The 230,686-nt window shown below is 64.8% G+C and carries 177 protein-coding genes, 2 tRNA genes and 2 pseudogenes (1 of these 181 cut by a window edge); 78 read left to right on the top strand and 103 right to left on the bottom strand.

Going from position 1 to position 230,686, the window contains the following annotated elements; all coding sequences use genetic code 11:
- The 4 genes from CEY05_RS28400 to CEY05_RS28385 all read left to right on the top strand — a co-directional run.
- Positions 1-418, top strand: partial view of a GTP-binding protein gene (locus tag CEY05_RS28400; protein ID WP_088600628.1) — the 3' portion only. It extends 680 nt beyond the left edge of the window; 418 of the gene's 1,098 nt are visible here — the last part of the coding sequence; its start codon lies beyond the left edge, outside the window; it ends in the stop codon at positions 416-418.
- Positions 419-592: 174 nt separating this feature from the next.
- Complete coding sequence (locus CEY05_RS28395) at positions 593-1,561, top strand: tripartite tricarboxylate transporter substrate binding protein (protein WP_088600627.1); 969 nt, start codon at positions 593-595, stop codon at positions 1,559-1,561.
- A gap of 14 nt (positions 1,562-1,575) precedes the next feature.
- Entirely contained in the window at positions 1,576-1,776 is a 201-nt protein-coding gene (locus tag CEY05_RS28390; protein WP_088600626.1) for a DUF4089 domain-containing protein, read from the top strand.
- Positions 1,773-3,245, top strand: coding sequence for an AtzE family amidohydrolase (locus tag CEY05_RS28385; protein WP_088600625.1), 1,473 nt, complete (start codon positions 1,773-1,775; stop codon positions 3,243-3,245). Before CEY05_RS28390 ends, CEY05_RS28385 begins: the two co-directional genes overlap by 4 nt.
- Here CEY05_RS28385 and CEY05_RS28380 read toward each other — a convergent pair.
- On the bottom strand, positions 3,234-4,142 hold the full coding sequence (locus CEY05_RS28380) for a LysR family transcriptional regulator (protein WP_088600624.1): 909 nt from the start codon (positions 4,140-4,142) through the stop codon (positions 3,234-3,236). The genes CEY05_RS28385 and CEY05_RS28380 overlap by 12 nt on opposite strands.
- A gap of 94 nt (positions 4,143-4,236) precedes the next feature.
- Between CEY05_RS28380 and CEY05_RS28375 the strand changes: the two genes are divergently transcribed.
- The 4 genes from CEY05_RS28375 (at position 4,237) to CEY05_RS28360 (ending at position 8,627) form a co-directional block, all read left to right on the top strand.
- Entirely contained in the window at positions 4,237-5,547 is a 1,311-nt protein-coding gene (locus CEY05_RS28375; RefSeq protein ID WP_158219447.1) for an aconitase family protein, read from the top strand.
- Positions 5,540-6,100, top strand: coding sequence for a hypothetical protein (locus tag CEY05_RS28370; RefSeq protein WP_088600622.1), 561 nt, complete (start codon positions 5,540-5,542; stop codon positions 6,098-6,100). Before CEY05_RS28375 ends, CEY05_RS28370 begins: the two co-directional genes overlap by 8 nt.
- A 156-nt stretch (positions 6,101-6,256) precedes the next feature.
- Positions 6,257-7,267 carry a tripartite tricarboxylate transporter substrate binding protein gene (locus CEY05_RS28365; protein ID WP_158219446.1) on the top strand — a complete coding sequence of 337 codons (1,011 nt, stop codon included), beginning with the start codon at positions 6,257-6,259 and terminating at the stop codon, positions 7,265-7,267.
- Between the two features lie 142 nt (positions 7,268-7,409).
- The gene (locus CEY05_RS28360; RefSeq protein ID WP_088600620.1) at positions 7,410-8,627 is read left to right on the top strand and encodes a pyridoxal phosphate-dependent aminotransferase; all 1,218 of its coding nucleotides are present in this window, start codon (positions 7,410-7,412) and stop codon (positions 8,625-8,627) included.
- 90 nt (positions 8,628-8,717) lie between these two features.
- Here CEY05_RS28360 and CEY05_RS28355 read toward each other — a convergent pair.
- Positions 8,718-9,446, bottom strand: a pseudogene (locus CEY05_RS28355) (HAD family hydrolase).
- A 283-nt stretch (positions 9,447-9,729) separates the two neighbouring features.
- On the opposite strand from CEY05_RS28355, the gene CEY05_RS28350 reads away from it, so the two are divergent.
- Entirely contained in the window at positions 9,730-11,307 is a 1,578-nt protein-coding gene (locus CEY05_RS28350; RefSeq protein WP_369826007.1) for an MDR family MFS transporter, read from the top strand.
- Positions 11,308-11,486: 179 nt separating this feature from the next.
- On the opposite strand, the gene CEY05_RS28345 is transcribed toward CEY05_RS28350, so the two are convergent.
- Complete coding sequence (locus CEY05_RS28345) at positions 11,487-12,776, bottom strand: phospholipase A (protein WP_088600618.1); 1,290 nt, start codon at positions 12,774-12,776, stop codon at positions 11,487-11,489.
- A 348-nt stretch (positions 12,777-13,124) separates the two neighbouring features.
- Between CEY05_RS28345 and CEY05_RS28340 the strand changes: the two genes are divergently transcribed.
- Positions 13,125-13,201: transfer RNA gene (locus tag CEY05_RS28340), tRNA-Arg, on the top strand.
- 103 nt (positions 13,202-13,304) lie between these two features.
- Here CEY05_RS28340 and CEY05_RS28335 read toward each other — a convergent pair.
- Positions 13,305-13,733, bottom strand: a complete 429-nt coding sequence (locus tag CEY05_RS28335) for a hypothetical protein (RefSeq protein WP_088600617.1) — start codon at positions 13,731-13,733, stop codon at positions 13,305-13,307.
- Between the two features lie 822 nt (positions 13,734-14,555).
- Between CEY05_RS28335 and CEY05_RS28330 the strand changes: the two genes are divergently transcribed.
- Positions 14,556-14,981, top strand: a complete 426-nt coding sequence (locus CEY05_RS28330; RefSeq protein WP_088600616.1) for a hypothetical protein — start codon at positions 14,556-14,558, stop codon at positions 14,979-14,981.
- A 72-nt stretch (positions 14,982-15,053) separates the two neighbouring features.
- On the opposite strand, the gene CEY05_RS28325 is transcribed toward CEY05_RS28330, so the two are convergent.
- Genes CEY05_RS28325 through CEY05_RS28300 form a run of 6 tightly spaced genes read right to left on the bottom strand, consistent with a single transcriptional unit; the run spans position 15,054 to position 20,840 of the window.
- Positions 15,054-16,295 carry an FAD-binding oxidoreductase gene (locus tag CEY05_RS28325; protein ID WP_088600615.1) on the bottom strand — a complete coding sequence of 414 codons (1,242 nt, stop codon included), beginning with the start codon at positions 16,293-16,295 and terminating at the stop codon, positions 15,054-15,056.
- Positions 16,296-16,318: 23 nt separating this feature from the next.
- On the bottom strand, positions 16,319-17,029 hold the full coding sequence (locus CEY05_RS28320) for an ABC transporter ATP-binding protein (protein ID WP_088600614.1): 711 nt from the start codon (positions 17,027-17,029) through the stop codon (positions 16,319-16,321).
- Positions 17,030-17,070: 41 nt separating this feature from the next.
- Positions 17,071-17,850, bottom strand: a complete 780-nt coding sequence (locus CEY05_RS28315) for an ABC transporter ATP-binding protein (RefSeq protein WP_088600613.1) — start codon at positions 17,848-17,850, stop codon at positions 17,071-17,073.
- Positions 17,847-18,737, bottom strand: coding sequence for a branched-chain amino acid ABC transporter permease (locus tag CEY05_RS28310; RefSeq protein ID WP_088600612.1), 891 nt, complete (start codon positions 18,735-18,737; stop codon positions 17,847-17,849). The genes CEY05_RS28315 and CEY05_RS28310 overlap by 4 nt, the downstream gene beginning before the upstream one ends.
- Positions 18,737-19,609, bottom strand: coding sequence for a branched-chain amino acid ABC transporter permease (locus CEY05_RS28305; RefSeq protein ID WP_088600611.1), 873 nt, complete (start codon positions 19,607-19,609; stop codon positions 18,737-18,739). The genes CEY05_RS28310 and CEY05_RS28305 overlap by 1 nt, the downstream gene beginning before the upstream one ends.
- Before the next feature lie 16 nt (positions 19,610-19,625).
- Complete coding sequence (locus tag CEY05_RS28300; RefSeq protein WP_088600610.1) at positions 19,626-20,840, bottom strand: ABC transporter substrate-binding protein; 1,215 nt, start codon at positions 20,838-20,840, stop codon at positions 19,626-19,628.
- A gap of 180 nt (positions 20,841-21,020) precedes the next feature.
- Between CEY05_RS28300 and CEY05_RS28295 the strand changes: the two genes are divergently transcribed.
- Both CEY05_RS28295 and CEY05_RS28290 read left to right on the top strand, forming a co-directional pair.
- Positions 21,021-21,725: a GntR family transcriptional regulator gene (locus CEY05_RS28295; protein ID WP_088600609.1), complete on the top strand. Its 705-nt coding sequence runs from the start codon at positions 21,021-21,023 to the stop codon at positions 21,723-21,725.
- A 31-nt stretch (positions 21,726-21,756) separates the two neighbouring features.
- A complete protein-coding gene (locus CEY05_RS28290; RefSeq protein WP_088600608.1) occupies positions 21,757-21,981 on the top strand; it encodes a DUF2945 domain-containing protein in 225 nt (74 codons plus the stop codon).
- On the opposite strand, the gene CEY05_RS28285 is transcribed toward CEY05_RS28290, so the two are convergent.
- Positions 21,952-22,845 carry a DMT family transporter gene (locus tag CEY05_RS28285; protein ID WP_088600607.1) on the bottom strand — a complete coding sequence of 298 codons (894 nt, stop codon included), beginning with the start codon at positions 22,843-22,845 and terminating at the stop codon, positions 21,952-21,954. The genes CEY05_RS28290 and CEY05_RS28285 overlap by 30 nt on opposite strands.
- Before the next feature lie 147 nt (positions 22,846-22,992).
- On the opposite strand from CEY05_RS28285, the gene CEY05_RS28280 reads away from it, so the two are divergent.
- The 5 genes from CEY05_RS28280 (at position 22,993) to CEY05_RS28260 (ending at position 27,305) form a co-directional block, all read left to right on the top strand.
- A complete protein-coding gene (locus CEY05_RS28280) occupies positions 22,993-24,780 on the top strand; it encodes a PLP-dependent aminotransferase family protein (RefSeq protein ID WP_158219445.1) in 1,788 nt (595 codons plus the stop codon).
- Between the two features lie 181 nt (positions 24,781-24,961).
- Entirely contained in the window at positions 24,962-25,333 is a 372-nt protein-coding gene (locus CEY05_RS28275) for a hypothetical protein (protein ID WP_088600605.1), read from the top strand.
- Complete coding sequence (locus CEY05_RS28270) at positions 25,330-25,860, top strand: sigma-70 family RNA polymerase sigma factor (protein ID WP_233161753.1); 531 nt, start codon at positions 25,330-25,332, stop codon at positions 25,858-25,860. Before CEY05_RS28275 ends, CEY05_RS28270 begins: the two co-directional genes overlap by 4 nt.
- Positions 25,857-26,663, top strand: coding sequence for an anti-sigma factor (locus tag CEY05_RS28265; protein ID WP_143220677.1), 807 nt, complete (start codon positions 25,857-25,859; stop codon positions 26,661-26,663). The genes CEY05_RS28270 and CEY05_RS28265 overlap by 4 nt, the downstream gene beginning before the upstream one ends.
- Before the next feature lie 183 nt (positions 26,664-26,846).
- Positions 26,847-27,305 carry a GNAT family N-acetyltransferase gene (locus tag CEY05_RS28260; RefSeq protein WP_088600603.1) on the top strand — a complete coding sequence of 153 codons (459 nt, stop codon included), beginning with the start codon at positions 26,847-26,849 and terminating at the stop codon, positions 27,303-27,305.
- An 82-nt stretch (positions 27,306-27,387) separates the two neighbouring features.
- Here CEY05_RS28260 and CEY05_RS31325 read toward each other — a convergent pair whose 3' ends face one another.
- The 14 genes from CEY05_RS31325 to CEY05_RS28180 form a co-directional block, all read right to left on the bottom strand.
- Positions 27,388-27,915, bottom strand: a complete 528-nt coding sequence (locus tag CEY05_RS31325) for a DUF6708 domain-containing protein (protein WP_158219444.1) — start codon at positions 27,913-27,915, stop codon at positions 27,388-27,390.
- Positions 27,916-28,204: 289 nt separating this feature from the next.
- Entirely contained in the window at positions 28,205-30,844 is a 2,640-nt protein-coding gene (locus tag CEY05_RS28245) for a T6SS effector BTH_I2691 family protein (protein ID WP_304528862.1), read from the bottom strand.
- Between the two features lie 46 nt (positions 30,845-30,890).
- Positions 30,891-31,820, bottom strand: a complete 930-nt coding sequence (locus tag CEY05_RS28240) for a DUF6708 domain-containing protein (protein ID WP_088600600.1) — start codon at positions 31,818-31,820, stop codon at positions 30,891-30,893.
- A gap of 17 nt (positions 31,821-31,837) precedes the next feature.
- The gene (locus tag CEY05_RS28235; protein WP_088600599.1) at positions 31,838-34,483 is read right to left on the bottom strand and encodes a T6SS effector BTH_I2691 family protein; all 2,646 of its coding nucleotides are present in this window, start codon (positions 34,481-34,483) and stop codon (positions 31,838-31,840) included.
- Complete coding sequence (locus tag CEY05_RS28230; protein WP_088600598.1) at positions 34,480-35,331, bottom strand: hypothetical protein; 852 nt, start codon at positions 35,329-35,331, stop codon at positions 34,480-34,482. The genes CEY05_RS28235 and CEY05_RS28230 overlap by 4 nt, the downstream gene beginning before the upstream one ends.
- Before the next feature lie 11 nt (positions 35,332-35,342).
- On the bottom strand, positions 35,343-38,354 hold the full coding sequence (locus CEY05_RS31890) for a type VI secretion system Vgr family protein (RefSeq protein ID WP_233161752.1): 3,012 nt from the start codon (positions 38,352-38,354) through the stop codon (positions 35,343-35,345).
- Between the two features lie 37 nt (positions 38,355-38,391).
- Entirely contained in the window at positions 38,392-41,124 is a 2,733-nt protein-coding gene (gene tssH / locus CEY05_RS28215; RefSeq protein ID WP_088600597.1) for a type VI secretion system ATPase TssH, read from the bottom strand.
- A 14-nt stretch (positions 41,125-41,138) separates the two neighbouring features.
- The gene (gene tssG, locus CEY05_RS28210) at positions 41,139-42,296 is read right to left on the bottom strand and encodes a type VI secretion system baseplate subunit TssG (RefSeq protein ID WP_198952930.1); all 1,158 of its coding nucleotides are present in this window, start codon (positions 42,294-42,296) and stop codon (positions 41,139-41,141) included.
- Complete coding sequence (gene tssF, locus CEY05_RS28205; protein ID WP_088600595.1) at positions 42,260-44,095, bottom strand: type VI secretion system baseplate subunit TssF; 1,836 nt, start codon at positions 44,093-44,095, stop codon at positions 42,260-42,262. The genes tssG and tssF overlap by 37 nt, the downstream gene beginning before the upstream one ends.
- Positions 44,096-44,134: 39 nt before the next feature.
- Positions 44,135-44,620: a type VI secretion system baseplate subunit TssE gene (gene tssE / locus CEY05_RS28200; protein ID WP_088600594.1), complete on the bottom strand. Its 486-nt coding sequence runs from the start codon at positions 44,618-44,620 to the stop codon at positions 44,135-44,137.
- Positions 44,621-44,692: 72 nt separating this feature from the next.
- Entirely contained in the window at positions 44,693-45,196 is a 504-nt protein-coding gene (locus tag CEY05_RS28195; protein ID WP_057653118.1) for a type VI secretion system tube protein Hcp, read from the bottom strand.
- A gap of 45 nt (positions 45,197-45,241) precedes the next feature.
- Positions 45,242-46,738 carry a type VI secretion system contractile sheath large subunit gene (gene tssC / locus CEY05_RS28190; protein WP_088600593.1) on the bottom strand — a complete coding sequence of 499 codons (1,497 nt, stop codon included), beginning with the start codon at positions 46,736-46,738 and terminating at the stop codon, positions 45,242-45,244.
- Entirely contained in the window at positions 46,731-47,261 is a 531-nt protein-coding gene (gene tssB, locus CEY05_RS28185) for a type VI secretion system contractile sheath small subunit (RefSeq protein WP_088600592.1), read from the bottom strand. The genes tssC and tssB overlap by 8 nt, the downstream gene beginning before the upstream one ends.
- A gap of 21 nt (positions 47,262-47,282) precedes the next feature.
- Complete coding sequence (locus CEY05_RS28180; RefSeq protein WP_088600591.1) at positions 47,283-47,966, bottom strand: M48 family metallopeptidase; 684 nt, start codon at positions 47,964-47,966, stop codon at positions 47,283-47,285.
- A gap of 250 nt (positions 47,967-48,216) precedes the next feature.
- Between CEY05_RS28180 and tssJ the strand changes: the two genes are divergently transcribed.
- The 4 genes from tssJ to CEY05_RS28160 all read left to right on the top strand — a co-directional run bounded on the left by tssJ (position 48,217) and on the right by CEY05_RS28160 (position 53,987).
- Entirely contained in the window at positions 48,217-48,834 is a 618-nt protein-coding gene (gene tssJ / locus CEY05_RS28175; protein WP_088600590.1) for a type VI secretion system lipoprotein TssJ, read from the top strand.
- Positions 48,835-48,886: 52 nt separating this feature from the next.
- Positions 48,887-50,233, top strand: coding sequence for a type VI secretion system baseplate subunit TssK (tssK, locus tag CEY05_RS28170; protein WP_088600589.1), 1,347 nt, complete (start codon positions 48,887-48,889; stop codon positions 50,231-50,233).
- Between the two features lie 60 nt (positions 50,234-50,293).
- Positions 50,294-51,085: a type IVB secretion system protein IcmH/DotU gene (gene icmH / locus CEY05_RS28165; RefSeq protein ID WP_088600588.1), complete on the top strand. Its 792-nt coding sequence runs from the start codon at positions 50,294-50,296 to the stop codon at positions 51,083-51,085.
- 61 nt (positions 51,086-51,146) lie between these two features.
- The gene (locus CEY05_RS28160; protein ID WP_088600587.1) at positions 51,147-53,987 is read left to right on the top strand and encodes a type VI secretion system Vgr family protein; all 2,841 of its coding nucleotides are present in this window, start codon (positions 51,147-51,149) and stop codon (positions 53,985-53,987) included.
- A 67-nt stretch (positions 53,988-54,054) separates the two neighbouring features.
- Here the strand turns inward: CEY05_RS28160 and CEY05_RS28155 are convergent, their stop codons facing one another.
- The 4 genes from CEY05_RS28155 to CEY05_RS28140 are packed head-to-tail and all read right to left on the bottom strand — an operon-like array spanning position 54,055 to position 61,152.
- Positions 54,055-54,411: a hypothetical protein gene (locus CEY05_RS28155; protein WP_088600586.1), complete on the bottom strand. Its 357-nt coding sequence runs from the start codon at positions 54,409-54,411 to the stop codon at positions 54,055-54,057.
- A 25-nt stretch (positions 54,412-54,436) separates the two neighbouring features.
- Positions 54,437-56,824, bottom strand: coding sequence for a phospholipase D-like domain-containing protein (locus CEY05_RS28150; protein ID WP_088600585.1), 2,388 nt, complete (start codon positions 56,822-56,824; stop codon positions 54,437-54,439).
- Between the two features lie 14 nt (positions 56,825-56,838).
- The gene (locus CEY05_RS28145; RefSeq protein WP_088600584.1) at positions 56,839-60,150 is read right to left on the bottom strand and encodes a type VI secretion system Vgr family protein; all 3,312 of its coding nucleotides are present in this window, start codon (positions 60,148-60,150) and stop codon (positions 56,839-56,841) included.
- A 30-nt stretch (positions 60,151-60,180) separates the two neighbouring features.
- Positions 60,181-61,152, bottom strand: a complete 972-nt coding sequence (locus CEY05_RS28140) for a hypothetical protein (RefSeq protein WP_088600583.1) — start codon at positions 61,150-61,152, stop codon at positions 60,181-60,183.
- Between the two features lie 188 nt (positions 61,153-61,340).
- Between CEY05_RS28140 and CEY05_RS28135 the strand changes: the two genes are divergently transcribed.
- The 5 genes from CEY05_RS28135 to CEY05_RS28115 all read left to right on the top strand — a co-directional run bounded on the left by CEY05_RS28135 (position 61,341) and on the right by CEY05_RS28115 (position 69,567).
- The gene (locus CEY05_RS28135) at positions 61,341-62,207 is read left to right on the top strand and encodes a M15 family metallopeptidase (protein ID WP_088600582.1); all 867 of its coding nucleotides are present in this window, start codon (positions 61,341-61,343) and stop codon (positions 62,205-62,207) included.
- Positions 62,208-62,337: 130 nt separating this feature from the next.
- Positions 62,338-63,972, top strand: coding sequence for a hypothetical protein (locus CEY05_RS28130; RefSeq protein WP_088607545.1), 1,635 nt, complete (start codon positions 62,338-62,340; stop codon positions 63,970-63,972).
- Entirely contained in the window at positions 63,969-67,784 is a 3,816-nt protein-coding gene (tssM, locus tag CEY05_RS28125) for a type VI secretion system membrane subunit TssM (protein WP_088600580.1), read from the top strand. The genes CEY05_RS28130 and tssM overlap by 4 nt, the downstream gene beginning before the upstream one ends.
- Positions 67,784-68,770 (top strand): type VI secretion system-associated protein TagF, encoded by a 987-nt coding sequence (gene tagF, locus CEY05_RS28120; protein ID WP_088600579.1) that lies wholly within the window; start codon positions 67,784-67,786, stop codon positions 68,768-68,770. The genes tssM and tagF overlap by 1 nt, the downstream gene beginning before the upstream one ends.
- Positions 68,771-68,772: 2 nt before the next feature.
- Positions 68,773-69,567, top strand: a complete 795-nt coding sequence (locus tag CEY05_RS28115) for an OmpA family protein (RefSeq protein ID WP_088600578.1) — start codon at positions 68,773-68,775, stop codon at positions 69,565-69,567.
- Between the two features lie 99 nt (positions 69,568-69,666).
- Here the strand turns inward: CEY05_RS28115 and tssA are convergent, their stop codons facing one another.
- Complete coding sequence (gene tssA / locus CEY05_RS28110) at positions 69,667-70,830, bottom strand: type VI secretion system protein TssA (RefSeq protein WP_088600577.1); 1,164 nt, start codon at positions 70,828-70,830, stop codon at positions 69,667-69,669.
- 217 nt (positions 70,831-71,047) lie between these two features.
- Between tssA and CEY05_RS28105 the strand changes: the two genes are divergently transcribed.
- On the top strand, positions 71,048-71,299 hold the full coding sequence (locus CEY05_RS28105; RefSeq protein WP_088600728.1) for a hypothetical protein: 252 nt from the start codon (positions 71,048-71,050) through the stop codon (positions 71,297-71,299).
- A 51-nt stretch (positions 71,300-71,350) separates the two neighbouring features.
- Positions 71,351-71,611 carry a PAAR domain-containing protein gene (locus CEY05_RS28100; protein WP_088600576.1) on the top strand — a complete coding sequence of 87 codons (261 nt, stop codon included), beginning with the start codon at positions 71,351-71,353 and terminating at the stop codon, positions 71,609-71,611.
- On the opposite strand, the gene CEY05_RS28095 is transcribed toward CEY05_RS28100, so the two are convergent.
- A complete protein-coding gene (locus tag CEY05_RS28095) occupies positions 71,596-72,768 on the bottom strand; it encodes a CaiB/BaiF CoA-transferase family protein (RefSeq protein ID WP_088600575.1) in 1,173 nt (390 codons plus the stop codon). The genes CEY05_RS28100 and CEY05_RS28095 overlap by 16 nt on opposite strands.
- Before the next feature lie 11 nt (positions 72,769-72,779).
- Positions 72,780-73,484 (bottom strand): GntR family transcriptional regulator, encoded by a 705-nt coding sequence (locus CEY05_RS28090; RefSeq protein WP_088600574.1) that lies wholly within the window; start codon positions 73,482-73,484, stop codon positions 72,780-72,782.
- Between the two features lie 121 nt (positions 73,485-73,605).
- Here CEY05_RS28090 and CEY05_RS28085 point away from each other — a divergent pair, with 121 nt between their 5' ends.
- From CEY05_RS28085 to CEY05_RS28075, 3 genes are all read left to right on the top strand, one after another.
- Complete coding sequence (locus CEY05_RS28085; RefSeq protein WP_233161751.1) at positions 73,606-74,343, top strand: enoyl-CoA hydratase/isomerase family protein; 738 nt, start codon at positions 73,606-73,608, stop codon at positions 74,341-74,343.
- Positions 74,344-74,430: 87 nt separating this feature from the next.
- Entirely contained in the window at positions 74,431-75,420 is a 990-nt protein-coding gene (locus CEY05_RS28080; protein ID WP_088600572.1) for a tripartite tricarboxylate transporter substrate binding protein, read from the top strand.
- Positions 75,421-75,488: 68 nt separating this feature from the next.
- Positions 75,489-76,259 (top strand): MBL fold metallo-hydrolase, encoded by a 771-nt coding sequence (locus CEY05_RS28075; RefSeq protein WP_088600571.1) that lies wholly within the window; start codon positions 75,489-75,491, stop codon positions 76,257-76,259.
- A 113-nt stretch (positions 76,260-76,372) separates the two neighbouring features.
- Here CEY05_RS28075 and CEY05_RS28070 read toward each other — a convergent pair whose 3' ends face one another.
- Positions 76,373-77,968, bottom strand: a complete 1,596-nt coding sequence (locus tag CEY05_RS28070) for a CoA transferase (protein WP_233161750.1) — start codon at positions 77,966-77,968, stop codon at positions 76,373-76,375.
- A 247-nt stretch (positions 77,969-78,215) separates the two neighbouring features.
- Between CEY05_RS28070 and CEY05_RS28065 the strand changes: the two genes are divergently transcribed.
- The gene (locus tag CEY05_RS28065; RefSeq protein ID WP_088600570.1) at positions 78,216-79,673 is read left to right on the top strand and encodes a citrate synthase; all 1,458 of its coding nucleotides are present in this window, start codon (positions 78,216-78,218) and stop codon (positions 79,671-79,673) included.
- Here the strand turns inward: CEY05_RS28065 and CEY05_RS28060 are convergent.
- A complete protein-coding gene (locus tag CEY05_RS28060; RefSeq protein WP_088600569.1) occupies positions 79,670-80,086 on the bottom strand; it encodes an organic hydroperoxide resistance protein in 417 nt (138 codons plus the stop codon). The two genes, CEY05_RS28065 and CEY05_RS28060, sit on opposite strands and share 4 nt — an antisense overlap.
- 183 nt (positions 80,087-80,269) lie before the next feature.
- Here CEY05_RS28060 and CEY05_RS28055 point away from each other — a divergent pair, with 183 nt between their 5' ends.
- Together CEY05_RS28055 and CEY05_RS28050 are read left to right on the top strand one after the other, a co-directional pair.
- The gene (locus CEY05_RS28055) at positions 80,270-80,749 is read left to right on the top strand and encodes a MarR family winged helix-turn-helix transcriptional regulator (RefSeq protein ID WP_088600568.1); all 480 of its coding nucleotides are present in this window, start codon (positions 80,270-80,272) and stop codon (positions 80,747-80,749) included.
- A 57-nt stretch (positions 80,750-80,806) separates the two neighbouring features.
- Positions 80,807-81,190, top strand: coding sequence for an RNA-binding S4 domain-containing protein (locus CEY05_RS28050; RefSeq protein WP_088600567.1), 384 nt, complete (start codon positions 80,807-80,809; stop codon positions 81,188-81,190).
- A gap of 91 nt (positions 81,191-81,281) precedes the next feature.
- Here the strand turns inward: CEY05_RS28050 and CEY05_RS28045 are convergent, their stop codons facing one another.
- The 6 genes from CEY05_RS28045 to CEY05_RS28020 form a co-directional block, all read right to left on the bottom strand.
- Positions 81,282-82,073, bottom strand: coding sequence for a fumarylacetoacetate hydrolase family protein (locus CEY05_RS28045; RefSeq protein WP_088600566.1), 792 nt, complete (start codon positions 82,071-82,073; stop codon positions 81,282-81,284).
- Between the two features lie 81 nt (positions 82,074-82,154).
- Entirely contained in the window at positions 82,155-82,628 is a 474-nt protein-coding gene (locus CEY05_RS28040) for a nuclear transport factor 2 family protein (protein ID WP_233161749.1), read from the bottom strand.
- A gap of 2 nt (positions 82,629-82,630) precedes the next feature.
- On the bottom strand, positions 82,631-83,896 hold the full coding sequence (locus CEY05_RS28035; RefSeq protein ID WP_088600565.1) for an alpha-hydroxy acid oxidase: 1,266 nt from the start codon (positions 83,894-83,896) through the stop codon (positions 82,631-82,633).
- Between the two features lie 108 nt (positions 83,897-84,004).
- Positions 84,005-84,994 (bottom strand): tripartite tricarboxylate transporter substrate binding protein, encoded by a 990-nt coding sequence (locus tag CEY05_RS28030; RefSeq protein ID WP_233161748.1) that lies wholly within the window; start codon positions 84,992-84,994, stop codon positions 84,005-84,007.
- Between the two features lie 25 nt (positions 84,995-85,019).
- Positions 85,020-85,895 carry a TauD/TfdA family dioxygenase gene (locus tag CEY05_RS28025; protein ID WP_088600564.1) on the bottom strand — a complete coding sequence of 292 codons (876 nt, stop codon included), beginning with the start codon at positions 85,893-85,895 and terminating at the stop codon, positions 85,020-85,022.
- A 22-nt stretch (positions 85,896-85,917) separates the two neighbouring features.
- Entirely contained in the window at positions 85,918-87,222 is a 1,305-nt protein-coding gene (locus tag CEY05_RS28020; RefSeq protein ID WP_088600563.1) for an iron-containing alcohol dehydrogenase family protein, read from the bottom strand.
- An 88-nt stretch (positions 87,223-87,310) separates the two neighbouring features.
- Between CEY05_RS28020 and CEY05_RS28015 the strand changes: the two genes are divergently transcribed.
- Positions 87,311-88,216: a LysR family transcriptional regulator gene (locus CEY05_RS28015; RefSeq protein ID WP_088600562.1), complete on the top strand. Its 906-nt coding sequence runs from the start codon at positions 87,311-87,313 to the stop codon at positions 88,214-88,216.
- 64 nt (positions 88,217-88,280) lie between these two features.
- Here the strand turns inward: CEY05_RS28015 and CEY05_RS28010 are convergent, their stop codons facing one another.
- A complete protein-coding gene (locus CEY05_RS28010; RefSeq protein ID WP_088600561.1) occupies positions 88,281-89,180 on the bottom strand; it encodes a LysR substrate-binding domain-containing protein in 900 nt (299 codons plus the stop codon).
- 100 nt (positions 89,181-89,280) lie between these two features.
- Here CEY05_RS28010 and CEY05_RS28005 point away from each other — a divergent pair, with 100 nt between their 5' ends.
- From CEY05_RS28005 to CEY05_RS27985, 5 genes are all read left to right on the top strand, one after another.
- On the top strand, positions 89,281-90,468 hold the full coding sequence (locus CEY05_RS28005; RefSeq protein ID WP_198952928.1) for a PLP-dependent aspartate aminotransferase family protein: 1,188 nt from the start codon (positions 89,281-89,283) through the stop codon (positions 90,466-90,468).
- A gap of 121 nt (positions 90,469-90,589) precedes the next feature.
- Positions 90,590-91,498, top strand: coding sequence for an ectoine/hydroxyectoine ABC transporter substrate-binding protein EhuB (gene ehuB / locus CEY05_RS28000; protein ID WP_088600559.1), 909 nt, complete (start codon positions 90,590-90,592; stop codon positions 91,496-91,498).
- A 40-nt stretch (positions 91,499-91,538) separates the two neighbouring features.
- A complete protein-coding gene (locus CEY05_RS27995) occupies positions 91,539-92,198 on the top strand; it encodes an amino acid ABC transporter permease (RefSeq protein WP_088600558.1) in 660 nt (219 codons plus the stop codon).
- Positions 92,188-92,847 carry an ectoine/hydroxyectoine ABC transporter permease subunit EhuD gene (gene ehuD / locus CEY05_RS27990; RefSeq protein WP_088600557.1) on the top strand — a complete coding sequence of 220 codons (660 nt, stop codon included), beginning with the start codon at positions 92,188-92,190 and terminating at the stop codon, positions 92,845-92,847. The genes CEY05_RS27995 and ehuD overlap by 11 nt, the downstream gene beginning before the upstream one ends.
- A gap of 81 nt (positions 92,848-92,928) precedes the next feature.
- Positions 92,929-93,927: a succinylglutamate desuccinylase/aspartoacylase family protein gene (locus CEY05_RS27985; RefSeq protein ID WP_088600556.1), complete on the top strand. Its 999-nt coding sequence runs from the start codon at positions 92,929-92,931 to the stop codon at positions 93,925-93,927.
- Positions 93,928-93,929: 2 nt separating this feature from the next.
- Here CEY05_RS27985 and CEY05_RS27980 read toward each other — a convergent pair whose 3' ends face one another.
- From CEY05_RS27980 to CEY05_RS27970, 3 genes are all read right to left on the bottom strand, one after another.
- Entirely contained in the window at positions 93,930-95,600 is a 1,671-nt protein-coding gene (locus tag CEY05_RS27980) for an autotransporter outer membrane beta-barrel domain-containing protein (RefSeq protein WP_158219443.1), read from the bottom strand.
- A 432-nt stretch (positions 95,601-96,032) separates the two neighbouring features.
- A complete protein-coding gene (locus tag CEY05_RS27975; protein ID WP_158219442.1) occupies positions 96,033-98,213 on the bottom strand; it encodes an autotransporter domain-containing protein in 2,181 nt (726 codons plus the stop codon).
- A 523-nt stretch (positions 98,214-98,736) separates the two neighbouring features.
- Positions 98,737-101,652 (bottom strand): autotransporter domain-containing protein, encoded by a 2,916-nt coding sequence (locus tag CEY05_RS27970; RefSeq protein ID WP_088600553.1) that lies wholly within the window; start codon positions 101,650-101,652, stop codon positions 98,737-98,739.
- 163 nt (positions 101,653-101,815) lie between these two features.
- On the opposite strand from CEY05_RS27970, the gene CEY05_RS27965 reads away from it, so the two are divergent.
- The 4 genes from CEY05_RS27965 to CEY05_RS27950 all read left to right on the top strand — a co-directional run bounded on the left by CEY05_RS27965 (position 101,816) and on the right by CEY05_RS27950 (position 106,512).
- Positions 101,816-102,139, top strand: a complete 324-nt coding sequence (locus tag CEY05_RS27965) for a DUF2007 domain-containing protein (RefSeq protein WP_088600552.1) — start codon at positions 101,816-101,818, stop codon at positions 102,137-102,139.
- A gap of 64 nt (positions 102,140-102,203) precedes the next feature.
- Positions 102,204-102,770, top strand: a complete 567-nt coding sequence (locus CEY05_RS27960; protein ID WP_233161747.1) for an RNA polymerase sigma factor — start codon at positions 102,204-102,206, stop codon at positions 102,768-102,770.
- A gap of 58 nt (positions 102,771-102,828) precedes the next feature.
- Positions 102,829-103,920 (top strand): FecR family protein, encoded by a 1,092-nt coding sequence (locus CEY05_RS27955; RefSeq protein ID WP_088600551.1) that lies wholly within the window; start codon positions 102,829-102,831, stop codon positions 103,918-103,920.
- Between the two features lie 204 nt (positions 103,921-104,124).
- Positions 104,125-106,512 carry a TonB-dependent receptor gene (locus CEY05_RS27950; protein WP_088600550.1) on the top strand — a complete coding sequence of 796 codons (2,388 nt, stop codon included), beginning with the start codon at positions 104,125-104,127 and terminating at the stop codon, positions 106,510-106,512.
- Between the two features lie 25 nt (positions 106,513-106,537).
- Here the strand turns inward: CEY05_RS27950 and CEY05_RS27945 are convergent, their stop codons facing one another.
- The gene (locus CEY05_RS27945; RefSeq protein WP_088600723.1) at positions 106,538-107,476 is read right to left on the bottom strand and encodes a LysR family transcriptional regulator; all 939 of its coding nucleotides are present in this window, start codon (positions 107,474-107,476) and stop codon (positions 106,538-106,540) included.
- Between the two features lie 332 nt (positions 107,477-107,808).
- Between CEY05_RS27945 and CEY05_RS27940 the strand changes: the two genes are divergently transcribed.
- From CEY05_RS27940 to CEY05_RS27880, 13 genes are all read left to right on the top strand, one after another.
- The gene (locus tag CEY05_RS27940; protein ID WP_088600549.1) at positions 107,809-108,804 is read left to right on the top strand and encodes an N-carbamoyl-D-amino-acid hydrolase; all 996 of its coding nucleotides are present in this window, start codon (positions 107,809-107,811) and stop codon (positions 108,802-108,804) included.
- A gap of 3 nt (positions 108,805-108,807) precedes the next feature.
- A complete protein-coding gene (locus CEY05_RS27935; protein ID WP_088600548.1) occupies positions 108,808-109,842 on the top strand; it encodes a threonine/serine dehydratase in 1,035 nt (344 codons plus the stop codon).
- A 154-nt stretch (positions 109,843-109,996) separates the two neighbouring features.
- Positions 109,997-110,986: a tripartite tricarboxylate transporter substrate binding protein gene (locus tag CEY05_RS27930; RefSeq protein WP_233161746.1), complete on the top strand. Its 990-nt coding sequence runs from the start codon at positions 109,997-109,999 to the stop codon at positions 110,984-110,986.
- Positions 110,987-111,099: 113 nt separating this feature from the next.
- Entirely contained in the window at positions 111,100-112,566 is a 1,467-nt protein-coding gene (locus tag CEY05_RS27925; RefSeq protein WP_088600547.1) for an amidohydrolase family protein, read from the top strand.
- Between the two features lie 137 nt (positions 112,567-112,703).
- The gene (locus CEY05_RS27920; RefSeq protein ID WP_088600546.1) at positions 112,704-113,948 is read left to right on the top strand and encodes a putative Na+/H+ antiporter; all 1,245 of its coding nucleotides are present in this window, start codon (positions 112,704-112,706) and stop codon (positions 113,946-113,948) included.
- Between the two features lie 162 nt (positions 113,949-114,110).
- Positions 114,111-115,697 (top strand): aldehyde dehydrogenase (NADP(+)), encoded by a 1,587-nt coding sequence (locus CEY05_RS27915; RefSeq protein WP_088600545.1) that lies wholly within the window; start codon positions 114,111-114,113, stop codon positions 115,695-115,697.
- Between the two features lie 161 nt (positions 115,698-115,858).
- Complete coding sequence (gene kdgD / locus CEY05_RS27910; protein ID WP_088600544.1) at positions 115,859-116,773, top strand: 5-dehydro-4-deoxyglucarate dehydratase; 915 nt, start codon at positions 115,859-115,861, stop codon at positions 116,771-116,773.
- 341 nt (positions 116,774-117,114) lie between these two features.
- On the top strand, positions 117,115-117,846 hold the full coding sequence (locus tag CEY05_RS27905) for a FadR/GntR family transcriptional regulator (protein WP_088600543.1): 732 nt from the start codon (positions 117,115-117,117) through the stop codon (positions 117,844-117,846).
- 264 nt (positions 117,847-118,110) lie between these two features.
- Positions 118,111-119,127: an amino acid ABC transporter substrate-binding protein gene (locus CEY05_RS27900; protein ID WP_088600542.1), complete on the top strand. Its 1,017-nt coding sequence runs from the start codon at positions 118,111-118,113 to the stop codon at positions 119,125-119,127.
- A 140-nt stretch (positions 119,128-119,267) separates the two neighbouring features.
- Positions 119,268-120,476, top strand: coding sequence for an aminotransferase class I/II-fold pyridoxal phosphate-dependent enzyme (locus CEY05_RS27895; protein WP_088600541.1), 1,209 nt, complete (start codon positions 119,268-119,270; stop codon positions 120,474-120,476).
- Between the two features lie 3 nt (positions 120,477-120,479).
- A complete protein-coding gene (locus tag CEY05_RS27890; protein ID WP_088600540.1) occupies positions 120,480-121,670 on the top strand; it encodes an amino acid ABC transporter permease in 1,191 nt (396 codons plus the stop codon).
- 1 nt (position 121,671) lies between these two features.
- Positions 121,672-122,772 carry an amino acid ABC transporter permease gene (locus CEY05_RS27885; RefSeq protein WP_088600539.1) on the top strand — a complete coding sequence of 367 codons (1,101 nt, stop codon included), beginning with the start codon at positions 121,672-121,674 and terminating at the stop codon, positions 122,770-122,772.
- Positions 122,773-122,827: 55 nt separating this feature from the next.
- On the top strand, positions 122,828-123,568 hold the full coding sequence (locus CEY05_RS27880; RefSeq protein WP_088600538.1) for an amino acid ABC transporter ATP-binding protein: 741 nt from the start codon (positions 122,828-122,830) through the stop codon (positions 123,566-123,568).
- A gap of 148 nt (positions 123,569-123,716) precedes the next feature.
- On the opposite strand, the gene CEY05_RS27875 is transcribed toward CEY05_RS27880, so the two are convergent.
- From CEY05_RS27875 to CEY05_RS27860, 4 genes are all read right to left on the bottom strand, one after another.
- Positions 123,717-124,976 (bottom strand): VWA domain-containing protein, encoded by a 1,260-nt coding sequence (locus CEY05_RS27875; RefSeq protein ID WP_233161745.1) that lies wholly within the window; start codon positions 124,974-124,976, stop codon positions 123,717-123,719.
- Between the two features lie 114 nt (positions 124,977-125,090).
- Positions 125,091-126,179: a DUF58 domain-containing protein gene (locus CEY05_RS27870; RefSeq protein WP_369826006.1), complete on the bottom strand. Its 1,089-nt coding sequence runs from the start codon at positions 126,177-126,179 to the stop codon at positions 125,091-125,093.
- Entirely contained in the window at positions 126,157-127,170 is a 1,014-nt protein-coding gene (locus CEY05_RS27865) for a MoxR family ATPase (RefSeq protein WP_088600537.1), read from the bottom strand. Before CEY05_RS27865 ends, CEY05_RS27870 begins: the two co-directional genes overlap by 23 nt.
- 12 nt (positions 127,171-127,182) lie before the next feature.
- Entirely contained in the window at positions 127,183-128,289 is a 1,107-nt protein-coding gene (locus CEY05_RS27860) for a S1C family serine protease (RefSeq protein ID WP_233161744.1), read from the bottom strand.
- A 73-nt stretch (positions 128,290-128,362) separates the two neighbouring features.
- Here CEY05_RS27860 and CEY05_RS27855 point away from each other — a divergent pair, with 73 nt between their 5' ends.
- Complete coding sequence (locus CEY05_RS27855; protein WP_088600536.1) at positions 128,363-129,433, top strand: VWA domain-containing protein; 1,071 nt, start codon at positions 128,363-128,365, stop codon at positions 129,431-129,433.
- A gap of 33 nt (positions 129,434-129,466) precedes the next feature.
- Here the strand turns inward: CEY05_RS27855 and CEY05_RS27850 are convergent, their stop codons facing one another.
- Entirely contained in the window at positions 129,467-130,420 is a 954-nt protein-coding gene (locus CEY05_RS27850; RefSeq protein WP_088600535.1) for a GlxA family transcriptional regulator, read from the bottom strand.
- 138 nt (positions 130,421-130,558) lie between these two features.
- Between CEY05_RS27850 and CEY05_RS27845 the strand changes: the two genes are divergently transcribed.
- Both CEY05_RS27845 and CEY05_RS27840 read left to right on the top strand, forming a co-directional pair.
- On the top strand, positions 130,559-131,359 hold the full coding sequence (locus CEY05_RS27845) for an SDR family oxidoreductase (protein WP_088600534.1): 801 nt from the start codon (positions 130,559-130,561) through the stop codon (positions 131,357-131,359).
- 59 nt (positions 131,360-131,418) lie between these two features.
- The gene (locus CEY05_RS27840) at positions 131,419-132,177 is read left to right on the top strand and encodes an SDR family oxidoreductase (protein WP_088600533.1); all 759 of its coding nucleotides are present in this window, start codon (positions 131,419-131,421) and stop codon (positions 132,175-132,177) included.
- Positions 132,178-132,226: 49 nt separating this feature from the next.
- Here CEY05_RS27840 and CEY05_RS27835 read toward each other — a convergent pair whose 3' ends face one another.
- Positions 132,227-133,048: an alpha/beta fold hydrolase gene (locus CEY05_RS27835; protein ID WP_088600532.1), complete on the bottom strand. Its 822-nt coding sequence runs from the start codon at positions 133,046-133,048 to the stop codon at positions 132,227-132,229.
- Between the two features lie 248 nt (positions 133,049-133,296).
- Between CEY05_RS27835 and CEY05_RS27830 the strand changes: the two genes are divergently transcribed.
- Positions 133,297-134,031, top strand: coding sequence for a response regulator (locus CEY05_RS27830; protein ID WP_088600531.1), 735 nt, complete (start codon positions 133,297-133,299; stop codon positions 134,029-134,031).
- A gap of 6 nt (positions 134,032-134,037) precedes the next feature.
- Positions 134,038-135,369, top strand: coding sequence for an ATP-binding protein (locus tag CEY05_RS27825; protein ID WP_088600530.1), 1,332 nt, complete (start codon positions 134,038-134,040; stop codon positions 135,367-135,369).
- Here the strand turns inward: CEY05_RS27825 and CEY05_RS27820 are convergent.
- The 4 genes from CEY05_RS27820 to CEY05_RS27805 all read right to left on the bottom strand — a co-directional run bounded on the left by CEY05_RS27820 (position 135,357) and on the right by CEY05_RS27805 (position 143,132).
- Positions 135,357-138,536: an autotransporter domain-containing protein gene (locus tag CEY05_RS27820; RefSeq protein WP_088600529.1), complete on the bottom strand. Its 3,180-nt coding sequence runs from the start codon at positions 138,534-138,536 to the stop codon at positions 135,357-135,359. The two genes, CEY05_RS27825 and CEY05_RS27820, sit on opposite strands and share 13 nt — an antisense overlap.
- A gap of 200 nt (positions 138,537-138,736) precedes the next feature.
- The gene (locus CEY05_RS27815) at positions 138,737-141,217 is read right to left on the bottom strand and encodes a TonB-dependent siderophore receptor (RefSeq protein WP_088600528.1); all 2,481 of its coding nucleotides are present in this window, start codon (positions 141,215-141,217) and stop codon (positions 138,737-138,739) included.
- A 269-nt stretch (positions 141,218-141,486) separates the two neighbouring features.
- Positions 141,487-142,593: a FecR domain-containing protein gene (locus CEY05_RS27810; RefSeq protein ID WP_233161743.1), complete on the bottom strand. Its 1,107-nt coding sequence runs from the start codon at positions 142,591-142,593 to the stop codon at positions 141,487-141,489.
- Between the two features lie 29 nt (positions 142,594-142,622).
- Positions 142,623-143,132, bottom strand: a complete 510-nt coding sequence (locus CEY05_RS27805) for a sigma-70 family RNA polymerase sigma factor (RefSeq protein ID WP_088600526.1) — start codon at positions 143,130-143,132, stop codon at positions 142,623-142,625.
- A 176-nt stretch (positions 143,133-143,308) separates the two neighbouring features.
- Here CEY05_RS27805 and adhP point away from each other — a divergent pair, with 176 nt between their 5' ends.
- Positions 143,309-144,352, top strand: coding sequence for an alcohol dehydrogenase AdhP (gene adhP, locus CEY05_RS27800; RefSeq protein WP_088600525.1), 1,044 nt, complete (start codon positions 143,309-143,311; stop codon positions 144,350-144,352).
- Here the strand turns inward: adhP and CEY05_RS31940 are convergent.
- Both CEY05_RS31940 and CEY05_RS31135 read right to left on the bottom strand, forming a co-directional pair.
- A complete protein-coding gene (locus CEY05_RS31940; RefSeq protein ID WP_255407790.1) occupies positions 144,349-144,480 on the bottom strand; it encodes a hypothetical protein in 132 nt (43 codons plus the stop codon). The genes adhP and CEY05_RS31940 overlap by 4 nt on opposite strands.
- Positions 144,477-144,734, bottom strand: coding sequence for a hypothetical protein (locus CEY05_RS31135; RefSeq protein WP_143220675.1), 258 nt, complete (start codon positions 144,732-144,734; stop codon positions 144,477-144,479). Before CEY05_RS31135 ends, CEY05_RS31940 begins: the two co-directional genes overlap by 4 nt.
- A 254-nt stretch (positions 144,735-144,988) precedes the next feature.
- Between CEY05_RS31135 and CEY05_RS27795 the strand changes: the two genes are divergently transcribed.
- Complete coding sequence (locus CEY05_RS27795; protein ID WP_088600524.1) at positions 144,989-145,498, top strand: thioredoxin family protein; 510 nt, start codon at positions 144,989-144,991, stop codon at positions 145,496-145,498.
- A 109-nt stretch (positions 145,499-145,607) separates the two neighbouring features.
- On the opposite strand, the gene CEY05_RS27790 is transcribed toward CEY05_RS27795, so the two are convergent.
- The 6 genes from CEY05_RS27790 to CEY05_RS27765 form a co-directional block, all read right to left on the bottom strand.
- Positions 145,608-146,363: a SapC family protein gene (locus CEY05_RS27790; RefSeq protein ID WP_088600523.1), complete on the bottom strand. Its 756-nt coding sequence runs from the start codon at positions 146,361-146,363 to the stop codon at positions 145,608-145,610.
- Positions 146,364-146,406: 43 nt separating this feature from the next.
- A complete protein-coding gene (locus CEY05_RS27785; protein ID WP_088600522.1) occupies positions 146,407-161,247 on the bottom strand; it encodes a filamentous hemagglutinin N-terminal domain-containing protein in 14,841 nt (4,946 codons plus the stop codon).
- A 21-nt stretch (positions 161,248-161,268) separates the two neighbouring features.
- Positions 161,269-162,924: a ShlB/FhaC/HecB family hemolysin secretion/activation protein gene (locus CEY05_RS27780; RefSeq protein WP_088600521.1), complete on the bottom strand. Its 1,656-nt coding sequence runs from the start codon at positions 162,922-162,924 to the stop codon at positions 161,269-161,271.
- Positions 162,925-163,420: 496 nt separating this feature from the next.
- Complete coding sequence (locus CEY05_RS27775) at positions 163,421-164,494, bottom strand: alpha/beta fold hydrolase (RefSeq protein WP_088600520.1); 1,074 nt, start codon at positions 164,492-164,494, stop codon at positions 163,421-163,423.
- Positions 164,495-164,719: 225 nt separating this feature from the next.
- Positions 164,720-165,283: a hypothetical protein gene (locus tag CEY05_RS27770; protein ID WP_233161742.1), complete on the bottom strand. Its 564-nt coding sequence runs from the start codon at positions 165,281-165,283 to the stop codon at positions 164,720-164,722.
- A 39-nt stretch (positions 165,284-165,322) separates the two neighbouring features.
- Entirely contained in the window at positions 165,323-165,748 is a 426-nt protein-coding gene (locus CEY05_RS27765) for a DUF3597 domain-containing protein (RefSeq protein ID WP_088600519.1), read from the bottom strand.
- 254 nt (positions 165,749-166,002) lie between these two features.
- Between CEY05_RS27765 and CEY05_RS27760 the strand changes: the two genes are divergently transcribed.
- Positions 166,003-167,067 (top strand): suppressor of fused domain protein, encoded by a 1,065-nt coding sequence (locus tag CEY05_RS27760; RefSeq protein ID WP_088600518.1) that lies wholly within the window; start codon positions 166,003-166,005, stop codon positions 167,065-167,067.
- Between the two features lie 91 nt (positions 167,068-167,158).
- Positions 167,159-168,241: a permease gene (locus CEY05_RS27755; protein WP_088600517.1), complete on the top strand. Its 1,083-nt coding sequence runs from the start codon at positions 167,159-167,161 to the stop codon at positions 168,239-168,241.
- A gap of 183 nt (positions 168,242-168,424) precedes the next feature.
- On the opposite strand, the gene CEY05_RS27750 is transcribed toward CEY05_RS27755, so the two are convergent.
- Entirely contained in the window at positions 168,425-168,922 is a 498-nt protein-coding gene (locus CEY05_RS27750; RefSeq protein WP_088600516.1) for a ferritin-like domain-containing protein, read from the bottom strand.
- A 283-nt stretch (positions 168,923-169,205) separates the two neighbouring features.
- Here CEY05_RS27750 and CEY05_RS27745 point away from each other — a divergent pair, with 283 nt between their 5' ends.
- Positions 169,206-170,375: a zinc-dependent alcohol dehydrogenase gene (locus CEY05_RS27745; RefSeq protein WP_088600515.1), complete on the top strand. Its 1,170-nt coding sequence runs from the start codon at positions 169,206-169,208 to the stop codon at positions 170,373-170,375.
- A 75-nt stretch (positions 170,376-170,450) separates the two neighbouring features.
- On the opposite strand, the gene CEY05_RS27740 is transcribed toward CEY05_RS27745, so the two are convergent.
- Positions 170,451-170,711, bottom strand: coding sequence for a hypothetical protein (locus CEY05_RS27740; RefSeq protein ID WP_088600514.1), 261 nt, complete (start codon positions 170,709-170,711; stop codon positions 170,451-170,453).
- 113 nt (positions 170,712-170,824) lie between these two features.
- On the opposite strand from CEY05_RS27740, the gene CEY05_RS27735 reads away from it, so the two are divergent.
- Positions 170,825-171,709 carry a YihY/virulence factor BrkB family protein gene (locus tag CEY05_RS27735; protein ID WP_088600513.1) on the top strand — a complete coding sequence of 295 codons (885 nt, stop codon included), beginning with the start codon at positions 170,825-170,827 and terminating at the stop codon, positions 171,707-171,709.
- A gap of 78 nt (positions 171,710-171,787) precedes the next feature.
- On the opposite strand, the gene CEY05_RS27730 is transcribed toward CEY05_RS27735, so the two are convergent.
- Positions 171,788-172,351, bottom strand: coding sequence for a DUF4142 domain-containing protein (locus tag CEY05_RS27730; RefSeq protein ID WP_233161741.1), 564 nt, complete (start codon positions 172,349-172,351; stop codon positions 171,788-171,790).
- Positions 172,352-172,439: 88 nt separating this feature from the next.
- Positions 172,440-173,066, bottom strand: coding sequence for a YqhA family protein (locus CEY05_RS27725; RefSeq protein WP_233161740.1), 627 nt, complete (start codon positions 173,064-173,066; stop codon positions 172,440-172,442).
- Positions 173,067-173,324: 258 nt separating this feature from the next.
- On the opposite strand from CEY05_RS27725, the gene CEY05_RS27720 reads away from it, so the two are divergent.
- Positions 173,325-173,684, top strand: coding sequence for a response regulator (locus CEY05_RS27720; RefSeq protein ID WP_088600512.1), 360 nt, complete (start codon positions 173,325-173,327; stop codon positions 173,682-173,684).
- Between the two features lie 21 nt (positions 173,685-173,705).
- Here CEY05_RS27720 and CEY05_RS27715 read toward each other — a convergent pair whose 3' ends face one another.
- Together CEY05_RS27715 and CEY05_RS31885 are read right to left on the bottom strand one after the other, a co-directional pair.
- The gene (locus CEY05_RS27715; RefSeq protein ID WP_233161739.1) at positions 173,706-182,177 is read right to left on the bottom strand and encodes a GH36-type glycosyl hydrolase domain-containing protein; all 8,472 of its coding nucleotides are present in this window, start codon (positions 182,175-182,177) and stop codon (positions 173,706-173,708) included.
- 220 nt (positions 182,178-182,397) lie between these two features.
- A complete protein-coding gene (locus tag CEY05_RS31885) occupies positions 182,398-182,823 on the bottom strand; it encodes a hypothetical protein (RefSeq protein WP_143220673.1) in 426 nt (141 codons plus the stop codon).
- 373 nt (positions 182,824-183,196) lie between these two features.
- Between CEY05_RS31885 and CEY05_RS27705 the strand changes: the two genes are divergently transcribed.
- The 3 genes from CEY05_RS27705 to CEY05_RS27695 all read left to right on the top strand — a co-directional run bounded on the left by CEY05_RS27705 (position 183,197) and on the right by CEY05_RS27695 (position 185,885).
- Complete coding sequence (locus CEY05_RS27705) at positions 183,197-184,009, top strand: alpha/beta fold hydrolase (RefSeq protein ID WP_088600509.1); 813 nt, start codon at positions 183,197-183,199, stop codon at positions 184,007-184,009.
- Positions 184,006-185,508 (top strand): PAS domain-containing sensor histidine kinase, encoded by a 1,503-nt coding sequence (locus CEY05_RS27700; RefSeq protein ID WP_088600508.1) that lies wholly within the window; start codon positions 184,006-184,008, stop codon positions 185,506-185,508. The genes CEY05_RS27705 and CEY05_RS27700 overlap by 4 nt, the downstream gene beginning before the upstream one ends.
- A gap of 89 nt (positions 185,509-185,597) precedes the next feature.
- Positions 185,598-185,885 (top strand): hypothetical protein, encoded by a 288-nt coding sequence (locus CEY05_RS27695; protein ID WP_088600507.1) that lies wholly within the window; start codon positions 185,598-185,600, stop codon positions 185,883-185,885.
- Positions 185,886-186,067: 182 nt separating this feature from the next.
- Here CEY05_RS27695 and CEY05_RS27690 read toward each other — a convergent pair.
- The 16 genes from CEY05_RS27690 to ppk1 form a co-directional block, all read right to left on the bottom strand.
- Positions 186,068-186,144, bottom strand: a tRNA-Pro gene (locus CEY05_RS27690).
- 35 nt (positions 186,145-186,179) lie between these two features.
- Complete coding sequence (locus CEY05_RS27685) at positions 186,180-186,869, bottom strand: hypothetical protein (RefSeq protein ID WP_143220671.1); 690 nt, start codon at positions 186,867-186,869, stop codon at positions 186,180-186,182.
- Between the two features lie 120 nt (positions 186,870-186,989).
- Entirely contained in the window at positions 186,990-187,871 is an 882-nt protein-coding gene (locus tag CEY05_RS27680; RefSeq protein WP_088600715.1) for a phosphodiesterase, read from the bottom strand.
- Positions 187,872-187,885: 14 nt separating this feature from the next.
- Complete coding sequence (locus CEY05_RS27675) at positions 187,886-189,202, bottom strand: MFS transporter (protein WP_088600505.1); 1,317 nt, start codon at positions 189,200-189,202, stop codon at positions 187,886-187,888.
- A 154-nt stretch (positions 189,203-189,356) separates the two neighbouring features.
- On the bottom strand, positions 189,357-190,325 hold the full coding sequence (locus CEY05_RS27670) for an OmpA family protein (RefSeq protein WP_088600504.1): 969 nt from the start codon (positions 190,323-190,325) through the stop codon (positions 189,357-189,359).
- Positions 190,326-190,442: 117 nt separating this feature from the next.
- On the bottom strand, positions 190,443-191,324 hold the full coding sequence (locus CEY05_RS27665; protein WP_088600714.1) for a LysR substrate-binding domain-containing protein: 882 nt from the start codon (positions 191,322-191,324) through the stop codon (positions 190,443-190,445).
- Positions 191,325-191,385: 61 nt separating this feature from the next.
- Positions 191,386-193,575, bottom strand: coding sequence for a phosphocholine-specific phospholipase C (locus CEY05_RS27660; protein ID WP_088600503.1), 2,190 nt, complete (start codon positions 193,573-193,575; stop codon positions 191,386-191,388).
- 19 nt (positions 193,576-193,594) lie between these two features.
- Positions 193,595-193,834: a hypothetical protein gene (locus CEY05_RS27655; protein ID WP_088600502.1), complete on the bottom strand. Its 240-nt coding sequence runs from the start codon at positions 193,832-193,834 to the stop codon at positions 193,595-193,597.
- Between the two features lie 11 nt (positions 193,835-193,845).
- Positions 193,846-196,101, bottom strand: coding sequence for a hypothetical protein (locus tag CEY05_RS27650; protein WP_088600501.1), 2,256 nt, complete (start codon positions 196,099-196,101; stop codon positions 193,846-193,848).
- Between the two features lie 237 nt (positions 196,102-196,338).
- Positions 196,339-197,220 carry an OmpA family protein gene (locus CEY05_RS27645; RefSeq protein WP_088600500.1) on the bottom strand — a complete coding sequence of 294 codons (882 nt, stop codon included), beginning with the start codon at positions 197,218-197,220 and terminating at the stop codon, positions 196,339-196,341.
- A 23-nt stretch (positions 197,221-197,243) separates the two neighbouring features.
- Complete coding sequence (locus CEY05_RS27640) at positions 197,244-198,245, bottom strand: motility protein A (protein WP_088600499.1); 1,002 nt, start codon at positions 198,243-198,245, stop codon at positions 197,244-197,246.
- A 356-nt stretch (positions 198,246-198,601) separates the two neighbouring features.
- Positions 198,602-199,375 (bottom strand): phosphate ABC transporter ATP-binding protein PstB, encoded by a 774-nt coding sequence (gene pstB, locus CEY05_RS27635; RefSeq protein WP_088600498.1) that lies wholly within the window; start codon positions 199,373-199,375, stop codon positions 198,602-198,604.
- Positions 199,376-199,431: 56 nt separating this feature from the next.
- Entirely contained in the window at positions 199,432-200,289 is an 858-nt protein-coding gene (gene pstA / locus CEY05_RS27630; RefSeq protein WP_088600497.1) for a phosphate ABC transporter permease PstA, read from the bottom strand.
- A 14-nt stretch (positions 200,290-200,303) separates the two neighbouring features.
- Entirely contained in the window at positions 200,304-201,320 is a 1,017-nt protein-coding gene (pstC, locus tag CEY05_RS27625; RefSeq protein WP_088600496.1) for a phosphate ABC transporter permease subunit PstC, read from the bottom strand.
- 142 nt (positions 201,321-201,462) lie between these two features.
- Complete coding sequence (pstS, locus tag CEY05_RS27620; RefSeq protein ID WP_088600495.1) at positions 201,463-202,497, bottom strand: phosphate ABC transporter substrate-binding protein PstS; 1,035 nt, start codon at positions 202,495-202,497, stop codon at positions 201,463-201,465.
- Between the two features lie 222 nt (positions 202,498-202,719).
- On the bottom strand, positions 202,720-204,789 hold the full coding sequence (gene ppk1, locus CEY05_RS27615) for a polyphosphate kinase 1 (RefSeq protein ID WP_088607544.1): 2,070 nt from the start codon (positions 204,787-204,789) through the stop codon (positions 202,720-202,722).
- 172 nt (positions 204,790-204,961) lie between these two features.
- Here ppk1 and ppx point away from each other — a divergent pair, with 172 nt between their 5' ends.
- A complete protein-coding gene (gene ppx / locus CEY05_RS27610) occupies positions 204,962-206,449 on the top strand; it encodes an exopolyphosphatase (RefSeq protein ID WP_088600713.1) in 1,488 nt (495 codons plus the stop codon).
- Between the two features lie 118 nt (positions 206,450-206,567).
- Here the strand turns inward: ppx and CEY05_RS27605 are convergent, their stop codons facing one another.
- The 5 genes from CEY05_RS27605 to CEY05_RS27585 all read right to left on the bottom strand — a co-directional run bounded on the left by CEY05_RS27605 (position 206,568) and on the right by CEY05_RS27585 (position 212,565).
- Complete coding sequence (locus tag CEY05_RS27605) at positions 206,568-207,398, bottom strand: GNAT family N-acetyltransferase (protein ID WP_088600493.1); 831 nt, start codon at positions 207,396-207,398, stop codon at positions 206,568-206,570.
- Between the two features lie 251 nt (positions 207,399-207,649).
- The gene (gene glmM / locus CEY05_RS27600; protein WP_088600492.1) at positions 207,650-208,990 is read right to left on the bottom strand and encodes a phosphoglucosamine mutase; all 1,341 of its coding nucleotides are present in this window, start codon (positions 208,988-208,990) and stop codon (positions 207,650-207,652) included.
- On the bottom strand, positions 208,987-209,826 hold the full coding sequence (gene folP / locus CEY05_RS27595; protein ID WP_088600491.1) for a dihydropteroate synthase: 840 nt from the start codon (positions 209,824-209,826) through the stop codon (positions 208,987-208,989). The genes glmM and folP overlap by 4 nt, the downstream gene beginning before the upstream one ends.
- 17 nt (positions 209,827-209,843) lie before the next feature.
- Positions 209,844-211,730 (bottom strand): ATP-dependent zinc metalloprotease FtsH, encoded by a 1,887-nt coding sequence (gene ftsH, locus CEY05_RS27590; protein ID WP_088600490.1) that lies wholly within the window; start codon positions 211,728-211,730, stop codon positions 209,844-209,846.
- A gap of 199 nt (positions 211,731-211,929) precedes the next feature.
- Entirely contained in the window at positions 211,930-212,565 is a 636-nt protein-coding gene (locus tag CEY05_RS27585) for an RlmE family RNA methyltransferase (RefSeq protein ID WP_088600489.1), read from the bottom strand.
- A 17-nt stretch (positions 212,566-212,582) separates the two neighbouring features.
- Between CEY05_RS27585 and CEY05_RS27580 the strand changes: the two genes are divergently transcribed.
- Complete coding sequence (locus CEY05_RS27580) at positions 212,583-213,200, top strand: YhbY family RNA-binding protein (protein ID WP_088600488.1); 618 nt, start codon at positions 212,583-212,585, stop codon at positions 213,198-213,200.
- A 129-nt stretch (positions 213,201-213,329) separates the two neighbouring features.
- Here the strand turns inward: CEY05_RS27580 and greA are convergent, their stop codons facing one another.
- Both greA and CEY05_RS27570 read right to left on the bottom strand, forming a co-directional pair.
- Positions 213,330-213,806: a transcription elongation factor GreA gene (greA, locus tag CEY05_RS27575; protein ID WP_088600487.1), complete on the bottom strand. Its 477-nt coding sequence runs from the start codon at positions 213,804-213,806 to the stop codon at positions 213,330-213,332.
- 466 nt (positions 213,807-214,272) lie between these two features.
- The gene (locus CEY05_RS27570; protein WP_088600486.1) at positions 214,273-215,589 is read right to left on the bottom strand and encodes a solute carrier family 23 protein; all 1,317 of its coding nucleotides are present in this window, start codon (positions 215,587-215,589) and stop codon (positions 214,273-214,275) included.
- Between the two features lie 403 nt (positions 215,590-215,992).
- Between CEY05_RS27570 and CEY05_RS27565 the strand changes: the two genes are divergently transcribed.
- Both CEY05_RS27565 and CEY05_RS27560 read left to right on the top strand, forming a co-directional pair.
- Positions 215,993-216,454, top strand: a complete 462-nt coding sequence (locus CEY05_RS27565) for a FlxA-like family protein (protein WP_088600485.1) — start codon at positions 215,993-215,995, stop codon at positions 216,452-216,454.
- Between the two features lie 351 nt (positions 216,455-216,805).
- Positions 216,806-217,447, top strand: a complete 642-nt coding sequence (locus CEY05_RS27560) for a histidine phosphatase family protein (RefSeq protein ID WP_088600484.1) — start codon at positions 216,806-216,808, stop codon at positions 217,445-217,447.
- 32 nt (positions 217,448-217,479) lie between these two features.
- Here CEY05_RS27560 and CEY05_RS27555 read toward each other — a convergent pair whose 3' ends face one another.
- From CEY05_RS27555 to carA, 3 genes are all read right to left on the bottom strand, one after another.
- Positions 217,480-218,253: an SDR family oxidoreductase gene (locus CEY05_RS27555; RefSeq protein WP_088600483.1), complete on the bottom strand. Its 774-nt coding sequence runs from the start codon at positions 218,251-218,253 to the stop codon at positions 217,480-217,482.
- 150 nt (positions 218,254-218,403) lie between these two features.
- The gene (gene carB, locus CEY05_RS27550; protein ID WP_088600482.1) at positions 218,404-221,649 is read right to left on the bottom strand and encodes a carbamoyl-phosphate synthase large subunit; all 3,246 of its coding nucleotides are present in this window, start codon (positions 221,647-221,649) and stop codon (positions 218,404-218,406) included.
- Positions 221,650-221,659: 10 nt separating this feature from the next.
- The gene (carA, locus tag CEY05_RS27545) at positions 221,660-222,823 is read right to left on the bottom strand and encodes a glutamine-hydrolyzing carbamoyl-phosphate synthase small subunit (protein ID WP_198952927.1); all 1,164 of its coding nucleotides are present in this window, start codon (positions 222,821-222,823) and stop codon (positions 221,660-221,662) included.
- A gap of 269 nt (positions 222,824-223,092) precedes the next feature.
- Between carA and tal the strand changes: the two genes are divergently transcribed.
- Positions 223,093-224,043, top strand: a complete 951-nt coding sequence (gene tal / locus CEY05_RS27540) for a transaldolase (RefSeq protein WP_088600481.1) — start codon at positions 223,093-223,095, stop codon at positions 224,041-224,043.
- 33 nt (positions 224,044-224,076) lie between these two features.
- Here the strand turns inward: tal and CEY05_RS27535 are convergent, their stop codons facing one another.
- The 8 genes and pseudogenes from CEY05_RS27535 to CEY05_RS27500 all read right to left on the bottom strand — a co-directional run.
- A complete protein-coding gene (locus CEY05_RS27535; RefSeq protein WP_088600480.1) occupies positions 224,077-224,601 on the bottom strand; it encodes a carboxymuconolactone decarboxylase family protein in 525 nt (174 codons plus the stop codon).
- Positions 224,602-224,697: 96 nt separating this feature from the next.
- The gene (locus CEY05_RS27530; protein ID WP_088600479.1) at positions 224,698-225,492 is read right to left on the bottom strand and encodes an ABC transporter permease; all 795 of its coding nucleotides are present in this window, start codon (positions 225,490-225,492) and stop codon (positions 224,698-224,700) included.
- A 9-nt stretch (positions 225,493-225,501) separates the two neighbouring features.
- Positions 225,502-226,311: an ABC transporter ATP-binding protein gene (locus CEY05_RS27525; RefSeq protein WP_088600478.1), complete on the bottom strand. Its 810-nt coding sequence runs from the start codon at positions 226,309-226,311 to the stop codon at positions 225,502-225,504.
- Entirely contained in the window at positions 226,304-227,344 is a 1,041-nt protein-coding gene (locus CEY05_RS27520; RefSeq protein ID WP_088600477.1) for an ABC transporter substrate-binding protein, read from the bottom strand. Before CEY05_RS27520 ends, CEY05_RS27525 begins: the two co-directional genes overlap by 8 nt.
- Positions 227,341-228,618 (bottom strand): CaiB/BaiF CoA-transferase family protein, encoded by a 1,278-nt coding sequence (locus CEY05_RS27515; RefSeq protein ID WP_088600476.1) that lies wholly within the window; start codon positions 228,616-228,618, stop codon positions 227,341-227,343. Before CEY05_RS27515 ends, CEY05_RS27520 begins: the two co-directional genes overlap by 4 nt.
- Before the next feature lie 88 nt (positions 228,619-228,706).
- The gene (gene recR / locus CEY05_RS27510) at positions 228,707-229,315 is read right to left on the bottom strand and encodes a recombination mediator RecR (protein ID WP_088600475.1); all 609 of its coding nucleotides are present in this window, start codon (positions 229,313-229,315) and stop codon (positions 228,707-228,709) included.
- A gap of 13 nt (positions 229,316-229,328) precedes the next feature.
- Positions 229,329-229,655: a YbaB/EbfC family nucleoid-associated protein gene (locus CEY05_RS27505; RefSeq protein WP_088600474.1), complete on the bottom strand. Its 327-nt coding sequence runs from the start codon at positions 229,653-229,655 to the stop codon at positions 229,329-229,331.
- Positions 229,656-229,729: 74 nt separating this feature from the next.
- Positions 229,730-230,686, bottom strand: a pseudogene (locus tag CEY05_RS27500) (DNA polymerase III subunit gamma/tau); the annotation flags it as partial.

The following is a 230,686-nucleotide window of genomic DNA, read 5'->3' as shown; positions in this document are numbered from 1 at the left end:
TTTCGGCGCGGGTACCGCTGCATATGGCGACGAACCGGGCCGGGCCCAGCCCAACGAAGCGGACAACAAACCCGGCGGCAGCTACCTGGGCAAGGTCGCATCGCTGCATCCGCCCGCCGTGGCCAGCTTCACGATGATCTTCGAAGGCGCACTGGCGCGGCCGGTATTCCAGCTATTCCTCGACACGCTCACCAGCCTGCGCGGCCCCGACATGCTGCGCACCAAAGGCATCTTGCGCTTTGAAGGCGAGGCGCAACCCGTGCTGATACAGGGGGTGTGCCACGTGTTCGACAAGCCGGTGCCGCTGGCACCCACCGCCACGGCGCCCGCGCAATCTTCGCTGGTCTTCATCGCCCGCGACCTGCCGCGCGCGGACGTCGAAGCGCTGTGGAACTCCATCAATCGCCTCGTTCGCTAAGGGCCTCGCATCCACCGATTTTTCGCCACGCCTGCGTTTCCACGTTTCATGCATTTCATGCATTTCCTGCTTTTCGCGCGGCGCCTACGTCAGTTCCAGCGCCGGCCCGATTGAATTCAACAGCTTCACCCGCTTTACCAGTCTCACCATAAAACGACATCAAGGGGTTTACTCATGCTACGCCGCAGCTTTCTACTGTCCTGCCTGCTCGCCGCCGCCGTACCCGCGGCTCACGCCCAATCCGACTATCCAGCCCGCCCGATCCGCATGATCGTCGGCTTCCCGCCCGGCGGCATCTCCGACGTGCTGGCCCGCGCCGTCGCCGCCGAAGCCAGCGGCGTACTGGGCCAGAACATCGTGGTCGAGAACCGCCCGGGCGCCGGCACCACCATCGCCGCGGACCTGGTGGCGCGCGCCGCGCCGGACGGCTACACGGTGCTGTTCCAGGACACCACCACGCATGCCATCAACGCCAGCCTGTACAAGAAGCTGCCTTTCGACAGCGTGCGCGACTTCACGCCGATTTCCCTGGTGTCGTATTCGCCGCTGATGCTGGTGGTCAACGCCAATTCCCCGGCGCACACCCTGGGGGAGCTGATCGCACGGCTGAAGGCGTCCCCCGGCAAGTACTCGTACGGCTCGTCGGGTAACGGCACCATCATCCACCTGGCCAGCGAAATGATGGACCGGGCCGCGGGCGTCAACGTCATCCACGTTCCGTACAAGGGCAGCGCGCCGCTGGTGCAGGCCACGCTGTCCGGTGAAATCGAGTTCGCCTTCAGCAGCATGCCACCGGCCATCACCCAAGTGCAGGCCGGCAAGCTGCGCGCGCTGGCCGTCAGCACGCCCAAGCGCATCGCGGTGGCGTCCGATGTGCCCACCATCGCCGAGGCCGGCGTCCCGGCCGCGGAGGTCACGCTGTACAACGGCGTGCTCGGACCCAAGGGCATGCCGCCGGCCGTGGTGCAGAAACTTAACGATGCCTTCTCCAAGGCGGTGCAGGGCGACAAGATCAAGGCGATCTACCAGAGCCTGGGCGCGGTACCCATGGCCGTCACCCCCGAACAGGTCGCCGCGCAGATCAACGAAGACCTGGTCCGCTACGCCAAGGTCGTCAAGGAAGTCGGCGCGCAGGTCGATTGAAAAAGGAGTTACCGATGTCCGTCACCCAGCCGCCGTCAGGCGAACCCTTGCGCGCAACCGTACGCGCGTTGATGGCGCTCGAAGGCCACGAACGCGATGACGCGTGCGTCGCGCGCGTGGCCGCCGAATTCGAGCGCTTTGCCGCTATCGCGGCCACCCTCGCGCCCGTTGCCGAGGACCGCGAGCGCGCGCCTCTGCCGGTGTTCCAGCCATGACCGCGCCGCGCTACAGCGCCACCGTAATGGCCAGGCAGATACGGGAGGGCGAGACCAGCGCGGTGGACCTGGTTGCCGCCACGCTGGCGGACATCGCCGCGCGCAACCCCGACCTCAATGCCTACACCGCCATCACGGCCGACCGTGCGCTGGCCGAGGCTGAACAGATCGACGCCCGGCGCGCGCGCGGCGAGCACCTGCCGCCACTGGCCGGCGTGCCCTATGCGGCCAAGAACCTGTTCGACGTACAAGGCCTGACCACGCTATGCGGCGGCCGCGTCCATGCGGACGAACCGGCGGCCACGCACGATGCCACGGCGGTGGCCCGCCTGCGCGCCGCCGGTGCCATCCTGACCGGTACGCTCAATATGGACGAGCATGCCTACGGCTTCACCACGGAAAACTCGCACTACGGCACGACGCGCAACCCGCACGATGCCGCGCGTGTCGCGGGCGGATCGTCCGGCGGCTCGGGCGCGGCAGTAGGCGCGCGACTGGTGCCGCTGGCGCTGGGCACGGATACGAACGGCTCGGTCAGGGTGCCGGCGGCCTTGTGCGGCGTGTTCGGCATCAAGCCGACTTATGGCCGGCTGGGACGGGGCGGCGTGTTTCCCTTCGTCTTCAGCCTGGATCATGTGGGCGTGCTGGCCGCGTCCACCGAAGACCTGGCATTGGCGTGTGACGCCATGCAGGGCCTGGACGCGCGCGATCCCGCCACGCGCTTCGCGGCTGCGGGGTCCTCCTCGTCCTCGTCGTTATCGGGGTCGTCGTCGGGATCGTCGTCGCGTTCATCCGGAGGTCTCGGCCCCCTGGCGCCGCTGACCGCCCTGCCCGGCGGCTTGCGCGTGGCCGTGCTGGATGGCTGGTTCGAACGCTGGGCCGGCCCTGACGCCAGCCGCGCGGTGGACATCGTCGCCGCCGCGCTGGATGCCCGCGCGCGCGCCAGCCTGCATGGCGCGGAACGGGCCCGCTCGGCGGCCTTCGTCATCACCGGCGCCGAAGGCGGCACGCTGCACCGGCATGGCCTGCGCACGCGCTATGACGCCTACGAACCGCATTCCCGCGACCGGCTGCTGGCCGGCAGCCTGCTGCCCGCGTCCTGGGTGGCGGACGCGCAACGGGCGCGCCGTGACGTATATGACGAAGCCATGCGCCTGTTCGAACGATACGATCTGCTGCTGGCCGCCGCCACGCCGGTGGCCGCGCCGCCCGCCGGCGCGGCCACGTTCGACCTGCACGGCCAGGCTTTGCCGGCACGGGCCAGCCTGGGGCTGCTGACCCAGCCGCTGTCCTGCCTGGGCCTGCCGGTCTGCACGGTGCCGGTGTGGCCGGGCGGTCCAGGCAGCCTGCCCCTGGGCGTACAGATCATCGCCGCGCCCGGCCGCGACGATCTATGCCTGGCCGCTAGTGCCTACCTGGAGCAGACCGGCGCGGCGCGCCTGGCGCCCGCAGCATCGTCACCGCGGTGACTTATCCACCTGCACGATCGCGGTGGTGAACAGGTCGATGAACCGCTGCTCCGGTGCCGACAGCACGGATCCGCGCCGCGTGACGAGATTCAGCGAACGCTTGACCACGGGATCCCGCAGCGGCTTGAGCACCATTTCCTGCGCCACCGCCGCGGGCCGTATGCTGGTGGGCACGATGGCCACGCCCAGCGCCTCGCGCGCCAATGCCAGCGCGGTCAGCGTATTGGTGGCCTCGTAGGCCGGCCGCAGGGCCTGGCCGGCGGCCAGGAAGACATTTTCCGTGAGCGTGCGCACCGTGCTGCCCACGGTCAACGTGATGATCGGTTCATCCAGGATATCCTTCCAGCGCACGCTGCGCTTGCGCGCCAGTGCGTGCGTGGGCGGCAACGCCACCGCCAGCGTGTCCTCGGTCAGTCCCTGGCTGTCCAGCTCACTGTTTTTCTGGATCCCGAAGCCCAGGCCGAAATCGATTTCGCGCGCATAGATGCGACCGATGATTTCCTCATTCACGCACTCGCGGAACACCACGGAGATACGGGGAAAATCATCGCGAAAGGCCTTCAGCACCGCGGGCAGCACGGTACCGGCCAGTTGCGGCGCCAAGCCCAGTGAAATGCGTCCGGCCTGGTCCGCCGCCACGCCACGCCCACACGCCAGCACCGACTGCGCATCCGCCAGCATGCGTTCCGCGATAGGCAGCACTTGCAGTCCGGCCGGCGTCAGCGCCATGCTGCGCGTGGTGCGCTCCACCAGGCGCGCATCCAGCCTTTCTTCCAGGCGCCGGATCAGGATGCTGAGGCCGGCTTGCGTCAGATGCAGTTGATCGGCCGCGCGGGAAAACCCGCCGAGCCGCGCAAGCAGCACGAACGCCTCCAATTGGCGCAAATTCAGATTCATAAAGTTATGCAATGAATGGATTGTCGATTGTTATTTTACTTATCAACATGCCAGGATGACACTGTGCCATCGATGCTTTCCACAGGATCCGCATATGGGCTACACCGCCATCGAGAAAGTCCTCGCACGCGTTTCGGGTAAACCCGGCGTGCGCGCCGGCGACCTGGTTTATCCAGAGCCGGATATGGTGATGATCCATGATGCCCTGGTCAAGGAAGCCAAAGGCGAACTGGATCGCATCGGCATCAGCCACGTGACACGGCCGCAAAAGATCATGATGGTCAGCGACCATGACGTGGTCTACGGCAGCGCCCGCGCCGCCGAACGCGGCGCCTTCAACCGCAAGGCGGCGGCGCAGTGGGGCGTGACCCAGTTCTACGACGCCGGGCGTGGCGGCCACGGCCACATCTTCCCGATGGAAGACGGCAAGGTACTGCCCGGCATGTTCTATTTCGACAACGACACCCATGCCACCAACGCCGGCGCGGTCGGTGCGTTCGGCATGCGCGTCGGCAACGAGATTTCCCGCGTGCTGGCTACCGGCACGACCTGGCTGGAAGTCCCGCGCACCATCCTGCTGGAGCTGCGCGGACAGCTGCGGGCCGGCGTGATGGCGCGCGATATCGGCTTCTACCTGGCGCGCCAGGTCAAGCGCAAGGTGCTGGACATCGACCTGGACTACCGCGTGCTGGAATACGGCGGCGACCTGGACGCACTGAGCTTCGGCGCGCGGGTGGCGCTGTGCAGCACGCCAACCGAAATGCGCGCCGCCGGGGTCTTCGTGCCGCCGTCCGCGGCGATCCTGGCCTATTGCCGCCGCCACGCCCAGCGCGACTTCGAGCCGGTGTATAGCGATCCCGACGCCGTTTACGAATCGCGCCACGAACTCGCCCTGGGGGACATCGCGCCGCAGGTTTCCCTGCCCGGCAACGTCGGTAACGCCGTGGACGTCGAAGAGGCCACCGGCACGCGGGTGGATCATGCGTTCATCGGCTCCTGTGGCTCGGGCACTTACGAAGACATGCTGTGCGCCGCCAGCATCCTCAAAGGCCGCCGGATCGCGCAGCATGTGCGCCTGTTCATCGTGCCCGGCACCGAACGTTCCACGCGCCGGCTGGCCGAGGAAGGCATCATGCGGATATTGCTCGATGCCGGCGCCATGCTGCTGCCGGCGGGCTGCGGTCCCTGTAACGACGCAGTGGTCGGGCCGCTGGCCGCGGGCGAGGCGTCGATCTCGACTTCTACCAATAACAATGCCGGACGCTTCGGGCCCACCGATGCGCGGCTATACCTGGGCAGCCCGGCCACCGTGGCGGCATCGGCCGTGGCCGGCTGTATCGCTGACCCGCGCATGCTGGACGCCGATCCCGAACTGCAAGGACTGAGCGAGGCCGCCTATGCCTGACTATCAATGGGTTCTGCGGGGCCGCTGCTACAAGCTGGGCGATGACGTTCCGCATCCCAACGGCGTCATCCCGGCGCGCTTCATCACCGCCCGCGAAATGAATCCGGCGGTGCTCACGCCGCATCTGTTCGCCGAGACCGATCCTGGCTTCGTCGAGCGCTGCAAGCCGGGCGACATCATCGTCACCGGGCGCAACTTCGGCATGGGACCGAAAGGCAACGGCTACGTCGCCATGCAGGCACTGGGCCTGGGCCTGGTGTGCGCATCGATGTCGGTACAGGCCTATCGCGCCGCCATCAGCACCGGCTTACGCGTTTTAAACCATTGCGGCAACATCACGGATGATTGCCAGACGGGCGACGACCTGGAGGTCGATTTCCTGGCGGGCACCTTCGTCAATCACAGCCAGGGCATCACGCGCGCATTGCCGCCGGTACCGCAAGCCTTGCACGAACTATTGGCCTGCGGTGGCAACGAAGGCTGGCTTGCCCACTGGTGGCGCGGCCAACAGCAAAAGCAGCACACCACCGCGGGTGGAATGGAAACCTCATAAGCGGGTGGAGACGGCAAAAGCATAGGTTCCGGCGGACAGTAAAGCATGGGACCGATGCGGGGATGCCTTGACGCTTCCAGCCTGGAGGCGCCGCGGCACTGTGTTCAATCGTCACAGGAGTGGCGCTGCCCGCCGCGCGGACGCGCCTTTGCCATCATGTCCATTTTTCGACTGTCATTGCCCCGTCCGGTGCTGGCTGGTGCCGCGTTTTGCGCGTCCGCCCTTACCCTCTTCTGTGCCTCGCTTGCCCCGGCGCACGCCGCGGACGGCGCCTATCCCGACGGCCCGATCCGCCTGGTCGTGCCGGCCACGGCGGGCGGCACGACCGATGTCCTGGCACGTGTCGTCGCGCAGCATATGTCCCAGGCCTGGGGCGTTGCCGTGATCGTCGACAACCGGGCGGGCGCCGGCGGCGTCATCGGCGCCTCCTATGTCGTGTCCAGCAAGCCGGACGGCCGCACGGTGCTGATCGCGCCCAGCGCATTCGGCGTGCGGTCCGCGCTGGATCGCAAGCTGCCCTATGACCCCTTGAAAGACCTGGCCGGTGTGGGTTTGATGGCGCGTTCGCCCAGCTTCCTGGCGGTGTCGCCCGCGTTGAAGGTGAAGTCGCTGGCTGAACTGGCGGCCTATGCCAAGGCACAACCCGAAGGCGTCAGCTACGGTTCCGCGGGCATGGGCAGCACCGGCCACCTGCATGCCGCGCAGTTCGCGGCGGTGTATGGATTCGCCGGGGTGCACGTGCCGTATCGCGGCACCCCGGAGGCGCTGACCGATGTCATGCAGAACCGCGTGCAATACGCCTTTGCACCGGGGCCGAATGCCTTGCCGCTGGCGCGCGACGGCCGCCTGGTGCTGCTGGGCGCGACCTCGGCCGCGGCAAGCAAGTTCATGCCGGGTGTGCCCGTGGTGAACCAGCCCGGCATGACCGATTTCGAGACGGATGACTGGTTCGGCGCCCTGGTGCCTGGCGCCACGCCCATCGCGGTCAGGCAGAAGCTGAGCGCGGAAATCGCCCGCATCCTGGCCCTGCCTGAAGTGCGCAAGCGGTTGGAGGATGTGGGCGCCGAGCCGCAATCCAGCACACCGGAGCAGTTCGACGCCCTGCTGCAACGCTACGTCGCGACGATACGCACGCTGGGCGAGGAAATGCAGATCAAGCTGGAATAACCCCCGGCCAGGCGGCGGCCAAGAGTTTGTCCCCATTTTTCAACGTATATGATGCCACCCACGTCGCTCCCACTTCGCATCCCTGGCGACGGAACATTGCTCGTCCCGTCGGGTACCGGACGATGCTTAGGAACCTTGTGGCATGAAAGTCATAGAAAAATCGTCCAAACTCAACGCCGTCGCCTACGATATCCGGGGCCCGGTCCTGGATCGCGCCCGTGAGATGGAAGAGGCGGGCCAGCGCATCATCAAGCTGAATATCGGCAACGTCGCGGCCTTCGGCATCCAGCCTCCCGACGAGATCATCCAGGACATCATCCGCAACGTGGCCGATGTCGCCGGCTATACCGACAGCAAAGGGCTCTTCGCGCCGCGCAAGGCGGTGGTGCACTACATGCAGAGCAAGGGCGTGCAAGGCGTCGACGTCAATGACGTCTATCTGGGCAATGGCGCGTCCGAACTGATTTCGATGAGCATCAACGCGCTGTTGAACGACGGCGACGAGCTGCTGATTCCATCGCCGGACTTTCCCCTGTACACCGCGGTCACGGGCCTGTCGGGGGGACGTCCGGTCCACTATATGTGCGACGAGGGCTCGGAGTGGATGCCGGACATCGCCGACATCCGCGCGAAGATCACGCCCCGCACGCGCGGCATCGTGGTGATCAATCCCAATAATCCGACGGGTGCCCTGTACTCGCGCGAAGTGCTGCTGGAGATCCTGCAGGTTGCCCGTGAACACGGCCTGGTGGTGCTGGCCGACGAGATCTACGACAAGACGCTGTTCGAGGAACATACCCACGTCAGCATGGCCTCGCTGTGCGATGACGTGCTGGTCCTGACGTTCAACGGCCTGTCCAAGAACTACCGCTCCTGCGGCTATCGCGCTGGCTGGATGGTGGTCTCGGGCGACAAGCGCTGCGCGCAGGGCTATATCGAAGGCCTGAACATGCTGGCCTCCTTGCGCCTGTGCTCGAACACGCCGGGGCAACTGGCGATACAGACCGCCTTGGGCGGCTACCAGAGCATCAATGAGCTGGTCGGTCCGACGGGCAGGCTGCGCAAGCAACGCGACGTGGCCTACGACCTGCTCACGCAGATCCCTGGCGTCCAGGTGATGAAGCCCAAGGGGGCGCTGTACCTGTTCCCCCGGCTGGACCCGAAGATCTATCCCATCGAGGACGACCAGCAGTTCGCCTACGACCTGCTGGACCAGGAACGGGTGCTGATCGTGCAGGGCACGGGCTTCAACTACCCGACCAACGATCACTTCCGCATGGTGTTCCTGCCGCACGTCGACGACCTGACGGAAGCCATCGGCCGCATCGACCGGTTCCTGGCGGGCATGCGCAAGGGCTGATCATGGCGGGTGGGGCGCGCGCGCGCCTCGCCTGCGAATCCGCGAATGGGGCAGCGCCTTCCGGGCGTTGCCCTCTTGCATGCTGTTCAGCTAAGCCGGCGAACGTCCGAGCATGCCGCACAAGGTCAGCAGGCAGCTGACGGTCAGGTGCGTGCCGGGGCGGGTGGGCACGCGGATGCCATCGGCGCCGTGAGGTGCGCCGTGGCTCTGGCGCACCAGCCAGGCGGCCTGCAGGCCGGCGTTGGTGGCGCCGATGACGTCCAGATCGAAGTCGTCGCCGACATGAAGCATCTCGGCATGCTTGGCCGAGGCCATCTGCGCGGCAGCGTGGAAGATGGCCGCTTCCGGTTTCGCCACGCCAAACTGTTTTGCCGACAAGGCGCCCACGAAGAACTCCTGGCCGCCGGTCAGCGCCAGGTTGGCGTTGCCGTTGGAGACGGCGACCAAGGGGAATCTGGCGCTGAGCCATTCCAGCGCGGGCAACACGTCTTCAAAAAACTCGACATTGTTGCGCGCGGCTTAGAACACCTCGTAGGCCGGCATGGTCAGCGACGTGTCTTCATTCACCGCCTCCAGGGCCGCCGTGAGGGAGCCCAGGCGCAGGGCCCGATAGTCGCCGGCCATTTCCGGATGATCCACTTCGTATTTGTCACGCAAACGGGCCAGCGCGTCGGGGGTGGTCAGCAACGTGGCGGTGCGGGGCGCGTGCTCAATGAGCCAGGCCTGGAGCATCGTTTCGGCCCGCGCCACGGATGGGGCGAACGGCCAGAGGGTGTCGTCCAGATCGAGCGAAATGGCCGAGACTGCATTCAGAGGCATACGTTGGGAAATCAGGCTTGGAGACGTGCCCGGCGGGATTGCCGACCTGCAAGCGGCCGGGTCCCGGGCATTCAGGCCGAAATATTAACAGCCGCGGCCATCGCCCTGCTCGCGCACGTTTGTCGCCCTGCCCCAGGAAACCTAGGGAAAACCAGTGCTTTTTAAAGCGAAGGTCAGGTCTTTGGTCTAATATATATATAACTTATAGATGTTTGACATCTATAAGTCTGACCCTCGCCCTCCCCCTGCTTCCTGCTAATTCGCCGTACGCTGCGCCCGTATCATGTCCACGCCCTCAGGCACGCTCGCATCATCCCCCTCCAGTTCCTCCAAGGTTTCCTCCGCCCCTGCCGCCTTGAGTCACCGCGAAATCATGCGGGTGATCGGCGGCATCATTCTTTGCATCCTGCTGGCTTCGCTGGATCAGACGGTGGTAATTCCGGCGGTACCGGCCATCGCTTCCGACCTGAACGGCTTCGGCCATCTGTCGTGGATCGTGGCGGCCTACCTGATTGCCGCAACCGTGACGACGCCGATCTACGGCAAGTTGTCCGACATTTACGGCCGGCGCGGGATGTTGACGGTGTCGATCGGACTGTTCATCGTCACCTCGGTGATGTGCGCCATGGCGCAGACGCTGGACCAGTTGATCTGGTTCCGCGCGCTGCAGGGCCTGGGCGGCGGCGGCTTGATGTCCCTGGCGCAGGCGGCCATCGCCGATGTGGTGGCGCCGCGGCAGCGCGGCCGCTACCAAGGCTATCTGGCGGCGGTGTGGGGCGTGGCGTCCATCGCGGGTCCCCTGGTCGGCGGTTATGTTTCGGAGCATCTGTCCTGGCGCTGGCTGTTCTGGATGAACGTGCCGCTGGGCCTGATCGCGATGTACTCCTGCAACCGCGGCCTGCGTACGCTCAAGGCCAAGGGCGGCAAGGCGCGGCTGGATCTGCTGGGGTCGCTGCTGCTGGCCCTGACCATCGTCAGTTGCCTGCTGGCCTTGAGCTGGGGCGGCGCTGCCTATTCCTGGCTGTCGCCGGAAATCATGGGCCTGGTGCTGTTGACCGTGTTGGGGCTGATCGCCCTGGTGTGGCAGGAAAAGCGCGCGAGCGATCCCCTGCTGCCGCCGCGCATGTTCGCCAACAAGACTTTCAACTGCGGCGTGGCGGTGTCGTCGACTGGCGCCCTGGTGATCTTTCTTTGCATCTTCTCGCTGCCGCTGTACTTCCAGCTGGTGCGCGGCACCAGCGCGGCGGAGTCGGGGCTGTTCGTGGTGCCCTTCCTGTTGTCCAACGTGGCGGGCAATATGGTGGCCAGCAATCTGGCCCGGCGTTTTGGCAGGCTGCGCGGCATTTTGTCCGTGGGACTGACGCTGGCGGCCATCGGCATGTGCGCCCTGGCTTTCATGGGGCCGTCGACGCCGCTGGCGCTGGTGCTCACGGTAACGTTCGTGGCCGGCGTCGGCCTGGGACAGTGCATGGTTGGCATGCTCATGGCCGTGCAGAACGCGCTGGATCCGCGTGATATCGGCGCGGGCACCGGCTCGGTACTGGTATTGCGTTCGGTGGGCAGCGCCTTCGGCAGCGCGCTGGCGGGCAGCCTGCTGGCGCTGGGTTTCGCTGCGTCGTTGTCGAAGGCCGGCATCGTCCAGGCAATCGACCTGGGCGCCATGCGTCATGGCAGCGATGTGCTGTCGAGCCTGGCGCCGGCGGCCCGACTGGCCCTGATGGACGGCGTCGCGTCCACGTTCCGCATGATCTTCGCGTTCGGCGCCGTGGTGACCCTGATCTCGCTGATCATCGTCCGCCGCATGCCCGACCTGGAACTGCGTGGTTCGACGGCACATCAGCACGTGCCCCTGGGCGAATAAAGCGCCCTCCTTCGGATTCAATAAAAACGGCGCCCAGGCGCCGTTTTTATTGGCCTCGATGAATTTTTTCACTGAAAAAGCCTATTTCAACAAATGCTGAAACAGGCCTTCGTAGTGAAAACGTCGAGTTGCGGAGGACCAAGGCCGGTGGCCATCAGGCCACGCAGCCCGGCTCCGGCTTATTGCACCAGCGAGAACCCGATGCCGATCTGGGAGCGGTGGCGCTGGTCGTAGCCCAGCAGCGTTTCGCCGTAGCCGTTGAAGTACTGCAGGTGCACGTAGCCGTTCATGTTCAGCCAGGTGCGCTTCAGGGGCCAGGCCAGGTCCAGCTGGGTGGTGCGGCGCGAACTGGCGCCTTGGCGATACATCGCCGACGCAATCAGGCCATTGTCTTGCGCCCAGCGCAGGTTCCAATCCACATGGCCGGCATAGTCCGAGTAATCGGCGTTTTCGTCGGCGACGCCGAAATAGCCCTTGATACGCGGGGAGAAGGTCAGCGTGCTGCCGCCATCAAAGCGGTAGTTGATCGCCGGCTGCAGGAACGCATCGTTGACTGAGCGCGAATCGGCGCCGGCCTTGCCATTGGACATGTGCTCGACACCGGCCTGCAGGCCCGCGCGCCAGTTCTGGCTTTGCGAGGTCCACATATTGTCGTTCAGCCAGAACAGGCTGGGATTGAACGTCGTGTCGATGAAGGGACGGGATTCACCCTGCAAATCCCACAGCGAAGTCTGCGTGTAGCCCAGATAAAGCTTGTCCCAGAACTTGGGGTCGGAGGCATCGGGCGTGAACAGGCGGTACTTGAAGCTGACCTGGAAACGCGCGGTGGTGCGGTCCCGCGTGCGGATGTCGAAGTACATGGGTTGGTACTCGGACAGCCCCGCCAGCACGCCGCTCAGGCGGTTGGGATCGGCCGGCGTGACGTCGGATGCGGCCTGGGTGGGGGCGGGACCTGCCGCGGGAGAGGCGCCGGCGGCAGCCACTTCCGGCGCCGGCAGCGGCTGGCCGGTGGTCGGATCGACGACAGGCACCGTGGCGGGACGGGACGCGACCACCGACGTACCACCGCCGGTCCCGGTGTCCAGCGCCATCAAGGCGGGCTCGCCTTCGATGGAGACGGCTTGCAGGCCATGCACTTCCGCCGGCACCACGGCGCTCCATGACATGCGGGCGAAATTGTTGACCGGAATGTTCAGGTCGCGCGCGTCGGACTCCGCTTGCGCGGGCGTACGGATGATCTGGCCATTGGGCGCCCGCCATTGCAGTATCAATTGGCGCGGCGGCTGCCAGCGGGCACCGGCGGAACCGTCGTTGAAATAGACGGCCTGCACGCGTACCGTCGTGCCCGGCGCCGCGGCGGCCCGGTCCAGGGTATAGCTGATGCCGGCGTGGGCGGGCGCGGCAATCGCCGCCAAGGCGGCCATGCCACCGAACCCAAGAACTGCACGCGTGCGAGACAGACGTTTCATGACATCATGGGTGTAGTAAAGGACGGGGCACTGTATCACCGGGGGTTACTGTGACTGATACCGTCTGTAATACCGGTTCGTCGCCCTTTTCCGCGCGAAGGCGTGGGCCTGCATAGTCTCGGGTGGCGCTCAGCGGCGGCGGGCGAAGGCGTGCGCGGTCGAACGGCAAGGGGCGACGGTACTGGCCGTCTCCCATTACCAAAACCTCGATAGAACAAGTGGTTACGCAGGCTGGAGGGTGTCTTACAACAAAGGACGAAGTCACGTTGCAAAAACGGCGTTTCACGCCGAGTCGGCGACCGTCCCGTAAGCCATGTAAAATGCCGCTCGGCATCCAGCCTCCGCGCGCCGCCCTTAGCTCAGTTGGATAGAGCACTCGCCTTCTAAGCGAGCGGTCACACGTTCGAATCGTGTAGGGCGGGCCAAAAATCTTATATTCATTAGGCACTTAGGCCGTAAGATTCTCGATTCCTTACTACTGATTTTGTGGGAATCGGTCGCTCAAACGAGTAGTGCGTCACTCACGCTTCACTCTGATTCCGCCCGGCGCTTCAGCTCCTCCAGCGCGGAGATGTACTGCACGGCCTTATCCTTGTCGTCCGACCAGGCCTCCCCAATCAGGGTCCCCTGAGCGTTGACCGACCGCACCATGAACCACCGCCCCTTGGCGAACAGCCGGTTCTCGGCAATGGACTTGTAGTACATCCGCTTCACGTCCTTGCGCGACACGCTGTGCCCGATTCCCGTAGGCGGATCTTTGCTGTAGGTCGCCCCACCGTACTCCACGAAGAGGTCCGTGACGTTCACGTAGTCCGGGTGAAACTTCCGCGGCTGCTCCATTAGGACTTGCTCCACCAGGAGCTTGGGATCGCCCTGTACGGCCGCCGTCTTGTATTCGAGGATGCTGGCACATCCAACCAGCCATAGGGCCGCCAGGGCCGCTATTACAGCTCTCATTGTCTCTCCTTGGTTGAAACTTGAAACGAGATGATAAAGGAGCTCGGACCTAGTTCCGCTGAGATTTCCCCGGGGTAGCGCCGTCGCGCCCGCCCGACATCTCCGTCGCAGAGTCCCTATCTTTCTATGCTATCTGGATGAGCGGAGGCTCCCCTCCCTGTGCTGGAAACCTTTGGGTTTTGAGCGCCCCTTCCACGAGATGCGGTACACGCTCGCGTCGCAGCCGTCCGTTTATTCAACCCGCGTTGCGTAAACGCTCCCGCCACAAAGGAACCGAACCCGTGGCATCGGTCCTGACGATCAACTGGCCAGCACAAGGCGGCACGAGGCCCTCTGTGCAATAGGAAGGCGAGCAATAACCTAACAATATGGGTTTTCTATGCTTTGGAAGAGCGGTAATATCGAACTACGCATCTGGCCTTTGGATCATTGCCCACCGCATGTGACGGCGATTTGCCGGGCTGATCATTGGACTGCGCGCTTCGAGTTCTCCCTGGTAAGGGATGACGTATCTCTGTGGGATGTCAAGCCGCTACGCAACGCACCGACATTGACCGTGCTCAACAGGCTGGCGAAGCAGATCCATGTCAAACGCCTTATGTGCAGGGCGTCGTGGTGGCAAACACAGCAGACCGTCTGCCTGGACAACGCCCCGATGCGGAGACAGCCAGGAAAGCACACAGTAATGCTACTAGCAGCCGGAAGCGTAGGAACAGGGATCGTGGTCAAAGGCAGCGGCTTCTATCTCTCAGGGCAAGGCGTGCAAGTGCGTGTGAATTGGGGCAAATCCATTACAGCGGAACTGTTGAAGGAGATCTGATCATGGCATCCCGGATTTCTCAGGACGACTATAAGCAGGCGCTGGCGCGTGGGCGTCAAGCGCTGGCGGAGCCTCATGTCGTATCGGCGCGATATATCTTGCACGCTCGCGTGCTGGAATTGGCGTACAGCAATGGGCTGGCATTGCGCATCGATCCGAAAGAGGTGCCCGCGTTGAAGGACTTGCCACGCCAAGTGCTGGCGCAAGCGTATGTAACACCCGGTGGGGATGGACTGCTGTTCGGAGAGGAAGAGACGGCGACAATCAGTATTCCCGGCCTGGTGGCTCGCCTGATTCCGGTCGATATCGCCAGGCGTACCGTTGCGGCAGCGCGCGGCAGCGTTCGTTCCGAGAACAAGGCGGAGGCCGCGCGTCGTAACGGGGCGAAAGGCGGGCGTCCTGCAAAGGCCGATCTGGCCTTGGCTTGATGGCCTGACGTGGCAGCGTGATCAGAGCCTAGGAGGCCGATAAAATTTCTGCGGCTTCAAGCCTAGCCATCCCTACGCAAACCGCGCGATGGAGTACGGCCGCATATCCACGCCCGGCGCTTCACCCGCCAGCAGGCTACCTATGATGGCGCCGGTGGTGGCGGCCTGGGTCAGGCCCAGGTGGCCGTGGCCGAAGGCGTATAGGACATGCGGTGCGCGTGGTGACGGGCCCAGTACCGGTAAGGAATCCGGCGTCGACGGGCGGTTGCCCATCCACTGCCTGGCGCCAGTCTCATCCACGCCAGGCACGAATTTGCGCGCCAATTGCAGCAGCGCCGCGCTGCGCCGATAGTTCGCCGGTGCGTCCAGGCCGGCGAACTCCGCCGCCCCGCCTATGCGCAAGCCCACCGACAACGGCGACGCCACGAACTTGCGCTCCGCGAAAATCACTTCGTGCGACAGCACCCCCACCCCGCCAGGCAGCGTGGTGTTGTAGCCGCGCTCGCTCTCGATCAGCACACGATCGCCCACGCCGCGCGCCAGCGCTCCCGACCACGCGCCGGCAGCCACCACCACCCGATCCGCCTCCAGCCGCTGGCCATCCCGCAACAGCACGGCGGGACGCCCCGCATTGCCCGCATCCAGTCCCGCCACATCACCACGCACCAATCGCCCACCCCGCTCGGCCACCTTGCCGCGCAAGGCATCGACCACCGCCTTGGGATCGTCCATCTGCCCCCAGTCATGCAGCATGACGGCGTGGCGGAACACCGGCGCCAGCGCAGGCTCGCGCGCCCGCAGCTCGTCCATGTCCAGCACGCTCCAGTTCACACCCAGCTCGCGCTTGTACGCCCATTCGTCGGCATCCGCCGCAAAGGCCGCATCGGTCTCATACACGGTGATACCGGCGCCACGATGCAGTTGGCCAGTCAGCCCGATGTCGCCGAGCATGGGCAGCAGATCGTCATAGACACGATTGTTCAAGGCCGCCAGCGCGTTGGAAATGTGCCGGTAGTGAGCCGGCTCGGTCACCTTGTTGAAAGCGCGCAGCCACGGCAACAGGCGCGGCGCGTGGCGCCACCGTATGGCCAGGGGCCCCAGCGGATCGCACAGCCAGCGCATGGCCTGCAGGCTGAAGCCCGACACGGCAATGGGCGTGGACTCCGTCACCGCGATGCCGCCGGCATTGCCATGCGACGCCCGATCGCCCTCGAAATCGCGATCCAGCAAGGTGACTTGCCAACCTTGCCGCTGCGCCTCGCGCGCGCAGGCCAAACCGATCACCCCTGCCCCGACGATCAATACTTCAGCCATGTTGCTTCAGCCACTCCATTGCTTCATTCGTGCTTGCCAAGAAACAGATCGCCGGCCCGGGGATCGCGCAGCAGCTCCGCCGCGTCGCCCGCCATCGCCACCACGCCCTGGTCGATGATGTACCCGCGCTGGCTGACCGCCAGCGACTGGCGCGCACGCTGTTCCACCATCAGGACAGTAGTACCGCCGGCGGGCAACCCGCGCACGTAATCGAAAATCTCGTCCACCCGCGCCGGCGACAACGCCGCTGTCGGCTCGTCCAGCAGCAGGATGTCCGGCTCGCGCATCAAGGCGCGTGCGAAGGCCAGTTGCTGGCGTTCGCCACCGGACAAGGTCCCCGCCGCCCGGCGCCGGTGCCGCGCCAGCGCCGGAAACATCAGGTACATGGCGTCGGCCCGCTGGCGCTGCCGCTTCACACCTTGCACCACCAGCAGATTCTCATGCACCGACAGCGACGCAAAGACGTTGGCCACCTGCGGCACGTAGCCGATGCCGCGATCCAGCCGCGATTCGACACTGGCGCGGGCGACGTCCTCGCCCCGCAGCAGCAGCCGGCCCGACGTCCGCGGCAACAGCCCCATCACCGCCTTGATGATGGTCGACTTGCCCGCGCCATTGGTGCCGGCGATGGTGACGATCTCGCCCGCACGCACCTCCAGCGAGATGCCCTTGAGAATGTCGGCATCGCCATAACCGCCGCGCAGATCGTCCAGCTGCAGGACCGTCGTGTTCATCCCCGCGCCCTCCCCCGCACGCCCTGCCATCGGCGCCGCGCTCATGCCGGCACCTCTTGCGCCATCGCCCCCATGTACGCCGCCCGCACCCGCGGATCGCCCAGCACATCGTCGGGCCGGCCATGCGCCAGCAGGCGGCCGCTGTCCAGCACGTACAGATCCTCGACCAGGCGATTCAGGGCCATCAGGTTGTGCTCGATGATGAGAAAGCCGATACCGCGCTCGGCATTGATCTCGCGGATGCGCTGCGAGATCTCCTCGATCAGCACCGGGTTCACGCCCGCGTAGGGTTCGTCCAGCAGGATGAACCGGGGATCGGACATCAACGCGCGGCCAAGCTCCAGCAGTTTCTTCTGCCCGCCCGACAGTCCTCCCGCGGGCTTGTCGGCCACGGCGCCCAGCCGCAGGAAATCCAGCAGTTGCGCCGCCTTTTCGGCAATCTCCGCCTCGGCCCGCCGCACTCGCGCGGGCGCCAGGAACAGGCCCAGCAGGGACTCGCCCGGCTGTTCGCGCGGCCCCACCATCAGGTTCTCGCGCACCGTCAGGTGGCGGAACTCGCGCGGGATCTGGAACGTACGCCCCAGGCCCTGGCGCGCACGCGCCGCGGGACCCGCCGCGCGCAGCACATTGCCGTCGAAACTGACGCTGCCCCGCGATGGCGGCAGCAGGCCGCTCAATACCGCGAAGAACGTGCTCTTGCCCGCGCCATTGGGACCTATCATCCCATGCAGGCCCTGCAGGCTCATGGACAGCGTGACCTTGTCCAGCACCTGGAATTCGCCATAGGACAGCGAAATGTCCGTCGTGGCCAGCTCGCTCATCGCGCCCCCCGCCCGCCGAACAGGCCTTGCGGCCGCCAGCGCATGAACAGAATCAGGATCAGCCCCACCACGCCCAACTGCACGCTGCCCATGTCGGCGTCGGAGATGCCGGGGATGACGCCACGCAGGAAACGCACGCCCTCCAAAAACACCACCAGCAGCACCGCGCCGACGACGCTGCCCGACAGACGCGCCACGCCGCCCATGATCACCGCCATCCAGATATAGAAAGTGAGCAGCGGCACGAACTGGTCCGGCACGATATAGGTCATGTAGTGCGCATAGAAGGCGCCCGCCAGGCCGGCAATGCCGGCGCCCAGCATCAACACCTGGGTCTTGAAGCGCGCGGGCTCCTTGCCCAGCACACGCACCGCGACCTCGTCGTCGCGGATGGCCTGGATGGTGCGGCCATAAGGACTATGCGTGACCCGGCGCAACACCGCCACCGTCACGATCAAGGCCAGCACCAGCAGCCCCAGCAACAGCATGGTGCTGAAGTTGGTATCGCCCCAGCTGGCGCCCAGGCGCGGCACGCCGGGAATGCCCTGTACGCCATTGGTCAGCCATTGCTCCTGCACCAGCACCAGGCGCACGACTTCGGAGAAGCCCAGGGTGACGATGGCCAGATAGTCGTCACGCAGCCGCAGCGCCACGCGCCCCAGCGGCCACGCCAGCAAGGCCGCCAGCGCCACCGCCGCCGGAAAGGACGCCAACGGCGACCAGCCCGCCTTCAGCGTCAGCAACGCCGATGCATAGGCGCCCACGCCGAAGAAGCCCGCCAGGCCGAAGTTGATCAGGCCGGTGAAGCCGTATTGCAGGTCCAGCGCCAGCGCCAGCAGCATATAGATGCCCATGATCACCAGAATGGTCAGCAGATAAGCCGTCATCAACGCACCCCTTGCGGACGGTTGAACAGGCCCTGCGGACGCCACAGCAGCACCAGCATCATGAAGACGTAGCCCAAGGCAATCTTGTAGACGAAGCCCACGTAGGGTGTTGAAAGCTCTTGCAGGACGCCCAGCAGCAGCGCCCCCGCCACGGCACCCAGGGGATTGCCCAGCCCGCCCACCACCGCCGCCGCGAACGCCGGCAGCAGCATGTTCCAACCTGCGTCCGGATACACGACGGTACGCATGCCCACCACCGTCCCGGCAATGCCGCAGACCAGGCCGGCGATGGTCCACATGGCCAGCATCGCGCGTTCACGCCGGATGCCGCTGACACGGGCCAGGTCGGGATCGTCGGCGATGGCGCGCAGCGATCGGCCCAGGGGCGTGGCGTAAAGCATGCCGAAGACCAGCGCCAGCGTCAGCAGCGTCAGGCCGGCCAGGTTCAGGTCGGCCGGTGCCAGGGATATGTCGCCAAAGCGCCAGGCCCGTTCAAGAGGCAGTTCGAAAGGCCGCGGGTCATGGCCGAACACCACGCCCAGCATGGCGCGGATGACGAAACCCACGCCTATCGAGGTCAGCAGCAAGGTGATCACGGAACGGCGGATGACCGGACGGAAAGCCAGCAGATACGCCAGCACCGAGGCTGCCGCGCCACCCACGGCGCCCGCCAGGCCGGCGGCCAGCACCGACCCGGTGAGATGATGCGCGGCCAGCCCCGCATAGCCGCCCACCGCGACGACGTCGCCGGTGGCGGCATTGGGGAAGCGCGCCAGGCCGAACACCAATGTCAGCGCCAGCGCCGGCAGCGCGATGATCAGCCCTTCGACCAGTCCGTTGATGACCAGGTTGATGTAGTCGGCGTAGTTCACGCGCGCATCCGGCCGTTCAAAGCTTGACCACGTACTTGCGGACCAGCTTGCCGTTCTCCGCGAAGGAGGCGGAGAAATCCGGCGTGACGTCGTTGAACTCGTCGAAGTTCAGCGCACTGGACGCGCCGACATAGGTCACGCGCTTGCCCGCTTCCAGCAGCTTCTTGCCGTCGGCGTAGGTGTAGGCCACCTCGCCGCCCTTGTTGCCCAGTTCATGCATCTTGGCGGCCAGCTCCGGACCGGTGGCCTTGGGGCCCAGGGCCTGCACCGCCAGCGCCAGGATGATGGCCTGGTCATAAGCCATGGGCGCGTACACATTGCCCGCCACGTCCACGCCCTGCTTGCCCAGCGCGTCGACGACGTGCTTGTAGTTGGGCGCCTCTTCGTTGCTGACCGATTCGACCGAGATGATGCCGTCGGTGACCTTGGGCCCCAGGGCCTTGAGCAGATCGCTGTTGGCGGCCCAGCCGGGGATGATCCAGTGCGTATCCACGCCGGTCTGGTACCACTCGCGCAGGATGATGGTGGTGTCGGCCAGATAGGAACCGGTGACGATGACGTCCGGTTTCACGCGCAGCACCGATTGCAGTTCGGAACGGTAGGACGGCCGGTTCGGTTCATACACCACGCTGGCCGCGACGCTATGGCCCATGGCCTTCCAGGCCTGCGCGAAACCTTCGGTGTTGCCGACCCCGGAAGCGTTGTTGAAGGCCATGGTGGCCGCGTTCTTGTAGCCTTCCCGCTTGGCGATCTGCGCGAAGGCCTGGCCGAAGCGGCCGTTGGTGGCCTGGAAGCGGAAGCCCAGCTTCTTGGCGTTGACCGGCGCGCCGCTGAGGGCCGGTGCGCCGGAGGCATGCATCAGCGGAATGTTGGCGTCGTTGGTCAGCGGAATGACCGCCAGCGATTCGCCGGAGCTCCAGCAGCCAAGGATGGCGTGCACCTTGTCGACTTCGATCATCTTCTTGGCGCCCAGCACGGCGGCTTGCGGCGAGGTCTGGCTGTCCTCGACGGCGCCGCGGAATTTGGCGCCCTGCGCGCCGCCGGCGGCGTTGATTTCCTCGATGGCCAGCTGCACGCCCTTGACCATGCCCGGCCCATACGGCGCACCCGCGCCGGTCACGGGACTAAGAATACCCACGACATACTCGGAGGACTGTGCCAGGGCCGGCGCCTGCAGGCAGGCGGCGACGGCGGCGACCAAAGTCGCGGCAATACAATGACGGCGGTTCATAAGACGTTCTCCCTGAAGACTCGATGGGACCGCGCGACAGGACGGCGCGCCGGTTGACGACGGGGTTGACGACGGGGTGGTTCTACGGGTTGGATCCAATATCCGTTATACGCAAAGATGCTAAGCTTGGCCCCTGATACTGGTCAAGGTCCAGATACCTAGGGTTTTCGAGAAACACGCATGAATCTTCCTGCCCGCTCTGCGCCTGGCGGCGACCGCAAGCTGGTACGCCGCACGACTGTCGACCTGGTGCTCGACGAACTGCGCCAGCAGGTGCTGTCCGGCCGTCTGCGCCCGGGCGAACCGCTGCGCCAGGAGGCCCTCGCCGACGAGCTGGGCGTCAGCCGGATCCCCGTGCGCGAAGCCATCCGCCGCCTGGAAGCGGAAGGCCTGGTTTCCATCCACGCGCATCGCGGCGCCTACGTCATTCCCTTGTCCACCAGCGAGGTCGTGCAGACCTTCGAGTTGCGCATGCAGGTGGAGCCCTGGCTGTTTGGCGCGGCCATCGAGGCGCGCGGCACGGGTCGCTTCAAGGAAGCGCGTACCGCCTTGGCCGGCATGCTGCACGCGGACGCCGCCAGTTGGGGTGAGTTGAACTGGCAATTCCACGAGATCCTGTACCGGCCGGCGGAGCGCGAACTGGCCATGAACATGCTCAAGCAATTGCATGACCGCGGCGACCGCTATCTGCGTTTCCAGGTCGTCAATGTGCCCTTGCGCCAGCAGGCGCATGCCGAGCATCAGGCCTTGATCGAATATGCGGAACAGGGGCAGGTTGAAGCGGCGGTGCGCGCGCTACGCGAGCACATCCGTGTGGCCCTGGAACAAGTCTTGCACGTCGTCGCCGACCTGACGCAGAACGACCCGGCAATCACGGTGGGTTGATGCCAGGCGTCATCGACGCACGGAGGCAGGCATGACCAAGCGATTCAAGGTGGGCGACCACGTCCATTGGAACTCCGACGCAGGCTGGACCGTCGGCACCATCACGGCCGTGCATCGGCGCGATTTCGACTTCATGGGCCGCACGCGGCGCGCCAGCACGGACGATCCCCAATATGAAGTGAAGAGCGCCAAGACCGGACACCTGGCGGCGCACAAGGGCTCGGCGCTAAGACGCAGCCCGCCCCGTTCCTCCTAGGGCGATGCCTGCCAACACCATGGCCATGGCACCCAGCATGGCGGCGTCGGGGCGCTCACCCAGGAACAGCGCCGATCCCGCGATGCCCGCCACCGGCGTCGCCAGCATGCCCAGGGCGGTGGTGGTGGCCGGCAGGCTGCGGTTGATCATGGCCATGGCCCAGTAGCCCAGCGCGGTACCGCATACCCCGGCATAGGCGAAGGCGGCTATCAGGCTGCCGCTCCAGGCGAAAGCCGGCGGCCCCTCGGTGATCGACGCCACGGCGCCCAGCACGACCGCCGCGAGCAAGGCTTCCCAGAACACCAACTGGAACGGCGTAGCCAGCCATTTGTGCTTGCGCACATACAGGATGCTGCCTGCCCAGCACCAGGACGCCAGCAGGATCATGCCGTTGCCCCAGCGCTGATCGGCATCGTGCCAGTCGATCACCAAAGGATTGAACAGCACCAGCAAACCCGCCATCCCCAGGCCGATTCCCGCCAGGCGCCGGCGGGTCAGCGATTCGCCCAGCATCAGCCAGGCACAGGGCGCCACCCACAGCGGTGTCGCATAGCCCAGGACGATGGAGCGTCCCACCGGCACATGCTTCAGCCCGATGGCGACCAGCGTGGAGAAGGCCACCATGTGCAGCACACCGATGGCCAGGATCACCGGCAGGTCGCCGCGCCTGGGGACGATGAAATCCCGTCGCGCCAGTTGCAGCGCCAGCAACACCACGCAGGCAATCGCCGATCGGATGGCGGTGGTCCACAACGGCGGTACGTTCTGGACGATGGACTTGGTCACTACCCAGTTCATCCCCCAGGTCAGGATGACGACGGCAAACAGGAACAGGGCATGGCGGCGAGACAGCATGGCGGACATAAATCTACCCAGGCAGGGACGCCAACCGGGGGGCGGCGATGGCGATCAATGTAAACTTCGCTGGCACAATAAATAAGGTGAAGTTTTCTAAAAATGATTGGGCCAGTTCCGTTTCACTTCTCGCTCAACAAAGCCGGCGGCATTTCCTTGCAAAGGCAGATTTGCGGCCAGGTGCGGGAGGCGGCTCTCGCAGGGCGCCTGCCATCGGGCCAGCAGTTGCCGTCCAGTCGGGAGCTGGCCGCCACCCTGGGCGTGGCCCGCAACACCGTGGCCGATGCCTACTCGCAACTCGCCACGGAAGGTTTCCTGGAAATCCGCCAGGGCCGGCGGCCGGTGGTCGCCAAGCTGGGATCGCTTTCTCCCGCGCCCTGGTTGGAACCTGGATCGGCGCCTGCCTCCCCGGGGTCGGGCGGGCCTACCCTGGGAGTGGCCGGGTCAGGCACGGGAACCGCCCAATCGGGCACGGCCGCGTCGCGGGCGCCCTCGCCGCGCCCCTCTCGGTGGGCCGCCGCGCTGGACGGCAGCGATTGGCCGTTTCGACAGGAACCGTCGGGCGTGCCCCTGGCGCCAGGGATGGCGGATCCGCGCGAGTTTCCGCACGACCTGTGGGCGCGTTGCCTGCGCGCCGGCGCCCGCAGGGCCGAGGCACACGACAGTGCCGACCTGAATCGGCAACCGTTGCGCGAGGCGCTGCTGGCGCACCTGGTACAAGCGCGCGGTGTGCGGGCGCAGGCGCATCAGCTGTTTTTTACGCCGTCGGCGCAGGCGGCACTGGATATCTGCGCCCGCCTGGTACTGAACCCGGGTGACGCGGCCTGGATGGAGAGTCCCGGCTACGGCGGCGCCCGGGCGGCGCTGCTCAATGCGGGCGCGGCACTGCACGGCGTGGAAGTGGACGCGGAGGGGATGTCTCTTCCCGACGATAGTGAAACAGTCGATTCCGATGACATCGGCGGGCAGCCCCAGGGGCTGGGTCCAAGCGCGGTCGGCAGCGACGGACTCGATGAACTCGACGGTTCCGGCGGACCCGGTGGAGTCGGGGGAGTCGGGGGAGTCGGGGGAGTCGACGGGCTGAATGGACTCGATGAACTCGACGCCTTCACGGCGCGGCTCGATGAGTTCATTGCACGGCTGGACACTTTCGCGGGTAAATCGGACATACCCCCGACCGCAAACCCGGTAGCCAACCCCGCCGGCCGCTCCAGCCCGGTTCCCGGCCCGAACCCTTTCGCTACAGAACGTGAAGCGCCCAAGGCCATCTTCGTAACCCCGTCCCACCAGTACCCCACCGGCGTGCTGATGTCGGCGCCCCGGCGGCAGGCCCTGCTGCATCTTGCGCAGCGCAACGGCGCCGCCATCCTGGAAGACGACTACGACAGCGAGTTCCACTACGACGGCCGCCCGGTGGCGGCGCTGCAAGGCCTGGACGTGGATGGCCGTGTCTTCTACGTAGGCACGTTCGCCAAGGCCATGATCAACGACGTCCGCGTCGGCTACGCCATCGTGCCCGACGCTTTCGCGGCCACGTTCGCCCTGGCCCAACGCCAGACGGGACAGATCGTCGCGCCCAGCCTGCAGGGCGGCCTGGCCATGTTCATCGAACGCGGCCACTTCGCCGCGCATATCCGCCGCATGAACCGGATCTACCGCGAACGGCGCGATTGCCTGGTGGGCCTGCTGCGCGAGCACCTGGGCGACCGCCTGCAGATCCAGCCGCCCGCCGGGGGCATGCAGGTATTGGCGATGTTCACGGGGGGCCAGGATGACGTTACCGTGGTGCGGCGCCTGGCCGCGGCCGGGGTATGCGCCCGGCCCTTATCGCGGCATTATGTGGGAACGCCCGTTCGCCACGGCCTGTTCCTGGGTTTCGCGGCATGGCGGCCGGACGAAATGGCAACGGCAGTGAAACATCTGGCGGCGGCACTGGACGCGTGATCGGCAGAGTGTGCAGGCATGGCCCGCGAACATGGCTTACAAGCATGGCTTACAGGCATGGCTTACAAGCATGCCCTGCATACACGGCGCGCCCGGCATGGCGAAATTATTTTGCAGTCCCATGGAATAAAACCGCCTGCCCCGGTGTTCACTCCAATGCAACCCACCCTCAGGAGGTCACATGGTTCGCACTTTCTCGTTCTCCGCACTCGGCCTGGCCGCGCTTCTCGCCGCTGGCACCGCCTTCGCTGCCCCGCCCGCCAAAACCGCCAACGGCGTGCTGGTCGGTGACAAAGGCATGACGCTTTACACCTTCGACAAGGACAGCGGCGGCAAGAGCGCCTGCAATGGCGGCTGCGCCACGAACTGGCCACCCTTCATGGCCCCCGCCAGCGCCAAGGCTGAAGGCGACTGGACCATCATCACGCGTGACGACGGTTCCAAGCAATGGGCAGTCAAGGGCAAGCCGCTGTATTACTGGGCCAAGGACAAGGCTGCCGGCGACAAGACCGGTGACGGCTTCAACAACGTCTGGCACGCCGCCAAGCCGTGATCGATGGCGCAGCCAAGGATGTGGCCCAGATCCTGGGCCACATTCCGGCTCTGCGCCGTTATGCCCGCCTGCTTGCGGGCGACGCGGCCGCCGCCGACGACCTGGTGCAGGACACGCTGGAGCGTGCCTGCGCCAAATGGTCCATGTGGCGGCCGGGTACCGATCTGCGCGCCTGGTTGATGACCTTGATGCACAACATCTTCCTCAATCGCGTGCGCGACTGGCGTCATGACGATGGCCATGCGGCGCTGGAGGATGGTCCCGAGCCGGCCCATGAACCCATGGCGCACGCGCCGGAAATGCTGGATCTGCACCGGGCCCTCGAACGCCTGACGCCTGCCCTGCGGTCCGCCCTGTTACTGGTCACGGTAGAGGAATACACCTACGCCGAGGCCGCCGAAATACTGCAAGTACCGATAGGCACCGTCATGTCGCGCCTGCATCGCGCCCGCGAGACAGTACGCGTTTTGATGGAAGGGCCGACGGATGCACAAAGAACCCACCCTCTGCACCTGGTGAAGCGATGATGGAAAAGGACGCCGAGGTCACTGATGACGACCTGCACGCCTTTGTCGATGGACAGCTGGACGCCGAGCGCGTGCCGGCGGTATTGCGTCACCTGCAGACCCATCCCGAGGCCGCGTCACGGGCGGCGTCATGGCAGGCGCAAAGGCTGCAGATGCGGCGACTGTATCGCGAGACCGAGCCCGGCCCCGTCCCGGCGGCCCTGGCGGCGGTGGTGCAACGCCGTGCGCGCCGCGAACGTTGGCGCCCGTGGGGCCAGGCCGTGGCCGCCGTGCTGCTGTTCGCCGCCGGCGCGGCGGGGGCACGCCTGTGGCCCGTTGGCGGCACGGCACCGGCTATCGTCACCGCGGGCGCGCCGCAATTCGTCCGCGACGCCGCCACCGCCTACGCTGTCTTCGCGCCCGAAGTGCGCCACGCGGTGGAGGTGCCCGCGCAAGAGGAAGCCCACCTGGTGCAGTGGCTCAGCCGCCGCCTGGGCCGCCCGCTGACTGCTCCAGTCCTGCAGGCGCAAGGCTATCGCCTGCTGGGCGGACGCCTGCTGACGGGTGACGGCAACGACGCCACCGCGCCGCGCGCGCAGTTCATGTATGAAGACGGCCAGGGCCGGCGGGTGACGTTGTACGTCGCGGTCTTCGCGCCGCAATCGCAACCCCGTGAAACCGCCTTCCAGTCGGTGCGCAATGGCGATGCGGAGTCGTTCTACTGGGTCGAGAACGGCTATGGCTATGCGCTCAGCGCCGCCCTGCCCGCGGCCGATGTACAAGCGCTGGCCAGCGTGATCTACGATCAGTTGTATCCGCGCTAAGCGCGTCGACGCGCCCGCTGCCTCGGCCAGGTGCGAATAGCTGCGCGAAGACGCCGCCGGAGCCACTTCGCGCACCTTCCTGGAGCCAATCTAATTTGCAGTGCAACACGATATGTTGCCGCTCCATGGTTTGGGTAAGATGCCTGCTCACCTGTGCATTCCATCCACGAGCCGAGGTTTCGCATGACTGTCACCGTCCGCCCCATTGCCGCCGCCGATCGTGCGCGCTGGCAGGAATTGTTCGACGCGTACATGGTTTTCTACAAGCGCGAACCCAGCGATGAAGTCAACGAACGTGCCTGGGCACGCATCATGGACCCCGCCTCGTCGGTAAACGCGATCGTCGCCGAGTCCAGCGAAGACGGCATCAAGCAGGTCATCGGCATCGCCAACTACATCCTGCACGACAACACCTGGACCCCCACGCCAGTGTGCTATTTGCAGGATCTTTTCGTCGATCCCACGATTCGTGCGCAAGGGGTCGGGGAGAAACTGATCGACTGGCTGGTAGCGAAGATGAAATCCGACAATTGGTCTCGGTTGTACTGGAACACCGCTGAGAACAACTACCGTGCACGCGGTCTCTACGACAAGTACACGCCCCATAGCGGCTTCCTGCGCTACGTGATCAACAACGCTTGAACGCGGACGGCTTCGGCAGCACACGCAGCACTGCGACGGCATGCTGAAACGCGATTCGTAAGTGCGCCTGCCCGCCAGATCTTCAGCGCAAATCCGGCGGATTCATGCTGGCGTCGCGCACATAGGGATCGCCGGCATCCACCGTCAGCGTGGCAGGGATGTCTGCCGGCCACTGCGGGATGCGGCTGCTCCGCATCACCAGGTAGCGTACCCACGCCTGCAATGTATTGAATGGCCAAGCGATCAACCACATCACCCCTGACGAGCCGAGATCGTTGACGAATATCCGTTCGCGCCCGGCGGCCGCCGGTTCGCGCTGCCCGTCCACCGGCATGCAGAACTTGATCACATCGATGACAGCAGCAGGCCCTTCTTCCATATATCGACGCAGGAACTCCCAGTGCGCGACGACCGCCGCCTCCTGGTCGATGACGGCACTAAAGGCCAAGGTTTCCCGAACCGTGTTGCGGTCCTTGTCGAGCACGAGACCGCGCAAATCCCAGTTCATCATGCCGAATATGCCCTTGCCTCGCCCAAGCGTGAAGAACACATCGTCCCAAGGTACGCTGAGCACGGTTCCGTTCTTGGGATAGATTCCGGTGTTGTCCATTGCTACAGCCGATTCCGTAATGCGCTTGCGGCTGATGACTATGCGGCAACGCCGTTTATTGATTTATCAAACGCGCGGCGAGCACGCCCGGACCCGCATCATGGCCCCCGCCTCGCCCGTGCACGCCACCGTGGCGGCCTCTGCTGGAACACCAAGGAAAACAATTACCGCGCACGCGGCCTGTACGACAAGTACACGCCCCGCAGCGGCTTCCCGCGCTACGTGATCACCAACGCCTGAGCGGACTGCTCTGCGCAAATCGAACGGACCGATATTGGCGACGCGCTGGTCATTGCCCCAAAGCAATGTTGAGGTTCTTCATTTCCTGGTCCAGGCCATAGTAATAGTCGGTGCCCGACTGGCCCTGGAACTTGCCCCAGTAGCAGCGCTTCAGCCACTCCTGGATTTTGTTATCCTGGAAAACGGCGATCAGGATGGTGACGACCACCAGGACGACGGTGAGAACGATGCCGACGACGGTCGCCGCCGCCGCGAAAGCCCACAGCACGGCAATGCTCAGTGCCGCGGACGCTATGTAGAGGCCACCCATCAGCCCGTTACGCTCCGTGGTGAGCTGGTCCTTGGCACTTTTCAGGTCGAAGAAGGCCATGATCACCCCGGTTACGATGCCGATGCGCCCCCCGAACTCCGCGAGCAGCTTCCCTGAAGTTTCCACTGCCAGCCCGGAGCCCAGGCGCATGCCCAACGTTGCGCGGCCGGCCATGGCGTTGCCCAGCACCTCGGCCATGGAACCGCCCGTACTGGCGATGCCGACCACGAACTTCCACGACGCATCGCCCTTCTCATGGTCCATGCCGGACTGCATGTCACTCCACAGTTTCCACATGGCGACCCCCTGGAACACGCAGCTTATCGTCCCGACACGCACATCGGTATTGATCACCGCCCGCCAGCGCGACAACTCGCGCGCCTCGTACTGTTCGATGCTCATCGACGCCTGCGCCAGCGCCGCGGCACGGTCTACGTCGCTGCCTGTTTTCGGCACCGCCGCCGCGGCTTCGCTGTCAACCACGCGGAACCAGCGTTTCTTGTCGGATCCCTCGATATTCTCGCCGGATATCTCCAGGCGCCGCAGTTCGTCTGCCACCGCCTTTTCCATCTTGCGTGGGTCTACTTTTCCATCGTGCTGACGCAACGTTGCGCGGATCAGCGCAGCACGGAACTTTTTCTTGCTGCCGACCACTTCCACGATCTGCACGGGCGACTTGGACAGCACCCCCATGCGGACCGCCATGCGTTGCGCGACCTGGCTATCGACGCCTTCCTTGAGAATACGGGTGATCGGCCCAAGCACTTGAGCGACCAGACGCGCGGCCCTGTCATCGGCGCCCGCGCCCAGGCGCTTCATGGCATTCGAATAGATGGAGGTCAGGTTGCCCCACGGGATACCCTTCCAATCGACCGTATTCTGAGACGCATCCTGGACCTTTTGCGTGATCAGGTTCTGGTTATGGAACATCGCGCGCAGCAGCAGATTGGACGTGTCGGTTTCCCAGCCGACCAACCAGTTCAACAACAGTTCGAAGCAGATTTTTTTATCCTGCACGCCGTCTATGCATAGCGTGAAAACAGCCATGTAGACATCGCCGCTGTCGATGTCCTCCACATCGTAATTGCACTGGAAATTGCAGACCATCTCCGGGCTTTTCATCCACGCAACGTGCGCGGTAGCCAGAGGCACGATGGTGGAAACATCGAAATCCCTGAGCCGCTTGTCAAAGCCCTGTTGCCAGGCTACACGATTCGGCTCGCTGTAGTCTTCCAGGTACTTCTTCCAACTGTCGTTGCGCACCGTCTGCCGCGCCTGCGCGCCGGGATGCCGGGCAGCTTCGGCGCGCTCCATGCGCGCCTTCTTCTGGTCAGGAAACAGCTTATCGGCCAGGATCAGCCCAAGGGACGTATTGCCCATACCGCCCGGCCCCGCGAAGACCGGCGCGTCGTCGCCGTAAATGGCGATATTGCTGGCTTTGCGATCGGCTTCATTGAGGAAGTCCGTCTCCGCCTTGTCTTGCACGATCTCGCGCAGAGACTCGATCGACTTGGACACCGTCAACTGACGGATATCCGCCGAATTATTGGTGAAGGCATCGAAGCGTTGGCGCATCAAGCGGGCGATGTCCTGCGCAATGCCGGTCGGATCCGGCAGGGCCAGCATCACGCCCTTACCGGGGGAGTACCAGTTGGACGCTTTCTCCACCATCTCGTACATCCAGGACTGGCGGCTCATCCAGCTCACCGTGGTCCAGTCGAATTGATCCGCCAGGCCAGGGAAATCCAGATTGTTGCGCGACTGGCAGAAATACTCGGCCACCACGTTCTTGGTATTGACCATCTCATGCGCCTGCGGGTGCTTTTTCGACCCCAGCCAGGCCTGCACATCGAATTCGACCATGTGCTTCTTGCGCTCCGCCTCGCCGGCGCCGCCGCGGTGCTTGTCGCAGACTTCCTTGGTCCATTGCACATCGGACAGCGTCAGCCATACCTTGGTGGCTTTCCTGGCATCCGGAATGGTGATCATCGAAGCCATGGCCTGGTGTTCCATCGACTTGCATGGGAAGTTATTTTCCCCATCCTTCAATGGCTTGTCCGGGTTGAAGCGGTACAGCGTGTTGTCGCCGTTGACGAAATAGCCGTCCAGCTTCTTGCTGGCTTCGTCGTAAACGTACAGATAACCTGGCCGCAGCAGGCGCACACCATAGCGGGCGGCGTTGCCCAACTGGCGCTCTTTTTCCGCCAGGCCAGGATGCGCCAGGTCACCGACCAAGGGTGCCGGCGAATTCGCGTTATTGCGCAGTACCGCATAACGCACCGGAAAAATAGGCAGTCCGACTCGATGATACGGGCAGTCTTCCCCGCATTTGACGTACGGGCCATTGTGTTGGGCAGGAGCGGAGGACGGAGCGTTCATATTCTTGTCTTACCAGAGTCGTTCAAATCGCAGGAAAGCAGGAGGCTCACTGCAGATCAGGTGGATTGATGCTGGCGTCGCGGTTGTTGGGGTCCTGAGGATCCGTCGTCATGATCGCGGCAACTTCCGGGGGCCACCGTGGAATCTTGCTGGTGGCCATGGCCAGCATGCGCCCCAGGCTTTGTAGAAAGCTGAAAGGCGCCAACAGCAGCCACGCGCCGCCCTTCTCCTGCGACTGGTTCGCGAACGTGCGCTCCCGCGCGAACGCGCTGGTTTCCTTCTTGTCCCAAATGGGCATGCAGAACCGCACGGCTTCGATCATGGACTGGGGCCCCTCTTCCATATACCTGCGGATGAATTCCCAATGTCCCAGGGCGTTCTCTTCGGAGCCGGTCACGATGGCGAGCGCGAATGTTTCGCGCACCGTGCTTCTGTCTGCGTCAAGCACCATGCCACGCACGTCCCAATTCATCATATTTGCCGGCGACGTTCCCCGTCCCAAGGTGAAGTAGACGTCGTCCCATGCCACGCTCAACACGCTGCCGTCGAAGCGAAAAACATGCACCTTGCGGTGCGCGCGGTCGAACAGAAGAGGGTAATGGGTATACCGGAAAACCTCTTTATGGGTAATCCACAGGAAGCCCAGTGCCATCAGGAAGAACACGGCCGAGCTTGTGAATATCACCGGCCACAGGCTGTTTTCGTTGGGCACCGAGCCGCCAACGACCAACCAGAGCAGACTGAACGTTGCATAGAGACAAAACGCTACCAGCACCAGGCTGAACATGGTGATGAAACCACGTGTACCGTAGTTGCGGTCCACGGACTCCAGCCAGCGCGAGTTCATGCGAATGACGGACAGCTGAGCAATCAACTTGACGTCCAGGCGCTTCTTCTGCTTGAGGTGTTTGTCGCGCTCCCACTCCGTCAGCGGGCGGTTGACGCGAAACTTGGGGAGAATTCCAGTGCTGTCCATCTATTGCTGAGTGCCCGTTAATTGGTATTGCCAAGCGCGACATTCAGGTTATTCACCTCTTCCGGCAACGAGCCATAAGGGCGGCCGCCAGGGACGCCTTGGAGGCTCCCCCAGAAGCAGCGCTTGAGCCACTCCTGGATCTTGTTATCGCTCTTCCAGGCGATGACAAGCACAATCACCAGCAGCGCCGCGGCCAGGAAGATGCCCACGATTGCGGTGCCCCACAGCGTCGCGGCGATAAGACCCACGCTCAACACCGCGGACGCCATGTAAAGCCCGCCCATCATTCCATTGCGTTCTACATTGAACTGCTGAAGTCCGGTCTTGAAGTCGAAGTACGCGAACACCAACCCCATGACGATACCCGTCCCCTTGCCCGCAATCCTGATTGCGTTGCCGGCCAAATCAACCCCCAGATTCGCCCCCAAGCGCTGGGCGCTGAGCTTTTCGACGCCCATCAGGCCATTGCCCAGCGTTTCAGCAGCGGCGCCAGCAGTGGAGATCATTCCCGCGATGAATTTGTACGAAACGTCCGGCTTTTCATGATCCATGGGATTCTGCATATCCTTCCACATCTTGTACACGGCCACGACCTGGAACACGGTATTGGCGGCGCCGACACGTACATCGGTGTTCACCACCTTGCGCCAGTTCGCCATATCGATCGCCTCGTATTGTTCGATGCTCATGGTGGCCTGCGCCAAGGCAGCCGCGCGCGCGTTCTGATCGCCACTGGCCGGCACTCGGGCCGCCGCCTCTGAATCGACCAGGCGAAACCAGCGTTTCTTGTCCGTGCCGTCGATCTGCTCGCCGGCCACCTCATAGCGGCGCAATTCGGCGGCAACGGCACGCTCCAATTTGCGCTGATCCACCTTGCCGGCGCTCTGGTTCAGGATCTCACGTATCAGCGCCGCGCGGAATTTCTTCTTGCTCCCGACGACTTCCACGATCTGCACCGGTGTTCGCGTAATCACGCCGATACGCACGGCCATGGCTCGTGCCGAGGGGTGATCGACTCCTGAATTCAACACTCGCGTTATCGGGCCCAGCGACTCCTTGAGCCACACTGCCGCCCTGTCGACCTGATTCTTGGACAAGCGCTCGACCGCGCGCCCATAGACAGCCGCGATGTCATACCAGCGAATCCCCTTCCAATCTATCGTCAGGGTGGCCGCCTCTTCAACTTTCTCCGCCACTGGGGTCTGGTTAAGCACCATGGCCCGCAACAACAGATTGGCGGTATCCGTTTCCCGTCCGACCAGCCAGTCGAGCAGCATGTCGAAGCAGACCCGCTTATCCTGGATGCCCGCGATGCACAGCAGGAATACCACCTGATAGACCGACCCGCTGTCCACATCCAAGGGATCGTAATTGCACTGGAATCCGCACACCATGTCCGGTCCCTTCATCCAGGCAACGTGGGCGGTCGCCAGTGGCACGATCGTGCCTACGTCGAACTCCTTGAGCCGTTTGTCGAAATCAGCCTGCCATTTCAGGCGCGCGTTTTCATCGTATTTGTCCAGGTAGTCTTTCCAGCTGTTTCTCCTGGCAGTCTCGCGTTCGGCCGCGCCCGGGTGCCGGATTTTCTCCGCCTGCTCCATGCGCCTCTTGCGATTTCCAGGAATAAGCTGGTCGGCTATCCATACGGCCAGCGGCGCCATGTCCGGACCATCGCCGCCCGGCGCCGACGAGATCGTGCCGGATATCTCCATGTTGTCCGCCGCCTCGTCGGCGCTAGCCAGCAAGTCGGTCTCCGCCTGGTTTGCGATAGCCTCCCGCAGGCCCTCGATCGACTTGGACACGGTCAGCTGCCGAATGTCAGCCTGATTCTGGGTGAATGCCTGGTAGCCATGGGTCATCAGGCGCGCAATGTCCTGTGCGATCCCCGTCGGGTCGCTCAAGGCCAGCATGACGCCCTTGCCCGGCGCATACCAGTCCGCCGCCTGCTCCACCAACCCGCTCATCCATGACAGCCGGCTCATCCAGTTCACTGTGGACCAGTCGTACTGCTCCTGCTGGGCAATATGATCCATGCCCCTGTCGGACTGCGAAAAGTACTCCGCGACCCACTTCCGGATACCGGTGATCGCGCTCGCCTGCGGATGCTTCTTTGCACCAAGCCACGCCTGCACGTCGAACTCGAACATATGCTTCTTGCGCTCGGCTTCCCCTTTGGTCCCCCGATGCCTGTCGCACGTCGCCTTGGTCCATTGCACGTCCGACAATGTCAGCCACACCCTGGTGGCGCGGTTCGCATCAGGAATGGTGATCATCGACGCCATCGCCTGATGCTCCGCCGTCTTGCAGGGAAAATTGTTCTCGCCATCTTTCAACGGCTTGTCCACGTTGAACTTGTACAGCGTGTTGTCGCCATTGACGAAATAGCCCTCCAGAACCTTGCGGGCCTCGTCGTAAACATACAAGTAGCCAGGACGCAGCAGACGCAACCCATAGCGGGCCGAAGCACCCAGGTTCTTGTCCGCGGACACCAGCGAACTCGCCAGCAAGTCGCCCGACAACGGCGCGGGCGAGTGCTCGTTGTTACGCAACACCGAATAACGCACGGGAAAGATCGGCAGTCCGACGCGATGATACGGACAGTCTTCCTTGCATGGGACGTACGGACCGTTGTGCTTGGGGGGATCGGTCGAGGGTGCGTTCATACGGATGTCCGGCTGGGGTCGTTCAAGTCGTCGCGTATGCGGTCGAAGTCTTGCGGCCGCAGATCGGCCGTCGCCACGCGATACGGGAAATCGGCGTCCGCGGGCAGGTTGGCCAGCTTTTCCTGCATCAGCGGATGACGGTCGAAGTCGGGATGCACGGTCAGGCCGTGCCAGGCGTATTCCTCCTGGTCCTGCAGACGGTGCAGGCCATGGTCGCGGGCTTTCTCCAGGTGACGCAGGATGACCTGGCCCGTGCTCCGATAAGCCGCCACCGACGCCGGCTGCAAACGTTCCAGCAGGGTATTGATCACGTTCATGCGCTGCAGGGCGAAGGCCTGGTGCGCGGTGATACCGGGCGACTCGGCGGCGAATACCGCGGGCCTGGACATCTCTTCCCAGGCGCCGGCGATGCTGTATTTCCAGCGGCGCACCGGCCCCATCAACCAGGCCATCTGCGCCGGCGTGAACAGCCATTGCAACTGCACCAGCACCCGTGGATCGAAATAGCGGAAGAAGCACGGCCCCACGCCAGGCAATGGCAGGACCAGGCGCGTCGTCAGCGCCTGCGCCAGCACAGCCTTGGTCACGTTCTCGTCGACATCGAGCAGCGCGCACAACCACAGGTCGTCGCCGTCGGCCTCTTGCGCCAGGGCCAGGACCAGCGCGGCTTCGCGCACCAGCGGGGTAGCGCCGGCAATGTCGTAGAGCACGGGCATGACGCCGGCGCTGCGCGTCAGCTGCGCCGGCACCAGGGTCTGGCTGGCCATGCGCGCCGGGCCGGTGCGCGCCAACACGCCATCGGCGATGGCGTAGGCATATTCGCGCAGATCGGCGTAGACCAGCGACATCGCCCGTCCGCCTAGATCGGCACGACGGCGCCGCCCTGCTGGGCCGCACCGCGCACGCGCGCATCGCACAAGGGGCCGCCACCGAAACCGGCGCTGGCCTGCGCCGACTGCGGTCCCTGCCAGGAATGGGAGCCCGCGTGGAAGGTGACCTTGCCGGGCGCGTGCAGTTGCACCTGGCCGTTTTCCAGGCGCATATAGGCGCCGCCGGCGGTCGCCAGGATGTGGGTGCTGGCGTCGATCTGCACGGTGGCGTGCGTGGAGCTGAGCGTCACGGTGTCGCGGGCATTGAGGGTGGCGGCGTCCTGCTGGGCGTGCAGGCTGAACTTGCCGGCGGCTGCGTGCAGCAGCAGGCCTTTCTGGTTCGCCGGACGGCTGCCGCCATCGTCGCCCTTGCCGTCCGTATACAGCACGATGCCGCCGGCCACGTCGGTCACCACGTCGCCGATGGCGCTCCAGTTGACGTCGGGGGCGACATGGACCAGCGTGGAGCCGGCCACCAGGAAGGCACTGGCCGGCGTGTACTGGCCGATGCCGGCCGGGGCGCTGAATTGGAAATGCGCTTCGCCGTAGGCGGTGGCGGTATCGCCACCTGCCGCGCCGGCGTCCGCGGCGTCGCCGCCAGCGCTGCCTGCCGTCGCGCCGCCGGACGATCCCCCAGCGGACGATGCGCTGCTTGCCGACGCACCGCCGGCTGGCGATGCCGCGCTGGCTGAAGCGTTGCTGCCGGCGGACGCGCCGCTGCTGCCACTGCTGACGCGCGGGCGCGTCTGTGTCTGGCGCAGCACTTCTCCGACGTGCGTCAGGCCTTTCAGCGCCGGCAGCTCGGCGGGCTCGCCTTCCTGGTCCAGCTTGGCCTGCTGCGCCACGGCCGACGTGGCCAGGCTCCGGGCCGATTCAGCGGCCATGTCCAGACTGGTCGCCGCTTCGCTGCTGTCCAGCGCCGCGCCACTGGCATTGGGGCGCGCATCGGCGCTGACCAGCAGGCCCTGGCCGCCGCGCACCGCCAGCGATGCCTTGCTCGCCAATTCGGCGCCATGGCCCAGATCGTCCAGGCGCTCGTTGTCGTTCTGCTGCTTGAGGCGGCCCAGGTTCAAGCGGCTGTCCTGCTGCGTGGTCGATGCGGTCAGGCGCGACTGGCCCGGCGTATCGTCCATCACCAGCTGGTTGTAACCGCCCGAGCCGCCGGCGCTGCTGGCCAGCTCCTGCGACTTGAACCCGGACAGCACCACGTTGTGAGCATGCGCGCCATCCGTGCCGGCGAACCAGGCAGGCGCGTTGCCGGTGCTGCGCGCGGCGCCGGACTGCACCTGGTTGTAGGCGGCGTTTTCCCCGCCCGCGCCGTTGTACACGGCCCCTACCACCACCGGGCGGTCGACGTCGCCATGCAGGAATTGCACCAGCACTTCCTGGCCGACGCGCGGCACGAAATGACCGCCCCAATCGCCGCCCGCCACCGGTTCGGCCACGCGCACCCAGGCACCCAGGTCGCTCTTGGCGGGCGCGTTGTCGGTTCCGGCCGGATGCGGCAGACGGCTGCTGGACGTGGCCCCACGTTGCCAATGGAATTGCACGCGGATGCGATGGTCGCGATCGGTATGGACCGGGTCGTCGGCGCCGACGACCAAGGCGGTCTGCGTGCCCAGAATGGTCGGGCGCGGATGGATGCGCTCGCCATGGCCGTCGAGCGTGGCGTTGCGGTACTCCACGGTCGCGGGGATGGCGGTGACGCGGTTCTGGTAGAAATCCGTTGCGCTATCGGCACCCGCCTTGGCGACGCCATTGGCCGCGCCTTTCGCAACTGCAGTGGGGGCCACACGCGCGGCGACCGCCGAAGGCGACGCGCCCGCTCCGGCGCCCATGCCCAGGGCAGCCGACGCGGCCCCCGCCATCCCGCCGCCCAGGTCCTCGAACGCCTGGCCCAGGCTGGCTTGAAGATTGTTGCGCGCGGTATGCTCCACCCGCAGCACGAGGAAGCCGTTGCCTTCGGCCCCATCGGCGCTGGCGTAATGGTCCGTCAACGTGAAGCGCTGTCCGGCCGCCAGCGTCCGCACGGTACCGGCGCCTTCGTAGGTGGATGCCGGCACGCGTAGCGCGGCCAGCGTGTTGTGTGCCAGCCGGTCGCCCTGGGCGTCGTCCTCGAAGGCATACTGGCCGGGATAGTCCGCATCCAGCAAAGCCATCTTGTTGTGCAAGTCGTCGCCGGCCGCCTGCACCGACACCACCCGGCTGCTGGCCCCCCGGTAATCCCAGCTGGCGAGGCGCACGCCATTGGTCAGCCAGCGGCGCGTGCGCCCCCAGCGTTGCATAGTGTCTTCGGTCTCGGTCACGTCCGCACGGTGGAAGCGCACGCTTTCCTGCGGGCCGGCCTTGAACGCATCGTTGTAGTCGGCGATCACCACCGTGTGGCTGCCTGCGCTGTCACCCTGGCCGGCCTGATGCTCGATCCAGTAATAGAGCCCCTCTTCCGCCAGCAGGCGTTCGACGAAGTCGAAATCCGATTCGCGGTACTGGATGGTCAGGCTGCGCTTGGCGTACACCGACCGGTCTTTCAACGTCCAGCGCCAGGCGGGCGTCAGCGTGCCCTGGTTGCGATAATCGTTGAAGATGCTCTCGACGATATCGCAGACGTTCATGTCCTGGAAGACATAGCTGTCCCGGCGCTCACGCAGGAACGCCAACCATGGCTCCAGGCGCAGGCGGTAGCGGGCCAGCCCGCCGTTGGCGCCATCGAACCAGGCTTGCGTGACGTGTCCATGCCAGACGCGCGGGGCATCTCGTCCCAAGGCGCTTTGCAAGGACAGCTGCGCCGGCTGGCCCAGCAGATCCTTCAGGGGAATATGGGCATCGTCGGACAGCGCCGTGATCTCCAGCCGATAACCGCCGTCGCTGATATGGTCGCTACCGTGCATGGCCTGCGCCAGCAGCCGGTTGGCGCCCAGCGGCGTGGACAGGTCGAGCAGACGGTTGCCTTGCTCGAAGGCCGCGGTCAACAAGCGCGAAAGGTCTGCGGTTACGCTGGGCATGATGATCGATCTCCTGGACGCACGCTGGCTGCGCCCCTCACTGCACCTGGAAACTGAAGTCGCCGTTCTCGCCGGCGCTGGCGCGGATGCGGCTGATGGCCTCACCTTCGGCCATGCGCGCCAGCACCTGTTCGGCGATTTCCGGCAACAGGGTGCCATTGAGAATATGGTCGACGTTACGCGCGCCCGTATCGACTTCGGTGCAGCGTGCCAGTACCGCCTCCACCAGCGCATCGTCCCACTCGAACACGGCGCGATGGTTGCCCAGCACCCGGGTGGCGATGCGTTGCAGCTTCAGTTCGATGATGCGCGCCAGCGCGTCGTCGTCCACCGGATAATAGGGCACCGTCTTCATGCGTCCCAGGAAGGCCGGCTTGAAGGCCTTGTACAACGCGGGCAGCAAGGCCTCGTGCAGCGCGTCGGGATCGGGCTTTTCTTCTTCCCCGTCCTTGTTCAGGCAAGCCTGCATGATCGTGGAGGAACCCACGTTGGACGTCAGGATGATCAGGGTGTTGCGGAAGTCGATCTCACGCCCTTCGGCATCGTCCATGAAGCCTTTGTCGAACACCTGGAAGAACAGCTCCAGTACGTCGGGATGGGCTTTTTCGATCTCATCCAGCAGCACCACGCTGTAGGGCTGGCGCCGCACGGCTTCGGTCAACACACCACCTTCGCCATAGCCCACGTAGCCCGGCGGCGAGCCCTTCAGGCCCGACACGCTGTGCGCTTCCTGGTACTCGCTCATATTGATGGTGATGAGCTTGCGTTCGCCGCCGTAGAGAATGTCGGCCACCGCCAGCGCGGTCTCCGTCTTGCCCACGCCGGACGGGCCGACGAACAGGAAGACACCCTTGGGCTTGTCCGGATCTTCCAGGCCCGCGCGCGATGTACGCACGCGCTGGGCGATGGCATCCAGGGCATGGTCCTGGCCGATCACGCGCTCGGCCAGCGTGTCCTTCAGGTCCAGCACGGTGCGCACTTCGTCGCTGACCATGCGGCCCAGGGGGATGCCGGTCCACGCGGCGACGATCTCGGCCACGACCTGGGCGTCGACACACACGGGCACCAGGGGGGATTCGCCCTGCAGGTCGCGCAACTTCGCGGTCAACGCCACCAGCTCCTGCTGGCGCGGGCTCAGGGCCCCCTTGCCCGAATGGGCGGCGTTGTCCGCGCCGCGCTTGCTGGTGGGAATGGCCCCGGGCTGCGCCGGCGTATCGGCGGCCACAGCGCCGCTCTCCTGTTCCAGCCCCTGGCGCAGCAGCTGGATTTCCCGCGTCAGTTCGCGTTCCTGCTCCAACCTTTGCTCGGCCTGTTCCAGCACCGTACGGGCCGCGCCGATTTCCGCATCCAGTTCATCCAGGCGAGCCTCATGCCCACCCGCCGCGGCGGCGTCGCGCTTCAGCGCCCCCTGTTCCGTCTCCAGGCGTATCAGGCGCTGGCGCGTATCGTCGATCAGCGCCGGCGTGGTGCTATGGCCCAAGGCCACGCGCGCGCAGGCCGTGTCCAGCACGCTGACCGCCTTGTCCGGCAGCTGGCGTCCGCTGATATAGCGATGCGACAGCCGCACCGCCGCGGTAATCGCCTCGTCCAGCACCCGCACGGAAAAGTGCTTTTCCATCAGCGCGGCGATGCCGCGCAGCATGCTGGCCGCCAGCGCCTCGTCCGGCTCTTCCACCTTGACCACCTGGAAGCGGCGGGCCAGGGCGGCATCCTTCTCGAAATACTTCTTGTACTCGCTCCACGTCGTGGCGGCGATGGTGCGCAGCTCGCCGCGCGCCAGGGCGGGCTTGAGCAGATTGGCGGCGTCGTTCTGGCCGGCCTGCCCGCCCGCGCCTATCATGGTGTGCGCTTCGTCGATGAACAGGATGATGGGCGACGGGCTGCGCTTGACCTCGTCGATGACGTTCTTCAAGCGGTTCTCGAATTCGCCCTTGACGCTGGCGCCGGCCTGCAACAGGCCCATGTCCAGCACGCGCAGCGTCACGTTCGCCAGGGACGGCGGCACGTCGCCCGCGACGATACGCAGGGCCAGGCCTTCGACCACGGCGGTCTTGCCCACCCCGGCCTCGCCGGTCAGGATGGGATTGTTCTGCCGCCGCCGCGTCAGGATGTCTATCATCTGGCGGATCTCGCCGTCGCGGCCGATCACCGGATCGACATGACCTTCGCGCGCCCGCTCGGTCAGATTGGTCGTGTACTGGTCCAACGCGGGCGATTGCGACAGCGCTGCCGCGCCCTTGGCCGCACCCTCCGTTGCCGTTGCCGCGTCATCGCCGAAACCGACCGACTGGGCTCCCTCGCTGGAACCGGCGGTGATGCCGTCGAAATCGTGCTTCAGGGCATCCAGCTTGACCTGCTCGAAACGGGTCGAACCGCGCCGCGCCAGCTGAGCCAGGTCAGGCTCGGTCAACAGCGCCAGCAGCAGATGGCCGGAGCGGATGCGGGTGGTCTGGGTATCCAGGGACGCGATCAGCCAGGCGTGCTCGAACAGGCTGCTCAGGTGCGGCGAAAACACCGGCGTACGGCTGTTGCCATCCTTGAAACCGCGCAGCTCCGCATTCAGGTCCGCTTCCAGCGCCATCGGATCGATATCGCTGTGGCGCAGGACCACGCCCACGTCGCAATTGCCCTGCTCCAGCAGCGCCAGGAACAGGTGCTCCAGGTCCACCTCGTAATGGCCGCGCGACATGCACAGGTTGGCGGCACGTTCCGCCGCCTGGCGGCAGGTGTTGTTCAGTTTGGCGATCAGCGTCTTCAGCGGTATGGCCATATGTGGTTTCGGCTTTAGTGAATGGTGTGCAATTCGTAGGTGGCATCGTCGCGGTCTTCGGTGGCCGCTTCGCTGCACAAGAAGGTGTTCCAGCCCAGCCGTGCGCCGCCGCCTTCCTGGGCAGCCTCGTCCTGCGTACCGTCCGCGTCCGTGGCGCCGCCGAGCGAACTGCCGGTCACGGCTTCCTTGGCCAGGATCAGGCGCACTTCGTATTCGAAACTGACGCCGGCCAGCATGGTCAGCATCTTTTCCAGCGCGCGGGCCCGCTCGCCACCTGGCAGGAAGTCGGTAAACACCGCGCCCGACAAGGGTCCTATCCAGATGCGCATGCGCAGGTCGCGCTGCCAGATGCGGTCGCCGGCAAACGCCGACACGCCCAGGACGGCGCCCGGGCTGCCCAGCGAAGTACGCCGTTCGGGCGGCACCGTGTACCACTTGCCGACGAACTGCTCGACCCGCAGCGGCTGGCGGAAATAATCGCAAAGTACCTGCTGCAGGTAGGTGCCGGACACCGGGCGTTGGCGCATCGCCGTGGCGTAGTGCGCCATGGACTCGTCGTAGACCGCGCCGCCGCCCGTGCGCAGGCGGTCGCGCAGGGCAGGATGGCCCAGGCCGCCCAAGGCCAGCAGCAGGGGCAGGTAGTGATGGTCGCGCTCGGACTCATGGCGCAGCGGCAGGCGGTATTTCTTCCAGGCACCGTAGAACAGGGCAGTGGCGCGGTTGGCGAAGATGTCGAAGAAGGCACGGGCGCCGCGGTCGCGGCTCAGGCTTTCACGCAACGCCAGGGTTTCCGAATAGTGCAGCGGCAGGGCGCCCTGGCCGCCCAGCAGGCCGAAGAAGGCCGGCGTCAGCGCCACCCGCGCCACATCGCCACTGGCCACGGCAGTCTTGATGGCCTGGGCATCCGCCAGCGCATTGCCTTCCCGGTCGTAGGCCTGGGCGTCGGCGATCTCGCTGGCCGGAAAGCCCAGTGACGGCGAATTGAGGAACTGCATATTCGCCACGACGGCGTCGCGCGAACGGCCCGACCCCTGGCCCAGGCCCTGGCTTTCCTGGCGGCGCAGGAAAAAGCGCTCCAGCAGGCGCACCGCCTGGAAGAACTTGTAGCGCTGCGGCTCGGCCAGCAGCGATTCGATTACGCCAGTATCGCGTCGCCGTTGCATGGAGGGCACCGTAGGAGTTCATCGGAGTTACGGCGCGACAGCACCACCAACTGCACGAAGCTGTTGGCGTGCACATACAGGCCGAAGAAGCGGTTCATCACCGCCACGAAAGCGTGCAGGCTGGTGCCGACGAAGTTGTCTTCGTTCAGCGTCAGGCGGATCTCGATGCCGCGCACGAACGTGGCGAAGGGTTCGCCTGCCATCCAGTGGGTGGCCGGACGATAGTCCAGGCCCACCAGGCCTTCGATCTGGCGCGCCGACACCGCGGAATGCGCCAGATCGTACAGCCGCAGCGTTTCCTTCAAGGCCGGCAGGCCGCTCTGCACCAGGGAAAGGTGATTCAAGGCCAGATGCGAAATCAGCCGCCAATGCGCCGCGTGCCCCTGGGCAAAGCGATGGCTGTGGGTAGGCCGGCGCAACATGCGGATGGCGCGCGCCACCGTGCCGCCTTCCAGGAACAGGTCGCCGCCCGGCTGGCCGGCCGCCAATTGCGCCGGCAGGTCGCGGTTGGTGCAGGTCAGGTCGATGCTCAAGGTCTCGACTTGCGGCACCGACGGATCGAAATCGATGTCGACCAGGGAAATCTCGGTTTCGTAGCCAGGACTGCGTTGCGCCACCAGCTCGTCACGGCGCGCCGTCCAGTAGTGGCCGGCACCTTCGGGCGTATCGCCATGCTGCAGGGAATAGAAGGGGCGGAATTCGACCACCGACTCGCCCTGTGCGCTCTGGCGCACCTGGCGCACGCGCTCGATGGCGTAGATGTCGTAGCCGTAAGCGCGCCGCGCATCGGCAACCACCGGATAGGACGCCGCCATGTGCGTGACGCGGATCGGATCGGCACGCTGGTTGAACAGGTTGACCACCGGCGTGCAGCCCAGCCGCAGATTGTCCGTGCCCACGCTTTCCAGCAGGCGCGCGGTATTGGAGTCGGCACGCACGCCGCGCACCGGCAGATGCAGGGTGAAGGCGCGTGCGCTACCCACGGCCCCGCGCAAGGCCTGCAGATCGATATCGAAGAAGTTGAACTTTTCCGCGAAGACGAAGTGTTCGGCCAGCAGCCGGTAAGCCGGATGCGAGCGCGCGGGATAGTCGATCAGGGCTTCGTCGTCGGCCAGGCCCACTTCGCGGATGGGGATTCCCGTGACGGCGTCCCAGCGGCCCGGCCGCGATTCCACGTAGGCGGCGGCCGTGCGCAGGAACAGGCAGTCGCGCAAGGCGGCCACGAAAGAAGGTTCGCCATGCAGGTAGACGCGCAGCTTGCCCGCGGGCAAGGTGGCGAAGTTCATCGCCTCGCCCAGGCATTCCAGGCGTATCGACAGGCGCCCCGTCACACCGGCGGGCAGATTGCCGACCGGGGCATTGGCGCTGCTGACGTAGCTGACATCGCCGATGGCCACCGGCAGCAAGGTGACGTCGTAGACCGTGCGAAAACGGCAGGCCACGCCGCGTACCGGGTGCGACTTCAGTTCAGTGCCGCGGGCGATGCGCGCCGGTGCGCTGAGTTGCGCCGCCACCTGGCCGACGTCGAAATACGCCACCGAGCACGAGGGAAACGGCCGCAGGTAATGCGGGTACAGCACCTCGAACAAGGCTTCGGTGAATTCGGGGTAATCGTCGTCCAGCTTCTTGTTGATGCGCGCGCCCAGCAGCGCGAAGGACTCGATCATGCGTTCGACATGCGGGTCTTCGCTGTTCTCGGCCGACAGGCCCAGGCGCGACGCGATCTTGGGATAGCGCTGGGCGAAATCGCGCGACGAGCTGCGCAAGAAATTCAGCTCGCGTTCGTAATACGGCAACAGGTCTTCCATACTCCCTTCCCCCCGGGCCGTGGCGGTCGCTGGCGCCCGTCAGGCGGCGACCGCGGTCTTGGCCCAGCCCTTGCTGACCGAATACTGCAGCGTGGATGGCTGCAACGTGGCGTCGAACGTCACCGGCTCGTGCGCCGGCCCCACTTCCAGCATGGCGTTGATGGCGAAATACAGCACCGACGTGGCGCGGCTGTCGACCAGCAACATGACGCGCACCTGCGACAAGCGCGGTTCGTGCCGCGCAATGGCCTGCTCCAGCGAGCGGCAGATCAGCTCGCGGTCGTAGTGGCTGGCCAGGCTCAAGCCGGAAAAATCCGCCAGCCCGTACGTCAGCACCGAACGCTGGCATTCCGGCAGACGCTTCAGGGTCTCCTCCGTGAACACCATGCGGGTGTTCAGCAGGGCCTCCATGTCGCGCGCCACCGTGTCCTTCATCTCCTCCACCGACAACCGGCGCAGGGCATGCGGTGTTTCACCTTCGACGCCGAAGAGCTTGTCGAACAGACTGGGCTCGAATCCCTTCATACCGCTCCCGTGAAATCAAAAGAGACTGCAGCCCCGCGGGGCCACAGTCTCCCTCGGTATCAGCGCTGCCGATCAGGCCGAGTAAGTCTTGTCGTTCTTGGTCAGGCTCCAGGCGCCCTGCGAGTTGCCGCCCTGGTTGCCGCCGATCTTCTGCTGGGTGTACTTCCACTGCACGGCGGCGTACTTCAGCGACAGCGTTTCGGTGGGCACGCCTTCGCCGACGATCTGCGGTGCGACGCGGGCGATGATGACGTACTTCATCTTCACTTCCAGGTACTTGACCCGGTTGCCTTCGCCATCGGCGCGCATGAAGTCGACCGTGACTTCATCGAAGGTGGTGCCGCCCGAAGCGTGCTGATACAGCAGCGGGCTGACCACGTCCAGGTCCTTGCCGAACACCATTTCGCCGTGATCGCAGCGCTCGGCGGTATGGCCGCCCGAGGTCGACGCGGTGGCCGAACGGGGCTGGATGATTTCGTGGTGCCAGGAGCTGGCTTCGATCCAGTCCGCGTGGTCCTTGTCCTGCGACTCGCCTTTCAGGGCGGGATTGCCGAACTTGATGTAGATGTCCTTCATCGCTTTCCTCTAAGTGTGAACGGGCATGGTCGACGGTGTCCAAGCTCAGGATTTCTGGGCTTGCGACGGCAGCTCGGCCACCAGCCGCAGAGAAATGGACAGTTCGTCCAATTGGAAGTGCGGGCGCAGGAACGCCACTGCACGGAACACACCCGGGCGGCCTGGAACTTCGGCGACCTGGATGGATGCTTCGCGCAGCGGGAACTGCGCTTTCTGCTCCTGGGTGGCGTTGTCGTCGAGCAAGACGTATTGCGACACCCAGCGATTCAGAAAACTTTCGACCGATTGCGGCGACGCGAAACTGCCGATCTTGTCGCGCATCATGGCCTTCAGGTAATGCGCCACGCGCGATACCGAGAAGATGTATTGCAGCTGCGCCGACAGTACCGCGTTGGCGTTGGCGCTGTCGGTGTTGTATTTCTTCGGCTTCTGCACCGACTGCGCGCCGAAGAAAGCGGCGTAGTCGGAATTCTTGCAGTGCACCAGCGGGATCAGGCCCAGGTCGCTCAATTCCTTTTCGCGACGGTCGGTGATGGCGATCTCGGTCGGGCACTTCAGCGCAACTTCGCCGTCGTCGGTCTTGAAGGTGTGGGTCGGCAGGTTCTCCACCAGGCCGCCGCCTTCCACGCCGCGGATGGCGGCGCACCAGCCGAAGTCCGAGAAAGCCGACGTCAGGCGCGCGCCGAAGGCCCACACGGCGTTGCACCACAAGTATTTGGAATGGTCGGTGCCGTCGACTTCCTCGACGAAGTTGAAGCCTTCGACGGACGTGCCTTCCTTGGGATCGTAAGGCAGGCGGCCAAGGAAACGCGGCATGGTCAGGCCGACGTAACGCGAATCCTCGGAATCGCGGAAGCTGCGCCACTTGGTGTATTCGACGGTGTCGAACACCTTGGCCAGGTCACGCGGCTTGCCCAGGTCGGCGAAGCTGTCCAGGCCCAGCAGTTCGGGCGACGCCGAGGCGATGAACGGGGCATGGGCGGCAGCAGCCACGTGCGACATCTGTTCGATGAAGTACATGTCCTCCGGCTGGCGCGTCATCTCGAAGTTGCCCAGCAGCGCGCCGAAAGGCGAACCGCCGAAGGTGCCGAATTCTTCTTCGTACACCTTCTTGAACATCAGGCTCTGGTCGAAATCGATGGCGGTCTGGAAGTCGCGCACCAGATCGCGCTTGGTGACGTTGAGCACCTTGATCTTCAGCATGGTGCCGGTCTGGCTTTCCGTGCACAGGTAGTGCAGGCCGCGCCAGGTGCTTTCCAGCTTCTGGAATTCGGGGGCGTGCATCACTTCGCTGAGCTGGGCCGAGATCAGGCGATCCAGTTCGGCCACGCGGGCGTCCAGCATGGCCGAGAGATTGTCGGACACCACCACGGTGCCTTTCATCACTTCGCGGGCCAGTTCACCGATCAGGTCCTTGGCACGGTCGTGCTCGGCGGTGGATTTGGCGACCCGGCTTTGTTCGACGATCTGGTCGAGCAGGCCCACGTCTTCGCTGGCTTGTTGTCCGGCGGCGCTGGCTTGGGCGGCGGCAGCATTACTCATGCTTGTCTCCCTTGTCGCCACCCTTCGCAGCGGCTTCGTTCGTCAGCTGAGTGAGCTTTTCCGTATTGGTCAGCACTTCACCCAGCAGGTCTTCCAGCTTGTCATTGCCGGCCAGCTTGTTGCGCAGGTCGGCCAGCTTGGTGCGGATCTCCAGCAATTTCTGCAGAGGCTCGACCTGCTGCACCACCGCTTCCGGACGGAAGTCCTCGATGGAACGGAACTTGAGATCGACGCCGAAGGTACCGCCTTCGTCCGTCAGCTCGTTCTTGACGCGGTAAGCCGCGCGCGGCTCCAGGCCACGCATGACGTCGTCGAAGTTGTCGACGTCGACATTGACGAACTTGCGGTCCTTCAGGCGCGGCAGTTCGGCTTCGGACTGGGCGCTGAAGTCACCGACGACGCCCACGACGAAGGGCAGTTCCTTCTTCTCGATGGCATCGCCCTTCTCGACGTCATAAGTCAGTTGGACGCGGGGCGGACGCACTTTCTGCAACCGCTTCTGCATGCTTTCTTTCTTGGCCATGGTCGCGGCTCCGGGGAAGAGTTACTTCAGCAGATTGCCGAAGGGGTTGGGCGCGGGCGAGGCGCCATTGCTCGACGGCGTGGACGGTACGTTGGGCGTGGCGGGCCGGGCCGGCACGGCGCCCCTGGCCGCATTCGCTGCGTTCGAGGCATTCGTTGCGGCATTCGCGGCGTTCGTTGCCGCGTCCGTGGCCTGCCCGGCGCTGGGGGTAGCCGCGGCCGGAGCCGTAGTGGCCGGCGCCGCACCGGTCGTCGCATCCGCGGGCTTGGGCGGCGGACGGCGCACGGGGGTACGCTTGGGCTTCTGGCCGTCGGGGAACAGGACATCCTGGCCCAGCGTGTCGCGCAGCGATTGCGCCAGCGCCACAGCGTCAGTGCGGGCATTGCCCGCCAGCAGCGCATCGGCACGCAGGTCGGACAGCGACTGCATGGCCACGCGCAGGCCACCCACGGCACGCACGGACTTCGCCACGAAATCGCCGGGATCGCGGTTCAGGGCTTCGTCAGCGGCGACGATGGCCTCTCCATACTTGTTCTCATCGAAACGGATCTTGGCGATGTATGACCAGGGCTGGCCACGCGTCGGATTGCGCTGCGCGATGGCTTCGAACTGCGCCACCGCGGCATCCGATCCCGACGTCTCGAAAGTCTTCTCGGCCTCAGTAATCGACTGCCTGAAGTCCGCATCGGACTGCGGTTCCTGCATCTTCTGCGTTGTCGTGCAACCTGCGAGAACTACGATGAGTCCCGCGATTAAAGCCAGGCGGCGGATTTGCATAGGGAAGGTGAAGAAGAGAAAAAATACTGTTTAGGGGACGGCCGCTTGTTGAAGGGGCGTATTTCATCAACCCTGTGTAAAAACGACACTACATAAGTTTTCTCGATGTTACTTAGACGCAGAATCTTCGAAATAGAAGGCTTCTGTATTGTTTTTTATGCTTCCGGTATAAAGAACCATGCTTAAACGTATCCATTTATCGCGAGCTGTCGCATGGCTGTGCGTCGCGCTGGGAACCCCTGTTCTCGGGGGCTGCGCGGCCGCTGGCGTCATCAGCGCGATGGCTGGGGCGACCGGGTCGGTGCTTGAGGCGACAGGCTTGAAAAAGCCGGATGACGCGCCCACGGATGTGAAATTTTCCATCCAGGCCGGACAAAATTTAAATATAAGTAACGGACAGGCGATGGCTGTAGTTACGAAGATTTACTACCTGAAGAATTCCGACTCTTTCAAGCAAGCGCCCATGTCATCTCTTGTCGATGAGAAACAGGAAAAAGCGCGTCTGGGTGACAGCGTGATCGCCGAGCGCGAGGTCACTTTGATGCCGGGACAGGTGTATCAAAACACCGAAAAAGTACCCAAGGACGCCGTGGCTATCGGCGTGGCCGCCTTGTTCTTCGCGCCCGCGCCGTATCGCTGGAAATATGTTTTCGACATCAAGGACGCCAAGGACACGGGCATCGTGCTGGGCGCCCATGCCTGCGCCATGACCGTCGCCACCGGCAAGGTATCCGCGCCGCTGGGCGCGCCGCCATTCGATGCCTCACGGCTGGGCTCGCTGCAATGCCCCTCGTGATACAGGCCACATCCTCCCTTCAGCCATACCTATATATAAGAAGAGTCCTCTCGTGAGCCAGTCAGCCAAGATACTTTGGGGCGAAGGCCTGTTCCTTCGACCGCAGCACTTCCAGCGCCAGGACGCCTACCATGAGGCGCGCCTCGCGCAGACCGCGCGCGCCCTGCATCCTTATTCCTGGGGATTGCGCAACGTCCAGTTCGACGCCGCGGCCCTGGCCAATGGCATGTTGCACGCCACCGAACTGTCGGCCATCTTTCCCGATGGTGAAATCTATTCGGCGCCCGACGACGATGCGCTGCCGCCCCCGGTGTCGATGAACAGCCTGGACGGCGCGGCCGAGGCCATCTTCTACCTGGCCATGCATCCATTGAAGGCCGTCGGCGGTAATTGCGCCGCGCCGCAGGACAGCAACGACTTCGATGCGCGCTACCAACGCGGCGACCGCGCTTCGCCCGATCTCTATACCAATGCCAGCACGGCCGACCTGACCTATCTGCGCAAGAACGTGCGCCTGGTGTCGGAGTTCGATCCGCGCGACCAGTTGCTGGCGATACCCGTGGCACGCGTGCGCCGCAACGCCAGCTCCGGCTATGAACTGGACCACGAATTCGTCGCGCCCTGCGTGGCGATCGACGCGTGCGCCCCGCTGCATGACCGCCTGCGCCGCCTGCTGGACGCGCTCGAAGCCAAGGTCAGCACCTTGTACGGCCTGCACCGCGAACCGTCCAAGAACGTCATCGAGTTCCGCTCCGGCGACGTCGCGTCCTTCTGGCTGCTGCACACCGCCAATGAAGCGCATGCGGCGCTGGCGCACCTGTACCATCATCCCGGCCTGCACCCGGAACGCCTGTTCCAGGAGCTGCTGCGCCTGGCCGGCGCGCTGATGACCTTCTCCAAGGAATTCGCGCTGGCCGACCTGCCGCAGTATCGCCATGACATGCCGGGTCCGGCATTCGCCCGCCTGGACGACATCCTGCGCGACCTGCTGGATACCGTCATCTCGACGCGCTACTTCTCCATCGTGCTGGAGGAAGTGCGCCCGTCCTTCCACACCGGCCGCCTGGACTCCGGCAAGGTCGACGACAAGACCAGCTTCTACCTGGCGGTGTCGGCCGCCACGCCGGCCGCGGAACTGGCCGACATGGTGCCGCTGCGCTTCAAGGTGGGCGCCCCCGACGATGCCGAAAAGCTGGTGCTGTCGGCCATGCCGGGCGTGCAGCTGGTGTACACGCCGCAAGTGCCGGCCGCCATCCCCGTCAAGCCGGGCGCGTGCTACTTCGCCCTGCAGACGCGCGGCGCGCTGTACGAACGCATGTTGCAGGCGCAGAGCATCGCCATCTATGCGCCCGCCGGCATTCCTGAGTTGAAGCTGGACCTGATCGCCGTCGCCCACTGAACCGCGTGCCCCTCAAGTTCGCTTTTGACCCGCGCCTTTGATCCACGCCCTTGATCCATCATGACCGAATCCACGCCCTCCCTGATGTCCGGTACGCAGCAGCCACAGCAACTGCCGCCGCGCGCCGCCGAATTCATGGCCACGTCGACCAACAAGTCCTTGATGGATATGTTGTACGACGGCTTCCTGATGCTGTTCCTGCTCAAGAGCGGGCAGGAACCCAAGGATGCCGCCTCGTTTTCCGCGCGCGTTCAGCAGTTCCTGGCGGAATTCGAACGCAGCGCCAAAAAGCAGGACCTGCCCGCCGAGGACATCTACGCCACCAAGTACGCCTTCTGCGCGGCGGTGGATGAAACCGTGCTGAACTCCAGGTTCACCATCCGTGACAGCTGGATGCTGCAGCCGCTGCAGCTGACCCTGTTCGGCGAGCAGCTGGCCGGCGAGAACTTCTTCAGTCGCCTGGAAGACCTGCGCGCGCAGGGCGGCCGCCGCCTGCAGTCGCTGGAGGTCTACTACATGTGCCTGCTGCTGGGCTTCCAGGGCAAGTACCTGATCGAAGGGCAGGAGAAGCTGGGTTACCTGACTGCCCGCCTGGGCGATGAGATCGCCTTGCTGCGTGGCAAGCGGTCCGGCTTCGCCCCCCATTGGGCCATTCCCGACAAGATTTCGCATGCCATCAAGCGCGACGTGCCGCTGTGGACCGTGGGCGCGACCTTTGCCTTGCTGGGGCTGCTGGCGTATTTCGGCTTGAACCACCAACTGGGCAACGACATGCAGACCGCCATGGCGCCGTACCACGACGTGGTCAAGCTGGGACCGCGCGTGGCTCACCTGACGATTTCACTGCCCTGAATCCTGACGCACTGATCCTTTCTTCACCTTCGGCTTCGGCCCCGCCTACGCTCGCGCCACCATGGACACTGCCCTCGCCTACGCCACCTTGAACACGGCCCTGTTGACGCAGGACACCCGTCTGCTGCGCGCCAGCACGCCGCTGGGCGATGCACTCGTCGCCGAACGCTGCGTCCTGGACGAAGGGGTGTCGCGCCTGTTCAGCGTCACGCTCGATTGCCTGTCGACGTCCACGCAGCTGGACGTGACGCCCATGCTGGGGCGCGAGATCAGCATCGACCTGTTGCTGGCCGACCGTTCGACGCGGCGCTGGCACATGATGGTCACCGGCATCGACAACCTGGGCGCGGATGGCGGCCTGGCACGTTATCGCATTCACGCGGGGCCGTGGCTGCAAGCGCTGGCGCTGCGACGCGACAGCTTCATCTTCCAGGACAAGACGTCGATCGACATCCTGACGGATATCTTTGCGGACTATCCGCTGTCGTCGTATGCCTTCGAGGTGAATACGACACCGCCCAAGCGGGCGGTGCGCACCCAGTATCGCGAATCCGACCTGGAGTTCGTCCAGCGCATCCTGGCCGAGGACGGACTGGCCTTTCGCTTCGTGCATCAGCAAGGCGACAGCGAAAGCGACGGCGGGGACGCCGCCGCCGCGCGCCATCAACTGGTCGTGTTCGATGCCGGCGCGTCACTGCCCGCCAGCGCGGCTTCGCCCATCAGGTTCCATCGCAGCGACGCCACCGAAACCAGCGACACCATCACCCGCTTCCACTCCGCCCTGACGGTGCAGTCCAATACCGTGACGCGCAGCGCGTGGGACGACAAGACCCTGCAGGCGCACGCGGCGCAGCTGGCATCCAGCGAGGATGCCGGCAAGCTGCCCAACCTGGAAGACTACGACTACGACGGTCACGGCCGCTATGCCGACGGCGACGACGCCAACCGCGTGGCCGCGCTGCGCCTGCGCGCGCTGGAGGCACGCCAGGTGCGTTACGAAGGCGGCGGCACGGTACGGCAGTTGAGCCCCGGCGATACCTTCGAGATGACTGGCCACGACCGTTACGACGGGCAAGGCGGCGGCGCTAGCGGCACGGCGGCGAGCAATGCCGGGAACGGCGGCAATGGCGCTACGGGGGGCCAGGCCATCGACGAACTGGGCCACGACTACACAACGTTGCGAGTGATCCATGAGGTGGCCAACAACCTGGGCAGCCAGGCCGCCAGCCTGGCGGGGTCGACCGACCTGGAAAAGGGCCGCTATGTGAATCGCTTCGAAGCGCAGCCGCGCGCGGCCGCCGTATTGCCCGCGTGGCGCGCGCGCCCGACCGCGCCGGAAGCCGTCATCGCGCAGGTGGTGGCGAGCGACGAGACACCGATTTCCTCCGGCCGCGACCTGCGCGTGAAAGTGCAGTTCCCCTGGCAGCGTGGCGAAAAGCCGCTGGCCGGCGGCTTGGCGCATCGCAGCCATGGCGACACGCGCGGCAACGCGCCGGGCAGCGATGCCAGCGGCACCTGGCTGCGCGTGGCCACGGGCCAGGCCGGCCCAAACTGGGGCGGCCACCATATTCCCCGCTCGGGCACCGAAGTGATCGTCGAGTTTCTCGATGGCGACATCGACCAGCCGGTCATCGCGGCGCAACTCTATAACGACAGCGACCTGCCGCCCTACTCGGCCGGCGTCGATGGCGGCGCCAACCATGGCGGCGTGCTCAGCGGCTGGCACAGCCAGGCCCTGGATGGATCGGGCCACAACCAATGGCTGTTCGACGACACCAGCGGCCAGTTGCGCATGCAGATGGCCACGTCCACCGCGGCCAGCCAGTTGAACCTGGGCCATCTGGTGGCGCAGTCGGCCGCCGATGCCAATCGCGGCGCGTGGCGTGGCAGCGGCTTCGAACTGCGCAGCGATGCCTGGACCGTGCTGCGCTCCGGCCAGGGCATGCTGCTGTCTTCCGCGGCGGATGCACAGGCCACGGCAACGCTGGCCACGCCCAATACCGTGCAGCGGCTGCGCCAGGCGCAGAACGTTGCACAGCGGCTGGATGCCACGGCCGTGCAGCGCAAGGCGCAGGCCTTGCGGGCCAACGATGGCTTCGACGACGTCATCAAGGCGGTGGACCCGGAACAGGAAGGCAAGCTGCCCGCGACAGTGAACGGGCAGGCTGCCAACAAGGCCAGCATGGAAAGCCGCGACGGCACGGACCCGGTAGACGGCATCGCCGACGCGCGCGTCGTGCTGGATGCACCGGTGTCCATGAACCTGTCCACGCCTGCGTCCGCGGTGCTGCATGCGACCGGCGACGTGCACGCTTCGGCGCAGGACGACGTCCATGTGTCGGCGCGCCAGACCTTCGCCATGGTGGCGGGCCAGGCGGCGGGCTTCTATGCCGACCAGGAAGGCGTGCGCGCCATCGCGGCACAGTCCCCGGTGTCCCTGCGGGCCCATACGGACGCGCTGGAGCTGCTGGCCGACAAGGACGTGACGGTGACCTCCACCGAAGCGGGCATCGACGTCCTGGCGAAGGAGAGCGTCACCCTGATTGCCGGCGGCGCCAGCGTCACGCTGCAGGGCGGCGATATCGTGTTCAAGATGCCGGGCTTGTTCTCGGTGAAGGGCGCCAGCCACAGCTTCGAAGGTCCGGCGTCGGACAGCGCCCAACTGCCGCAACTACCCGCGGCCCGCACGGGCACTTATACCCAGCAGGTGGTCTACAACGACGCCTTGGGCGAGAAGTTCGAGGACATGCCCTTCACGGTCCAGCACAAACCGGAAGCCGATCACTGGATGGGCGATACGCCGCTGACCGGCTCGACCGAACGGGTCCACACCGAGGAATCGCAACCGCTGGAATATTCGCTGCGCTATGCCAAGTTCAAGTTCGATGACGAGGCGGCTTAGGGCCGGAGCCTGAGGCGCGAGCCCTTGGAAGCGCGGCCTGCGGGCCGCGCAGATCCAGCACCGCGACTTATCCTGGCGCGCCCTGCCTGCCGGCGCGCCAGTAGTGCAGCACGATCTGCAGGATCGCGAAAACCACCGTCGGCAGCATGTACAGGCCTATCTCGATGACGCCGTAGAAGTATTGGCGGTCATACGCCTGGGATTCGTAGAAGCACAGCACTTCCCACACCAGGGCGAACAGGATCAGGACGATCGATAGCGCGGTGAAGAAGCTGCGGAAGCCGGTCGAACCCAGGGCGTTCTTTCCCCGCGAGAATTCCGCGGCGATGCCGATGACGAGCAGGATGGGATAGACGAACCAGGTCGCCCTTATGCCCAACGCGCTGGCGTCCAGGAAGCCTTCGAGCAAAGCCCGCGTGTCCAAATCGTTCTCCTTGATGTGCGAGGCGTCAGGTTACCGCTTCTTCGCGAGCATCAGCGTTGAGCGGATCCAGTCTCTGGTCGGGCTTTTGCTGCTCGGCGATCATGGAATCACTGTGTATCGGCGGCGGCGGAGTCTTGGTCTCGCCATTGCCCCAATCCAGCGGCATTTCCACGAAGAAGCCTTTGACATGCGCGCGCAGGTAACCCACGGCCTTGCCGATGTCGTGCGCATGGCCCTTCATATAACCTGACTGCAAAGGGGGCGCCTTGGTGAAGTCGTGATTGCTCGTGGGCCTGTCTGTCTCGACCATCGTCATGCTGGAAACCGGGATGCCCCCCGTGCCGGTCATGACCGGCAGATTCGGATCGGGACGGGCGACCTTGTGCATGATGAACGGATACTGCTTGCGCCCCTGCAGCAGGTCCTTGAAGCTGTTGCGCGGCGTATGGGTGAATACGGTGCTATAGGCTTCCCGGTTGGCATGCGCGCGTTCCTGTATGGCCTTGATGGTGGCGGTGGCCAGCGGCTTGCCGATATCGACGCCGGCGGGCGGCGCGTCTTCCTTCTGCACGCCCTTTGAATTCGGTTCCACCAGCAGGGCGAAATGCTTGCGCCAGATGTGCATGCGCAATTCGCGCGCGAACTTGCGGGTGACGGTGCGTATGCCATCGCCGACGTCGGTCATCTGCGCGCCGTCATCATCGACCACCACGGCAGCCAGCTCCGTATCGCCATTGCCGTTCAGACTACGATCGTTGATGTTGGCGCTGCCGATGATGGCTACCGCATCATCGACGATGGTCAACTTGCTGTGGACGTAGATCATTTCGGTCAGCACATTGCTGCGGGTACTACCGTAGTTGCGCAGATTCAAAGGAGTCAGGTACTTCTTCCACTCGTCAGCCATGCCCCAGCTCGCCAATGCGGCACGAACGGCGCTGTTGGTGGGCGCTTTGTCCGTTATCTTGCGCTTGCGGATTTCCTTGGTGTAAAGCGTCGAGTTGATCCGGTTGATCAGGCTGTTGCGGGCGCGCTTGACGCCCTGCAAGGCCCACCAGGCCTGCGCGGCCACCGCCTTGTCTTCCAGCATGCCCTCGGCATGCTCCGGCAATACGAGGTAGATATGGAACGGGCGGCCCGCATAGATGGCCCGCCCCACCGCATTGGCCAATTCAGCCACGATGGGATTGGTCGACGGCGGCGCCGTGCCCAGCTGATCGACGCCACAATCCGACATGAAGAACTGGTTCTCGATGTAGATGAAGGCCTGCGCCGACCGGATGCAGTTGACCATGGCGTCGCGGATGCTGGTCTGGTGATACATGGACCACGCCGAGCGGGCATTCTGGACGATCTTCCGCCGTTTCGGGTTGGGCGACTTCCAGTCGTCGTTGACGTAGCGATGGTTGTCGTCCCATAAGGCCAGTTCGTCGCGCAACTGCGTGGCCGAGGCCGAGCGGCAGATCTGCACCGTGGCCTTGCCGACTCCCTTCTGCAGGGGATCGACCAGGTACTGCGCCCCTCGCGCACGGTCGAACCAACTGGTATCCATCGCGCCGTCAAAGGTATTGGTGCCGCTGCCCGCGAAGCTATTCCAGCGCAAGACGAAGTTCACGAATACGTCGAACGCGGCCGGTCCCTTCACGCACAGGGCCACGTCTTCCCAAGGTTCGCGCGGCTGGGTCTCCGGATCCAACACGGTCTTGTCCTTGGCCAGCGGTTCGCGGAAGCCGGGACGGTTGCCGTGCGCCTGCGTCAATGCGGTCTCGGTGTCCTTGAGTTGGCGCGACGTCGACAACTGCATGTTGTAGGCATCGTTGATGACGTGTACGTCAGGATCGATGATGACGTCGAAGGACGGCGTCTCCCAACGGCCATAGGCCAGGTCGATACCGCCCAGGAAAGCCATTTGGCCATCCACCACGACAAATTTCTGGTGATGGGAGAAATTCTGGTTGCTGGTGACGCGGCCCGTGTTGGGGTTCTGCAGCATGACCTTGATCGAGCCAGGTCCCTTGGGCAGGTTGAGCAGCATGGACTGCGTCGTGTCGTCGTGCGTATCCAGTGCGTACCGGATCGAATCGTAAAGCAAGATGCGCACGTGGACACCGCGGCCGATGGCGTTGGCCAGCAGTTCCGACAGGCGGTCGGGATGCCCCTTTTTCGGACCGCGATTGTCCAGTTCGACGTCATAGTCCATCTGCCAGTCAGCCAGCATGATGAAGCTCTTGGCACCGCGGATGGCATCGGCCACGGCCTTCATGTAGTCGCGGCCGGTGACGTAGTGCGTGCACTCGTTGCCGTAGCGCGGCATGGCGAAGGGCTGCGCCAGATCGAAATATTGCCCTGACACCGTGGTCATGGTGTCAGGCACGATCTGCGCGGTGTATTTGTCGATGTCGATATCGGCCATGGTTTCAGGAAGGTTCAGGCGTCCGTCTTCGGCTTCAGTTGTCCCACGCCTTGGACGTCGCCGTCGGCGACCGCGTGTTCACTCAGCCAGTCGGCATAGTTGCCGTCCAGCCGCGTGCCGTTGCGCGCGAAGTTCAGGGCGTCCAGCACCTTGTTGGAAGAAGCCTGCGAGCCGTCGGTGCTGTAGCGGGCCGGCGTCATGGCTTGCGCGTGCAGCCCCCGCACCAGCCACACGCGGCCGGGGTACTGCGTCACCTTGGCGTTGAGCGCGCGCTGCTGGGCCTCGTCCAGGGCCAGCGTGCCGTCGGCGGGGGTGGTGCCTTCGTGCAGCACCTCGTCCCATTGGCTTGAATCGAAAATCGCGGGATCCAGGCGGCCGCCCTCGTCCACCGATGCCAGGTCGGACGGCACCTTGACGATGCGCCAGGTTTCGCCCTCCGGTGCCACGCCATGCGCGCCCGGCATGTCCTGCAGGCGCAAGCCCAGTTTGAAGGGTTCATCTTCGCCCTGGGCGAAGGCCGGCAGGGAATACGACATGGAATCCGGGCCGGTGAATTTCTTGTCCGCGCTGTGCACGTCGATGCGGCCCGGGGCGTTGACGGTGATGTTGCCGCCTTCCAGCACGATGCTGGCACCCTGCGCCGTGGCGATGCGGATGCGCTTGGGCGCGGCCAGTTCGACCTGCGCTGACGCGCTGGAAACGTGGACGGCTTCGCGTGCGGTGACGGTCATCACGTCTTTCTGCGCCTGCACCAGCAAGGGGCCCTGGCCGGCGATGACGCTCAGCCCCGGCTCGCCGCCGCGCTGCACGCCTGCCACCACGCCCAGCGCCTGGCCGGTGTGCACGCGCAGATTGCCCATGGACGCCAGGTTCTGGTGGCGTCCGGCAGACCAATGTACGGTTTCGCCGGCGGTCACCTGCATGTGTTCGCCTGCGGTCTGCACCAGGCCCGCGCGCGCGGCCACGAAGATGGCCGCGTCGCCCAGGTGGGGAACCTTGCCGTCGCCCGTCTGGGTATTGCGATCGGCCGCGTCGCGCTTTGCGGTAGGCAGGTCTTCGCCGGAGACACCCGAGGCGACGGCTGCCTGCATGGCGGCCAGGGGGGCTTTCTTGTCGTCGAGGATGCTGGTGTCGGGCTTTTCGGTTCCTGCCGCGGCGGCCAGGCGCACGCCCTCGTGATCGGCCGCGCCTTTGTCCAGGGTCCTTGAGAGCTTGTCGGCCTGCTTGGCCAGTGCTTGCACGCCGGCTGCTTCCCCGGCGGGCTCGGTGTCGTCGCCGTGGTAGGACGTGATCAGGACGCCTGCGCCGCCACGCACCGCGCCGTAGGCATCGGAACGCAGTTCGGCGCCGGTGCCGCGGACACCGCCACGATAGTTGCCGGCCTGGTGGATGATGTGGCCGAGGTTCAGTTCGGTGGCGGACTGGGTGCTTTTCAATTGCAGACGCTGTTGACCGTCGCTGTCGTCGAACACCACGTGGTTGTAGCCCGCGCCGCCGAATTCCTTGCTCTTGAAACCGCTTAGGGCAGCGGCGTTGCGGTGGGCGTCGTCGGCGGCGGCCGCGCCGTGCCATGCCGGGGCGTTGCCGCCGGCCAGGTTGGCCTGTCCGCTGGGGATCATGTCGCGTGCGGCGGCGAAGGCCGAGGTGTCGGCTTCCTGTACCGTGCGGCCGCCTGGCGTGGCAGGTGCTCCGCCCTCGCCACGGCCGTTGTAGACGGCGCCCACGACGACCGGCTGGTCGATGTCATCGTCCAGGAAACGTACCAGCACTTCCTGGCCGATGCGCGGGACGAAGGTCATGCCCATGCCGGCGCCGGATTGGCGTTGTGCCACGCGGGCCCAGCGGCTATGTGCTTCGCCGTCGCTTTGTGCTTCCTGCCAGTGGAAACGAACCCGCACGTCGCCGCGCCGGTTGCGGTGGATTTCTTCGGTGTCGCCGGACTGCGCTGCGCCGCCCGTGCCGTCCGCGCCGACCACCAACGCGGTATGCACGCCATGGGCCGTCGATGCGGCGTGGAAACGGGCGCCACGGCCGCCCGCCAGCGCAGCGCGCCACGGGCGATCGCAACGCACTGCGTCAAAGGCGTTGGCGTAGCCCACGGCACGGGCCTTTGCCAGGACGGCAGCATCGGGCGTCTGCGCGTGGTGGTCATCGGTCGGGACAACCATGCGCTCGTCGGCGTACGGCGGCGTGTCGTAATCCAACCATTGCGCCATACCGCCCAGTTGCGTTTCCAACGTTGCCTGCGCGGCAACTGGCAGGTTGTTCACACCGACGTGTTCGATGCGATCCAGCGCAAACAGAGGTTCGAAACCCTCTTCGCTGGATGGCCCCAACGGCGACATATCGTCCAGGCGGAAACGCGTTCCTGATCGGAAGGTGCGCACACCGCCACGGCCTGCAAAGGTTTCAATGCGCGCCTGTATGCTTTCCAGCGCGACGGTGGCCTGGCGTTGCGCCTGGGCTTCGTTCTCGAACGCACCGTGGCCCGCGGCTTCGTACCACTCTGGCACCAAAGCATCGTCGCCGCCCGCACTGCTGGCGCTGGCTTCACCAGACACCGCGTATTTCCCTGACGCATGCCAGCCCAGCACGGTCACCCGGCCGGCGCCCTGCCGATAGCGGCGCGCGAACGCCTGCACGGTGTCGCGCGACTCAGTGGCATCGGCCCGGTGGAAGCGCACGCCCTGCTGCGCCGATTCAGGATCCTCCGGCAAACCGCGGCTGTCGGCGAAGATGCGCACCGCATGTTTCAGCGGAGCGTCTTCATCTTCCACCGACGTCCAGCCCAGCCCTGCTTCGGCCAGCAGACGCGACAGGAAGTCGTAATCGGATTCGCGGTATTGGGTGGTGTAGGGGCGAACCGGCAGATCGGCCAGGTAATCCTGCACATCGTCGGCGATCTGGCTGGTGCACCCTTCATAGCCATCCAGCACGTGTTGCACGATGTCGAGCAATGCACGCTGTTCAAACATCCGGCTGCGGCGTTGCTGCGTCGCCAGCCACAACCATGGCACGACGGTCAGGCGGTAACGCGCCATGCCTGCATCGCCAGCCAGAAGTTCAGCCTGCCGCAGCACCCCGCTGCGGCCATAGCGGCTGCCGTCAGCGCGCGTGGTCCACAGCGTCACGGGGCGCGACACCATGTCGTCCAGGTCCAGCCCGGCATCGTCGGCCAGGGCCAGGATGCGCAACTCGCCCAGGCCCGATAATGCCTCGCGGGCTATCCAGGCTTCGACGTGCAGGCGCGCCAGGGCGCCTTCGCCATCCAGGCTGTAGAGCCGGGCGTTGGAACTGAGCAAGTCGGCCAGGGCATTCGTCGTCATGGGTAGTAGATCGGCGATGGATAGGACACGTCAGGGACGCTTCGGTGTCTGCGTCTGCGCCTGCGGATTGGGACATTCGGGCGCCAGGCCCCATTGGCCGGCGCACACCTGCAAGCGGCATTGCTCGCTTTCCAGGAAAGGCTTGCGGCGGCACTGTTGCAGGCGTTCGGCCAGCGGCGCGCCGGGCAAGGCGGCGGTTGCCGTCGCCGAGGTGGGCGGCGGCAGGCCGTAGGACATCAGCGCGGACAGCAGCGCGGCGTCGCCGTCGGGTTTCTTCTTGGCCTTGGCGGTGTGGCTGTTGCGAGCAGCCGCCTTGCCTTCGCTCTTGGCGGCAGCGCCTTTGCCGTCCGCCGGCTTGTGCTCCGCCAACGCGGCCTGCTGCGGCGGTACGGCGGGCGCAGCGGCCAATGCCGACAAGGGATTGGATGGCGGCTTGTCATCCTCGGCGCGACGCGCATCGGCAGCCGCGATCGAATTCGCATCGCGATTCGAACCGGGTGCATCGACGATGGATGCCGTCGCGGGCGGGGCGGCCTCGGCGGCGGACTTGTCCACATTGCCTGAAGCAGACGCGGCAGGCGCGGCAGACGCACCAGGCGCCGAAGCCGGCAGCGCAGCGCCAGAGGACGAACTGCCTGCGGACCCAGCACCATTGCCAGCCGCGGCATTGGCCGCGCCGGCCTGGCCAGCGCCACCGGCATTGCCGTTCGCAATGACCGTCCCCGACGGCATCTCCGTGGCCCTCGCCTTCTGCTGGATGCGCCACCACGCGGCGCCGCCCCCGGCCCCTATCAATAACAGGATCAGGAGCAACAACCACCACGCGCGCGAAGAACGCTTCTTCGCGGCCGGCATGTGCTGCCGTTCCGCCTGCGGCGCGCGGCCTTCCAGCGCTGCCAGGATTCGTGACGATTGGGAATCGCGCGCGCCCGCATCCGAACGTCCCGCCAACAGGCTGGGCGTCCGGCCGGGTGCGGCCGATGTCGCGTCGTCTAATGCCATGCGTCTACCCGTGTTGCGAGGGCCCATGCCCTCCGTTTATCCAGGTCGTCGATCGCGTTCCGGTCATGCCCATCAGGCATTGCACCTTGTTACGATTTCAGGAACTCAGACGCGAGTTTGATGCGTTGACGCTATTGCTTCAACCGCAGTTAAGACAAAAGATTACGCCTTCGCCCTGGTGACCTCTTTTGCTCATCCTTCTGCCCGTCTACTTTCTCGCCGCGGTCTTGATCTCGGCATGGCTGTTTTTCCCCGCGCTGCGCACTACGACGCTGCGGGGAATACGCGCCTGCCTGCATGGCCTGCGCCGTGGTGTCGCCCGCTCGACAGAACGGGCTGGCGGCCGGGTGGGCGGCCTGCTCGGCGGGGTGGCCGGAGGCGTCGCGGCGGCGGGAAAAGGGGTGGGCAGCTTCATGAATCGCCACCGCTGGCAAACGGGCCTGGTGGTATTGGTGGTGTCTCTTCCGACCTTTTTTGCTTTCCTCATGAGACACAATCACACATTTGTTTACGAGACGGATTTACGAAATCCTAACGTACAAATTGAAGCGCTTTTGGCTGGGGAAAGGCTGGTTCCGCCCCCCCCGTTGCCCCCGGAAGCCTTCACCACCGCCGAGGTGGTCATGGTGCGTCCGAACATCGTCACGGCCAGCCGCAAGTGGGAATTGCTGGACGCCGATTTCACCCAGCGCCTGCTGCTGGTCTACCAGATCATGCGCGATCAGTACGGCTACGAGATGGTGTTGATCGAGGGCTACCGCAGCCCCGAGCGGCAACAGGAACTGCTGGACAAGGATGGCCCGGTCGTGACCAACGCCGGCGCCTGGCAGAGCTATCACCAATACGGCCTGGCCGCGGACAACGCATTCCTGCGCGATGGCAAGATCGTCATCTCGGAGAAGGATCCTTGGGCGCTACGCGGCTACCAGCTCTATGGCGAGGTGGCGGAGCGCGTCGGCCTGACATGGGGCGGCCACTGGAAGTTCGCAGACTACGGCCACGTGGAGTTCCACAAGCCCGGCGTGAAGCTGGGGCAGCCGCCGCCACAAAAATGACCGCTTGAATCCCGACGAACAAACCTAAACGTATAGACCCGAACGCACAGACCGGAACGACCAAACCTGAAACGCGCCGAACCGCCCCGATCCCGAATCAAAAACATAACGCTGCCCTCGTAATCCAGATATGTCCCGTCTCCTCAAGTCCGGTTTGATCATTGCGCTGGTGTTCGGCGTGGTGTGGCTGGCCGTCATCATCTGGTGGCAGGAAACGCGCGCGCTGCCCACGGCGGTGGACATCGCCCTGCTGCTGTTCGTACTGCCGCTGACCTTGCTGTGCCTGGGCTGGCTGGGCCTGCGCACGGCCCGCGCCGCGCGCGCGCCCAAGGCCCAGGGCGCGGCGGCCACGACCACGGCGACGGCGACGGCCGCGGCGCCAGCGCAACGCACCCTGACGGCGCGCCTCGCTCTGCTGGGCGCATCGGTGCGCACCGCGGTCGGCGCGGATGCCGCCAGCACGCGCCAGGCTCTGGCCGAACAGGGCCGCCCCCAACTCGATCCGCAACTGAAGGACGTGCGCGGTTTTCCTGTGTTCGGCGCGCGTGTCGGCACGCTGGATACCAACGAACTGCGCATGCAGGCCGTCGCCGCCGACGTGCCGTACGAGGCCCAGGACGACGAGGCCCTGCGCGCGACCGCGCTGCTGCGCGCCGTGATGGAGGACGCCCGCGACCGCGCCGTGGACCATGTCCTGTCCGTTCGGATGCCGGCAGGGCCCAGCGAGAAGGACGAGGACTGGCCCATGCTGCACGTGGACGTGATGCTGCCGGGCGCGTGGACCGCCGCCGCGCGGGATCGCGCCGTCCCGGTCGCGGCCGGTGCCCTGCGTGGCATAGCCGCCGCCGGCGCGGCGTGGCCGGCAGCCCGCCTGGCCCTGGTGACACACGAGGTCAGCGACGACACCACCGTGCCGGCACATCTCCACACCATCGGCATGCGCACGGCCGAAGCACAAGCCGAGATACAGGCCCGGGCCCAGGCACAGGCCGCGACGCCGGCCACGTCCTACCGCAATAACGCGGGCGGCACCAGCCAGGTTCCGCGCTTCGATACGAATGCAGCCAGGGACACCGGCAATAACACCGGCAACAACGCTGGCAACAACGCCGGCCGCAACGACCTCGCCCGCAACAACGGCCCGCTCGGACCCGAACCCTCGCCCCTGCGCATCGTCGCCGCCGCGGATTCCTACATCAGCCAAGGCCGCGCCAGCGCGTGGCAAGGCCAGCGCCGCCTGATGACGGCCGAACAGCCGCAAGGCATGGTGCCGGGCGAAGCCGCGGCCGCGCTGCTGCTGGCGGCAGTGCCGGCGCCAGGGCAAGGCCAGTACGTCGCAACGCTGGCGCCTTACGCCAGTCGCGCGGCCTCGGCCGATGCGCGCGGCGCCGCCGCCGATCCGGCCCTGCCCGGCCTGGCGCAGACGCTGCTGCAGGAACAGGGCCTGGCCGCCGGCAGTCTGGCGGCGCTGGTCAGCGACGCCGACCATCGCGGCAGCCGGCCCATCGAGATCCTGCAACTGGCATCTGCACTCGCGCCCCATCTGGACCCCAATCAAGACTGCCTGGCCGCGGGCAATGGCTGCGGCCATGTCGGCGCTGGCGCGGCCCTGCTGGCCCTGGCATTGGCCGCCGACGCCAGCGAGGCGCTGAATGCGCCGGTGCTGGCCGTGCTGACCCAGGATCCCCTGCTGCGCGGCATCGCCGTCGTGGCCAGCTTCGAATCGTATCCTCCGACGAATCCTTCCCTTCCGTCCTCGACATGACCAGCCCTTCCGGACTGTTTTCCAGCTTCACCAGTTTCCTGAGCGATATTCGCTCCTGGTTATCCCGCATCGCCTCCAGCCCGAAGACGTTCATCTTCTTCGGCTTGATCGCCCTGCTGGTTTTCCTGTTCCTGCTGGCCGATACGCCAGAGACGGGGCTGATGTGGGCCGGCACGGCGCTAGGCGTCTTCCTGGTGCTGTGGCTGCTGTTCTTCATCATCCGCCGCGCCCGGTCACGCAAGGCCAATGACCAGTTGGGCGACGTGCTGGAAAAGCAGGCGCAGACCGGCAAGAGCACCTCGCGCGGCGACGTGCAGGCCCTGCGCGAACGCATGTCGCAAGCGGTGCGCACCATCAAGACGTCGAAGATCGGCCAGTTGTCCGGCAACCAGGCCCTGTACGAACTGCCCTGGTACATCGTCATCGGCAACCCCGCCGCCGGCAAGAGCAGCGCGGTGATCAATTCAGGCCTGCAATTCCCCTTCGCCGACAAGAACGGCGCCGCCGTGCGCGGCGTGGGCGGCACGCGTAACTGCGACTGGTTCTTCACCACGGAAGGGATATTGCTCGACACCGCCGGCCGCTACTCCGTGCACGAGGAAGACCGCGACGAATGGCTGGGCTTCCTGGACCTGCTCAAGAAGCACCGTACACGCGCGCCCATCAACGGAATCATCGTGGCCGCCAGCATCGACGAGCTGTCGGCGTCCGGACCGGAATTCGCCATCGAGCTGGCCAAGAACCTGCGCCAGCGTGTCCAGGAACTGATAGACCGGCTGGAAGTCTTCGCGCCGGTCTACATCATCTTCACCAAGGCCGACCTGATCTCCGGCTTCGACGAGTTCTTCGCCGACAGCGACGAACGGGAACGCAACCGCGTGTGGGGCGCCACCCTGCCCTATGGCGCCGAGGAAAGCCGCGACGTGCTGTCGCTGTTCGACACGCGCTTCGACGAACTCTACGAAGGCCTGAAGGAAATGGGCACCGCGCAGATCTCCCTGCGCCGCTCCGGCGACCTGCCCCCCGGCCTGCTGACCTTCCCGCTGGAATTCGCCTCGATCAAGCCGGCACTGCGGACGTTCCTGTCCACGCTGTTCGAGACCAATCCCTTCCAGTACAAGCCCATCTTCCGCGGCTTCTACTTCACCAGCGCCCTGCAGGAAGGCGTGGCCCGCAGCACCTCCACCGACAAGCTGGCCGAACGCTTCGCCCTGACGGCGTCGCGGCGCGAGACCACGCAGCACGTGTCCTCGCACAACGGCTACTTCCTGCGTGACCTGTTCTCCAACGTCATCTTTTCCGACAAGAAACTGGTGCGCCAGCACGCCAGCCCGGGCAAGGTGCGCATGCGCTACCTGGGCTTCTTCGGCCTGGTGCTGGTGCTGGGCCTGGTGCTGGGCGGCTGGACCTGGTCCTATATGGGCAACCGCCAGCTGGCCTCGAACGTGCAGGCCGACATGGACAAGGTCGTGCGCATGCAGCAGGAAGGCTCCGACCTGCAAAGCCGCCTGGAAGCCATGCAGATCCTGCAGGACCGCATCGAGCAGCTCGACCGCTACGCCACCAGCCGGCCCGTGTCGCTGGGCCTGGGGCTGTACCAGGGCGACGAGCTGCGCCATCGGCTGCTGCAGGAGTACTACGCCGGCCTGAACCAGATCATGCTGATGCCGGTCAAGGGCAGCCTGGAAGACTACCTGGCGCGGGTCGGCAGCTTCGGCACCCCCGCCAATGCGAACGGCCAGCCGGCGGCGCGCCCCGTGCCGGTGGCGGCCGCGGCGCCCGACACGCTGTTCCAGGACTCCTCGCCGACCAATCCGCAGGACGCCTATAACGCGCTGAAGACTTACCTGATGATGTCGAACCGGGAGCACGTCGACCCGACCCATCTGTCAGACCAGATCACGCGCTTCTGGCGCGGCTGGCTGGAGACCAACCGCGGCACCATGCCGCGCGACGCCCTGATCCGCAATGCGGAGCGCATGATCTCCTTCTACGCTTCGCGCTCTTCCGACACCGAATGGCCGCGCATCAACCTGAACCTGGCGCTGGTCGAGCGCACTCGCGGCAATCTGCGCACCGTGATGCAAGGCATGCCGGCGCGCGAACGCGCCTACGCCACCATCAAGGCACGCGCCGCCACCCGCTTCCAGACGATGACCGTGGCCCGCATCGTCGGCAACCAGGACAACGTGGTGATGGCCGGCAGCTACGCCATTCCCGGCACGTTCACCCGCGAGGCCTGGGAGCAGTACGTGCAGCCCGCCATCCGCGAAGCTTCCAGCAAGGAACTGCAGACCACCGACTGGGTGCTGGGCGTGAATGCGCGCGACGACCTGACGCTGGAAGGCAGCCCGGAGCAGATCCAGAAGAGCCTGGACACGATGTACAAGACCGAATACGCGGAGGAATGGAAGAAGTTTCTCGGCGGCGTCAGCATCCAGCCCTTCACCAGCTTCAGCCAGGCCGTGGACGCGATGAACCGCCTGGGCGATCCGCAAACCTCGCCCATCGCCAAGCTGATCAACACCGCCTACGACCAGACGTCCTGGGACAATCCGTCGCTGATCAGCACCGGCCTGCAGCAGACGCAGACCGGCGTGGTGGCCTGGTTCAAGCGTGAAGTGCTGCGCCAGAGCACGGCCCCGCAGGTCAAGGAGAATCCCAACAACACCTTGCCCATGGGACCGGTGGGCCGCGAGTTCTCCGACGTGGCGCGCCTCGTGGTGGCCCATGAGAACCAGTCGCTGCTGGGCAACTACATGGCGGCCTTGTCGAAGATTCGCACGCGCTTCAACACGCTCAACAACCAGGGCGATCCCGGCCCCGGCGCGCTGGTGTTGATGCGCCAGACGCTGGAAGGCAAGGAATCGGAACTGGCCGACGCCTTGAAGATTGTCGACGAGCAGATGCTGGCCGGGCTGACCGATACCCAGCGCGAAACGCTGCGCCCGCTGCTGGTGCGCCCGCTGGTGCAGGCCTATGCGGTGACGCTGCAACCCGCCGAACGTGAACTGAACAAGGTGTGGACGGCACAAATCTACCAGCCCTTCAACCAGGACCTGGCCGAGAAGTATCCCTTCTCGCCCAACGCCACCGTGGAAGCCAGCTCGCAGGAGATCGGCCAGATCTTCGGCCCGCAAGGCGCCATCGCCAAGTTCGTGTCCGACACGCTGAGCCCGCTGACCGTGCGCCGCGGCGACGTGTTGACGGCGCGTACCTGGGGCGACCTGGGCGTGAACCTGCTGCCGACCTTCACCGCCAATTTCTCCCAGTGGGTGGCGCCGTTGTCGGGCGCGGCGGCCGGCGGGGGCGCGGCAGCGCAGCCGCAGACGCTGTTCCAGATCCAGCCCAAGCCCGCCCAGGGCGTGACCGAGTACACCATCGAGATCGACGGCCAGCAATTGCGCTATCGCAATACGCCGCCGCAGTGGGTCAATTTCGTGTGGCCCAATGCCCAGGGCGCCCCGGGTGCCCGCATCACGGCCACGGCCTTCGATGGCAGCGTGGTCGAGGTGGTGAACGAGCCCGGCCGCTACGGCCTGGAGAAGCTCATAGGTTCGGCGCAACGCACTTCCAATCCAGACGGTAGTTTCAATATGACCTGGTCCAAAGCCGGCGTTTCGGTCCCCGTCACGCTACGCATCATCAGCAACGCCCAGGCGGCCGGGTCTGGCGCCAGCGAACCTTCCAGCGGCCAGGGCCTGCGCAATCTGCGCCTGCCCCAGGCGGTGGTGGCACCCACGCCGGCCAACGTGGCGGACAACCGTGTGGCAGCGCCGGCGCCCGCCCCCGCTCGTACAGGGGGCAAATAATGAACGCACCTTTGCAATCGCCCGCCTACCGCGCGGCTTACTTCGGCAAGATCCCTTCGCGCGGCGACTTCGTGCGCAGCACCACGCATCCCCAGTTGATGGCCAGCCTGGACGCCTGGGCCGCCAACACCATGGAGCTGCTGGCACAGGACCCGCATTGGAAGACGCTGTACGACGACGCGGCGGGTTTCAATTTCGCGTTCCTGGGTCCGCGCAGCAAGATCGCGGTGGCGGGCCACCTGCGTCCCAGCCAGGACCAGTCCGGGCGACGCTTCCCCTTCCTTAGCGCGACGTCGCTGGAGGTCTCGCGGCCGCAGGAATTCATGGCGCGCAGTCCGGTGTCGTTCAGCCGCCTGTGGAACCGGCTCGACTCGGTAACGACGACGCTGATCAAGGATGCGGATTCCAGTTCCGGGCTGCAGTCCTTGAACAGCCTGGAAGGCGCCATCCATATCGCGCCGGACGATGGCTTCGATACGTTCGTCGACGTGCAGACGCTGGAACGCGTGGAACAGATGCTGCGCGGCGATGGCCACGAAGTGCGCCTGCACGACGTGATCCTGGCCTTGGGCATCCTGCTGGAACCCGTGATGAACAGCGGCGCGTCCCACCTGGACCAGGGCCTGGCCTTGCCGCTGCCCAGCGATCCGATGTATGCGAACCTGGTAGCGGCCTATTGGATGACGCTGGTGACGCCGTTCCTGGCGCTGGCGGATTTCGAGGTGGCCACGTTCGTGGGCCAGATCGCCGGCAAGCAAAGGCTGGTGATCGGCTTCCGCGGGGCGTCACCGCATACGCTGGCCAGCCTGCTGTCGACGCCGCAGGTGCTGGCGGCGCAGAACATCGTGCTGGACCAGGCGCCGTGGGTAAGCGAACACGTGAGCGCCAGCCATGGCCTGGCCAAGCTGGCCAGCTATCTCGATCAACCGAAATTGTCGCTGCGCACGGCGCTCGACACTTTCCGCGAAGTTTTTATCGGAGCATGACTATGCGCCTGGCTTTCTTTGCCGCGGCCTTCGCGCTGTCCGGCGCCTGCGCCGCCCAGGACGCCGCCACGGTGGTGCCCGCCAACGTCGTTCCCCAACCGGGCCAGGTGGTGGCCAGCGGCGCCGTTCCCGACCAGGCCACCAAGGCCGATGTGCTGGCCAAGCTGCAGCAGCTGTACGGCGTGGGCAATGTGATCGACCGCATCGACGTGGGTGGAGTGGTGGCCCCGCCCAACTGGAGCACGCACGTCGGCAAGATGATTTCGCCACCCTTGAAGCAGATCAATCGGGGGCAGCTGGATATCGACGGGACGCAGATCAGCCTGCGCGGCGAGGTGCAGAACGAGGCCTCGCGCCAGCAGATCGCCAGCAGCCTGGCGACTGCTTTGAATCCGACCTACAAGATCGTCAATGGCTTGAGGGTGGCGGCGGCGAAGGACGAACAGGGGATGCTCGACAACCTGCTCTCGAACCGCACGGTGGAGTTCGAAACCGGCAGCGCGACGTTGACGACGCGTGGGCGCGAATTGCTGGACGAGATCGCCAATGTGCTGCCGCGCATCCGCGCCGACAAGGTGCAGATCATCGGGCACACGGACAGTTCCGGCAGCCGCCCTACCAATCTGGCGTTGAGCCAGGCACGGGCGGATGCGGTGAAGGCCTACATGGTGGAGAAGGGGCTGCCCGCCGCGCGCTTCGACGCCGTGGGTGTGGGGCCGGATCAGCCCTTGATGACCAATTCCACGCCTGAAGGCCGGGCCAAGAACCGCCGCATCGAATTCCGCGCCGGCAGTTGATGGCGGGGTCCCTGGGGGCGGCTACCGTGAGGGCAACCTTCTTTATCGCCCTGTGCCGGCGGCGCTTCCACCGTCACGGCCAGGGTGCGGATAGTCTTTCTATCCTTCATTCCCCGTCTTGGGAACGCCAAGCAGTTCTTCCAGGTCCGCCAATCCCTGGTCGTTCTTGAGGACGGTGCGCAGCCACAGGTGCAGGGACATTTCGCCCCAGCTGGCGGCCTTGTCGGCAAGGTAGGCGACCGGGCTGTGCGGTTCGGTGCGGCGGAAGAAGTCGGCCACTTCACGCAGCTGGTGCAGGGCCTGGTCACGCGTCTGGATCGGCCCCCGCGCGACCGCGGGCTGGCCGGCGGGCTGTCCGCCGACAGACGAGGATTGCTCCGGAATGGTCATGGTGGGTTCCAGGCGTTCGGCTTGCCCGCGCAGGGCTGCGTTGGCGGTATCGGTGTGACTGGCTCCGGCGCCCCCGGCGGCGGAAGCATTCGGCGCACCGCTGTCGCTGCGCACCAGCAGTCCCGCTTCGCGAGCGAACCGGGTAGCCAGGGCAGAAGCATTGCGCAAGGCTTCACGCAAGGCGGAGAACGACGGCCCCTCGTCGCCCAGGCGTTCTTGCAGCAGTTGGTCCAGGCTGTCCAGGGCCTGTGCACAACCGTCCAGGTCGACCAGCAGTTCGGAATAGAACGCAGGCGGCGTGTCGCGGCGCGCGGCATCGAACTGGTCCTGCGTGACCTTGCCGCGGCTCAGTTCAGACGCATCTTGCGGCGCGCGCTTGATGGCATTGGCCAGCTGGACGGCACTGTCCCATACGGCCAGGCCATAACGGCCGGCTTCACTGCGGGTCAGCGGGATCTCGACGACCAGCTGGCGTGACTGGCTGATCAGCCAGCCCAGGTTGCCTATGCGTTGCGCCGCATCGCCGTCCTCGGCGCGCGGATGCAGGCCTTCCCAATAATCCCGGCACAAGGCCTCGACCAGGCGATAGCCATCGCGCAAGCCGCCAAACCCTTCGCGGCGCGCCCATGCTTCGGCCAGCCAGGCGGCGACACGGATGTCCTTGCTGCGCTCACGCAGGACGACGCCGCACAGATGCACCACCTGCGGCCAATCCGCTTCCTTCAGATCGATGACCCAATCGCCCTGCTCCAGCCCCGGTTGATCGAAGCGGCGCGCTTCACGGATCTGGTCGAATTCGGCCGAGAACACCATGTCTTCGCCGCACGGGTCATCACCCGGTATCGGCTGCAATAACGTATCGAGGTCTGTCATTGTGATTAGCGGAGGGCTCGCCGGCGCGCGCCCGGGCGACAGCCATCTTGCAAGCAGGAAATAGGAGACGGGATGATCCCATAGCGTTGCGGCAAGTAGAAGGCTGACGAAACGCTCTCTTACAAAATGAGTAACCAATAATGATGCCGGCGCAAGGGTTCGCCAATATCATTTGCGGCTGCATCCCCTTAGCCCTGAACCATAAGGTATGCCCGTCATGAGCAACGATTTCCGCCTGGCCTTCGACGGCCACTATTACCGCGGTGCGCCTCGTCGTGCCCCCGATGGCACTTATGTCAGCGGCGAAGGCGCCATCACGCGCGCGCCGGACGGCACCTACGTCGCCGGTACGCCGCAACGCACGCCCGATGGCCACTATATCGGCGGCGAATCCGCGGCACGCCTGGCACCGGACGGCTCATTTGTCTCGGGTGACGTGCGTCTGGCGCCCGACGGCACGCTGGGCTGATCCGCACGCTCATCCACCGCGCACGCATTCTCCCCTTACGCACTCATCATCATGGCGCGTCCTGTCATACGTAAAGGCGACCGCACGTCACACGGCGGCGTCGTGGTCGAGGGCGACGAAACCGTCGTCGTCTTCGGCCAACCCATGGCCCGCATCGGCGATCGCGTGACCTGCCCCAAGTGCAGCGGCACGCACACCATCGTCGAAGGCACGCCGGATGTGGGCTCCGACCGCAAGACCGCGGTCGAGGGCATGAAGACTTCCTGCGGCGCCACCCTCATCGCCAGCCAGCAGTTCTATACGCTGGGCTGAGCCAGTTCACCGCGGATGCGGTCACCGTCTTCATTCAATTGCGGCGCGCGCTCGCTGTAGCCTTCCGCGAAGCCGGGCTGCGTGCGCACCGGCGTACGCACCGCCTTGAACGAGAAGTCGTCGGCGGCGCACTCCACGAACATTCCGCGGGCCTTCAACTGTTCGTTGTCGGACATTTCCGGGATCGAATTGATGGGGCTGCAGGGTATGCCCGCGGCGCCGATCAACTTCAGCCAGTACTCGCGGCCCTCGGTCGCCAGCTTCGCCTCCAGTTCCCGCTTCAGCGCCTCCGTATTGTCCAGGCGGTCGCGCGGCGTCAGGTAGGACGGGTGCTCGGCCAGCTCCGGCAGCCCGATGGCGTTCACCAGTGACCGGTACATCGAATCGCCCACCGTGCAGATGACGATGTAGCCATCCTTGCAGGCGAAGGTATCGAACGGCGTGATCAGCGGATGGCGCGAACCGACGCGGCCCGGCTCCTCGCCCGTCACATGGTGGCGCATATAGTGGCTTTCCAGCAGCGCCACCTGGCAATCCAGCATGGCGACGTCGACACGGCTGCCACGTCCCGTGCGGCGGCGTTCGTTCACCGCCGCCACGATGGCCAAGGCCGCGTACACGCCCGCGCACAGATCGCCGATGGAGGTGCCGACACGGGTAGGCTCGCCATCCGGGTGGCCGTTGATGCTCATCATGCCGCTGAGTGCCTGCACCACCAGGTCATAGGCGGGCAGGTCGCGCCACGGCCCGGTCTGGCCGAAGCCGGAGATCGAACCATAGATCAACGAGGGATGGCGCTGCGCGATGGTGTCGGCCGAATAGCCCAACTTGTCCATCACACCCGGACGGAAGTTTTCCACCAGGATGTCCGCTTCGCTCATCAGCGTATCCAGCACCGCGCGGTCTTCCGGCTTTTTCAGGTCCAGCGCGATGGATTCCTTGCCGCGGTTGATCGACATGAAGTAGGCAGTCTGCCCGCTCTTTCCCGGCGGCACGTAGCGCGAATCGTCGCCATTGCCCGGGCTTTCGATCTTGATGACGCGCGCGCCGAGATCGGCCAGCAGCAGCGTGCAATAAGGACCGGACAAGTAGCGGGTGAGGTCGACGACAATCAGGTCGCTGAGGGGGCCGTTATTGCTGGAGCGGGATAGTGCCATGGTTTGCCTCTCTATGTTTCTTCGGATGGGTAAGGGTTAGGCCGGTTCGAGTCCGCCACGAACCCGTCCGGCAGCGTCATCAGGAATTCGGCGAACGAGCGCCCCGCCACGGCGATGTGATCCACCGCGGCACGGAAGGCCGCCCATTCATCCTGCTTTTCTATGGCCTCCAGGATGCGGCGGTGGTCCGCCGCCGACTCGGTCATGCGGCCGGCCTGGTGGAAGTTGTTGCGTCGATACAGTTGGGAGCGCTTGCGCAGCGTGGTGACATCACGGGTCAGGTATTCGTTGCGGCAGCTGGCATACAGCACCTCGTGGAACGCCACGTTCTCGCGGGCATACAGCTCGACATCGTTCTTGCGCGCGGCCGCGTCGCAACGGTCGACCAGTTCCTTGAGCGAGGCCAGCGCCTCCGGCTCGATGCGGCGCGCCGCCAGCATGGCGCACAGGCCCTCTTGATAGGCGAGCAGTTCCAGCAGCGCCAGCAGGTCCTTGCTGGACAGCTTGGCCACGAACGCACCTTCGCGCGGCACCCGATAGGCCAGCCCCTGGACTTCCAGCAGCTGAATGGCCTCGCGGATCGGCGTGCGCGACACGCCATACCGCTCCGCCAGGACCAGTTCGTCGAGCATCTCCCCCGGCGCATAGCGGCCGTTGATCATGTCTTCCTCGATCCGGTCCCGAATCGTCAGGGCGAAGTTGCCTTTAACTTTCATATTGCGAATCCCATGCTAAAAATTATAGAATCGATCTTATAAATTACACAACCGACTATTTAAATTAAATATGACGACAGAGAAAAAATCAGAGGCCCCATCGTTAAACATAGAAGGATACTTGGCCCGTATCACCCTGCGTCGCCCTGCTCACGCGAACCGCCTGGAGCCGGCGGACCTGGACGTACTCATGGGCTTCTGCGCACAGTTGCGGCAGGACAGCCAGGTTCGCGCCGTCGTGCTGGAAGGGGAAGGCCGCCACTTCAGCGCGGGCTACGACATCCGCCGCATCATGGAAATCGCGGGGGATTCCGCCACCGGTCCTCTCTACAACCCATTCGAAGCGCTGGTCGATGCCTTCGAACGGCTGCCGCAGCCAACCATCGCCCGCCTGCATGGCGGCGTATACGGCGGTTCCACCGACCTGGCGCTGGCCTGCGATTTCCGTATCGGCACCCCTGCCACGGAAATGTTCATGCCGGCCGCGCAGATGGGCCTGCTTTATTACCCGTCCGGACTGCGCCGCTACACCGAGCGCCTGGGCGTGCGGCACGCCAAGGAAATGTTCCTGCTCGGAGAAAAGATCGATGCCGCCGGCATGCTGCGCATCGGCTTCCTGAATGAACTGGTGCCGGCCGAGGAACTGGACCAGCGCATCGCCGCGTTGACGCAGCGCCTGTGCGACCAGGCGCCGCTGGCCATCCGCGGCGCCAAACAGGCGATCGACGCCTTGGCGCGCGGCCAGTTCGACCTCACCGCCTTCAAGCAACTGGAGGCGCAGACCCTGCGTTCCGCCGACTTGAAGGAAGGCGTCGCCGCCTGGGCGGAGAAGCGCGCGCCGCGCTTCTCCGGGCACTGAAGGACCGCCGCCCCTTATTTTTTGCCATCGCCTCCGCGACCGGCATGCGCCGGCGCGGCACCACCAATGGACACTGAGGAGACAATCATGTCCGCCCACTCCCGCAGACTTCTGCTGACCGTAACGGCCGCGGCCCTTACCTTTTGTACGCTGTACACCGCCGGCGCCCAGGCGGCCGACGCGTATCCCGACAAGCCCATCCGCTTCATCGTCACCTATCCGCCCGGCGGCGGCGCGGACATCGTGGCGCGCCTGGTCGCCGCCAAGATGACGCTATCGCTGGGACAACAGCTGATCGTGGAAAACCGCCCCGGCGCCAATGGCCAGATCGGTGCCAACACGCTGGCGCGCAGCGCGCCGGACGGCTACACCATCATGCTCGACGCCACCGGCTTCTCCATCAACCCGGCCCTGTATCCCAAGCTGCCGTACGACGGCAAGAAGGATTTCGCGCCAGTGTCCGTGCTGGTGCGCTTCCCCAACGTGCTGGTGAAGAATCCGAAGTTCGCGCCGGACAGCGTCAAGAGCCTGGTCGACTACGTTCACCAGCAGCCCGGCCAGGTGTCCTATGCATCGTCGGGCACGGGTTCGGTCCAGCACCTGGCCGGCGCGCTGTTCGCCAGCATCGTCAAGGGCGACCTGGTGCACATTCCCTACAAGGGCGGCGGCCCGGCCCTGACGGACGTGGCCGGCGGCCAGGTACCCATCATGTTCGCCAATGGCGCCTCTGCCCTGCCCTTCATCCAGAGCGAGAAGGTGGTCCCGCTGGCCACCACCGGCACCGAGCGCAGCGCGGCGCTGCCCAATGTGCCGACCGTCGAAGAAGCAGGCGTCAAGGGCATGTCGGTGTACGAATGGAATGCGCTGTTCGTGCCGGCCAACACGCCGCAGGCCGTCATCGACAAGCTGGCAGCCGCGGCGCACGCCGCCGTCAACGATCCCACGGTGCGCAAGCAGCTGATCGAGATGGGCGGCGAGCCCATGGGTGCCAGCCCCGCGGACTCGGCGAAGTTCATCGACGAACAGATGGTCACGTGGAAAGGCGTGGTCTCGCAGAACCAAATCAAGCCGAACTGATCGCGGGGCAGCACGGCGCGCCGGGCCTCGTGCACCGGCGCCGCGCTGGTCACCGCAGGAGTCCAGACATGTACAGCATCGATGTGCTGATTCAAGGGTACCCGGGACGCAGCCTGTTCCATGGCTCGCTGGGTTGGAGTACGACCACGTTGTTGCGCGGCGAAGGCCGGCGGATACTGGTCGATGTCGGCGCTTTCGGCGCCCGCCATTTGCTGGCGAAGCAGCTGGCGGAACTGAAGGTGGCGGCGGGCGACATCACGGACGTCGTGTTGACGCACGCGCACTACGACCATTCCGTCAACTTCACGCTTTTCCCGAACGCGACCGTATGGATCGGTGAGAAGGAACTGGCCTGGGCTGCCGCGCAGCCACCCGGCTTCGATCCTTTGCCCGAGCTCTATGTGCGGGAACTGGAAGTATCGCCGCGCGTGAAGCGCATCCAGGCGGGCGACCGTTTCCTGCCGGGATTCCGCGCGGTCATGGCGCCCGGCCACACGCCGGGTCACCTGCTCTTTTATGTGACCGGCAACGAGGGCGCCATCCTGTTCACCGGCGACGCCGCGAAGAACCGCGCGGAGCTGCTGGCCATGACGGTGGCCGACACCTACGACCAGGCGATAAGCCAGGAGAGCCTGGCGCTGATCTGGGACTACTGGAAGCGCGAGCCCGGCACGCTGCTGGTGCCGGGACATGATCTTTGCATGCGCCTGGACGAGGCCGGCCAGCCGCGGTACGTCGGCGAACGGCGCGCCGTGCTGACCGCCTGGCTGGGCGACACGATGGAACCGACCAGCATCGATCTGTGCTGTGGCGGGGCCATGACGCGATATAGCGCTTGAATGCGACGAGCGGCGGCGGGTCGGCGTGAGACCAGCCACGCCGGTGCACGCTCGGTGCGCGTCGAAGGCCTGTTGCCGGCGACCGGGCGGCGCCGGTCGCCGCGGCGCTTACTTCATCCGGCCTGGCCACGCCACTCGGCTGTCGCCGTACCCAGCGGGCCGGCAGGGTAGTCCCAGCGCATGGGGGCGCCCAGTATCGCCAGCGGCGGCCGGGCGCGCTGCGCGGGGCCCCAGTGAGTAATCTCGTGATCGGCCGCGTAATCTTCATCGCGCGTGGCCAGGCCCTTTTGCTCGCGCGAACCCTCACCGGTCGACTCGGCCAGTCCGAACAAGGCCTCGGCGGTGCGCGCCAATGACAGGCGCGCACTCACGGCCACGCCTTCCTGCAGTCTGAGCGCCAGGCCGCGCAGCACGGCAGCGGCGATCAGATAGCCGGTGCCCTGGTCCAAGGCCTGCACCGGCATGGGGAAGGGTTTGTCGGCGCCACGCCAGGCCATGCCGGCGTGGGCGATACCGCTGCTCATTTGCACCAGACTGTCGTAGCCGCGCCGGCCTTGCCACGGGCCGCTCCATGCATACGCGTCCAGCGTGACGTCGATCAAGGCGGGGTTGATGGCGCGCCGGGCCGCGGCGCCGTAGCCCAGGCCGTCGAGGGCGCCGGGGCGGTAGCCATGCACCAGCACGTCCGCTTGCGCCAGCAGGGCTTCGAAACGGGCACGATCGCCCGGGTCGCGCAGGTCCAGCCGCGCGCAGCGTTTGCCCAGCGTGACGTCGGGTGCCAGCGATGGTTCGTCCCAGCCCGGTGGGTCGATCCGCAGGACATCCGCGCCATAGCCTGCCAGGAAGCGCGTGGATACCGGGCCGGCCAGGATACGGGTCAGGTCAAGGACCTTCAGGCCCGCCAGCGGACGGTCCTGTCTTGGGCGCCATGACCCGGGGCTTGTGGAGGGATGTCCGTTCGCAGGATGCCCGGATGCAAGGGCTGCGCGCGGATCGCCGTCCTTGGGACGCGGCGAAGGTGCGGCAGCAAGCGGATGCCTGGTCCACGCGATCAGCGGTTCCGCCGCGATTGCCTTGCCTTGCGGATGTGCGCGCCATTGCTCGAGGGTATGCATGACAGCGGCGCAACCGCCGGCGGCGACGACGGCCTGCTCCAGATCCTGGCCTTGCCACCGGGCCACCGTCGCGGCTACGGTGGCGCGGTCTTCGGCACAGCGCAGGACCGACAAGGCGGCGGCACGATGATGAGGGGCATTCGTGTGCAAGCGTATCCACCCATCCGCGCTGCGATAGTCACCGGCGATGCTGTCCCATGTGGGCGGCAACTCCCACCCCACAGGACGCAGGGATGTCCCGAACCAGAGACCGGTCAACCGGCGATCCACGGTCAGTGCGGGAAGGAAGCGGGGGTTCTCAGGCGCAACCGCGGCGGAATTGCTGTCGCCGTTGCTGTTGTTCGCTGGCGCGGCATCCTCGTGCGGTCCACTGGAACGCATCAATGCGCGCAATGCGGCACCGGCCGCGGCCACCGTGCCGGCGGCGAAGTCGTCGACCGGCAGGACGTAGGGCAGCACGCCGTCGCCCTGGAAGTGAATGTTGTCGAGGTCCTCTCGCGCCAATCCCAAGGCGCCTGCCGCGACACGCAGGAATGCACGGCTTACCGTTGCGTCCTGGATTTCCAAATCGTCCGTTCTTGCTCTGTCCATCATGGTTGGCTCCAGCACCGGCCACTCGTCGCGGCCTGTTCGATGATCGACGCCAGCGGCCATGTCCGGCAGCCGCTGCATCACACCGCCAGCATAAGCGCTACGATATTGACGTCAATCTTGATGCTATTCATCAATATCAACGTGACGCGACAGGGTTCCGCGACAACGCGCTGGATGCGAGTCAACTCGCTCAGGCCGCCATGCAGGACATCGCGAACACGGAATCGACGCACTGGAGAGCAATCACATGGCATGGATAAGCGCCCAAGACGCCCTGCGCATCCTGGGCGTACGCCCGCAGACCCTGTACGCCAATGTCAGCCGCGGACGCATTCGCGCGCGGCCGGCTCCGCAGGACAGCCGCCGCAGCGAGTATCGCGAAGAAGACGTCCTGCGCGCGGCGCGGCAGGCACGCGGCCGGCGCAAGGTGGCGACCATCGCCGCAGAGGCCATCGAATGGGGCGACCCCGTGCTGCCGTCATCCATATCCACGGTGGTGGACGGCCGCCACTGGTATCGCGGCCAGGACGCCATCGCGCTGGCCGCAAGCGCGGCACTGGAGGACATCGCCGCCCTGCTGTGGCAGACGGAGCCGCTGACCTTCATGCTCGCAAACCTGGCAAGAACGCCTCGCGCGCAGGCCGAAGCCATGCGAAGCGCCTCGTTCCGGGCAAGCAAGCCCGCACGCGGCGATGCGAAAAGCGGCAGGTACGCAAACGATCGTCAGGCAAGCGCTCAGGAAATAAGCGATCAGAATCCGGACACCAGAAGCACGGCAGGAGTAAAGAATAGGGGTGCAACGCCAGACAGCGAGACATCGAGCCGCCCCATCTCGCCCGGCCCGGCCCTGACGGCCGGTCTGGCGGCCATGGCGCAGCGGGCCGGGCGGGATCTTCCCACGATCGGCCGCACGCCGGCCACGCTGCGGGCGGAGGCCCGCGATGTCATGGCCGACCTTTGCGCCGCCATGCTGGGCGCGCCGGTACCGGCGGAAGTCGCCCTGCACCATCACATCTGCGAACTATGGCGGCAGCCTGCCGCCGCGAACTTCGTGCGGCGTGCCCTGGTCCTGATGGCGGATCACGAACTGAACGCCTCGGCGTTCTCCGTCCGCGTCACGATCTCCACGGGTGCCTCGCTCGCGGCGGGCGTGCTGGCCGGGCTGGCCACTTTGTCGGGCCCTTTACACGCCGGCGCCACACAGGCCGTTGCGGCGCTCGCCGAGGAGGCGCGTCAACATGGCCCGGAAGGCGCGGTGCGCGCCTGCCTGGCGCAGGGGCGTGCCCTGCCCGGTTTCGGCCATCCACTCTATCCCGATGGCGACCCGCGCGCCGCCATCCTGCTGGCGACCAGCAAACCGCCCCCGCATTACCGCCGTCTGGCTGAATACGTGGAAGCGAGCGTAGGCGAAATCGCCAGCGTCGATTTCGCCCTCACCGCCGGCTGCGCCCGCCACGGGCTGCCACCGGACTCACCCTTCGTGCTGTTCGCGCTGGGCCGCTGCGTTGGCTGGCTGGCGCACGCGCTGGAGCAGGCTCAAGCCCAACGCCTCATCCGGCCCCGCGCCCGCTATGTCGGTGTCGCACCCGGCGCATCGCTCCAGGCGGCGGATGGCGGTCAAGCGCGGCCAGCCGGAAGATCAACAGGCGCCTTACGTGCTGATCCACGTAAGGCGCCCAAAACAAAGCTGGCCGCCGGGACTTAAACCAGGCTGACCGTCGCGTTGATGTTGCCGCGTGACAGCTTCGAGTACGGGCAAATCCGGTTCGCCGCTTCGATGACTGCTTCGGCCTTGTCGCGCGGCAGGCCCGGCAGGCTTACATTCAGGCGCGCCTGCAGGAAGAAACCACCCTCGCCCGAACACAGGTCGACTTCGGCATCCACGGCGACATCCGCCGGCACGGTGACGTTCAACTCCTTGGCCGCCCGCCCCATCGCCCCGATGAAGCAAGCCGACCAGCCGGCCGCGAACAGCTGTTCCGGATTGGTGCCCGCGGCCTGGCTGCCCGGGGGCGAAAGCTTGGTGTCCAGACGGCCATCGTCGCTCTTCGCGTAGCCTTCGCGGCCCCCGGTGGTGTGGGTCTTGCCCGTGTAGATGACTTTTTCGACCTGGTTCATGGCATTTTCCTTTTCAGATTGAAGGGGTAGGTTTGCTGTGTAAGGACTACCGGATGATTCCCCTGACTGGCGTCTGTCCCGAATCAATTATCTCAATAATCATTATGAAGCGAACTATATAGAAGTCCTTGGCCAATCGCAACTACAATAATGATTATCTCGATAACTATCTTCCACGCCACCATGACCAGGAAATCCGCGACGGCCCGCGACACGGCCAAGCTGGGCGATTTCATGTGCTTCGCCATCTACTCCACCAACCTGGCGTACTCGCGCGTCTACAAGCCCGTGCTGGAAAAGCTGGGCCTGACCTATCCGCAGTACGTCACCATCATCTGCCTGTGGGAAGAAGATCACCAGACCGTCAAAGGCCTGAGCGAGAAGCTGTTCCTTGAACCCAGCACCATGACTCCCATGCTCAAGCGCCTCGAAGCCATGGGCCTGGTCCGGCGCGAACGCGACGCCAACGATGAACGCAGCGTGCGCGTTTCCCTCACCGACGCCGGCCGCGAGCTGCGTGAAAAAGGCCTGCCCTACCGGGTGGTGACCGCCCAGGCGGCTGGCCTGTCAGCGGAAGAATTCCGCGTCCTGCAGAAAGCCATCGTCAATTTGCGCGGCAACCTCATCAACGCGTCGGAGCAGGCGGCCCCGTTGGATGCATGACGTCGCCAACCCCGCGCTATCATGGCGGCTTGACCGCGATAAAGGATGACTCCGCGCATGAGCGACAAACTGCGCCTGGACAAATGGCTGTGGGCCGCGCGTTTCTACAAGACGCGCAGCCTGGCTGTGGATGAAATCGGCAAGGGTCGGGTGCTGGTCAACGACCAGCCCGCCAAGCCGGCGCGCGAGGTCGGGCCGGGCGATACCATCACGCTGCGCAAGGAAACCCCCGCCATGCTCGTCCGCGTGATGGCAGTCAGCGCCGTGCGCGGGCCGGCGCCCGTGGCGCGCACGCTGTACGAGGAAACCCCGGAAAGCGCCGCGGCCCGCGCCCACGCCGCCGAAATGCGCCGCCTGGCGCCCGAGCCGGCGCAAAGCATCAGCGAAGGCCGGCCCACCAAACGCGACCGCCGGTTGATAGACATGGTGCGCGGCAAGTAAGCCGCCCGCGGCGGGCCCCCGCCGTGCCGAACACGCCCAGCGCAATAAACGCGATGAAGCCGCCGCCAGGCAGCGGCTTTTACTCTGCCTTTTACTTCTCCCGCACGAAGCGATTACGCAGCGTCCCCAGCCCCGTCAAGGACACCTCCACCACATCGCCATCGACCAGGTCGGGCGAATGGCCGTCGGTACCCATCCACAGGATGTCGCCAGGATATAGCGTCAGGTTCCGGCTCATCGTGCTGATGAAAGTATCGATGCCGAACAGCATGTCGTTGGTATTGAACCGCGTGCTCTCCTTGCCGTTGAGCTTGACCACGGTTTCCATGTTCTCCACATCCGCATCCGTGTCGATCCAGGGCCCCATGGGCTTGAACGTATCGGAATTCTTCGCCCGCCAGAACGTGCGATCCGACTTCTGCCAGTTGCGCTCGCTGACATCGTTGCCCATGGTGTAGCCGAGCACGCAGGACCGCGCATCCGCAACGCTGATATTGCGCGCCCGCTTGCCGATGACCACCACCAACTCGCCTTCGTAATGCACCTTCGTGGCGTCCGCCGGGATGACGACATCCTGCCCATGGGCGACCAGCGCATTGTTGGCCCGATAGCCCACGTCGGGCTTGTCCGGAATCTTCAAGCCTTCCGTGGCGATGTGCTTCGTGTAGTTCAGCCCCACACAGTAGAAGGTGGGCGGCACCACAGGCACGTCCAAACGCACGTCGTCCAGGCGCAGGATGTCGCCCGTTTTCTCATGGCCGTCAAAAGGGTCGCCGCGCACCGGCAGCACCCGATCGTCTTCCAGCAACGCGTAGAACGCCCCCGGGCGCTGGCCGTGCTGCCTGTCATCCTCGCCCCCAAGATGGGCACGTATCCACTTCATTGTCGTCTCCTGAAATCGTAGCGAAGCTGGGGGACTGTCCGTGCCTCGGCAACCGACAACCCGGAAAATAGGTGCTTCAGATCAAGCCCGCGGCGCCGGCATGGCGAAGGTGGGTTCGTCCCCGCGCATTTCCCTGATCAGCCATGCGCCATCGGTACAAACCAGTTCGATATGGATGCTGCGTATGTTCTCGATGCCCGTCAACGGCGCCGTCCCTTGCGGCGGGCTGCCGCTGTCATGGCGCACCACCAGCATATACGCGCGCATGCGGCAGCGTTCCTCATCCTGGCTGTCGGTCACCAGGTTGACGATCAAATGGTGAATCCGCTGCGTCTTCGAGCGCGGCGCCAGGGCGTCCAGCACCGCCTGGCGGCTGGACAGCACCTTGCCCTGCCGGTGCCAGGCACCACCGGGCGCCAGCCGGTCCGCCAGGTCCTCATAGCGATTCTCATCCAGGTCGCGATAGAAGGCCATCACCTGGTTCTGGCACAAGGCCATGGCGGCCGCCTGCGCCACAGTGCCAGTCAGGCTGGCGGCTCTCGATGTATCGGTCATAGTCAATTCTCCTGCAGCAGTTCAGCCTGCACGGACTCGGCCCAGGCATGGGCACCGGCAGGCACGTTGGCGCCATAAGATCCATATGAACCATAAGGCCCACAAGGGGGAAAGGGTTGCGGCAGCCGCAGCACATCCGGGCCGATGGCCGCCAATGCCGGGGTGCCGCACAGTTGCATGGTGCGCGCCAGTTCATCGCGCAGGATGGCCAGGGCCTTGGCCACGCCGGCTTCGCCGCCGGCCAGTACGCCATACAGCGTGGCCCGCCCCGTCAGCACACCGGCAGCGCCCAGCGCCAAGGCCTTGTAGACATCGCCGCCGCGCCGCACGCCGCCATCCAGCAGCACCGGCACGCGTCCGGCTGCCGCCGCCACGACTTCGGGCAGCGCCCACAGCGTAGGGATGCCGCCGTCCAGCTGGCGCCCGCCGTGGTTGGACACCACCAGCGCATCGGCGCCCAACCGCACGATGGCGTCGACATCCGCGCCGTTCACCACGCCCTTGACGATCAACTTGCCAGGCCAGCGGTCGCGCAGGCGGGCCAGGGCGGCCACGTCGAAGGCCGGATCGTAGTTGCGGCCCGCCACTGACCGCATGGCCTTGCGGTCCGCGGCCACCTGGTTCAGACCCACCAGGCTGGGCATCAGCGGCGGGCGCCGCAACAGCATGTCCAGCGACCACGCAGGCTTGCGGGCGAAGTGAAAGAAGTTGCGCGGCCCGATCTTCATCGGAAACGCCAGGCCATGGGCCAGGTCGCGTTCGCGCTTGCCGCCCACCGGCAGGTCCACCGTGATGACCAGCGCCTCGTAAGCAGCCGCGCCGGCGCGGGCGATGAGGTCATGCAGGCGCTCCTTGTCCTGCAGGATGTAGGCCTGGAACCAGAGCCGGCCGGGTGCCTTGTCGGCGATTTCCTCGATGGACGCCGTCGCCGACGTCGACAGGGCGTAGGGTATGCCGGCGGCCGCGGCCGCGCGCGCCAGCATGACGTCGCCGCCGCGCCAGCCGAAACCCACCGCTCCGGTGGGACCGATGGCCAGCGGCATGCCCACCGGCCGGCCCAGCAGGGTTCCGCTAAGGTCGACCTGGGAGACATCGCGCAGCACGCGCGGCGACAAGCGCACATCGGCGAACGCCGCGGCATTGGCCCGCAACGTCAGCTCGTCTTCCGCCCCACCATCGAAAAAATCGAAGATGGGCCGCGGCAGCCGCGCCCGCGCCCGCTGCCGCAACCGCTCGATGGAATAACAGTCGTCCACGCTACGCGTCATGACGCCCCGCCCCAGGCGGCCTTGAAGAAAGATACTCGAACGGGGGCGCGCCGGTCCGCCCCTGCCGCCCCATTGAGGGGGAGGCGCGCAGCACCTCCGGGGTGGGCCTCATTCCTCACCTTTGACGTTGCCGCGCTTGATCACTTCGGCCCAGCGCGCCTTGTCCTGCACCAGGAAGTCGCGGAACTGTTCCGGCGAGCCGCCTACCGCTTGCGCGCCCAACGCCGCGAATTGCTGCTGCACTTGCGGCCGTGCCAGCGCTTCGTTCACCGCCTTGTTCAGCTTATCCACAATCGGACGTGGCGTGGCGGGCGGCACCAGCAGGCCGACCCAGGGCGATCCCTCATCGAAGTCGTGATAACCCAGCGATTCCATGGTGGGTACACCGGGGAAGTCCGCCAGCGGCTCCTTGGTGCCCACGCCCAGCACCCGCAGCTGCTTCTGCTGCACGTAATTGGCAATGCCGATGCTGGGATAGAACATGAAGGAAATACGCCCCGCCAGCATCTCCTGCAAAGCCGGCCCGTTGCCCTTGAAGGGCACGTGCGTCATGCTCAGGTTGTCCGTGGTCGCCATCATCTCGGCGGCCAGGTGCGCCGAACCACCCACGCCCGACGAGCCAAAGGTCAGCTTGCCCGGATGCGACCTGGCATCGGCCACCAGGCTCTTGGCATCCTTGTAGGGCGAGTTGTAGCTGGTCACCAGCACCATGGGCAGCTTGCAGATATTGCTGACCGGCATCAGGTCCTTGACCGGATCGTAGTTGTAGCGGCCCGGATACAGCAGCGGATTGACGCTCCATGTCAGCGAGGTCACCAGTACCTTGTAGCCGTCCGGTTCCGATCGCATCACGTCGGCGGCGGCGATGGACGCGCTGGCGCCCGGCTTGTTCTCCACGACGATGGACGTCTTCAGGATCTCGCCCATCTCCTTGGCCAGGATGCGGGCCAGCACATCGGTCGGGCCGCCGGCGGCGTAGCCGATCTCCATGCGAATGGGGCGCGAGGGATAGTCGTCGGCGGCGCGGGCGCTACCGGCCAGCATACAAGCCGCCAACGCGGCCATGGCCAAGGCGGCCTTGTGTTTTTTTATAGTCATGAGTTGTCTCCTCGTTGTAGCCGCATCAATAAAGTTCGGGGAAGTATTTATCCGCCATGACCTGGCAGCGTTTGATCAGGCGGGGCTCATCCGGCCGGTAGTCAGCCACTGCGTTGTGGATCGTGCCCATGTTGTCCCACATCAGCACATCGCCCTCGGTCCAGCTGTGGCGATGGCGGTATTGCTCCTGCAGTTGATGGCGGAACAGGAACTCCAGCACTTCGGCGCTGCGCGCTTCAGGCAGTTCGTTGATGCGCATCGAATAGCCGGGGTTGGCGTAGAGCACCTTGCGGCCGGTGATCGGATGCGTCAGGAACACCGGGTGGGAGACGGGCGGCTTGCGGCGCCGCTGCTCCTCGGTCAAGGGCGGCCGGGTACTGCCCTTTTCGCGCCGCATCATTTCCCAGAACTTGTTGAAGTCATGAGTGATGGTCATGCCGTCGAGCTCGCGCTTGAGGTCTTCCGGCAGCCCTTCGTAAGCTGCGTGCATATTGCAGAACTCGGTATTGCCCAGCGATTTGCCGTCGCGCACGGGAATGCGGATGCCGAACAGCACGTTGGCGAAGGCGATGGTGCGGCTGTAGGACATGTCCGTGTGCCAGTCCTGGCCCGCATCGCTCAGGCCGACCGGCTTGCCGTTTTCGACGAGATTGGACAGGATCATCACTTCCGGCAGATCGGCCTCGTGATACATGTTGGCGACGTTGACCTCCAGCTTGCCGAAGTTCTCCGAAAAGCCCTTGAGCTGCGCGGCAGTCAATTTCTGCCGCGGAAAGCTGACGACGCCGTAGCGGCCCAGCGCCGCTTCGATACCGCTGTAGTCCGCGTGGGCCAGGGGCTGGCCCAGGTCTATGCCCTCGATGCGCGCGCCCAATGGCGTGCCCAGGGGGATGATGTCCATGATGTCTCCTTCCAGGATGGATTCAGAATGCGGCGTGCAGGATGGCCAGTACATCGGCCGGATGGGCGACGGAACGGGGGTTCAAGGCCAGCCCGCGTTCCGTCATGACGCGCTCGGCCAAGGCCGGCAGGTCATCGGCCGGCACGCCCAGGTCGCGCAGATGCATGGGCAGCGCGTGGCGGCGTTGCAGTGCCAGCAGCCATGCGGACAGGGATGCATAGGGGGTGGCGCCCGCGGCGCGCGGCGGCGTCAAGGCGCGATTGACGGCATCCAACGCGGGCGCAAGGCGCGCAGCCACGGCGGGATCCGCCTCGTTGTAGGCAATGGCGTGCGGCAGCACTACGCTATTGACCGCGCCGTGTCCCAGGCGATAGCGCGTCGCCACCACGTGGCAGATCGCATGGTGCAGGCAGCTACGCGCCATGGCCAGCACCATGCCGCCCAGATGCGCGGCAGCGAGGATGCTGCGACGCTGGCCGGCGCCCGCTTCCGCCGCAAGCGCGAACACGGGCGACGCCGCCGATATTTCCGCCGATATTTCCGCCGATATCCCCACCGATGTTTCCGCCGATATCCCCGCCGATATTTCCACGGCGGCACCGTGTTCCATTGCCTGCTGGAACAAACCCAGCGCCTGCAAGGCCAGCGCATCCGACACCGGCGAGCGGCCCGTCGAATACAGTCCTTCCAGGCAATGCGCGATGCCATTCATGGCGCTCTGGTGCAACAGGGCCAGCGGCACATCCTCCGCCAGTTCGGGGTCGACGAGCAGCGTCGACGCCGACACCCGCCGGTTCCAGAACATCAGTTTTTGCCCATGGCCATCGGCCACGCCGAAGGAACAGGTGGCCTCCGCCCCGGACGCCGTGGTCGGCAAGGCAACGATGGGCAGTTGCGGATTGACCCGGCGCGGGATGTACATGCCGCGCGGCGGCTGGTAGCGGGTGACGTGGTCGGCCAGTTCGCCGCCTTCGGCCAGCAGCAGCACCAGGGCCTTGGCGCTGTCGGCCACGCTGCCGCCGCCTATGCCTATCACGCAGTCCGGACCGAAGTCGCGCGCCCGGGTCGCCAGGTCGGCCACCAGGCCGGCATGGGAATGGGGCGGCACGCCGGCCAGTTCCAGATGCGCCAGGTCACGCCACTGCGCCGCCAGGGCGTGATAACGCGGTGTCGCCGCGATGCGATCCTGCGTCAGGATCAACGGGCGCCGGCAATCCAGGGCGTCCAGTTCGGCGCGCAAGCCGGCGGCGACACCGTCGCCAAAGCGAACGTGGGTGCCGTACAGGTGATAGTCGAAGGTATCGTCGTTGCGTCGCTGGCCGCTCATAAGAGAAACAGTGTATGGAGCGCGCGGAATCGGCGACACTAGCGCAAAACAAAATGATTTTTTCCAATTTGGAAAAGGTGGAGACCGCGTGAACCTGATCGATTGCCTGGACGTCTTCGTCGAGGTGGGCAAGAGCCTGAACTTTTCCAAGGCGGCCGAAAGCCTGGGCGTGAGCAATTCATCCGTCACCAAGAAAATCGCCTGGCTGGAGGCGCATTTCGAAGTGCAGCTGCTCAACCGCAACACCAAGCACGTCAGCCTGACCGAAAGCGGCCGCCTGTTGCTGGAGAACGCCGACATGCTGGCGCAGAGCGTGCGCGGCCTGAAGGAACTGGTGCAAGGGCCCGTGCGCACCGCCAGCGGCCGCATCCGCCTGGGCACCCCGCCCTTCTTCGGCGCGGTGCACCTGGTGCCGGCGATCGAGGATTTCTTGCGGCGCTACCCGTCCATCAAGGTGTCGCTGCTGCTGGACGACGGCCGCAGCGACCTGATCGCCGAGAACCTGGATCTATCGGTGCGCATCGCGCCTCGCCTGAAGGACACCAACCAGATCGCCTACCGCATCACCGTGGTGCCGCAAGTGGTGGTGGCCACGCCGGCCTATCTGCGCACCCACGGCATCCCGCGCACGCCGCGCGACCTGGAACGGCACAACTGCCTGGTCCACAACCTGAAGGCGCCCACCAGCCATTGGACCTTCACCGACAGCCAGCGGGCCGCCCACGTGGTGCGCGTCAACGGCAGCTTCAGTTCGAACCTGGGCGAATCGATCCAGAATCTGGTCAAGCTGGACCATGGCATCTCCATGCATCCGCGCTATATGGTGGAAAACGACATCGCCGACGGCACCCTGCAGGTGCTGCTGCCCGGCTATGAGGCTGAAGGGCTGGACATCTACGCCATCGTGCAGACCCGGCGCAATCTGCCCAGCAAGGTGCGGCTGTTCGTCGACCACCTGCGCGCGTGGTTCCGCGATGCCGACTGGAAGCGCTAGGGCTCGCGAACATCCGAAGCAGCCAGAAAATATCCGGAACACCGCAAGCAATTCCCTGACCCGGTCAGGCCATGACCATGTCCAGCTCGCGGCCCGCGCGCTGCAGATGCGCCACGCAATCGCGCACGATGCGCGAAGGCCGCCGGCTGGTGGGAAACAGCATCAGCGTGCGAAAGTGCACGGCGGGCAGGAAAGGCCGCAATACCAGTCCCTGCGGCACGAAGCCGCGCGCGGTCAGAGGATTGACCAGGCCGCAGCCCAGCCCCGCCAGCGCCATGGCACACACCGTGATGGAGAATGGCGTTTCCAGCACCAGTCGCGGCTGCACGCCCTGCGCTCGCAAAATATCGTCGGTCTCGCGCCGCGTGGTGTCTTCCGGCGCCAACGCGATGAAGGAAACGCCATGCAGATCCTTGGGCCGCACTTCGCGCTTTTCCGCCAGTGGATGGCCAGGCGGCACCGCGAGCAGGGCGCGCACCTTGCCGAAGGGTTTGGCATCCACGGCCGTCGTGTCGATCTCGTCGGCCGCCAGCCCCACATCGAACTGTCCCGTCGCCATCAACTCACGCACTTCCGACGACATGCGCGCCTGATAGGTGATGGCCACATCCGGATGCTGCAACTGAAAGCCGCGCAAGGCCATGGGCAACAAGGTGGTACTCATGGCGGACAGCGAGGCGATACGCAACTCGCCCGTGCCGAAGTCGCGGATACGCGCGGCGGCATTGCGCAACTGCGCCATGCCGATGAAGGACTGGGACACCTCGCGGAACAGGAGCTGTCCTTCCGGCGTCGGCACCATGCGCCCCTTGATGCGATCGAATAAAGCGAAACCCACCGACCGTTCCAGCTCCTGGATGCCCTTGCTGACCGCCGGCTGCGAGATGCGCAGCACCTCCGCGGCACGCGAGGCGGTCTGGTTGAGCATGACGGAATGGAAGACTTCTATCTGGCGCTGGTTCATTTCTTGCCCTATAACCTACGTGAATAGACTGGCCTTTTTTTAATATTAGACGGAATAAAACACCGATGCTGTAATGCCTCCATCCCTACTCGAAAAGCCCTTGTTTATCCCTATGAACGAATGGACGCGGTACGTAGTGACTCCCGAAGTCAGCCACGAAGGATTCGCCAGTCTGGCGGTGCCGGTGTACCGGGCATCGACCATTCCCTTTGCCGACGCCCAGGCCTACGCCACGCGGCGTGAACGGGGCGAGGAAGGCTATAGCTACGGCCTGTACGGCACGCCCACCACGCGCACGCTGGAACAGAAGATCAACCAGTTGCACGGCGGCGTGCGCACACTGCTGGCGCCTTCGGGCCAAGCCGCGATCGCCCTGGTCATGCTGCAGTTGCTGAGCCAGGGCGACCTCGTGCTGATTCCGGACACGGTCTACCCGCCAGTGCGCGATTTCGCCGACAAGGACCTGGCCCGCCTGGGCATCGTTGCGCGGTTCTACGATCCCACCGACGTCGCCGCGCTCGCCCCCCTGATCGACGACCGCACGCGCCTGGTGTGGCTGGAGTCGCCCGGTTCGACCACCATGGAAGTGCAGGACATGTCGGCCATCGCCGACCTGGCGCATCAACGCGGAGCGCTGGTCGGCTGTGACAATACCTGGGCATCGCCGCTGTACTTCAAGCCCCTGCGCCATGGCGCGGACATCGTCGTCGAAGCGCTGACCAAATTCTTCAGCGGCCACTCGGACGTATTGATGGGGTCCGTCACCGTCAAGGATCCCGCCATCGCCACACAGATCCGCGCCGGCCTGGGCCGTATGGGCGTAGGGATATCCCCTGACGACTGCGCGCTGGTGCTGCGTGGCATGGAAACCATGGCCCTGCGCATGGATCACGGCGCGCGAGTCGCCCTGCGCTTGATCGAACGCCTGCAAGGCCACCGCCTGGTGCGCGGCATTCTGTATCCCGCCCTGCCTGGCTCGCCCGGCCATGATCTGTGGAAGCGCGACTTCAACGGCGCGAGCGGCGTCTTCAGCGTGGTGTTCACGGAAGCGGCCGCGCCCCACGTCGGCTCCGCCCTGGACGCCCTGAAGACCATCGCCATCGGCGCTTCCTGGGGCGGCACGCGCAGCCTGGCCGCGCCCATGCCGGTGCGCGCCGTGCGCAGCGTGCGTGACTGGACCGAGCCCGACACCGTCCTGCGCCTGAGCGTGGGCCTGGAGGACGAAGACGACCTGGCCGCCGATATCGACCGGTTCCTGGATTACCTGGAACAGTGCTGCCCGGCCTGAAGCAGCCATTACACCTTGCGGCGGGCGTCACGACACGCCCGCCCCCGCCACGAAAGGACCTGCCACACCACGTAACGCCAGCCACACCGCACGATCAGTGCGGATATCAAGGGGAATACACATGCAAAAGCCTGAGCAAGCAACTTCCGTTCGTCGTCTGTACCGCGTCGCCGCCGCGCTGGCCCTGGCCTGCGCCGGTCTATCCAGCCTTCCGGCCCAGGCCGCAGCCGACAGCGCCAAGGCCCAGGAAGCGCTGGCGCAGAAAGGCAGCGTGACCATAGGCATCCACAACCGCGCGCCCTGGGGCTATCGTGACGACCAGGGCGAGGCCGTGGGCTTCCATCCCGACCTGGTGCGAGCCGCCCTGGCGCCGCTGGGCGTGAAGAAGATCGAATTCGTCGTCAGCGAATTCGGCGCGCTGATCCCTGGCATGATGGCCAAACGCAGCGACATGATCGCCTCCGGCATCGCCATCACCCCGCAACGCTGCAAGGCGGTGATCTTCAGCGAGCCGGATCTTGCCGTGGGCGACAGCCTGATCGTGGCCACCGGCAACCCCTACAAGATACACAGCTACGCCGACATCAAGGCCAATCCCAAGATACGCCTGGGCGGCGGCCGTGGCACCCTGAACACCAAGAACGCCATCGACGCCGGCGTGCCGCAGGACCAGATCACCCAGTTCCAGGATACCGAAGCGCTGGTCTCCGCCGTCATCGCCGGCCGCATCGACGCGGCGACGCTGTCCGCGCCCAGCGTGGTGTCGGTGCTGCAGGATCCCAAGGTCAAGGGCGCGGAGCGCGCGCTGCCCTTCACGGGCCTGATCCGCAACGGCGTGCCGGCAGCCATGTACACGGCCATTGCCTTCCGTCCCGAAGACACCGCCCTGCGCGACCTGTACAACCAGCGCCTGGCCCAACTCAAGGCCGACGGCACGGTACGCAAGATCATGGCGAAGTACGGCTTCACGGACGACGACGTGGCGCCGCAGGCGGTGACCACGGAAGCGGTCTGCGACGGCAAGTATTGAGCGACAAACACCTAGCGACAAAGCAGCGGGAGAAGCCGCCATGGAGTTCCTGGCAACGTTGGGCGCGATTTTCGAGGGCTTGCGCATCACCGCCCTCGTCACGGCCTACGGCATGCTGTACGCAGTCCCCTTTGCCCTGGTGTTCGGCGTGCTGCAGTATTTCACTCGTGACGCCACGCACACCGTCGTGACGGCGATCATCGAGTTCTGGCGCAGCTCGCCGGTCATCATCCTGCTGTTCATGCTGTATTACACGCTGCCCAATTTCGGCATCGTGCTGTCCAGCGTAGCGGTAGGCGCGATGGCCCTGGGCTTGAACATCGGCGGTTACGGCAGCCAGGCCGTGCGCGCCGCGCTGCAGTCGCTGAACCGCGGCCAGGTCGAGGCCGGCCGCGCCCTGGGGATGAGGCGCGTGCAGATCCTGGTGGCCATCGAGCTGCCTCAGGCCTTCGCGGCCATGATGCCGACCTTCGTCAACCAGTTCATCCAGCTGGTCAAGGGCACTGCCCTGGTCTCGCTGATCGCGCTGACCGACATGACGTTCCGCGCCAAGCAGATCTCGCAACTGGAATACGCCCCGGCACGCGTCTACACGGCGCTGCTGGTCGCGTATTTCATCGTTTGCTATCCGGCCACCATCTTCGGCCGGTGGCTGGAGCGCCGCGTCAGCACCGGGCAGAGGGGCAACCGTGAATTTTGACGTGTCCTTCGCGCTGTCGGTGATGCCCACCATCCTGCGCGGACTGTGGACGACGATCTGGGTGGCCGCCGCCGCCAGCCTGGGTTCGGCCCTGCTGGGCTTTACGCTGGAAATGCTGCGCCGGTCCAATCGCTGGCTCGGTTATGGGATGCGCTTCGTCATCGACTTCATCCGATCCACGCCGGTGCTGGTGCAACTGTATTTCCTCTACTTCGTCCTGCCGCAGTACGGCATCACGCTGCCCGCCCTCGTCGTAGGCGTACTGGGCCTGAGCATCTACTACAGCGGCTATCTGGCGGAAGTGTTCAAGGGCGGCATCGAGTCCATCCCGGTCGGCCAGTTCGCTGCCGCGAAGGCGCTGGGCCTGAGCCGGCTGAATGCCATGCTGTACGTGATCGCGCCGCAGATGCTGCGCAACATCGCGGCGCCCATGGCCAATTACTTCGTATCGGCCTTGAAGGCCACGCCTTATCTCGCGGTGATTTCGGTGCCGGAGATGTTGGGCCTGGCCCTGGAAGTCGGTTCGGATACGTTCCGCTATCCGGAACCCATGGTTTCGGTGGGCGTGATTTTTCTGGTTCTGGCGGTGGCTATCGCCCAGGCGGTGCGGGTATTGGAAACCCGCCTGCTGGCGCCGAGCCGCCGCTGAACATCCACGGGAGTACCCGGAGACTCGGGACGCGCCTGGTGCAGGCACGCCCCGGAGGGCGATCCGGGAAGGAGAAGGTTTATGTCTCAAGCCAGCAGGGTCTGGACCGCCATCGATTTCACCGCCGACGGCAAGCAATCCGATTATCTACGCGTACCCTATTCGTCGGACAAGTCCGCTTATGGCTGGATACCCGTGCCGCTGGTATGCGTGCGCAACGGCGAAGGGCCGACGGTCCTGCTGACCGCCGGCAATCATGGCGACGAGTACGAGGGCCAGGTCGCCTTGCTGCGCCTGGCGCGCGAACTGGATCCGGCTGCCGTGCGCGGCCGGATCATCATCGCACCGGCCTTGAATTTTCCCGCGGTGGCGGCGGGACGGCGCACATCGCCCATCGACGAGGGCAATCTGAACCGGCTGTTTCCAGGCGATGCCAACGGCTCGCCCACGGCGATGATCGCCCACTATGTGCAGACGGTGCTGTTCCCCTTGAGCGATCTGGTGATCGATCTGCACTCCGGTGGCAAGTCATTGGAATACACGCCTTGCGCCTTGGCGCGCCATGGCCGCGACGCTGCCGCGCAAGCGGAGATACTGCGGTTATTGGAGGTCTTCGGTGCGCCGCTCAGCATCCAGACCACCGGCGAAGGCGGCGGCGCGTCCACCACGCTCTACGCCGCGGCCACCCAGTTGGGGATTCCGGCGCTGACCACCGAACTGGGGGGCGGCGGGACGTTGATCCCGTTGGGCTTGCAGGTCGCCGAGCAAGGCGTGCGGCGCGTGCTCAAGCACTATGGCTATGTACCCGATATGGCCGTCGAGCCGGCCCCGCCCCTGCAGGTGAAGCAGTCGCAGGGCCGCAGCCATTTCCTGTATGCAGCGGAGGACGGCCTGTTCGAGCCCTTCGTGGCGGTGGGTAGCGAGGTCAGCGCCGGTCAACTGGCTGGATACCTGCATCCTTACCACAGCCCGCTACGCGAGCCGGTCGCCCTGCGCTTCCCCGCCGGCGGCATCGTCTCCTGCCGCCGCTTTCCCACGCTGACCGAGCGTGGCGATTGCCTGTACAACCTGGTCGCCTGAACTCAGAACCTGTGCCCCAGCATCAAGCCCACCGTGTTGTCGCGCTGGCTTGCGCCGAACTGGCCGGCGTAGTGAATGCCCAGGTCGGTATTTTTGTCCAGATCGAACTTGACACCCGCCTCCACCAGGGCGACATCACGCGCGATGGGGGCGCCGGTGACCGTGAAGCTGTCACCCATGTTGAAGGACATATGCCTGTGGTTGTGCACGGCGCCGGTGTTGTGCCGCCAGCCCAGTCCGCCGATCACCTGCCCCGTGACGGAGCCCAGCTCGATGTCCTGCTTGCCGCGCAGTCCCAGGGTCAACGTCGTGGTGTCGCTACGCTGGCGATGTCCGGTCAATGCCGCGCTGCCGCCGTACTCCTTGAAGCCGCGACCGTGGTTGTCGGCGTAGGCAAGACCTGCATAGGGCTGCAGGGTCAGTCCTTGCGCCACGGGCAGCGAATAGCCCAGCTCCGCGAACCATTGAACGGTGCTGACACCGTACTTGGCCCGTAAGGTCTGGTCCAGGCCCCCGGCACTGGCCTGGCGCCTGGTCTTCACGTCATTCCAGGTGTAGCCGGTCCCCACGATGGCGTGCAAAGCGCCAGGCCCCAGGGGCAGGACCTTGCCACCGTACAGCACCGCGCTGTAGCTGGTGGTATTGGCCTTGGAATCCAGGCTGCGCAGCTTCAAGTGGCTATCGGTGAAACCGAGGGCGCCGCCCAGGCGCCAGCCATTGCCCAGGTCATGGTCGGTGCCCAGGAACAGGCCCGCGCTGTTCTGGTCGCCACGCGCGGCATGGTCGCGGCCGCCGAACTTTTGCCAGCTGCCGCCCACGTGCGCCCACAGCGGCTTGGCGGACGAATGGGGTGCCGCGCCGGCAGGGGAATCGCCCCAGGTCGCCGTCGGTGCACCGGGGAGCATCCTTGCGGCCAGGTTGTCGCGCAGTTGCGCCAGGGGGACTTCGCGCGCCAGGGTGGAGACGGCCATGACGGATGTCGCCACCGTGGCGTGGACTTCGCCGGAGAGGCTGTCGACGTATTTTCCAAGATTGCCGTGATCGAGCGCGTCCAGTGCGCTGCCGTAGAGCGGGTGCGTCCGCGGCAATGCTTGCACCGCATTGGCGACGGATTTCTGGTTGGGGGCGTGGACGAAATCCGCAAAGCGGGGGCGCGACGGTGCCGCCGCGACGGGCGCGGGTACTTGCGCGTGCAGGGTCGCGGCCAAGGCGATGCCCGCGGCGGCGCGGGCGGCCGCCTCCTCCTCTTCGGCCTTGGCTTTCGCTTCGGCCTCGCTCCTGGTCCTGGCATCTTCTTCGGCCTGCGCCCTGGTTTTGGCGTCCGGTTCAATAGCGCGCTTGGACTTGCCGTCCCCTTGGGCCTTGCCGTCCCCTTCGGCCTTGGGCTTGCCTGCGGCATCGGCTTGCGCAGGTTTTCCCGTGGCGTCATCGGACGGTTCGCCGGATTCATTGCCGGACGCAATCGGCGCGGGTGGCGTGACGGGCGGCGCTTCGGCAGCGGGCAATCCCTCGCCGGAACCATACACCACCCCATAGGCGAGACCAGCAATGCCTTCCTGCGCACGCCTGGTGTGTTCGGCAGCGGCCTGGGCATTGGCCAGGGCGTCGACGCCGTGCTTGATCATCCGATCGCCTGCCGAGACCTTGTTGCCGCGTGGCTCGTCCGTATCCATGGGAGCCCCGCACGCGTCGCCCAGCAACGCCATCACGCACAATCCGCTCGACAACCCCCACGTGAGCGCCAACCGCATGCTCAATGGCGATCGCCGCGGCTCGCTTATCGCGGGCGTGCGCAAAAAAGCCGCTTCAGCGCGCGGTGACAGGCAGGAACCTTTGACTCGATTCGATGGCATGGTTGTATCCACTCCTTGAAAAACCATCCGTGGCGCAGGACGCACCACGCAATCGAGCCGGTCAGTAACCGCCCTGGCGGGATAGTTTCGAACAGGAGCCAGCCGGGGACCGGATTCAACATCCGGTCCCCGGGCACGCCATCAGCACTTAAGCCACTCAAGTAAAAATCAGCTTGGAACGGCTTATTTCGATTGATTAAGCATCGCGACGCACGACGGCAGAAAACAACACCAGACGTGGGTCGCGACGCGTCAAAAACGCCAGCTGACGTTAAGACTTGCCGAATGATCACGCGTGCCGCCGCCGAATTGGCCCGCGTAATTGACACCCACCGCGGCGGACTTGCCGACGTGGACTTTGAAGCCGGTCTCCACCAGCAAACTGTCCCGCGTGACAGGCGCACCCGTGACGGTAAAGCTGTCGCCAACATCGAAAGACATGCTGGCCCTGGTCCGCAAATCGCCCGAATTGCGCCGCCAACCAAGCGCGCCACTGACCTGGCCCTCATGCCTGCCCAGCTTGATACCCTGGGTCCCCCGCACACCCAGCGTCACGGTCGTCGTATCGCTGTGCTGGCGCTTGCTGGACAGCGCGGCGCTGCCGCCGCGTTCCTTGAAAGCGCGGCGCCGGTTATTCGCCTGGGACACGCCGACATAGGGTTGCACCGTCAGGGCAGGCGTCACGGGGATGGCATACCCCAGCTCCGCGAACAACTGGGTCGTGTTGGCGCCGTAGTCCCCGCGCAGATCCTGGTCCAGTCCGCCACCCGACACGCGGCGTTTGGTACGCACGTCGTGCCAGGTATAAGCGCCGCCCAGCATCATGTGGACGGCGCCTGGCCCGGCGGGCAGGACCTTGCCACCATAGAGAATGGCGCTGTAGCTGGAAATATTGGCCGAGGAACCCAGGCTGGAGACGTTCAGACGACTGTCCGTGTAGCCCAGCGCGCCCCCCATGCGCCAGCCGTCACCGATGGCTTCATCCATGCCGATGAAAACGCCGCCACTGTGTTGGCGCCCTTTCGCACTATGATCGCGGCCGCCCAGTTGCTGCCAGTTCCCCGTAACCTGTGCCCAGGCCGGATAAATCGTGGAAGACGGCAGCACGCCCGCCAACGCCGGCGCATCGCTGACACCGGCGTCCGCCGTAAGCGCGCCAGGCTGCCGGCCGCCGAACAGGCCGGCGCGCAGCTGGGCCATGGACACGTCGCGCACGGGCTCGACAGCGGTTCGCAAGGAGGCGCCCACCGTGGGATGCACCTCGCCGGAAATCGCGGTGCTGAAGGACGCCAATTCCCGCGGGGCCTGGGCCAATGCCGCACGGGCGGCCTCGCTGACCGGATGCGATGCAGGCAGGGAGTCGACGGCCTGGGCCACGGACTTCTGGTTGGGCGTCGTGACGAAATTCGCCAGGGGTACGATCGCAGGCTCGCCCTCGGCCGAGGCGTGGTCCGCGTCGACCGCGGACGCCTCCTGCGCGACGACGACCACCTCGATGACGTCGTCAGCTTCGGGATCTTCCGCAATGCTTTCCTGCCGGCCTGAAGTGACGCTGTCCGCCGTCTCACCTTCAGCCTCGATATCCTCGATATCCTCGACTTCCAATATTTCGATCGGCGGCAAAACCTGTCCCGAATCCTGATCGGCGTCCTTGGCTTTTTTCTCGAGGACTGCTCCGGCCACATAGATGGCGGAGACATCGCCCTTCCCATCATTGCCATCAAGACCCTTGCCTGGATCCGGCTCGGGCAAAGTCTGAAGCGTCACCGGCGGGTCTTTCTCGTCCTTGTCGGATCCCACCTTCGGCAGATCCTTGCCATACACCGTGACGATATATTCACCTGGTGGCGGGTGCCGTTTTACTTCGCTGCGCCTCACATCGTAGGCCGGCACGTCCTTCTTCTTGCGAAACTTGAGGACATACGCCGTCTTCCCATCGGCTCTGACGACTTTCTCATCGACAAGTTCATAGTCCTTGTTCGTCTCGCGACGGGCCAAGTCGTTGGGAGCGACGAATTCGCTGGGTCCGAACCATTTACTGTCGTCGGCCTTGCCATGGACAAGAATGCTCAGGATCTCCTGCCCATCGCGTATCTGTTTCTGCGCCGACGAGAAAAGGGCGAGGTTGAATCCGACGTTCCTCATCGTCAGATCGCCTTCGATCTCGATCCGATGCGGCAGATCATGCAGATAGAGCCGCATCTGTGTGCCGTCCAGCCGGACAGGCCCGCCGATCAGGAAAGGATTGGCGGAATCCTGGCTGATGACGGTATTGCGGCTTCCCTCGGATATCAGTTTCCCTACCTTGCGCTCGTTCCCCCAGTGTCCCGAGTAGTTGTTATTCTTGGCGGCCCATATGAGAAGCCTGCCACGATTCGTGATGTCCATGGGCTCATCGCGCTCGTCCTTGCCCCCAGCGCCAGGCTCGCTCATACATTTCTTTCCAATCCGGCAGTTCCATCGGGTTTCACCTGCCGGGACCTCGTGGATACTTCTGCGAAATCTCCCTGTTTCATCGCCAGATGCCACACTCATGGCAGGCAACCCGATGGCAACGCTCCACGCTACAGCGAGTTGCGTGCGACGCTGCTGGCGCCGTGATCGAGACGTTGCGTGCTTCGATTTTTTTGCTTCATGCGACGCGCCTGGAAATAGATATCGCGAGAGATTTAACATTGTGACCGCCTACTCCACCTTTGATTGAAATAAATCGAATAGCAAACGAAACTGCATATTCGAGGCGATCAGTAACTCACTTTCCAAGATAGTTTCATGAGCTTCAAAAGCGCCATCTACTTCTTTCAATAGATATCGTCGACGTACAGAGAGATCACCTGAATCGCTAAGCAGCCTTAAGTAGAAGTCGTCATGAAATTCATTACCGCGCGAGTAGTGTTGCTACAGAACGAGGCACGGCAACGTGCTCGGGGCATCCACGCCGGACCGCAGCCTCCGCTCAGAAGCGGGAGTTCAGGTGCACCTGTGCACCCTGATCGCTACCGCCGGCGCCGTACTGCCCGGTGTATGCGAAACCCAGCGTGGTCCAGCGCCCCACGGTCACCTTGACGCCGGTTTCCACGAGCAGGCTGTCGCGCGCCACCGGCACGCCACTCACGGAGAAACCCTCTCCCGCATCGAAGAACAGTTGCGCCCGCGTATGCAGATCACCGTCGTTGTGGCGCCAGCCCAGACCCATGGTCAGCATGACAGGCGCATGGGCCACGGTCGCCTCGTGGCTGGCGCGCAGGCCCAGCGTCATCGTGGTGGTGGCGTTACGCGCACGCTGGCCCGACAGCGCCGCGCTGCCACCGCGCTCGTCGAAGGCACGACGGCGCTGGTCTGCATAGGCAAGACCGGCATAAGGCTGCAGCGTCGTGCCGGCCGCCACCGGGATCGCGTAGCCCAGTTCCGAGAACCACTGCGCAGTGCTGGCGCTGTAATCCGCGCGCAGCGTCTGGTCCAGGGACGCGGCGCTGACCTGGCGCTTGCTGCGCACGTCGTGCCACGTATAAGCCCCGCCCACGGTCCAACGTAGGGTACCGGGCCCCAGCGCAAGCGACTTCACCCCATAGGCCACCGCGCTGTAGCTGGAAACGCCCGCCGATGCGCGCAAGCGCGACTGGTGCAAGCGGCTGTCGAGGTAGCCCAGCGCGCCTCCCGCGCGCCAACCATTGCCGACGTCATGGTCCGCGCCGATGAAGACCGCCGCGCTATGCTGGCGAGCCGGTGCACTGCCATCGCGGCCGCGATAATGCTGCCAGTTGCCGAGAACCTGGGCCCATGCGGGCGCCGCGCCGGCGCGCGACCGCGACAAGGGCAGCTCACGCGCTGCCGTGCCCACGGCATGCAGGCCGGTCGCCACGGTGGCATGCACTTCCCCCGAGAGCGAATCGAAAAACGCCACGGGCTGGCCCTCGGTGAGGGACAAGGCCGCCGCGCTGATCGGGTGCGTGCGCGGCAAGCTGGCAATCGAACTGGCAAGCGCACGGTGGGTGCTTGTCTCGGCCAACTCAAGCAGCCGCCGTTCCAACGCAGCATGAGCCTTGGGCGCCGCGAGTTTCGAGGGAGCCCGCGCTGTCGACTCGAATGCCGTCGATTCCTGGGTTGCCGGCGCATGCGACGCCGCTTCCGTGGCTGCCGATTCATGCATTACCGATTCATGCATTACCGATTCATGGATTACCGATTCATGTGTGCCCGCTTCCGCCGCGGCATGCAAGGCATGGCCCGGAGGATCGTCCGGGTGCGACAGCATCAGCAACACGCGCTCCCCCGCGGGATCCTCACCGTAGACCAGTTCCGCGCGCAGGACGACATAGGCACGCCCGGCCCCATCCACCGCCGTGACGCCGCGGAAGCGGCCCGCATCGTCGGCCTGCGCGGACGCCGCGGCGCGGCGCATGCGCAGGATTTCATGGCTCTTGGCGACGACGTGGCCAGGCAGGATCACCGCCCGGACAGCACTGTCCCGCAAGAAAGCGCGGCCATCGAGGACCAGGCGGCTCGCGCTATCGCCCTTGACGTAGACGACCATCAGGCCATCCTGGCCCAACCGCAACGCCCCCTTCACGGTCACTTGATCGAGCGGGCTGTAGCGCGTTCCCACATGCAGCACATTGCGGCGTCCCTGGAAGTCGATGTCGCCGAATGTCCTGGACGTTTGCCTCAACACGACGGTATTGAGATCGCCAAGCGCGACGATGGCTGCACCCTGGCCCCGGTGTAGCGGCTTGGCCGGGCTGCGCGGTTGTTGTGCCCCACGCACTTCCCCCCGGTTCTCGAACAAGGTCTGCGAGTGCAAGACCACGGCGGCGCCGTTGCGCCCCGCCAGGCCTTTGGGAGCAGCGCCACCCGGGCCGCCCTCGATGATCCCGCGATTGAGCATGGTGCGATGATCATGCAGGATGGCGCCGGGCCCGCCAGGTCCACCGCGCCCGCGCCTGCCGGCGCCGTCGCCGCCGTCACCGCCGCGAATCCAGCCGGAATCCGCGACCACCACGTCGGTGTAACGATGGCGGCCTGGCGCGCTGGCCGATGCGTTGGGCGAAGGGCCGTCGAGCAACAGGCCGGCACCACCGCCGCCGCCTTGTGCAGCCATTGAATTTCCACCCGGGCCACCGTGAACCTTGGCTTCGAAGGTCACGCCACCGAAATCCTGATACAAGGCAAAGCCGCTTCCGCCGCCGCCCCCGCCCCCGCCGCCGAAGCTGAATGCCTCGCTGATGTTTTCCAATTTGCCATGGCCACCACGTCCGCCCAGTGCGTCTTCTCTGACGACAAAGTGGAGCAATGCCGGATCGCCGTCGTACCCGTGCACGACGTCGCGGTAACCATCCAGCCGTGAACCCGCCGAGCCGCCACCGCCGCCGAGGGGAGCGTTGGCGCCAGCGACACCCTTGAAATCCCGGACCATGTGCAGCCCTTCGACATGCCGCCATTCCGGGGTCAAAAGCCAGGCCCGCGGTTTGGGCTTGCCCGCGGCCTGGCCGGTGTCGGGCCACACGCCCTTGAGCCCGACGCCCTGCTCCGGATAAATACCGGCGCGTCCTCCCGCCACCCCCAGTGCGGTACTGCCCCCGTCGGACGCCGGTTCATGGAGCCGTCCGCCATTGCCGCCAGCCGTATCTTTCGTACGGCCCCTGCCGCCGATACCGCCAAGATAGGACGCCTGCTGCGTGGACAAGCGGCGCCCGTCGGCCTCCGCCAGTTCGGCGGCCCAGGCTGTAGACGTCGGCCCCACCGACATGCCGCAAGCCAACGCCAGCCGCGCGCCCAGTTGCGCCTGCCTGCGGGTCGGGGCGCCACGGTCCTGCACTTCGAAGGACAGCCGCGCTCCCCTGGAAGCCGAGCGACCATGTTTATCCTTTGACATTTCTCCACCTCTATCTGACCGCGGCCGCCCAACGACCTGCGCTCGATTAACAATCGTGAGCAGGTCAGTAACGGGGGGCGTGATAAAGGTTTCGATTGCCGTCCACCTATTTCATCTTGCTATCCTTCTATCTCGATACGCGGCCTTGCCAATTGGAGACTTCATGATCAGACTGCGGCGCGCCCCCAATCTGCTGATCGCCCAGCACTGGGTCAACCTGCTGGAGCAGGCCCGCATTTCGTGCGAGTTGCACAATCAGTACATGCAAGGCGCCATGGGCGACATCCCGGTCGACCAATGCGGGCCCGAGGTATGGCTGGAACGCGAAGCCGACCTGCCTGCCGCGCAACGCCTCATCGATGGCGGCGCACCGACACCGGGCGCACCGTTGCAACGCTGGCGCTGCGGCGCGTGCAACGAATGGCTGGAACCGCAATTCACGACGTGCTGGAACTGCGGCTCGTCGTCCAGCGATTTCGAACGCTGAAGCGCGCGTAAGGCAGCGCCGTAAAACCTCGGGCGGCATTGCTGCTGGATGAAAATGAGAACTATTGTTAATATTCGTCGCGCGTCCGATGTCGCCGCCTGTCTCTCATTTCCCTCACGCCGTCATGTCCCGCCGCCGCCCTTCCGAATCCGGATGGCTCGCCCACTACCGCGAGCTGGTTGGCACATGGGTGAAGAGGAACTCGCGCCGGCAGGATGCAGAAGACGCCGCACAGGAGTCCATCATCAATGTGATGGCGCAGGATCCTGCGGCGACGCTCAATCCGAAAGCTTATCTGTATCGCGCGGCCAACAATCGCCTGGTCAGCGAGATCCGCCGCCAGTCCCGCCATGAAACGGTGTCGCTCGAAGCATTGGCCGACCACGAACACCCGCTGCTGGCCAGCCCCGATGCCGACGCGCGTGCCAGTGAATTGCTGCAGGCGCTGGACCGGGCCCTCGAACAACTGCCCTTGAAAAAGCGCCAAGCCTATATCCTGCACCGGCTCGAAGGCTACACCCAGCCCGAAATCGCGCAACACATGGGCGTCGCCTTGAATACCGTGGAGCGCTACATCATGGACGCCACCCGCGAAATACGCGAAAAATTACAATCTTTCTGCCCGCCATGATCAGGGCTTTGCCGCGCGCAAACGTCTTACTCGTTGAAAGCCCCACTCTTGCAAGCCCATGACCGAACCTATCCATCCGGACAGCCTGACCGATCCTCGCGACGCCGCCGCGTATTGGTTCGCACGCGTCCGCTCGGACGATATGAGCGCTTCGGAGCGCCATCGGTTCGAGGCCTGGCGCCGCGCCGATCCGGCCAATGAAAAGGAATACCTGCGCACCCAAGGAATCTGGAACGCGACCGGCAGGATTCCAGCGGACCGGTTGCGGGCGCTGATGGCTGAAGGGACGGCGCCAGGCGCGGTTCATCGAGGACACGTCGATCAGGGGCAAGCCGCTCGGGGGCATGTCGATCATGCCCGGCAAGGCAGCGGACGGCCGGGCATGCAGCGGCCCGTCGCGCCTGCTCCCCGCCGGCGCCTGGTATTCGGGCTGGGGCTGGGCACCGCCTGTTGCGTGGCGGTCGCGGCTGGCGTAGCGCTGCCGCGCTGGCTGGAAACGCCCAGCTACGACCAGAGCCTGGCCACGGGCCACGGCGAACGGCGGCAGGTCGCCCTGCCCGACGACTCGGTCATTGAATTGAATACCGACACCAATGCCACCGTGCGCCTGTACGGCGACCGCCGCGTGGTCGACCTGTCCGCCGGTGAAGCCGCGTTCACGGTCAGCCACAATGCCGCAAGACCGTTCTACGTCCAGGCGGGCGCCACCACTGTCCGCGTCACCGGTACGCGTTTCGTCGTGCGCCAGGATGCCGATACCGTCCTGGTCGCCGTGGAGTCAGGCTCGGTCGAGGTCAGCAACGGCCCATGGTGGCAGCGCGACAAAGCTGCGTTGACCGGTGGGCAGTCCGTGCGCAGCCAGCCCGGGGGCGGCCTGAATACGCCGGAAACCACGGATGTCGCCGCTTTGCTGGCCTGGCGCCAGGGCCGCGTGATTTTCCGCGATACACGTCTGGCCCTGGCGGTCGCCGAAATCAACCGCTATGCCCGCACGCCCATCCAATTGGCCGACGCCTCACTGGCCGACATCCGCATCGCCGGCGTCTTCAGTACCGAAAACACCCAGGCCTTCCTCGACCTGCTTCCGACGATCGCGCCGGTACGCGTGCGCCATCTCGACGATGGCCGCCTGGTGATCCAGCGGCGCTGACCGCGAGGGTGGCCTCCGGGCCACTCAAAAGACAATAAGAATACATCTTGTTTCAATTCACCGAGTCATTTCCATCAGGGGTCCGCGCTCGCTCGGCGTCTGTGTCATGAGGCCCCGCCATTCGCGGCCGGGCCGCAACCGTACGCCCCCTCGGACCCACGCGGCAAAGAACCGCGCTCTCACACAGAATCTGGAAATCGTTTCGTGGAATTACGCCCCGCTGACCATCTGGCGCAACGCGCCGCCCCGCCGCAACGCCGCGCCCTGTCCTACGGCCTGACGGCTCTGGCCGCCGCGCTCTGCCTGGCTTGCAGCGCCGCCGCGCACGCCGCGCCGGCCGAAGACGCGCCCGTCTACGTCAATCTTGCCGCGCAGCCGCTGGGCAGCGCGTTGATACAGCTGGCCAATCAATACTCCCTGTCGCTGGCCTACTCCCCGGACATCGTCGCAGGCCTGAACGCCCCCGCGGTCTCGGGCAGCCTTACCGCCGACCAGGCGTTGCAGCGCCTGCTGTCCGGCACGGGCATCGAATTCACGCGCAACGGCAGCAACCTGTCGCTGACCCGCGCCGCGCCAGGCGCATCTGCCACGACGCTGTCCACCGTCACCGTCACCGCGGAATCCGCCGACGCCAGGACCGAGGGCACGGGCTCCTACACGACCAGGAACGTCACCCTGGGCAAGGGCGAAACGGCGCTGCTGGACATCCCGCAATCGGTCAGCGTCATCACCCGCCAGCGGATGGACGACCAGAACATGACGACCATCGGCGACGCCATGCGGCAGGCGACCGGCATCACCACCAAGGTCAACGACAATCCTTACCTGAACAACCAGTATTTCGCGCGGGGCTATGCCTTGTCGTCCGAGCTGGACGGCATTCCCTCCTACAGTTCCTTGAACGTCGGCGCGCCGCAGTTCGACCTGGCCATGTACGACCGCATCGAAATCATCCGCGGTTCCGCCGGCCTGCTGGAAGGCAGCGGTGAACCGGGCGGCCTGGTGAACTTCGCGCGCAAGCGGCCCACTGCGGATTTCCAGGCGTCGGGGAGCATCTCGGCCGGCTCCTGGGACTACTATCATTCGGATCTCGACGTCTCCGGCTCGCTGAACCAATCGCAAAGCCTGCGCGGCCGCGCCGTCATCTCGGGCACCGACCAGAACCACTTCTACGGCAATTCCAACGCGCAATCCGCGATGCTGTATGGCATCGTCGAATACGACATCGATCCCGCCACCCTGCTGTCGGTCTCCGGCACGGTGCAGCGCGTCGTGCGCAAAGGCATCATGTCGCAGCTGCCCACCTACAGCAACGGCAGCCTGCTGGACATCTCACCCAGGGACAATCCTTTCCCGGACTGGTCCAGCGCCCACCAGAACACGGAAGAAGGGTTCATCGAGTTGAACCACAACTTCCAGAACGACTGGAAGGCGCGCGCCAGCTTCCGCTACCGCCATTCCACCAATGACGCCAAGTACGTGGGCGTCTACACGGACGTCGATCCGGTCGACAACACCGCAAGCTATTTCCCCGCCGCCGACAAGACGGAATTCGGCTGGGCCGGCGCGGACGTCAACTTCAGCGGACCGTTCCAACTATTCGGCCGCACGCATCGCCTTTTGATCGGCGCGAACTACGACAGGCTGGACAGCAAGGACAACTACTCCGACGTCGATGGCGGTACCATCGACTTCGACCAGCTGGTCCACATCCCGGAACCGTCGCTGCCTTATACCGGGGTCTACAAAGTCCGCACCGAGCAGTTCGGCGTCTATGGCCAGGCCCGCTTGCAGATTCTCGATCCGCTGACGCTGGTGGTGGGCGGCCGCGTGTCGAACTACAAGCAGTATGTCGGCATCGGCGACTATGGCACGTCGCCCGACATGGAAAAGCAGCCTGGCAACGTCAGCCACAAGGTCACGCCCTACGCCGGCCTGATCTACAAGGTCACGCCGGACACGTCCGTCTACGCCAGCTATTCGGACATCTTCGTACCGCAGTCGCAGCTCAGCGCCAGCGGCTCGGCCCTGCCGCCGCGTAGCGGGCGGCAATACGAAGCCGGCGTCAAGAACAGCATGTTCGACGGCAAGCTCAATGCGTCCGCCGCCGTCTTCAGGCTGCAGGACCGCAACCGCGCGTACTACGTCAGCGACGTCTTCTATTACCGCGCGGCGGGCCGCGTCGACATGAACGGCTTCGAGGCGGAAGTCACCGGTTCGCCGTTGCCGGGGTGGGACTTGAGCGCCGGTTATACCTATCTGGATCCGCACTACGAAACCGAGCAGGACGACCTGTCCATGGTCACGCCCAGGCACAATATCAAGCTCTGGAGCAATTACCGCTTCCAGCAGGGCAGCACCCTGGAAAAATTCAATGTCGGCGCCGGCATTCTGGCCTCCAGCCCCCTGAAAAGCAGCGCGGTCAACACGCCGGGCTACGTGACTGCTTCCATGCAGGTCGGCTACCAGATCAACCCCAAGACCAGCGCAACGCTGACCGTGGACAATGTGCTCGGCAAGACCTATTACCAATCCCTGGGTTACTACGGCAATCCGCGCAGCGTCATGCTGGCCTTGCGCACCCGCTTTTGAGCCAGCCGCGCCTGACCAGCCGCCACTAGATCGCGACCGTCGGTGCTTCCTTGATCACCTGCCGCAAGGCGGTGGCGAAGCGCCGTGCGGTGGTCGACAGCGGACTGTTCGCCGCATGCAGCAGCTGGATCTTGTGCGGCAGCACGGGATCCGTGGGGCGCAGCACGAAGTCGCGCTGGAAGTCGGGGTGGTAGCCGAAGGATTCGATCAGGGCCACGCCGACGCCCTGCCGCACCAGGGCCAGCGCCTCGGGCGTTGCGCGGATTTCGATATCCGGTTGCAAAGGGGTTTCGCCCGAGTTCAGGAACCGCGCGGCCAGGCGGCCGAACGGGGTTTCCGCTTCATACCCGATCAATAAATGTCCACGCAGATCTTCCGCCTGGATGCGCGAGCGCGCGGCCAGGGGATGACCGCGCGGAATCGCACAGCCCAGCCAGCCCGCGCCGATCTCTTCGGCAGCGACGTTGGCATTGGCGGGCGGCGACATGGACGCGATGCCGAAATCCGCATGGCCCAGCAGGATGTGCGGCAACAGCATGTCGAAAGCCAGCGGGCGATAGCGTATCGCCGTGCCGGGATGCTTTTCCCGAAAGCGCTGGATGGTGCGGGGTATCAGCCACTCGCTGAAGCTGGGACTGGAAACCAGGCTCAGGGTCCCCTCGACGCCCGACCCCAGCCCGGTCGCCAGGGTGTTGAAGCGGTTGACATGATCGAAGATGCGCTCGGACTCCGCGAACAGCCGGCGTGCCTCGGGGGTCGGCTGCAGACGCCCCTTGACCCGCTCGAACAAGGGATAACGCAAGCGGTTCTCCGCCGAAGCCAGGATGCGGCTGACGGCGGGCTGGGTGACGAACAGCATGCGGCCCGCCTCGCTCAGGGAGCCCGTCAGCATCACCGCGTGAAAGACTTCGATCTGCCGCAGGCTGAGCGCAGCAGCGGCGCCCGGGGCATTCAGGCCTGCCATGGTCTGGTCCAAGTAAATGCGGAAACAAGCCTGGGATTGTAGGCGGCAACAGCCCGCGCCGCGGATCGCCGCCAGACGCGGAGACAGGGCCCGTGCTGCCGACGCGACACTCCCGCATGATGAATTGCTCACAAGCTATAACAAAATGCGTACCCGGGTTTTCCCTGACCCGCTCACAGCTACAAAAAAATCAATTATTTATCAGCCACTTGCTACTCATCAGGAGCACCCATGCTGCACCGCACCAGGGTCTACCCTTAGATTTACAGCCCCGGGGCGACGGGCCATTCTTCTCGCAACAAAGCCCCAAAAGCCATCAGGAACCGTCTGCCATGTCCCGCAACATTACCGTCGCCGCCGCCCAGCTCGGCCCAATACAGAAGTCGGAGGGCCGCGAGGTGGCCGTGGGCCGCATGTTGCGCCTGCTGGAGCGCGCCCATCAACGTGGCGCCGAAGTCGTCGTGTTCCCGGAACTGGCACTGACCACCTTCTTCCCCCGCTGGTACACGGAAAACCTGGACGAAGCCGATCACTGGTATGAGAAGACCTTGCCGTCGGTCGAAACCCAGCCGCTGTTCGACGCCATCCGCCGCTACGGCATCACCATCTACCTGGGCTACGCGGAAATCGCCCATGAGGCCGACGAGCAGGGTGTGGTGCGCAAACGCCGCTTCAACACGGCCGTCATCATCGCCCCCAACGGCGAGGTCATCCTGAAGTACCGCAAGGTCCACCTTCCCGGCCACGCGGAGTTCGCCGAGCACCGCAAGGTGCAGCATCTGGAAAAGCGCTATTTCGAAGTCGGCAACCTGGGCTTCCCGGTCGTGCGCGCCCCCGTCGGCAAGGCCGGCCTGGAAGTCAACCTGGGCATGCTGATCTGCAACGACCGCCGTTGGCCCGAAGCCTGGCGCGTGCTGGGCCTGCAGCAGGTCGAACTGGTCTTGCTGGGCTACAACACGCCCGCGGTGAACCAGGACAACCGCGGTTTCGAAGCGCATCACCTGCGCGTGGCGCACTCGCAACTTGCCATCCAGTCCGGTTGCTACCAGAACGCCTGCTTCGGCGTGGCGGTGGCCAAGGCCGGCAAGGAAGATGGCTTCGAACTGTTCGGCCACTCCATCATCGTCAACCCGCAAGGAGAAATCATCGCCATGGCGACCTCGTGGGATGACGAACTGATCGTGGCGGACTGCAACCTGGACATGTGCGAACTGGGCCGGACCACGGTTTTCAATTTCGAAAAGCATCGCCGCCCCGAAGCCTACGCCCGCATCACGGAACAGACCGGCAGCGTGGCGCCGGCGCTGTGGACGCCCTCCAAGGCCTGAATCATGAACCTGACGCCCCTACCCTCCACCATCGAGCATGAAATGCTGGGCACCCTGCGCGTGCCGGGCTATGAAGACGTGCTGGCCGCCGCCGACCGCATCGCGCCCTACGTGCGCCGCACCGCGCTGCTGCGTTCGCCCAAGCTGGACGAACTGGCGGGCGCACCGGTCTGGCTGAAGCTGGAGAACCTGCAAATCACCGGTTCGTTCAAGGCCCGTGGCGCTTTCAATGCCTTGCTCAACCTGGACCCGGCCCAACGTGCCCGCGGCGTGGTGGCCTACTCGACGGGCAACCATGGCCAGGCCGTCGCCTGGGCCGCGCGCACCCTGGGCATACCCGCCACCATCGTCATGCCGGTCGATGCACCCGCCAACAAGGTGGAAAAAGCCCGCCGCCACGGTGCCCAGGTGGTGCAGTACGACCGTACTCGTGAAAGCCGCGAAATCATAGGCATGCGGCTGCTGGAAGAAACCGGCGCCGTCCTGGTACCGCCCGGCGATCATCCTGACGTGCTGGCCGCGCAAGGCACGTTGGCGCTGGAAGCGCTGCACGACCTGCCGCCCGCGGCCCTGCAAAATCTTGGCCTGTTCGCCACGCCCTGCGGCGGCGGCGGCATGGCGGCAGGCTGCGCCCTGGCCCTGCAAGCCCTGGCGCCGCATGCGCGCCAGGTGGTGGCCGAACCGGCCGGCTATGACGATACCGTGCAGTCGCTGGCCGAAGGCAAGCGCGTGCCGAATGTCCCGGGCGCGCAAACGCTGAGCGATGCGCTGATGGCCGCCATCCCGGCCGAACTGCCCTGGGCCATCAACGGCCGCCGCCTGGACGCGGCGGTCGCCGTGACCGATGAAGAAGTCGAGGCGGCCATCCGCTTCGCCCTGGATGAACTGCGCCTGGTGGTCGAACCCGGCGGCGCGGTAGCGCTGGCGGCCTTGCTGGCGGGCCATATCTCCACGCAAGGCAAGGACAGCGTCATCGTCCTGTCGGGCGGCAACATCGACCTGCCCCTGCTCACGCGCATCGCCGGTGAGGGGAACTGAAACCCGCATCGAAACCCTCATTGGATCGATATCCGCGAATTTCGCAGCAACCCTGACATTCCCTTTTTTTCGCAGCACATTTCGTTAGTCCAGGCGCGCCACTCGTAGGGGGCGCGCCGCCCAAAACTTCTATAACAGTCCAAGGAAATCCATCATGCCGTCATCCTTCATGCGCCGCGCCGCGCGCCTGCTCACCGCTGGTAGCGTCGTCGCCGCTGCCGCCCTGCCCGTCGCCGCGCACGCCGAATACCCCGATCGCCCGGTCACCATCGTCGTCCCGTTCAACACGGGCACCACGCCGGACATCGTGACCCGCCTGCTGGCATCGGTCATCAGCAAGGACACCGGCGGCAATTTCGTCGTGCAGAACAAAGTGGGCGCCTCCGGCATCATCGGTACCCAGTACGTCGCCAACCAGCCCGCCGACGGCTACACGCTGGCCTTCGCCAACGTGGCCACGCTGGCCATCAACCAGTCGCTGTACTCCAAGCTGCCTTATGACGCCGACAAGCAGCTGGCGCCCGTGGCCCTGACCGGTTCCGTGCAGAATGTGCTGGCGGTGCGTCCCACCCTGGGCGTGAAGACGGTCGCCGACCTGATCGCCCTGGGCAAGAAAGAGCCCGGCAAGCTGGTGTTCTCCTCCGGCGGCAACGGCACCACGGGCCACCTGAGCGCGGCGATGTTCGGCACCATGGCCGGCGTCAAGATGATGCACGTCCCCTACAAGGGCGGCGTCGAGGCCGATCTGGCCGTGTTGCGCGGCGAAGCCGACATGGTGTTCGACAACATCTCGTCGATCGCCAACTTCATGGATCAAGGCAAGGTCATCCCGCTGGCCGTCACCGGCGCCACGCGCGATCCCCTGTTGCCCAACCTGCCGACCCTGGATGAACTGGGCCTGAAGGGCTACAAGGCTGTCGCCTGGACCGGCTACGTGGCACCCGCCGGTACCGACCCCAAGATCCTGGACTGGTTGAACGCCGCCATCAACAAGGCGCTGGCCGAGCCGGAAGTGCAGGCCAAGCTGAAGACCCTGGCCTATGTGCCCATCATCAAGCCGCGCCAGGCCCTGTTCGACATCGCCCATGAAGAACGTCCGGTCTGGGCCAAGGTGATCAAGGACGCCGACGTTCACATCGACTGATCGAACGGTAGCGACGTCCACGTCGACCTTTCCATGCCGCCCGCGCCGTCGCCGACTTGAGGGACTGTCTACAGCCCCGGTCCCGACGGCGCTTCATTTTCTGGATAAGTTTCATGCCCAGCCCCACTCAGACTCACTACGACATCCTCATTCGCGGCGGCACGCTGGTCGACGGTTCCGGCGCGCCCCGTTACGCGGCGGACCTGGCCATCACCGGCCAGCGCATCGTCGCCATCGGTGATCTGGCGGCAGGCACCGCGGACCTGGTGATCGATGCCACCGGCAAGGCCGTGACGCCCGGCTTCATCGATTCCCACACGCATGACGATCGCTACCTGATCACCGACCCCGCGATGCCGGCCAAGCTGAGCCAGGGTGTCACCACCGTGGTGACCGGCAATTGCGGCTTGAGCCAGGCGCCGTGGCTGCCCGGCAAGCGCCAGGAAGTACCCGCCCCCATCAATCTGCTGAGCACGGACACGGCGGATTTTCCGTTCGTCACCTTTGCCGCCTACCTGGAAAACCTGGAACGCCATCCTCCAGCGGTCAACGCCGCCTGCCTGGTGGGCCACACCTCGCTGCGCGCGGCCGCCATGGACGACCTGGACCGCCCGGCCAACGACGCTGAAATCGCCCACATGCAGGACCTGTTGCGCGAAGCCATGCAGGCCGGCGCCATCGGCCTGTCCACGGGCACGGCGTATCCCACCGCCATGCCGGCCACCACGGAAGAATTGATGGGCGTGGCGCAGGTGCTGCGCGAGCACGGCGGCATCTATGCCAGCCACATCCGCGACGAGGCCGACCAGATTTTCGCGGCGCTGGACGAAGCGTTCGCAGTGGGCGCCGCCGGCCAAGCGCCCGTGCTGGTGTCGCATCACAAACTGATAGGGCCGAAGAACCACGGCCGTTCGGTGCAGACCCTGGCCCACATCGCCGCGGCCGCCGAACGCCAACCCGTACGGCTGGACGCCTACCCTTACGTCGCCGGCTCGACCATCCTGCGCAAGGACCGCCTGGCCGTGTCCAGCCGCGTCATCGTCACCAAGTCGAAGCCGTTGCCGCAATATGCCGGCTGGGACCTGGACAAGATTGCCGCGGACATGGGCGTGACGGCCGAGGAAGCGGTCGACGCCCTGCAGCCGGCAGGCGCCATCTACTTCATCATGGACGAACGCGACGTCGAACGCATCCTGGCCTATCCCGGCACCATGATCGGGTCGGACGGCATGCCGCACGACCCCGCGCCGCATCCGCGCCTGTGGGGCACCTTCCCGCGCGTGCTGGGCTACTACTGCCGTGAAATGCAGCTGTTCACGCTGGAAGAGGCCGTGCACAAGATGACCGGCATGACGGCGGGCTATTTCCGCCTGCCCGAACGGGGCCTGCTGCAGACCGGCAACTACGCCGACATCGTGATCTTCGACCCCGCCACCATCGCCGACACCGCCACCTGGTCATCGCCCACGCGCCAGGCCAAGGGCATAGACTGCGTCCTGGTCAACGGCGCCATGGCCTGGCGTGACGGCGCCAGCACCGGGTCGCGCACGGGCGCGGTGGTCCGGCCCGGGCAAGCGTAAATTACGGGCCGAAGCGTAAAAACATCCGCTGGTACACTTCCTGACCGCTTTCTGAGACGATGCGCACGGTGCCGCGCGATCCGCGCGCCTCGTGACGGATCACGAATGGAAGAAAAGGAAATCCCCGAGTGCCGACGATGAACTACGTCGCGGCCGCGCTGTTCGCGGTCGCGCTGCTGCACACTTTCTGCGCGCCCTTGTTCCTCAAGGCGGCACACAAGAACGGCCGTCATAGCGGGCTGCTGCACCTGCTGGGCGAAGTGGAAGTGGTCTTCGGTTTCTGGGCCGGTGTGCTGCTGATCGTCATGGCCATCGTCGGCAGCGGCGCGGACGCCCTGCAGTACGCGGAAACACGCAACTATACGGAACCGGCCTTCGTCTTCGTGGTGATGGTCATCGCCGCTTCGCTGCCCGTGCTGACGGCGGTGATGCGCGGCGTGGACACCATCGCGCGCTGGCTGCCCGTGCCCACTGCCACCGCCAAGGCCTGGCTGTGCCTGAGCCTGGTGCCTCTGCTCGGCTCCCTGATCACGGAGCCGGCCGCCATGACCATCGCGGCGCTGATGCTGGCGCCCCAGGTGTTCCACAAGCACATGCCGGAACGCCTGAAGTACATCGCGCTGGGCGTGCTGTTCGTAAACATCTCCATCGGCGGCACGCTGACGTCCTACGCCGCGCCGCCTGTGCTGATCGTGGCCCATACCTGGGGCTGGGACACGGCATTCATGCTGCAGCATTTCGGTTGGAAGTCCGCGGTGGCGGTGGTGATCAACGGCACCCTGGCGACCCTGGTGCTGCGGGCGCATCTGCGTTCGACCGATACCTCGGCCAGCAAGGCCACGGCGCGGCCGGTCTCCACCACGGCCATCGTCGTGCACCTTATCTTCCTGGCCGCGGTGGTGCTGATGGCGCATCACCCCATCATCTTCATGGGCCTGTTCCTGTTCTTCATCGGCTACACCCAGGCGTACCAGCAAAGCCAGGACCGCCTGATCATCCGCGAGGCCTTGCTGGTCGGCTTCTTCCTGGCGGGCCTGGTGGTGCTGGGCGGCATGCAGCAATGGTGGCTGCAGCCCATCGTCAGCGCGCTGGAGCCCAAGGTGCTGTTCTTCAGCGCCACGGCCCTGACGGCCATCACCGACAATGCCGCACTGACTTACCTGGGCTCGCTGATCGAGGGCATTTCCGACCAGGCCAAGTACATGCTGGTCGCCGGCGCCGTGGCCGGCGGCGGCCTTACCGTCATCGCCAATGCCCCCAACCCCGCGGGCGTGTCCCTGCTACGCGGCAACTTCCGCGACGAGTCGGTCAGCATGGGCGGCCTGTTCCTGGGCGCGCTGGTACCCACCTGCATCGCCATGGCCGCGCTGTTCCTGCTCTGAGGATTGAGCGCTGCCATTCATTGTTGTACGATGACATACGAGGCAGCCACCCGTGGCGCTTGCCCCGTTGGCGCAACGGTCCGGCTACCCCGGGCATCGTCCTTCCCCATTCCCCTACTCGCGCCGGCCTGACGCCGGCGCGCGCTTATCTCGGAGATATGCATGAACCTCACCGGATCCATGTTGATCGGCGCATCGGCCGTGCGCGGCACCGGCCGCGACCTGCACGCCATCGACCCGGCCCGCGGCGTCAAGCTGGAACCCGCTTTCCCCGCGGGCACCCGTGACGACGTCCAGCGCGCCGCCGCCCTGGCCCAGGACGCGTTCGATGTCTACCGCAACGTGCCGCTGGAGACCCGCGCGCAATTCCTCGAAACCATCGCCGAGAACATCCTGGCGCTGGGCGATGCCCTGATCGAACGCACCCACCTGGAAACCGGCCTGCCGCTGGCCCGCCTGCAGGGTGAGCGTGGCCGCACCGTCGGCCAGTTGCGCCTGTTCGCCCGCGTGGTGCGCGACGGCTACTTCCTGGACGCCACCATCGACCCCGCCCAACCGGAACGCCAGCCCCTGCCGCGCGTGGACCTGCGCCTGGCCAATGTGCCGCTGGGCCCGGTCGTGGTCTTCGGCGCCAGCAACTTCCCGCTGGCCTTCTCGGTGGCCGGCGGCGATACCGCATCCGCCCTGGCCGCGGGTTGCCCGGTCATCGTCAAGGCGCACAACGCCCACCCGGGCACCGCTGAAATGGTCGGTCTGGCCATCCAGAAAGCCGTCGCCAAGCACGGCCTGCCGGAAGGCACGTTCTCGCTGCTGTTCGGCGCCGGCAATGAAATCGGCACCGCGCTGGCGGAACACCCCGCCGTCAAGGCCATCGGCTTCACCGGCTCGCGCCGAGGCGGCCTGGCCCTGCTGGCCGCGGCCAATGCACGCCCCGAACCCATCCCGGTCTACGCCGAGATGTCCAGCATCAACCCGGTCTTCCTGCTGCCGGCCGCGCTGAAGGCTCGCGCCGACACCATCGCCCAGGGCTTCGTCGATTCCCTGGTGATGGGCGTCGGCCAGTTCTGCACCAACCCCGGCCTGGTGATCGGCATCGAAGGCCCCGACCTCGAACGCTTCCGCCAGGCCGCCGCCAAGGCCGTGGAAGCCAAAGGCGCGGCCACCATGCTCACGCCGGGTATCTTCTCGGCCTATGCCGAGGGCGAAGCCGCCCTGGCCGGCAATGCCTGCGTCAAGACGCTGGGCCGTGGCGCTGCATCGAATCCGGCCGCCAGCGCCGCCGGTCCCGTGGTGTTCGGCACCGATGCCGAACGCTTCCTGGGCCATCGCGAGCTGGAAGCGGAAGTCTTCGGTCCCGCCTCCCTGGTCGTCGCATGCAAGGATCTCGCTGAAGTGCGCAAGGTCGCCGAACACCTGGAAGGCCAATTGACGGCCACCCTGTTCGTCGATGCCGCCGATGAAGCCGACGCCCGCGCGCTGCTGCCGGTGCTGGAACGCAAGGCCGGCCGCATCCTCGCCAACGGCTACCCCACCGGGGTGGAAGTCAGCCATGCCATGGTCCATGGCGGCCCCTTCCCCGCCACGTCCAACGCCGCCACCACCTCGGTCGGCGCCACCGCCATCCGCCGTTTCCTGCGCCCCGTCAGCTATCAGAACCTGCCGGACGCGCTGTTGCCTGACTGGATCAAGCAAGCCAATCCGCTGGGCCTGACCCGCCTGGTGGACGGCAAGCTGACTCCGGCCGAGTAAGCGTCCGCCCAGGCGTCCTGTTCCCGCAACGGAAATGGACGCCTGGCCCGAGCAAACGAATTAACGGTTTTAATCCAGCCAAGTATGTTGTACGATGACATACATCAGTGCCCGACTACGGTATTGATCGGCTCTCACCTTTACTCCAGACGGACTCCATCATGACCACGCCGCAGGAACTCAAAACCATCGTCTCGGACGGCCTGCTGTCCTTCCCGGTTACCGACTTCGACAAGAACGGTGACTTCAACGCCAAGTCTTACGCTGCCCGCCTGGAGTGGCTGGCCCCCTACGGCGCGACCGCGCTGTTCGCCGCCGGCGGCACGGGCGAGTTCTTCTCGCTGGCCCCGCAGGAATATTCGGACGTGGTCCGCACCGCCGTGCAAACCTGCCAGGGCAAGGTACCCATCCTGGCCGGCGCCGGCGGCCCCACCCGCACCGCCATTCAATACGCCCAGGAAGCCGAGCGCCAAGGCGCCAAGGGCATCCTGCTGCTGCCGCACTACCTGACCGAAGCGTCGCAAGACGGTATCGCCGCTCACGTCGAGCAGGTCTGCAAGTCCGTCAAGATCGGCGTCATCGTCTACAACCGCGCCAACTCGCGCCTGGGCGCCGCCCAGCTGCAGCGCCTGGCCGACAAGTGCCCCAACCTGATCGGTTTCAAGGACGGCGTGGGCGACATCGAAGCCATGGTGACGATCCGCCGCAAGATGGGCGACCGTTTCTCCTACCTGGGCGGCCTGCCCACTGCTGAAGTCTACGCCGCCGCTTACCGCGCGCTGGGCGTGCCGGTCTACTCGTCGGCCGTGTTCAACTTCATCCCCAAGACGGCGATGGATTTCTACAAGGCCCTGTCCAGCGGCAACCTCGCTGCCTGCGACAAGCTGATCGACGACTTCTTCCTGCCCTACCTGGACATCCGCAACCGCAAGGCCGGCTACGCCGTCAGCATCGTCAAGGCCGGCGCCAAGCTGGTCGGCCACGACGCGGGCCCGGTGCGCGCGCCGCTGACCGACCTGACCGGTGAAGAAGAGGAAATGCTGGGCGCCCTGATCAAGAAACTCGGCGCACAGTGATAGGGCCCCCCGTACCGCGCGGTGCGCGGCCCCCCAGGGGGCGACACCGGCGGACCGGAGGATCCGGCTCCGCGGTGTTCTCGATGAGATTCGGGTTTTTTACCCGGCTCCAGGCAGCACCGAAGCGGTAGCACAAAGGCCGTCCCCAGGGACGGCCTTTGTTCGTTTGCGCCGACCCTGTAAACAAATCGGCGCCGATGTGCGGGAAGACCTGTATGTTGTCATACAGTCACTGGCGTTATCATCTCACTCGTACTTCGCCCGGCCGGCCTTCACGCCTCGTCCGCAATACCCACGCTTCCCCCCGCGCCGCTGCCTGCGACGCCGAAGAATCACCGCCCATGGAAAATCCCTCCCGCCCGCGCTCGCGCCTGACGGACGTCGTCATCGAAGCGCTGAGCAAGCGCCTCGATGACCGTACCTACCGGGCGGGCGACAAGCTGCCCTCGGAACACGCGCTGTGCCAGGAATTCCAGGTCAGCCGCACCGTCGTGCGCGAAGCCGTGGCGTCGATGCGCCTGAGCGGGCAGCTGGTGAGCAAGCCGGGCATCGGCATATTCGTGACGGAAGACCGCGAAAAACCCATCGACTTCGTAGTGGAGCCCTCCACCACCGACGCCCGCTGGGCCCTGCACATCATGGAACTGCGCGCCGGCCTGGAAATCGAGGCCTGTGGACTGGCGGCGGAGCGTCGTTCCGCCGCCGAACTGAGCGCCATCGTCGAGGCTTTCGACGCCTTCAACCGGGCGTCGCGCGACATGGTCGCCGCGGTCAAGGCCGATTACGAATTCCATATCGCCATCGCGCGCGCCTCCAACAACCCCCACTTCGCCGCGCTGCTGCAGGCCGCGGTGCGCGACGTCATGCTGGACCTGAACATCAAGCATGGCGGCAAGACCCCCGCCGAACTGGAAGCCTACGAGGCCCGCAACGCGTTGGAGCACGAGGCCATCCTCACCGCCATCATGCGGCGCGACCCGGGCGCTGCCCGCGCGGCCATGTCACGGCACCTGGGCGACAGCATCGCCCGGTACCGCAAGCTGCTGTCGCAGCCGGCGGATCAACGCAACTGAGCAACGCAACTGGACCATTCAGCCGGAATTCGGGTAATTCCTGATTACAAACCTGTATGATGGCTGCCATCATATAAATGATGAGCGAGCAAGACCAGGGGAGTGCCCGCAACGCCGGCATCCCCTTTTTTGTGCCTGTTCGTCCCGTCGCACGGTGTCTGGCACGCATTCAGGGCAAAAAAGCCCTGCTGACGCCCTTCGCTGTTACGACCACACCTGTCATACAACTAAGCCGTATCTATTCCTCCTCGGGAGAACAGTTCCATGCGTAAGTTTCTGAGCACCGCCCTGGCGGCAGGTTTGCTGTGCGTCGCGGGCGCCGCCCATGCCGGCACGACCTTCGACAACGTCAAGAAAAAAGGTTTCGTGCAGTGCGGTTTCGCCGGCATCCCGGGCTTCTCGGTGCTCGACAGCAAGGGCGAATGGACCGGTATCGACGTGGACATGTGCCGCGCCGTGGCCGCAGCCATGTTCGGCGACGCGTCCAAGGTCAAGGGCAATGTGCTGACCGCCCAGGCCAAGTTCACCGCCCTGCAGTCCGGTGAAATCGACATGCTGTCGCGCAACACCACCCTGACCCTGGCGCGTGACACCACCCTGGGCCTGATCGGCGTGGGCGTGAACTTCTACGACGCGCAAGGCGTCCTGGTGAAGAAGTCGCTCGGCGCCAAGAGCATCAAGGATCTGGACGGCGCCACCATCTGCGTGCAGCCCGGCACCACCACCGAACTGAACCTGGCCGACTATTTCCGTGCCAACAAGATCAGCTTCAAGCCGGTCCTGGTCGAGAACTACGACGAGAACTTCCGTCTGCTGGAAACGGGCCGCTGCGACGCCTACACCAACGACAAGTCCAATACCGCCGCCAATATGCGCACCCGTCTGGCCAAGCCTGACGAATGGGAAATCCTGCCGGAGAACCTGTCCAAGGAGCCGCTGGGCCCCATGGTCCGCCAGGGCGACGAGCAGTGGTTCAACCTGCTGCGCTGGACGCTGAACGTCATGCTGGAAGCCGAGGAATACGGCATCACCTCGAAGAACGTCGACGACATGCTCAAGAGCACCAACCCCAACGTCCAGCGCATCCTGGGCGTAACTCCGGGCATGGGCAAGAACCTGGGCGTGGACGACAAGTGGGCCTACAACATCATCAAGCAGGTCGGCAACTACGGCGAAAGCTATGACCGCGCGATGGGCAAGGACAGCCCGCTGAAGCTGGAGCGTGGCCTGAACCGCCTGTGGACCCAGGGCGGCCTGATGTACGGCTGGCCCGTTCGTTAAGTTTCCCTCCCATTGGCCGCCCGCCTCGAAGCCGGGCGGCCATTGCCGTTCTACCGCGCCGCAACGCCAAGCGCAGAAACGCCATACCGCCATACCGCCGCCACTGCGCCTGTCTCACCGCCACATCTCCTCGCATCACCATGAACAGCATCGTCAACGCCCGCCTCAAACAGATCAAACCTTCCCCCAGCATGGCCGCCAAGATCGTCGTCGACGAACTCCGCCGCGAAGGCCGCGAGATCGCCGACTTCACGCTGGGCGAGCCCGACATGAATACGCCGGAGCACATCGCGCGGGCGGGCCAGGAGGCCATCGCGCGCGGCGACATCCGCTACACCAGCCCGAATGGCACCTTGGGCCTGCGCAAAGCCATCGCCAAGTACCTGGCCGACAGCCTGGGCGTGCAGTACGGCCTGGACGAGATCACCGTCGGCGCGGGCGCCAAGCAGATCATCGGCGCGGCCCTGACCGCCAGCCTGGAAGCCGGCGACGAGGTGATCGTGCCCGCGCCGTTCTGGGTCTCGTATCCCGACATGGTGCTGCTGGCCGAAGGTAAGCCGGTCGTCGTCCAATGCCCTGAATCGCAGCAATTCAAACTGACACCCGCCAGCCTGGAAGCCGCCATCACGCCGCGCACGCGCTGGTTGATCCTGAATTCGCCCAGCAATCCCAGCGGCGCCGTCTACAGCCAGGCCGAGATGCGCGGGCTGACCGAAGTGCTGCTGCGCCACCCACAGGTCTGGATACTCAGCGACGAGATCTACGCGCCCTTCTGCTACAGCGGCGAACCGTTCGCTTCGCCGGTGCAGGTCGAACCCGCGCTGAAGCCGCGCACGCTGGTGATCAACGGCATGTCCAAGGCCTATGCCATGACTGGCTGGCGCGTCGGCTACGGTGCCGGCCCGGCCGAACTGATCAAGGCCATGAGCACGGTGATTTCGCAAAGCACCAGCTGCGCCAGTGCCATTTCCCAAGCCGCCGCGCAGGCCGCGCTGGAAGGCGACCAGGCCAGCGTGGGCGAAATGGTGGCGATCTTCAAGCAACGCCGCGACCTCATCGTGCGCCGCCTGAACGACATCCCCGGCATCTCCTGCGCCACGCCCGATGGCGCGTTCTACGTCTACGCCAACGTGGGCGGCCTTATCGGCCGCCAGGGTCCGGCCGGCGAACTGAAGAACGACCTCGACGTCAGCCTGTTCTTCCTGCGCGAAGCCGGCGTGGCCGTCATCGACGGCGGTTCGTACGGACTGTCGCCCTATGTCCGCTTCTCGTTCGCCACCTCGACCGCAACCATCGAGCAAGGCATGGACCGGCTGGCCGTGGCGGTCGGCAAACTGATGGCGGGCTGAACCGTGAGCCAGCCATCCACGCAATCCCTTGCGGCCACACCGCAGCGGCGGCTGTCCTGGAATGACCCTGGCGTGCGCGCCGTGGTCTACCAGGTGCTGGCCGTCGCCGCGGTCGGCCTGGTCATCTGGTTCCTGGTCAGCAACACGCTGCACAACCTGGCTGCCCGCAACATCGCCACGGGCTTCGGCTTCCTGTGGCGCGAGGCCGGCTTCGCCATCGGTGAAAGCCTGATCGACTACGGTCCGGCCAACAGCTATGGCCGCGCCATCGTCGTCGGCCTGGTCAACACCTTGCGCGTCGCCCTGATCGCCCTGGTGCTGGCCACCGCGCTGGGCATCCTGATCGGCATCGCACGCTTGTCCAGGAACTGGCTGATCAACCGCCTGGCCTCGATCTACGTCGAAGTGATGCGCAACGTACCGCTGCTGATCCAGTTGTTCTTCTGGTACGCGGTGATCACGGAAAACATGCCCGGCCCGCGCCAGGCCTTGAATCCGCTGCCGGGCTTCTTCATCTCCAATCGCGGCCTGAAACTGCCGGCCCTGCAGGGCAACGCGCTGGACTGGATGCTGTGGGGACTGGCGTTGGCCATCGTCGCCATCGTCGGCCTGCACCGTTGGAGCAGCAAGCGCCAGGAAGCCACCGGCAAGGTCTTTCCGCTGGGCCGCGCCGCGCTGGGCCTGGTCATCGGCCTGCCGGTCATCGGCTGGCTGGCCAGCGGTGCATCACTGACGCTGGACATGCCCGTGCTCAAGGGCTTCAACTTCCAGGGCGGTCTGACGCTGACGCCGGAATTCGCCGCCCTGCTGGCGGGCCTGACGATCTACACCTCGGCCTTCATCGCCGAAGTGGTGCGTTCGGGCATCCAGGCGGTCAATCACGGCCAGACCGAAGCCGCCAGCTCGCTGGGCCTGAAGCGCAGCCTGGTGCTGCGCCTGGTGGTGCTGCCGCAAGCCTTGCGCGTGATCATTCCCCCGATGACCAGCCAGTACCTGAACCTGACCAAGAACAGTTCCCTGGCGGTGGCCATCGGCTATCCGGACATCGTCTCGGTAGTCAACACCACCTTGAACCAGACCGGCCAGGCCATCGAAGGCATCCTCATCATCATGGGCGCCTACCTGACCGTCAGCCTGTCCATCTCGATCTTCATGAACTGGTACAACAAGCGCATCGCGCTGGTGGAGCGTTGATATGAATTCCTCGATATCATCCCGCGCCGCCGACCTGCCGCCGCCCTCGCCGCAATCCGGCCCGTGGGTCTGGCTGCGCACGCGTCTCTTTTCCTCGCCTGGCAATCTCCTGCTGACGGTCATCCTGGCCTGGCTGGTGCTGATGGCGCTGCCCGCGCTGGTGGAATGGGCCTTCGTGAAATCCAGCCTGCACGCCGCCAACGCCCAGGAATGCCGGGCGGCCGGTGGCGCGTGCTGGGCCTTCATCGTGGAAAAGCACAGGCTGATCCTGTTCGGCACCTATCCCTTCGACGAGCAATGGCGTCCCTTGCTGGCCACCATGATCCTGATCGCGGTGATTGTCATGAGCGGCATGCGCCGCTTCTGGAACCGGTCGCTGTTGGTCATCTGGACGGTCGGCCTGGTCTCGGTGGCCGTGCTGATGTGGGGCGGCGTGCTGGGCCTGACGCAGGTCGAAGACGGCCGCTGGGGCGGCCTGCCGCTGACCCTGATCCTGGCCACTTTCGGCATCGCCTTCGCCTTTCCCATCGGCGTGCTGCTGGCCCTGGGCCGGCGTTCGAAGATGCCCGCGATCAAGGCCATGTGCGTCGTGTACATCGAACTGATCCGCGGCGTGCCGCTGATCAGCCTGCTGTTCATGTCGTCGGTGATGCTGCCGCTGTTCCTGCCGGAAGGGTTTTCGATCGACAAGCTGCTGCGCGCGCAGATCGCCATCATCCTGTTCGCCGCGGCCTATATCGCCGAGACCGTGCGGGGCGGCCTGCAAGCCATCCCCAAGGGGCAGTATGAAGGCGCCGATTCGCTGGGCCTGACGTACTGGCAGCAGATGCGCAAGATCATCCTGCCGCAGGCGCTGAAGATCGTCATTCCGCCGCTGGTCAGCATTTTCATCAGCTTGTTCAAGGATACCTCGCTGGTGGTGATCATCGGCATCTTCGACCTGACGCTGGCGGCCAAGGCGGCCCTGTCCGATGCCGCCTGGCGCGGCTTCGGCGTGGAAGCCTACCTGTTCATCTCGCTGATCTACTTCGTCTTCTGCTACGCGATGTCCAGGTACAGCCAGGCGCTGGAAAAGCGTCTCGCCACCGGCCACGCCCGTTAACCAGAATCCCGCCGGGCGCGCGCCGCGCCCCGGCTTCAAACACAGGAGTACCGGCATGTCCGATGCCATCATCCGCCTGCAGAACGTCAACAAGTGGTATGGCCAGTTCCACGTGCTGCGCAACGTCAACCTCGATGTCGCGCAGGGCGAACGTATCGTCATCTGCGGCCCGTCCGGTTCGGGCAAGTCGACCATGATCCGCTGCATCAACCGGCTGGAAGAACACCAGCAGGGCCAGATCGTGGTGGACGGCACCGAGTTGACCAACGATCTGAAGAACATCGAAACCATCCGCCGCGACGTCGGCATGGTGTTCCAGCACTTCAACCTGTTCCCTCACCTGACGGTGCTGGAAAACCTGACGCTGGGCCCGGCCTGGGTACTGAAGAAGTCCAAGGCCGAAGCCGAAGCGACGGCCATGAAGTACCTTGAACGCGTCCGCATCCCGGACCAGGCAAAGAAGTTTCCCGGCCAGTTGTCGGGCGGCCAGCAGCAGCGCGTGGCCATCGCCCGTTCGCTGTGCATGAATCCCAAGGTCATGCTGTTCGACGAGCCCACCTCGGCGCTGGACCCGGAAATGGTCAAGGAGGTGCTGGACGTGATGGTGACCCTGGCCCAGGAAAGCGGCATGACCATGCTGTGCGTGACGCACGAAATGGGCTTCGCGCGCAAGGTGGCCAACCGGGTGATCTTCATGGACCGCGGCGAGATCATTGAGCAGAATTCGCCCGACGCGTTCTTCGACAATCCGCAGAACGAGCGCACCAAGCTGTTCCTGAGCCAGATCCTGCACTGAGCGCCCGGCGGTTCACGGGCCACACGCCGCTCAACAGCGCGGCAAGGGCGCGGCGCCGATGCGTTGCCACATCGCCTCGGCAGCGGGCGACAAGGTGCGCCCGCGCGGCCGGATGCGGCAGATCGGCGGGAAGGCATTCGGATCGGAGCTAGAGCACCCGCCCGTACCACCACAGCGACAGCAGGGCCGCGCAGGCGGCGAGCAGCGCGCCCAGCGCGGCGAACAAGGCCGAGATCTCCACCAGGTCGGTCTTGTCGAAAGCCAGGCGCGCGCTGAGGGTCTGGTACACGCGCTTCAGGCCCTCGGCGTCCTGGGCGCGGAAATATTCGGCGCCGGTCATGTCGGCCACCTGCTTCAACGCCTGCTCTTCCAGGCGCACCCGCGCCGACCACCCTTCGACGGAGATCACCACCCCTTCCGGCGTGCCTATCCCTACCGTATAGACGCGCACCCCATGGTCGGCCGCTACCTTGGCGGCGTCGATGACGTCCGGGCCGGTGTTGCTGTCGCCGTCCGAGAGCAGCACGATGGCCACGGACCGGTCGGAGGCGGGTGCGGCCGCCTTCGCGCCCGCGCCGCCCGCGCCCGCCGCGGCATCGCGGGAAGCAAAACTACCCCCTTCCCTGTTTGCCGCGTTGTTGCTGCCGTTGTTGCTGCCGTTGCTGTTGCCGTTGCTGTTGCCGTTTCGATTGCCGCCGCCGGCGCCAGGGCCGCCACCCGCCGCGCCCCCGTCGATGCGCGCGCCGGCCTGGGGCGTCGCCCCCCTGCCCTTGGCATCCTTGCTCTTGGCATCCTTTTCCGCCGCGGCATTCAAAAACGCATTGACGTCGATCTCCCCCCTGGGCAGCAAGGTCGCCAGGGAGATGATCAAGCCATTGCCCAGCGCCGTCCCCCGCTGCGGCTGCAGCCGGTCCAGCGCGGCGATCAGGTCGTCTTTCTTGCGGGTGGGCCGTTGCGCGACGGACGCGGTGCCCGCCACCGATACCAAGCCCACACTCACCCCCAGGGGCTGGTCCGCCAGGAACTGCTTGGCCGCCTCGCGCGCGGCATGCATACGGTCCGGCTTGATGTCCTGCGCGCGCATGCTGCCTGACGTGTCCATGGCCAGCACCACGGTCTGGATGCGCGAAGGCAGCTTCATCATCGCCTGTGGCCGCGCGACCGCGAAGAGGAATGACGCCAGCGCCAGCAGCATCAGGACTGGTGGCGTGTGCCGGCGCCAGCCGGACACGCCCTGCACGGTCAAGCCCGCGACCTTGAGCGCCGACTGGCGCGCGGCTGCCCGCCGACGGCGGCGCCGCTCGTGCAACACGAACAGCAAGGCCGCAATGGGCACGAGCGCCTGCAGCCACAACATCCTGGGCCACAGGAAACCGATCGATGGCAGATGGTTCAGCAAGAACTGCATAGCGACACCATGGTTCTCAGCGTGTTCTCGGTACGGCCTACTCAGTCAGTACCGCCCCTTCATTACCGCTTCTTCATTACCACCCCTCGATGCCGCCCGTCCGGCTGCACCGCCTCACCTGCGCTTGCGGCGCCGCGCGAAATCCAGCAGCGCGAGATCCAGCCTGTCGGCGGTGGTCAATGTCAGGCAGTCGACACCGCTACGTGCAAAAGCCTGTTTCAATTCCGCCTCGCGCGCCTCGGCCGCCGCGCTGAAGCGCGCGCGGAAACCGGGATCATGCGTATCGACCAGCAATTGGTCGCCCGTCTCCGCGTCCTCCAGCATCACCATGCCGAAGTCCGGCCAAGCCAGTTCCAGCGGATCCGACAGACGCACCGCGATCACCTCGTGATGCCGGCTCAGCAAGCCCAAGGGCACTTCCCATCCCGGCTCGCTGATGAAATCCGACACCACGAACACCACGGAACGCCGTTTCAGTACGCCCCGCGCGTGGTCCAGCAGGTCACGCAAGCGCGTCTCACCGCGCGCCGCGGCCGCCGTGCCATGCATGCGATCGAGCAGATGCAGCAGATGCCGCCGCCCGGTCCGCGCCGGCAGCACGGCTGCGCGCGCGTCGACTCCCCCGCTGTACAGCATGCCGCCGATGCGATTGCCATGCCCCGTCAGCAAACGCCCCATGACGCCGGTGAAGTCGCTCGACAAGGCGCGCTTGCGCACATCGCCAGAGCCGAAATCCACCGACCCGCTAAGGTCCAGCAGGAACCAGGCCGCCACTTCCCTGTCCTCCTGGAATTCGCGCACATGCGGCACCTGCAGCCTTGCGGTGACGTTCCAGTCCATATAACGAACGTCATCACCGGGCAGGTATTCGCGCAAGTCGGCGAAGTCCAGGCCGAAGCCGCGAAACAGGGTGCGATAGTCGCCCTGCAACAGGCCGTCCAACCGCCGGATCACGGTCCATTCCAGACGGCGCAGCAAGGCATCGGCTTGCCCTGGCCCGCTGCCGATCGCCGCGCCCTCGGGCTGGGCATCATTGCTCGCTTTCATGCCCTTGGCCGGCTTGCCCCCGCTGCCTGGCCCGCCAGCCGCGGCGTCCGTCGCCTGGCCCGACCTGGACCATGCCGCGGCCGCCCGCGCCTGCGCGGCGAGGGCCTGCTCTCCGGGGGGCGCCGCGCGCCGCTCAGCCCGCCGCCACCCGAACATGGCTTTCCAGTGGGCGCTCCGGCGCCGGCAAGGCCTGCAGGATGCGGCCGATCAGTTGATCCGCCGTCGCGCCGTCGCTCAAGGCTTCGTACGACAGCACCAGGCGATGCCGCAGTACGTCCGGCACCAGGTCCACCACGTCCTCCGGCAAGGCATAGTCGCGCCCGCGCAGGTACGCCAGGGCCCGCGCGCCTTCGATCAGCGCAATGCTGGCGCGGGGGCTGGCGCCGTAGGTCACGTAGCGCTGCATGTCCGCCAGCCCGCAACTGGCGGGCGCGCGCGTGGCCCCCACCACCCGCACGGCGTACTGGATCAGCTGCGGATCGACGTAGACCCGCCGGCACTCCTCCTGCAGCGCGGCCAGCTGCTCCGGCAGCGCCACGGGATTCACATCGATGCGCGGCCCCGTCACGCGGTTGACGATGACCACCTCTTCTTCATCGCTGGGATAGCCCACCAGCACTTTCATCATGAAGCGGTCGATCTGCGCCTCGGGCAAGGGATAGGTGCCTTCGGTCTCGATGGGATTCTGCGTGGCCATCACCAGGAAGGGATTCGGCACGGGATGGGTCTCGCCGGCGATGGTCACCTGGCGCTCCTGCATCACCTCCAGCAGGGCGCTCTGCACCTTGGCCGGCGCGCGGTTGATTTCGTCGGCCAGCAGCAGATTGGCGAAGACCGGTCCCAGCACCGTGGAGAATTCCCCCGTGCGCTGGTTGTACATGCGCGTACCCACGAGGTCCGCGGGCAGCAGGTCCGGCGTGAACTGGATGCGCTTGAACGAACCGCGCATGGTCTTGGCCAGCGTGTTCACGGTAAGCGTCTTGGCCAGCCCCGGCACGCCCTCCACCAACAGATGGCCGCGTGCCAGGATGGCCACCAGCACCCGTTCCAGGAAGTGATCCTGGCCGACGACGATGCGCTTCACCTCGTAGAGCAGGCGCTCCATCAGATTGGCGCTGTCCACGGCGCCCATGATAGGTTGGTTCATAGTCCTCCGCCTTCAGAAAGGAGAAATACCCACGGCGTTGCCCGCGCTTTCTATCGTGGTGGCAAAGCCGATACCGACAAAAGTCTTGGCGTCGGTGGGATTGAGGATCGCCGTCACGATGCCCACCACTTCGCCGTTCATGTTCACCAAGGGGCCGCCCGAATTCCCCGGGTTGGCCGCCGCGTCGAACTGGATCAGATGATCGAGATCCTGCTGGTGTTCTTCCGACGCGAATTCGCGGTCCAGGCCGGACACCACGCCGGACGACACGGAAGGCCCGATGCCGAAGGGGAAACCAACCGCCACCACCTCGTCGCCCGGCACCAGGTTGCGGCTTGAACCCAGGGTGGCGGCGGGCAGGTCGTCAGGCAGCGATGAGGCCTTGATCACGGCGAGGTCCTTTTCCGGCTGCGCACCGATGACGGTGGCGTCCGACTGATGGCCATCGTAGAACCTGATTCTCAACCGGGACGCGCCGGCGATGACGTGATAATTGGTAAGGATGACGCCCTGGTCGGTGATGACGACGCCCGAGCCGATGTTGACGCGCTCGTCGCCCTTGTCCTTCCCGTCGCCCTTGTCAGCCTTCTCGCCCTTGTCAGCCTTGTCGCCCTTTTCCTTGTCGGCCTTTTCACCCTTGTTGGCGGGTTCGTCCTTGTTTGCCTGGTCGCCCTTGCCGGCCTGGTCGCCGTTGCGGGCCAGATCCCTGGCCTTGTCGTTGTCGGCGCGCTTGCTGTCGGGCGGCGCGATGTCCGCCTTGGGCTGCTCATCCTTTTGGCTATCGGCCTTCGGACTAGCCGGATTTTGATTTTCGGCAGGCGCCTTGCCGCCGGGTCCGGCCGGCCCATTTGGTTCAGCTTTCTTTTCCGCCACGGCCGGCTTCTCAGCAGCCTTCGGGTAGGCGATGATCTCGACGACGGAAGCGCGCACGGCTTCGGCCGCGCGCGCCGGACGCGAAGGCAGGCGTTTGGTCTGCAGGGTATGGAGCACGGCGGAATCGATATCGTCCTGCGTGAGGGTGCGCAGGTGCGGTTGCATCAGCCAGGCAGTGCCCAGGCCTGCAACGAAAACCAGGGCGACTGCCGCCGCCACCCATCCGTAACGCGCAACTCGTTTCATGGTTGCCACCGGAGTTCCGTCCCGTCGTGGATGTAAAGTACCATCGTCCTACCGACCCGCCAAGGAGAACGAGATGCGGTTTCTCTGGCCGGAGCTACTCTGGCTGCTGCTAGCACTTCCCTTGCTGGCGGCGGCATATGTTTATGTGCTCACACGACGCAAGCGCGCCGTCGTGGTTTACCCCAATCTGGCGCTCGCCCGCACGGCGGTGGGGCCGACGCAAAAATTGCGCCGGCACATCCCGCCGCTGCTGTGCTGGCTGGCATTGGGCGTGGCGCTATTGGCGTGCGCGCGGCCAAATGCCACGGTGACGCTGCCGGCCGATACCCTGACCTTGATCCTGGCGATGGACGTATCGCGCAGCATGGAAGCCAGCGACGTCACGCCTACCCGCCTGACCGCGGCGCAGCAAGCAGCGCGCCATTTCGTCGAAGGCTTGCCCTCCAGCGTGCGGCTGGGCATCGTGTCCTTTGCCGCCTCTGCCACGGTCGTGCAGCCGCCGACGGAGGATCACCAGGACATGCTCGACGCCATCGATCGATTTGAGTTGCAGACCGGCACGGCTACCGGCAGCGGGCTGATCGTTGCGCTGTCGACGCTGCTGCCGGACGAGCGCGCGAACCTGGAAGCGCTGTTGTTGAACGATCCCTTGTCCAGCTTCGGCCTGGGCGCGGTGGCGGCACCGCTGGGCAAGGCCGCGTCGACCGACGCGGCGCGCAAGCAGGAAGAGGAACGGCCGGCTGCCGAGCCGGGTTCTTATCGCAACGGCGCCATCATCCTGCTCAGCGACGGCCGCCGCACGACGGGGCCCGACCCCATGGGTATCGCACGCATGGCGGCCAAGCGCGGCGTGCGCGTCTATACGGTGGGCTTCGGCACTCCGCAGGGCGGCATGGTAGGCGGCGACGGCTGGTCGTATTTCATGCAGCTGGACGAAACCACATTGCGCGCGATCGCCAAGCTGACAGGCGGCGAGTATTACCAGGCCGCATCGGCGGGCGACCTGACCAAGGTCTACAGCAACCTCACCACCCGCTTCTCGCTGGAACGGCGCGACACTGAAATCAGCGCCCTGCTCGCGGCCCTGGCGGGCGTGCTGCTGCTGCTGGCGTGCCTGCTGTCGATCAGGTGGTTCAGGCGGTGAAGGGCAGGCACTCAGGGTTCAAGCGCTAACCGTTCAGGCGCTGAGCGTGGGCGGCGCGTCGCGGCGCAGGGACTGCGGCGGCACGCCGAAGCCGCGGATGAACACCTCGCGCATGTGGCGCCGGTCGCGGAAGCCGGTCTCGCGGGCGATCACTTCCATGGGATGAAGGCTGCGTTCCACCATCAGTCGCGCCGCTTCCAGCCGCAAGCCTTCGATCGCCTTGGCCGGCGACTGTCCGGTCTCCGTGGTGAAGATGCGGCTGAACTGGCGCGGGCTCAGGTTGGCCTGCTGCGCCAGCACCTCCACCGTCAGCGGTTTGGCCAGGTTCTTGCGCGCGTAATTCAGGGCATTCTGGATACGGTCGGTCTTGGGCGCGAGGTCCAGCATTTCCGAATGCTGGGACTGGCCGCCGGAACGATGCTGGTGCATGACCAGCTTATGCGCCACGCCGCGCGCGATATCCGGCCCGAGGTCCTTTTCCACCATCGCCAGCGCCAGGTCCAGCCCCGCCGTCATGCCCGCCGACGTCCACAGGGGGCCGTCGATGATGTAGATGCGATCGCTCTCCACCTGGATGTCCGGATGGCGTTCCTGCAAGGCGTCCGCGAACAACCAGTGCGTGGTGGCGCGCCGTCCCGCCAGCAGCCCGGCTTCCGCCAGCGTGTAGGCCCCCGTGCAGATGGCTGCCACCCGGCGTGATGCCTGCACGGCTTCGCGCGCGAACGCACGTTCCTTGGGCAAGGAAGGCTGCTCGATGGGATTGAGCACCCCGCCCAAAATCCACGTATCGGCATAGGTCGAAGGCGTCACCTTGGTGGTGCCCACGGGCACACCGGTGGACGCGCGCACATTGCCGCCCGGCAGCGAGTAGTAGGCCATCTCGTAGAAACCATCCTCCGCCACCAGGTTCGCGAACTCGAAGACCGATTGGGTGGCCAACGACATCAGCTGGAAACCATCCTTCAGCAGGTAGCCGATCTTGTGCATGTCCGTATTCGTCCTGGCATGACTTAAAACATGACCATATACGTCATTTGAGAAATGATCAAGCGGGCCTAGGATTCACCCATCGCCAGCAAGCGACGCCAACGGCGACCCAAATCCACTCTTTGCAGGAACGACATCATGGCTCATCCCCACCCCGGCACTGCCCTCATCACCGGCGCATCCTCCGGCATCGGCGCCGTCTATGCCGACCGCCTGGCCCGCCGCGGCTATAACCTGATCCTGGTGGCGCGCAATCGTGCCCGGCTGAATGCCGTGGCCGAACGCATCACCTCCGAAACTCGCCAGGCGGTTGAAGTACTGGAGGCCGACCTCGGCGCCGCGGCATCCCTGGCGCAGGTCGAGGCCAAGCTGCGGGAAGACGCCAGCATCACCCTGCTCGTGAACAATGCCGGCGTTGGCACCCATACGCCGCTGCTGGAAAGCGACGTCGATGCGATGACTGCGATGATCGGTCTGAACGTCACCGCCCCCACCCGCCTGACCTACGCCGTCGCGCCCGGCTTCGTGGCGCGCGGCAGGGGCGCGATCATCAATATCTCTTCCATCGTCAGCATCGCGCCGGAGTTGCTCAACGGCGTGTACGGCGGTAGCAAAGCGTACGTACATGCGTTCAGCCAGTCGCTGCACCATGAACTGGGCGACAAAGGTGTGCGTGTACAGGCCGTATTGCCGGGGGCCACCGCCACGGACTTCTGGGCGACGGGTGGACTGCCGCTGGAGCAATTGGACCAGGCCATCGTCATGACGGCCGGACAACTGGTGGATGCCGCCCTGGTCGGCTTCGACCGCGGCGAGCTGATAACCATCCCGTCGTTGCACGCCGAACAGCAGTGGGAGGCCTACGAGGCGGCCCGCCGCGCCATGGCGCCGCATCTTTCTGCCAACACGCCCGCGGCGCGCTATCTCGCCGCGCGTTGATTCGACTCACGCCGATTACAGACAAGCTTCCCACATCCTGCCCTTCTCAAGGACTCATCATGAAACTCACCGAAAACACCATCTTCATCACCGGCGGCACCTCAGGCATCGGCCGCGCATTGGCCGAAGCGCTTTACAAGCTGGGCAACACCGTGATCATCGGCGGACGCCGCCAGGCCTTGCTGGATGAGGTCACCGCGGCCAACCCCGGCATGGGCGCCGTGCAGATGGACGTGGCCGATCCGGCCAGCATCGAAGCGGCCGCCGCCACGGTGATCACGCGCTATCCCGCGCTGAATGTGCTGATCAACAATGCCGGCATCATGCCTTTCGATGATGCCGGCGGCAAGATCGACGATGCAGTCTCGCGCGCAATCCTGGATACCAACCTGCTGGGCCCCATTCGCCTGACCTCGGCGCTGATCGAGCATTTGAAGCAGCAGCCCGACGCCACCATCATTCACAACACTTCGGTGCTGGCCTACGTGCCATTGGCATCGACCGCCGTTTACTCGGCGTCCAAGGCCGCACTGCACTCCTACGCCATGTCACAACGCTTCATGCTGCGCGACACAAGCGTGCGAGTGCAGGAAATCGCACCGCCCTGGGTAGATACCGATCTGATAAAGAAGAGCGGTGACCCGCGCGCCATGCCCCTGGACGCCTTCATCGAACAGACCATGGCAAGGTTGGGCAGCGACGACGAAGAAGTCATCGTCGAAGCCGTGAAGCCCTTCCGCGCCAACCCCGGGCCGAACGAACACGCCCTGGTGAACGGCTTCAACGCCGCCGTGGTTGCCGAGCCGATTCCTGTCTGAGGAAGCATGACAAGGCCATGCCTGCCAATCGGTAGCGGCCCATCACCGATCACGGCCGTCCGGCGTCCCGGATGGCCTGTTCGATGACCTTCGTGACCGCGTCGGGATGCGACAGCATGGACGTATGGCTGGACGCGATCTCCGTGGTCCGTGCGTGGATGCGCTGCGCCGTATCGCGCTGGAGCTGCGGATCGATCATGTGGTCCTGGGCGCTGACCACGAACCAGCTCGGCCGACTCTGCCATGCGGCCTGGCTGACCTTGTCGTCGAAGGCGGCGGCACGGATCAAGCCCTGGGTGGCCGCCACCTGGGCAGCCTCCACGGCGGACACATCCGGCGCGAAGTCGGCCTTGACCGCCGCCGCCGGTAAATACAGATAGCCGTCGCCGGTCGCGGCCAGCTTGCCCAGCCCCGGTGGCGTGGCGTAGTCCTTGCCCTGCGCGCCGGTGCTCTGACCAGGCGCCGGCGCGAAAGCGGCGACGTAGACCAGGCCCTTCACCTTGGGATCGACCCCGGCTTCAGTAATGACCGTGCCCGCCCAGGAATGGCCGACCAGGATCACGTCGCCCTTGACCTGGCTGATGGCACGCCGTGTCGCCGCGACGTCGTCGGCGAGCGAGGTCAGCGGGTTCTGCACGGCAACGACCGGGATGCCGTCGCGTTGCAGGCGGGCAATGACCTTGTTCCAGCTGGAGCCGTCCGCGAACGCACCATGGACCAGCACCGCTGTGGGCGTGGCGGCGGTGGATGCCGTCGATGACCGTCCCTGCGGCGCGGCGGCGAACGACGTTTCGGCATGGGCGGCGCTACCTGCCAGCGCGGTGGCAAGGGCGATGGCGGCGAGGTGGAACGGGTGACGGGACGCTTGCATGATGAATCCTGGTGGGTTGTGAACGAACAATCCGTACTAGACCCTGGTCATTTGTCCGGTCTGTGTCCTCGGCCCCCCGGATTTGCCGCCTTATGTATCGGCCCCAGGTCTTGATACATAGGCGTACAAAAGCCCCTTCCCGCCCGCCAGCCGCTTGCCGTACATTTGCGTCGGACAGGAAAGTGGCGCGCCGCGGCAGTCACCCGCGGCCGGCCACACCAAGGCAAGCACAACAAGGATCCCAAGGCATGGAGCACACCGACCACATCCTCATCGTCGACGACGACCGCGAAATCCGCGAACTCGCCGGCAACTTCCTGCGCAAGAACGGTCTGGACGTGACCTTCGCGGCCGACGGCAGGCAGATGTGGACACAGCTGGAACGTGGCACCTTCGACCTCATCGTGCTGGACATCATGATGCCCGGCGACGATGGCCTGGTCCTGTGCCGGGAACTGCGCAGCGGCAAGCACCGCCGCATCCCCATCCTGCTGCTGACCGCCCGCAGCGACGACATGGACCGTGTGCTGGGCCTGGAAATGGGCGCCGACGACTACCTTACCAAGCCCTTCGTCGCGCGTGAGCTGCTGGCGCGCATCAAGGCGGTACTACGCCGCACACGCATGCTGCCGCCCAATTTCCAGGTCACCGAATCGGGCCACCAGCTGCGCTTCGGCGAGTGGTGCCTGGACACGACGGCGCGCCACCTGCTGGACAAGGACGGCACCATCGTGTCCCTGAGCGGGGCAGAGTATCGCCTGTTGCGCGTATTCCTCGATCACCCCCAACGCGTGCTGACGCGCGACCAGCTGCTCAATCTCACCCATGGCCGCGAGGCGGACATGTTCGGCCGGTCCATCGACCTGCTGGTCAGCCGCGTGCGCCAGCGCCTGCGCGAAGATGCGCGCGAACCCACCTTCATCAAGACCGTGCGCAGCGAAGGCTACGTCTTCGCGTCGGCGGTGGAAGTCCTGGAAGCCTAGCGCGCCATGTCCCATCCCCTGCTGTCCCTGCGGCTGTGGCCGCGCACGCTGGTCGTGCGCCTGTTCCTGCTTTTCGTCGTGGGACTGGTCGCCGCCCATGCCTTGTCGTTCTCGCTGCTGTTCTACGAACGCTACACCACCACCAAGATGATGATGCTGGGCGACCTGGAGCGCGACGTCGGCATCGCCATGGACATCCTGGACCGCCTGCCCGCGCAGGAACGCGCCGCCTGGTACCCGCGCCTGACCAACGCCAACAAGCAATACCTGCCTGGCCCAGCGACGGTGCATCAGCCGCTGGCGTCGGCCGCGCAGCGGACCGCGGCGCGGGCGATCGAAGATGCGCTGGGCGACCGGCGCCCGCTTTCCATCACTGCCGATCCGGCGGATCCGCGCCACATCCAGGCGCAGGTCACGCTGGGCGATGGCAGCACCGCCGTGCTGGACATCCATTTACAGATGCCGGCCCTGGCGCTGTGGCTGCCGGTGGTGCTGTGCCTGCAATTGCTGCTGCTGGTCGCTTGCGCCTGGTTGGCGGTGCGGCTGGCGGTAAGGCCGTTGACCCGCCTGGCCCAGGCCGCCGATGCCATCGATCCGAACCGCAAGCCGCCCCCCGTACCGGAAAACGGCCCTCGCGAAGTGGCACGCGCCGCCACGGCCTTCAATGCCATGCAGCGCCGTATCGCCTCGCACATGGCCGAACGCATGCAGATGCTGGGCGCGATCTCGCATGACCTGCAGACGCCCATCACCCGCATGAAGCTACGCGTGGAGAGCATGGACGAAAGCAGCGACCGCGACAAGCTGGAACGCGATCTCGACGAAGTAAGCCGCCTGGTTCGCGAAGGCATCGATTACGCCCGTAGCGCGCATGGCAGCCAGGAGCAGGAAGTACGCGTGGACCTGGGCGCATTCGTCGAAAGCCTGGTCTACGACTACGAGGACACAGGCCGCCAGGTGGCATTGGCCGGACAGCGGAACCTGCCTTGGACGACTCGCCCGCAGGCTTTGCGGCGCGTGCTTAGCAACCTGATCGACAATGCCATCAAGTTCTCCGGCGCGGCCGAAGTGGAAATGCGCCACCACGGCGACGACAGTGTCTCGCTGCTCGTCCTGGACCGCGGACCGGGCATCCCTGCCGCCGAGCTGGATGCCGTGTGCGAACCCTTCTACCGCGTCGAAGCATCGCGCAATCGGGAAACCGGCGGCACCGGCCTGGGCCTGGCCATCGCCAAACAATTGGCCTCCGCATTGGGAGGCCAATTGATCCTGGCGAACCGCCAGGGCGGCGGCCTGTCCGTCGAACTCAGACTGGCCCGTCCGCTTCAGAACCGGTAATTGACATTGATCAATCCACTGTTCTGGCGGTTGCCGTCACCGTACTGGCCAGCGTACGTCAGGCTGACCTTGGTACTGCGCGTGACGGCCACCTCGGCGCCCAGTTCAAGGGCCAGGGCGTCGCGGGCGATGGGTGCGCCCGCCACGGAGTAGGACGTGTCGCTGCCCTGCAGGGCCAGGGTGGTGTGCGGCTGGACGTCGCCGAAGGCGTGGCGCCAGCCCACCGTGGCGCGCAGGGTGCCTGCCATTGCGCCGGCGTTGAAGTCCGTGCTGGCATGCAGGCCCAGGGTGGTGGTGGTCGTCTGGTTGTGGTTGCTTTCGCCGTCCAGGGCCGCGGAGCCCCCCGATTCGGAGAAACCGCGCAAACGCATGTCGGTCCAGGCGGCGCCCACGAAGGGTTCGACGCTGGCACCTTGGGCCACGGGCAGCTTGTAGCCCAGTTCGCTGAACAGCTGGGTGGTATTGCCACCATAGTCCGCCGTCAGCGTCTGGTCGATGGCACCGGCATTGACGCCGCGCCGGGTGCTCAGGTCGTGCCAGGTGTACGCCGCGCCGCCGCTCAGGCGGATCTGCCCCGGCCCGGCGGCAAAGGCCTTGCCGCCATACAAGGTGGCGCTGTAGCTGTCGACGTCCGCCCTGGAGTCGACATCGTGCGTGCTCAGGTGGCTGCCGGTATAGCCCAGCGCGCCGCCCAGGCGCATGCCGCCGCCCACGTCATGGTCCGCACCGATATACACACCGCCGTCCGTCGCCGTGGTCTTGGCGATGCCGTTGCCGCCGCCCACCGAGTTCCAATTGCCGAACACTTGTACCCAGACCGGATACGCGCCCGACGTCGGCAGGGACGACGCATCGCCCCCGCCCAGATCGGCCGTCGGCGGGCCCGGCAGCATGGCGGCGTCCATATTGGCGCGCAGATGCGACAGCGGCAGGCTGGACGTAGTGGTGGAAACCGTCTGCAAGGCGGTGACGTTGCCGGCATGAGCCTCGCCGGACAGCAGGTTGAAGGCCTTGGCCGCATCGCCGCCAGACAGCGTGACGACCTGCTGATACAGGGCGTTCGACTGCGGCAGGCCATCCAGGGAGCGCGCCACGGCCCGCTGGTTGCGCGTGATGCCCAGGCTGTCGAAGGTGATGTCGTTGCGTTGCAGCGTCAGGTCGACGTCCTTCGCCGTGTAGGCCAGGGACGGCGTCAGGAAAGCGTAGTTGGACTGCACCGAACCGAAGGTACCGCTCAGTCCACCATCGGACGTCAGGATCGTATAAGTGCGGAAGGGCGCGTAATTGCCATTTGTGCCGATATGCACGACCGAACCGGCCAGGCTCGTCTGGCCGGTGACGTGGACCAGGTCGCTGCTGGTGCTGGCGGGATCGGCCTGCACCGCGTAGATCGAGCCCTGTTCGAAAGTCAGGTTACCGTTGACCGTCAGCGTGCCGATGCTGCTGACGCCGGCGGCGGTCATGGCGCCGGGCGACAGCGTCGAACCGCTGGCCAGCGTGGTGCTGCCCACCGTGCCGGTACCGGCCAGGGTGGCCCCGCTGCCGGCATTGACCGTGCTGGCCACCGACCCACTGACGACCAGCGTGCCGCCGGCATCGACCGTGGTGGCGCCGGTGTACGTGTTGGTGCCCGTCAGCGTGGTGGTACCGGCGCCTATGGTCACGCCGGCCAGGTTGCGCAGGGCGTAGCCGTAGGTGAAGGCATTGCCCGCCCCCGGGGCGATGGTGACACTGCTGCTACCCGTGCCGCCGTCGATGTCGCCGATGATCCGCGCGCTGCCGCCCAGCACCTGCAGGCTGCTGTTGCTGCCGCCGAAATTGATGGCCAGGCCGCTGCTGTCGGCCTTGATGGTGCCGTAGTTGACGATGCTGGTGTTGGTGACGCCGGTGTCGATGGCGGCCGCCGTCGCGCCGCCGCCTTCGATCAGGCCACCCGCCAGGTTGGTGATGGTGACGGTGTGGGTGGTGGCGCCGCCGGTGATGGCGATGGCCGAATCGGTCTGGCCGCGAATGGTGCCGCTGTTGGTGATCGCGCTGTCCGCGTAGATGCCCTGTGCCGGGAACGTCGTGGTGGTGTCGTCGGGATTGTCGATGTGGTCGATGCCGGCCAGCGTAATGCCGCGGCCGATGCCGCCGTCCACGTTGTCGCCTTCGATCAGGCCGGAATTGACGATGGTGCCGCCGCCCACGGTGACGCCTTCGCTGACATCGTTGAACGCCTGCTTGCCGATGATGGTGCCGGTGTTGACGATATGTACGATGCCGTCGACGTCCACGCCATCGCCGTCGCCGGTCACGCCGTTGCCGATGATGGTGCCGTGGTTGTTGATGGTGGCAACCGAAGTGATGCCGTCGATATTGATGCCGGAACCGTCCTGGCCTTCGATGACGCCGCCCAGGTTGTTGGTGACGGTGATGGCGAAGGACACACTGTCGTCCGCCGCGCCGCCGGTGATGCCATGGCGCGAGCCCAGGATGTGTCCGGTGCCCGCCGCGACGTCGCTGCCATTGCTGGCGTTGATGACGATGACACCCGTGTTGTTCTGCGCGTCCACGCCGTCGTTGGCTTCCGTGTTGTACACGGACTGGATCAGGCCGTCGTTGTAGACCACGCCGTTGACGCCCGGCCGCACGGCGTCGGCATCGTAGGCCTGGATCACGCCGGTGGACAGGTTGCGCAGCACATTGCTGCCCGTGGTGATGGCATTCCAGTCTATGGCCTGGCCGCCCTTGCCCGCGTCCGTGGCCGACAACTGGCCAGAGATGATGGTGCCGGCGTTGGTCAGCGTGACATTGCTGTTGCCCACGTTCATCTGCATCGCATCGTCGGTCGTGGCCTGGATCAGCGCGCCGACGCCGTTGTTCACCGTCAAGGTCAGGCTGCCGGTGTTGTCGCGGATCGCACGCTTGCCGGTGGACAGGATGGTGCCGTAGTTATTGAGGGTGGCGTCGCCGGTCACCGATACTGAGATGGCGGAAGTCTTCAGGGTGCCGCCCTGTTCGACGGTTCCCGTGGTGCCGGCCGAGAGCGTTTGCGCGGACGTATTGGTCGTCGCGGTCGGGATATCGAAGCCGGCCGGGACGGCGAAAGCCGCGTGGGAGCCGACGAGGACAGGAAGGGCAGCCGCGATGGCCAGGGCCAACGGGGAAAAGGCGGGACGTTTCATACGTGTTGGCGGTTCTTATGGGGGGAGGGTCAGGATTTTCGGTATCCCATGTGTCATTGTCGTGACGGCGAAGAAACAATGAAAAAAGGCCCGCGAGTCTGGACTCGTGGGCCTGCTTATGCATTCAAGACGCTTTGCGATTCAGCGATTCGTCATGTTCGCCGGCGGTCTTCGTGGGTGGACACGCAAGAACCTGGTGCTCACATGTGATACCGCAGCGTCAGCATCGCATTGCGGCCATCGCCGAAGACGCTATAGAAGTTGCCGGGCGGACGGATGTAGTAGTCGCGGTCGAAGATGTTGTTCAAGGCAATCGACACGTCCACGTTGCGGTTGACCTGGTAGCCCACCGTGGCATTGAAGATGGCATAGCCGCCTTGCGTCACCCCCCGATTGATGGCGCTTTGCGCCAGCATCCCGCCGCCCACGCTGACGTTCTGCAAGGGACCGTCGGTGAACTTGTACTTGGTCCACAGCTTGAACAAGTGCTTGGGATCGGTGCCGTCGGTCAGGTCCGGTTCGTCGTCATCGAACTTGGTGTTCAGGTAGGTATAGCCGGCATAGACGTTCCAGTTCGGCGTCGGCTGGCCATTCACCTCGAACTCGATCCCCTGGTTGCGCGCCTTGCCGCCGGGAATGCTGCCGATGGCGTGGTCGGGGTCGCCGATCGCGCGGTTCTTGTCCTTGATGCGGAACAGCGCCACCGTGGTGCTCAGGCGGTCGTCGAAGAACGAGTTCTTCACGCCGACTTCATATTGCTCGCCCGTGCGGGGCGGCAACAGGGCACCGGTATAGTCGGTGGCGGTCTGCGCGGTCATGAAGCGCGAGAAATTGGCGTAGGCCGTCGTCGATGGCGTGATGTCCCAGACCAGCCCGGCGGACGGCAGGAACTTGTGATTGACGTTGGCGATGGTGTTCCAGCTTGGGTCGTCGGACAGCAGGCTCTTGGAGCGTTCGCGCAGGAAGGCTTCGCGCGCGCCCAACACCAGCGTGAGCGGGTCGGCGAGCTTGATGCGGCCCTGCGTGTAGAAGCTGTACTGTTCCATCCGGTTCTTGGCGTCGTAAGTGAACGGAACGCTGACTTCCGGCACCTCGTTCGGATCGTAGAGGCTGAACAGGCCGCCAGGATACGGGCCGTCCAGCGACACGAAACCAGACTTGCTGCGCTGGTTCACCTGGGCGTAGTTGAAGCCAGCGGTCAGCGTGTGGGTCAGGCCGAAGGCATCGACGGGACCGGACACGTGCGAGTCGAAGCCCGCCCAGTTGGTGGTCGTCAGCTGGCGCTGGTCGCCGAAATAGGCCAGGCCGTCGGCGGTGGCCGCGGGACCGGAGTAGGCATACTTGGCGCTGGAGCGGGACTCGCGGTAGAAGGCGGTCGTATCCCAGGTCCAGCCATTGTCGAAGCGGTGCGTCAGGTTGAGGTTGGCTTCCTGCATCCGCAGATAGGAGTTGTTCCAGTCGGGGCTGTAGTTGTCGTGGTAGGAGCCCGGCACGCGGCCGATCAGCGCCGTCTGGTCATCGTTGATGACGCCACCCGCACCGTAGTCCAGGCCGGTGATCTTCGTTACCTGGTATCCAGCCGACAGGGACACCGTGGTGCGCGGCGAGAAGTCATAGTCCAGCGCGACATAGCCCATGCCGTTCTTGTTGCGCGTGACGTCCACGGACTGCTGCGAATTATTGCCGGCGACCACTGCGCGGCCGCGCAGCGTACCGTCCTGGTTCAGCGGACCACCCACGTCGAATACCTGGCGCACGCCGCCAAAGGTGCTGACCTGCGTTTCGCTGGAAAAGTGGAAGGCGTCCTGCGGGCGCTTGCGCACCAGGTTGACCGTGCCGCCAGGCTGGCCCAGCGCGTCATCGGTCACGCCGGCCGGGCCGCGCAGCACTTCGACGCGGTCGTACATCGACATGTCGAACTGCTGCTGGTACTGCAGGCCATTCATGATCGACACGCCGTCGAACTGGATGCCCATCTGGTTGCCGCGCGCACGGTAGTAGCCGGTGCCGTCGCCGTAGTCGACGGAGCCCACGCCCGTGACGTAGCGCAGGCCTTGCTGGATGGTGGCGATGTTCTGATCGTCCATCCGTTCGCGCGTCAGCACCGACACGGAGCCGGGGATTTCCTTGATCGGCACGGGGATCTTGCCGACCGTGGCGGTGGTGGCGGCGTATGAGCCGCTGCCTTCCGTGGTGCCGTCCAACGCAGTGCCGGTGACCCTGACGTCGGGCAGCGTGCTGCCGGAGACCGGCGCCGGACGCAGCAGATAGCCGCCGTTGTCCTGCCTTGCCGCTTCCAGGCCGGTGCCCGCCAGCAGCGCGGCCAGGGCCGCCCCCGGGGTATAGCGGCCGCTGACGCCGCGGGTGGTCTTGCCGCTGGTCTGGTCTTCGGTGAAGGTCAGCAGCATATTGGCCGAGCTTGCCAGGTTGCGCAGGGCGGGCGCCAACGGACCGGCGGGAATGGCGTAGGCCTGCGTCGCGGCGCGCGCGCCTGCTTGCGCTTGTGGCGCGGCGGCCTGCGCCTGCGCGGTGGCCGGCAGGCCCGCATACAGCGCCACGCCGCAGGTGGCGGCGGCAATGGCCTGGACGATGGTGCGAGGCTGGAGCGCCCGCTGGTTCACCGGCACGGACTGCTGGTGTTGGCTACGGATAGGCGCGCGGCGGCGACCGACGATCGGCATGAATTCCCCACAGGATGGAAGTTGGAAACGAAGTCCTCATGGGATATGTGCCGCGAGAATCCGGATCGGGCAGCCGGAAGGCGAATAAATCTCAAAAATATTTGTAACGGTGAAAGGGGGGCCCGATTTCGGGCGGTGCATTCGGGGGCTGGGGGCTGGGGGCTGGGGGCTGGGGGCTGGGGGCTGGGGGCTGCGCGCCGGCTGCGGCCCCCAAGTCGGGACCGCGGCCCGTTGTCGGGGCCAGCAGCCCATTTCCGCGTGCGGCGCGATCACGAGATGGCTTCGACCGTCACCCAGTAGCGCGTACGCTGGTGGACCCGTACCGGCAGCACCTTGGTCAGCATGTCCAGGATGCGGTCCGTATCCTCCAACGGGAATACGCCGGACACGCGCAGATTGGCGGCGGCCGGGTCGCAGCGCAGGAAGCCGGGCCGATAGCGCCCCAGTTCCGCCAGGAAGTCGGTCAGCCGCAGGTCGTCGGCGACGATCTGGCCGCGCGTCCATGCCAGGTCACGGTCGACGACCGGCACGGCGCCGTCGACGGCACGCCGGGTGAATGTGGTGCGCTCGCCCGCGCGCAGGGTGCGTGGCTGCGAGGCGGACTCCGCCGGCGTGATCTCCACCGCGCTTTCCACTACGGCCACCGTACTGTAGCCATCGTCCTGGCGCACCATGAACCGCGTGCCGAGCGCGCGCACGCGCCCTTCGGCGGTCTGCACGATGAAAGGCCGCCGGTCAGGCTGGCCGTCGACCAGCACGTGACCCGTGATGATCATGGCCTCGCCTGCCACCAGGCGGACCAGGCGGCGCTGCCCGTCGAAATTCACGTCGATGGCGCTGTCGGTATTGAGCAGGATGCGGGTGCCGTCGCTCAACGCCACCGCGCGCTGCTGCCCCACGCCTGTACGGTAGTCGGCCACCACCTGCTGCCAGATCTGCGTGCGCGAGGCGAGCAGCGCGGACGTGCCGATGGCGCCGCCCCACAGCAGCAGGCGCATGGCCTTGCGGCGGCCGGCGACGCTGGCGGCCACGTTGCCGCCGGCCGCGGCCGCCTTGCGGGATGCATAAGGCGAGAGCGCCTGGTACGCGGCGCGTGGCTGCATGGCGGAGAGCCGACGGGTAACCGTTTCGATGTGGCGCCAGGCCAGTTCATGTTCGGCATCGGCCGCGCGCCATTGCTGCCAGCGCTGGCGTTCGGCGTCAGTGGCTTCGCCGGACATCATTATCGTCAGCCATTCGGCCGCGGCATCCGCGGTGGCTTCGCTGATCGGCTGGCCACAGGCCATGGGTGGCGCCGGGTCGCTGGCCACGGTGGACGGCGCCGGCCGTCGATCGGTCGGCAGGGTGGGCGGCGTGGAACTACAGGAAGTCGGCATGGTGTGGGCAGTGCTGGCTATCCGGGCATTCAGAAGGCCAGCGCGAACAGGCACTGCCGGTTGGCGCGTGTCAGGTATTGCTTGACGGAGCTGGCCGACACGTCCAGCCGCTCGGCGATCTGGGCGTAGCTCAGTTCCTCCAGATGGGCCAGCAGGAAGGCTTCCTTCACCTTGGGCGGCAGGCCGTCGAGGACGCGGTCGATTTGCTGCAGGGCTTCCAGCGCGATCAGCCTGGCTTCCGGCGCGGGCGCCAGTTCCTCGGGCAACGCGGCCAGCATCTCCAGGTAGCTGGATTCCAGCAGATGGCGGCGGTGGCGGCTCGCGACCAGGCGGCGGGCCACGGTGACCAGGAAGGCCCGGGGTTCGCGGATGGTTTCCAGCGCGCCGGCCGTCATGACGTTGACGAAGGCGTCCTGCGCGACGTCGGCGGCGTCGAAGCTATTGCCCAGTTTCTTGCGGAGCCAGCCGAATAGCCAACCGTGATGGTCGCTGTACAGCGTGTGCAGATCTTGCGGCGAGGAAAGGTCGGCGGATGGCATCGGGCAAACGCGGTCTTGCGGTCCGGATTTAGAAATAAGAATAGTTATCGTTTATAACCTGGGCGGGGCGGCTTGCGCAATACGAGTGCGCGACGGGGGGATGCAAAACAACGCAATCGTCTTAAGATTGCGATCAGTGCTTTGCAGTCCTTGCCTACTTCCCTGGAGGTAATGCCATGCCCAGTACCATGATTGCCGCGGTCGTCGAGAAGTTGGGTCAACCGCTGGTCCTGCGAGAAATGCCGATTCCCGTCCCGCGCCGGGGCGAGATCCTGGTGAAGACCGAAGCCTGCGGCGTCTGCCACACGGATCTGCACGCAGCCAAAGGCGACTGGCCCGTCAAGCCGCACGCCCCTTTCGTGCCTGGCCATGAAGGCATAGGCCGTGTCGCCGCGGTGGGTGAAGGTGTGACGACGGTCAAGGAAGGCGATCGCGTCGGCGTCCCCTGGCTCTATTCCGCTTGCGGCCACTGCGAGTTTTGCCGCAAGGGTTGGGAGACGCAGTGCGATAGCGCCGAATACGGCGGCTATACGCGTAACGGCGGCTTTGCCGAATACATACTGGCGGCGGCGGATTATGTCGCGCGTATCCCGGATGGCCTGGACCCGCTGCAGGCGGCGCCCATCGTGTGCGCCGGCATCACGACCTATAAGGGTGTCAAGGAAACCGAGGCGCGGCCGGGCGAATGGATCGCCATTTCCGGCATCGGTGGCCTGGGCCACCTGGCCGTGCAGTATGCCAAGGCCATGGGACTGCATGTGGCGGCAATCGATGTCGACGACGGCAAGCTGGAACACGCACAGCAGCTGGGCGCGGACCTGGTGTTCAATGCGAAGAACGGCGATCCCGCCGCGGCGTTGAAGAAGGAGATCGGCGGCGGCGCGCATGGCGTGCTGATCACGGCGCCGTCCATCCCCGCGTTTCATCAGGGCATCGCCATGACGCGCAAGCTGGGTACGTGCGTCCTGGTCGGCCTGCCACCCGGCGATTTCCCCACGCCCTTGTTCGACGTCGTGCTCAACCGCATTACCATCCGCGGATCGCTGGTCGGCACGCGCCAGGACATGGTGGAGTCCCTGTCCTTCGCCGCTGAAGGCTCGGTCAAGGCGGATATCGAGTTGGCGCCCCTGGGTGAAATCAACACCGTGCTCGACCGCCTGGAACATGGCCAGGTGCCATCCCGCGTGGTGCTGGACCTGCGCAATGGCGTGAAGACCTAGGCGGCGCCGTCCCGGCGGCGCACTTGCCGCATTCGTGCATCGGCGATCAACCCGCATTGGACCGGCTTGACGGCCTCGGTCGTCAAGCCACCGAACAGCAGCGCGAGTACAGCCAGCAGTCGTCTCATGACCACACCTCGTAGGTATCGCCACGCGGACCGCGCGGCGTGGGGACGCCTGTGCCACCGCAGGCCAGGTCGAAAGGCAAGGCCCACGCATCGACATCGCTAAGCCAGCGCGGGTTGGAGCGCTGCGGGGAGGCAGGACCGAGGGTCGTGGCAGCGGAGCGGGCGGCGCTGACCGAGCCGGACGGCCTGGCATCGGAGCGGGCCGGGTTGCGGGTACCGCGGAGGCGGGTTACGGAGAGCGTCTGGACAGCCATGGCAAAGCTCCTTGCAGGTCTTGGTTCGGCGTGGAAAACACGCCATGCCTGCTTTATATCCACCGCCTGCAAGGCTTGTGTACCGCACTGTATCTGCCGCCGAGCGTCGATACACAAGCCTGAAAAAAAGCCTGTTTCCGGCACAGGCCGGATACCTCGCGCAGGTGAAATAGCGTCAATCCTCAAGGCCGCCCCACCACCGCCAGGGCGCGCCAGGATCACCGCACTTTCACCTGTTCACGAAGGAGTCCACCATGCTCAAGACACTGAAGAAACTGGCCCTGGCCACCGTCTTTCTCACCTCGGTCGGCCATGCTGCCGCCATGCCCGGTGAACCGGCGCCCGACCTCACCGGCATCGAGAAGTGGCTCAACAGCGATCCGTTGACGCTGCAACAGCTGCGCGGCAAGGTAGTGCTGGTGGATTTCTGGACCTATACCTGCATCAACTGCATCCACACCATTCCCTACGTCAAGGAATGGCACGAGAAATACAAGGACAAAGGCCTGGTCGTCGTTGGCGTCCATACGCCCGAGTTTCCCTTCGAACGCCTGACCTCCAACGTCGAACAGGCCATCAAGCGCTTCGGCATCACCTACCCGGTCGCGCAGGACAATCGCTACGCCACCTGGAAGGCCTACAACAACCTCTACTGGCCGGCCTTCTACCTTATCGACAAGGAAGGGCGCATCACCTACACCCACTTCGGTGAAGGGCGTTACAAGGAAACCGAAGCGGAAATACAGCGTCTGCTGGCGCAATGAAGCGACGCGATGGCCCGACCCAAAAAAAGGCCTGCGTCCTTGGGGACGCAGGCCTCTTGTATGTCGCACGAGCGGCGCTGCGCGCCGCCCTCTTTGCGGAAATTCCCGCTTATTTCGCGGCGCCCTCGCCTGCCGGCTGCAGCTGATTGATCAGCGCCGGCCAGGTGTTGATCGACAGCAGGTGGCAGTAAACCAGCGGCAGCCAGCCGTGCGCGCGCCAGCGCAGGAAGGTTTCGTCGGGCAGCTTGTTGAACTTGGCTTCGTCCACCACCTTGAAACCGGACAGCGCCAGGCGTTGCCCGTCGGCCAGGGTGATGTCGGCGCGGTTCTCGACCAGCAGGTCCGCTTCGGCCAGGGCCGCGGCGAACTCGGTGGTGAAGGCGTGCTGGTTCTGGTAATCACGGCAGAAATCCAGCGCACTGCGGGCCAGGGCGGTGGGTTGGCCCGCTTCGTCGAAGAAGGGGTTGGCGCGCCCTTCCACCACGGCATCGGCCGCTTCGTCCACGCACAGCGTGAACTGGCTGCGATCGGCGTTCTCCGTGAAGATGAAGGGATAACGGCGGATGTACGCCGGAATGTACGTCCCTTCACGCCACTTGCCGTCAGCGTCGACGAACAGGTTCTCACCGGCGCGCACACCCAGCACCGCCACCGGCGCCGGCTGCGGGCCGTCGGTGAAGACGATGGGGAAATGGCGGCAGGCCGTCGGCAATTCCGTCGCCACCAGGGGCACGGCATTGGTCTTGGCCGCGTACGTGAAGCCCTTGTCGCCGGCCAGCGACAGATTGGCGTGCAGGTTGGCGTTCAGCGGACGCGGTTCAACGTAAAACAGCGGAAGCGAATTCGTCGAAGAGTTTGTAGTCATTACTCAAAATCCAAAAATCTGGTTAAGCGCCGTTCGGGTCAGGTCAGGAAGACGACTTGTCGTCATCCTGGTCCTGGTTGGACGTCGAGTCGGGCGTCTGCAGCACCGCGGGATCGCTGGCGGGCGCATTCAACCCATTGTTCAAACCACCAGGCGTTTGCCCAGCCGTGATTTCAGCAAACGAAACCCTGAGTACCTGCGGGTCGGCATAGGCGCCAAGTGGGTCCGGTCCGTAGGCGTTATTCGACACCGTACCACGGAACAGCGAATCCACGCCCGGCTTGCTCGGCTCGACCCAGATCGGCGCCGTGCTGGCGGTCACACGCTGCACGATGTCGTTCGGGCCCCACGGGGTATCGTTCATGAACCACGGCGCGCCTGCCAGCGGGCTGGTGACGAAGGCCGCCGCCACCGCACCGGTACGGCCACCGATCGAACCGTAGACCTGGGCCGAGCCCGCCGTGGGCACCGCCAGCACGCCCACGTTCAGCTTGTGGGTCGCATCGGCGTCGTTCAGGCCTATGGTCAGCTTGCCGCCGGCCGGGTTGGCCAGGCTGGGCGCAGCCAGCGTCAGCGTGGCCCTGGCTTGCGGACCGTACAGCCCCAGCGCGGTGATGTCGCCCTGCGTGGTGATGGCCAGGCTGTTGCCCTGGATCTGGCCCACCGTGCCAAGCGAGACCGAATCGCGGGCAATCAGATTGGCCGGCAGCAGCATCGTGGCAGCGCCGCCTTGCGTGAAGCTGGTGGCAGCACGCACCGTGGAGCCGGCCGCGAAGTTCACCGAACCCGCAGGGTTGGTGCCGGCAATCTTGATGGCCCCCGCATCGGCGCTGACATCGCCACCGAAGGTAAAGCTGCCACCCGTCAGATCGATGCCATCCGGACCCGTGGCCGTCAGCTTGCCGCGGTAGGTGGCCGACTGGGCCTCCAGCTGCTGCACGCGATAGGCACTGACGGCGCCGTTGAACACGACGGTATCGACGGCACGCAGGGTCAGGCCCGCAACGTTGGTGACGTCACCACCGGCGCTGATGTTGTGTCCCGCGGAGATCGTCAGGTTGCTGCCTGCGCCATCGAGCGTGCTGCCGAAGACGACAGAACCCGTGCTGCTGCCCAGCGTGCGATCGCCACCGAGGGCCACCGCGCCGCCGTAGGTCTGGTCGCCCACGGTCTGCACCGTGCCGGCATTCATCGCGGTCGTGCCGTCGATGGCCAGATTGCGCAGCGTGGCGGAACCGCCCACATTGCCCGTGATGGCCGCGTTGCCGGCGATATGCAAGGCCTGCGTACCGGCCTGGGCCGCATCGACGCCCGCCAGCAGCGCCACATTGGCGCCGGTCAGCGTGGTGTCCATGCTCAGGACCAGATGCTGGCCGTAGCGTTGGTTGCCCGTGGTATCGACCGAGCCAGCATCCAGCGCCAGCGTACCGGACGCGCCGGTCGTCAGCGAGGCGGCGCGGATGGCACCGGCGAAATGCGTGGCGTTGCCCGCGGTCACCGACAGGTTGCCGGCACGCGTCGTGGCGCCGATCGCACCGGCGAAGGTGACGTCGCCGCCCGCCTGCACAGCCAGGCCACCGCTACCGGCGGTGGCACCGTCCACGGCGCCATCGAACAGGACATTGCCCGTGCGGCTGGCCAGGGTCTGGTTACCCACCGTGGTGGCCGCACCCACGTAATGCTGGTTGCCCGTGGTGGTGATGCTGCCGTCGTTGAAAGCCGTCGTGCCCTTGACCGCCAGGGTCGTCAAGGCCTGGTTGGCGCCAAGGCTGCCGCCCAGGGTCGCGTTGCCGTCGATGGTGAGGGCATGCGCGCCGTCGCCGCCATCGAGCAGCGCGACCTGGGTGCCCTTGAGCACCGTGTCCTGACCCAGCACGACGCGGCTGTCATAGCTTTGCGCGCCGGTCGTGACCACATCACCGATATCCAGCATGACGGTGCCCTTGCCCAGCGTCGTCACCGACGCCGCGCGCACCGCGCCACCGATATGGGTGGTGCCGGACGTATCGACCGTCAGCGCCTTGATCGGATCTACGTCGCCACCGACACCCACGCCGGCCGCGAAATCGACATCACCGCCATGCGCCGCGATGCTCAGGTTGTCGTTGCCACTGACCGAGCTGGTGAACGACACGTCGCCGCCCTGCGTGGACAGCTGCTGGTCGCCGCGCAGCAGGAACCGCCCCTGATACGTCTGGTCCCCCGTCGTGGCGATGCTGCCCTGGTACAGGATCGTATTGCCGCTGACCGTCAGGCTGGACAGCGCCTGCTGTGCGCCCACCGCGCCCGTGATGATGCCGCGGCCGACGATGGACAGCGCGTGCGCGCCATCCGCGCCATTGTTCAGGTGCACTTCGTCGCCGGTCAGGACCGTATTGGCACCCAGCGTCACATGGCCGTTGTAGTTCTGGTTGTCGGTGGTTTGGATGGAACCACCGTTCAACGCCACGGTGCCGGTGTTGTTGACGTCAAGCGAAGTCAATACCGTGCCGCCGCCCACCGCGCCGCCGAAGGCAACGTTGCCCCCCTGCGCGGTGATGGTCAGGGCATGTGCGCCGTCGACCGTGCCGCCGAAGCTCACGCCACCGCCGGTGGTCGTCAGATTCAGGTCCTGATCGAACGTGACGCCACCTTGGTAGGACTGCGCGCCGGTGGTGTTGACCGTGGACGTGGAGATGCCGGCCGGTCCCGTGACGGTCAGCGCGGCCAGGGCCTTGCCGGCTCCCATGGCGTCCAGCAGTTGCGCTTCGCCGTCTATCGTCAACGACTGCCCGCCCGCCGTGCTGGCGTCGGCGCCCTGGTTCAGGGTCACCACGCCACCCTTCAGCGTGACGTTGGTACCGAGTACCGCCAGCTCGCCGAAGTATTGGTTGCCCGTCGTGTCGACCAGGCTGCCGTTCAAGGCCAGGGTACCCGGATCGTCGGTGGTCACCGACGCGGCGTACACCTTGTCGTTGAAGGTCGTCGCGCCGGCGGTGTTCACGGCCACCGCGCCCAGGCGGCCATCGCCCGGAACGATGGGGGTGCGAATGACACCGAAGGTCGTCGTCGGGACATGCTCGCCGAGCATGCCGTCGAACGTGACGTCGCCCAGGCCGGCGTCGATGCTCAGGCCATAGGCCCGGTCGAATTCGCCGACCACATTGCCCGCGAACAGCACATTGGCGCCGGCGCTGCCGGTGCCGGACTGCGTGTTCACGCTGACACCCGCGGCCAGCGTGGCGTCGCCGTTGACGGTGAAGGCCGCGTCGGAGGTGTTGTACTGGCCGGCCAGCGTGGTCGCGCCGTTATAGGTCTGCGCACCCAAGGTCGTGACGCTGGCAACGTAGTTGCCTGCGCCGGTGACCACCAGGCTGTCCAGGTTGGACGACGCGCCGTACACCGAGACCGAACCCGTGCCGGCGTCGAGCGTAGCCGCCAGGCCACCGCCCTCAATGGTGCCAGCCACCAGGATATCGCCGTCGGTGGCGGTCAGTGTGCGCAGGCCTCCAGGCAAGGCCGCGCCGTTCAGGTCGATATCGCCCTGGACTGTTATCGAACCGCCCTCCAGGTTGCCCACGAGCTGCACGTCGCCGTTGTAGACCTGTGCGCCGTCCGTCGTGACGTTCTGCGCGGTGATCTGGCTGCCGGTCACCGTCAGGCTGCCCATGTCGGTCGCGACGATGTCCTTGTTGATGGACACGTCACCGCCCGTGGACGTCAGCGCGACGTTGCCGCCGTTGCCGGCGACCAGGTCCTTGCCGGCGTCGACCATCAGGTTGCCCGTCGTGGTGATGCCGATATCGCCGTTGTTGGTGGTCAGGTCATTCAGCGTCAGGTTGCTGCCGCCGGACAGGAAGAGCCCGCCCGTGCCGGTGACCGAACCCGTGACTTCGCGCACCGCGATGTTCAGCGGCGAGTCGATGCTGCCGACGCCGTCGCGCGCCGTCAGGGTCAGGCCGTAGGCGGTCAGGCTGTTGCCGCTGCCCAGGTTGGCGATCTTGCCGGCCGTGGCGGTCAGGTCGATCTGGCCGTCGGTGCTGCCGGCGTCGATGGTGCCGACGCCGATGGCGCCGGTATCCGACGTTACCGACACGGTTCGTTCCGCGCCGGTTGCCGTCACCGATACCGCATCGACCGAGCCGGTGGCGGACAGGCCGATGTTGCCCGCCGCTTGCACATTGGTAGCGGTCAGGTCGCCGGTGTTGGTAACCGAGATATCGCCATTGCCGGTGCGCAGCGTGGCGTCCAGATCGCCGGTGTTGGCCACTGTCAGGTTGGCGGCGCTGGACGTATTGGTCAGCTTGGCATCCAGCGTGGCGACCTGTGTCGTCAACGTGGTGTCGCCACCCGCGGCACCGCTCGTGAAGGTCAGACTGCCGGCCGTCACATCGATGGTGCGCGGCGCGGCGCCATCAGCCACGACGTCGGTCGTGCCCTTCAGCGTGGCGCTACCCACGACGTTCAAGCCGGCTTCGGGCAGCGTCAACGTGCCGCCCGAAGACAGCAGCAACGTCTGCAAGCCGTTGACGACGCCAGAGCTGGCATCCATGTCGCCCAGGGTCTTGATGCTCAGCGTGCCGCCGGCGCCAGGATTGGTGTTGGTGCCCACCGAAAGCGCACTGGTGCTACGGTTGTCGATCGCGATCACGCCAGCGGCCTGCGTGGTCAAGTCGCCCAGATGTGAGACGGCAGTGATCAGCGCACCGCCATTGGTCATGGCCGTCTCGCCGATAGCGCCGATGTTGCCGCCTGCCGTCGCATTCAGCGTATTGCCGTAGATCTGGGTACTGTTCGTACCGGTGATATCCCCAGCGGCGTTCAAGGTCACATCGCCTGCACCGACGCCCGCTGTGTAGCCGGCGCCGATGTAGACAACCTTCAGGTCACCGCCCGCGTCGATGGCAACGGTATTGCTGGCGTTCGCGGTGTTCGTGATCAGACTCGTGGCGACCGTGTCGCCTGCGGTTTTGATCGCAATGGCCCCGTTGCCGGTGCTAATTTGATGCAGATCGACTCCCGCGGCACGGCCATCATTTATGTAGACATTGCCTGAAACCGTACTCGCGGAGAGCGATGCGGTCGTGGTCTGCACTGTCTTGTCGTCGCCGGGGGCGGCGCCGCCGATGCCGGCGTAAGCTTGCAACGACACTGAGCTACCGATGATGCGCGTGGCTGCATTACCGTCATCAATGATGCTGCCGCCGGTGGTGTTGAAGTTCAGCTGTACGGTACCGGTCCCTGCATCGATATTTCCGGCTACCAGGACGCTGGCCGACGGCGATACGCTCTGGATATTGATGCTGCTCGTGGCCTGCGCGTTGGCTACCTGCAGATTGCCGGCTGCTTGCACATCCACGACGGCGCCAGAAACGGAGGACAGAATGCTGCCGGCTCCCGCAGCCAGATAGACCGAACCGTTCGTGCTGTTCGCTTCGACGCGCGGGCTGCCGACGCTGATGCGAGCCCCTGAAGACCCGACGTTACCGCTTGCGTTCAACGTGACGCGGTAAGCGTAGACCGCACTGCTGGCGTCCAGGATGGACCCGTTAGTGGCATTGAGGGAAATTCCCGAGTTTGACGAACCGGCGGTGAGCATGCCAACGCTGATGTCACCTGAAGCAGCGGTGACCTTGATATCGTTGCCTGCGGCATCGGTGATGGATGTCATGCCCGACAGCTTGATTGCACCCGCTGACGTGACGTTGGTCGAACCGTTCTGGACCTGTGTGCTCAAGCCACCGGTCAGGGAATCGACAATGTCGAGATACAGCGAACCGGTACCCGTCACGGCTGCCGACACCTGCTTCGAGCCCGCCGACAATTGCAGCGCATCCGTGTCCGAACCGATGCCGTCCCGAGCATACAGCGTGATCGACCCAGTCCCGGAAGTGGTAATCGAGCCGCCGTTCGACAATATGCTGCCCCCCGCCGCCGACAGGTACAGCGTCTTGTTCGCGCCATTGCGGACCTGGCCGATCAAGAGGTCGCCACCTATCGACCACGCATTCAGGTCTCCGCCCGCGTTGACACTGGCCAAGTTGAGCGTACCCGTCTGCAAGACCGAGATGTCACCCCCCGCCGACGCGGTGAGATTATCGACCTGGATCTGCATCACCTGACTCGTCGTGCCGATGGTGCTGTTGGCGGAACTGCCCGCGGTCAGGCTCAGGTCATGCGCCGTAATGATCGAGCCACTCCCCGCCGTGATACTGGCGGAACCCGTAGTGCCCCGGCCGGCGGTCAGCGCGACCGAGCCAGTGCCCGCGTCGATGGTGCCGACACTGATGCTGCCCTGCGTCGTGTAGCTGAAGTCCAGCCCCGTGGCGTCCGCGACGTTGGTCAGCGTGCTGGTGCCGTTGTCCGTGGCCGAGAACGTCAGGCCGCTGGCTGACAGCGACATCGTTCCGGAACTGCCGATGCTGCCACTCGCCGTGCGGTCGATCGACAGCTTGGCGAGGTCCATGCTGTCATTGACGTAGAAGCTGCCGGAATTATTCAGCGCCAGCGTATCGGTGCTGACATTCAGTGCGACGCCGCTGCTGCCGATGGAAGCCGTGCCGCTACTGCCGGCAGCGGTCAACGTGATGCTGTCGCCGGCGATCTGGTTCGCCGAACTGGTACCGAGAATGTTGCCGCGCTGCGCCGTCAACGTCACATCGCCGCTGGCGGACGAGATCGTGTTCACGGTCAGGTCGCCGCTGCCCGTGCCGCCATTGCCCGAGGTCAGCGTGATGTCGCCGTCCGCCTGGGCGTTCGCGACGACCAGGCTGTAATCGCCGGTCAAGGCGATGCTGCCGTCCGCGCCGCTGCCGTTGGCCGCGGCCTGCAGGCTGACTGTGGTCGTTTCCTGCGTGTTCGACGCAACCTTGATGGCGCTGACGTTGCCAATGGAACCCGCGGCGGTCAGGTTGATCGCGGTGGCATTGTTGATGGTGCCGCTCAGGATCGAGCCGCCCAGGTTGTCCAGCGTGAATGTGTGGTGATCCACATCGACGGAACCCAGGGAGATGTCGCCCGCGTTGTTCGTCAGCGAGCTGTCGCCATGCGCGCCGAAGCTGGTCATCGTGGTGTTGCTGTTCAACGCCAACGAGACACCGCCGTCACGCGAATATGCGCTGACCGTATCGACGTTCGTATCGATGGCGTTGCCGATGGCGCCGATGGCCGTATCGCCCGAAAGGGTCAGGCCGGCCGCATCGATTTTGGTGCTATTGCTGCCATCGTCCGTCAGCGAACTGTTCAGCGCCGTCAGGCTGACATTGTCCAGGCCCACGTTGATGATACCGACCTGGATGCCACGGTCGCTGGACAGGCCCAGGGCAATACCGCCGGTGTCGGTGATGTTGTTCACCACCATCCTGGTGCCGTCGTCCGTGACGTCGAACGTCTCGGGATCGGCGCTGGTGCGCGACGCCCAGTCGATGCCATAGGTACGCGCGGACGCACCACGGGCGTCGACGGTCAGGGCGTCAAGGTGCAGTTGATCGGAGACGAAGACATCACCCGAGTTGTCCACATTCAGCTGCGCCGTCGACAGTGTCAGCGCATTGCCCGACGCGCCGATATCGCCATTCGATCCGAAGGTGTACAGCGTCACTTCACCCGCGGTGATGTTCGCGGCGCCATTGCCGTTACCTGCCGTAATGTCGCCGGCCGTGCTTAGGCTGACGGTGCCGGTGGGCAGCACGTCGATGCTGCCCACCTGCTGACTGCGTTGCGACTTGAACGAGAAATTGAGGCCGGTGTCGTCCTGGACTTTGCCCAGCGTATATTTACTGCCGTCGTCACCGACCACGAACGTCAGTTCAGGTGCGGTGATGTCGTAGACGGTGGGAAAATTGGAAACCGCGGTGCTGATGATAGACAACGTCGAGAGGTCGACATCGTTGTGCGAATTGATATCCCGCCCCGCCGTCAGTCCCAGCGAACGGGTATTGGTGTCGATGACATCGCCGGCCGCGCCAATGCTGCCGCCCGCGACCAGTTGCACCTGGCCCGCGGTGATGTGGGCAGCGCTGTCTGCATTGATGATGGAGCCGCCGCTGGTCAATGTGAGCGACTGCGCCGGCCCCGTGTCCAGTTGGCCAACAAGCACCGTGCGGTCACCGTTGAACAGGAAATCCAGGCCCGAATTGTCCATGACGTTCGACAGCAGATAGCTGCCAATGTCCGTCACGTTGAAGTCCAGGCCCTTGGCCGTGACCTGCAGCAAGTTGTTGCCCAAGCCGGCGGCGTGCGTATCGGTCAGGTCCAGCCTGTACAGGTCGGATGTATTGTCCAGCACAAGGTTGCCGCCGCTGCTCGCGGCCAGTTGGCGCGTATCCGTCAGGACCGCGTTGCCGTTGGCGCCGATCGAGCCGGTCACGGCGCTCAGGGACAGGACAGGCGTAACGAATCGCCCATCACCCGATTGGAGGATGTCACCGCTGGTGACGGTCACGTTGGCCGATGTTCCCGCGCTGTTGTTCAGCAGGGTCAGCGTCTGGTTATTTGACACCCACAGCGTCTGGTCCACGTCCGATGACAGCGTGTTCGCGCTGATGTACAGCGGCACGGCAGGGTTGACCTGGTACTTGCCCTGCACGGACTGCGCGTTCAGCGTCAGGTCGCCGGTGATGACGTCCGGCGTATTGTCAGCCTCGATGTGGGTACCGTAGATGGTGCCCGTGGTGGTCAGCGTGACCGAACCATTGCCTCCCGTCTGGACATGGCCCAGGGTCAGCGTGCGATCGCTCGACAACGACAGGTGCAGGCCGTTGGCCTGCGAGATGTTGTTGACCGTCATGCCGGAGACGGCATTCGGCCCGCCGTCCGTCAGGGAAAAGGTCAGCCCGGCGGACGAGATTACGTAGGAATTGGTCTGGCCTCCGCTGACCGAGCTGTCGTGCAAGGCCGTCAGCGACAGCGAGTCCAGCGTTGCCGCATTGGACACCGATACCGAGCCGGACGACGCCACGCTCAGGTTGGTCGTGTTGGTGGACATGCCAACGACGCTGCCGCCCTTGCCTGTCGCGGCAAGGTTGACGGTGCCGCTGGTCAGGGCACCCGAGGATTGGTTGATGGCCCCATTGACGCCCAAGGTCGTGTCGCCCAGCGCGGTGAGCGAGATGGAGCCCGTGCCAGCGCCGGTATCGATCGTGCCGGTCGAAATACTGCCCAGCGTGGTCAGGTCGAAGTTCGTGCCGGTCAGCGTACCCGCTACATTCAGCACCGTGCCGCTGTAGCTCATCGTCAGGCTGTTGCCGGACCCCAGGTTACCAAAGGCATAGGTGGAAGTTACGACGGCGCCGTTGACCTTGCGATCGGAGAAATCCAGCGACAGGTTCTGCAGCGCGGTACCGCTATTGCCGATGTTGATCCCGCCGTTGGTGGCAATGCTGAGATCTGTCGTGTTCAACGACAGCGCGGCGCCGCTGGAGCCGATGTACGCGGCGCCGTCCTGGCCAAAGACCGTCAACGTCAGCTTGGGCGCGACGATGGAGCCGGTCGACTGCACGATGGTCGACTGCATGCCGGCCGCGGCGTCCACTTCCAGCGAAATCGAATCGTTCGCTGCCAGCGCGTTGGTACGCAGGCCCTTCCTGGCGGAGACGGTGAGATCGTTCAGAACGCCCGCGCCGTTGATGGCGATCAACGACAGGTACGTGCCGAAATCGTGAATGGTGTAGCTCTGGGCTCCCGCGGTGACGGCCCAATCGTGCTCGGTGTTGGCCGTGCTGGTGTTGATGATGGACAGGCCGGTCAGTGCCGTATCGCTGCCCACATACACATCGCCGGCAGCGCTGAGCGTCAGCGCGCTGGTGCCGATCAGCGAGATCGGATGAAACACCGTGCTGGGGTCTCCATTCTCGTCTTCGACGATGCTGGCGCTACCGATGGAACCCACCCCCGCGGACAACGCCACCGTCGCAGCGGTGATGGAGCCAGGATTGGCCTCGTCCTCGTTGGTGATATTGCCGTTGGTGGACAAGCGCACCGTACCGGTGGCGCCGGCATCTATCGTACCGACCAGCATCGCCTTGTTGTAGCCGGCGAAGCCGAAATCCAAGGCAGTGGCGCTGTCGATCGAGGACAGGTGGTAGGCACTGCCGTCATCCGACAGCACGAAGGTTTGCCCGGCACCCGTAATCGAGTAAGAGGTCACCGCGCCGCCAGTGCGCGTGATATCCAGGCGGGAGAAAGCCAATTCGTTGGCAAGCGCCAACTCACCGCCGTTGCTCACCGAGACATCGGCCGCGGCCAGGCCGAGGGACTCGCCGAGGGACCCGATGGCGCCGTTAGCGGCCAAGGCCACCACGGGAGCCGTGATCGTCGTGCCCACATCGCCATCATCGAAAATCGAACCAGCAGTGGTCAGGCTGACCTGCGTGCCGGCATTGATCGTGCCGACAATCGTATCGCCGTCGGTCTGCTGGTACTGCACCTGCTTGCCCGCTGTGACCGAGGCCAGCGTAATGTCGTCCGACGTACCGATGGCCGACAGGTAAATATCGCCGGCCGTGGCAGTGGCCCGGATCGTGGCCAAATCATCGCCATTGAACAGGATGCTGCGGCGGCCCTGCTCGGGTGCCTGGTAGCTTTCAACCGGAACGTCGGCGCCGCCGATCGAGCCCGCCGCCCACAGGGTGATGTCGTTGCCCTTGGCGGTGATCATCCCGTAGCCGTTGCTATTCAGGATGGAGCCGTGCTCAGCCGTCAGCGTGACATTGCCGTTATTGCTGCTCACGGTGCTGCCCAGCGCCAGGTCGCCCTGCACGGCGTCAATGACGATGCTGCCGTCATAGGCGTAGATGCCGCCCAGGGTGATCGTGCCGGTGTAGTTGCTGGAGCCGGTAGGGCTGGGCAACTGCACGTAGATGCCGCCATGATTGGCCTGCGCGCTCAGGTTGCCGGTGACGATATCGAGATGCTCGGTACCTTCCGCGCCGATCGAGCCGTAGGCATCGAGATTGACCGAGTTGGCCACCAACACCGTGCTCTTGTCGCCGTCGTCCTTGATCGAACCGTAGTTCGAAGTCAGGTTGGCGCTGCCGCTGGCTCCCACGTTCACGGATCCGACGGTGATGTCGCGATCGCTGGTGAACGAGAAATTCAGGGCGCTGGTGTCGCTGACATCGGCCAGGGTGTGGCCCGACGTGCTGTCCAGCACCTTGAACAACAGGCTGGGCGCCTTGACCTGCAGGTCGTAGACGTCGTCATTGCCGTTGTGCAACGCCGTCACGGACAGCTGGTTCAGATCGGTGATGCTGCCCACATACAGGTTGCCCCGCGTGGTGAGCGTCAGCGAACCTGAGTTCGTATCGATGGCGTCGGCAAGCGTACCGATGTAGCCCTGATTGGCGGCCAGCGTCAGGTAGTAGGCGGTGACGCGCGTGTTGACATCGCCGTCATCGGTGATATTGCCCTGCGTCGCGGTGAAGGACGCCTGGCTGCCCACGCGGATATTGCCCAGCACCATGCCTTCATCGCCCTGGAAGCCGAAGGACGACAGGGCCGAGCTGTAGACGTCGTTGAAGTGGTAGACGCTGCCGTCATCCGTCACATTGAAGGACAGGTAGGGCGACGTGACCTGCAGGACATTGGGCGTCCCCGGGGTCTGGTGGGAGTTGTAGATGTACAGTGAATCCAGCGACTTGCCGCTGTTGTCGACGTAGATGTCCTTGCCGCTGGTCAGCGTCAACGTATCGGTATTGGTGTTCAGGTGCCCGGCGTTGGTGCCCAGCGTGCCCTGCGCGGCGTACAGCTCGACGCTATCGCCCGCCAGCAGATTGGCCGGCACCGCCGCCAGGATGTCACCGCCCGCGTTGATGTACAGGCGTCCGCTACCCGCATCGACCTGATTGACGGCCACGCTGGCCGCCGCCTGGATCGTGATGTCCTGGTAGGCCTTCAGGCTGTCCAGCGTCAGCGCGCCGCTGACCTGGTTGATGTAAATGGAACCAGCGGTGGCGGTCAGTTCGCCCGCGGCGGTGCGCAGTTGGTTGGCGGCCGTACCGATTGTATAGGTCGGCGCCTGGCCGTTGGTCGGGTTGGCGGCCACGGGCGCCAGCAGGAACACCTTGGCGCCGGTGATCAGCGCGGTGTTGCTGGTGTCGAAATTTTCGATGATGCTGTCGCTGGTCAGCGTAACGCTGCCCGCGCCGGCATTGATGTTGCCACCCACGAGGACGTACTGCCCTTTCAGGCTGATCGCGCCGCCGCCGGAACTGACGTTGTTCGCCAGCAGTTCGCCCGCGCCGGTGATCGTGATGTCGCCAGACTGGCTGGTGACGTTGTCGGCCTTCAGGGCGGCCGCGCTGGACACCACATCCAGCTTACCGGCCACGGACGCATTGATGGTCGAGGCAGTGGTCTGCAATGACCGCGTGAAACCTGCGTCGGTGCCGTTCAAGGTCAACGTCGAGGTCCGGATCAGCGTATCGGCGCTGGCATTGATGTCGCCTGCCAATGACGTGAGCGCTGTATTGGCTCCCGCGTTGAAGGCACCGCCCAGGTACAAAGCGCCGGTGGAGAGCACCGAAACGTCACCCGTGGCATTGATATTGCCCAGGTTGGTCTGGCCATGGTTGTAGACGTGGATACCGCCGGCCGTCGCGGTTGCGGTCAGGTTATTTGCCTCGGAGGCCAAGGCCTGCGACGCGGAACCAATGGCGGTAGCGGCCTGCAGCGTGAGATTGCCTGCGGAGATCAGCGTGCTGGCATCACCGCTGATGCTGCCGGTGGTCGAGGTCAACGCCACGCTGCCATTACCGGTGTTGGCGGTGCCGACGTTGACCGTACCGACCGAGATCGAGCGATCACCCGTGAACGACAGATTCAAGCCTGGCTGGGTAATGGTATTCAGGTGATAGCTGCTGCCATCCGTAACATCGAAGCTCAGGCCAGACGACGCAACGTCATAAGTATTGACCTTGCCCGTCTGCGCATGGCGGCTGTTGATTGCCAGCGAAGACAGCGTGCCGCTGTTGGCCACGACGATATCGCCGCCTGACGAGATGCCGAGGACGCTGGTATTCGTGTTGATCGCCGTGCCGACGGCGCCCACATTCGCCGCTTCCGCATCCAGCTTCACCGATGCACCGGCCAAGGACTGGCTGGCGCCGCCCGTGTTGTAGATCGAACCCGCGGTGCTGGCGACGTTGACCGCCCCGCTGCCCGCATTGATCGCATTGGCCAGGTTGATGTTGCCGGAGGCCTGCAGGGTGATGCTGCCGCCGTTGGTGGTCAGCCTGCCGATATTGTCCAGCGAACTTCCCACGCCCAGGGCCTGCAGGACGATGTTGCCGCCTTGCGTGGAGATCTCGGTGCTCGGACTGACGAAGCGGATACCGCCCGAGGTCGTCGACTGCAGGGTGAAGGTTGTGCCGGCCTCGTTGTTCAGATTGATCGCCGCCATGGCGTCGATCGTGATCTGCCCGGTGGCGCTGAGCGTGATGTTACTGCTGCTGGCCTGCGCTTCCAGCCAACCACGCGAGATGACGCTACCCGAATTACTGGGATCCGCGCTGTCGGTGATTTCCAGCGTCGCCGGATCGATCAGCAGCGTACCCACGCTACCCTTGGGCGCACGCAAGTCGGCCGTGCCGGTCAGGTTGATGTTCTTTTCAGCCGACACTTCCGCGAAACCGCCGTCGCCGCCATTGGCGCCGCCGCGCGCCGATATCTTGCCGGCGAACGTGGTGCTGTCGGTCGACCACAGGGTGACGTTGCCGCCCTTGCCCTGGTCCAGCGCATCGGCCTTCAGCGTCGCGCCGGCGGCCACTTCCAAGGTGGCCGACTTGTTGCTGTAGGCCGCCGAACCGTCGTCCGGCGCCACGCCCAGGCTGCCCAGGGCGACTTCGCCGCCGCCGGCCGCGCCGGATGCGTCGATGACGGCGCCACTGGCCACCTTGATGTTCTGCCCGGTCACCACGACCTTGCCGCCCTGCTCGCCCGCATTGGTGCCGCTGGCATCCACCGTCCCGGCCACGTTCACGGTGCCGGCGTCGCCGCCCGACAACACGATCTTGCCGTTCTTGGTACCCACCGACCTGGCGCTGACGATGCCGTCCGTGTTGATGACGTTGTCGACCACGTCCTTGACCGCGCGCGCGGTCATCAGCACCGTGCCGCCATCGGCGCGGATCACGCCGGTGTTGGTCACCAGCGCGCCCACGGCCTTGCCGTTGGCATCCTTGGGCGCATCCTTCACCACCGAGCTGGCGTCGAAGCTCAGCAGCCCGTCGCCCTGGAAGTCAACGGTAAAGGTGCGCGCACCCGCCAGGGCCACCTTGCCCAGCTTGGCTTCGATCACGCCCGAGTTCTTCACCGCGGGCGCCACCAGCGCGGCCAGGCCGCTGTCCTTGATGCTGATCTGGCCTTCGTTGACCACCATCGCGTTGACGTTGGTGGAGGCCTGGTTGAACTTCAGGCGCCCCGCCATGAAGTCCTCGTCGCGGATGTTGGCCGTGGTGGCCACCAGGCCGCCCACGTCCACGCGCGCGCTCTTGCCGAACACCACCCCGTTGGGGTTGACCAGCATCACCGTGCCGTTGGCATTGAGCTTGCCGAAGATGGCGGACGGGTCGTTGCCCACCACGCGGTTCAGCGTCACGCTCTTGCTGCCCGGCTGGACGAAATTCACCGTCTCGTTGGCGCCGATGCTGAAGCCCTTCCAGTTGATGATGGCTTTGCCGCTGCTCTGGTTGATGTCCAGCGTGCCATTGCCCTGGTTGGTGATCGTGGCCGCGCCCGCGGCGACAGTGCCGCCGGTCGGGTTGGCCTGGGCGCCGCCGGAGACCACGGAGCCGATCACCACGGCCAGCGTGGTCAGGGCAGGCAATGCGCCAGGACGCGTAAGAGGTGCGCGGCGCACGGGCAGGACGACGTTGCGTTGAGCGAGGGAACGGGGAAGGCGCTTCATGATCGGTATCGTCTCTGCTGCTTAGTACTGGGCCGAAATGCTGAAGAAAATGCGGGGGTTCTTGTTGCCCTGGGTCAGGACATCGTCGCTGAGCGGTTTGGCGACTTCGAACGTGGCATAGACGGACTTGGTGATGTTGGCGCGCACGCCGCCGCCGAAGGAGGCGAGCTTGCTGCGCGTCACGTCGGCGCTGGCCGAACGCGAATAGATGCGGCCGCCGTCGACGAAGGTGTAGACATGCGCGCCATGCGGCAGGAAGGTGGCCGAGGAAATGGCATAACGCAGTTCCAGCGACGCGGCCATGCCGCTGTCGGCCGACACTTCGCCGTCGTCGTAGCCACGCGCGAAGTTGGGGCCGCCAAGGGCGAACTCTTCGCTGGCCAGCAAGGGGCTGGCGCTGTACTGGCCGGCGAAGGTCGCCACCAGGCTGAAGCGGTCGTTCAGCTGCTGCAGGCGCGTCAGTTCCGCCGTGGCCTTGAAGAAGTCGGGCTTGCCGTTCTCGCGCGAGGCCAGTGCCGAGCCTTCCTTGCTGGCGCCCATGGTGTTCAGGCCCTGGTGCAGGGTGCCGCGCACGGCGGTGATGCCGTTCCAGGTATCGGTGCGGTCGTAGCTCAGGCCCAGGCGCAGCACGCGCAGGCGGTCGCTGGTGAACGGCGCGCCGGTGATGTCGGTGGTGACGTTGCGCGCCTCGAACAGGCCCACCGCACGCAGGTTTTCCAGGCGCGAACGGATGATGGGGTAGGTGGCGGTGGCCGCGTAGGACTGCACGTCGCTGGCGACGTTGAGCTGGGCCAGTTCCCGGCCCGGTTCGCTCTTGGCGTAGTTGGCCGTCAAGCCGAAGGTCATGCCCGTGTCGGTCACCAGCATATCGTACGCACCGCCCACGGACTTGCTGCGGTAGGCGGGAAAGCCCAGGCTGCCGTACAGCGTGGCGTGGTCGGCGCGCTCGCCGAATGAGTTCAGGCTTATCTGGGTGGTGGCTTCGCTCCAGCCCAGGTAAGGCGAGCTGCGGTTGTCCATGCCCACGCGCGCGTCGACCGCCTTGCGCTCGCTATGTACCACCAGCACCGAACCGCCCACTTCCTTGGGCGAGGGTTCCAGCGAAGCCCGCACCGTCATCCCCGCCAGGTCGTTGGCCAGCAGCAGTTGGCGTTCGACGTCGGCGACATTGACCGGACGCATGCCGCGCAGGCGCCGCACCAGCTTCTCCACCGCGGCCTTGGCCGGGCCGACGTCGCCGTCATAGACGACATCGGAAATGAAGCCTTCCACCACCACGATGCGGAAGCGACCGTCGTCGATGGTCTGCTCCGGCACGATGACGCGCGTGGTGACATAGCCTGCATTGCGGTAGCGCAGCTCGATCTCGTTGGCGACGTTGAAGGCATCGGCCACGGTGATCGTCTTGCCGACCAGGCCCTGGTACAGCGGCTGCAGTTCGTCGGCGCGATAGCGCGTCACGCCTTCGATGCGCATGTCCGTCAGCGTGAAGTTCAGCTTGTCCGCGCCCGCGGGGGCCTGCGAGGCGCTGCCCTGCTGCACGGTGACCGCCGGCACGCCGGGCGAACTCAGCGGCATGGCCGGCTGCGGCAAGGGACGTCCGGCTTCAGCGCCGGAAGGCAGCTGCACATTCTGCGCTGCCACGGAGCCGGCGGCCAGGGCCAGCGCCAAGGCCATGCCGGTTCGAGAACCCCAGCATGATCCCCGGGACGAACCCGGGCGAAGAACGGAACGGAGGGAAAGGGGGGACGGCGAAGACGAACTCTTGCGGTGCGACATGGATGGCGGCTGCGGCTTTACAATTTGAATAACTCTCCGCTATTTGACACATACATGTCTTATTCGTAAACATTTGAATTGTGAAGATCACAGTCTATTGCTGCTCATCACTACCCGCTCCCCAGGGAAATTTTTCTTAAACCGCCAATAAAGAGTGATTTCGAGCTGTTTATTGCGGGAAGACGGCTCAGATGCGTTGTTTACCCACCACTAATGCAGGCACATCACACCCTCGTTAATTTCAATTTATTTCACCGATCTGCGCTTCCATCCTCTTCCGTAAGAAAGAAGCTTTCTCATCCATACGCAAGATACGTTACGGCGCGGTAGCAGGATCGACCTGAAATCCCGCGACCGACGCGTCCGGAACCGGAACCGGTAGGCCCTTTCGTCCTTAGAGTTTCACCACCTGTAACACTGCATCGGCAAAAGCCTTGGGCGCTTCCTGCGGCAGGTTGTGGCCGATGCCACCGGTGAGATCGCGGTGCTGGTATTTGTTGGTGAACTGCTTGGCGTAGGCGGCCGGCGCCGGGTGGGCGGCGCCGTTGGCGTCGCCCTCCATGGTGATGGCGGGGATGGTGATCTTGGGCGCGGCGGCCAGGCGACGCTCATAGTCGTCGTAACGGGGCTCGCCTTGCGCCAGCCCCAGGCGCCAGCGGTAGTTGTGGATCACCACCGCTACATGATCGGGATTGTCGAAGGACCGCGCCGAACGTTCATAGGTGGCGTCGTCGAACTGCCATTTGGGCGATGCCTGCTGCCAGATCAATTTGTTGAAAGCGTGCACATTGGCTGCGTAGCCCTGCGCGCCGCGCTCCGTGGCGAAATAGAACTGGTACCACCATTGCAGCTCGGCGGCCGGCGGCAGCGGCTTGGCATTGGCCTGCTGGCTGCCGATCAGATAACCGCTTACCGACACCAGGCCGCGAAAGCGTTCCGGCCACAGGGCGGCCAGGATGTCGGCCGTGCGCGCGCCCCAGTCGAAGCCCGCGATCACGGCCTTGTCGATCTTCAAGGCGTCCATCAGCGCGATGATGTCCAGGGCCACCACCGCCTGCTGCCCGTTGCGCGGCGTCTCCGCCGACAGGAAGCGCGTGGAGCCGTAGCCACGCAGATAAGGGACGATCACGCGGTAGCCGGCTGCCGCCAGCATCGGCGCGACGTCGACGAAGCTGTGGATGTCGTAGGGCCAGCCATGCAGCAGAATGGCCACCGGGCCGTTGGCGGGACCCACTTCCGCGTAGCCGATGTTCAAGGTGCCGGCGTCGATCTGGCGGATTGTGCCGAAGGAGCCCGTGCTGGAAGACGTGGAGCCGGCGGCGCGCGCCGAGCCCCCGGCGGCGGCGCCAGGCTGCGCGCCCTGAGCGCGGGCCGTGCTGCCCAGGGCCGGAACCAGCAGTCCGAGGGCGGCCAGGGCCGAGGTCGAGCCGAGCAGACGGCGGCGCTGGGGATTCACGAGATTCGACATGATGCATGCTCCAAGGCAGATGTAGGTGGGGGCGCCGGCATCCGTCAGCAGTGCTGTGCATGGACGGATGAATCTGGCGTTGGAGTCTTTTTAACGAAGCGCGCCCTCCGCTTGGTTTGCGTATGTGTCGGTCCCAGGGACACGTACAGTGCGATACAAAAAGGGCTCGTGGATAGATCCACAAGCCCTCTGCTTGCACCTCCGGCGCCGGCTTCGCCGCGGGATTCAACCCCGGTGCGTTGCCGCCATCTTCGCCAGGGCCACCGTCAGCGCGGCGCCGCCCAGCGTCTTGATCAGGCTGGCGTGCTCGGCATAGAACGCGCTCATATGCTCGACGATGTCCGGGTTCTGCTGTTCCGCGTGGCCGGCCAGCTGCGCCACTTGATCCGGCGTGACGGTGGCAGCCTGTGCGGGCGTCACCGTGGGCTGGCCGCCTCCCTGCGCGGTGGCTTGCCCCAGCAGGGAGGCCAGGCCCCCACCCGCGGCGCCGCTCATGAGCGATGCCAGCACCGACGGCCCGATGCCGCTCAGAAGATGATTCAGCATGCCGGCCTGCTGGTCGGGATTGGCCTGGCCGAACATCTGCGCCGCGGCTTGCGCGAACGGCGGCGTCTGGTCGGAACGCAGCATGGCGGCCAGGCCCTGGCTCAGCAGGTCGGCCGGCGCGTTCTGCGCGGCCTGGTCGAAGTGGTCGGACACGTCGCCGGCCGGGGCAGTGGTATTGGCCTTATTGCCGTTGTTGGCGGCGTTGGCGAACTGGGAAAGCAGACTGCCAAGATCGAAACCCATGATGGGCCTCCTTGAAAGACGTGCGTTCAGCGAAGAAGATCAATTCTTCAGATCGTCCGGCACCTTGCCGCCGTTGGCGGCCAGCTTGGTCATCACTTCCTTGTGCAGCCAGATGTTCATGGCGGCCGAGTCATCGGTGCTGCCCGTATAGCCCAGCTCGCCTGCCAGCGTCTTGCGTGCGGCCAGACTGCTATCCAGCCCCAGCAGTTTCATCAGGTCGACGATGGAAGTCCTCCAGTTGAGGGGCTGCCCACTGCTGGCCTGTTTGGCCGAGAGTATGGCTTCGACGTCCACCGGCGGCAGGTTGGCCGCGGCGGGTGCTGCACCGGAGGCCGCCGCGGGGGCGCCGCCGGATGCAGGCGCAGCGCCCGGCGCCGAGCCGGCTGCTGCCCCGGCGGCGCCGCTGGCGGCAGCGGGATGATCAGAAGGAAATATCTTGGCGAGTATCGTGGAAAAAATTCCCATGGAAAGCTCCTTCATTCGTTGGACGGTACGGCGAATGGTAGCGTTGCGGGCTGGCCATATTTCGTGCAAAAGCACCTCGTTACGATTCTTGAACACGGCAGCCGCTTGACGGTGTACAAGCGTTGCAGATCGTTTCCGCGCCGCCTGGCATCGGCCTGCCTCGTTCTCCCATCGGACGCTCGCAAAGGATGAAGCCTTGGGGGTGTACCCGATCGCAAGCCTTCCCCCCAACCGTATTACAAGGCCGAAAACTCATGGAACATGACGTAGACGATGGCTCGCCTGGCTGGAATGCGATCGATGCCGCAATGCAGCCCTTGTATCCCGACCAGGAACCGCTGCACTACGGCAACGTGATCAGTGCCCGCCTGGGTGGGCCGAATCCGCTGGACGGCACCAGCGTGTGGAAACGGTTGGCCCCCGTGCCGCACTGGCACTTCCTGACGTATGGCTTATCCGAGCTCTACGCCAAGGAAAGCGAAGATGCGGACATCAGCGGCTACGGTTTCGAGTTGACCTTCCGCCTGCGTTGCGAGCCCGACGCCGAGGAGCCGCCGGCGTGGGCGCTGAACTTCCTGCAGAACCTGGCCCGCTATGTGTTCCAGTCCGGCAACGTCTTTCGCGATGGCGACTGGATGGCCATCAACGGTCCCATCGCGTCAGAAGAAGACACCCTGCTTTGCTACATCGCCCTGACGGCCGATCCGGAACTGCCCGCCATCGATACCCCCAACGGACGCATGGAGTTCCTGCAGGTCATCGGCCTGACGGACGACGAAGCCTATGCTGGCCGGCAGTGGAAGGTACTGAAGCTGCTGGAGGCCCTGAAGCCCGGCATGCCCTTGTGGATCACCGACCTGGCGCGGCCGTCGCTGCTGCAGCTCGACGGCGTGCCGGAACGCCTCGCGCAAGGCTTGCGCGAGGACGGCTCGGCCACCGGCAGCATCTTTACCGACCAACTGACCTGGCGCCAGGAAAAACGGTTGCTGCGTGCGGACCAGGTCATCATCGAGATAGGCGCCCGCCAAGTGTCCGAACTGACCGCCCTGTTGCCGCTGCGCCTGCCCTTCGACCGATCCTTCCGCGTACTGGGGCCGAACATGAGCGTGCGGTTCACGCTTGGGCAGAAGAATGCCGCCAGCGTGGAGGACAATGAACTCCATGTCGAACTGGAAGCGGCCACCGTCACCGAGATCGCCGCCCTGCTGCAAGCCCGCCGCGGCAGCTACGACGTCCAGTCCTACAAGGGCCTGCGCTTCGACGTACTGCCCACGATGATCAAGGACCGCAACGGTGAAGTCACGCAGACGATAGGCTGAGCGTGGCACTCGCGCCACGACTACAATCCCGCCCACCAGACCCCATTCCCAGAACCTGCCAGGACGTTGCCCCCCGCGACGACTTCGAACAATGTCCACAACCTCCGATCAACGCCGCGCGGTCAATCCCGCGCTAGGCATCGCCGTTTTCGTGCTGCTGGCTGTCGCCGGCCTGTTCTACGTGAAATGGTCGCCCTACTACCAGCGGGCCTTCGTGGCAGCCGAGCATCACTCGATCGGCGCGTCCATCCTGATGGGCACGGAAGCCGCGCCGCCGCCGGCATCGTTCACGGCCGCGCTGAACTACGCCCTGGCCTATGGCAAGGCGATCTGGCAGGCCATGGTCCTGGGCCTGCTGCTGGGCTCCGCGGTGCAGGCCTTGCTGCCACACCGCTGGATCGTGCGAGCCCTGGGCGGCACGGGCCTGGGCAGCGTCTTCGCGGGCGGCTTGCTGTCGGTGCCCGGCATGATGTGCACCTGTTGTGCCGCACCGGTGGTGGCTGGCCTGCGCCGTTGCCAGGCTGCCCCGGGCAGCACGGTGGCCTTCTGGCTGGGCAACACGATGCTCAATCCCGCCACGCTGGTCTTCATGGGCTTCGTGCTGGGATGGCAATGGACGGGGCTGCGGCTGGCCCTGGGCATCGTCATGGTGTTCGGCCTGGGCTGGCTGATCAATCGCATGAGCCACGGCGAAATTCGCGGCTTCGACGAAGCGCAGGCCAAGGCCATGCAGTCCGCCGACGCCGACGTCCAGGCCGACGACGGCATGCATCCCTTCGCCCGCTGGCTGCGCCTGTTCGTCCGGATGGCGCTGCGCTTGATTCCGGAATACATCGTCCTGGTGCTGCTGCTGGGCGCCGCCCGGGCGTGGCTGTTCCCCCATGTGGACGCCAGCATCGGTAATGAATGGCTGTGGATCGTCGGCCTTGCCGTGGCCGGCCTGCTGTTCGTCATCCCCACCGCCGGTGAGGTGCCCATCGTGCAGGCCATGCTGTCCCTGGGCATGGCGGCCGGCCCCGCTGCCGCCCTGCTCGTGACGCTGCCACCCATCAGCCTGCCGTCCCTGGCCATGGTCGCGCGCTCCTTCCGCCCCCGCGAACTGGCCACCCTGATCATCGGTGTACTGGTGCTGGCGCTGGTGGGCGCGGGGCTGGCCATCGGGTTGCGGTTCTAGAAAATCCGCTCGACGCCCAAGTGAGAGAACGTCTGTAATCAGTACGCTTGTGCTGCCACGCTGCATGTTCAGGTCATGGAGGCATTGCTGCGCAAGCCTCCCCCACCCACGTGGCCTGCGTCCTGCGCGGAAAACGAACGTACAAAAAAAAAGGGGGGCCAAGCCCCCCTGCCAATTCCATCACTAGCTGACTGCCTTTGCCGCCAAATTGATGTCCGCCTGGGCGAACTTGGTCAGTTTCTCGTCCGTCGCCTTCTCTTCCAGCAAGGTGTCGTGGAGTAGTTTCGCCGCGGTCTTCAGGCCCAGGTGTTTCGCCAGCGCGCACAGTGTGCCGTAGGTGGCGATCTCGTAATGTTCCACCTTCTGCGCGGCTGCGATCAGGCCGGCATCCCGCACCGGTCCCTTCTCGAACTCTTCGATGACTTCGCCGCCTTCCTCGACCAGTCCTTCCATGGCCGCGCACTTGATGCGCTTCAGTTTCAATCCCTCTGCGGCCACCACCTGATCGATGCGTTCGATCTGGCCGTGGGTTTCTTCCAGGTGAGTTTCGAAAGCACTAGCCAATTCGGGGTTGGTAGCCCCCCGCGCCATCTTGGGCAGCGCTTTCGTCAACTGCTTCTCAGCGCTATATACATCGGACAGTGCGTGTATGAACAAGTCTTCCAGAGTCTTCGTCGCCATTCTTAATCTCCCGTTTGAAGCGTTCGTTGATGCGTTGCGTGTTGCGGTGATCGAAGCGCGTTTCGATGCGCTCGACAGCGCGCACCTGCAGGCGCAATACATATGCCCGCATCCACCACGAGCCCATTCGTACATCACGGAAGAGTAGTAAGGCAGAGTAGTGAGGCGAACAAACATACCGCCCCGGCAAACTGCAATCGGATTCACCTGATGCATGGCACGGTGATTGCCCTGGATCGCTCACCTGCGCCGCCTCCATCGGCGCGATTAACGGGGCGATCACATGAAAGCATTACGATGGCACGGCAAGAAAGATATCCGCTGCGATAACGTCGAAGACCCAGGTATCGAAGAACCGCGCGACGCAATCGTGCGCGTTTCGGCCTGCGCCATCTGCGGCTCGGACCTGCACCTGTTCGATGGTTTCATGCCCGGCATGAAGCATGGCGACATCATGGGCCACGAGTTCATGGGCGAGGTCGTCGAAACCGGCACGGCAGTCAAGACCCTGACAAAGGGCGATCGCGTGGTGGTCCCATTTACCATCGCCTGCGGCGAATGCGAGCAGTGCCGCGCCGGTAATTTCTCGGTCTGCGAACGTACCAATCGCAATGCCAAGGAAGCGGCCAAGGTCTTCGGTCACAGCACGGCCGGATTGTTCGGCTACAGCCACTTGACTGGCGGCTATGCCGGCGGCCAGGCGGAATACGTACGCGTGCCCTACGCCGACACGACGCACGTAAAAGTGCCGGACAGCCTGAGCGATGAGCAGGTTCTATTCCTCGGTGACATTTTTCCGACGGGGTGGCAGGCCGCGGTGAATTGCGATATCCAGTCGACCGACACCGTGGCGATCTGGGGCGCGGGCCCCGTCGGCCAGATGGCCATACGCAGCGCGCTATTGCTTGGCGCGGGCCGGGTCGTCGTCATTGACCGGGTGGCCGAACGCCTGGCCATGGCACGCGCCGCCGGCGCCATTACGATAAATTTCGACGAAGAAAGCGTGGTGGATCGATTGAACGACCTGACGCAAGGCAAAGGTCCCGAGAAATGCATCGATGCCGTCGGCATGGAATCGCACGCCAGTCGCTCGCTCGATTCCATGTTGGACCGCGCCAAGCAGGCCGTCATGCTGGAGACCGATCGTCCACATGTACTGCGCGAGATGATCTATGTCTGCCGCCCGGCCGGCATCCTGTCGGTGCCCGGCGTGTATGGCGGCTTCATCGACAAGATTCCTTTCGGGGCGGCTATGAACAAGGGCCTGACTTGGCGCATGGGCCAGACTCACGTCCGGCGCTGGGCCGACGATCTACTCAAGCGTATCGAGGATGGGCAGATCGATCCGTCCTTCGTCATTACGCATAGAGCCAAGCTCGAAGATGGGCCGGACCTGTACAAAACCTTCCGCGACAAGGATGACGGTTGCATCAAAGTGGTATTGACGCCCTGACTGATCGCAGCGGCTTGAAAACAAGGGGCCATGACGGCCCCTTGTTAATTACCAGCGAGTACAACTGCCGGTACTTCAGGACGACTGCTTATTTTCCTTCGGACGATCAGATTTGCCTTGCACCGCGCCCTCCTGCGGCGTCAGTTCGGCCTGCTTCTGCTGCGCGGCGTCGCGGCCAAATTCATCCTTGCCTTGCTGGGTAGTATCCCCACCGCCGGGATATCCGGAATTCGTGTATTTATCCGGGTTCGCGTGGCTCGGAGGTTGTTTCTCTATGGATGGGGCGGGACGACGTGCGTTTCCATCTTCCACGTGTGGCATGCCGGTCTTGGACATATCGTTCTCCTGATTGACCCTTGTTCGATCGCATGCTCCGTACCCGGCACCTGTAGCCAATGCGCCAAGGCACAGCGCTTGCTCAGCGCCACAGTCATCTAGCGGAGACAGCCATGCACATCGGACGCTTCTACGATCTGGCAAAGAAGGCGGTGAATGCCTGGCTCGATGACTACGCCCCAAGCATGGGTGCGGCCATTGCGTTCTATACCGTCTTTTCCATGGCGCCCCTGGTCATCATCGTTATCGCGGTGGCGAGCTTCTTCTGGAGCCGCGATGCCGTGCAGGGCCAACTCTTCCAGCAAGTCTCAGCGCTGGTAGGCGCGGATGGTGCCAAGGCCGTCGAAAGCGTAGTCCAGGGAGCGCAGGCGCCAACTCAGGGCATCATCGCCACCGTCGTGAGCATAGTAGTACTGCTGGTGGGATCGACCACCGTGTTCGCGGAATTGCAGAGCGCCCTTGACCGGATATGGGAAGTCCCCGCCGCCGAGAAAAAGTCCGGCATCTGGAACACCGTCCGCGCACGTCTGCTGTCATTCGGCCTGGTGTTGGCGCTGGCATTCCTGCTCATCGTTTCCTTGCTCATCAGCGCCATGCTCAGCGCCATGGGAAGTTGGGCGTCCAATCTACTGCCGGCCTGGGAATTCCTGCTGCAGGCCGTCAACATCGTCATTGCCCTGGGTTTTACGACCATCCTATTCGCCATGATCTACCGCTTCATGCCCCGGGCTTCCGTGGCATGGCGCGATGTCTGGACCGGCGCACTCGTCACCGCTGTCCTGTTCGAAATCGGCAAGTTCCTGATCGGGCTCTACGTCGGCAAGGCCTCCGTGGCGTCATCGTATGCCGCGGCGGGGTCCCTGGTCGTCGTGCTCATCTGGGTGTATTACGCCGCCCAGGTGTTCCTGCTGGGTGCCGAATTCACATGGGTGTATGCCAACGAACACGGATCGCGCCGCGCCTTGCCCAAGCAAACCGCGCAGACCGTGCCGGGATAAAGCAGTGGGGACCGTTGCGGTCCCCACCCGTGCTGCTCATGCAAAAAAGCGCCGTGTCGACGCGCGATGCAAAGGCGCCTACTTCTTGGTCACCTTCGCCTGCAAGGCCTTCGCCATTTCCAGGTGCGATTGCAAGGCAGGCAGGGTCTTCTGCGCGAAGGCCTTGATATCCGGATCCTTGGCGTTTTTAGCGGCCTTCTCGAACAGCTTGATCGTGCTTTCATGGGCGGCGACACCGATACGGCGCGCATACATGCTGTCGAAGCTGTCATCGGTGACGTTCAGCGCTTTCAGCTCGCCCTTCTGCACCAGCGAGGGTTCAGTGGGCGGTGTGTAGCCCTTGGATTTCGCCAGCGCGGCCAGTTCCTCTCCAACCGCTGTATGATCCTTGATCATTTGCGTGGCGAATGCCTTGACGTCCGCATTCTTGGACTTGTCCAGGGCCATCTGGCTGCCCGCTATCTCGGTATAGCCGCCATGAGCCGCATCTTCCAGGAAGCTCTTGTCGGCGCTGGCCAGCCGGGTGGTAGTCGCGGACGAGCCCTTGGCGGGCGAGCCCGACATGGTCTGGGCCGACGCCGCAAGGGGGGCGGACAATGCACAACAGGTGGCCAATGCCAGGCCAGCAATGCGATAACGCATGGTGAACTCCTCAACTCGGTTTGAAAACACCGACATGTTGCAAGCCCCATGCCGCAGCTCTCGTCGTCTGTGACCACCGGACGCAGCGCTACTGTTTTGTCCGGTTCTCGTTGGTCTTGTACAAGAAAAACGTGAGCGCGAGGATCACTACCGCGACGGCAACGCCGAAACTCAAGATTTCGTGACCACCATCCCAGGACACGGCTTTCTGAAGAAAAAGCACCGACAGGACTGCAATCACCACGCTGATCAGGTTTCCCTTCAAATCTTCGAGATTCTTGATCTCCAGCCATTTGGGAAGGTTCAACTTATCATCCACGAACAAGGAATACAGTCCGATGCTTATGATGTAAACCGCTATGGCGATAAGAAAAACGTCGACCGCATCGATAATCCCCACCGCGATCATTTTTGCCGATCGTTGCGAAATGCCCTTCCCGGCAAGCACGATATCCCCCACGCTGAGGAACAACTCAATCGTCTTGAAAATGATGAGCGCGATGGATCCCAGGAATGTAGCGACGACGGGGACGACCATTACGTAGCGACCCGCTGTAAGAATTCTATGTAACATGCGCTCCCCGCTGGCAGGTGCAGCGATGCAGAACAAGCCATCGCGATTAAGAACCGGGCTGCTACCGCGCCCCATCATACTGCTGCCTGTTCCCCGAACTGACTTTACACGCACAGTCCCCGGTGATGCCGCGCTGCTCATGCGTATCCGCGCTCACGATGTTCGACAACCTGATTTTATTGGGGCAGTCGGGACGGGATCACGACTTGCTAAAAAGCATCGCAATTCAAAAAAAAATTGCGGCACAGTGCCTGCGACTCCGCTGCTCATGCATGGCGAATAAGCCGCGACAGCGTCAGCATCGGGAGCCGATTCACCCCCACGTCGATCACCGGAGCCTGGAGAAGCAAGCGCCTCGGGCATGGTCGGGCAACTGCACGGATCGGAGATTTAGCGGCTATGGCGCTGATATTGGTGGCGGACGACGAAATCTTGCTGGCCCAAGGGCTTAGCGAAATTTTGGGAGACCTAGGCCACGAAGTAGTTATCGCTCAGCACGGGCAACGTGCTCTGGAGCTCATTCGAGAGCGACGGCCCGCGCTCGTCATCAGCGATTTCATGATGCCCGTAATGACAGGACTGGAATTAGCCGAGGCCATCAAAGCTGACGTTGATAACATGCTACCGATCATCCTGGTCACCGGCGCTCAGGGGCATGTTGCCCGAGCCCACCGCGAACTTTTTGCGGAAATCCTGGATAAGCCCTATGACATGGAGCGACTGCTCGCGGTGATCGACTCCATCGTATCTCCGCTCTGAAGGAAACCGCCGACGAGTGAGTCATAGCGTGACGATGACGTGGTGTCGGCCCTCGTCCAATGGCACTATTGCCGGTCCCGGTTCCGGGGACAGGACTTCGCCGTCGAGGCGCACAGACGTAACGCCATGACCGAGTCCGGTGAGATTTTCAACACGAACCTCGATAAACGTTCCAGCTATTTCCACGACCGCATCGAAGCCCTCCCACGCAGCCGGAAAGCAAGGCTCAATCTGCAAGGCCGTTCCCGTACGGGTCAATCCCAGAATGCCCTCGATAGCTGCCCGATACATCCAGCCTGCGGAGCCGGTATACCATGTCCAGCCCCCCCGCCCGGTGTGGGGCGCCACCGAATACACGTCCGCCGCAACGACGTAAGGCTCCACTCTGTAGCGCCGCACGTCTGCCGCAGTAAGCGCGTGGTTAATGGGATTGAGCATCGAGAACAGCCCCGCGGCCTTGTCGCCCTCCCCCAGCTTCGCATAGGCGAGGACAGCCCAAAGCGCCGCGTGCGTATATTGGCCGCCATTCTCGCGCAATCCTGGCGGGTAACCCTTGATATAACCGGGATCGTGCGGAGTCTGGTCGAACGGCGGGCAGAAAAGCAGTGCGAGACCATCGTCGCGGCGCACCAGATACTGCTCCAGGCTAGCCATGGCGGCGCGCGCGCGTTGCGGATCCGCGGCCTCCGACAGAACCGCCCATGACTGGGCAATGGAATCTATACGGCATTCATCACTCTCGGCAGAGCCTAGCCAGGTTCCGTCGTCGAATGTCGCGCGCCTGTACCACTGTCCATCCCATGCGTAAGCTTCGAGCGACCGAATCACCCGGTCGGCATGATCGCGCCATCGCTGCGCCCGCGCGGGATCCCGCGCCCGTGCCAACGGCTCGAACAAATCCACCGTGCGGCGGAACAGCCATCCCAGCCACACGCTTTCGCCGTGGCCTGCCTGCCCGACCCTGCTCATGCCGTCGTTCCAGTCGCCGGTGCCCATCAACGGCAGTCCATGCACGCCGGTAAGCGCCATACACTGGTCCAGGCCGCGCGCACAGTGCTCGAATAAATCCGCGCCCTCTTCCGACGGCGTAGGCTGGAAAAACGCGTCGTGGTCGCCGGGATCGAGAGCAGGCCCGCGGATGAAGCCGACCAGCTCGTCCATCACGGCCTCGTCGCCGCTGTGCCTGACATAGTGCGCCGCCGCGTACGCCAGCCATACCCGGTCATCCGAGATGCGTGTGCGCACGCCCTTGCCCGATTCCGGAAGCCACCAATGCTGCACATCGCCTTCGACGAATTGCCGGGACGCCGCGCGCAGCAATTGATGCCGTCCCAACTCCGGCATGGCAAAGGCCAGGGCCATGCTGTCCTGCAGCTGATCGCGGAAGCCAAACGCGCCGCTGGATTGGTAGAAAGCCGAGCGCGCCCACAGCCGGCACGAAATTGTCTGGTAGAGCAGCCACCCATTGAGCAGGATATCCATGGCGCGATCGGGCGTCTTGACCTTCACCACGCCAAGACGATCGCGCCAACCGGCCTTTACCGCGTCCAGCACGTCCTCAAGCCTTTGCTGTCGATAGCGCAAAACAAGCGCGCGGGCGTCCTCGGACGAATCGCCTTGGCCGAGAAAAAATACGATCTGCACAGACGCACCCGGTTCGATCTCCAGCGTGCGCTGCAAGGCGGCACAAGGATCCAACGCCGCACCGCAACGTCCGGACAACGCTTCCCCACCCTGCAAGGCACGCGGCGCAGCGAGGTCGCCATTATCGCCAAGAAACTCGCGTCGATCCGTGGTCAGCGCATCCTGCCCGCCTGCCATGTCCGCGAAAGCGGTGCGCCCCGCGAAGTCCAGGCTCCATGGATTGGTCGCGAACACCGCGCCGGTAGCTTCATCGCGCGTCGTGACCAGGAACGGAGCCGACACACTCCGCGAGGGCCCCAATACCCATTCAACGTAAGCCGTGACCGACAACCGTCGTATACGGTCCGAATGGTTGACGAGCGTAAGGCTGGATATCTTGATCGGATCCTGCGGGGCGACGAACTGAACGAGCGTACTGGCGATATCCGCATACCGATACTCCAAGGTGCTATAGCCGAAACCGTGGCGGGCCACATACGTCCCCCGTCCGCGGATGGGCAGCGCGGTGGGTGTCCAGATCTCTCCGGTCATTTCGTCGCGCAGATATAGCGCCTCGCCGCTCGGATCCATGACCGGATCGTTCGACCAAGGCGTCAACTGGTTTTCCTTGCTGTTCTCCGCCCAGGTATACCCGCTGCCCTCCGCGGAAACCTGAAATCCGAAGCGGGGATTCGCTATGACGTTGATCCACGGTGCGGGCGTGACGGCGCCGTCCCGCAGTTCGATGACGTACTCCCGGCCATCCAGCTCGAAGCCGCCGGTCCCATTGAAGAACTCGCGATCGGATTCCGCTGCGAGGGGAGGCGGCGCCTCGACGAGCCGTTGCACGATGAGCGGCGCCGACGCGCGCGGCGAGGCTTCGACGATTCGCGCGAGCTGATCCGCAACGGACCCATGAACCGCCCATAGGACAATACTGGCCACAGATTGAAGAAGTTCCTGGCCGGGGCGCGTCATCAGATCGGACCGCATCGTAAAGACCGCGCCTTTCGCGAGTTCGGCGCCGAATCGCGGTCGTCCCTGGCTGCTGCGTACCGCCGTGTCGACGGCATTCTGCAGGTCCTGCACATACGAAGACGCGCGCTCGTTCAAGATCACCAGGTCGACGGCAAGGCGCTTCATGCGCCAGTATTCATGCGCCCGCAGTAATTGCCTGACCACTGCCATGTCCTCTACGTCATCGATACGCAGGAGCACAATGGGCAAATCCCCAGATATGCCATGAGGCCATAGCCCCGCCTGGTTCCCTGCGCCGCGCATGATCGAAGCCGATGGCGGCCTGAAGCGTGAATCGGGATATATCAGGGCCGCGGCCAGCCGCTGGAAGAGCGCCGCCTCGTCCGTATGCATTTCCAGATGCCGCAACTGCACCTGTGCCTGTGTCCAAGCCAGCGTTTCGGCGCGTTCGAAGGCGCTACGGTCGTGGTGCGTATCCACCAGATCCAGAAGCGCCTCGCGGCTCTCCGCCGCGAGGGTCCAGAACGAGATGCGGACAGACTGTCCCGTAGGGACCCGTACGCTGTGCCTTATCGAGAAGACAGGATCCAGTACGGCTCCGACAGTGTTGGAAAGGGGCTCGACGCCGGCATGAGGGGCAGGCCGCCAATCGTGCGCGCTGCGGTCCAGGAAGCGGGCGCGGTCCGTTTCGTATTGCACCGGCGCCAGGGATTCGCCCTCGATCACGGCGAAATGGGCCGCCCAGATCGCGGGCTCCTGGGCGGACCGCCGCCTGCGCGTGGCGAGCAACGCTCCGTATTCCGGCAGGAATTCGGTCACCACGAACATCTTGGAAAATGCGGGATGGGCGCGATCGGCTGCAGGTGCCGCCAGAACGAGCTCCGCGAAGGACGTCAGCTCGATATTGCGTGCGCGGCGGCCGCTGTTGACCAGCGACACGCGACGGACTTCACCGTCGATTTCGCCCGATACCAGAATCTGCATCGTCGTCGTCAGCGACCCGTCGCGTCGCATGAAATCCGCCCGATCCTCGGAGAACTCGATCCGCCACTCCGTACTCGGGGTGTCCTCGGGGTGTGGAACGGTCGACCAGGCCGTGCCACGCCGCATGTCGCGCAAAAAGATCCGCGATCCCATTGCGTCGCGTGTGGGATCGGCATGCCAGCGGGTAATGGCGCGGTCGCGCCAACGGCTGTAGCCGCCGCCCGCGGTGGTGAGCATTACCGTGTAACGCCCATTGGAAAGCAGGTGCGTATGCGGCGGTCCGGGTGGAAGCTGCACGTACCGCCGCACGTTATTGCCCGAACGATCGGTTCGCATTGCGGAGGTCCTGACCTCTTCCGCGCGAGGGTGGGAAACCGTCAAGTCGCGCGGCACGCGTTCCTGCAGCAGCGATTCGCAGGCCTGGATCATCGGCTCCCGGTGAAACCGGCCGCGCATGCGGCCGCTCTGCACCGCATTGGCGATAGCGACGATCGTCATGCCCTGGTGGTGGGCCATGTAGCTATGCACGATAGCGACATCCTCGTCCTCGCGCAAACGTGAGGGGGTGAAGTCCAAGGCCTCGTAAAAGCCGAATCGACCCAAAGCGCCTAGCTGCGCGAGCTGCGCATAATTGACGCGAGCGCCTTCGGGGTCGATCATCGTCGCCAGGCCCGTGGCATAGGGTGCGATCACCAGATTTTCTGAAAGCCCGCGCTTCAGGCCGAGCCCTGGCACGCCGAAATTGAAGTACTGATAGGTAAATTCGATGTCACGCGCGTTGTAGGCAGATTCGGAGACGCCCCACGGAATACCCAACCCCGCTGCGTATTGTTGCTGGCGTTTCACGACCAGGCGATTGGTCTGCTCCAGCACGCTTCCGACGGGCGCCCGCATGACGAGCGAAGGCATGAGGTACTCGAACATGGAGCCAGACCAGGAAATAAGCGCCGAGCCATGGCCCACCGGCGTGGATACCCGCCCCAACCGCAACCAGTGCCTGGAGGGCACATCCCCTTTCGCAATGGCGAAAAGGCTTGCCAACCGGGCTTCCGAGGCGAGCAAGTCATAACAACTCGTGTCCAGCCGGTTTTCCGCTACCGAATATCCGATCGAGAGCAGCTTGCGCTCCGGGTCAAGCAGGAAGCCGAACTCCATGGCCATCGCCATCTCACGTGCTTCCCGGGCGATCGCGAGTAACTGGGCGTCAGTTTCGCTTCGGTCGTGCGATGCGTCGACGTCCTCGCGATGTTCCTGGATTGCCGTGGCAAGCGCATCGATCCAGAACGTCAGGTCGGATGACGAGTCAACGGCCTCCACCGGTACCAGCACGCGCGCGGAGCGGCCAGCCTTGGTCGCAAGACGCGACAGCGCCGGCAGCAATGATGGCGTGTCTTGCCCGCTGGATAGCAGCGTATCCATTTCGTCCAGGGCCTGCGTCAATTGACGCAAGGGCTCGTTGGCGGCCATGGCCATTTCAGCGATGGCGCCGCGCGCCAACGCGATCGTATCCAGCAAACCTGCCCGCATGTCCAGCCCGTACGGGCCTTCTGTCCACTCACGGCAGGCATTGCCCAACGCGATGAGATGTCCCGCCAGATTGCCACTGTCGACCGAAGAAACGTAGGCAGGTGGAAGTACATGCAGGTCGTCCGTGGCATACCAATTCAGAAAGTGTCCCCGGTGGCGTTCCAATTGGCGCATCGTGGCCAAGGTTCCCCGCAGGTGATCGATTGCCTGGCGCGTCCCGACCCAACCGAAATCGCGCGCCGCCACGATGGACAGCAGGTAAAGTCCCATGTTTGTCGGCGACGTGCGTCGAGCCAGCACGGGCTTGGGCGTCTCCTGGAAGTTGTCGCACGGCAACAGATGGTCGTCCTGCGTAACGAAGGTCTCGAAGAAGCGCCAAGTGCGTCGCGCCGTCCGGCGCAGCGACAACTGTGTCGGCTCGGTGATACGCAGTTGGGACGGCATCGCGCTGGCACGGCTGATCCACCACGCGTACAGCGGTGCGGAGCACCACAATAAAAGAAAGGGCGTGACCAGCGGCCATGCCTGCGGCCGGGCCCAAAATACGGCGACGGAAGTAATCACACCCAGCGACACGCCGGGCCACATCATTCGATAAACTCCGCCTACACCCGATCTGGCGACGCTTGCCGATTGCGCGGCAGTGGTCCACTCCAGTAAATGGCGCCGGCTGAACGCCAGGCGCCAAAGCGTGCGGATAATGGCATCCGCCATTCGCCAGGAAGTGTCGGGTAGCAGCGTGAATGTCGCGAAGACCTGTTGGCCAGCCTGCGACAGGTCCTGGGCAAAAAGCATGCTGCGGTGACTGAACGCGACGCCGCTGCGGCGCGCGGTGGCGAAGCTGAATGGGGAGAGCACCGCGGGAATTGCCTGGCACAGCACGATGAAAGCGACCGCCGCCAATGCTGCATGCAATGGCAGCAGCCACGCGGCCGCCAGCGCCAGGAAGCCTGCCGGGGCAAGCAGGGACCGCCGCAGATTGTCCGCCATCTTTCCCCGCCCTGCATTGGGCAAGGCACCGCTGCCTGCACGGCGGCCGAATATCCAGGGCAACAACTGCCAATCGCCGCGTGTCCATCGATGCGTCCGGCGGACGGCCACATCGTAGCGTGCCGGAAATTCCTCGATCACTTCTATGTCGGATGCCAGGGCGGCCCGTGCAAAAATGCCTTCGAAAAGGTCGTGGCTGAGCATCGCGTTGTCGGGTACACGGCCCGCGAGGGCCGCTTCGAAGGCATCTACATCGTAGATACCCTTGCCGGCATACGAACCCTCTCCGAAGAGATCCTGGTAGACGTCGGACACCGCTGCGGCATAGGGGTCCATGCCTGCGGGGCTGGAGAACAGACGTTGGTAAATGGATCCTTCACGATAACGGGGCAGGGACGGCGTCACCCGGGGTTGCAAAATGGCGTGGCCTTCGACGATCCTTTGTCGTCCTGCGTCGAAGCGGGGCCGGTTCAACGGATGCGCCATCTTGCCGATGAGCATTTCAGCGGCATCGCGAGGCAGGCGAGTGTCGGCATCGAGCGTGATCACATAGCGTATGCCGGGTGAAAGACGTTGAGCCAGACCCTCGATCGGCGTGTAGCTCGTATCCGTGGCGCCGCGCAGGAGCCGATTCAACTCGTGCAATTTTCCTCGCTTGCGCTCCCATCCCATCCACACGCCTTCAGTCGGGTTGAACAACCGGCGGCGATTCAACAGCAGGAATCTGCTGCCCGCGGGCGCAGGCCCATGCTTCGAATTGAGATGCGCAATAGCAATGGCGCCGACCTGCAGTATCGCCGCGTCACCGGGCATGGTTTCGGTATCTGCATCCAGCCCATCCGTGAGCAGCGCGTAGACGAGATCGCCGCCCGCTCCGGACAGGAACAGGACTTCCAGCTGTTCCACCTGCTCCTGCAAAGCTTCTTCGGTGGTAAGAAGGATCGGCACGGCAACCAGCGTGCGGCATGTGCCGGGGACGTTGCGGGTCATATCGACCCCCGGCAGCACGGCGGCCCCCAGCTTCCAGGCGACCAGCCGATTCACCAGGGCAGTGGCGAGCTCGGTGGCGGGCAGGAATGCCAGAAGCAGGAACGGCATCATGGCCGCGGCCGAGATGTCCATACTCCAGCCCGCCAATCCGACCAGGGCGTCCAGGACCAATGAAAGGACTACGATCAGGCCCATGTACCCAAGCATTCCTGACTGCGTCGCCCGCCGGTCCAGGCGAAGGCGCAGTGGCGGCCGATATGCGATGCGCACTTCCAAGGCAGCCCTGCCGCGACCGACCAGGTAATAGCCCGGATCGCCGCGGCGTTCGCGATCGGAATCGCAAGCCTCGGCGAGCGCTCCCGCGGCCATAGCCGTGGCGTGTCGAGTGACTTCGAGCTCGCTTAGCGAGGCACCGCGAGCCAGTTGTTCGATTTCCTTGCGATAAAGATCACGTGTGGCGAAATCCATTTCCGCGAATGGACAGGCTGCCCTCAGGCATTCGTCTGCAAGGCTGACGCTCTCGAACCATTTCGCCCAGTCGATGTCGGAAACGAGCCGCATGCTCGAAATCACATTTCGCACACTGACATTGGCCGCACCCTGCCATTGTTGTGCCTGCTGCACTACCTCTTCAATGGTTTTGCCTTGCGCGCCAAGATGTTCCTGCAGCCAGTTCAAGACCGGCGTTTCCTGCGGATCGCGATCGCGCAGGCGTTTGCTCAATTGCGCCGCAAAGATCTCGGGCAAGGCCGCTGGCATGCGCTTCAACGTATCGATATTTGGCGTCGTGGTCGCCTCGCCGGTATCTTGCGAGTGCAACATGGCATCGACGATTCTGTCCGCCTCCTGCCGGGCAGCGCGTCCGGCGCCGAATTCTTCGGCCAGGCGGCGCAGGTTTTCGACCAGCACGATGCGCAGGGTGATGGCGATGGCCCATAGCTCGCCGATTGTCAGCGCCTGGACCTCCTGGTAAGCAGAGACGAAACGACGCAGTATTTCCGGGTCGAAATTGCTGTCTGTATGGGCCACGAACGCCCATGCGACCCCCAGCACTCGCGGATAACCCCGGAACGGCCCGTTGGCAAGCTTCGGGAGCTGCCGGTAGTACCCCGGAGGCAGGTCCTCGCGAATCTGCCGGATCTGCTCCTCCACAACGTGGTAGTTGTCGAGCAGCCAATCGGCCGCGGGCTCTACGCTGCGACCTTTCTCGAGTTCCTCAGCACTTTCACGGTAGGCCGACAGAAGGACAGCGGCGTTGTTATCCAGGCGTTTACGCAGCGCCAGGACCCGAGGCGGACGGCTATTGATCTTCTGGGCTTCTGCAAGGCTGCGGCCATGTTGCGCAAGCCGTTCGGCGCCGAATAACTCACTCCTGATTGGCGCCTTGTCTTCCCAGCACACCCTGTGTTTTATTTCTGCTTTCGCTTTGATTGCGTGTCCCCAGTGGAAGGACGGGAGGCCGTGACCGGCACGGGTACCGGCTTGGGGGGTTGTTTCGGCTTCTTTGCTTCTTTATTGCCGCGGATCTGGCCTTTTGCCATGTCTTGCTCCTGATGAGAGTGTCGCGTCTGTGCCGGCGTATCCGACGGTTCGCCTTGTCAGGCGAGAAAGGTCGGTGATATCACGCGCTGGTAACTTGGCTCATTCGGTCGACGACCTGGCGGCCGTACAGAATCGCAGCGTCCACCGCGCGGCTCGGCGTGGCGGCTGAGCCGCCTTCCACGAAATCGGGCACCCCATGGGTGGTCGATTTCGAACCGTCGTGCCGGACCATGGTCAAGGTAGCCGTGAAGGACGCACTATTACCGGCGACCCTGCGCTTGACGATGGCGCACAGCCGATAACCTTTGTAGACGAAGTTATTTTCCATTTTCTTTCCTTTCTCGAGCATGTCGAATCGAATGCTGAATGCAATTAAAAAGCCCTCGATTGAGGGCTTTTTTTCATGGCTTGCGGATGCCCATCGAATCGGCGGCGCTAGCGCCTTGCCCGATTTCGTAATCCACGCTTTGGCTTTCCGCAGTCGTTGAACTGTGACTACTTCCAATTGCCCAACAGCGGCCGGGGATACCGTTGCCGGAGGTTCGCAGCGCCCTGAAATCGAAGCTTCGGGCGGGGGTGAACCACTTGAGGGGGCGTGTTTGCATGATTCTTCCTTGGAACGAAGGGATGCTCCTTCAAGCAGGATTCCAAGGAAGGGACTTTGAACGATAGAGCGCGGTGGCGCAGGAAGGTACAGAATCGCGGTACTTGAGTCTCTGGACCAGAGTGATCCACAACGGCGGCACTGTCAAGAAATGGATCGAAAGCCGGGGGTTTTCTGGTTACCGAATAAAACGTGGAAATGCCGTAGCAGGAACGAGCAGCTCCTCGACACTTGTGCTCTACTTCGAAAAACAACTTATCCCTGGGTGCTTTTGATGGGTGTCGTAAACCGCAATAACGCGCGGGTCAGCGGAAGCGGCAACACCACGCTGATCTTTGCCCATGGCTTCGGCTGTGACCAGAATATGTGGCGGTTTATCGAGCCTGCATTCACTCGAAACTACCGCACCGTGCTGTTTGACCTGGTCGGCAGCGGCAAGTCCGATCCTTCAGCGTATAACACCACGAAGTATGCGCGACTCCAGGGCTACGCCGACGATGTTCTGGAAATTGTCGAGGAATTCGGGCAAGGACGCATCGTATATGTCGGGCATTCCGTCAGCGCGATGATCGGCGTGCTCGCGGACCGAGCAAGCCCTGGATGCTTTGCATCACATATCATGGTTGCGCCCTCTCCCTGCTACATCAACCATGAGGATTATGTGGGAGGTTTCGAAAGGCGCGATATAGACGCGCTTCTGAAGACAATGGAAGAAAACTATCTTGGGTGGGCCAGCACCATGGCTCCGACGATCATGGGGACGCCTGGAAAACCAGAACTGGTGGAAGAGCTCAACAACAGCTTCTGCCGCAATGATCCCGAAATAGCCAGGGAGTTTGCACGGGTCACCTTTCTTTCCGATAACCGGCAAGACCTGATCGGGCTGGACACGCCTTGCTTGATCCTGCAAAGCAGCGACGATCTGATCGCACCGGAAACGGTGGGGAACTATATGCATCGCGTGCTTCCGCGAAGTACCTTGCGTATCATCGATAACGTTGGCCATTGTCCCCACATGAGCACCCCTGGCGCAATTGCCGACGCAATGCGGGAATTCCTCGGCGATCTTGCAGAAGCCGATAAGTGAAGTCTTTTTCGCTCGATCCGGCCAAGTTGTTTGAGCAAGCCCCGTGCGGCCTCGTTGCCACGGACGATACCGGCCGTATACTGATTTGCAATGCGACCTTCTGCAAATGGCTCGGCTACGAGGCACACGAACTTGCCCAGCGACGCCTGCAGGATCTCTTGACGATAGGCGCCCGCATATTTCACCAGACTCACTGGATGCCGCTGCTCAAGTTGCAAGGCTCCGTGGCGGAAGTAAAGGTCGATATCTCCCATCGCGATGGCACGGCCCTGCCGCTCATCATCAACGCGGTCCGTCATGTCGACGACGGGTTCGTTTGGCACGAACTTGCAGCATTCATCGCCAAGGACCGCGGCAAATATGAGAAAGAACTCTTGATCGAGCGCAAGCGCGCCGAACAGGCCCAGGAAGGACTCGTGCTCGCGGAGATGCGCTTGCGACTGGCATTGACGTCGGGCGCGCTGTATGTCTGGGACATAGACCCGGAGACACGCGTGCCACGCTATGAGGACGGGGCCGCGATGCTGCTGGGACATCGCACACCCAGACCGGTAACGGCGGCGGATATGCACGCGGCCATGAATCCGGAAGAGCGTGAGAACGAAGCAAAGGCGCTTGCCGCGGCGTTGGATGTGCCGGGAGTTCCTGTGAATTATCTTGTACGACTCGACGGTATCGATGGCGTGCGTCGTGTTATCGATGTGTTTGGAGCAAGCGTGTTCGACGCGAATCACGTACTGACCCGGTTCGTGGGTGTGATGCAGGACGTCACGGAACAGGCCAGCCAACACGCCGCGGCCGAGGACCGGGCGCAGTTCGCGGAGCAAATGGTGGGCATCGTCAGCCACGACCTGCGCAATCCTCTCTCGACGATCAAAATGGCGGCGTCGCTGCTCGCACGAGAGAGTGGGTCCGACCGGCAATCTCGCCTTATCGGACATATCGACGCTTCCACGGACCGCGCAAAACGCCTGATCGGAGAACTTCTGGATTTCACTCAGGCCAGGGTCGGAAAGGGTATCTCGGTCACGCCGACTTTGATCGATCTGCACGGTCTCATTGGACGCGGACTGGCGGAGCTACAACTGGCTTTTCCGGGCAATCCGTTTATACAGAAGACTTCCGGAACCGGCCATTGCCATGCCGATGCCGATCGTCTGATACAGCTGTTGGGAAACCTGACGGCAAATGCTGTCACCTATGGCACGCCCAATGCGCCGATCGTGATCGACACGGCAATCACGGATGCATCGTTCAGCATCGCCGTGCGAAACGAAGGAAGCCCTATTCCCGCATTATTGCAAGCGAAGATATTCCAGCCCATGACTCGGGGCGAGGGCCTGGATGAAGGAGCACGCAGTGTCGGCTTGGGTCTTTACATCGTGCAGCAGATCGCACGTGCCCATGCCGGGCATGTGGAAGTGCACTCTGACCTGGCATGCGGCACGACGTTCACCGTAACGATTCCCCGTCACAAGGCCCCTGCCCTGCCAGTATGAGAGCAGGTTGATGTCCGTAGTCGGGTGCGAATCGCACCCTGACGAGGCGTAACCCTGCTTCACTGCATCACATCAACGTTGGAGAACCTATGCAACGCGTTATCACTGAACATCAGATCCCCACGGGGGACTTCCGCCAGATCAAGTATGTAGGCGCCATCGAAAATAATGTGGACAATGGCGATAGCATGCCGGTTTGGCGTTTGGAACCGGATTCACCTTACGTGCAGCAATTCAGCGCCAGGCCGATCGATAGCTGGACAGAGGTGATGATCGATGTCAAAGATCCAGGCTCGCCGGAAACGCTGGCAAGGCTGAAGCGTGCCGTCGAAGCGCGACTTATGCAGCAGCTTGGCATTTACCCCCCTGACGAATGACGCCGAGAGGATGGCAGTGCGATGGTCGCAACGATTCAACAGGCGCACGATGCGGCGGCGTGCACATCATTGTCTCAATGCCCGCATGGATTTGCTCAGGGCCATTGCAAGCTCGTCGTCCCATATAGCCAGCAATGACAAAGGGTTAGCTCACTAGAAGTAAGCTAACCCTTTGATTTTATTGGTCGGGGCGGCGGGATTCGAACTCGCGACCCTCTGCTCCCAAAGCAGATGCGCTACCAGGCTGCGCTACGCCCCGAAGGTTGGCAAATATACCAGAAAGCCGGCCATTCATCAGGGCGCCTTCACCTGTCCCCGCGTCATGGGCAACACTTCGACCACCTGCTGGAACACCGGCGTGATCTGGTTGACGTCGTCATGCATGATGTCCAGGAACACATAGACATCCCCCGCCGGCGCGGCCTTCTTCGCCAGAACGGCGTAGTAATTGCCGCCGATGGTGGCGTCGCCCTCTCCCCGGATGCGCACTTTGCCACTATTGAGCACATAGGGCTGAAATGCCTCGCCGCACTGTGCATCGTTCTTGCAGGTGAACAGCGTCTCGAACCCGCCCTGCTTCAATGCGGCCTCATAGTTGCGATAAACCTCCAAAGCCGATTTGACGCCATCGATGAAGTAGCCGATGCGGGTGACCCTGCCTTCGAGCGCCAGCACTTGCACTTTGTCGTCATCCTTGATGGCGCGGTCGGGCATCTGCGCCTCGTCGTAATCCTGCCGGCTGTAGGCATTGATGCGGGCGCCAGCAAAGCGCGCCAGCACGGGATGGTCCCCCGCCCCTTCGATATCGTCCCCTTCCCGGCCCGTCCGGCCACCCTGCACTGTCGAACGTGCGTGCCCCTGCGCTGTCGAAGCTGCATGCTCCTGGGTTGTTGGGGCTATGCCCCCCGCATGGGCCGCCGGGCCCGCCACCAGCGTCAACGCGCCAAGTGCGGCCAGCGTCCACACCTTCGTCCTCGTATGCATAGCGTCCATCTCCTGATCGATTGAGACCGTCCCTCCAGACCAAGGGTCCGGCGAAGCTGGAGGCCATTATGCTGACGCGCCAAGCCGCCTCGGCCCGAACGGGACAAATTCGTCTCGCCCTCAATCGATCAGTTTGCCGTTCTCATGAAATGGATGAGGGCCGTCGAAACGGCCGATGGGCGCAAGGTGGCTCACGAGATGTCCATCAGGATCGAGGGCGTGAACGCGAAAAGCCGGTGGCTCCAGGATCCACGCCGAAACCGCGTCGGGCTGCAGATCCAGGCAGACCTGGTGTGCCGGTGACGGGCACACGCTGGCCACCGTCCCGCCGAAGCGCCTTTCGATAGGCCGATGGACATGGCCGCAGATGATGCGTTCGACGTGGGCGTGGCGCGCGACGATGCGCTCTAGTTCGGCCGCGCCCGCGAGCAGGCCGATCTTGTCCATGTGCCCGATCAGGGTCGCGAAGGGAGGATGATGCATGGCGATGACGGCAGGCCGCCCCGCGCAGCGCATCAGTTCAGTATCAAGCCATCGCAGTTGCGCTTCGTCCAGTTCGCCATGGCTCTTGCCCGGCACGCTGGTGTCCAGCGCGAGCAGGCGCAACGCGCCAATATCGACCGCATAATGGACCGGCCCGTCCGTGCCCAGATAGGCATGACCGGGAAATCCCGCACGCAAGCCCGTGCGCGTATCGTGATTGCCGGGCAGGAGATAGACCGGCATCGCCAACGGCGCGATCAACGAAGCAAGATGCGCGTATTCTTCGGCACGCCCGAAATCGCTGAGGTCCCCGGTAATCACCACGGCTTGCGGCGCCTGCGGCAACGAGCCGATCGCCGCGACCGCGGCGCGCAGATAAGGCGCGGTGTCCAGGCGTCCATAGGCAAGACGACCGGGCTCACGAATATGGGGATCCGTGATCTGCACGAATATCGCCGACGGCGCAGGATTGGCATCGGCACGCGCATACGCGGCCGTCACCGCGAAATCTTTCTCCATATCGCCCGACATGTTCAAAGCCTCCCCGCCTCGATGTCTTCAAGCTTCACGCCGCGCGTCTCGGGCGCCAGCAGCACAGTGACGGTAAGGCCAAGAAAACCGATCAGCGCGAAGAACCATAATGCTGCAGCATTGCCCCACCACGCGATGAAATTGGGAAACACCAGCACGCCCAGGATGGAGCCGATCCGGCTGACCGCCGTCGCCAGCCCCGTCGCGCCCGCGCGTATATCCGTGGGAAACAGTTCAGTCGGATAGACGAAGTTCAGGATGCCTCCCCCAGCGTTGGCGAATAGCACCGCGCAGCTGAACAGCACGACCAGGAACACGAACCCGGGGTGGGCGTTCAATGCCAGCACCACCAGCGCAGCGGTCAGCCCGGTGAAAGACGTGATCAACAGTGGACGACGCCCCCAATGATCGACCAGTTGCATGCCGACGAAGGAACCGATCAGCCCCAGCAGGGCGACCACCCCGGAACCCACCAGCGTCGCCGCATGCGAGCCCTTGGCAAAGGGCGAGATAAGTGTCGGTGTATACATCGCGATACCGTAATACGCCGTGGCATAGCAAAACCAGAAGCCGAACACGAAGAGGGTGCGGCGCTTCAACCTGGGCGTGAACAATTCACCCAGACTCACGGGCTTGGCCTGCGTAGCGGTCATTTCCACGTCCTGTCCCGTGACCTGGCGCATGATGGCCCGCGCCTCATCGACCCGCCCGCGCGACATCAGCCAGCGCGGCGACTCGGGCAGCGTGATGCGGAAGAAGAACACGACCAGCGCGAACACGGCACCGACCAGGAACATCACGCGCCACGCATTGTCTCCGAGCGGCAGGCAGGCCAGGCCGACGAGATAGGCGGCGAACGCTCCAACGAACCACATTGCGGCCAGAAAGGTGCCATGTCGTCCTCGATGATGGCGGGAACTGAACTCAGCTACCAGCGTCGCCGAAATTGGATAGTCGGCGCCGATACCCACGCCCAGCAGAAAGCGGAAAGCAATCAGTTGCCAAGCGTTCTGCGCACCCGCAGTGGCTATCGCGAAAACAACGAAGGCCAGCAGATCGACCACGTACATGGCTTTGCGACCGAAACGATCGGTCAGCCGCCCCAACCATGCGGCGCCGATGAAGGACCCGATGATGGCGGAGGACACCAGCAGGCTCTGCATCCCTCCGGCCAGCCCCCATTGCTTGATCAGCATGGGCAACGCTACCGCGATGATGGTCAGGTCGAAACCATCGAGAAAGGTACCTCCCGCGGAAAGCAGCGTCACCTTGCGCTGAAATCGTTTCACTTCCGGACTGTCAAAACCTTCGAAACTCATTTCCATCTCCTCCCTGGATCGCGACGACCGTTGCCGTGCCGACCTTCCAAGTAAGAAATGTGACTTGTCACAGACGATGGTGCAGTATCAAAACGTGAGAAATTGCGCTGGCCCATCACGCGCATCGAGCGGACTCATGCAGCGGTGTACTGCATCACTCCTTCACCAACTCCACCCGCCGGTTCTTCGCCCGGCCCTGATCGTTGTCGTTGCTGGCCACCGGCGCCAGCGAGGCCACGCCATAGGCTTCCAGGCGCTTCGCGTCGATGTGGTACTGGCTGGTCAGCGCCTTGACCACCGCGTCGGCACGCTGCTGCGACAGGGTCTTGTTATGCGCCAAGGCGCCTTCGTTGTCGGTATGGCCGACCACGTAGACCTTGAGCGACGCGTTGTCCTTGAGCAGCTTGCCCATCTGGTCCAGCGCCTCCTTGGACTCGCTCTTGATCTCGGCCTTGTCCGTGTCGAAATAGACGCCATAGATCGCCACCTTGCCAGACTGCTCCAGCGCTTTCTGCATGGCCGTGGCATCGAGTACCTTCACCTGGCCCTGCTGCATGGCCTTGGTCTCCACAACCTGCTGGTACACAGGCGTAAGGTGATTGGCATCGTCATGCATGATGTCCAGGAACACATAGACATCCCCCGCGGGTGCGGCCTTCTTCGCCAGCAGGCCGTAATACGTGCCGCCGAATACGGCATCGCCCTGGCCGGCGCGGCGGACCTTGCCGCTGTTGATTACATAGCGCTGGAAATCCTCGCCGCACTGCTCGTCGTTCTTGCATGCGAAGATCGTCTCGAAGCCGCCGTCCTTCAGGGCCGCCTCGTAGTTGCGGTACACCTCCAACGCCGACTTGTTGCCTTCGATGCGATAGCCGATACGCGTCACCTTGCCCTCCAGCGACAAGGTCTGCGCCTTCTCGTCACTGTCGATCTTCTGGTTGGGCATCTGCGCTTCGTCGTAGTCCTGCACGCTATAGGCATTGATATGGGCGCCGGCAAAGCGCGACAACAAGGGGTGATCCTTGGAGCCATCCAGGTCATCGGCCGCCCGCCCCGGCTGCGCGACCGCCAGCATCAGCGCGCCCAACGCGGCCAGCGTCCACATCTTCGTCCTTGCCCGCATGGCATCCTCTCCTCGTCGATTCAGACCCTTACCCGCCCGGCCAAGCCAGCCGACGGAACCGGCGGGAATTATGCCCAAGCCCCCTCACGCAGTTGTGCCAAAAGTCTCTAAGTTGTCTCACGACGTAGCCAGCCGGCTCACGCAGTGGTCCACCGCTTCGAAGAAAGAAGCGATCAGCCGGCTTTCACGCCGCTCGCGCAGGCAGCAGACGTGGATATGCGTCGACACCTCATTGCCTTCGATATCCAGGGGCCGCAGCCGCGGATCAGGCACGTATTCCGACTGGGACACGGTGCCTATGCCCATGCCTCTGGCCACCGCCTCGCGCAGCGCCTCGCGGCTGCCGATTTCCATCATGATGCGCGGCGCCAGCCCCAGCGCCTGCATCGCGTCTTCCAGGGCCTTGCGCGTGGTCGACCCGCGCTCGCGCACGATCATGGGCTCCAGCGCCAGTTCCCGCAGGCTGATAGAAGCGCGCCGGGCGAAGGGATGGTCCACATGCACGAACGCGATCACCGGATAGCGCGCGTACGAACGCATGTAATATCGGCTGCCGGCATGCCGGCTGGCCAGCACACCGACGTCGCACACATAATTGTCGAGGTTCTCCAGGACATACTCGGAGTTGCCCTGCATGACGGACAGGCCGATGGCTGGATACATGCCGTGGTAAGCCTCGATGATCTCCGTGACGTGGTAGGGGCTCACCGCGCCGATCTTCAGCGTTCCCCTGCGCAATGAGCCCCCGTCACCCAACAGGCGCCCGATATCGCTCTCAAGGGACACCATCCCGCGCGCCAGCGGCAGCAATTCCAATCCGAGCGGGGATAGTTCGATGCGGCGGCCGCGCCGTTGGAACAGTTCAGCGCCGTACTCCTGTTCGAGCGCCTGGATCTGCGAGCTGATGGTGCTGTGCTGCATGTGCAGCGCCCGGGCCGCCGCGGTCAGTCCGCCGTGCTGGACCACCGCGACGAACGCCCGGATCTGATTCAGCGTAATGCTCATGAACGGCATTCCCGAAAACTGAAAAATCGCAGCAAACCGAATCCTGCCATGACCACTACGCCGCCACGCCCATCGCGGGATCGCTGGTGCCATCCTTGCCCGTCTCCAGGCGCCCGGCGAAGCGGCGCGTATAGCCGCCGTCCATGTCCAGCGTGAAGTCGTACCAGCTGTTCGATCCGTCCAGGTTCCAGGAGGCATCGATCTGCTTGCCCGGACTCACGGTATAGGTCCACGGTCCGTCCTCGCGATAGGCATTGGCAGTGATGGTGACCGTGGCGGTACGCGTACCCACGTTCATGATAGTCAGCACCACCGTATTGCGCGGCGCTTCGTAGCACACCCGCACCTCGACGTTGTCGCCCGCCAGCGCCTGCGCGACATCCCCGCCGAACAGGCGATGATAGCCATTGGGCCCCAACACCCACAGCCTGTACTTGCCGGGAGCGGGCACGAAATAGGTATCGGCTTCCCACACATCGGAAATCATCTTGCCGGGCTCAACCGTGTAGCGGCAGGGAACGGCGTCCAGGTCGTATTGGTTATACACATGGAACACCGCGCCCTGGCTGCCGGTATTGCTGAAGGTCAGCCATACCTGCCCGGTGGCGGCATCCAGGTTGGCGCTGGTGTGCAGTTCGTAGGGCAACGCCCGTGAAGGGCGCGCCATCCGCGCCTGGACCGGCAGCGGCGCGCTGCCCGCCGCTGGAATCGGCACGGCACCGGCAGCCTTCTGGCTGGTGTTCAGCGCGTCGATCGCGGTCTTGTCGGCTGGCAGGCTGACGATAGCTGGAAAGGCATCGTTGGGCGTCTTGAAGTTGAAGCAGCTCGTCATGTCGCCGAACACCGTGCGCCGCCAGGGGCTGATGTTGGGTTCGGGGATTCCGAAGCGCTGCTCCAGGAAACGCAGGGTCGAGGTGTGGTCGAACACTTGCGAGTTGACCCAACCGCCCACGCTCCACGGCGAAATAACCAGCGTCGGCAGCCGCACGCCGCCGCCGAAGGGACGACCGTCCGGTCCTAGCGATTGGTCCGAGTCGTAGGGAAAGTGCGACATGCTGAAGTATTCGCGCGACACGTCCACCGTCGACTTGCCGGCATAGGAGCCATGGCCATCGGGCGAGGGCGGCACCGGCGGCGGCACATGATCGAAATAGCCGTCGTTCTCGTCGTAGTTGAGGATCAGTACCGTCTTGCTCCAGACCTCCGGGTTGGCGGTCAGGTAGTTCAATATCTTCTGGATGTACCACCCGCCCTGCTCCGGCGTGCCCATGCCGGGATGTTCGCTGTACGTCCCTGGCGCGACGATCCAGCTGACCTGCGGCAGGCGGCCCGCCGCCACATCGGCGCCGAAATCGGTCAGGTTGACCGGATCGGCCATCGTATTGCCCACGCCCTTGATCAGCGGTTCGCGGGCGGCCAGGTCCTGCGTGAACGCCGTGCTGACGGGATAGCCCCGCGCATTCAGGCGCTCCACCGCCGCGCGGTAGCTGGCGAAGGCGCCCAGCTGGTTGTTATTGCTGTTGTTGTTGTAGCCCTGGTAGACCTTCCAGCTGACGCCGGCCGCCTCCAGCCGTTCAGGATAGGTGGTCCACGTCAGGCCATTGGCGGAGGACTGTATCGTGCCGCCCGTCACCGTATAGCCCCAGGAAGCATTGGAGTTCACCACGTGGTCCGACACGTTGGCGCCATTCGTGCCGCTCCACAGGAACAGGCGGTTGGGGAAGGTGCCGGTGAAGCAGGACGTGTAGTAGTTGTCGCAGATCGTGAAGGCATTGGCCAGCGCGCGATGGAACTGCATTTCATGCTCGACGTCTTCCAGATAGCCCATCGTCTTGTTGCCCTTGGCCACGGGCCAACCCGTCATGCGGCCGTGATCCCAGGCATTCTGCTGGTCGGTCCAGCTGTGCGCCAGGCTGCCGTTCAGGGCTTGCCCCTGCGTGTAGTCCAGGTGGTAAGGCTGGATGATGGTGCCGTTGGCGGCACGTTGCAGCCACACCGAACCGCCTGACGCCATGGGAATGGTGAAGCGGTCGCTATAGCCACGCACGCCAGGCAGGGTGCCGTGATACTGATCGAAGGAACGGTTCTCCTGCATCAGGATGATCACGTGCTCGATGTCGCGTATGGTGCCCGTGGCATTGTTGGCGGGTATGGCCAGCGCGCGCTGGATCGACAGCGGGAACGAGGCCAGCGCGGCGGCGCCGGCCGTGCCGCGCAGGAAAGCACGGCGGTTGATGTTGGTCATGGTGGATACCGGATTCGGGTCAGGGAGCGCAGGAGCGCTGCTTGTCGGTGGCGGGTACTGCGCAGTCGCAGGCGTCGCCAGGTGAGGTCACGGGCGCCGAGGGTGGCGTCACGATAGGAACCTCGACTGGCACCTCCGTAGCTACATCATCAGCGTCATCGGAGCCGGAGTCGAAGCAGCCGCCCAGCAACAGTGCCAGGGCAGCCGCGCCCGTCGCCAGGCAGGCGCGGCGCGGCAGAAAGGCGTGCAGGATCATCATCGCCACTCTCCTCAGTGGGCCAGCACGGTCGACAGCGGCATCTGCGACTGATAGATCGACGTCACTTCAGCGGGGGTCAACAGGCGGTTCCAGAAGGCCAGCTCGGTGAACGCGGCATCGTAGTCGCGCGAAGGTGTCGCCGTGGTGGTGCCGCCCGTGGTGACATTCCACTTCGGCCGGTTGGCGTCCGTCTGGTTGAAGTAATACTGGCCGGTGCCGTCGGTGCCCAGGCCCCAGGAGGCATAACCGTTCTTGCCGGTGATGGGAACGGCGTTGGTGCCCGTGTACAGCTTGGCCATGTCCACCGATGCGCCGTTCAAGGAGCCGGTGCGCAAACCCAGTATCGGGTCATAGACATACCAGTTGGCGGTCTTGCCCACGCCGTCGAAGGTCACGGCCGCATAGACCCACTGATTATTGGATACGGCGGCGGAAGAGTCGGCTCGATTGGTGTTGTCGCCGAAGTTCACGCGCAACGTGCAGCCGGTACCGGCGGCAACGCCATAGATCGCCATGGCGAAGCCCGGGTTGGCGCCCGACTTGAAGTTCTTGTTGCCCACCAGCGGATAGTCGCCGCCGACGATGCAGGAATCGCGGGGAATCCGGGTCCAGAAGCCCACCGAAAACACCGGTGCCGTGGCGTTGGTGGGATCCAGCGCCTGCCCATTGAAGGTCAGTGCGTAACCTTCCTGGTTGCTGGCGTTGGTGTACTTCAGGTTTACCTGCACACCGTGGCTGCTGGCGCCGAACGGGCCATCGACGACGACGCCGGTTGCCGGGTCGAGATCGCTGGCGAAGGGGCCCAAGGTGGAATTGCCCTTGGCATCCACGGGCGGCAACGTGTTGTTCATGGGGTAGTAGACGAACAGGCCATTGCTCACCGACGGCATGATCGGGGCGTACGACAGCGGCGCCGATCGGATGGCACGCAAGCCGCCCCCAGCGCCAGCTTGCACCACATAATCCGCCGTGTGTGTCCCGCCCTGGGGATACAGGCTGGTGATGTGATCACGCAACCCGTCGTCGACGTAGCGTGCCGTGCCCGCGGGCAAGGTGGCGATGACCTCGCCGTCGCGCAGCACGTTGATGGCGCCGGTTTCCGGGGCAGTCCAGCTCACGGTGGCATTGGCGGTGGGCTGGTTGAAATTGCTGGTGCTCAGGGCCACGTTCAACTGCGACACGGCCAGGTCGCCGATCAACTGGCTGCCATACATGGTGTAGGCAGCCGCTGCAGGGGTGGCGTTGAAATACGCCAGCACGGTAGGCGTGACATCGGCAATGCTGGGATAGGCGTACAAGGCGCTGAGCGTGGCCGGGGGGACGGCGTTGACACCGGCGGCATTGTTCAAGCCCTGGTTCAGCGCGACGAAGGTGGTGGATTCAGCCAGCAGAGGCAACCCGTCGGCGCTGCCCGTGACGCCGAGCCCGTAGGCCGACGTCAACACCACCAGCCATTTGTCCTTGGGGTTTTTCGCGGTTTCAGCCAGCAGCTTGCCCAGCGCCGCGTCCAGTTTCCTGACCGCGTTCGCGTAGGACGACGAGCCGGTGCCATAGCCCAGCGCCACATCCGTGGCGGCGTGATACTGCGCCACGACCGTGGTGTAGGCGCCGTCGATCAGCCCCAGGGTCTGCTCGGTCACGCAGTCGTCGGCAGCGGCGGTGTTGGAACAGTCATGCAGCGTATCGAGCGCGCTGCTGTCGTGCTGGCTGGCCAGCAGGCTGGCGATGTTGGGGGACGCCACGGCAGCCCCATTCAACCCTGTGCCCTTGGCCTTGAGGACTTCGAACACACTGCCGCCCTGGATGGCCAGACCGCTGGCATCGGACGTGACCTGGTGCAGGTTGGCCCAGTTGCCGGAAAGCAGCGTCGCCCAGCCAGGGGTATGCAGATTGGCCTGTTGCGTCTGCCCGCCGGGCATGCCGCCGCTATAGGCCACGGACACCTTCAGCTTGGCGAAGTTGGGCAGCGTGCCATTGGCCAGCCCTGCCTGTATCGCGTTATAGGTAACGCCGTCCAGGCCGACGATCAGCGCCCGGCTGGCGCCGGCCGCGGGCGTATCGGTGGCGGGGCCGCTGTCCGTCGGGGGTGTATTCGGCGCAGTCACGGCATCGTCGGCGTCCGACGAATCCGAACCATCGGAGCAGCCGCCCAGCGCGGTCGCCACGGCCAGGGAAAGGGACAGGGACAGGCAAAGGGCAACCGTGCGTCCCGATCGCCCGCTACGGGCCTGGTATTTTTCTTGCAGTGCTTGGATGAGGGGTTTCATACGGCCGTCTGTCAGTCCGAGTGGAGAGTGTTCAGCGACTTTAAAGATCGACAGGGACACCCCAATGACGAAAGCCCCGGAGTTTTCAGTCGCCTCCGTCGGTTTTTTCGTCAGATGCAATCGGCCGCAAACAGCGGCAATAAAAAAGGGCCTTCCTTTCGGAAGACCCATTCTTGCAAGTCTCTGCGCGAGCCCTGGCAGCAAGCCCCGCATCCTCGAGCGCGGCCCTCGTCGCGCCTACTGCTCCGTCGGTGCCTTCGGATCGATGCGCATGATCAACTCCACCCGGCGGTTCGCCGCGCGGCCGGCCGCGGTGTCGTTGGCTTCCAGGGGCATGGTGTCCGCATACCCGATGGCACGCAGGCGCATGGGATCGACGCCGTCGCGCACCAGCTCGCGCAGCACCGACGTAGCCCGGCTGGTCGACAGGTCCCAGTTCGACGCGAATTGCCGCGTCAGTATGGGCACGTTGTCGCTATGCCCTTCCACCGACAGCGGATACTTGCTGTGGTTGATGACCTCGGCCAGCTTCTTGATCAAGGGAATGCCCTCGGGACTCAAGGTTGCCTGTCCCGACGTGAACAGCAACTCATTGCTGATACGGAAACTGACCGACTGGCGATTGATGGTGACGTTCACCGACTTGCCCAGGTCCTTCAGTCCCAGTTCTTCCGCGGTCGGCATCTTCACCGGCGCGGCCTTGGCCGGTTCCAGCGGATCGGTGGGCGCGGTCGCGGGCGGCACGGCAGGCACGGGATCGGGCTGCGTCGCCCATACGGCCGGGATCACCGGCATGTTCTTCTCCCAATCCTCCACCGCCCGGGCCGGCATCTTGGCCAGGCTGACGCCGTTGGCCACCTGGGGTGGATGGGCGGCCATGCCCGGTCCCAGGCGCGTCAGCGCCAGCATCACCACGAACAGGGCCAACAGCAGCGTGATGAGGTCCAGATACGTCATCAGCCAGTTGTCCGGCTCGCGATCCAGCGTTTCCTGCACGTGCCACCGCTCATAGCGATTGCGCCGCACGCTCTTGGTCCGCTCGCGCTGCTGGCGTTCGACCGCCGCCTTGTTGCGGGCGGCAATGTCGATCCAGGACGCGCGGGATTGGGTAGTAGCCATGGAACTGACGAATACGCTGGAGATCAGGACCGCGACGAGGCGCGGTTACGCAGCGCGGCCTCGAAGGTGGCGGCGGCGGCGGCACGCGCCTCCGGATTGCCACGCGCAGCGCTAGCGACCGAGCCCACGCCACCCGCCACCGGCGCGGAGGCACGGGCCGAGGTCGGCGCCACGGAAGGCGCCGTGCGGCTGGAACCGCTCGCGGCAGCGGCAGCGCGCTTGTCGGTACGGTTGGACGAAGCGCGGCCAGCGGGCTGTTCACGGATCTCGTCTTCCACATGTTCCATGAAGGAATTCAAGGTCTCGCGCACCATGGCCGGGCCACGCCGCTCGCACATCATGGAGATGCCTTGCAGCACCATATTCATCAGGATCAGGCGCTGCTCGGTGCGGCGTTCCAGCTTGATGGCGATGGGCTTGCAGATCAGGTTGGCGATGAGGATGCCGTAGAACGTGGCGATCAGGGCAATCGCCATCTGCTTGCCGATGACATCCATGCCTTGCGAACCCAGCACCGTCATCAGGTTGACCAGGCCGATCAGCGTGGCCAGCATGCCGAAGGCCGGCGCGAAGCTGGCCACGGTACGGAACATCTGGGCCTCGGCCTGCTCACGCGCCCGCATGCGGGCGATACGCCACTGCAGCAGCTCGACGATCTGCTCTTCCGGGGTGTTGTCGATGATCAGCTGCACACCAGTGCGCAGAAACGGATTGGTGACCTTCTGCAGTTCGCGTTCGACGTTGTGGACGTCGGAACCGGCCCAGCTGTGGGCCAGCGTCACCAGCTCGTCGATGTCGCGCTGCGAGTCGACTTTCTCGTTGCGGAAGACCGTGCGCAGCAGCTGGGGAATACGACGGACTTCAGCCATCGGATAGCCGATGAACAAGGCGGCGATGGTGCCGCCCAGCACGATGCCCAGGCCGGGCAGGTTGACGAAGGCCAGGGCGCTGGGCGCCGAGCCGAAGATTGCGGCAGCCAGCATCGCCAGGGCGACGCCAATACCGATCAGGGTCGAGGAATTCATGAATACGGGCCGTTAAAGAGGCGGCCGGACCAGGCCTCCGGGCCTGCCGGGTCCCGTGAGGAACACGAGACCCGGCCATTCTAGTCAGCCGCCCCGCCAGTCAAAGGCTACAAAAACGGCCGGAATACCCCGGTCAAAACGGCTTCAGCCCTTAATTGGGCGAAATCGTGGCCGTTAACTCATAGTTTGGCCGAATTAACGCGTCCCCATTATCAACCTGCGGCCGGCGCAGTGGTGGTCGGCCGGCCAGCGCGCCCCGCGCACGCACATGAAACGCAGGCGAAAAAAAACGGCGCGATATACGCGCCGTTCTCTTGCCTGCCCGGGACGCCAGTCCGGGACGCCCCGTCACATCCTCAACCGAAGCGGCCGGTAATGTAGTCTTCCGTTTCCTTGCGCTTGGGCTTGACGAAGATCTGGTCGGTTTCACCGAATTCCATCAGTTCGCCCAGGTACATATAAGCGGTGAAGTCCGAGCAACGCGCCGCCTGCTGCATATTGTGCGTCACGATGACCACGGTGTAGTCGTTCTTCAGTTCGGCGATCAGCTCTTCCACCTTGGCGGTGGAGATGGGATCCAGCGCCGAGCAGGGCTCGTCCAGCAGCAGCACTTCCGGCTTGATCGCCACGCCGCGCGCGATGCACAGACGCTGTTGCTGCCCGCCCGACAGGCTGCTGCCGCTCTGGTGGATCTTGTCCTTCACTTCGTTCCACAGCGCCGCCTTGGACAGCGCCCATTCCACGCGCTCGTCCATCTCGCCCTTGCTGAGCTTTTCGAACAGACGCACGCCGAAGGCGATGTTGTCATAGATGCTCATCGGGAACGGCGTCGGCTTCTGGAACACCATGCCCACCTTGGCGCGGATCAGCGAGATATCCGTCTTGGTGGTCAGCAGGTTCTCACCGTCGATCATGATTTCGCCTTCAGCGCGCTGGCCCGGATACAACTCGAACATGCGGTTGAACGTGCGCAGCAGCGTCGACTTGCCGCAGCCCGACGGGCCGATGAAGGCGGTGACCTTCTTCTCGCGGATCGACATGTTCACATTGCGGATCGCATGGAACTTGCCGTAGTAGAAGTTCAGGTTCTTCACCTCGATCTTCGAGGCCAGGGTAGCGTTCTTTTCCATTTCGTTTCCCGAATGCCGCGCATCGGGCGCGGCAGTATGAGTTCAATACGCGCGGTTCAGTGCTTGCGGAACATGTTGCGGGCGATGATGTTGATGGCCAGCACCACCAACGTGATCAGCGTCGCCCCGGCCCAGGCCAGGTTGTTCCATTCCTTGAACGGGCTGGCGGCGTATTGATAGATCACCACCGGCAGGTTGGACATCGGCGCGTTCATATTCATCGACATGAACTGGTTGGACAGCGCCGTGAACAGCAGCGGCGCGGTTTCACCGGAGATACGGGCGATGGCCAGCAGCACGCCGGTCATGATGCCCGAGCGAGCGGCGCGGTAGCAGATCATGGTGACCATGCGCCACTTGGGGCAGCCCAGCGCGGCGGTTGCCTCGCGCAGGCCGTTGGGCACCAGCAGCAGCATGTTGTCGGTCGTACGCACGACCACCGGCACCACCAGGATGGCCAGCGCGATGGCGCCGGCCCAACCGGAGTAATGGCCTACCTGCGCCACGTACACGGCATAGATGAACAGGCCGATGATGATGGACGGGGCCGACAGCAGCACGTCGTTGAGGAAGCGCGTGGCCGGCGCCAGCCAGCCGCGCTGGCCGTATTCGGCCAGGTACGTGCCCGCCAGGATACCGACCGGCGTACCGATCAGCGTGCCGGCACCCACCATCATCAAGCTGCCGAAGATGGCGTTCATCAGTCCGCCCGCCTGTCCCGGCGGCGGCGTGATTTCAGTGAACAGCGTGTAGGACAAGGCACCGCCACCCTTGGTGAGCAGGGTGATGATGATCCAGAACAACCAGAACAGGCCGAATCCCAGCGCCGCCATGGACAAGGTCAGCATGACCTTGTTCACCACGTTACGGCGGCGGTAGACCGAGTTCTGCATATTGAGTACGGAGGTGGCCATGGCTTTTCTATTCCTCAGCTCTTCTTGCCTTCGCTCTGCGACAGGCGCAGCAGCAGCATTTTGGACAGCGCCAGCACGATGGTGGTGATGATGAACAGCACCAGGCCCAGTTCCAGCAAGGCGGACTTCTGCAAACCGGCCGCCTCGTTGAACTCGTTGGCCAGCGACGAAGCGATGGAGTTGCCCGGCGAGAACAGCGATCCGGTCCAGCGGAAAGCGTTACCGATCACGAACGTCACCGCCATGGTCTCGCCCAGGGCGCGGCCCAGGCCCAGCATGACGCCACCGATCACACCGTTCTTGGTGAAGGGCAACACCACTTTCCACATCACTTCCCAGGTGGTGCTGCCCAGGCCGTAGGCCGATTCCTTGAGCATCGGGGGCACCAGCTCGAACACGTCGCGCATCACCGCGGTGATGAAGGGCGTGATCATGATGGACAGGATGAGGCCGGCGGTGAAGATACCGATACCGAAGGGCGGGCCGGCGAACCAGCTGCCGATCAGCGGCAAGCTGCCCAGGACTTCGATGAGGCCGGGCTGTACATATTCCTGGAACACCGGCACGAAGACGAACAGGCCCCACATGCCGTAGATGATGGACGGAATGGCCGCCAGCATTTCCACCGCGGTGCCCAGCGGGCGACGCAGCCAGCGCGGCGACAGTTCGGTCAGGAAAATGGCGATGCCGAAGGACACGGGCACCGCGATGATCAGCGCGATCGCCGACGTGGCCAGGGTGCCCAGGATGGGCACCACGGCGCCGAAGATCTGCTTGTTGGGATCCCAGTCATTGGTCCACAGGAACGACAGGCCCCATTTGGCTATCGATTCCCGGCTACCGTAGATGAGCGAGATGAGCACCGCCGCCAACAGGCTGAAAACCAGGAAGGCGAACAGGCGCGTGAGATTGCGGAATAGCGCATCCATCAGCGCGTTTGAATTTTGCTTCATGGGGGAAGGTGTGCCTTGGGCCGTCAGACCCGGCTCTGCGGACGAAACTGGCACATTATTATCCATTACCGCGCTCATGGATGGGCTTTCCTTGCTTAAAGAGCGGGCTCGGACGAAGTGGCCCGAGCCCGTGGTCCGAGAGGGCGAAGCCCTCTCAAGCTGCTGGATCTGTGGCCGGATCCCGGGAAGCCTTACCCCGGAATCCGCTCAGCCCACGGATTTACTGCCATACAGCCTTGCCGTCGGCGCCCTTGATGTCCTTCCAGGAGGCGCGGATTTCGCTGGTCACAGCGTCGGGCAGGGGCACGTAGTCCAGGGCTTCAGCCGACTTCTGGCCGCCCTTGAAGGCCCAGTCGAAGAAGGCCAGGACGGCCTTGCCTTGAGCCGGCTTGTCCTGGACCTTGTGGATCAGGATGAAGGTGGCCGACGTCACGGGCCACGAGGTGGCGCCCGGTTCGTTGGTCAGCACCACGCCCATGCCAGGCGCGCTCTTCCAGTCGGCGTTGGCGGCAGCAGCGGCGAAGGCCTTCTGCTCGGGCTGGACGAACTTGCCGTCCTTGTTCTGCAGTTGGGTCCAGGCCAGCTTGTTCTGCTTGGCGTAGGCGTATTCGACGTAGCCGATCGAGTTCTTCAGCTGGCCGACGTAGGCGGCGACGCCTTCGTTACCCTTGCCGCCTTGACCGGTGGGCCACTTGACCGACTTGCCTTCGCCGATGTCGGCCTTCCAGGAAGCCGAAACCTTCGACAGGTAGTTGGTCCAGCCAAAGGTGGTGCCCGAGCCGTCCGAACGGTAGACAACGATGATGTCGGCCGAGGGCAGCTTGACGTCGGCGTTCAGCGCCTTGATCTTGGCGTCGTCCCACTTCTTGATCTTGCCTTGGAAGATGTCGGCCAGGACTTCACCCGACAGCTTCAGTTGGCCGGGGGCCACGCCGCTGATGTTGACGACCGGCACCGTGCCGCCGATGACGGCGGGGAATTGCAGCAGGCCGTTCTTTTCCAGGTCCTCGCCCTTCATCGGATCATCCGAAGCGCCGAAGTCGACGGTCTTGGCGATGATCTGTTGCTGGCCGCCGCCCGAACCGATCGACTGATAGTTCACGGCATTGTTCGTGGCAGCCTTGTATTCCGAGGCCCACTTGGCGTAGACGGGATAGGGGAACGACGCACCGGCGCCAGTCACATCGGCAGCTTGAACGGCGAAAACGGCGGCGCTCAGGGCGAAGCCAACGGAAATCTGTTTGAAGACACGCATCGTGGATTCCTTCTCGTGCTTGTTGGTGAAGTGCGGCAGACGCCCGAACCAGGCCGTCTTGAGTCACGGGAACGAATCTTACGGAGGCTATATGACACGATAGTGACAGTCATATACTGGTCAAAAAGTGACGGGGACACGCTCCTTCCCCGACGATGCGCGCACATAGCAACAAAACGCAACAGTTCTTACCATCCCGCCTGACTGCCGACTTAATGCAGGTCAGACGCCCAGGCGATCGATCAGGTGCTGGTGCAACGAAAACGGCGCTCCCCTGCTGCGCACCCGCGTGAAGTTACCGTCGGGCTGCTGCTGCCAGGCCAGCTGGTTGTCGCGCAGGGCAAAGGTAAACGCCTCGTCGATCACCCGCTTCTTCAACAGCTTGTCATTGATGGGGAAGGCGATCTCCACGCGGCGGAAGAAATTGCGGTCCATCCAGTCGGCGGAAGACAGGTAGACCGTTTCCTTGCCGCCGGCAAAGAAATAGAAAACCCGCGAATGCTCCAGGAACCGCCCGATGATGGAACGCACCCGGATGTTCTCCGACAGCCCCGGCACGCCCGCGCGCAGGGCGCAAACACCCCGTATGATCAGGTCGATCTTCACGCCGGCCTGGCTGGCCTCGTAGAGCTCCTGGATCACGCCGGCTTCCAGCAGCGAATTCATCTTGGCCATGATGCGCGCCTTCTTGCCTTCACGCGCGGCCTGCGCCTCGGCGCGGATCAAGGCCACCATGCCGTCGTGCATGGTGAAGGGCGATTGCAGCAAAGCCTTCAGGCTGCGCCGCGCCCCCAGCCCGGTCAGCTGCGAAAACACCTTGTCCATGTCTTCGCACAAGGCCGGATCGGCGGTCAACAGGCCGAAATCGGTGTACAGCCGGGCCGTGCGCGGATGATAGTTGCCGGTGCCCAAGTGGGCGTAGCGGCGCAGGCGCCCTTTCTCGCGCCGCAGGACCAACGCCATCTTGGCGTGTGTCTTGTGCCCCACCACGCCGTACACGACGTGCGCGCCCACCTCTTCCAGCTTGGCCGCCCAGTTGATGTTGGTCTGCTCGTCGAAGCGCGCCATCAGCTCCACCACCACCGTCACTTCCTTGCCGGCCCGTGCCGCCGCCAGCAGAATCTGCATCAGCTCGGAGTCCTCGCCGGTACGGTAGATGGTCTGCTTGATGGCCATCACTTCCGGATCCACCGCGGCGGCGGTGAGGAAGTCGATGACGGGCTGGAAGGACTGGTAGGGATGGTGCAGCAGGTGATCGCGCGCCGCGATGGCGTCGAACAGCTCGCCCGGGTCCAGGGTGCGGTCGAACGGCGCCTGCACGGGCGCGCGATAGGTCGGGAACAGCAGTGACGGCCGGTCAGCGACATTGCACAACTGCATCAGGCGCGACAGGTTCACCGGCCCGTTGACGCGGTAGGTGTCCGACTCCCCGAGCGAAAACTCCCGCTGCAGGAACGCTTCCAGGTCCGGCGGCGTCAACTTGTCGATTTCCAGGCGCACGGCCAGGCCGAAATTGCGTTGCGACAGCTCGCCTTGCAAGGCCAGCCGCAGATTGGTCACTTCTTCTTCGTCGACGTACAGGTCGCTATTGCGGGTCACTCGCCACTGATAGCAGCCCGCCATCGTCATGCCGGGGAACAGCTCGCCGACAAAGGCGCGCATCAGCGACGTCAGCAGCACATAGCTGTCCGGGTGGCCCGACAGCTCGCTGGGCATGCGGATCAGGCGCGGCAAGGCGCGCGGCGCCTGCACGATGGCGATGGACGCCTTGCGCCCGAACGCGTCGGTGCCCGACAGCGGCACGATGAAGTTCAGGCTCTTGTTGTATACACGCGGAAACGGATGCGCCGGGTCCAGGCCGATCGGCGTCAGCAGGGGCATCACATCGCGGTTGAACGTGGCATGCGCCCATTGTTGCTGCGCTTCGTTCCATTCCGAGGCATGATGCAGCGTGATTCCCTCGCGCTCCATGCAGGGCAGGATCTCGTCGTTCAGCAGGTCGTATTGGCGCGCCACCAGGGCATGGGTGGCTTGCTGCACCTGGGCATAGGCCTCGCCTGGTGTCAGGCCGTCGCTGCCGACCAGGTTGGGCGTTTGCAACTGCTGCGCTTTCAGGCTGGAGATGCGGATTTCGAAGAACTCGTCCAGGTTGGAGCTGACGATACAGACGTAGCGCAGGCGCTCCAGCAGGGGCGTGGCGGGGTTCTCCGCCATCGCCAGAACACGTTCATTGAATTTGAGCAGCGACAGTTCGCGATTCAGGAACCAAGGCTCAACCGCTTTCTGAGTCATGCAGAGTCCGTTAATGTTTTATGCCAACCGGGCGTTTTACTTCAATTTCGTGACAGTTCCATGACGAGCTGAATAAGCGTACCCGGAATTTCACGCTTGCGGCGCCCGCCTTGGGGGTCGTCACATTGAGTCCCTATAATGGAGCGCATCAATGTCTTTATTGCAGCGCCGCATGGATCATCTTCTCGCCGCCGTCGACCTCGGTTCCAACAGTTTCCGCCTGTCCATAGGCCGGGTCACGCAGCAGGAGGGCTCTGAACAGATCTATCAGATCGATCGTCTGAAAGAGACCGTACGCCTGGCCGCCGGCCTGGATGCCGACAAACGCCTGTCCCCGGAAGCCATAGACCGCGCGGTCGCCGTACTCGAACGCTTCGGCGAACGCCTGCGCAGCTTCCATCCCAACCGCGTGCGGGCCGTCGCCACCAATACCTTCCGCGTAGCCCGTAACACCGCCGACTTCCTGCCCCGCGCGGAAGCGGCCCTGGGCTTTCCCATTGAAGTCATCGCCGGCCGGGAAGAGGCGCGCCTGATTTTCTCCGGCGTGGTCCACACCCTGCCCCCCTCGACCAACAAGCGCCTGGTCATCGACATCGGCGGCGGGTCCACCGAAGTGATCATCGGCAAGGGATTCGAGCCGGGCCTGATGTCTTCGCTTTACATGGGCTGTGTCAGCTACAGCCGCCAGTTCTTCCAGGACGGCGTGGTCGATGCGCACCAGATGAAGCAGGCCGAGCTGGCGGCGCGCCGCGAGATCGAAGTGATCTCCAAGCAATACCGCAAGATGGGCTGGAAGGAGGTCTACGGCTCGTCCGGCACTGCCAAGGCCCTGTACGCCATCCTGACCGAATGTGGTTTTTCCACGACGGGCATCACCCGCACTGGCCTGAGCAAGCTGAAGGACCGCATCATCCGTTCGGGCCGTGTCATTCCGTCGGAACTGCCCGGCATCAAGACCGAGCGCGCCGACGTGCTGCCCGGTGGCCTGGCCATCATGAGCGCCTTGTTCGACGAACTGAACATCGACGTCATGCATACCGGTGACGGCGCGCTGCGCCTGGGGGTGCTGTACGACCTGCTGGGCCGTGACGACGAACACGACAAGCGCGATGAATCGGTCCGCCAGTTCATGCGGCGTTATCACATCGACATGAACCAGGCCGCGCGCGTCAGGCGCGTCGCGCTGGCGCTGTTTTCAGGACTGACGGCGCCGGACAGCGAGCGTGGCGAGCTGAGGCATCTGCTGGGCTGGGCCGCGGACCTGCACGAGGTGGGCCTGTCCATCGCCCACAACGATTACCACAAGCATTCGGCCTATGTGCTGGGCAACGCCGACATGCCGGGGTTCTCGCGGGCCGACCAGCAGGTGCTGGCGATGCTGGCCCTGGGCCACCAAGGCAAGCTGGCCAAGTTGGAACCGCTGGTGCGCACGCGCGATCAATGGCTGGCGGTGCTGTCCCTGCGCCTGGCGGTGCTGCTGCTGCGCCGGCGCGAAGACCTGCCCACCCTGCCGCTGACGCTATCGGTACGTGAGAAGTCCATCGTGATACGCGTGGACAATGAATGGCTGAACGCCCATCCGCTCAGCGACTTCACCCTTCACGCCGAAGAATCAGAATGGCGCAAAGTAGGTTTCTCGTTCGAGCTGCTTGAGCTTTAGGCGAAAGCGGCGGGTGGCCCGCCGCACCAGCCGGATCTTCATTCTTCTAAGGGTTCGGCGCATGGTGTTGTCCAGATAAGGATGGGATGCCGCCGAACCCCGGCGATGAGTGATGGGACTAAGCCACCTTGCGCGCCCGGCCGTCGGCCTGGGCGTTTGTTTCCGCCGGCACCGCCGGCAAGCCGAAGTGACGGCGATAACGCTCGTCCATTGCATCCATATCCAGCAACACCGGAAAATCGGCCGCGTTGAAATCGGGATCCCAGGCCGGTTCGCCGCAGATCTTGGCGCCCAGCTTCAGGTAGCCCTTGATCAGCGGCGGTACGCGCGCCGGCAGCGTGGTGCTGTTGAGCTTCTCCACCGGATAACGGTGCAGAGGCGCGACGCGCGGCAGGGTCTGGTCTTTCAGATGAGGGGCGACGGCACGCCATACTTCGGCGGCGGTAACGCCGTCGTCGCGCAGGCTGACACTGGCACAGCCCAGCAGATACCGGTAGCCGCCGCGGCGCATGTATTCCGCCACGCCGGACCACAGCAGCATGATGACCGTACCGTTGCGATGCTCGGGATGGGTGCAGGAACGCCCTGCCTCGACCAGTTGGTCGCGCAAGGGACCCAGGCCGGTCAGGTCGAATTCGGACGCGGAATAGTAACCGCCCGCTTCGCGCGCCTTCTCCGGCGTGAGCAGGCGATAGGTGCCGACGACGCGGCCCGTATCCAGCTCTTGCACCATCAGATGTTCACACCAGGGATCGAAACGATCCTGGTCGATGCCGTCATCCGGGAATACCGCGCCCATGTCTTCGGTGAAGACCTGGTAGCGCAGGCGTTGTATTTCCTCGATCTCCTCGGTCGTCCGAGCGAGGCCGACAACCAGTCCCGTGGTGACCGGACCGGACCAGGCTTCCGCCGTGGTGCGATCGGATTCGATACGAACTAGTTCGAGCATTTGGGCCAACTCCTAGGGTGTCCGCATAGTGTGGACGCCTTACATGTCAGGTAATTGACCGATATGTTACGTGACTGTGAAGCCCGTGGCTCTTTGGCGGAACCCGCTTTTACGGCTTTTTACCTGAACAGAATAAGTCTTCAGTATTGACTGAGGATTAAGTCGTTTTGACGACTGGGTAAAAAAAACTTGTCACATGATGCTGGGTCATGCCGAAATGAAGGGGGCGCCCCCACCCCCTCTCCTGGCGCTCAGCCTCCCAGTGACGCCGCCAGCAGTTCCGCGCTGGCCCGTGCGACCGTGGCGTCTTCCGCTTCGACCATGAGGCGCAACTTCGGTTCGGTCCCCGACGCCCGGATCAGCACCCGGCCGCGGCCCGCCAGGCGGGTCTCGACGTCCTTGCGGGCCTGATTCAGTCCGGCATGGGTCTTCCAGTCGACGCCCGGGGTCAGCGGCACATTGATCATTTCCTGCGGATACATGCGCAGGTCGGTCACCCAGTCGGCCAGCGTCGTCGTGTTGCGCCGCAGCGCCGTCAGCACTTGCAGGGCGGCGATGATGCCGTCACCGGTAGTATGGCAATCCAGGCAGATCAGATGGCCGGAGCTTTCGCCGCCATAGAGCCAACCGCGCGCCTGCATCTGCTCCAGCACGTAGCGGTCGCCGACCGCGGCGCGCTCGAAACCGACGCCCAGCGTCTGCAGCTGGCGTTCCAGCCCGTAATTGGTCATCAGCGTTCCGACCACGCCCGCCACCGGCGCATGCTGCATCCGCGCCCGTACGATGGCGTACAGCAACTCGTCGCCGTTGAAGATACGGCCGTCGCCGTCCACCATCTGCAGGCGGTCGGCATCGCCATCCAGCGCGATGCCCAGATGGGCCCCGCGGGCGCGCACTTCGTCCGCCAGCGACTCGGGGTGCATGGCACCCACGCCCTTGTTGATGTTGAAGCCGTCCGGCTGCACGCCGATGGCGTGCACTTCGGCCCCCAATTCCCGGAAGACGTGGGGCGCGATGTGATACGCCGCGCCGTGCGCCGCGTCCACCACCAGCTTCAGGCCCTTGAGGTCCAGGTCGTTGGGAAAAGTGCTTTTGCAGAATTCGATGTAGCGCCCGGCGGCATCTTCGATACGCCGTGCGCGGCCCAGCGCTTCGGAGCCGACGCAGCCCAGCGGCTCGTCGATGGCGGCCTCGATGGCGTTCTCCACTTCATCGGGCAGCTTCATGCCGCCAGCCGAGAAGAACTTGATGCCATTGTCTTCGTAGGGGTTGTGCGAAGCGCTGATGACGATACCGGCCTTGAGCCGCAAGGTGCGCGTCAGATAGGCGACCGCCGGCGTCGGCACCGGGCCGGCCAGCAGCGTGTCGACTCCGGCGGCCGACAGTCCCGCCTCCAGGGCGGACTCCAGCATATAGCCGGAAATACGCGTGTCCTTGCCTATCAGCACCTTGGGACGGCCCGCCGTGGACGACTCGCCCGCCAGCACGCGGCCAGCGGCATAGCCCAGCCGCAAAGCGAATTCCGCATTGATCACCGGGCCACCGACTTCACCTCGAACGCCGTCGGTACCAAAATATTTACGTTGACTCACGCAGTAGCTCCCTGTTCAACAGCCTGCCAAACTTTTAAAGCATCGACGGTTTCCGCCACATCGTGCACGCGGACGATGGCGGCGCCGCGCGCGACGCAGGCAAGGGCGCCGGCGATGCTGCCGGCCAGCCGATCGCTTACCTGGCGCCCCGTGACATTACCGATCATGGATTTGCGGGACAGTCCCACCAACAGCGGATAACTGGACACGCGCAAGGTGGCCAGCCGACGCAGCAGCAGATAGTTCTGCTCGGTCGATTTGCCAAAGCCGAAGCCCGGATCCAGCACGATGCGACGCGGGTCGACCCATGCCGCCCGCAGCTTCTGCGCGCGCGCGCCCAGGAAAAGGCCGATCTCACCCAGCAGGTCCGCATACGTCGTATCGTCCTGCATGGTGCGCGGCTCGCCTTTCATGTGCATGACACACAGGCCGCAACGCGTGTTCGCAACGGCCTCGATGGCGCCTGGCATGCGAAAACCATAGATGTCGTTGATCATGTCCGCGCCGGCATCCAGCACCGCGCGCATCACGCCTGGCTTGTAGGTGTCGATGGACAGCGGCACGCCGCAATCGCGCAGGCCCTCCACCACCGGCAGCAGACGCGCGAGTTCGTCCTGTTCGGATACCTCGGGCGCACCCGGGCGGGTCGATTCCCCACCGATATCGAGAATGTTCGCGCCATCGGCGATCAGCTTGTGCGCATGCGCGATGGCGGAAGCGGGATCGTCGTGTGCACCGCCATCGGAAAACGAGTCCGGCGTGGTATTGACAATACCCATGACCAGCGGGCGCTCGAGGTCGAACTCGAAGCGCCCGCACAAAAAGTTATTGGCCATTTACTAAAAAACCGACCTCAGACCGCCGCGGCGGTGTTGCCGCCAGTTGCCAGACCGCTGGGCGGCGTATCGGAAGAATCCGACGGGCCCTGGGGGACCTTGGGCGGGCGGGGAGGACGGCCGTTGATGATGTCGTCGATCTGGTCCGCGTCGATGGTTTCCCATTCGAGCAGCGCAGCCGTCATGGCCTCGACCTTGTCACGGTTGTCTTCCAGGATCTTGCGCGCGACGCCGTACTGCTCGTCGATGATGCGGCGGATCGAGGAATCGACCTTCTGCATGGTCGCTTCCGACACGTGCGTGGTCTTCGTGACGCTGCGGCCCAGGAACACTTCACCTTCGTTTTCGGCATAGACCATCGGGCCCAGTTCGTCGGTCATCCCGTAGCGGGTGACGATGTCGCGGGCAATGGCGGTGGCACGTTCGAAGTCATTCGAAGCACCGGTCGTCATCTGGTCCATGAACAGTTCTTCGGCGATACGGCCACCGAACAACACGGCGATGGTGCTGAGCAGGCGCAGCTTGTCCATGCTGTAGCGATCGGTTTCCGGCAACTGCATGGTCACACCCAGCGCGCGGCCGCGCGGGATGATGGTGACCTTGTGCACGGGATCCGTCTTGGGCAGCATGCGTGCGACGATGGCGTGGCCGGACTCGTGGTACGCGGTGTTCTTGCGCTCTTCCTCGGGCATCACGATGGAGCGGCGTTCCGCGCCCATGATGATCTTGTCCTTGGCCTTTTCGAAGTCCGACATATCGACCGTACGGCCATTGCGGCGGGCGGCGAACAGGGCGGCCTCGTTGACCAGGTTGGCCAGGTCGGCACCGGAGAAACCGGGCGTGCCACGTGCCAGCACCGAAGCGTCGACGTTGGGCGACAGCGGCACTTTGCGCATGTGGACCTTGAGGATCTGGTCGCGGCCACGGATATCGGGCAGCGGCACCACCACCTGGCGGTCGAAGCGGCCCGGACGCAGCAGCGCGGGATCCAGCACATCGGGACGGTTGGTGGCGGCGATGACGATGACGCCCTGGCCCGACTCGAAGCCGTCCATTTCCACCAGCATCTGGTTCAGGGTCTGTTCGCGTTCGTCGTTACCACCGCCCAGGCCGGCGCCACGCTGGCGGCCAACCGCATCGATTTCATCGATGAAGATGATGCAAGGCGCATGCTTCTTGGCGTTCTCGAACATGTCGCGCACACGGGCCGCGCCCACGCCGACGAACATTTCGACGAAATCCGAACCGGAAATGCTGAAGAACGGCACCTTGGCTTCGCCGGCGATGGCCTTGGCCAGCAGCGTCTTACCGGTACCCGGCGAACCGACCATCAGCACGCCGCGCGGAATACGCCCGCCCAGCTTCTGGAACTTGCTCGGATCACGCAGGAAGTCGACCAGTTCCTGCACGTCTTCCTTGGCCTCATCGCAACCGGCGACGTCCGCGAAAGTGACCTGGTTGGTGTTCTCATCCAGCATGCGCGCACGCGACTTGCCGAAGCTGAACGCACCGCCGCGGCCACCGCCCTGCATCTGGCGCATGAAGAAGATCCAGACGCCGATCAACAACAGCATCGGGAACCAGGACACGAAGATGTTCATCAGCAGCGACTGTTCTTCGCGCGCTTTGCCGGAAACCTGGACACCGTACTTGAGCAGATCGGAGACCATCCAGATGTCGCCGGGCGAAGTCAGCGTATACGGGCGGCCCGCGTCAGGCGTCACATAAAGCACGTCGCCTTGCACGTCCACCTTGCGGATGCGTCCAGCCTTGGAATCATCCATGAATTGCGTATAGCTGACGCCGTCCTGCGATTGGGTGCGTCCGTCGAACTGCTTAAATACCGTGAACAGCACAAGCGCGATCACCATCCAGACCGCGACTTTCGAAAATGAATTGTTCAAGGCGAATCTCCTGCTTTCGATTCTGACCGGTGGTTGCGGCAAGGAATGCCATAGGGCACATCCACTGGTATGTCAATAGCCATTCTACCCCGTGGAGGGCATGCGTGGGATGATCGGGGCGGCCAACCGCGTTAGGATCATCGATTAATTCGTAAGAATCATAATAAGGGGCATATGGCTGGAATGAGGAGTGACCTCGCTAGGCTTTGAGAGACCGTCCAACCAGGAAAGTCTCCGAAGAATTTGACCGCGATGCTTTGGGCTTGCGCTCGACCACGCGTTTGAAGCGCTTCTTGAACGATTCGACGATCTGCGAAAACCCGCTGCCATGGAACGCCTTGACGATAAGCGCGCCGTCCGGCTTCAGATGCGCGCAGGAAAATTCAAGGGCGAGATCGCAAACGTGCTCGATACGGGCAGCGTCAGCGGACTCGACTCCCGACAGGTTGGGGGCCATATCCGAAATTACAAGATCTACCGCGCGCCCTTCCAAAAGATTTTCCAACTGTTTCAAAATGCTATCTTCGCGGAAATCGCCTTGTATGAATTCGACGCCAGCGATAGCCTCCATAGGGAGGATGTCCAGCGCGATGATACGACCGTCGATGACGCCGCCGGCACCCACCAGGCGCTCGCGCGCTACCTGCGACCAACTGCCCGGGGCCGAACCCAGATCGACCACGACATCCCCGCGGCGCAGGAGCTTTTCGGTCTCGACGATTTCCAGCAGCTTGAAGGCTGCGCGGGCGCGATAACCCTTTTGTTGCGCCATCTTCACATAAGGGTCATTGATGTGCTGGTGCAACCAGTCTTTGGAGAATTTATTCTTGGCCATTCCCGTACAATTCCGCCATGCCTATATTAGAAATTACATCCCGCGAACGTAGCGCCCTGCGCTCGGCTGCCCATCCGCTGCGTCCTGTCGTCCTGATTGGCGACAAGGGTCTTTCCGACGCCGTGCTCAAGGAAATCGATCTGGCCCTGACGTCCCACGGCCTCATCAAGGTGCGCGTGGCGGGCGACGATCGCCAGGCCCGCGTGGACATGCTGGCGCAGATCTGCGACGTATTATCCTGCGCGCAGGTGCATCACCTGGGCAAAATGCTCATTCTCTACCGTCCGCTCGCCAATGGCGTGTCGGTATTGCCACAAGCCGTGTCCGACGCCCGCCCGAAGCGCAAGGCGTCCGAACCGCATGTGCCGAAGAAACTGGCCGCCGCCGGCAAGACCCTGGCCAAGCCGTCGCGCGCGCCCCGCCGCGAGGAAGAGCCCGCGGGCCGCAGCCGCGTCTGGCACGATGCGTCGGAGCTGAATGCAGCCGGCAAGCCCATGCGCCCCAGCAACCGCAAGGCCGCCGCGCCCGCCCACGGCATTCCGCGCCGTACCGGCAGCGCCATGAGCCTGCGTGCCGGCGCGCGTTCCGGTGGCATCCAGCGCGGTACCGCGGCGCGCAAGACGGTCAAGCGTTGAAGCGGCCGCTGTGCCCGCTACTACCGACCACCAGCAGTCATTACTACAAATTCCCAGGCCCTTGCATAAGGGCCTGTTTTTTTTTGCCTGGGCGCCCCTAGCCGGGCGCCCCTAGCCGGGCGCCCCGAATTACAGGTACTGGACGCTGATTACTTCGAACTCGCGCGGGCCGGATGGGGCTTGCACTTCGACGACGTCGCCTTCGGATTTGCCGATCAGCGCACGGGCAACCGGGCTGGACACGGAAATCATGTTGGCGCGGATGTCGGCCTCGACGTCGCCCACGATCTGGTAGACCACGCGGTCGCCCGAATCCAGGTCCTCGATTTCCACGGTGGCCCCGAACACGGCACGGCCGTCGGTATCCAGCTCTTGCGGATTGATGATCTGCGCGTTCGACAGCGTGCCTTCGAGCTCGGCGATGCGGCCTTCGATGAAGCCCTGGCGCTCGCGCGCGGCGTCATATTCGGCATTTTCGGACAGGTCGCCCTGCGCCCGCGCCTCGGCGATCGCAGTGATCACCGAAGGACGTTCGATGGACTTGAGCCGGTGCAACTCTTCGTGCAGGCGTTTGGCGCCGCGCACCGTCAACGGAATCGCAGACATAACTTTTCTCAACAAAGTAGAAAACGCCCCACCAGGGAGCGTTCGGACCAAGGTCGTGCCGGACGGGGGCACGCCATACGGCGCACCTTTGCAGGGGAATCTCGCTTCGCTCCTTGCCTCGCGCCCGCTCTTCCTGAGCCGTCATACAAACGGCGGCGGCAAGCTTCGACCAAAAAATAAAACCGCCCCCAATCCAGCGCGTGTGCGCTGCGCCAACGACCCACTGCGATGCGAAACGGACTGTCCAACCGCATCAGGGCGCTTTTTGTCATGGGGCGGCCCGGCGACAAAAAACCCCGGCTCGGGTATGAACCGGGGCAAGCAGGTGACATTGTCGGCAACTTTAAAGGGAATTGCAAGCCGTCCCCATTACTGGTTTTTTCAACAGCAATTGCCGGAATTACCGCTCAGCGCGAGGGGCTGAGCTCCCCCGTAAGCCGCGCGGTTAACCTCCCATGAACTGACCTCACCCTGCGCGGGCAGGACGCAACAGCGCGTACAGGATGATGGCGCCGAAGGTGGCCGTGCCGATGCCGCCCAGGGCGAAGCCATGCAGGTTGACGGTGAAGTCGCCGGCGCCCAGGACCAGGGTCACGGCGGCGGTGATCAGGTTGCGGTTGTCGGTGAAGTCGACCCGGTTGACGATCCAGATGCGCGCGCCGGCGATGGCGATCAGGCCGAAGACCACCACCGACATGCCGCCCAGCACGGGCCCCGGGATGGTCTGGATCAAGGCGCCGAACTTGGGCGAGAAACCCAGCAGGATGGCGATCAACGCCGCCACCACGAACACCAGCGTGGAATAGATGCGGGTCACGGCCATGACGCCGATGTTCTCGGCATAGGTGGTGACGCCGGTGCCGCCGACCGCCCCGGACAGCATGGTGGCCACGCCGTCACCGACGAAGGCGCGGCCCAGGTAGCGGTCCAGGTCCTGGCCGGTCATGGCGCTGACGGCCTTGATGTGGCCCAGGTTTTCCGCCACCAGGATGATGGCCACCGGCACGATCAGGCCCAAGGCGGGCGCGGAGAAAACCGGCGTGGCGAAATGCGGCAAGCCCAGCCAGGGCGCCGCCGCGACGGCGGCGAAATCCATGGGCTTGCCCAGGCCCAGGCCATTGGCGCAGATGGCGTAGATCACGCAAGCCGCGACCAAGCCTGCCAGGATCAACAGCCGTTGCAGCATGCCCCTGGCGCGTACCGCGATGAAACCGACGCAGAGGACGGTGACGATGGCCATGCTGGCGTCGAAGCCCGACGCGCCCATGGCGCCCTTGGCGGCGATGGGCGCCAGGTTCAAGCCGATGACGATGACGACGGCACCGGTGACTACCGGCGGCATCATGGCCTCGATCCAGCGGGCACCGCCGCCGGAGCGGGCATTGGCGGCCCATACCAGCACGCCGATCAGGGCATAGACGGCGCCGCAGGCAATGATGCCGCCCAGCGCCACCCCGATGTTGGGGTTGGGTCCGGCGCCGCCATAACCCGTCACCGCGATGACCCCGCCGATGAAGGCAAAGCTGGAGCCCAGATAGCTGGGCACCCGGCCGCCGACGAACAGGAAGAAGATCAGCGAACCCACGCCCGACATCAGGATCGCGACGTTGGGGTCGAAGCCCATCAGCAAGGGCGCCAGTACGGTCGAACCGAACATGGCGACGACGTGCTGCAGGCCCATCGCCGTGGTCTTGGGCCAGGGCATGCGCTCATCGGGTGCCATGACGGTGCCAGGCACCAACTCGCGGACCAGACGCCAGCGCGGAAAATAGGAACCCGGCATGTACTCCCCCCCGATTCGGATTGATTAGAAATTATGGAGATCGCATCCAAACTTGCGATCGATTGCGAAAGCTTGATGAAGATTGCCCCTGCAACAGGCAGATCTAACGAATAGTGCGGATACATTACCCCCGCTTTTACTCCTCGTTCGCAACTTGCAAGCCGCGCTTTCAGGCGGCCGCAAGTGTAGAGGTGCTTAAGGTTTTGTGAAAGCCCGTCGTTATTCGGTATGTAAAACCAGTTGGCCAGGCGCCCAGGGAAAGACGCCACGCCAGCGCCATGCGCGCCGCGCAACCGTCCATGGTCACGGTCAGTAGACACTTTCCGTGTTTGCGTCCGTGTTTCTTCCATTAGCAACGGACGGCAGCAGCGGCCGCCCACCTGATATAGGAGCTTTATTCATCATGTCGTCGATCTCGCCTTTGACCAGCTCGCTGGCCACCTACACCCAGGTCACTTCCAGGACCACGCAAACGGCCAGCCAGGCCGATGCCACCAGCAGCACGGATGCCGCCAGCGGCACGACCGCGGCGTCGGGTGCATCGAGTGCGTCCGCCACGGCGGGCGCGCAGAAGTCCGGCGGCGCGGGTGCCGTGGGTGGCGCCGGCAGTGCGTCTTCATCCTCGTCGACCGACGACACCACGTCCGAGGAACAGCAACTGCAGCAGCTGCAGGAACAGCTGCGCCAGATCCAGCAGCAGATCCAGCGCCTGCAGGCCAGCAATGTCTCCGACGACCAGAAGCAGGCGCAGATCGGGGCGCTGACGGGCGAAGCGGCGCAACTGCAGGGCCAGATCGCGCAACTGCAGGCAGAGATCGCCCAGGCCAGCTCGTCATCGACGTCCGGCATCAGCACGACGGCATAAGCCGTTCGCGGCCGGCTGTCGGCCTTGCCGACACCCCTGCCACACAAAGGAATTCCCTTCCCTCGTGTTGCTGCCCGCATGGGGCCCAAAAGGGAATTCCCTTGGGAATTCCTTTTCTTCGTGTCGCTGCCCGCATTGAAATCAGAAGGAATTCCTCCGGGAATTCCTTTTTCCTTTGCCCGCTGGACATGGCCGGCACTGCCGCCCTCAGCATGCCGGTCTCGGCACGGAACAGCCCTTACCGAAGCGCGGCAACGCGCCTTTTTTTATTTCTCGGTACCATCCAGGTTGTTGACAACCCCTGGACGCTGCCGGCGTAGCCGCCCGCCTGTCCGCACGCAAATCCGACTCATGACTACCGAAATCTGGCTGATCCGTCACGGCGAAACCGCCTGGAACCGCGAACGCCGCCTGCAAGGCTGGAAAGACATCCCGCTCAATGACGAAGGCACGGACCAGGCCGCGAAGCTGGCGCTGCGCCTGACCCGCGATGCGCAGAGCGGCCCGTTCGAAGCGATCTACAGCAGCGACCTGCAGCGCGCCCACGACACCGCCCAGGCAGCCGCCGACCTGCTGCAGGTGCGCGTGCGGCCGGAGCCCGGGTTGCGTGAGCGCTGCTACGGCGTGCTGGAAGGCCTGGCCATGAATGAACTGGCGGTACATCAGCCGGAAGCGGCGGCGGCATGGCACAGCCGTGAGCCCGATCGCCAGCTGGAAGGCGGCGAAAGCCTGCGCCAGTTCCGCGACCGCGTGGTGACGACCATGGAAGACGTGGTGGCGCGCCACCCCGACGCCCGGGTGCTGCTGTTCGCCCACGGCGGCGTGCTCGACATCGCCTGGCGCCATGCGCAAGGCATCCCCTTGACGCACCCGCGCGACGCCGTCCTGTTGAATACCGCCGTCAATCGCCTGAGCTTCAAGGACGGCCACTGGAGCGTCATGGGCTGGGGCGACATCAGCCACATCAAGGCCGCGGGCGACGACATCGTCTAGGTTGCGGCCGCGCGACGGCCCTGCGCGCGCCCCTACTCGCCCTTGCGCGGCTTGCGTGGCGCGTTGCGCGCCAGGCGGTCGTAGATGGCATTCGGCAGGACGTGCATCAGCCGCGCGACCATGCCCATCTGCCAGGGGATCACCGTATAGGAAACGCCACGCGCGATGGCCTTGGCCGCGCGCCGGGCGAATTCGTCCGCCTCCATCAGGAACGGCATCTTGTACGGATTGTGGGCGGTCATCTCCGTGCGCACATAACCGGGCGCGATCGTGACCACCCGGATGCCATCACGCGACAGCTCGTTGCGCAGGCTCTCGCAGTAAGTGGTCACGGCCGCCTTCGACGCGCTATAGGCGCCCCCACCCGGCAGGCCGCGCACGCCGGCCACGCTGGAAATCCCCACCAGGGTGCCGCCGCCCGCCTCGCGCATGGGCGCGACGAAGGGCTCGAAGGTCGCGACCATGGCCATCACATTGGTCTGCATCACCGCGCCGAAGACGTCGTGGTCTTCCGGGTGATCGGTCAGAGTGCCCACGCTGATGCCCGCGCAGGCGATGACGGCATCCACCCGCCCGCCGCTACGGGCAATGAAGTCATGCGCGGCCGCATGCAGCGCCGGCCGGTCGCACACGTCCACGCCGTAGCAGGCATGGGCGCCGGCATTGGGCAGGCTGTCGGCCAGAGCGCGCAGGCGTTCACCGCGCCGGCCCAGCAAACCCAGCGTGGCGCCCTGCTTGCCGTAATGCTCGGCCAAGGCCTTGCCCAAGCCGCTGGTCGCGCCCGTGATGAATACGTGTTGCGGCATATGGCCTCCCGAGCCTGCATCTGGAAAAACAAAAGAAAAGGCCAGGCACCTGGGCCTGGCCTCCGCGACGGCGACGCCTGCTTCATGTATCCGGCATCACGTACCCGGCATCACATCGGCGGCCTCATCTCATCAGCGTCACGTCACTGCTTACGCCGACTTGGCCAACGACGCATGCAGCTCCTGCAGCGGATACACCTGCAGGCCGTGCCCCTGGCGCAGATACTGCATGCCTTCCACCGCGGCGCGGGCGCCGGCGATGGTCGTGTAGAACGTCACCCGCGCCGCCAGCGACTGCGTACGGATCGTGCGCGAATCGGCGATGGCGTTGCGACGTTCCTCGACCGTGTTGATCACCAGCGAGATCTCGCCGTTCTTCAACATGTCGACCACGTGCGGACGGCCTTCCGTGACCTTGGCCACGACCTGCACCGGAATGCCGGCGGCTTCGATTTCAGTGGCCGTGCCACGCGTGGCCACCAGCTTGAAGCCCAACGCGTGCAAGCCACGTGCCACTTCGACCGCGCGCGGCTTGTCCTGGTTCTTCACGCTGATGAAGGCGGTGCCGGAGTCCGGCAGGCGGATACCCGCGGCCAGTTGCGACTTGACGAAGGCTTCGCCGAAGCTGGTGCCCACGCCCATGACTTCGCCGGTGGACTTCATTTCCGGGCCCAGGATGGTGTCGACGCCGGGGAACTTGACGAAGGGGAACACCGCTTCCTTCACCGAGAAGTACGGCGGCACCACTTCCTGCGTCACGCCCTGGTCGGCCAGGGTGCGGCCGGCCATGGCGCGCGCGGCGATCTTGGCCAGTTGCAGGCCGGTGGCCTTGGACACATACGGCACCGTACGCGAAGCGCGCGGATTGACTTCCAGCACGTAGACGTCGCCGCCCTGGATGGCGAACTGCACGTTCATCAAACCGCTGACGTTCAAGGCCTTGGCCATCATGCCGGTCTGGCGCTTGATCTCAGCGATGACGTCGGCCGACAGGGAGTAAGGCGGCAGGCTGCAGGCGGAATCGCCCGAGTGCACGCCGGCCTGCTCGATGTGTTCCATCACGCCGCCGATGAAGACGGTCTGGCCATCGGCCAGGCAGTCGACGTCGACTTCCGTGGCGTTGTTCAGGAAGCGGTCCAGCAGCACCGGCGAGTCATTGCTCACCTTCACGGCTTCGCGCATGTAGCGTTCGAGATCCTGCTGCTCATGGACGATTTCCATGGCGCGGCCGCCCAGCACGTAGCTGGGGCGCACCACCAGCGGGTAGCCGATTTCGGTGGCATGAGCCAGGGCTTCGGCTTCCGTACGCGCGGTGCGGTTGGGCGGCTGGCGCAGGCCCAGCTTGTTCAGCAGCTTCTGGAAGCGTTCGCGGTCTTCGGCGACGTCGATCGATTCCGGGCTGGTGCCAATGATGGGCACGCCATTGGCTTCCAGCGCGCGCGCCAGCTTCAAGGGGGTCTGGCCGCCGTACTGCACGATCATGCCGACCGGATTTTCCTTGTGCACGATCTCCAGCACGTCTTCCAGCGTCAGCGGCTCGAAATACAGCCGGTCGGAGGTGTCGTAGTCGGTCGACACGGTTTCCGGGTTGCAGTTGACCATGATGGTTTCGTAGCCATCTTCGCGCAAGGCGAGGGCGGCGTGCACGCAGCAATAGTCGAACTCGATACCCTGGCCGATACGGTTGGGACCGCCGCCCAGCACGATGATCTTCTTGCGATCGGTCGGCGCGGCCTCGCACTCTTCCTCGTAGGTCGAGTACATATAGGCCGTGTTGGTGGCGAATTCAGCGGCGCAGGTATCCACGCGCTTGTACACCGGGCGCACGTTGAGCTGGTGGCGCAGGCGGCGCACTTCTGTTTCCGACGTGTCCAGCAGGAAGGCCAGGCGGCGATCGGAGAAGCCGCGGCGCTTGAGCTGCCACACCGTGTCATAGTCGAGGTCGGCCAGGGTCTTCTGCTCCAGGGCCAGCTCGATGTCGACGATTTCCTTGATCTGCGACAGGAACCACGGGTCGATATGGGTCAGTGCGTGCACTTCATCCAGGGTGAAGCCCTGGGCAAAGGCGTCGCCCACGTACCAGATGCGTTCCGGACCGGGCTCGCCCAGTTCGGCCTGCAGCTTTTCGCGGTCGGTGGTCTTCTGGTTCAGGCCGTCGACGCCCACTTCCAGGCCGCGCAGGGCCTTCTGGAAGGATTCCTGGAAGGTACGGCCGATGGCCATCACTTCGCCCACCGACTTCATCTGGGTGGTCAGGCGCGCATCGGCGGTGGGGAATTTCTCGAAGGCGAAACGCGGCACCTTGGTGACCACGTAGTCGATGGTCGGCTCGAAGGAGGCCGGCGTGGCGCCACCGGTGATTTCGTTCTTCAGTTCGTCCAGCGTGTAGCCGACCGCCAGGCGCGCGGCGACCTTGGCGATAGGGAAACCGGTCGCCTTGGAAGCCAGCGCCGACGAGCGCGACACCCGCGGGTTCATTTCGATGACGATCATCCGGCCGTTGGCCGGGTTGACGGCGAACTGCACGTTCGAACCGCCCGTATCGACACCGATCTCGCGCAACACCGCGATCGAGGCGTCGCGCATGATCTGGTATTCCTTGTCCGTCAGCGTCTGCGCCGGCGCCACCGTGATGGAGTCGCCCGTGTGCACGCCCATGGGATCGAGGTTTTCGATCGAGCAGACGATGATGCAGTTGTCGGCGCTGTCGCGCACGACTTCCATCTCGAACTCTTTCCAGCCCAGCAGCGACTCTTCGATCAGCAGCTCGCTGGTCGGCGAGGCTTCCAGGCCGCGCCGGCAGATGGTTTCGAATTCTTCGGCGTTGTAGGCGATACCGCCGCCCGAACCGCCCATGGTGAAGCTGGGACGGATCACCGCCGGGAAGCCCGATGTGCCGACCTCGGCCGCGATGCGGCGCTGCACTTCCCAGGCTTCGTCCATCGAATGGGCGACGCCGGACTTGGCCGATTCCAGGCCGATGTCGGTCATGGCCAGCTTGAACTTCTGGCGGTCCTCGGCCTTCTCGATGGCTTGCTCGTTGGCGCCGATCAGCTCGACCTTGTGGCGCTCCAGCACGCCATGGTGGGCCAGGTCCAGGGCGCAGTTCAGCGCGGTCTGGCCACCCATGGTGGGCAGCAGCGCATCGGGACGCTCGCGTTCGATGATCTTCTCGACCGCCTGCCAGGTGATGGGCTCGATGTAGGTCACATCGGCCGTTTCCGGGTCGGTCATGATGGTGGCGGGGTTGCTGTTCACCAGGATGGTGCGGTAACCCTCGGCCTTCAGGGCTTTACAAGCCTGCGCGCCGGAATAATCGAATTCGCAAGCCTGGCCGATGATGATGGGGCCGGCCCCGATGATGAGGATGCTTTTAATGTCTGTACGCTTGGGCATGGTGCAATCTTTACGCGGTCTTAACGTGGCCGGCCATCTGGCTGATGAACTTGTCGAACAGCACGATGATGTCGTGCGGTCCCGGGCTGGCTTCAGGATGGCCCTGGAAGCAGAAGGCGGGACGATCGGTCAGTTCGAAACCTTGCAAGGTGCCGTCGAACAGCGACACGTGGGTGACGCGGGTGTTGGCGGGCAGGCTGGCCGCATCCACTTCGAAGCCATGGTTCTGGCTGGTGATGTAGACACGCTTGTTCTGCACGTCCTGCACGGGATGGTTGGCGCCGTGGTGGCCGGTCTTCATCTTGAGCGTCTTGCCGCCCACCGCCAGGCCCAGGATCTGGTGGCCCAGGCAGATGCCGAACACCGGCAGCTTGCGTTCCAGGAACACGCGGGTGGCCTGGATGGCATAGTCGCAGGGCTCGGGGTCGCCAGGGCCGTTGGCCAGGAACAGGCCGTCCGGATTCAGCTTCAGCACGTCCTCGGCGGGCGTCTGCGCCGGCACCAGCGTGACGCGGCAGCCGCGGTCCGCCAGCAGGCGCAGGATGTTGGTCTTGACGCCGAAGTCATAGGCCACGACGTGGTACTTGCTGGTGTCGGGCTGGTTGAAGCCAGTACCCAGTTCCCAGGTACCTTCGGTCCATTCGGTGGACTTCTCGATGCTGACCACCTTGGCCAGGTCCTGCCCTGACATGCCGGGGAAGCTGCGTGCCAGTTCGATGGCGCGGTCGGTGTCTTCACCGGCCAGGATGCAGCCGCCCTGGGCGCCTTTCTCGCGCAGGATGCGGGTCAGCTTGCGGGTATCGATGCCGGCAATGGCGACGATGCCCTGGGCCTTGAGGTAATCAGGCAGCGAGCTGGTGGAGCGGAAATTCGACACGCGAGCCGGGCAATCGCGCACGATCAGCCCGGATGCGAACACTTTACGGGCCTCGACGTCCTCGCCATTCACGCCGGTATTGCCGATGTGAGGATAGGTGAGCGTGACCATCTGGCCGTTATAGCTGGGATCGGTAAGGATTTCCTGGTACCCGGTCATGGACGTGTTGAACACGACTTCGGCCACGGTATGGCCCGGCGCGCCAATGGAAATTCCACGAAAAACGGTACCGTCCGCCAGAGCCAAGATTGCGGGAGAAGAACGATGAGTTCCCTCGGGAAAAAGTTGCGGCAGCACAGTAAACCCCGGTTTCAGAATCGATAATCAAACCTTGGAATTATACCCGGAAAGCCCGTTTCTCCCTGAAACCCGCGCCAGTCAAGGCTGAGCGGCCTGTTTTCCCTGTTTGCGCGGGGCGCTGGCGCGGGCCGGGGCGGCGCATTCGCCCTCCGCCCGCGAAGTCCTGCCAGCGCTACCGCGTGCCCGCCGCGCAGCGCCCCGGCTGTGGGCTACGCGCAGCGGTGCTACGCTAGACGCCTCATCCCCAACCGATCGCCGAGACTCTCATGACCAGCCAACTCGATTCCTTGCGCCAGCACACCACCGTGGTGGCGGATACCGGCGACTTCGAGGCCATGCGCGCCTATCGCCCGACCGACGCGACGACCAATCCGTCCTTGATTCTCAAGGCGGTGCAGAAAGATGCCTACAAGCCCCTGCTGGAACGCACCGTGCGCGAGCACAAGGACCTGCCGACAACGCAGATCCTCGACCGCCTGCTGGTGGCCTTCGGCACGGAAATCCTGAAAATCGTCCCGGGCCGCGTCTCCACCGAGGTGGACGCCCGCCTGTCCTTCGACACCCGTGGCACCGTGGAGCGCGCGCGCGGCCTGATCGCCCTGTATGAAGCCGCCGGCATTGCCCGCGAACGCGTCCTGGTGAAGATCGCCTCGACGTGGGAAGGCATCCAGGCGGCGCGCGTCATGCAGGAAGAAGGGGTCAACTGCAATATGACGCTGCTGTTTTCGCTGCCGCAGGCGGTGGCCTGCGCGGACGCCGGCGCCAAGCTGATCTCGCCCTTCGTCGGGCGCATCTACGACTGGTACAAGAAGGCCGAGGGCGCGAAGTGGAATGACGCGGAGCGCGCCGGCGCCAATGACCCGGGCGTGCAGTCGGTCACCCGTATCTACCAGTACTACAAGGCCCACGGCATCGAGACGGAGATCATGGGTGCCAGCTTCCGCAACGTCGGCCAGATCCTGGCCCTGGCCGGTTGCGATCTGCTCACCATCAGCCCGGATCTGCTGACGACGCTGGCGGAGACCCAGGGCGAAGTGCCCGCACAGCTGAAGCCCGCCGCGGACGGCGGGGCGCAGGAACGCGTGGATGCCAGCGAGATTCCCTTCCGCACCCAGCTCAACGATGACGCCATGGCGACGGAGAAACTGTCCGAAGGCATCCGCGCCTTCGCGGCGGACGCGGTCAAGCTGGACAAGTTGATCGAAGACCTGCGGTAAAAAACGCGGCGCCCGCACGCAGCGTGGGGGCGCCTACGCTTCGTCGTGGGTGTGCACTTGCAGCGCTTCCAGGAAGCGCGAGACCATGTTGTACGCCGCCACCGTGGCGGTCAGCTCCACCGTGTGGCGTTGACCCAGCTCGGCCAGGACGGCGTCGAAGACGTCCTGCGGCACCTGCACCTGGCGGGTCATCGCGTCCGCATACGCCAGCACGGCACGCGTGCGGGCATCGAACAGCGCGGAATCCTGCCAGCGGTCCAGCGCATCCAGTTGGGCCTGGCTGATGCCCTCCTTCAGCGCGATGGGCGCATGCTGGTCCGCCTCATAAGGCGCACCATTGATGCCGGCGACCCGCATGATGACCAGTTCCCGCAAATCCCCCGGCAGCGTGCTCAACTGCCGTATCGCGGTCAGGTAGTTCAACCAGCCGCTGGCCACCGGCGGGCTGTGCAACAGCATCTGGTAGAGCAGCAGCACGCTACCGCGCTCGGCGACGATGCGTTCAACCAGGGGCTGGGCTTCTTCGGTAGTCAGGTCGGCATACGGCAGGCGGGCCATGCGGGCATCCTATAAAAAATCCCCGCGCGGCGCTGCCGGAAAGGCGACCTGGGCGGGGATGGTTGATACGGCGTAAAAGGATCGGCGCTTTGAGAATCAGAGCTTTTCGGTCTCGCCGGCGCTGGGCCGCCACTTCATCAGCCGCTTTTCCGCCAGGGTGACCAGGCCATCCAGCACCAGGGCGAACACCGTCAGCACCACGATGCCGGCGAAGACCGTATTCACATCCAGCGTGCCTTCGGCCTGCAGGATCAGGTAGCCGACGCCGCTGGCCGAGCCCAGGTATTCACCCACCACGGCACCGACGAAGGCCAGGCCCACGGACGTATGCAGGCTGGAAAACACCCAGCTGGTGGCCGACGGCAGGTAGACGTGGCGCAGCAACTGGCGGCGATCCGCGCCCAGCATGCGGGCGTTGTCCAGCAAGGTGGGGCTGACTTCGCGCACGCCCTGGTAGACGTTGAAGAACACGATGAAGAACACCAGCGTCACGGCCAGCGCCACCTTGGACCAGATGCCCAGGCCGAACCACATGCCGAAGATGGGCGCCAGGATCACGCGCGGCATGGAGTTGGCGGCCTTGATGTAGGGATCCAGCACCAGGCTGGAGCCGCGCGACAGCCCCAGCCACAGGCCGCAGCCCAGGCCGGCGACGGTGCCGATGATGAAGGCCAGCACGGTTTCGGACAGGGTCACCCACAGATGCTGGTAGACGTCGGCATCGGTGACGAACCAGGCCCACACCCGCTGGGCGACCTTGAGGGGTTCGCCGAAGAAGAAGGCGACGTTCTGGCTGCGCGAGGCGAGATGCCACGCCAGCAACAGGATAATCAACAGCGACAACTGCCAGACGCGCAGTGACTTGGAACCGGGTTTGATCATATTGGACATGGCTAGGACCTACACCCGCTTCTGCTGCGCGTAGCCCTTCAGGACCTCTTCACGCAGCACATCCCAGATGGCGGCGTGCAGTTCGACGAAGCGCGGATGGCTGCGCACTTCGGCAACGTCGCGCGGGCGCGGCAGGTCGATATGGAATTCACCGATAGGATGCGTGCCCGGGCCAGCCGACAGCACAACCACCCGATCGCTCATGGCGATGGCTTCGTCAAGATCGTGCGTGATGAACAGCACGGCCTTGCGTTTGGCCATCCACAGGTCCAGCACCTCGTTTTCCATCAACTGGCGCGTCTGGATGTCGAGGGCGGAGAACGGCTCGTCCATGAGGATGATGTCTGGATCGCGGATCAGCGTCTGCGCCAGCATCACGCGCTTGCGCATGCCGCCCGACATCTGGTGCGGATAACGATCCTCCGATCCGCCCAGGCCGACACGGCGCAGCCATTCACGGCCGCGCTCGTCGGCCTCGGCGGCCGGCACATGCGCGAATTCCAGGCCGGCCTTGACGTTGTCCAGCGCATTGCGCCAGGGCAGCAAGGCTTCGCCCTGGAACATATAGCCGGCACGCCGGTTGATGCCCTTGAGGGGCTCGCCGAACACCTTGATCTGCCCGCTGGTGGGCGCCAGCAGGCCCGCCCCCACGTTCAGCAGGGTGGACTTGCCGCAGCCGGTGGGGCCCACCACGGAGACGAATTCGCCGGCGGCGACCGTCAGCGTGGATTCCCGCACGGCGGTGTAGCGTTGGCCACCGCCTTCGCGGGAAACGAACGTGCAGGTGATGTTGTCCAGCGAAAGTGCTGCTTCAGCCATTCGGGTATTTCTCGTTGGCGCGTTTGGCGAATTCATTGGTCCAGATCTTGGACGGATCGGCCTTGGCCGCATCGAAGTCCGGCACGAAGGCGGCCAGGGCCTTGACCGCGGTGGCGGCGCCATCCTCGGGGATGAGGCCGTCGGGGGACAGCCCTTCCAGGCTGGCCTTCAGGGCCGCCTTGTAGACCTCCGGTTCGCCCAGCAGGTAGTTGGCCGGCACGGCCTTGGCGATCTCGTCGATGCTGGCCGAGTGGATCCACTTGTCCGCGCGCACGATGGCATTGGCCAGGGCCTGCACCGTGTTGGGATTGGCGTCGATATAGCTCTGCGCCGTGTACAGGGTGCCGGCCGGCATGTTGCCGCCGAAGATGTCGCGCGTGTCCTTGAGGGTGCGCGTGTCGGCGATGATCTTCATGTCGCCGGCGCTGACCAGCGCGGTGACCACCGGGTCCGTGTTGGACATGGCGTCGATCTGGCCCGAGCGCAGCGCGGTGATGGCGCCGGCACCGGCGCCAACGCCGATGATGGAAACGTCCGAAGGCTTCAGGCCATGCTTGGCCAGGAAGAAGTTGACCACCATATTGGTCGAGGAGCCCGGCGCCGTAACGCCGATCTTCTTGCCCTTGAGGTCGGCCGGCGACTTGTAGTTCGCCATGGTCTTGGTGGAGACACCGAAACCGATCAGCGGGGCGCGGCCCTGCAGCACGAAGTTGCGGTAGTACTGCCCCTTGGACTGCAGGTTCAGCGAGTGTTCGAAGGCACCCGACACCACGTCGGCGCTGCCACCCACCACGGCCTGCAGGGCCTTGGCGCCGCCGGCGAAGTCGGCGATGGTGACTTCCAGGCCTTCGTCCTTGAAGTAGCCGCGCACTTCGGCGATGGTCAGGGGCAGGTAGTACACCAGGGCCTTGCCGCCGACGGCGATCGCCACCTTGGTCTTTTCAAGTTTCGCGGCCCGCGCGAAGGCGGGGGCCAGGCTCATGACGCCGGCCGAGCCGGCCAGCTTGAGCAGTTCACGGCGAGTGACTGTCATTTTTGTGTCTCCGATGTGTGATCCGCGGCCTGCGGGCGGCGGATTCCGATCGCGCCGGATTGGGCCAGCTCTGCGATTGTCGCGGAATCATACCCCAGCCCCTGCAGGACTTCCTCCGTATGTTCCCCTAAGTCCGGGCCCAGCCAGCGCGTGGCGCCCGGCGTGGCGGACAGTTTGGGGCTGACCGCGGGCAGCTTCACCGGCGTGCCGTCGGGGAAATGATGCTGCTCGATCATGGAGCGCGCCAGGAATTGCGGGTCGGTGAACATGTCCGCCACGCTGAAGATCTTGCCTACCGGCACGTCGGCCCGCCGCAAGGTTTCCAGCGCGCCTTCGATCTGCTGGCCGTCGCACCACTGCTGGATGGCGCCGTCGATTTCCTCCACGCGGCGCGCGCGGCCGTCGTTGCGCGCCAGGTCCGGGTCAGCGGCCAGGTCGGCGCGGCCGATGCCCTGCATCAGGCGCAGGAAAATGGCGTCGCCATTGCCGGCGATGACGATGTTCTGGCCGTCGGCCGTGGTGTAGGTGTTGGACGGCACGATGCCCGGCAAGGCCCCGCCGGTGCGCTCGCGCACCACGCCGGCCACGTCGTACTCGGGCACCAGGCTTTCCATCATGTTGAAGACGGACTCGTACAGCGCCACGTCGACCATCTGGCCCTGGCCGCCCTTCTGGCCATCCCAGCGGCCGCCCGTGGCATCGCGATGGCGCAATGCCATCATGGCGCCGATGACCCCGTGCAGGGCGGCTATCGAATCGCCGATGGAGATGCCGACCCGCACGGGCGGCCGGTCCGGGTGGCCGGACACGTAGCGCAGTCCGCCCATCGATTCGCCGATGGCGCCGAAGCCGGGCATGTCGCGCATCGGGCCGGTCTGGCCGTAGCCCGACAGGCGCACCATGATGGTGGAGGGATTGCGCGCGCGCAGCTGTTCGTAGCCCAGGCCCCACTTTTCCAGAACGCCGGGACGGTAGTTTTCGACGACGACGTCGGCTTCGAGCGCCAGTTGCAAGGCGATCTCGCGGGCCCGCTCGTCCTTCAGGTTCAGCGCGATCGAGCGCTTGTTGCGCGCCTGCACCGTCCACCACAGTGAATTGCCTTCATGCAGATGGCGCCAGGTGCGGATGGGATCGCCGCCGCCCTTGCCGTCCGGTCCGGCGGGGGTTTCCACCTTGATGACGTCGGCACCGAACTCACCGAACAAGCGGGCAGCAAAAGGGCCCGCGATAAGCGTGCCCAGTTCCAGTACTTTCAATCCAGCCAAGGCTGACATCCTGGCGTCTCCGTAGTTTCAGGCCGACGTTTTCATGTCGGCATTCTTATGCCGCCGCGTTTATGCCGCTGCGTTTATGCCGCCGCTTCTATGCGGACTTACGCTCCATCAGCGCCCAGGCAATCGTACCGGCGTCCACATATTCCAGCTCGCTGCCGGCGGGCACGCCCCGCGCCAGACGCGTTACCGACAAGCCACGTTCGCGCAGCGCTTCGCCCAGGAAATGGGCGGTGGTCTCGCCCTCGGCCGTGAAATTGGTGGCCAGGATGACTTCCGTGACCACGCCATCAGCGGCGCGGCGCAGCACGCGTTCGAAGTCCAGCTCGCGCGGGCCCACGCCTTCCAGCGGCGCCACCCGGCCCATCAACACGTAGTACAGGCCGCGGTAACCGTGGCTGGACTCGATCATGTTCTGGTCCGCCGGGGTCTCGACGATGCACAACTGCGAGGGGTCGCGGCGCGGGTTGGCACACGTTGCACAGATTTCGTCTTCGGCGAAGCTGTTGCAGCGCGCGCAGTGGCGCAGGTTGGTGGTGGCGCCGGCCAGCGCGCGGCCGAGCAGCTCGGCCCCCTGCAGATCGTGCTGCAGAAGGTGGTAGGCCATGCGGCGCGCCGAACGCACGCCGACGCCGGGCAGGCGGCGCAGCGCCTCGATCAGCGCCAGCAGCGGCTCGGGTTCAGGCAGCAAGGGCTCCATGCGGCTCCGTGGATCAGAAGGGGAATTTCATGCCGGGGGGCATGGGCATGCCGGCGGTCACGCCGGCCATCTTTTCCTGGCTGGTGGCTTCGGCCTTGCGCAGCGCGTCGTTGAACGCCGCCGCGACCAGGTCTTCCAGCATGTCCTTGTCATCGCCCAGCAGGCTGGGATCGATGGCCACGCGCTTGACGTCGTGGCGGCAGGACATCGTCACCTTGACCAGGCCGCCACCGGAGGCGCCTTCGACCAGGATGTCGGCCAGCGCTTCCTGGGCCTTCTTCATGTTTTCCTGCATTTGCTGCGCCTGGCGCATCAAACCGGCCAATTGTCCTTTCATCATGATGGGTGCGTCCTTCTGGGAAATGAGGAGGGGGAGTCTTCAGTTTTTGGGCTTTGGGTTCTGGCCGGCGCGCTTCATGCCGCGGCGGCCAGCGGCGGTTCGATGGCGCGGATGGAACCGGGCACGATCTTGCCGCCGAAATCGTTGACCAGGGCCAACACGAACGGATCGGCCACGGCCGCTTCCTCCGCGGCCTGCTGGCGAGCTGCGCGTTCGTGCTGTGCGACGGCGTGGGCCGTGCCGTCGCCGGTGATGCCGAACTCGACTTCCAGGCGGACGGCCTGGCCGAAGTGTTCGCACAGGACCGTTTGCAGGCGCTGTTTGCTGGCACTGTCGACCAGGGTCTTTACGGCCAGGCGCAGGCGCACCAGATCGCCCTGCAGGCCGGCCCATTCGCTCTGGCGCGCCACTTCGGCGGCCAGGCCGGTGACCGGCAGCTTGGCGGCCAATGCGGGCCAGGATGCGGGGTCCATGTCGGCCAGGCGTGGCGCACGGGATGCACGGCGGCCGGCGGGGGCGCGGTTGGCCACCGGCGCGCGGCGGGGGGCATCGTCGGCGGGCATGCCGGCGCTCAGGGTTTCGAACCCGTCGTCGTCAGCGTCGGCGCTGGCGGTGAAACCGTCCTCGTTGCCGAAGTAGGCGCCGTCACCAGCGTAGCCGCCCTGGGCATCGTCCGGGATGACTTCGTCGACCCACGATGGGGGTTCGTCAGCGGCGGGGGGCTGGGCGGCGGGCGCTTGCTTGGCGACGGCGGGCTCTGCAACGGGCGCTTGCGCTGCCACAGGTGCCTGCGTGGAGCCAGTGCCCGCCGGCGCCACGGCAGCCGTCGAAGCCGGCGCATCCGTTTGATCCCAAGGAGGCGGCGAGCCGGCGCCGGCCGAAGCCGGCGCAGCCGAAGCCGGCGCAGCCGAAGCCGGCGCAGCCGAGGCCGGCGCAGCCGAAGCCGGCGCAGCCGAAGCCGGCGCAGCCGAGGCCGGCGCAGCCGAAGCCGGCGCAGCCGAGGCCGGCGCAGCCGAAGCCGGCGCAGCCGA

Source organism: Achromobacter sp. HZ34 (assembly GCF_002209485.1).
Lineage (GTDB): Bacteria > Pseudomonadota > Gammaproteobacteria > Burkholderiales > Burkholderiaceae_B > Bordetella_C.
This window is presented reverse-complemented; position numbering and strand designations above follow the sequence as displayed.

Coding starts and splice junctions, on each gene's coding strand:
- CEY05_RS28395 (WP_088600627.1), top strand. CDS start 593: ATGCTACGCCGCAGCTTTCTACTGTCCTGCCTGCTCGCCGCCGCCGTA.
- CEY05_RS28390 (WP_088600626.1), top strand. CDS start 1,576: ATGTCCGTCACCCAGCCGCCGTCAGGCGAACCCTTGCGCGCAACCGTA.
- CEY05_RS28385 (WP_088600625.1), top strand. CDS start 1,773: ATGACCGCGCCGCGCTACAGCGCCACCGTAATGGCCAGGCAGATACGG.
- CEY05_RS28380 (WP_088600624.1), bottom strand. CDS start 4,142: ATGAATCTGAATTTGCGCCAATTGGAGGCGTTCGTGCTGCTTGCGCGG.
- CEY05_RS28375 (WP_158219447.1), top strand. CDS start 4,237: ATGGGCTACACCGCCATCGAGAAAGTCCTCGCACGCGTTTCGGGTAAA.
- CEY05_RS28370 (WP_088600622.1), top strand. CDS start 5,540: ATGCCTGACTATCAATGGGTTCTGCGGGGCCGCTGCTACAAGCTGGGC.
- CEY05_RS28365 (WP_158219446.1), top strand. CDS start 6,257: ATGTCCATTTTTCGACTGTCATTGCCCCGTCCGGTGCTGGCTGGTGCC.
- CEY05_RS28360 (WP_088600620.1), top strand. CDS start 7,410: ATGAAAGTCATAGAAAAATCGTCCAAACTCAACGCCGTCGCCTACGAT.
- CEY05_RS28350 (WP_369826007.1), top strand. CDS start 9,730: ATGTCCACGCCCTCAGGCACGCTCGCATCATCCCCCTCCAGTTCCTCC.
- CEY05_RS28345 (WP_088600618.1), bottom strand. CDS start 12,776: ATGAAACGTCTGTCTCGCACGCGTGCAGTTCTTGGGTTCGGTGGCATG.
- CEY05_RS28335 (WP_088600617.1), bottom strand. CDS start 13,733: ATGAGAGCTGTAATAGCGGCCCTGGCGGCCCTATGGCTGGTTGGATGT.
- CEY05_RS28330 (WP_088600616.1), top strand. CDS start 14,556: ATGGCATCCCGGATTTCTCAGGACGACTATAAGCAGGCGCTGGCGCGT.
- CEY05_RS28325 (WP_088600615.1), bottom strand. CDS start 16,295: ATGGCTGAAGTATTGATCGTCGGGGCAGGGGTGATCGGTTTGGCCTGC.
- CEY05_RS28320 (WP_088600614.1), bottom strand. CDS start 17,029: ATGAACACGACGGTCCTGCAGCTGGACGATCTGCGCGGCGGTTATGGC.
- CEY05_RS28315 (WP_088600613.1), bottom strand. CDS start 17,850: ATGAGCGAGCTGGCCACGACGGACATTTCGCTGTCCTATGGCGAATTC.
- CEY05_RS28310 (WP_088600612.1), bottom strand. CDS start 18,737: ATGACGGCTTATCTGCTGACCATTCTGGTGATCATGGGCATCTATATG.
- CEY05_RS28300 (WP_088600610.1), bottom strand. CDS start 20,840: ATGAACCGCCGTCATTGTATTGCCGCGACTTTGGTCGCCGCCGTCGCC.
- CEY05_RS28295 (WP_088600609.1), top strand. CDS start 21,021: ATGAATCTTCCTGCCCGCTCTGCGCCTGGCGGCGACCGCAAGCTGGTA.
- CEY05_RS28290 (WP_088600608.1), top strand. CDS start 21,757: ATGACCAAGCGATTCAAGGTGGGCGACCACGTCCATTGGAACTCCGAC.
- CEY05_RS28285 (WP_088600607.1), bottom strand. CDS start 22,845: ATGTCCGCCATGCTGTCTCGCCGCCATGCCCTGTTCCTGTTTGCCGTC.
- CEY05_RS28275 (WP_088600605.1), top strand. CDS start 24,962: ATGGTTCGCACTTTCTCGTTCTCCGCACTCGGCCTGGCCGCGCTTCTC.
- CEY05_RS28265 (WP_143220677.1), top strand. CDS start 25,857: ATGATGGAAAAGGACGCCGAGGTCACTGATGACGACCTGCACGCCTTT.
- CEY05_RS28260 (WP_088600603.1), top strand. CDS start 26,847: ATGACTGTCACCGTCCGCCCCATTGCCGCCGCCGATCGTGCGCGCTGG.
- CEY05_RS31325 (WP_158219444.1), bottom strand. CDS start 27,915: ATGGACAACACCGGAATCTATCCCAAGAACGGAACCGTGCTCAGCGTA.
- CEY05_RS28245 (WP_304528862.1), bottom strand. CDS start 30,844: ATGAACGCTCCGTCCTCCGCTCCTGCCCAACACAATGGCCCGTACGTC.
- CEY05_RS28240 (WP_088600600.1), bottom strand. CDS start 31,820: ATGGACAGCACTGGAATTCTCCCCAAGTTTCGCGTCAACCGCCCGCTG.
- CEY05_RS28235 (WP_088600599.1), bottom strand. CDS start 34,483: ATGAACGCACCCTCGACCGATCCCCCCAAGCACAACGGTCCGTACGTC.
- CEY05_RS28230 (WP_088600598.1), bottom strand. CDS start 35,331: ATGTCGCTGGTCTACGCCGATCTGCGCGAATATGCCTACGCCATCGCC.
- CEY05_RS31890 (WP_233161752.1), bottom strand. CDS start 38,354: ATGCCCAGCGTAACCGCAGACCTTTCGCGCTTGTTGACCGCGGCCTTC.
- tssH (WP_088600597.1), bottom strand. CDS start 41,124: ATGGCCATACCGCTGAAGACGCTGATCGCCAAACTGAACAACACCTGC.
- tssF (WP_088600595.1), bottom strand. CDS start 44,095: ATGGAAGACCTGTTGCCGTATTACGAACGCGAGCTGAATTTCTTGCGC.
- tssE (WP_088600594.1), bottom strand. CDS start 44,620: ATGAAGGGATTCGAGCCCAGTCTGTTCGACAAGCTCTTCGGCGTCGAA.
- CEY05_RS28195 (WP_057653118.1), bottom strand. CDS start 45,196: ATGAAGGACATCTACATCAAGTTCGGCAATCCCGCCCTGAAAGGCGAG.
- tssC (WP_088600593.1), bottom strand. CDS start 46,738: ATGAGTAATGCTGCCGCCGCCCAAGCCAGCGCCGCCGGACAACAAGCC.
- tssB (WP_088600592.1), bottom strand. CDS start 47,261: ATGGCCAAGAAAGAAAGCATGCAGAAGCGGTTGCAGAAAGTGCGTCCG.
- CEY05_RS28180 (WP_088600591.1), bottom strand. CDS start 47,966: ATGCAGGAACCGCAGTCCGATGCGGACTTCAGGCAGTCGATTACTGAG.
- tssJ (WP_088600590.1), top strand. CDS start 48,217: ATGCTTAAACGTATCCATTTATCGCGAGCTGTCGCATGGCTGTGCGTC.
- icmH (WP_088600588.1), top strand. CDS start 50,294: ATGACCGAATCCACGCCCTCCCTGATGTCCGGTACGCAGCAGCCACAG.
- CEY05_RS28160 (WP_088600587.1), top strand. CDS start 51,147: ATGGACACTGCCCTCGCCTACGCCACCTTGAACACGGCCCTGTTGACG.
- CEY05_RS28150 (WP_088600585.1), bottom strand. CDS start 56,824: ATGGCCGATATCGACATCGACAAATACACCGCGCAGATCGTGCCTGAC.
- CEY05_RS28145 (WP_088600584.1), bottom strand. CDS start 60,150: ATGACGACGAATGCCCTGGCCGACTTGCTCAGTTCCAACGCCCGGCTC.
- CEY05_RS28140 (WP_088600583.1), bottom strand. CDS start 61,152: ATGGCATTAGACGACGCGACATCGGCCGCACCCGGCCGGACGCCCAGC.
- CEY05_RS28130 (WP_088607545.1), top strand. CDS start 62,338: ATGTCCCGTCTCCTCAAGTCCGGTTTGATCATTGCGCTGGTGTTCGGC.
- tssM (WP_088600580.1), top strand. CDS start 63,969: ATGACCAGCCCTTCCGGACTGTTTTCCAGCTTCACCAGTTTCCTGAGC.
- tagF (WP_088600579.1), top strand. CDS start 67,784: ATGAACGCACCTTTGCAATCGCCCGCCTACCGCGCGGCTTACTTCGGC.
- CEY05_RS28115 (WP_088600578.1), top strand. CDS start 68,773: ATGCGCCTGGCTTTCTTTGCCGCGGCCTTCGCGCTGTCCGGCGCCTGC.
- tssA (WP_088600577.1), bottom strand. CDS start 70,830: ATGACAGACCTCGATACGTTATTGCAGCCGATACCGGGTGATGACCCG.
- CEY05_RS28105 (WP_088600728.1), top strand. CDS start 71,048: ATGAGCAACGATTTCCGCCTGGCCTTCGACGGCCACTATTACCGCGGT.
- CEY05_RS28100 (WP_088600576.1), top strand. CDS start 71,351: ATGGCGCGTCCTGTCATACGTAAAGGCGACCGCACGTCACACGGCGGC.
- CEY05_RS28095 (WP_088600575.1), bottom strand. CDS start 72,768: ATGGCACTATCCCGCTCCAGCAATAACGGCCCCCTCAGCGACCTGATT.
- CEY05_RS28090 (WP_088600574.1), bottom strand. CDS start 73,484: ATGAAAGTTAAAGGCAACTTCGCCCTGACGATTCGGGACCGGATCGAG.
- CEY05_RS28080 (WP_088600572.1), top strand. CDS start 74,431: ATGTCCGCCCACTCCCGCAGACTTCTGCTGACCGTAACGGCCGCGGCC.
- CEY05_RS28075 (WP_088600571.1), top strand. CDS start 75,489: ATGTACAGCATCGATGTGCTGATTCAAGGGTACCCGGGACGCAGCCTG.
- CEY05_RS28070 (WP_233161750.1), bottom strand. CDS start 77,968: ATGATGGACAGAGCAAGAACGGACGATTTGGAAATCCAGGACGCAACG.
- CEY05_RS28065 (WP_088600570.1), top strand. CDS start 78,216: ATGGCATGGATAAGCGCCCAAGACGCCCTGCGCATCCTGGGCGTACGC.
- CEY05_RS28060 (WP_088600569.1), bottom strand. CDS start 80,086: ATGAACCAGGTCGAAAAAGTCATCTACACGGGCAAGACCCACACCACC.
- CEY05_RS28055 (WP_088600568.1), top strand. CDS start 80,270: ATGACCAGGAAATCCGCGACGGCCCGCGACACGGCCAAGCTGGGCGAT.
- CEY05_RS28050 (WP_088600567.1), top strand. CDS start 80,807: ATGAGCGACAAACTGCGCCTGGACAAATGGCTGTGGGCCGCGCGTTTC.
- CEY05_RS28045 (WP_088600566.1), bottom strand. CDS start 82,073: ATGAAGTGGATACGTGCCCATCTTGGGGGCGAGGATGACAGGCAGCAC.
- CEY05_RS28040 (WP_233161749.1), bottom strand. CDS start 82,628: ATGACCGATACATCGAGAGCCGCCAGCCTGACTGGCACTGTGGCGCAG.
- CEY05_RS28035 (WP_088600565.1), bottom strand. CDS start 83,896: ATGACGCGTAGCGTGGACGACTGTTATTCCATCGAGCGGTTGCGGCAG.
- CEY05_RS28030 (WP_233161748.1), bottom strand. CDS start 84,994: ATGACTATAAAAAAACACAAGGCCGCCTTGGCCATGGCCGCGTTGGCG.
- CEY05_RS28025 (WP_088600564.1), bottom strand. CDS start 85,895: ATGGACATCATCCCCCTGGGCACGCCATTGGGCGCGCGCATCGAGGGC.
- CEY05_RS28020 (WP_088600563.1), bottom strand. CDS start 87,222: ATGAGCGGCCAGCGACGCAACGACGATACCTTCGACTATCACCTGTAC.
- CEY05_RS28010 (WP_088600561.1), bottom strand. CDS start 89,180: ATGAACCAGCGCCAGATAGAAGTCTTCCATTCCGTCATGCTCAACCAG.
- ehuB (WP_088600559.1), top strand. CDS start 90,590: ATGCAAAAGCCTGAGCAAGCAACTTCCGTTCGTCGTCTGTACCGCGTC.
- CEY05_RS27995 (WP_088600558.1), top strand. CDS start 91,539: ATGGAGTTCCTGGCAACGTTGGGCGCGATTTTCGAGGGCTTGCGCATC.
- CEY05_RS27985 (WP_088600556.1), top strand. CDS start 92,929: ATGTCTCAAGCCAGCAGGGTCTGGACCGCCATCGATTTCACCGCCGAC.
- CEY05_RS27980 (WP_158219443.1), bottom strand. CDS start 95,600: ATGGATACGGACGAGCCACGCGGCAACAAGGTCTCGGCAGGCGATCGG.
- CEY05_RS27975 (WP_158219442.1), bottom strand. CDS start 98,213: ATGAGCGAGCCTGGCGCTGGGGGCAAGGACGAGCGCGATGAGCCCATG.
- CEY05_RS27970 (WP_088600553.1), bottom strand. CDS start 101,652: ATGTCAAAGGATAAACATGGTCGCTCGGCTTCCAGGGGAGCGCGGCTG.
- CEY05_RS27965 (WP_088600552.1), top strand. CDS start 101,816: ATGATCAGACTGCGGCGCGCCCCCAATCTGCTGATCGCCCAGCACTGG.
- CEY05_RS27955 (WP_088600551.1), top strand. CDS start 102,829: ATGACCGAACCTATCCATCCGGACAGCCTGACCGATCCTCGCGACGCC.
- CEY05_RS27945 (WP_088600723.1), bottom strand. CDS start 107,476: ATGGCAGGCCTGAATGCCCCGGGCGCCGCTGCTGCGCTCAGCCTGCGG.
- CEY05_RS27940 (WP_088600549.1), top strand. CDS start 107,809: ATGTCCCGCAACATTACCGTCGCCGCCGCCCAGCTCGGCCCAATACAG.
- CEY05_RS27935 (WP_088600548.1), top strand. CDS start 108,808: ATGAACCTGACGCCCCTACCCTCCACCATCGAGCATGAAATGCTGGGC.
- CEY05_RS27930 (WP_233161746.1), top strand. CDS start 109,997: ATGCCGTCATCCTTCATGCGCCGCGCCGCGCGCCTGCTCACCGCTGGT.
- CEY05_RS27925 (WP_088600547.1), top strand. CDS start 111,100: ATGCCCAGCCCCACTCAGACTCACTACGACATCCTCATTCGCGGCGGC.
- CEY05_RS27920 (WP_088600546.1), top strand. CDS start 112,704: ATGAACTACGTCGCGGCCGCGCTGTTCGCGGTCGCGCTGCTGCACACT.
- CEY05_RS27915 (WP_088600545.1), top strand. CDS start 114,111: ATGAACCTCACCGGATCCATGTTGATCGGCGCATCGGCCGTGCGCGGC.
- kdgD (WP_088600544.1), top strand. CDS start 115,859: ATGACCACGCCGCAGGAACTCAAAACCATCGTCTCGGACGGCCTGCTG.
- CEY05_RS27905 (WP_088600543.1), top strand. CDS start 117,115: ATGGAAAATCCCTCCCGCCCGCGCTCGCGCCTGACGGACGTCGTCATC.
- CEY05_RS27900 (WP_088600542.1), top strand. CDS start 118,111: ATGCGTAAGTTTCTGAGCACCGCCCTGGCGGCAGGTTTGCTGTGCGTC.
- CEY05_RS27895 (WP_088600541.1), top strand. CDS start 119,268: ATGAACAGCATCGTCAACGCCCGCCTCAAACAGATCAAACCTTCCCCC.
- CEY05_RS27885 (WP_088600539.1), top strand. CDS start 121,672: ATGAATTCCTCGATATCATCCCGCGCCGCCGACCTGCCGCCGCCCTCG.
- CEY05_RS27880 (WP_088600538.1), top strand. CDS start 122,828: ATGTCCGATGCCATCATCCGCCTGCAGAACGTCAACAAGTGGTATGGC.
- CEY05_RS27875 (WP_233161745.1), bottom strand. CDS start 124,976: ATGCAGTTCTTGCTGAACCATCTGCCATCGATCGGTTTCCTGTGGCCC.
- CEY05_RS27870 (WP_369826006.1), bottom strand. CDS start 126,179: ATGTTCGGGTGGCGGCGGGCTGAGCGGCGCGCGGCGCCCCCCGGAGAG.
- CEY05_RS27865 (WP_088600537.1), bottom strand. CDS start 127,170: ATGAACCAACCTATCATGGGCGCCGTGGACAGCGCCAATCTGATGGAG.
- CEY05_RS27860 (WP_233161744.1), bottom strand. CDS start 128,289: ATGAAACGAGTTGCGCGTTACGGATGGGTGGCGGCGGCAGTCGCCCTG.
- CEY05_RS27855 (WP_088600536.1), top strand. CDS start 128,363: ATGCGGTTTCTCTGGCCGGAGCTACTCTGGCTGCTGCTAGCACTTCCC.
- CEY05_RS27850 (WP_088600535.1), bottom strand. CDS start 130,420: ATGCACAAGATCGGCTACCTGCTGAAGGATGGTTTCCAGCTGATGTCG.
- CEY05_RS27845 (WP_088600534.1), top strand. CDS start 130,559: ATGGCTCATCCCCACCCCGGCACTGCCCTCATCACCGGCGCATCCTCC.
- CEY05_RS27840 (WP_088600533.1), top strand. CDS start 131,419: ATGAAACTCACCGAAAACACCATCTTCATCACCGGCGGCACCTCAGGC.
- CEY05_RS27835 (WP_088600532.1), bottom strand. CDS start 133,048: ATGCAAGCGTCCCGTCACCCGTTCCACCTCGCCGCCATCGCCCTTGCC.
- CEY05_RS27830 (WP_088600531.1), top strand. CDS start 133,297: ATGGAGCACACCGACCACATCCTCATCGTCGACGACGACCGCGAAATC.
- CEY05_RS27825 (WP_088600530.1), top strand. CDS start 134,038: ATGTCCCATCCCCTGCTGTCCCTGCGGCTGTGGCCGCGCACGCTGGTC.
- CEY05_RS27820 (WP_088600529.1), bottom strand. CDS start 138,536: ATGAAACGTCCCGCCTTTTCCCCGTTGGCCCTGGCCATCGCGGCTGCC.
- CEY05_RS27815 (WP_088600528.1), bottom strand. CDS start 141,217: ATGCCGATCGTCGGTCGCCGCCGCGCGCCTATCCGTAGCCAACACCAG.
- CEY05_RS27810 (WP_233161743.1), bottom strand. CDS start 142,593: ATGCCGACTTCCTGTAGTTCCACGCCGCCCACCCTGCCGACCGATCGA.
- CEY05_RS27805 (WP_088600526.1), bottom strand. CDS start 143,132: ATGCCATCCGCCGACCTTTCCTCGCCGCAAGATCTGCACACGCTGTAC.
- adhP (WP_088600525.1), top strand. CDS start 143,309: ATGCCCAGTACCATGATTGCCGCGGTCGTCGAGAAGTTGGGTCAACCG.
- CEY05_RS31940 (WP_255407790.1), bottom strand. CDS start 144,480: ATGAGACGACTGCTGGCTGTACTCGCGCTGCTGTTCGGTGGCTTGACG.
- CEY05_RS31135 (WP_143220675.1), bottom strand. CDS start 144,734: ATGGCTGTCCAGACGCTCTCCGTAACCCGCCTCCGCGGTACCCGCAAC.
- CEY05_RS27795 (WP_088600524.1), top strand. CDS start 144,989: ATGCTCAAGACACTGAAGAAACTGGCCCTGGCCACCGTCTTTCTCACC.
- CEY05_RS27790 (WP_088600523.1), bottom strand. CDS start 146,363: ATGACTACAAACTCTTCGACGAATTCGCTTCCGCTGTTTTACGTTGAA.
- CEY05_RS27785 (WP_088600522.1), bottom strand. CDS start 161,247: ATGAAGCGCCTTCCCCGTTCCCTCGCTCAACGCAACGTCGTCCTGCCC.
- CEY05_RS27780 (WP_088600521.1), bottom strand. CDS start 162,924: ATGGCCTTGGCGCTGGCCCTGGCCGCCGGCTCCGTGGCAGCGCAGAAT.
- CEY05_RS27775 (WP_088600520.1), bottom strand. CDS start 164,494: ATGTCGAATCTCGTGAATCCCCAGCGCCGCCGTCTGCTCGGCTCGACC.
- CEY05_RS27770 (WP_233161742.1), bottom strand. CDS start 165,283: ATGGGTTTCGATCTTGGCAGTCTGCTTTCCCAGTTCGCCAACGCCGCC.
- CEY05_RS27765 (WP_088600519.1), bottom strand. CDS start 165,748: ATGGGAATTTTTTCCACGATACTCGCCAAGATATTTCCTTCTGATCAT.
- CEY05_RS27760 (WP_088600518.1), top strand. CDS start 166,003: ATGGAACATGACGTAGACGATGGCTCGCCTGGCTGGAATGCGATCGAT.
- CEY05_RS27755 (WP_088600517.1), top strand. CDS start 167,159: ATGTCCACAACCTCCGATCAACGCCGCGCGGTCAATCCCGCGCTAGGC.
- CEY05_RS27750 (WP_088600516.1), bottom strand. CDS start 168,922: ATGGCGACGAAGACTCTGGAAGACTTGTTCATACACGCACTGTCCGAT.
- CEY05_RS27745 (WP_088600515.1), top strand. CDS start 169,206: ATGAAAGCATTACGATGGCACGGCAAGAAAGATATCCGCTGCGATAAC.
- CEY05_RS27740 (WP_088600514.1), bottom strand. CDS start 170,711: ATGTCCAAGACCGGCATGCCACACGTGGAAGATGGAAACGCACGTCGT.
- CEY05_RS27735 (WP_088600513.1), top strand. CDS start 170,825: ATGCACATCGGACGCTTCTACGATCTGGCAAAGAAGGCGGTGAATGCC.
- CEY05_RS27730 (WP_233161741.1), bottom strand. CDS start 172,351: ATGCGTTATCGCATTGCTGGCCTGGCATTGGCCACCTGTTGTGCATTG.
- CEY05_RS27725 (WP_233161740.1), bottom strand. CDS start 173,066: ATGAGCAGCGCGGCATCACCGGGGACTGTGCGTGTAAAGTCAGTTCGG.
- CEY05_RS27720 (WP_088600512.1), top strand. CDS start 173,325: ATGGCGCTGATATTGGTGGCGGACGACGAAATCTTGCTGGCCCAAGGG.
- CEY05_RS27705 (WP_088600509.1), top strand. CDS start 183,197: ATGGGTGTCGTAAACCGCAATAACGCGCGGGTCAGCGGAAGCGGCAAC.
- CEY05_RS27695 (WP_088600507.1), top strand. CDS start 185,598: ATGCAACGCGTTATCACTGAACATCAGATCCCCACGGGGGACTTCCGC.
- CEY05_RS27685 (WP_143220671.1), bottom strand. CDS start 186,869: ATGCATACGAGGACGAAGGTGTGGACGCTGGCCGCACTTGGCGCGTTG.
- CEY05_RS27680 (WP_088600715.1), bottom strand. CDS start 187,871: ATGGAGAAAGATTTCGCGGTGACGGCCGCGTATGCGCGTGCCGATGCC.
- CEY05_RS27675 (WP_088600505.1), bottom strand. CDS start 189,202: ATGAGTTTCGAAGGTTTTGACAGTCCGGAAGTGAAACGATTTCAGCGC.
- CEY05_RS27670 (WP_088600504.1), bottom strand. CDS start 190,325: ATGCGGGCAAGGACGAAGATGTGGACGCTGGCCGCGTTGGGCGCGCTG.
- CEY05_RS27660 (WP_088600503.1), bottom strand. CDS start 193,575: ATGACCAACATCAACCGCCGTGCTTTCCTGCGCGGCACGGCCGGCGCC.
- CEY05_RS27655 (WP_088600502.1), bottom strand. CDS start 193,834: ATGATGATCCTGCACGCCTTTCTGCCGCGCCGCGCCTGCCTGGCGACG.
- CEY05_RS27650 (WP_088600501.1), bottom strand. CDS start 196,101: ATGAAACCCCTCATCCAAGCACTGCAAGAAAAATACCAGGCCCGTAGC.
- CEY05_RS27645 (WP_088600500.1), bottom strand. CDS start 197,220: ATGGCTACTACCCAATCCCGCGCGTCCTGGATCGACATTGCCGCCCGC.
- CEY05_RS27640 (WP_088600499.1), bottom strand. CDS start 198,245: ATGAATTCCTCGACCCTGATCGGTATTGGCGTCGCCCTGGCGATGCTG.
- pstB (WP_088600498.1), bottom strand. CDS start 199,375: ATGGAAAAGAACGCTACCCTGGCCTCGAAGATCGAGGTGAAGAACCTG.
- pstA (WP_088600497.1), bottom strand. CDS start 200,289: ATGGCCACCTCCGTACTCAATATGCAGAACTCGGTCTACCGCCGCCGT.
- pstC (WP_088600496.1), bottom strand. CDS start 201,320: ATGAGCGCGGTAATGGATAATAATGTGCCAGTTTCGTCCGCAGAGCCG.
- pstS (WP_088600495.1), bottom strand. CDS start 202,497: ATGCGTGTCTTCAAACAGATTTCCGTTGGCTTCGCCCTGAGCGCCGCC.
- ppk1 (WP_088607544.1), bottom strand. CDS start 204,789: ATGACTCAGAAAGCGGTTGAGCCTTGGTTCCTGAATCGCGAACTGTCG.
- ppx (WP_088600713.1), top strand. CDS start 204,962: ATGGATCATCTTCTCGCCGCCGTCGACCTCGGTTCCAACAGTTTCCGC.
- CEY05_RS27605 (WP_088600493.1), bottom strand. CDS start 207,398: ATGCTCGAACTAGTTCGTATCGAATCCGATCGCACCACGGCGGAAGCC.
- folP (WP_088600491.1), bottom strand. CDS start 209,826: ATGGCCAATAACTTTTTGTGCGGGCGCTTCGAGTTCGACCTCGAGCGC.
- CEY05_RS27585 (WP_088600489.1), bottom strand. CDS start 212,565: ATGGCCAAGAATAAATTCTCCAAAGACTGGTTGCACCAGCACATCAAT.
- CEY05_RS27580 (WP_088600488.1), top strand. CDS start 212,583: ATGCCTATATTAGAAATTACATCCCGCGAACGTAGCGCCCTGCGCTCG.
- greA (WP_088600487.1), bottom strand. CDS start 213,806: ATGTCTGCGATTCCGTTGACGGTGCGCGGCGCCAAACGCCTGCACGAA.
- CEY05_RS27570 (WP_088600486.1), bottom strand. CDS start 215,589: ATGCCGGGTTCCTATTTTCCGCGCTGGCGTCTGGTCCGCGAGTTGGTG.
- CEY05_RS27565 (WP_088600485.1), top strand. CDS start 215,993: ATGTCGTCGATCTCGCCTTTGACCAGCTCGCTGGCCACCTACACCCAG.
- CEY05_RS27560 (WP_088600484.1), top strand. CDS start 216,806: ATGACTACCGAAATCTGGCTGATCCGTCACGGCGAAACCGCCTGGAAC.
- CEY05_RS27555 (WP_088600483.1), bottom strand. CDS start 218,253: ATGCCGCAACACGTATTCATCACGGGCGCGACCAGCGGCTTGGGCAAG.
- carB (WP_088600482.1), bottom strand. CDS start 221,649: ATGCCCAAGCGTACAGACATTAAAAGCATCCTCATCATCGGGGCCGGC.
- tal (WP_088600481.1), top strand. CDS start 223,093: ATGACCAGCCAACTCGATTCCTTGCGCCAGCACACCACCGTGGTGGCG.
- CEY05_RS27535 (WP_088600480.1), bottom strand. CDS start 224,601: ATGGCCCGCCTGCCGTATGCCGACCTGACTACCGAAGAAGCCCAGCCC.
- CEY05_RS27530 (WP_088600479.1), bottom strand. CDS start 225,492: ATGTCCAATATGATCAAACCCGGTTCCAAGTCACTGCGCGTCTGGCAG.
- CEY05_RS27525 (WP_088600478.1), bottom strand. CDS start 226,311: ATGGCTGAAGCAGCACTTTCGCTGGACAACATCACCTGCACGTTCGTT.
- CEY05_RS27520 (WP_088600477.1), bottom strand. CDS start 227,344: ATGACAGTCACTCGCCGTGAACTGCTCAAGCTGGCCGGCTCGGCCGGC.
- CEY05_RS27515 (WP_088600476.1), bottom strand. CDS start 228,618: ATGTCAGCCTTGGCTGGATTGAAAGTACTGGAACTGGGCACGCTTATC.
- recR (WP_088600475.1), bottom strand. CDS start 229,315: ATGGAGCCCTTGCTGCCTGAACCCGAGCCGCTGCTGGCGCTGATCGAG.
- CEY05_RS27505 (WP_088600474.1), bottom strand. CDS start 229,655: ATGATGAAAGGACAATTGGCCGGTTTGATGCGCCAGGCGCAGCAAATG.